The organism is Pantoea sp. Cr_R13 (genome assembly GCF_029222565.1).
Classification (GTDB): Bacteria; Pseudomonadota; Gammaproteobacteria; order Enterobacterales; family Enterobacteriaceae; genus Pantoea; species Pantoea eucalypti.
In genome coordinates this window covers 230687-461372 of record NZ_JARHXL010000013.1, presented here as the reverse complement: position 1 = coordinate 461372, position 230686 = coordinate 230687, and the positions used below count along the sequence as shown (strand labels likewise).

191 protein-coding genes, 2 tRNA genes, 1 pseudogene, 1 riboswitch and 1 other annotated feature (2 of these 196 cut by a window edge) are annotated in these 230686 nt (G+C 53.5%); of the genes and pseudogenes, 87 read left to right on the top strand and 107 right to left on the bottom strand.

What is annotated here, in order from left to right; genetic code table 11:
• The 12 genes from P2R09_RS09775 to P2R09_RS09720 form a co-directional block, all read right to left on the bottom strand.
• A protein-coding gene (locus P2R09_RS09775) for an ABC transporter permease (protein WP_003852377.1) crosses the window boundary here: on the bottom strand, positions 1 to 330 show its 5' portion. 522 nt of this gene lie to the left of the window's left edge; only the first 330 of its 852 coding nucleotides appear in the window; the start codon lies at positions 328 to 330; the stop codon falls past the left edge of the window.
• Positions 327 to 1283, bottom strand: coding sequence for an ABC transporter permease (locus P2R09_RS09770; RefSeq protein ID WP_003852376.1), 957 nt, complete (start codon positions 1281 to 1283; stop codon positions 327 to 329). Before P2R09_RS09770 ends, P2R09_RS09775 begins: the two co-directional genes overlap by 4 nt.
• A gap of 40 nt (positions 1284 to 1323) precedes the next feature.
• Complete coding sequence (locus P2R09_RS09765; RefSeq protein ID WP_275769136.1) at positions 1324 to 2931, bottom strand: ABC transporter substrate-binding protein; 1608 nt, start codon at positions 2929 to 2931, stop codon at positions 1324 to 1326.
• Between the two features lie 82 nt (positions 2932 to 3013).
• The gene (locus tag P2R09_RS09760) at positions 3014 to 4291 is read right to left on the bottom strand and encodes an FAD-binding oxidoreductase (protein ID WP_275769134.1); all 1278 of its coding nucleotides are present in this window, start codon (positions 4289 to 4291) and stop codon (positions 3014 to 3016) included.
• A 10-nt stretch (positions 4292 to 4301) separates the two neighbouring features.
• Positions 4302 to 4970, bottom strand: a complete 669-nt coding sequence (locus P2R09_RS09755; protein WP_003852370.1) for a haloacid dehalogenase type II — start codon at positions 4968 to 4970, stop codon at positions 4302 to 4304.
• 28 nt (positions 4971 to 4998) lie between these two features.
• The gene (locus P2R09_RS09750; protein WP_275769128.1) at positions 4999 to 6468 is read right to left on the bottom strand and encodes an aldehyde dehydrogenase family protein; all 1470 of its coding nucleotides are present in this window, start codon (positions 6466 to 6468) and stop codon (positions 4999 to 5001) included.
• A gap of 445 nt (positions 6469 to 6913) precedes the next feature.
• Complete coding sequence (locus tag P2R09_RS09745; protein WP_275769126.1) at positions 6914 to 8371, bottom strand: NAD-dependent succinate-semialdehyde dehydrogenase; 1458 nt, start codon at positions 8369 to 8371, stop codon at positions 6914 to 6916.
• 158 nt (positions 8372 to 8529) lie between these two features.
• A complete protein-coding gene (cbl, locus tag P2R09_RS09740) occupies positions 8530 to 9489 on the bottom strand; it encodes an HTH-type transcriptional regulator Cbl (protein WP_275769123.1) in 960 nt (319 codons plus the stop codon).
• Positions 9490 to 11046: 1557 nt separating this feature from the next.
• Positions 11047 to 11964 (bottom strand): nitrogen assimilation transcriptional regulator NAC, encoded by a 918-nt coding sequence (gene nac, locus P2R09_RS09735; protein WP_275769120.1) that lies wholly within the window; start codon positions 11962 to 11964, stop codon positions 11047 to 11049.
• Positions 11965 to 12416: 452 nt separating this feature from the next.
• Positions 12417 to 13442 (bottom strand): ABC transporter permease, encoded by a 1026-nt coding sequence (locus tag P2R09_RS09730; RefSeq protein ID WP_275770668.1) that lies wholly within the window; start codon positions 13440 to 13442, stop codon positions 12417 to 12419.
• A 23-nt stretch (positions 13443 to 13465) separates the two neighbouring features.
• Positions 13466 to 14950, bottom strand: coding sequence for a sugar ABC transporter ATP-binding protein (locus P2R09_RS09725; RefSeq protein ID WP_275769117.1), 1485 nt, complete (start codon positions 14948 to 14950; stop codon positions 13466 to 13468).
• 32 nt (positions 14951 to 14982) lie between these two features.
• Positions 14983 to 15906: a sugar ABC transporter substrate-binding protein gene (locus P2R09_RS09720; protein WP_003852592.1), complete on the bottom strand. Its 924-nt coding sequence runs from the start codon at positions 15904 to 15906 to the stop codon at positions 14983 to 14985.
• A 506-nt stretch (positions 15907 to 16412) separates the two neighbouring features.
• Between P2R09_RS09720 and P2R09_RS09715 the strand changes: the two genes are divergently transcribed.
• Positions 16413 to 16488: transfer RNA gene (locus tag P2R09_RS09715), tRNA-Asn, on the top strand.
• Between the two features lie 298 nt (positions 16489 to 16786).
• On the opposite strand, the gene P2R09_RS09710 is transcribed toward P2R09_RS09715, so the two are convergent.
• Entirely contained in the window at positions 16787 to 17281 is a 495-nt protein-coding gene (locus P2R09_RS09710; RefSeq protein ID WP_275769114.1) for a hypothetical protein, read from the bottom strand.
• A 1-nt stretch (position 17282) separates the two neighbouring features.
• The gene (locus tag P2R09_RS09705; protein ID WP_275769112.1) at positions 17283 to 18065 is read right to left on the bottom strand and encodes a winged helix-turn-helix domain-containing protein; all 783 of its coding nucleotides are present in this window, start codon (positions 18063 to 18065) and stop codon (positions 17283 to 17285) included.
• A 585-nt stretch (positions 18066 to 18650) separates the two neighbouring features.
• On the opposite strand from P2R09_RS09705, the gene P2R09_RS09700 reads away from it, so the two are divergent.
• From P2R09_RS09700 to P2R09_RS09680, 5 genes are all read left to right on the top strand, one after another.
• Positions 18651 to 18986, top strand: a complete 336-nt coding sequence (locus tag P2R09_RS09700) for a hypothetical protein (RefSeq protein ID WP_275769110.1) — start codon at positions 18651 to 18653, stop codon at positions 18984 to 18986.
• Positions 18987 to 19205: 219 nt separating this feature from the next.
• Complete coding sequence (locus P2R09_RS09695; protein ID WP_275769108.1) at positions 19206 to 19982, top strand: fimbria/pilus periplasmic chaperone; 777 nt, start codon at positions 19206 to 19208, stop codon at positions 19980 to 19982.
• Between the two features lie 15 nt (positions 19983 to 19997).
• Positions 19998 to 22511, top strand: coding sequence for a fimbria/pilus outer membrane usher protein (locus P2R09_RS09690; protein ID WP_275769106.1), 2514 nt, complete (start codon positions 19998 to 20000; stop codon positions 22509 to 22511).
• Positions 22512 to 22566: 55 nt separating this feature from the next.
• Entirely contained in the window at positions 22567 to 23019 is a 453-nt protein-coding gene (gene afaD, locus P2R09_RS09685; protein WP_275769103.1) for an AfaD family invasin, read from the top strand.
• Positions 23020 to 23187: 168 nt separating this feature from the next.
• Positions 23188 to 23742, top strand: a complete 555-nt coding sequence (locus P2R09_RS09680; RefSeq protein ID WP_275769101.1) for a hypothetical protein — start codon at positions 23188 to 23190, stop codon at positions 23740 to 23742.
• Between the two features lie 539 nt (positions 23743 to 24281).
• Here the strand turns inward: P2R09_RS09680 and P2R09_RS09675 are convergent.
• The 4 genes from P2R09_RS09675 to P2R09_RS09660 all read right to left on the bottom strand — a co-directional run bounded on the left by P2R09_RS09675 (position 24282) and on the right by P2R09_RS09660 (position 28911).
• Positions 24282 to 25268 carry a 2OG-Fe(II) oxygenase family protein gene (locus tag P2R09_RS09675; protein ID WP_275769099.1) on the bottom strand — a complete coding sequence of 329 codons (987 nt, stop codon included), beginning with the start codon at positions 25266 to 25268 and terminating at the stop codon, positions 24282 to 24284.
• A gap of 27 nt (positions 25269 to 25295) precedes the next feature.
• Positions 25296 to 26723 carry an amidohydrolase family protein gene (locus P2R09_RS09670; protein WP_275769097.1) on the bottom strand — a complete coding sequence of 476 codons (1428 nt, stop codon included), beginning with the start codon at positions 26721 to 26723 and terminating at the stop codon, positions 25296 to 25298.
• A gap of 11 nt (positions 26724 to 26734) precedes the next feature.
• Positions 26735 to 27724, bottom strand: a complete 990-nt coding sequence (locus tag P2R09_RS09665; RefSeq protein WP_275769095.1) for an ABC transporter substrate-binding protein — start codon at positions 27722 to 27724, stop codon at positions 26735 to 26737.
• 263 nt (positions 27725 to 27987) lie between these two features.
• On the bottom strand, positions 27988 to 28911 hold the full coding sequence (locus tag P2R09_RS09660; protein WP_275769093.1) for a LysR family transcriptional regulator: 924 nt from the start codon (positions 28909 to 28911) through the stop codon (positions 27988 to 27990).
• Positions 28912 to 29123: 212 nt separating this feature from the next.
• Between P2R09_RS09660 and P2R09_RS09655 the strand changes: the two genes are divergently transcribed.
• The 9 genes and pseudogenes from P2R09_RS09655 (at position 29124) to P2R09_RS09615 (ending at position 38242) form a co-directional block, all read left to right on the top strand.
• Entirely contained in the window at positions 29124 to 30098 is a 975-nt protein-coding gene (locus P2R09_RS09655) for a PDR/VanB family oxidoreductase (protein WP_275769091.1), read from the top strand.
• Positions 30099 to 30118: 20 nt separating this feature from the next.
• The gene (locus P2R09_RS09650; RefSeq protein ID WP_275769089.1) at positions 30119 to 31399 is read left to right on the top strand and encodes an amidohydrolase family protein; all 1281 of its coding nucleotides are present in this window, start codon (positions 30119 to 30121) and stop codon (positions 31397 to 31399) included.
• Positions 31389 to 31850, top strand: coding sequence for a RidA family protein (locus tag P2R09_RS09645; protein WP_008926002.1), 462 nt, complete (start codon positions 31389 to 31391; stop codon positions 31848 to 31850). The genes P2R09_RS09650 and P2R09_RS09645 overlap by 11 nt, the downstream gene beginning before the upstream one ends.
• Positions 31851 to 31879: 29 nt before the next feature.
• Complete coding sequence (locus P2R09_RS09640) at positions 31880 to 32761, top strand: creatininase family protein (RefSeq protein ID WP_275769086.1); 882 nt, start codon at positions 31880 to 31882, stop codon at positions 32759 to 32761.
• 13 nt (positions 32762 to 32774) lie between these two features.
• Positions 32775 to 33758 (top strand): ABC transporter substrate-binding protein, encoded by a 984-nt coding sequence (locus tag P2R09_RS09635; protein ID WP_275769084.1) that lies wholly within the window; start codon positions 32775 to 32777, stop codon positions 33756 to 33758.
• The gene (locus P2R09_RS09630) at positions 33755 to 34582 is read left to right on the top strand and encodes an ABC transporter ATP-binding protein (protein WP_275769082.1); all 828 of its coding nucleotides are present in this window, start codon (positions 33755 to 33757) and stop codon (positions 34580 to 34582) included. The genes P2R09_RS09635 and P2R09_RS09630 overlap by 4 nt, the downstream gene beginning before the upstream one ends.
• 4 nt (positions 34583 to 34586) lie before the next feature.
• Positions 34587 to 35402: an ABC transporter permease gene (locus P2R09_RS09625; RefSeq protein WP_275769080.1), complete on the top strand. Its 816-nt coding sequence runs from the start codon at positions 34587 to 34589 to the stop codon at positions 35400 to 35402.
• A gap of 27 nt (positions 35403 to 35429) precedes the next feature.
• Positions 35430 to 36833: an FAD-binding oxidoreductase gene (locus tag P2R09_RS09620; protein WP_008926005.1), complete on the top strand. Its 1404-nt coding sequence runs from the start codon at positions 35430 to 35432 to the stop codon at positions 36831 to 36833.
• Positions 36834 to 36963: 130 nt separating this feature from the next.
• Positions 36964 to 38242: pseudogene (locus tag P2R09_RS09615) on the top strand (OprD family outer membrane porin).
• 26 nt (positions 38243 to 38268) lie between these two features.
• On the opposite strand, the gene P2R09_RS09610 reads toward P2R09_RS09615, so the two are convergent.
• The 13 genes from P2R09_RS09610 to P2R09_RS09550 all read right to left on the bottom strand — a co-directional run bounded on the left by P2R09_RS09610 (position 38269) and on the right by P2R09_RS09550 (position 50828).
• Positions 38269 to 38754: a hypothetical protein gene (locus P2R09_RS09610; RefSeq protein WP_275769078.1), complete on the bottom strand. Its 486-nt coding sequence runs from the start codon at positions 38752 to 38754 to the stop codon at positions 38269 to 38271.
• Positions 38744 to 39526, bottom strand: a complete 783-nt coding sequence (locus tag P2R09_RS09605) for a winged helix-turn-helix domain-containing protein (RefSeq protein ID WP_008926009.1) — start codon at positions 39524 to 39526, stop codon at positions 38744 to 38746. The genes P2R09_RS09610 and P2R09_RS09605 overlap by 11 nt, the downstream gene beginning before the upstream one ends.
• A gap of 363 nt (positions 39527 to 39889) precedes the next feature.
• Positions 39890 to 40144: a hypothetical protein gene (locus tag P2R09_RS09600; RefSeq protein WP_275769076.1), complete on the bottom strand. Its 255-nt coding sequence runs from the start codon at positions 40142 to 40144 to the stop codon at positions 39890 to 39892.
• Between the two features lie 282 nt (positions 40145 to 40426).
• A complete protein-coding gene (locus tag P2R09_RS09595; protein WP_033743209.1) occupies positions 40427 to 41272 on the bottom strand; it encodes a hypothetical protein in 846 nt (281 codons plus the stop codon).
• Positions 41273 to 41549: 277 nt separating this feature from the next.
• A complete protein-coding gene (locus P2R09_RS09590; RefSeq protein ID WP_223296449.1) occupies positions 41550 to 42380 on the bottom strand; it encodes a hypothetical protein in 831 nt (276 codons plus the stop codon).
• A gap of 191 nt (positions 42381 to 42571) precedes the next feature.
• Positions 42572 to 43270 (bottom strand): hypothetical protein, encoded by a 699-nt coding sequence (locus tag P2R09_RS09585; RefSeq protein ID WP_275769073.1) that lies wholly within the window; start codon positions 43268 to 43270, stop codon positions 42572 to 42574.
• 252 nt (positions 43271 to 43522) lie between these two features.
• Positions 43523 to 44254 (bottom strand): hypothetical protein, encoded by a 732-nt coding sequence (locus P2R09_RS09580; RefSeq protein WP_275769071.1) that lies wholly within the window; start codon positions 44252 to 44254, stop codon positions 43523 to 43525.
• 140 nt (positions 44255 to 44394) lie between these two features.
• Positions 44395 to 44940 (bottom strand): fimbrial protein, encoded by a 546-nt coding sequence (locus tag P2R09_RS09575; RefSeq protein WP_008926016.1) that lies wholly within the window; start codon positions 44938 to 44940, stop codon positions 44395 to 44397.
• Between the two features lie 14 nt (positions 44941 to 44954).
• On the bottom strand, positions 44955 to 45566 hold the full coding sequence (locus P2R09_RS09570) for a fimbrial protein (RefSeq protein WP_033743212.1): 612 nt from the start codon (positions 45564 to 45566) through the stop codon (positions 44955 to 44957).
• 37 nt (positions 45567 to 45603) lie between these two features.
• A complete protein-coding gene (locus tag P2R09_RS09565) occupies positions 45604 to 48264 on the bottom strand; it encodes a fimbrial biogenesis usher protein (RefSeq protein WP_275769067.1) in 2661 nt (886 codons plus the stop codon).
• A gap of 37 nt (positions 48265 to 48301) precedes the next feature.
• Positions 48302 to 48991 (bottom strand): fimbria/pilus periplasmic chaperone, encoded by a 690-nt coding sequence (locus tag P2R09_RS09560; protein WP_275770666.1) that lies wholly within the window; start codon positions 48989 to 48991, stop codon positions 48302 to 48304.
• A gap of 82 nt (positions 48992 to 49073) precedes the next feature.
• Entirely contained in the window at positions 49074 to 49664 is a 591-nt protein-coding gene (locus P2R09_RS09555) for a fimbrial protein (protein ID WP_008926020.1), read from the bottom strand.
• 891 nt (positions 49665 to 50555) lie between these two features.
• On the bottom strand, positions 50556 to 50828 hold the full coding sequence (locus P2R09_RS09550) for a hypothetical protein (protein ID WP_039659875.1): 273 nt from the start codon (positions 50826 to 50828) through the stop codon (positions 50556 to 50558).
• Positions 50829 to 51341: 513 nt separating this feature from the next.
• Here P2R09_RS09550 and P2R09_RS09545 point away from each other — a divergent pair.
• Positions 51342 to 53252, top strand: coding sequence for a methyl-accepting chemotaxis protein (locus P2R09_RS09545; RefSeq protein ID WP_008926022.1), 1911 nt, complete (start codon positions 51342 to 51344; stop codon positions 53250 to 53252).
• A 434-nt stretch (positions 53253 to 53686) separates the two neighbouring features.
• Here P2R09_RS09545 and P2R09_RS09540 read toward each other — a convergent pair whose 3' ends face one another.
• Positions 53687 to 53947, bottom strand: coding sequence for a hypothetical protein (locus tag P2R09_RS09540; RefSeq protein ID WP_008926024.1), 261 nt, complete (start codon positions 53945 to 53947; stop codon positions 53687 to 53689).
• Positions 53948 to 54147: 200 nt separating this feature from the next.
• Between P2R09_RS09540 and P2R09_RS09535 the strand changes: the two genes are divergently transcribed.
• Together P2R09_RS09535 and P2R09_RS09530 are read left to right on the top strand one after the other, a co-directional pair.
• The gene (locus P2R09_RS09535; RefSeq protein WP_255348850.1) at positions 54148 to 54282 is read left to right on the top strand and encodes a hypothetical protein; all 135 of its coding nucleotides are present in this window, start codon (positions 54148 to 54150) and stop codon (positions 54280 to 54282) included.
• Between the two features lie 80 nt (positions 54283 to 54362).
• Entirely contained in the window at positions 54363 to 55061 is a 699-nt protein-coding gene (locus P2R09_RS09530) for an RluA family pseudouridine synthase (protein ID WP_008926025.1), read from the top strand.
• Between the two features lie 16 nt (positions 55062 to 55077).
• Here P2R09_RS09530 and P2R09_RS09525 read toward each other — a convergent pair whose 3' ends face one another.
• Complete coding sequence (locus P2R09_RS09525) at positions 55078 to 55617, bottom strand: DUF2058 domain-containing protein (protein ID WP_008926026.1); 540 nt, start codon at positions 55615 to 55617, stop codon at positions 55078 to 55080.
• Between the two features lie 162 nt (positions 55618 to 55779).
• On the opposite strand from P2R09_RS09525, the gene P2R09_RS09520 reads away from it, so the two are divergent.
• The 3 genes from P2R09_RS09520 (at position 55780) to P2R09_RS09510 (ending at position 58721) form a co-directional block, all read left to right on the top strand.
• Positions 55780 to 56412 (top strand): TetR family transcriptional regulator, encoded by a 633-nt coding sequence (locus tag P2R09_RS09520; protein ID WP_008926027.1) that lies wholly within the window; start codon positions 55780 to 55782, stop codon positions 56410 to 56412.
• Between the two features lie 83 nt (positions 56413 to 56495).
• Positions 56496 to 57878 carry a D-arabinono-1,4-lactone oxidase gene (locus P2R09_RS09515; protein ID WP_275769061.1) on the top strand — a complete coding sequence of 461 codons (1383 nt, stop codon included), beginning with the start codon at positions 56496 to 56498 and terminating at the stop codon, positions 57876 to 57878.
• 12 nt (positions 57879 to 57890) lie between these two features.
• A complete protein-coding gene (locus P2R09_RS09510; protein ID WP_275769059.1) occupies positions 57891 to 58721 on the top strand; it encodes a glycosyltransferase family 8 protein in 831 nt (276 codons plus the stop codon).
• 88 nt (positions 58722 to 58809) lie between these two features.
• Here the strand turns inward: P2R09_RS09510 and P2R09_RS09505 are convergent, their stop codons facing one another.
• Positions 58810 to 59931, bottom strand: a complete 1122-nt coding sequence (locus P2R09_RS09505; protein WP_008926030.1) for a Gfo/Idh/MocA family oxidoreductase — start codon at positions 59929 to 59931, stop codon at positions 58810 to 58812.
• 332 nt (positions 59932 to 60263) lie between these two features.
• Here P2R09_RS09505 and P2R09_RS09500 point away from each other — a divergent pair.
• Positions 60264 to 60339: transfer RNA gene (locus tag P2R09_RS09500), tRNA-Asn, on the top strand.
• A 281-nt stretch (positions 60340 to 60620) separates the two neighbouring features.
• Here the strand turns inward: P2R09_RS09500 and P2R09_RS09495 are convergent.
• Positions 60621 to 60935 carry a CcdB family protein gene (locus P2R09_RS09495; RefSeq protein WP_008926031.1) on the bottom strand — a complete coding sequence of 105 codons (315 nt, stop codon included), beginning with the start codon at positions 60933 to 60935 and terminating at the stop codon, positions 60621 to 60623.
• Between the two features lie 2 nt (positions 60936 to 60937).
• A complete protein-coding gene (locus P2R09_RS09490; protein WP_008926032.1) occupies positions 60938 to 61174 on the bottom strand; it encodes a type II toxin-antitoxin system CcdA family antitoxin in 237 nt (78 codons plus the stop codon).
• Between the two features lie 313 nt (positions 61175 to 61487).
• On the opposite strand from P2R09_RS09490, the gene P2R09_RS09485 reads away from it, so the two are divergent.
• Genes P2R09_RS09485 through P2R09_RS09470 form a run of 4 tightly spaced genes read left to right on the top strand, consistent with a single transcriptional unit; the run spans position 61488 to position 65426 of the window.
• Positions 61488 to 62939, top strand: a complete 1452-nt coding sequence (locus P2R09_RS09485) for a circularly permuted type 2 ATP-grasp protein (RefSeq protein ID WP_275770664.1) — start codon at positions 61488 to 61490, stop codon at positions 62937 to 62939.
• Entirely contained in the window at positions 62933 to 63874 is a 942-nt protein-coding gene (locus P2R09_RS09480) for an alpha-E domain-containing protein (protein ID WP_275769056.1), read from the top strand. The genes P2R09_RS09485 and P2R09_RS09480 overlap by 7 nt, the downstream gene beginning before the upstream one ends.
• A complete protein-coding gene (locus P2R09_RS09475) occupies positions 63874 to 64668 on the top strand; it encodes a transglutaminase family protein (protein ID WP_004571352.1) in 795 nt (264 codons plus the stop codon). Before P2R09_RS09480 ends, P2R09_RS09475 begins: the two co-directional genes overlap by 1 nt.
• 26 nt (positions 64669 to 64694) lie before the next feature.
• Positions 64695 to 65426, top strand: a complete 732-nt coding sequence (locus P2R09_RS09470; RefSeq protein ID WP_008926035.1) for a proteasome-type protease — start codon at positions 64695 to 64697, stop codon at positions 65424 to 65426.
• Positions 65427 to 65575: 149 nt separating this feature from the next.
• Here the strand turns inward: P2R09_RS09470 and katG are convergent, their stop codons facing one another.
• The 4 genes from katG to P2R09_RS09450 form a co-directional block, all read right to left on the bottom strand.
• Positions 65576 to 67795, bottom strand: coding sequence for a catalase/peroxidase HPI (gene katG / locus P2R09_RS09465; RefSeq protein WP_275769053.1), 2220 nt, complete (start codon positions 67793 to 67795; stop codon positions 65576 to 65578).
• Positions 67796 to 67983: 188 nt separating this feature from the next.
• A complete protein-coding gene (locus P2R09_RS09460; protein WP_275769051.1) occupies positions 67984 to 71079 on the bottom strand; it encodes an efflux RND transporter permease subunit in 3096 nt (1031 codons plus the stop codon).
• Complete coding sequence (locus P2R09_RS09455; RefSeq protein ID WP_008926038.1) at positions 71076 to 72173, bottom strand: efflux RND transporter periplasmic adaptor subunit; 1098 nt, start codon at positions 72171 to 72173, stop codon at positions 71076 to 71078. Before P2R09_RS09455 ends, P2R09_RS09460 begins: the two co-directional genes overlap by 4 nt.
• Positions 72174 to 72605: 432 nt before the next feature.
• The gene (locus tag P2R09_RS09450; protein ID WP_004571347.1) at positions 72606 to 73628 is read right to left on the bottom strand and encodes an LLM class flavin-dependent oxidoreductase; all 1023 of its coding nucleotides are present in this window, start codon (positions 73626 to 73628) and stop codon (positions 72606 to 72608) included.
• 294 nt (positions 73629 to 73922) lie between these two features.
• Between P2R09_RS09450 and P2R09_RS09445 the strand changes: the two genes are divergently transcribed.
• From P2R09_RS09445 to P2R09_RS09435, 3 genes are all read left to right on the top strand, one after another.
• Entirely contained in the window at positions 73923 to 74696 is a 774-nt protein-coding gene (locus P2R09_RS09445; RefSeq protein WP_008926039.1) for a PhnD/SsuA/transferrin family substrate-binding protein, read from the top strand.
• Between the two features lie 178 nt (positions 74697 to 74874).
• On the top strand, positions 74875 to 75789 hold the full coding sequence (locus P2R09_RS09440; RefSeq protein ID WP_008926040.1) for a ketopantoate reductase family protein: 915 nt from the start codon (positions 74875 to 74877) through the stop codon (positions 75787 to 75789).
• A gap of 130 nt (positions 75790 to 75919) precedes the next feature.
• On the top strand, positions 75920 to 76981 hold the full coding sequence (locus P2R09_RS09435; protein WP_008926041.1) for a LacI family DNA-binding transcriptional regulator: 1062 nt from the start codon (positions 75920 to 75922) through the stop codon (positions 76979 to 76981).
• Positions 76982 to 77076: 95 nt separating this feature from the next.
• Here the strand turns inward: P2R09_RS09435 and tmaR are convergent, their stop codons facing one another.
• The 3 genes from tmaR to dacD all read right to left on the bottom strand — a co-directional run bounded on the left by tmaR (position 77077) and on the right by dacD (position 80038).
• Positions 77077 to 77403: a PTS system regulator TmaR gene (gene tmaR, locus P2R09_RS09430; protein ID WP_004571340.1), complete on the bottom strand. Its 327-nt coding sequence runs from the start codon at positions 77401 to 77403 to the stop codon at positions 77077 to 77079.
• Positions 77404 to 77563: 160 nt separating this feature from the next.
• Positions 77564 to 78622 (bottom strand): FUSC family protein, encoded by a 1059-nt coding sequence (locus P2R09_RS09425; RefSeq protein WP_008926042.1) that lies wholly within the window; start codon positions 78620 to 78622, stop codon positions 77564 to 77566.
• A gap of 252 nt (positions 78623 to 78874) precedes the next feature.
• Positions 78875 to 80038 carry a serine-type D-Ala-D-Ala carboxypeptidase DacD gene (gene dacD / locus P2R09_RS09420; RefSeq protein WP_008926043.1) on the bottom strand — a complete coding sequence of 388 codons (1164 nt, stop codon included), beginning with the start codon at positions 80036 to 80038 and terminating at the stop codon, positions 78875 to 78877.
• 577 nt (positions 80039 to 80615) lie between these two features.
• Here dacD and sbcB point away from each other — a divergent pair.
• Positions 80616 to 82043 (top strand): exodeoxyribonuclease I, encoded by a 1428-nt coding sequence (gene sbcB / locus P2R09_RS09415; protein ID WP_008926044.1) that lies wholly within the window; start codon positions 80616 to 80618, stop codon positions 82041 to 82043.
• A 60-nt stretch (positions 82044 to 82103) separates the two neighbouring features.
• On the opposite strand, the gene P2R09_RS09410 is transcribed toward sbcB, so the two are convergent.
• From P2R09_RS09410 to ltnD, 5 genes are all read right to left on the bottom strand, one after another.
• A complete protein-coding gene (locus P2R09_RS09410; protein WP_008926045.1) occupies positions 82104 to 83459 on the bottom strand; it encodes a GntP family transporter in 1356 nt (451 codons plus the stop codon).
• A gap of 124 nt (positions 83460 to 83583) precedes the next feature.
• Complete coding sequence (locus P2R09_RS09405; RefSeq protein WP_275770662.1) at positions 83584 to 84369, bottom strand: HPr family phosphocarrier protein; 786 nt, start codon at positions 84367 to 84369, stop codon at positions 83584 to 83586.
• On the bottom strand, positions 84369 to 85013 hold the full coding sequence (locus tag P2R09_RS09400) for an aldolase (protein ID WP_275769036.1): 645 nt from the start codon (positions 85011 to 85013) through the stop codon (positions 84369 to 84371). The genes P2R09_RS09405 and P2R09_RS09400 overlap by 1 nt, the downstream gene beginning before the upstream one ends.
• Positions 85006 to 86268 (bottom strand): 3-oxo-tetronate kinase, encoded by a 1263-nt coding sequence (gene otnK, locus P2R09_RS09395; RefSeq protein ID WP_275769034.1) that lies wholly within the window; start codon positions 86266 to 86268, stop codon positions 85006 to 85008. Before otnK ends, P2R09_RS09400 begins: the two co-directional genes overlap by 8 nt.
• The gene (ltnD, locus tag P2R09_RS09390) at positions 86268 to 87173 is read right to left on the bottom strand and encodes an L-threonate dehydrogenase (RefSeq protein ID WP_275769032.1); all 906 of its coding nucleotides are present in this window, start codon (positions 87171 to 87173) and stop codon (positions 86268 to 86270) included. Before ltnD ends, otnK begins: the two co-directional genes overlap by 1 nt.
• A gap of 266 nt (positions 87174 to 87439) precedes the next feature.
• Here ltnD and ygbI point away from each other — a divergent pair, with 266 nt between their 5' ends.
• Complete coding sequence (gene ygbI, locus P2R09_RS09385; RefSeq protein WP_275769030.1) at positions 87440 to 88201, top strand: DNA-binding transcriptional repressor YgbI; 762 nt, start codon at positions 87440 to 87442, stop codon at positions 88199 to 88201.
• 49 nt (positions 88202 to 88250) lie between these two features.
• On the opposite strand, the gene P2R09_RS09380 is transcribed toward ygbI, so the two are convergent.
• Both P2R09_RS09380 and P2R09_RS09375 read right to left on the bottom strand, forming a co-directional pair.
• Complete coding sequence (locus P2R09_RS09380; RefSeq protein WP_004571330.1) at positions 88251 to 89609, bottom strand: APC family permease; 1359 nt, start codon at positions 89607 to 89609, stop codon at positions 88251 to 88253.
• A gap of 404 nt (positions 89610 to 90013) precedes the next feature.
• Positions 90014 to 91432 carry a glutamine synthetase family protein gene (locus P2R09_RS09375; protein ID WP_275770660.1) on the bottom strand — a complete coding sequence of 473 codons (1419 nt, stop codon included), beginning with the start codon at positions 91430 to 91432 and terminating at the stop codon, positions 90014 to 90016.
• A 201-nt stretch (positions 91433 to 91633) separates the two neighbouring features.
• Here P2R09_RS09375 and puuD point away from each other — a divergent pair, with 201 nt between their 5' ends.
• Genes puuD through P2R09_RS09360 form a run of 3 tightly spaced genes read left to right on the top strand, consistent with a single transcriptional unit; the run spans position 91634 to position 94248 of the window.
• A complete protein-coding gene (gene puuD / locus P2R09_RS09370; RefSeq protein WP_004571328.1) occupies positions 91634 to 92401 on the top strand; it encodes a gamma-glutamyl-gamma-aminobutyrate hydrolase in 768 nt (255 codons plus the stop codon).
• A complete protein-coding gene (gene puuR, locus P2R09_RS09365; protein ID WP_008926054.1) occupies positions 92394 to 92951 on the top strand; it encodes an HTH-type transcriptional regulator PuuR in 558 nt (185 codons plus the stop codon). Before puuD ends, puuR begins: the two co-directional genes overlap by 8 nt.
• 19 nt (positions 92952 to 92970) lie before the next feature.
• Entirely contained in the window at positions 92971 to 94248 is a 1278-nt protein-coding gene (locus P2R09_RS09360; RefSeq protein WP_275769025.1) for an FAD-binding oxidoreductase, read from the top strand.
• Between the two features lie 163 nt (positions 94249 to 94411).
• Here P2R09_RS09360 and P2R09_RS09355 read toward each other — a convergent pair whose 3' ends face one another.
• Positions 94412 to 95239, bottom strand: a complete 828-nt coding sequence (locus tag P2R09_RS09355; RefSeq protein WP_275769023.1) for an SDR family oxidoreductase — start codon at positions 95237 to 95239, stop codon at positions 94412 to 94414.
• 179 nt (positions 95240 to 95418) lie between these two features.
• On the opposite strand from P2R09_RS09355, the gene hisL reads away from it, so the two are divergent.
• The 12 genes from hisL to P2R09_RS09295 all read left to right on the top strand — a co-directional run bounded on the left by hisL (position 95419) and on the right by P2R09_RS09295 (position 105496).
• On the top strand, positions 95419 to 95466 hold the full coding sequence (hisL, locus tag P2R09_RS09350) for a his operon leader peptide (RefSeq protein ID WP_100396937.1): 48 nt from the start codon (positions 95419 to 95421) through the stop codon (positions 95464 to 95466).
• Positions 95442 to 95562 (top strand) — a sequence feature (His leader region). (Overlaps the previous gene by 25 nt.)
• A 45-nt stretch (positions 95563 to 95607) precedes the next feature.
• Entirely contained in the window at positions 95608 to 96507 is a 900-nt protein-coding gene (gene hisG, locus P2R09_RS09345) for an ATP phosphoribosyltransferase (RefSeq protein WP_004571317.1), read from the top strand.
• A gap of 3 nt (positions 96508 to 96510) precedes the next feature.
• Positions 96511 to 97815: a histidinol dehydrogenase gene (gene hisD, locus P2R09_RS09340; RefSeq protein WP_275769015.1), complete on the top strand. Its 1305-nt coding sequence runs from the start codon at positions 96511 to 96513 to the stop codon at positions 97813 to 97815.
• Positions 97812 to 98888: a histidinol-phosphate transaminase gene (hisC, locus tag P2R09_RS09335; RefSeq protein ID WP_008926059.1), complete on the top strand. Its 1077-nt coding sequence runs from the start codon at positions 97812 to 97814 to the stop codon at positions 98886 to 98888. The genes hisD and hisC overlap by 4 nt, the downstream gene beginning before the upstream one ends.
• A complete protein-coding gene (gene hisB / locus P2R09_RS09330) occupies positions 98885 to 99952 on the top strand; it encodes a bifunctional histidinol-phosphatase/imidazoleglycerol-phosphate dehydratase HisB (protein ID WP_275769013.1) in 1068 nt (355 codons plus the stop codon). Before hisC ends, hisB begins: the two co-directional genes overlap by 4 nt.
• Positions 99952 to 100542: an imidazole glycerol phosphate synthase subunit HisH gene (hisH, locus tag P2R09_RS09325; protein WP_004571312.1), complete on the top strand. Its 591-nt coding sequence runs from the start codon at positions 99952 to 99954 to the stop codon at positions 100540 to 100542. The genes hisB and hisH overlap by 1 nt, the downstream gene beginning before the upstream one ends.
• Positions 100542 to 101279, top strand: coding sequence for a 1-(5-phosphoribosyl)-5-[(5-phosphoribosylamino)methylideneamino]imidazole-4-carboxamide isomerase (hisA, locus tag P2R09_RS09320; protein ID WP_275769010.1), 738 nt, complete (start codon positions 100542 to 100544; stop codon positions 101277 to 101279). Before hisH ends, hisA begins: the two co-directional genes overlap by 1 nt.
• On the top strand, positions 101261 to 102037 hold the full coding sequence (gene hisF / locus P2R09_RS09315) for an imidazole glycerol phosphate synthase subunit HisF (RefSeq protein WP_004571310.1): 777 nt from the start codon (positions 101261 to 101263) through the stop codon (positions 102035 to 102037). The genes hisA and hisF overlap by 19 nt, the downstream gene beginning before the upstream one ends.
• The gene (gene hisIE / locus P2R09_RS09310) at positions 102031 to 102642 is read left to right on the top strand and encodes a bifunctional phosphoribosyl-AMP cyclohydrolase/phosphoribosyl-ATP diphosphatase HisIE (protein WP_039659822.1); all 612 of its coding nucleotides are present in this window, start codon (positions 102031 to 102033) and stop codon (positions 102640 to 102642) included. The genes hisF and hisIE overlap by 7 nt, the downstream gene beginning before the upstream one ends.
• 114 nt (positions 102643 to 102756) lie before the next feature.
• Entirely contained in the window at positions 102757 to 103233 is a 477-nt protein-coding gene (locus P2R09_RS09305) for a YbaK/prolyl-tRNA synthetase associated domain-containing protein (protein ID WP_275769006.1), read from the top strand.
• Positions 103234 to 103299: 66 nt separating this feature from the next.
• Complete coding sequence (locus tag P2R09_RS09300) at positions 103300 to 104091, top strand: ABC transporter substrate-binding protein (RefSeq protein WP_275769004.1); 792 nt, start codon at positions 103300 to 103302, stop codon at positions 104089 to 104091.
• A gap of 106 nt (positions 104092 to 104197) precedes the next feature.
• Positions 104198 to 105496: a succinylglutamate desuccinylase/aspartoacylase family protein gene (locus tag P2R09_RS09295; protein ID WP_039659817.1), complete on the top strand. Its 1299-nt coding sequence runs from the start codon at positions 104198 to 104200 to the stop codon at positions 105494 to 105496.
• Between the two features lie 267 nt (positions 105497 to 105763).
• On the opposite strand, the gene P2R09_RS09290 is transcribed toward P2R09_RS09295, so the two are convergent.
• From P2R09_RS09290 to wbaP, 27 genes are all read right to left on the bottom strand, one after another.
• Positions 105764 to 109780, bottom strand: a complete 4017-nt coding sequence (locus tag P2R09_RS09290) for a glycosyltransferase (protein WP_275769001.1) — start codon at positions 109778 to 109780, stop codon at positions 105764 to 105766.
• An 18-nt stretch (positions 109781 to 109798) separates the two neighbouring features.
• Complete coding sequence (locus P2R09_RS09285) at positions 109799 to 111988, bottom strand: methyltransferase domain-containing protein (RefSeq protein WP_275768999.1); 2190 nt, start codon at positions 111986 to 111988, stop codon at positions 109799 to 109801.
• Positions 111985 to 113268: an ABC transporter ATP-binding protein gene (locus P2R09_RS09280; RefSeq protein ID WP_275768997.1), complete on the bottom strand. Its 1284-nt coding sequence runs from the start codon at positions 113266 to 113268 to the stop codon at positions 111985 to 111987. The genes P2R09_RS09285 and P2R09_RS09280 overlap by 4 nt, the downstream gene beginning before the upstream one ends.
• Positions 113268 to 114059 (bottom strand): ABC transporter permease, encoded by a 792-nt coding sequence (locus P2R09_RS09275; protein ID WP_078804710.1) that lies wholly within the window; start codon positions 114057 to 114059, stop codon positions 113268 to 113270. Before P2R09_RS09275 ends, P2R09_RS09280 begins: the two co-directional genes overlap by 1 nt.
• A gap of 466 nt (positions 114060 to 114525) precedes the next feature.
• Entirely contained in the window at positions 114526 to 115935 is a 1410-nt protein-coding gene (gene gndA, locus P2R09_RS09270; RefSeq protein ID WP_039659816.1) for an NADP-dependent phosphogluconate dehydrogenase, read from the bottom strand.
• A 135-nt stretch (positions 115936 to 116070) separates the two neighbouring features.
• Entirely contained in the window at positions 116071 to 117186 is a 1116-nt protein-coding gene (locus P2R09_RS09265) for a glycosyltransferase family 4 protein (RefSeq protein WP_078804567.1), read from the bottom strand.
• Positions 117183 to 118346, bottom strand: a complete 1164-nt coding sequence (locus P2R09_RS09260) for a glycosyltransferase family 1 protein (protein WP_078804568.1) — start codon at positions 118344 to 118346, stop codon at positions 117183 to 117185. The genes P2R09_RS09265 and P2R09_RS09260 overlap by 4 nt, the downstream gene beginning before the upstream one ends.
• Positions 118322 to 119224 carry a GDP-mannose 4,6-dehydratase gene (locus tag P2R09_RS09255; protein WP_275768993.1) on the bottom strand — a complete coding sequence of 301 codons (903 nt, stop codon included), beginning with the start codon at positions 119222 to 119224 and terminating at the stop codon, positions 118322 to 118324. The genes P2R09_RS09260 and P2R09_RS09255 overlap by 25 nt, the downstream gene beginning before the upstream one ends.
• Position 119225: 1 nt before the next feature.
• Complete coding sequence (gene gmd / locus P2R09_RS09250) at positions 119226 to 120266, bottom strand: GDP-mannose 4,6-dehydratase (RefSeq protein WP_078804570.1); 1041 nt, start codon at positions 120264 to 120266, stop codon at positions 119226 to 119228.
• 48 nt (positions 120267 to 120314) lie between these two features.
• Complete coding sequence (gene cpsG, locus P2R09_RS09245; RefSeq protein WP_078804571.1) at positions 120315 to 121697, bottom strand: phosphomannomutase CpsG; 1383 nt, start codon at positions 121695 to 121697, stop codon at positions 120315 to 120317.
• A 14-nt stretch (positions 121698 to 121711) separates the two neighbouring features.
• Complete coding sequence (locus P2R09_RS09240; RefSeq protein WP_078804572.1) at positions 121712 to 123127, bottom strand: mannose-1-phosphate guanylyltransferase/mannose-6-phosphate isomerase; 1416 nt, start codon at positions 123125 to 123127, stop codon at positions 121712 to 121714.
• 567 nt (positions 123128 to 123694) lie between these two features.
• On the bottom strand, positions 123695 to 124708 hold the full coding sequence (gene galE, locus P2R09_RS09235) for a UDP-glucose 4-epimerase GalE (protein WP_275768988.1): 1014 nt from the start codon (positions 124706 to 124708) through the stop codon (positions 123695 to 123697).
• A 42-nt stretch (positions 124709 to 124750) separates the two neighbouring features.
• Positions 124751 to 125653: a UTP--glucose-1-phosphate uridylyltransferase GalF gene (gene galF, locus P2R09_RS09230; RefSeq protein WP_004571293.1), complete on the bottom strand. Its 903-nt coding sequence runs from the start codon at positions 125651 to 125653 to the stop codon at positions 124751 to 124753.
• A 278-nt stretch (positions 125654 to 125931) separates the two neighbouring features.
• The gene (locus P2R09_RS09225) at positions 125932 to 127272 is read right to left on the bottom strand and encodes a lipopolysaccharide biosynthesis protein (RefSeq protein WP_275768986.1); all 1341 of its coding nucleotides are present in this window, start codon (positions 127270 to 127272) and stop codon (positions 125932 to 125934) included.
• Positions 127269 to 128492, bottom strand: coding sequence for a glycosyltransferase (locus P2R09_RS09220; RefSeq protein WP_004571291.1), 1224 nt, complete (start codon positions 128490 to 128492; stop codon positions 127269 to 127271). Before P2R09_RS09220 ends, P2R09_RS09225 begins: the two co-directional genes overlap by 4 nt.
• A 4-nt stretch (positions 128493 to 128496) precedes the next feature.
• A complete protein-coding gene (gene wcaK, locus P2R09_RS09215) occupies positions 128497 to 129759 on the bottom strand; it encodes a colanic acid biosynthesis pyruvyl transferase WcaK (protein ID WP_008926077.1) in 1263 nt (420 codons plus the stop codon).
• Positions 129760 to 129919: 160 nt separating this feature from the next.
• Positions 129920 to 132136, bottom strand: coding sequence for a phage tailspike protein (locus P2R09_RS09210; protein ID WP_008926078.1), 2217 nt, complete (start codon positions 132134 to 132136; stop codon positions 129920 to 129922).
• An 82-nt stretch (positions 132137 to 132218) separates the two neighbouring features.
• A complete protein-coding gene (locus P2R09_RS09205) occupies positions 132219 to 133253 on the bottom strand; it encodes a glycosyltransferase (protein WP_008926079.1) in 1035 nt (344 codons plus the stop codon).
• A gap of 46 nt (positions 133254 to 133299) precedes the next feature.
• The gene (locus P2R09_RS09200) at positions 133300 to 134052 is read right to left on the bottom strand and encodes a glycosyltransferase family 2 protein (protein ID WP_008926080.1); all 753 of its coding nucleotides are present in this window, start codon (positions 134050 to 134052) and stop codon (positions 133300 to 133302) included.
• A gap of 70 nt (positions 134053 to 134122) precedes the next feature.
• Positions 134123 to 135040, bottom strand: a complete 918-nt coding sequence (locus tag P2R09_RS09195; RefSeq protein WP_275768981.1) for a glycosyltransferase family 2 protein — start codon at positions 135038 to 135040, stop codon at positions 134123 to 134125.
• A 74-nt stretch (positions 135041 to 135114) separates the two neighbouring features.
• On the bottom strand, positions 135115 to 136293 hold the full coding sequence (locus P2R09_RS09190; protein WP_008926082.1) for an acyltransferase: 1179 nt from the start codon (positions 136291 to 136293) through the stop codon (positions 135115 to 135117).
• A gap of 33 nt (positions 136294 to 136326) precedes the next feature.
• Positions 136327 to 137031, bottom strand: a complete 705-nt coding sequence (locus P2R09_RS09185; protein WP_008926083.1) for an SGNH/GDSL hydrolase family protein — start codon at positions 137029 to 137031, stop codon at positions 136327 to 136329.
• A 14-nt stretch (positions 137032 to 137045) separates the two neighbouring features.
• The gene (locus P2R09_RS09180; RefSeq protein ID WP_275768978.1) at positions 137046 to 138182 is read right to left on the bottom strand and encodes an EpsG family protein; all 1137 of its coding nucleotides are present in this window, start codon (positions 138180 to 138182) and stop codon (positions 137046 to 137048) included.
• Positions 138183 to 138459: 277 nt separating this feature from the next.
• Positions 138460 to 140637: a tyrosine-protein kinase Wzc gene (gene wzc / locus P2R09_RS09175; protein ID WP_008926085.1), complete on the bottom strand. Its 2178-nt coding sequence runs from the start codon at positions 140635 to 140637 to the stop codon at positions 138460 to 138462.
• A 12-nt stretch (positions 140638 to 140649) separates the two neighbouring features.
• A complete protein-coding gene (locus P2R09_RS09170) occupies positions 140650 to 141084 on the bottom strand; it encodes a protein-tyrosine-phosphatase (RefSeq protein WP_008926086.1) in 435 nt (144 codons plus the stop codon).
• A gap of 9 nt (positions 141085 to 141093) precedes the next feature.
• Positions 141094 to 142233, bottom strand: coding sequence for a polysaccharide export protein (locus tag P2R09_RS09165; RefSeq protein ID WP_008926087.1), 1140 nt, complete (start codon positions 142231 to 142233; stop codon positions 141094 to 141096).
• 294 nt (positions 142234 to 142527) lie between these two features.
• On the bottom strand, positions 142528 to 143961 hold the full coding sequence (gene wbaP, locus P2R09_RS09160) for an undecaprenyl-phosphate galactose phosphotransferase WbaP (RefSeq protein ID WP_008926088.1): 1434 nt from the start codon (positions 143959 to 143961) through the stop codon (positions 142528 to 142530).
• Between the two features lie 794 nt (positions 143962 to 144755).
• Here wbaP and P2R09_RS09155 point away from each other — a divergent pair.
• A complete protein-coding gene (locus tag P2R09_RS09155) occupies positions 144756 to 146327 on the top strand; it encodes a TerC family protein (protein WP_008926089.1) in 1572 nt (523 codons plus the stop codon).
• A gap of 30 nt (positions 146328 to 146357) precedes the next feature.
• On the opposite strand, the gene asmA is transcribed toward P2R09_RS09155, so the two are convergent.
• The 3 genes from asmA to udk form a co-directional block, all read right to left on the bottom strand.
• Entirely contained in the window at positions 146358 to 148181 is a 1824-nt protein-coding gene (gene asmA, locus P2R09_RS09150) for an outer membrane assembly protein AsmA (protein WP_008926090.1), read from the bottom strand.
• 12 nt (positions 148182 to 148193) lie between these two features.
• Positions 148194 to 148775 carry a dCTP deaminase gene (gene dcd, locus P2R09_RS09145; protein ID WP_004571280.1) on the bottom strand — a complete coding sequence of 194 codons (582 nt, stop codon included), beginning with the start codon at positions 148773 to 148775 and terminating at the stop codon, positions 148194 to 148196.
• Positions 148776 to 148858: 83 nt separating this feature from the next.
• Entirely contained in the window at positions 148859 to 149500 is a 642-nt protein-coding gene (gene udk, locus P2R09_RS09140) for a uridine kinase (RefSeq protein ID WP_004571279.1), read from the bottom strand.
• Positions 149501 to 149783: 283 nt separating this feature from the next.
• On the opposite strand from udk, the gene P2R09_RS09135 reads away from it, so the two are divergent.
• From P2R09_RS09135 to yegD, 3 genes are all read left to right on the top strand, one after another.
• Positions 149784 to 150398 (top strand): phosphatase PAP2 family protein, encoded by a 615-nt coding sequence (locus P2R09_RS09135; protein WP_275768961.1) that lies wholly within the window; start codon positions 149784 to 149786, stop codon positions 150396 to 150398.
• 163 nt (positions 150399 to 150561) lie between these two features.
• Positions 150562 to 153903: a diguanylate cyclase gene (locus P2R09_RS09130; protein WP_275768959.1), complete on the top strand. Its 3342-nt coding sequence runs from the start codon at positions 150562 to 150564 to the stop codon at positions 153901 to 153903.
• A gap of 75 nt (positions 153904 to 153978) precedes the next feature.
• The gene (yegD, locus tag P2R09_RS09125; RefSeq protein ID WP_182629539.1) at positions 153979 to 155331 is read left to right on the top strand and encodes a molecular chaperone; all 1353 of its coding nucleotides are present in this window, start codon (positions 153979 to 153981) and stop codon (positions 155329 to 155331) included.
• 382 nt (positions 155332 to 155713) lie between these two features.
• Here yegD and P2R09_RS09120 read toward each other — a convergent pair whose 3' ends face one another.
• Both P2R09_RS09120 and P2R09_RS09115 read right to left on the bottom strand, forming a co-directional pair.
• Positions 155714 to 157054: a carbohydrate porin gene (locus P2R09_RS09120; protein WP_275768954.1), complete on the bottom strand. Its 1341-nt coding sequence runs from the start codon at positions 157052 to 157054 to the stop codon at positions 155714 to 155716.
• A gap of 207 nt (positions 157055 to 157261) precedes the next feature.
• Positions 157262 to 158221, bottom strand: coding sequence for an aldo/keto reductase (locus P2R09_RS09115; protein ID WP_275768952.1), 960 nt, complete (start codon positions 158219 to 158221; stop codon positions 157262 to 157264).
• A 240-nt stretch (positions 158222 to 158461) separates the two neighbouring features.
• Here P2R09_RS09115 and P2R09_RS09110 point away from each other — a divergent pair, with 240 nt between their 5' ends.
• The 13 genes from P2R09_RS09110 (at position 158462) to P2R09_RS09050 (ending at position 178332) form a co-directional block, all read left to right on the top strand.
• A complete protein-coding gene (locus P2R09_RS09110; protein ID WP_275768950.1) occupies positions 158462 to 159700 on the top strand; it encodes an MdtA/MuxA family multidrug efflux RND transporter periplasmic adaptor subunit in 1239 nt (412 codons plus the stop codon).
• Positions 159700 to 162822, top strand: a complete 3123-nt coding sequence (locus P2R09_RS09105; RefSeq protein ID WP_275768948.1) for an MdtB/MuxB family multidrug efflux RND transporter permease subunit — start codon at positions 159700 to 159702, stop codon at positions 162820 to 162822. The genes P2R09_RS09110 and P2R09_RS09105 overlap by 1 nt, the downstream gene beginning before the upstream one ends.
• The gene (mdtC, locus tag P2R09_RS09100; protein ID WP_275768946.1) at positions 162819 to 165890 is read left to right on the top strand and encodes a multidrug efflux RND transporter permease subunit MdtC; all 3072 of its coding nucleotides are present in this window, start codon (positions 162819 to 162821) and stop codon (positions 165888 to 165890) included. Before P2R09_RS09105 ends, mdtC begins: the two co-directional genes overlap by 4 nt.
• Before the next feature lie 54 nt (positions 165891 to 165944).
• Positions 165945 to 167351 carry a multidrug transporter subunit MdtD gene (gene mdtD, locus P2R09_RS09095; protein WP_275768944.1) on the top strand — a complete coding sequence of 469 codons (1407 nt, stop codon included), beginning with the start codon at positions 165945 to 165947 and terminating at the stop codon, positions 167349 to 167351.
• The gene (gene baeS, locus P2R09_RS09090; protein WP_275768942.1) at positions 167348 to 168736 is read left to right on the top strand and encodes a two-component system sensor histidine kinase BaeS; all 1389 of its coding nucleotides are present in this window, start codon (positions 167348 to 167350) and stop codon (positions 168734 to 168736) included. The genes mdtD and baeS overlap by 4 nt, the downstream gene beginning before the upstream one ends.
• A gap of 6 nt (positions 168737 to 168742) precedes the next feature.
• The gene (gene baeR, locus P2R09_RS09085; protein WP_004571268.1) at positions 168743 to 169450 is read left to right on the top strand and encodes a two-component system response regulator BaeR; all 708 of its coding nucleotides are present in this window, start codon (positions 168743 to 168745) and stop codon (positions 169448 to 169450) included.
• Positions 169451 to 169717: 267 nt separating this feature from the next.
• Complete coding sequence (yegQ, locus tag P2R09_RS09080) at positions 169718 to 171100, top strand: tRNA 5-hydroxyuridine modification protein YegQ (RefSeq protein ID WP_275770657.1); 1383 nt, start codon at positions 169718 to 169720, stop codon at positions 171098 to 171100.
• A 222-nt stretch (positions 171101 to 171322) separates the two neighbouring features.
• Positions 171323 to 172222: a lipid kinase YegS gene (gene yegS / locus P2R09_RS09075; RefSeq protein ID WP_004571266.1), complete on the top strand. Its 900-nt coding sequence runs from the start codon at positions 171323 to 171325 to the stop codon at positions 172220 to 172222.
• A 208-nt stretch (positions 172223 to 172430) separates the two neighbouring features.
• Positions 172431 to 173645: a D-mannonate dehydratase ManD gene (gene manD / locus P2R09_RS09070; protein WP_275768938.1), complete on the top strand. Its 1215-nt coding sequence runs from the start codon at positions 172431 to 172433 to the stop codon at positions 173643 to 173645.
• A 10-nt stretch (positions 173646 to 173655) separates the two neighbouring features.
• Complete coding sequence (locus P2R09_RS09065; RefSeq protein ID WP_275768936.1) at positions 173656 to 174666, top strand: Zn-dependent oxidoreductase; 1011 nt, start codon at positions 173656 to 173658, stop codon at positions 174664 to 174666.
• An 80-nt stretch (positions 174667 to 174746) separates the two neighbouring features.
• Complete coding sequence (locus P2R09_RS09060; protein WP_275768934.1) at positions 174747 to 176030, top strand: MFS transporter; 1284 nt, start codon at positions 174747 to 174749, stop codon at positions 176028 to 176030.
• A 67-nt stretch (positions 176031 to 176097) separates the two neighbouring features.
• Positions 176098 to 177558: a mannitol dehydrogenase family protein gene (locus P2R09_RS09055; RefSeq protein ID WP_275768932.1), complete on the top strand. Its 1461-nt coding sequence runs from the start codon at positions 176098 to 176100 to the stop codon at positions 177556 to 177558.
• Between the two features lie 87 nt (positions 177559 to 177645).
• Positions 177646 to 178332: a GntR family transcriptional regulator gene (locus P2R09_RS09050; protein ID WP_275768930.1), complete on the top strand. Its 687-nt coding sequence runs from the start codon at positions 177646 to 177648 to the stop codon at positions 178330 to 178332.
• A 51-nt stretch (positions 178333 to 178383) separates the two neighbouring features.
• On the opposite strand, the gene thiD is transcribed toward P2R09_RS09050, so the two are convergent.
• The gene (gene thiD / locus P2R09_RS09045) at positions 178384 to 179184 is read right to left on the bottom strand and encodes a bifunctional hydroxymethylpyrimidine kinase/phosphomethylpyrimidine kinase (RefSeq protein ID WP_275768928.1); all 801 of its coding nucleotides are present in this window, start codon (positions 179182 to 179184) and stop codon (positions 178384 to 178386) included.
• The gene (gene thiM, locus P2R09_RS09040) at positions 179171 to 179968 is read right to left on the bottom strand and encodes a hydroxyethylthiazole kinase (protein WP_275768926.1); all 798 of its coding nucleotides are present in this window, start codon (positions 179966 to 179968) and stop codon (positions 179171 to 179173) included. Before thiM ends, thiD begins: the two co-directional genes overlap by 14 nt.
• A gap of 34 nt (positions 179969 to 180002) precedes the next feature.
• A riboswitch (TPP riboswitch) is annotated at positions 180003 to 180103 on the bottom strand.
• 307 nt (positions 180104 to 180410) lie between these two features.
• Between thiM and P2R09_RS21595 the strand changes: the two genes are divergently transcribed.
• Both P2R09_RS21595 and P2R09_RS09035 read left to right on the top strand, forming a co-directional pair.
• Positions 180411 to 180608: a hypothetical protein gene (locus P2R09_RS21595; RefSeq protein ID WP_345799223.1), complete on the top strand. Its 198-nt coding sequence runs from the start codon at positions 180411 to 180413 to the stop codon at positions 180606 to 180608.
• A 98-nt stretch (positions 180609 to 180706) separates the two neighbouring features.
• Entirely contained in the window at positions 180707 to 181666 is a 960-nt protein-coding gene (locus tag P2R09_RS09035; RefSeq protein ID WP_078804587.1) for an AEC family transporter, read from the top strand.
• Between the two features lie 63 nt (positions 181667 to 181729).
• Here P2R09_RS09035 and ahpF read toward each other — a convergent pair whose 3' ends face one another.
• Together ahpF and ahpC are read right to left on the bottom strand one after the other, a co-directional pair.
• Positions 181730 to 183295 (bottom strand): alkyl hydroperoxide reductase subunit F, encoded by a 1566-nt coding sequence (gene ahpF, locus P2R09_RS09030; RefSeq protein ID WP_275768924.1) that lies wholly within the window; start codon positions 183293 to 183295, stop codon positions 181730 to 181732.
• A 71-nt stretch (positions 183296 to 183366) separates the two neighbouring features.
• Positions 183367 to 183930, bottom strand: coding sequence for an alkyl hydroperoxide reductase subunit C (ahpC, locus tag P2R09_RS09025; protein WP_004571255.1), 564 nt, complete (start codon positions 183928 to 183930; stop codon positions 183367 to 183369).
• Positions 183931 to 184177: 247 nt separating this feature from the next.
• Between ahpC and P2R09_RS09020 the strand changes: the two genes are divergently transcribed.
• Positions 184178 to 184633 carry a GNAT family N-acetyltransferase gene (locus P2R09_RS09020; RefSeq protein ID WP_275768922.1) on the top strand — a complete coding sequence of 152 codons (456 nt, stop codon included), beginning with the start codon at positions 184178 to 184180 and terminating at the stop codon, positions 184631 to 184633.
• Here P2R09_RS09020 and apbC read toward each other — a convergent pair.
• On the bottom strand, positions 184630 to 185742 hold the full coding sequence (apbC, locus tag P2R09_RS09015) for an iron-sulfur cluster carrier protein ApbC (RefSeq protein WP_004571253.1): 1113 nt from the start codon (positions 185740 to 185742) through the stop codon (positions 184630 to 184632). The two genes, P2R09_RS09020 and apbC, sit on opposite strands and share 4 nt — an antisense overlap.
• A 176-nt stretch (positions 185743 to 185918) precedes the next feature.
• Here apbC and metG point away from each other — a divergent pair, with 176 nt between their 5' ends.
• From metG to sanA, 6 genes are all read left to right on the top strand, one after another.
• Positions 185919 to 187952: a methionine--tRNA ligase gene (gene metG / locus P2R09_RS09010; protein ID WP_275768919.1), complete on the top strand. Its 2034-nt coding sequence runs from the start codon at positions 185919 to 185921 to the stop codon at positions 187950 to 187952.
• A gap of 229 nt (positions 187953 to 188181) precedes the next feature.
• Positions 188182 to 188574: a CidA/LrgA family protein gene (locus tag P2R09_RS09005; RefSeq protein ID WP_275768917.1), complete on the top strand. Its 393-nt coding sequence runs from the start codon at positions 188182 to 188184 to the stop codon at positions 188572 to 188574.
• The gene (locus tag P2R09_RS09000; RefSeq protein ID WP_004571249.1) at positions 188567 to 189259 is read left to right on the top strand and encodes a CidB/LrgB family autolysis modulator; all 693 of its coding nucleotides are present in this window, start codon (positions 188567 to 188569) and stop codon (positions 189257 to 189259) included. The genes P2R09_RS09005 and P2R09_RS09000 overlap by 8 nt, the downstream gene beginning before the upstream one ends.
• A 120-nt stretch (positions 189260 to 189379) precedes the next feature.
• A complete protein-coding gene (cdd, locus tag P2R09_RS08995) occupies positions 189380 to 190270 on the top strand; it encodes a cytidine deaminase (RefSeq protein WP_275768914.1) in 891 nt (296 codons plus the stop codon).
• Positions 190271 to 190539: 269 nt separating this feature from the next.
• Positions 190540 to 192237, top strand: a complete 1698-nt coding sequence (locus tag P2R09_RS08990; protein WP_004571247.1) for an NAD-dependent malic enzyme — start codon at positions 190540 to 190542, stop codon at positions 192235 to 192237.
• Between the two features lie 135 nt (positions 192238 to 192372).
• Complete coding sequence (gene sanA, locus P2R09_RS08985) at positions 192373 to 193092, top strand: outer membrane permeability protein SanA (RefSeq protein WP_275768910.1); 720 nt, start codon at positions 192373 to 192375, stop codon at positions 193090 to 193092.
• A 547-nt stretch (positions 193093 to 193639) separates the two neighbouring features.
• Here sanA and mglC read toward each other — a convergent pair.
• The 7 genes from mglC to P2R09_RS08950 all read right to left on the bottom strand — a co-directional run bounded on the left by mglC (position 193640) and on the right by P2R09_RS08950 (position 201877).
• On the bottom strand, positions 193640 to 194650 hold the full coding sequence (mglC, locus tag P2R09_RS08980) for a galactose/methyl galactoside ABC transporter permease MglC (RefSeq protein WP_003854114.1): 1011 nt from the start codon (positions 194648 to 194650) through the stop codon (positions 193640 to 193642).
• A 19-nt stretch (positions 194651 to 194669) separates the two neighbouring features.
• Positions 194670 to 196190 (bottom strand): galactose/methyl galactoside ABC transporter ATP-binding protein MglA, encoded by a 1521-nt coding sequence (mglA, locus tag P2R09_RS08975; RefSeq protein WP_003854115.1) that lies wholly within the window; start codon positions 196188 to 196190, stop codon positions 194670 to 194672.
• Positions 196191 to 196258: 68 nt separating this feature from the next.
• Positions 196259 to 197254 (bottom strand): galactose/glucose ABC transporter substrate-binding protein MglB, encoded by a 996-nt coding sequence (mglB, locus tag P2R09_RS08970; protein WP_003854116.1) that lies wholly within the window; start codon positions 197252 to 197254, stop codon positions 196259 to 196261.
• Positions 197255 to 197563: 309 nt separating this feature from the next.
• Complete coding sequence (gene galS, locus P2R09_RS08965; RefSeq protein ID WP_003854118.1) at positions 197564 to 198604, bottom strand: HTH-type transcriptional regulator GalS; 1041 nt, start codon at positions 198602 to 198604, stop codon at positions 197564 to 197566.
• A gap of 146 nt (positions 198605 to 198750) precedes the next feature.
• The gene (yeiB, locus tag P2R09_RS08960; RefSeq protein ID WP_275768907.1) at positions 198751 to 199911 is read right to left on the bottom strand and encodes a DUF418 domain-containing protein YeiB; all 1161 of its coding nucleotides are present in this window, start codon (positions 199909 to 199911) and stop codon (positions 198751 to 198753) included.
• A gap of 48 nt (positions 199912 to 199959) precedes the next feature.
• Positions 199960 to 200625 (bottom strand): GTP cyclohydrolase I FolE, encoded by a 666-nt coding sequence (folE, locus tag P2R09_RS08955; protein ID WP_008926107.1) that lies wholly within the window; start codon positions 200623 to 200625, stop codon positions 199960 to 199962.
• Positions 200626 to 200749: 124 nt separating this feature from the next.
• A complete protein-coding gene (locus P2R09_RS08950; protein ID WP_275768904.1) occupies positions 200750 to 201877 on the bottom strand; it encodes a YbfB/YjiJ family MFS transporter in 1128 nt (375 codons plus the stop codon).
• A 117-nt stretch (positions 201878 to 201994) separates the two neighbouring features.
• Here P2R09_RS08950 and P2R09_RS08945 point away from each other — a divergent pair, with 117 nt between their 5' ends.
• The 3 genes from P2R09_RS08945 (at position 201995) to fghA (ending at position 204959) form a co-directional block, all read left to right on the top strand.
• Positions 201995 to 202906, top strand: a complete 912-nt coding sequence (locus P2R09_RS08945) for a LysR family transcriptional regulator (RefSeq protein WP_003854125.1) — start codon at positions 201995 to 201997, stop codon at positions 202904 to 202906.
• A gap of 73 nt (positions 202907 to 202979) precedes the next feature.
• Positions 202980 to 204104: an S-(hydroxymethyl)glutathione dehydrogenase/class III alcohol dehydrogenase gene (locus tag P2R09_RS08940; RefSeq protein ID WP_003854127.1), complete on the top strand. Its 1125-nt coding sequence runs from the start codon at positions 202980 to 202982 to the stop codon at positions 204102 to 204104.
• Positions 204105 to 204116: 12 nt separating this feature from the next.
• Positions 204117 to 204959, top strand: coding sequence for an S-formylglutathione hydrolase (gene fghA, locus P2R09_RS08935; RefSeq protein ID WP_008926109.1), 843 nt, complete (start codon positions 204117 to 204119; stop codon positions 204957 to 204959).
• Positions 204960 to 205101: 142 nt separating this feature from the next.
• Here the strand turns inward: fghA and P2R09_RS08930 are convergent, their stop codons facing one another.
• The 5 genes from P2R09_RS08930 to P2R09_RS08910 all read right to left on the bottom strand — a co-directional run bounded on the left by P2R09_RS08930 (position 205102) and on the right by P2R09_RS08910 (position 210081).
• Positions 205102 to 205890 carry an ABC transporter ATP-binding protein gene (locus P2R09_RS08930; RefSeq protein ID WP_275768900.1) on the bottom strand — a complete coding sequence of 263 codons (789 nt, stop codon included), beginning with the start codon at positions 205888 to 205890 and terminating at the stop codon, positions 205102 to 205104.
• A complete protein-coding gene (locus P2R09_RS08925; RefSeq protein WP_275768898.1) occupies positions 205890 to 206966 on the bottom strand; it encodes an iron ABC transporter permease in 1077 nt (358 codons plus the stop codon). Before P2R09_RS08925 ends, P2R09_RS08930 begins: the two co-directional genes overlap by 1 nt.
• A 280-nt stretch (positions 206967 to 207246) precedes the next feature.
• Positions 207247 to 208713, bottom strand: coding sequence for an amino acid permease (locus tag P2R09_RS08920; protein ID WP_003854132.1), 1467 nt, complete (start codon positions 208711 to 208713; stop codon positions 207247 to 207249).
• Between the two features lie 117 nt (positions 208714 to 208830).
• Positions 208831 to 209697: a DNA-binding transcriptional regulator YeiE gene (yieE, locus tag P2R09_RS08915; protein WP_275768896.1), complete on the bottom strand. Its 867-nt coding sequence runs from the start codon at positions 209695 to 209697 to the stop codon at positions 208831 to 208833.
• A 9-nt stretch (positions 209698 to 209706) separates the two neighbouring features.
• Positions 209707 to 210081, bottom strand: a complete 375-nt coding sequence (locus P2R09_RS08910) for a YkvA family protein (RefSeq protein ID WP_275768894.1) — start codon at positions 210079 to 210081, stop codon at positions 209707 to 209709.
• Between the two features lie 106 nt (positions 210082 to 210187).
• Between P2R09_RS08910 and P2R09_RS08905 the strand changes: the two genes are divergently transcribed.
• Together P2R09_RS08905 and nfo are read left to right on the top strand one after the other, a co-directional pair.
• Positions 210188 to 211243: a YeiH family putative sulfate export transporter gene (locus P2R09_RS08905; protein WP_275768892.1), complete on the top strand. Its 1056-nt coding sequence runs from the start codon at positions 210188 to 210190 to the stop codon at positions 211241 to 211243.
• Positions 211244 to 211294: 51 nt separating this feature from the next.
• Positions 211295 to 212140, top strand: coding sequence for a deoxyribonuclease IV (nfo, locus tag P2R09_RS08900; protein ID WP_275768890.1), 846 nt, complete (start codon positions 211295 to 211297; stop codon positions 212138 to 212140).
• Positions 212141 to 212307: 167 nt separating this feature from the next.
• Here nfo and fruA read toward each other — a convergent pair whose 3' ends face one another.
• The 4 genes from fruA to P2R09_RS08880 form a co-directional block, all read right to left on the bottom strand.
• Positions 212308 to 214020 carry a PTS fructose transporter subunit IIBC gene (fruA, locus tag P2R09_RS08895; protein ID WP_275768888.1) on the bottom strand — a complete coding sequence of 571 codons (1713 nt, stop codon included), beginning with the start codon at positions 214018 to 214020 and terminating at the stop codon, positions 212308 to 212310.
• A 16-nt stretch (positions 214021 to 214036) separates the two neighbouring features.
• Entirely contained in the window at positions 214037 to 214975 is a 939-nt protein-coding gene (gene fruK, locus P2R09_RS08890) for a 1-phosphofructokinase (protein WP_003854138.1), read from the bottom strand.
• Entirely contained in the window at positions 214972 to 216102 is a 1131-nt protein-coding gene (fruB, locus tag P2R09_RS08885) for a fused PTS fructose transporter subunit IIA/HPr protein (RefSeq protein WP_003854139.1), read from the bottom strand. Before fruB ends, fruK begins: the two co-directional genes overlap by 4 nt.
• Positions 216103 to 216374: 272 nt before the next feature.
• On the bottom strand, positions 216375 to 216629 hold the full coding sequence (locus tag P2R09_RS08880; protein WP_275768885.1) for a YkgJ family cysteine cluster protein: 255 nt from the start codon (positions 216627 to 216629) through the stop codon (positions 216375 to 216377).
• 163 nt (positions 216630 to 216792) lie between these two features.
• Here P2R09_RS08880 and yeiP point away from each other — a divergent pair, with 163 nt between their 5' ends.
• From yeiP to yejF, 9 genes are all read left to right on the top strand, one after another.
• Positions 216793 to 217365 carry an elongation factor P-like protein YeiP gene (gene yeiP, locus P2R09_RS08875; protein WP_275768883.1) on the top strand — a complete coding sequence of 191 codons (573 nt, stop codon included), beginning with the start codon at positions 216793 to 216795 and terminating at the stop codon, positions 217363 to 217365.
• Positions 217366 to 217438: 73 nt separating this feature from the next.
• The gene (locus P2R09_RS08870; RefSeq protein ID WP_275768881.1) at positions 217439 to 218407 is read left to right on the top strand and encodes a GTP-binding protein; all 969 of its coding nucleotides are present in this window, start codon (positions 217439 to 217441) and stop codon (positions 218405 to 218407) included.
• A gap of 42 nt (positions 218408 to 218449) precedes the next feature.
• Entirely contained in the window at positions 218450 to 219157 is a 708-nt protein-coding gene (locus P2R09_RS08865) for a phosphatase PAP2 family protein (protein ID WP_275768879.1), read from the top strand.
• Positions 219158 to 219669: 512 nt separating this feature from the next.
• Complete coding sequence (mepS, locus tag P2R09_RS08860) at positions 219670 to 220245, top strand: bifunctional murein DD-endopeptidase/murein LD-carboxypeptidase (RefSeq protein ID WP_071591717.1); 576 nt, start codon at positions 219670 to 219672, stop codon at positions 220243 to 220245.
• Positions 220246 to 220461: 216 nt separating this feature from the next.
• A complete protein-coding gene (locus tag P2R09_RS08855) occupies positions 220462 to 222024 on the top strand; it encodes a cyclic di-GMP phosphodiesterase (protein WP_275768876.1) in 1563 nt (520 codons plus the stop codon).
• 44 nt (positions 222025 to 222068) lie between these two features.
• Entirely contained in the window at positions 222069 to 223877 is a 1809-nt protein-coding gene (locus tag P2R09_RS08850; protein WP_275768874.1) for an extracellular solute-binding protein, read from the top strand.
• Positions 223878 to 223888: 11 nt separating this feature from the next.
• On the top strand, positions 223889 to 224983 hold the full coding sequence (locus P2R09_RS08845; protein ID WP_003854153.1) for a microcin C ABC transporter permease YejB: 1095 nt from the start codon (positions 223889 to 223891) through the stop codon (positions 224981 to 224983).
• The gene (locus P2R09_RS08840; protein ID WP_275768872.1) at positions 224980 to 226002 is read left to right on the top strand and encodes a microcin C ABC transporter permease; all 1023 of its coding nucleotides are present in this window, start codon (positions 224980 to 224982) and stop codon (positions 226000 to 226002) included. The genes P2R09_RS08845 and P2R09_RS08840 overlap by 4 nt, the downstream gene beginning before the upstream one ends.
• On the top strand, positions 226003 to 227607 hold the full coding sequence (gene yejF / locus P2R09_RS08835) for a microcin C ABC transporter ATP-binding protein YejF (RefSeq protein WP_275768870.1): 1605 nt from the start codon (positions 226003 to 226005) through the stop codon (positions 227605 to 227607). It abuts the gene before it with no gap.
• On the opposite strand, the gene P2R09_RS08830 is transcribed toward yejF, so the two are convergent.
• The 3 genes from P2R09_RS08830 to rsuA all read right to left on the bottom strand — a co-directional run bounded on the left by P2R09_RS08830 (position 227594) and on the right by rsuA (position 230165).
• Positions 227594 to 227914 carry a hypothetical protein gene (locus P2R09_RS08830; RefSeq protein ID WP_275768868.1) on the bottom strand — a complete coding sequence of 107 codons (321 nt, stop codon included), beginning with the start codon at positions 227912 to 227914 and terminating at the stop codon, positions 227594 to 227596. The two genes, yejF and P2R09_RS08830, sit on opposite strands and share 14 nt — an antisense overlap.
• Before the next feature lie 285 nt (positions 227915 to 228199).
• Positions 228200 to 229396 carry a Bcr/CflA family multidrug efflux MFS transporter gene (locus P2R09_RS08825; protein WP_275768866.1) on the bottom strand — a complete coding sequence of 399 codons (1197 nt, stop codon included), beginning with the start codon at positions 229394 to 229396 and terminating at the stop codon, positions 228200 to 228202.
• A gap of 49 nt (positions 229397 to 229445) precedes the next feature.
• Complete coding sequence (gene rsuA / locus P2R09_RS08820) at positions 229446 to 230165, bottom strand: 16S rRNA pseudouridine(516) synthase RsuA (protein WP_275768864.1); 720 nt, start codon at positions 230163 to 230165, stop codon at positions 229446 to 229448.
• Between the two features lie 155 nt (positions 230166 to 230320).
• Here rsuA and P2R09_RS08815 point away from each other — a divergent pair, with 155 nt between their 5' ends.
• Positions 230321 to 230686 carry the beginning of a DEAD/DEAH box helicase family protein gene (locus P2R09_RS08815; RefSeq protein ID WP_275768862.1) on the top strand. Its footprint extends 1389 nt past the window's final position, so only the first 366 of its 1755 coding nucleotides appear in the window; the start codon lies at positions 230321 to 230323; the stop codon falls past the right edge of the window.

The following is a 230686-nucleotide window of genomic DNA, read 5'->3' as shown; positions in this document are numbered from 1 at the left end:
CAGCCAGCGCCCCGTTACCGCGGCCAGCAGTGCCAGCAGCGTGCCGATCAGACTGGCCAGCAGCGCCGCACTCAGTGCCAGGCCGATAGAGAATTTCGCGCCGTAGAGAATACGGCTCAGCATGTCGCGTCCCAGATAGTCGGTGCCCAGCAGGTTATCCGCCGTCAGGCCACCCATCAGCGGGCCGCCGCCGATGTCATCAATGCTGTGTGGCGCCAGCGATGTGCCGAATACCGCCATCAGAAGCCAGAACAGCGACATCATCAGACCCAGCCGACCTGACCAGGAAAGAGACTGAAAGAAACGCCAGGGCAACAAGAGAGTATTCATGCGCTTCTCCATTTCGGGTTAAAGGCGATAGTCAGAATGTCGGCCGCCAGCAGCAGCACCAGATAGCAGGCGGCGAACAGCATCACGCAGAGCTGCACCACCGGCAGGTCGCGGTTACTGACCGCATCCACCAGCTGGCTGGCCAGACCGGGATAGCTGAAGATGGTTTCGATGATGATCACTCCGCCAAACAGATAGGAGAGACTGAGTGAAATCGCGTTCGCGATAGGGCCGACCGCATTGGGCAGCGCGTGGCGCAGCACGGCGCGAAGCGGCGACACCCCTTTCAGCAGCGCCATCTCCAGATAGGGGCTGTCGAGCTGATTGATAATGGCGGCTCGCGTCATGCGCGCCATCTGCGCCACCAGCACGCAGCAGAGTGTCAGCACCGGCAGCGCGTATGCTTTGAGGTAGCTCAGCAGGTCGCTGTCCGGGCTGCCGAACGACATCGCCGACACCCAGTGCAGTTTGACGGCGAAAATCAGCACCGCCACGGTGGCCACCAGAAATTCCGGTACCGCAACCGTCGCCATCGTGCCGATAACCAGTGCCCGATCGAGCCGGGAACCGCGATTCATCGCCGCGATGATGCCGATGATCAGCGCCATCGGCACGCAGATCAGCGTGGTGATACCTGCCAGTTCAAAGGTGGCGGGTATACGCTGCGCAACCAGTTGCGAGACCGGCAGATGGCTGGCAAACGAGGTGCCGAAATCGCCCTGCACCATGCCGGTCAGCCAGTGGATATAGCGCATCAGCAAAGGCTGATCGAGACCCAGCTGCTGCCGTAACGCCGCCACCGTTTCCGGCGTGGCGTTCTGGCCGAGGATCATCTGTGCCGCGTCACCCGGCAGCAGGCTGGTGATGAAAAACACCACCGCCGAGACGATAAGCAAAGTCAGGATGCCGGCGCCAATCCGCCGGGCAATCAGGAACATCATGTATCGGTTCATCGGCGTACTCCTTAAAAGAGCCTGTTGGGCCAGGCGGGGATCAGGCGGTCAGCCAGGCAAACTCATGGAAGCGATAACCCATCATCATGCCCGACGGCCAGGCCTCTACCCCTTTAACCTTCCTGTTATAACCATCGGTGGAGCTGATAAAGGTGGGGATAATCGTGCCGCAGTGGTCATAGATCAGGGCCTGCATGTCGCCATACATCTGCTTGCGTTTTGCCTGATCGCGCTCACCGCGTGCGGCGACCACCAGCTGATCAAACTGGGGATTTTTCCAGCCCGATTCGTTGTTCGGGGCCGTAGAGAGGTAGAACTGAGAAAAGAGCATATCGAGCGTTGGACGCGGGTTTATCGAGCCATATCCGATCGGATCTTTCATCCAGTGCGAAGACCAGTAACCGTCGTAGGGCACGCGGCGTACTTTTACATTGAGGCCCGCCCCACGCGCCATCTGTTGAATCAGCTGTCCGCCTTCGTTCGCGCCTTCAATATTCGGCGTAGTGATGATCTCTACCGTGGAGCCTGTCATGCCTGCCTTTTTAATATGAAATTTCGCTTTTTCAACGTCGAGCGGGCGCGGCTTGAGGTCGGCGTTGTAAAGCGGATGCCACGGCGGAACCGGGGTGTCATTACTGACGTCGCCGTATCCCTGCAGTACCGTTTTCACCAGCATTTCGCGCGGCTGCAGGTATTTCATTGCCAGCACGAAATCTTCGTTGTTACCTGGCTTCACGTCGGTGCGGATGATCAGGTTGGTATACATGCCCGATTTACTCTCCAGCACACCAAATTCATTGCTGCCTTTAAGGCGCTTGCAGTCAGCGGCGGTCAGTGTCGACACTATCTGCAGATCGCCCGACATCAGGGCATTGACGCGTGCCGCACCGTCGGTGACACCAATCAATTCCACCTCATCCAGATGGGGCAGTCCGGGCTTGTAGTAGTTGGGATTTTTCGTGCCGATGGTGCGCGTCCCCGGCATAAACGTTTTGCAGACAAAGGGACCGGTGCCGATGCCTTTGCTGAAATCGGTGGTGCCATCCTTCACAATTAAAAACGGTGGCGTTGCCAGCATGTAAGGGACATCGAAGTTGGCACTGTTGAGCTCCAGCTGCACCTCATTGTCATTCACCGCACTGAACGATTTAAACTGATCGGCCAGCTTAAAAGCGATAGAGGCGATGGCAGGATCTTTGTGGCGGCTGAGCGAGAAGATCACATCTTTCGCGGTCAGCGGTTTGCCATCGTGAAAGGTCACCCCTTTACGCAGTTTGATATGCCAGGTGATGCCGTCGCTGGATTCAATCGATTCGGCCAGCGCCGGTTTCGCCATCAGGTTTTTATCCAGTTCGGTCAGGCCGCTGTAGAACATAAACTGACGGGTGTAATCCGCACTGTTGTTACTTTTGGCAGGATCGAGCGTGTCGGTGGCTGACGCATTCGACATCGCTGCCCGCAGTTTTCCGCCCTGAACCGGCTTGTCATCCGCCAGTGCTTCCCTTGAAAAACCGATCAGGCCGCTGCTCATCGCCGCTCCCGCGGAGAGGATTTTCATCAGGCTGCGACGTGACAGTGAGCCTTCAGTGATCATGCGCGTCAGTGCCGGATTTACCGCATCAGCATCGTTATTATCAAATTTACTCATCTCTCTACCCTCAATAGTCAGGCGAACCGGGAATGATGTTCTGGCGGTGCTGGTGACCTGGCGGCCAGCACCCGACGGGACGTTATGAAAGGCGATCCTTTGCTTTGTAATAGAGTCCTGCGAGCGGTAAAAACCATGGCTTGCCGTGATAACCGGGCAGCGCGGGCCATGTGTCGCGCTGCCAGGGATTTTCAGTGCGCTTTTCGGTCAGCAGATCGGCCATCACCCGCCCCATCCACACCGACATCTGCGTGCCGTGACCGCTGTAGCCCAGCGAATAGAACAGGCCATCCTGTTCACCCGCGTGCGGCAGACGGTCGGCGGTCATGTCAACCATGCCACCCCAGCAGTAATCCACCTCTGCCTGTCCCAACTGCGGCAGCATCTGCGTCATGGCGCGGCGCAGAATCTCGCCGCTGCGCGAATCGGATGTCGGGTTGCTGACGGCAAACCGGGCACGGCCGCCAAACACCAGACGACTGTCAGCAGTCGTGCGAAAGTAGTTGCCGATATTCAGCGAGGTGACGTAAGTCCGATTGTTGGGCAGCACCTGGCGCAGCAGCGCCGGGTCCAGCGATTCGGTCACCACAATAAAGCTGCCGACCGGCACAATGCGGCGCTGAAACCAGGGGAAAGGACCGACGTTGGAGCAGCCGGTCGCCATCAGGACTTTATCCGCCACAATGGTGCCCTGCGCCGTGTGTATCCGGTGCTGATAGCCTTTGAGTCGCTCTAACTTCGTTACCGCGTGATGCGGAAAAATCTTCGCCCCGCTTCGTGCAGCGGCTTCAGCCAGCCCGACGCCAAACTTACCCATGTGCATTTGACCGCCCCGTTTCTGCAGCAGGCCGCCGTGGAAATCGTCGCTGGCGATCTCGTCGCGCACCGCCGTTTTGTCGAGCAGTTCGATCTCCGGGTCCACGGTGCGACGCATCAGTTCATACGCCTCCCGCAGTCCGGCCACATGCGACGCTTTGCTGGCGAGCTTAAGCTTGCCGCACAGCCGGAAGTCACAGTCGATGGCTTCATCCTGGATCAGTTGCTGGACATAGCTCACCGCATCGTCGAACGCCCGATAGAAGCGGCTGGCCTGTTCCAGACCCTGACTTGCCACCAGCGAGGCGAAGTTCTGCGCTACACCGGTGTTGCAGTGGCCGCCGTTACGCGCCGAAGCCTGGCTCATCACATCACCACTCTCCAGCAGCACCACACTGATGCCGCTGTGCGCCAGGTTAAGCGCCGCCGAGACGCCGGTGAAGCCGCCACCAATCACTACCACGTCCGCCTGTGCGGGCAGCGGTTCGCGGGCGGCGCCGGTAAAGGCGGGAGCGGTGGCCTGCCAGAACGATTCCAGTTTCATGGGGTGTTCCTCAGAGTCCGACGACGCCAGGCAGGCCGCCGATATCTTTGATTTCGGTGTACTGGTAGTACGGATTCGCCGGTTCATGGCCGCGGTTGACCCAGACCTTGTTTTTGATGCCGAGATCGTAGGCGGTCATCAGGTCATAACGGAAGCTGGAGGAGACATGGAGAATCTCCTCCGGGCCGCAGCCAAGCTTATCCAGCATGTACTCGAAACCTTTCATCTGGGGTTTATATGCGCCCGCTTCTTCAGCGGTGATGGTCAGGTAGATGGGTGCACCCAGACGCGGCTCATGGTGTGGGATCAGGTCTTTCATCGAATTGGTCAGCAGCACCAGCGGAAACTCCTTAGCCACTTTTGCCAGCCCGGCGGGCACATCAGGATGCGGTCCCCAGCTGGCGCAGTCAGTGTAGATAAAGTCGCTGTCGGCTTTGCTCCACGTCACGCCCCACTTTTTGCAGGTGCGCTGAATCGCATTACTGACCACGTCGTAATAGGGTTTCCATGCGCCGAGCACCTCATCCAGCCGGTAGCTGGAAAAGTCGGTGGTAAAGGCATGCATTGCATCCGGGTCGACGCGGTCGCTGAAACAACGCTCCGCCGCGCCAGCCATATCGAAGCGAATCAGCGTGCCGTAACAGTCAAACGTGATGAATTTCGGTTTAAACAGTGCCATGTAACACCCTCGTCATTGTCAGTTGCGCTTAGAAATCGATGAGTACACTTTTCTGGCGCTGGCAGGCCTGAAACGCCTGACGCCCTAAATCTTTACCAATGCCAGAACCCAGGAAGCCACCGGTTGGAATAATGAAGTCGCCGGAGCGCCCATAGCGGTTAATCCAGACGGTGCCCGCCTCTATGGCACGCATCGCCCGCATGGCACGAGGCAGGCTCAGCGTGTGCACGCCGGCACAAAGGCCATAGGTGTCATGGGCGGCCATCGCCAGCCCCTGCTCTTCGTCGTCAAACGTCTGGACTGTCAGCACCGGACCAAAAATCTCCTGCTGCACTGCCGGGTTATCCTGCGCCACGTGGCTCAGCAGCGTGGGCTGCCAGAACCAGCCATTGTCGGTGTCGGCAAAACGCTCTCCGCCCACCAGCACTTCTGCGCCCTGCGCTTTTGCTGCCTCAATGACCGAGCAGACTTTGTTGCCCTGGCGTTCGTCGATCAGCGGCGCATAACGGCTCTCTTCCTGCCACGTGACGCCCGGTTTAAGTTCGCGGCAGAGCTGGGCCAGCCGCTCAACCAGCGGATCGGCGATATTGCGTTGTACGATAAGACGGGTGCCCGCCACGCAAGCCTGCCCGCCGTTGGCGGTAAAGCCGCGCAGAATGCGCTGAGCCAGTACCTCAAGGTCACCCGCGTCATCGAATACCAGTTGCGGACTCTTGCCGCCCAGCTCCAGTGTCACGGGTTTCATACCGTGCTGCGCGGCATCGCTCATGATGCGTTTTCCGGTCACGGTCGAGCCGGTAAAGGAGACTTTGCGCACCAGCGGATGGGTCACCAGCGCGCTGCCGGTCACCGCGCCACTGCCCTGAACAATATTCAGCACGCCCGCCGGTAAGCCCGCTTGGATCGCCAGTTCAGCCATACGCACGGTTGAAAACGGGGTCAGTTCAGAGGGTTTTAGCACCACGGCGTTACCCGCCGCCAGCGCCGGTCCGCATTTCCACGACGCCATCGACAGCGGAAAATTCCACGGGGTAATCGCGGCGATGACACCATAAGGTTCAGCAATCAGCATGCCGAGACTGCTGTCACGGGTTGGAAAGAGGTCACCGCTGTATTTGTCGGCGCATTCGGCATAGAAGCGAATCGCTTCGGCGGTGAACGGAATTTCATGCAGCACAACGTCGCTGATTGGGCGGGTCGAACCCAGTGCTTCCAGCTGAGCCAGCAGCGTGTCCTGCTCAATCAGATCGGCCCAGCGGCGTAACACGCGACCGCGTTCGCGCGGCGGACAGCCGGACCAGCCGCTGGTTTTCAGCACCTGATGCGCAACAGTGACAGCGCGATCAACATCCTGCGGCGTCGCGTCCTGCAGCGTGGCATAGACCCTGCCATCCGAGGGACGTTTTACCTCAAATGATGCGCCCTGGCTCTGGCAGTGCTGGCCGCCAATATAATGGCCAGCCGGAAGAGAAACTTTTTCAGGGTCGAAACTTAACATGGAAAAATCCTTATTTGTTACACCCATCAGTTGCTGATTTATTAGCGTTTTCACTGGCCGATTTCTGTGGCGTTAATAAGCTAATGCAGAAAGTATGCCAGCCGGGCAAAAAATAAAAATGCGTTTAAAACAGCGCAAAAAAATTTTCTGCCGTATTGCCGGGGGATTTTTTGCGGAATTGCCGAACAATTAAACAGATGATTTACTTCACAAAATTTATGCGCCCTGCTGGTGCAACCTGCACGGAAATTGCACCAAAGCGGATATTAGTGACCAGGCTGCTCATTCTTCGATTCCTGACTCACCGTTTACCGACGTGCCTCACATCCCGGATAAATTCTTTAAATTTTTAAAGACTATTATTTGACGCCGAAGAATTCAGGCTGCGCATCAGGCAAAAAAAACGCCAGCCGGATGATCCGGCTGGCGTTCTCTTAATATTTAATTACAAACTGCCAATGTGAAATGTTTTCTGTTCCAGATATTCATCAATTCCGTAGCGGGACCCTTCACGCCCTATACCGGAAAGTTTGACGCCGCCAAATGGCGCAACCTCCAGGGAAATAGCGCCGGTATTAAAGCCGACCATGCCAAACTCCAGCGCTTCCGCCACCCGCCAGGCTCGCCGGATATTCTCGGTAAAGAAATAGGCACCCAGGCCGTAAGGCGTGTCATTCGCCATCGCAATCGCCTCCTCTTCATCATCAAAGATAAACAGCGGCGCGACCGGACCGAACGTCTCTTCATGGGCGATACGCATACTGGACGTGACCTCACCGAGCACCGTGGGCTGCACAAACGTGCCGTTCCCCTGGCTGATGCCGCCGGTCAGCAGCGTTGCCCCGTGACTGAGCGCATCATCAATATGACCGTTCACTTTCTCGACGGCGCGGCTGTTGATTAGCGGGCCTATGGTGCTGTCTGGCGCAAAGCCATCGCCCACTTTCAGGGTGGCAACAGCCTCCAGCAGTCGTGCGGTAAAGCGCGGATAGATACTTCGCTGCACCAGAATACGGTTAGCACAAACGCAGGTTTGACCGGCGTTGCGGAACTTGCTGAGCATGACGCCGGCGACCGCAATTTCAATATCTGCATCATCAAACACGATGAGCGGCGCGTTGCCGCCCAGCTCCAGACTCAGGCGTTTTATGCTGTTGGCGCTCTGTTGCATCAGCAACTGGCCGATTCGGGTAGAGCCGGTAAACGAAATTTTGCGCACCGTGCGACTTTCAGTCAGCGCCGCACCAATCTCCATGGGCAGCCCGGTCAGTACCTGCAACACGCCAGACGGGAATCCGGCGCGCTCTGCCAGCACGGCCAGGGCCAGCGCCGAGAGCGGTGTCAGCTCCGAAGGTTTAACGATAATCGGGCATCCGGCGGCTAACGCTGGAGCAACCTTGCGGGTGATCATCGCAATCGGGAAGTTCCACGGCGTAATAGCCGCAGCCACCCCGACAGGCTGTTTCAGCACCAGGATGCGGCGGTCCTCGCTGGGTGCAGGAATGGTGTCGCCATAGATTCGGCGCGCCTCTTCAGCGAACCATTTCACAAAACTGGCGCCGTAGAGCACCTCGCCCCGGGCTTCTGCCAGCGGCTTACCCTGCTCAGCGGTCATGATGATCGCCAGGTCATCCGCATGTTCAACAATCAGTTGATGCCATTTTTCCAGCAGTGCGGCACGGCTGGCGTTGGTGGTTTTGCCCCAGCTGATGCGCACCGTTTCTGCATAGGCTATCGCCTGCTCCGTCTCCGTGCGGCCCAGCGCCGGAATGGTGGCCAGCGTTTCGCCCGTAGCGGGATCGGTAACCGGCAGCGTGGCGCCCTGATGCGCATCCTGCCAGCGTCCGGCAAACAGCGCCTGCTGGCGCAGCAGATCGCTATCGGTAAGTTTTAATCGCGACATAACATCCCCTTGTGGTCAGCTGATTCCACTTTATCGTGCCGGGTCAGCGCAGGATGTTGTTGTGCGTGGTGAGAAAGGTGAATGAAATAGTTTTTCGCGCTGTTTTGAAATTTTATGCCGTGCATAAACAGTTGCGCATCCGGCTGGATGCGCGCGCTTTAAATCTGGAAGTCGATAACCGGTTCATCGTCGTTGCTGTAGGAGAGCGCCTGACGTTTGATCTCTTCCAGTGACAGGTTGGCGTTGCAGAGTTCCAGGAACTGCCAGACGTAATTACGCTGCAGCTGACCGCGTTTGAGGCCGAGCCATACGGTGCTGGCATCAAACAGATGCGTGGCATCCAGGCGTTCCAGCTCTTCATTCTCTTCGGTTTCACACGCCTGGTCGGCCAGGATCCCGACACCCAGACCGAGTTTTACGTAGGTTTTGACTACGTCTGAGTCCTGGGCGCTGAGCACGATATCCGGTTTCAGGCCCGCCGTCTGGAAAGCACGGTCAACCCGCGAACGTCCGGTAATGCCCTGTCGATACGTGATGAGAGGATAGCGGCTGAGCGTGCTCAGTGAGACCGGCTGGTTCTGTACCAGCTCATGTCCTTTCGGCACCAGCAAGGCGTGATGCCAGCTGAACCAGGGGAATGCCGCCAGACTGCTGTTATTCACCAGCATTTCACTGGCGATACCGATATCCGCTTCACCCGCCAGCAGCATGGTGACGATTTCCTGTGGCGATCCCTGATTCAACTCAAGACGGACGTTGGGATAAAGCTGACGGAACGCTTTAATCACTTTCGGCAGGCTATAACGCGCCTGAGTATGGGTGGTGGCGATAGTCAGGATGCCACTGGTTTCATTGGTAAAAACATCAGCCAGTCGTCTTACCTTTCCTGCTTCATCCAGAATGCGTTCGGCAATTGTCAGCAGTGCTTTTCCCGGTTCGGTCATGCCCAGCAGGCGCTTACCACGACGGATAAAGATCTCCACGCCCAGCTCATCTTCCAGATCGCGAATATGGCGGCTCACACCCGACTGGGAGGTAAAGAGCGTATTAGCGACTTCCGTCAAATTAAACTCACAGCGGGCCGCCTCGCGGATGATTTTAAGCTGCTGGAAATTCACGATATTTACCTCCCTTTACATAATCTGATTCTTTGATGGTAAGAACAATTATTGATAACTGGAAATACTTAAAAATTTGGCTTTATGACTTTAGGGAATAAAGGGTGGGAGTGTTCGCTGCGCGAATGGGCTGAGGTGCACGCAGGTGCTGGGGGGTGTTCGCTGCGCGAACGGGCTGGGGTGCACGCAGGTGCTGGGGGTATTCGCTGCGCGAACGGGCTATGAGAGTGTTTCGTTCGCCTGGCGGGTTGGGCAGTTTCAGTTACGCCTCTGCAGGCGACCAACAAGGGGGCGCCAGTCGCCGCGCCCCCTTGACCCCGGGCTCCGGCCTGCTTCACCGCCGCTTCGCGGTCCCTTCGCTTCTTCCGGATTTCTTACGGACCGGCGGGACGCGCCATCCCTGGCGCGAGCCCGCCTCTTCGCGGCATCCCTGCCGCTCGTCCTGAAATCCCTCATCCGCTCAGCGGCTCTGACGGCCTCCTTCCCCACTTTTATCTCTTCTTTTTGAGTTGGGTACGTCATCGCTGTAAGTCGGAAAAATTATCTGTGGCTCTCTTCCTGGCAGGAAGAGTGGTCCTTCACCCTATCCACTGTTGTCTCTTCTTTTTAATGTGGGTTCATTGTCGCTGGTAGTTTTTCGAAAGCAGCTTTGGCTTTCAAACCACCACACAACGCTATGTCCGATAAAAACCAGGATATTACAGGCGGGGATTTACTAGAGGCATCCGAAGCGCTGAGGAACAACCGGAGGCCAGGATGAGCCGACAGGACGTCGGCGAAAGGACGGAACGCGCCAGGGATGGCGCGTCCGGACGGTCCGCGGGCCGCAGGGCGTGACGAAGGCACCCCGCAACGCGGGGCGCGCAGGCTGCCGGACGCCGGGATTGTTAAGGGGCGGGCGTTCGCCCCTTGACGCGTCCGCCTGCACGGGCAATCTGAAACTCCCCACCGCCTGGCGGGCGTAACCCGCTCAGTGGGCAGGCACCGCGCAACGTAATCTTCTCATTATGAAGGTGCAGCAAAGCGAGACCCGGACCGCTGCCAGGCGTAATCAGCTCAATACCTGGCCCGCTGCTAAGCGAGACCAGTGCAGCCCTTCCCCCGCTTTCAGCGGCCTGAATCCCCCACCGGGCAGGAAACCCACCGGCGGGGGTTTAACAGAGGCATCCGAAGCGCTGAGGAACAACCGGAGGCCAGGAGGAGCCGACAGGACGTCGGCGAAAGGACGGAACGAGCCAGGGATGGCGCGTCCGGACGGTCCGCGGACCGCAGGGCGTGACGAAGGCACCCCGCAAAGCGGGGCGCGCAGGCTGCCGGACGCCGGGATTGTTAAGGGGCGGGCGTACGCCCCTTGACGCGTCCGCCTGCACGGGCAAACTGAAACTCCCCACAGCCTGGCGGGCGTAACCCGCTCAGTGGGCAGGCACCGCGCAACGTAACCTTCTCATTATGAAGGTGCAGCAAAGCGAGACCCGCCCCGCTGCCAGGCGTAATCAGCTCAATACCCGGCCCGCTGCTAAGCGAGATCGATTCCGAACCCGCCCGCTGCAAGCGCCCCTACCCCACTAACATCAACTCCCGCTCCTCAGTCAGCGGCTTGTTCAGCAGCGACAGCAGGATATTCTTCACCGCCTGAGCGGATGGCGACAGCGGCAAACGGGCGGAAATGTTCAGCGACAGCGGCAGACTCAAAGATGGACTGTTAATGCGCGACATCCAGGCATCCGTTGATCCCACCAGCGCACGGGCAGCGGATTCAGGTAATACGGTCACACCCAGCCCACTGGAAATCGCTGCGGTCAGAGTAGAAATTGATTCGATCTCTCCAATGATGCGCGCGCTCAGGCGACGCAGTGAAAATGCCTCATCAACCCGCTTGCGCACGGCGCTGTAGTCGCGTGGTAAAAACAGGCTCATCTGTGCCACATCGGCCAGATCGACGCTGACACCGGGATAATCAGTGGCGCCTACCAGGAAGAGATCCTCTTTCATCAGCGGCATACTGTTAATTCCGGCAGTGGGTGCGCGATCGTACAGCACCGCCATATCCAGTTGACCGCTCATCACCTTCTCGTTCAGCACGCTGCCACTGTTTTCGTGCAGGTAGACCAGTACTTCCGGAAATTGATCGCGTACGGTTTGCAGCAGCGGCATGGTCAGCGAGGATGCCGCAGTGCCGGGTGCCAGTCCAATCGACACCTGACCGCTCAGCACCTGACCGGCGTTGATGACCGCTGTCTGGGCCTGCTCGCACTGGCGCAGAATGGTACGCGCATGGCCATAGAGAATCTTACCGGCTTCCGTTGGCGTAACGCCGCGCTTGGTGCGAATCAGTAATTGCTGATCCAGTTCATTCTCCAGTGTCGCGACCTGCTGACTGAGTGCAGGCTGTGCGATGTGCAGCACTTCTGCTGCCTGCGTCAGACTGCCGATATCGACGATTTTAACAAAGTACTTTAGTCGTCTTAAATTCATCTTGCCTCCGTCACTCACCCCGAATAGCGAAATGGGTCTGATCCAATCGCCCTGATAACAGAGATTTTGCAAGATGCAGGCCAGGTTTAAAGAGCTGCAGCCAGTGTCCAGCCAGATTTTTCCTAACGGCCCGGAAAATAAGCGTTTCTGATTACCTCTTAAGGGTTAATAAGGATCAGGAATGCGTAATCATCGTGGGTAAGGATCCCGGGCGCACTGTGACAGTGCAGACGCCGCGAGTCAGACGTGCATAAAAGTGATGACAGACTGTACAGTTTTAGTGCAGTGGAAACGCGTTGCACCTGATGAACGCTTGCAGGACCTGAAGCGTAGCGGTAAAGCGCAGGGTATAAATGTAAACGCTATCAGCAGGAATTCTTATCGCTGACGAACAGGGAGAAAAAAGTACACATTGCCCTCTCCCGCATGCAGAAGAGGGCAACGCCTGCTGATTAACGTTTTTTGCGGTTACGGTGCATATCGATTGAGACCGCCGCCACGATGATGATCCCTTTGATGATGTCCTGAATATAGGCATCGACGCCAACAAAGGTGAATCCACTTTTAATCAGGCCGAGAATGACTGCGCCAATTAACGTGCCGGTGATACGGCCCACGCCGCCCATCAGGCTGCTGCCGCCGATCACGGCTGCGGCAATCGCGTCCAGCTCGTATGACATCCCCATGCTTGACTGACCGCTGCTGACACGCGCCGCCAGGACCACACCCGCCAGGCCAGAGAGTGCACCGGCAATGGTGTAGACGATGATCAGATACTTATTAACGTTGATACCGGAGACTTTCGCCGAGGTCATGTTGCCGCCGATGGCGTAAACATATTTACCGTAGCGGGTATGTTTCAGGGCGATGTGGAACAGAAGCGCCACCACCAGGAAAATCACCACCGGCATTGCACCCTGACCAATTGAGGTAAAACCGTCGGACAGGAAGCTGATTGGGTTACCCTGGGTGTAATACTGCGCCAGACCGCGTGCCGATACCATCATGCCCAGTGTGGCAATAAACGGTGGAATCCCGGTGCGGGTAATAAGTACACCGTTGACGATGCCCGCCAGTAAACCGACGCCAATACCGGCCGCGATAGGGATCACCGCAGGCATATTCACCAGCGAGGGATACATCGGTGACAGACTGTCAGACGTCTGCGCCAGGCTCGCGGCAACCACCGCCGCCAGGGCAATCACCGAACCGGAGGAGAGATCGATACCGGTGGTAATGATGACCTGGGTCACGCCAACGGCGATAATCCCGATAATCGCCACCTGCAGGACAATCAGGATCAGACGGTTGGTGTTGAGCAGGAAAGACTGGTCACGCACGTACCAGCCAAACATTTCAAAAATTAACGCAATCCCCACCATCACCACAAAAATGCCGGTATCTTTCGGCAATTTATGACGCAGGCTGGCGAAAAAAGAGGGTTGCTGCGGGGCTGCCGGGGTAGCAGTAGCTTTCATATTGCTCATAGTGGTCTCGCGCCTCACTCGGATGCCAACGACAGAATGGTTTCCTGATCGGCTTCTTCTTTATCGAGGATGCCGGTTATACGCCCGCCGTGCATCACCATCACCCGGTCGCTCATGCCAAGGATTTCCGGCAGTTCAGAGGAGACCATGATGATAGCCACGCCACGGTTGGCAAGTTCACTGATTAAGCGGTAAATCTCCGCTTTAGCGCCGACATCAATGCCGCGCGTCGGTTCGTCCAGAATCAGAATCTTCGGTTGCGCCAGCAGCCAGCGGGCAATCAGGACTTTCTGCTGATTACCGCCGCTGAGGTTATTGATGATCTGATCCATGGTCGGTGTTTTGATATTCAGGCGACGGATCTGGTCCATGCAGTCCTGCGCCATCTTCACATGGCTGACAAACCCGCTTTTACCGCTGTACTCCGGCATGTTGACGATGCTCATGTTCTCCATCACCGACAGCACCAGAAACAGCCCGGACTTTTTGCGATCTTCGGTCAGAAATGCCATGCCCTTTTCAATCGCCGTGGAAGGTGAGTCGATCGTCACCGGCACGCCATCAATTAAGATCTCGCCGCTGTCGAAGCTCTCCATGCCGAACAGACTCTCCATCACCTCGCTGCGACCGGCACCCACCAGTCCGGCGACGCCGAGAATTTCGCCCCTGCGGACGTTGAAACTGACATCGGTGAAACGATCTTTGCAGGTGAGATTGCGCACCGTCAGGACATCTTCTCCGATGGCGCTGTTAAATTTCGGGAACAGCTGGGTCAGTTCACGTCCCACCATCTGCGTAATCAGCGACTGACGGGTATATTTCGCCGTCTGATCGCTGGCAATCCAGGCGCCGTCGCGGAAAATACTGACTTCATCAGTGATGTTAAAAATTTCATCCATCTTGTGACTGATGTAGATGATTGCTTTGCCCTGCTCCCGCAGATCACGAATGATGGTAAACAGGTGCGCCACTTCCGTTTCGGTGAGCGCGGAGGTGGGCTCATCCATGATGACGATATCTGAATCCCAGGAGACCGCTTTGGCAATCTCGACCATCTGCTGCGACGCAATGCTCAGCTCGCCCACCATGCTCTCCGCTTTCAGGCGGATATTCAGCCGGTTGAGCAGCTCCTGCGTCTTCTGATTCAGCCGGGCGTGATCGACAAAACCAAACTTCATTGGCTCACGACCCAGCCAGATATTCTCAGCGACGGTCATATAGGGCACCAGATTGAGTTCCTGGTGAATCATCGAAATGCCGGAACGCAACGCGTCCATGGTGTCCTGAAACTGCACCGGCTCCCCTTTAATTTTGATGGTGCCCTTATCGGGACGGTACATCCCGATAAGGCACTTCATTAAAGTGGATTTGCCCGCGCCATTTTCGCCCATCAAGGCATGTACCGTTCCCGGACGCACCCGCAACGAGACGTTGTCGAGGGCTTTAACGCCGGGGAAGAACTTGCTGATGCCTTCGGCTTCAAGCGCAAACGCGTTCATACATCACCTCCGTACAGCTGGGTCGGGAACGATTATTTCAGGTTACGGTTGGTAAACTGTTCCATGTTTTCTTTGGTAATCAGCTGGTAAGGGATGTTGATGATTTTCTGGACTTTCTCACCTTTCACCAGTTTGATTGCCGTCTGCACCGCACCTTCACCCTGGCCCTGCGCATCCTGGAATACTGTGGCGACCATCTTGCCCTGCTTCAGCATCTGCAGTGCATCCGGTGTGCCATCGACACCCGCGATCAGGATTTTGTCCGGGTTTTTACCCAGCGCCTGCAGCGCACCAATCGCCATTTCATCGTTATTCGAGGCGATGGCATTGATCTGATCACCGGCAGTCATCCAGTTACTGACCACATCCACTGCATCGTTACGGGTAAATTTGGCGGTCTGTTTCTGAACGATTTTGATGCCCGGGAATTTAGCTGCGACTTCTTCCACGCCTTTAGTACGGTCGCGGGTCGCTTCGTTTGCCAGGTCACCCATCAGGATGGCGACGTTGCCTTTGCCGTTCATCGCCTTCGCCAGCGCTTCCATCTGTAAGCGTCCGGCCAGCTCTGAATCGGAACCGACATAAGCCATTTTTCCGGTCAGTTCAGCCCCGGGGCGGCGGTTTACGAAGATCAGCGGAATACCTGCTTTGCTCGCCTGATCCATTATCGGTTTCACCGCGTTGGTATCGACCGGGTTAACGATCAGCGCATCAACACCCTGACCGATAAAGTTTTGTACCTGCTGCAGCTGCTGTGAAACGTCGCCTTTTGCATCCTCAACCTGCCCTTTGACGCCATCTTTCTGCATCTCTTTCTGCATTGAGGTACGCAGAATGGTCAGGAAGTTGTCATCAAACAGCGCCATAGAGACGCCCACTGAGATATCTTTTGCCATAACTGCGGCAGGTAACATGCAGGCTAACAGTGAGGCGACAATCGTTTTTTTAATGTTCATAGGGACCCTTCTTATTTGTTAACTTGCTCAGTGGCTGTGGACCACGAATGAAAAATATCTTTTACATTCACCCAGCCTATCTGGCGTCTGTTTCGGAAAATTTGAGGTAAGACTTCAGGTTCTGGCTATTTTTGTGATCGACCACTCCTTTTCACAATCACTTGATCTGCAAACAGTTAGTTTCAAAATGCCGTTTCACTTCTGGTCGATGATGACGACCGTGATGATAAGCAGTTCATTTGTTCCATATGATCTCGTTTTGAAATTTTTATCATAAAAGCACTGAAACGCTTGTTTTAACATCGGCAAATAACAAAACTTTGACATGCATCTAACATCTACTGAGAAATGCCAGCAAAGTGAGATCCTGTTGGCAGTTTGAAAATCCATCAGAAGTGACTAAAAACCGCCAATCCGCTGCTTTTACGAGCATCTGAACGCAAATCAGTAAACAGGGCTTTGACAAGCAGGATCTACGCCGCTAATATTCGCCCCGTTCAAGCGATTCCTCTGTAGTTCAGTCGGTAGAACGGCGGACTGTTAATCCGTATGTCACTGGTTCGAGTCCAGTCAGAGGAGCCAGAATTAGAAAAGCCCGCTCAGGGAAACCTGAGCGGGCTTTTTGCTTTTGTGTTAAAGGTCGGCGAATCACTGACAGGTTCAGATTTGAACCATCAAATAACGATGTGCCGTGGACGCTACTCAGGCGGCCCTGTAGACAGCGCGTCTATCGAGCCCCACTGATATTAGCCAGGAAGCGGTTTAGCATTTGTGCTGCGCCTTTCCGTCATCCTTTCCCTTTGCTGCCTGTCAGAGAAAATGGCGCCAGTGCCTGGTTCTTTCTTTAGTGCAAAGGTTCTTCGAGCTTTCATGCAATCAGTTAAAAAACCACGCAGGTAAAGACAAACGAAAGTGGACTTCCCATCATAAAAGTATGATGTCCGACATTAATCACATCAAGTTGTAAAGTTTCCGGGTCGCCGGTAAATTCAGCTAACAGCTTCTCAAAGGTTGGATTATCTGTATTGTCAGTGGGAGATATAATGGTGCGGCTTATAGAATAATGCGCTGTATTACTGCCTCTTACTTCTCCCCTGGTCAGTATGAGGGTTCTTCCTAAATTTTTTTCCTCATTATTGATTAACACCCGTCCATTCAGTAAAAAATATCCGGTTCCGTCCTTGTATAGTCTGAGATCCTGGGCAACATTAAACTTAAGTGTCTCTCCCTCACCACCCAGATCGTAGTGGGTAAAAGAGTAACATCTCAGTGGCAATATTAATTTATTTTCAGGCCCAGAAATTATAAAACCCAGGAGAATTGCCGTACAGACAGTTGAAATAGCTATCAGAACTCTCACGTTTGGAAACATCATATTAATTCCCGTTAATATGGAAGAAATTATTGCAACTCGTTACATTCCTCTCTTTTCCAAGCTTGCAATACGAAATTAATGTGCGGCCATAATCTTTTGGCGAAAAAGACGTATAGTTATCAAAATATATTTTTTTATTTTTATCACAGACTAAATTATTTTCTGCTAAAAGAGCAGTGATTTTACTTTTTACTGCCTTCATCTTATTTTCATTAAGGTCCTTAACAAAAACCACCTCACACCCTTCTGCAAGAAAATCTGATTTTAGGTAAATGTTAATGTCATCCAATGAAGACGTATTTTTTTTAAAGACTAACACCGCTGTTGCAATAAAAACGGGTGAAAAGATACAAAGGTACAGAACAATGACTTTCCATGAAAGAAAAGACACCGGTTTGTTTGATGATACCTTAGGTAAATGAGCCGGTGGGGATGACTGGTTTACGTCTAAGGAAGGGGATTTAACGACAGAATGATGAGTATTTAACTTAATGCCGATCTTAGGAATGGTAATGACAATTTCATTACATCCAAATGCGGATAATGCACGTCTCATTATACTCAGGTATTGCGTTAAATTTGCATTTGACCCTCTGAGATTATGTTTATCCCAGACTTCAATAATCAAATATTCTCTTGTCAGAATGTCGCCATTAGAATCAAGGATGAGTGCCAGTAATCGCGCCGAAGGCAGATTAATCTGAACGGTCTCTTTCGTCGGTATATGTCGGAGAGTACTGTCATCCGTATTAAACACTATTGAACCATCAATGGTATACAACACCTTCACATCCCCCCGATTAAATAAATTCAATCTCAGATTTATCTTACAACATAATACAGTTAAACCCTTTTAGCACGTAGCATTTTTAAAACAAGCGAATAAAAAGCACGGGAACGCGTTGATAGCCAGTGACTCTGTTTCAGGGAAATCATTGTCCTGATATCGGAACGCCGGTGCTAACGAAAGTATGAGTAAGTTCGCACAGTTGAACCTTCCGCTGTCAGGAGGGAATTACGTTGATTCAGCCAGATTCACGGCAGGAGATGCTCTTTTAAACTCTCCTCCGGATGTCAGGTAGTGGGCAGTTTGCAACAATCTGCGACTGTTTAAGCTAACAAATAAACAAAAAATAGAATATTAAACTAAAAATATGGATAAATTCGAATTACATTCTGTTATTGATTTTTCCTGTATAACATTGCTTCCATCTTGAGGTGGCAAGTCCCGGCCAGTGTCGAGGGTTAAGGTGGGTACGCATCTTGCTTCAGCTCGGTGATTATAGATGTACCTGAATCCGCGCCATCCAGATGAATGTGAAGTGATGCGCTTTAGATCGGAGTCAATGTATTGAATGGAGATGGCACAGTGGCTATCACCCAGCCTGATAAACCGAAGTTTACTTCGATTATCAGCAGTGATTCCGCACAAAACATCACTGTAATAAATAACGGCAATGCGGCGATTTCGCCCGACAATATACACCGTTGTAAACCGGCCAACACCGGGCGCAACGAAGTTTTACGACAGTTTTTATTACCTTGTCGCACGTTTGAGATAAAGCATAAGGCAGGTTTTAAAACCAGCTTTACTCTCATTGAAGGGAGCAATAAAAGCAATGACCTGGTAATTGCTTCAATATGCTTTATGGGAATTATAAATAACCCGGAAACACACCAGCGGATTACTGAATATGACACCTGAATTTCAACATTATTGCACGACTGCCCTATCCACCTGTGGATCATCCGGCTCACTAACTACCTGTGCCGCTTTTTATCTGAAGCTTTACTCTTCTTAAAAATCTGGCCGTGTATTTTTTAAATGAATTTCTTTGTTAATTTTACGTTTGCCTAAAAATTAACAAGGGTATTTTACGATTACGTTTAGTCAGGAATAATTATTCTCTGATAGGGATGTGTTATGTATTTACTTTGTAATAAAAAAACTTATAGGGCTGTACTGGCCGCCGCGATATTAATCAGTAATGGCGCTACTCCGGCTTTTGCGCAGGAACTGAAGACGGTCACCAATACCAAAGTATTCGAGGTCAAACTGGGTGCTTCACGAGTGATATATAACCCGGACTCCAGTGGAGCGTCTTTATCCGTCACCAATGCGCAGACTTACCCCATTCTGGTGCAGGGGAAAGTGTTTGCGGAAGATAAAAAAACACCTGCGCCTTTTATTGTCACCCCGCCAGTTTTCCGTCTGGATGCGCAGCAGCAGAGCCGTCTGCGAATTATTCGTACCGGCGGTCAAATGGCCGGTGACCGTGAAACGCTGCACTGGCTTTGCGTGACCGGTATTCCGCCTAAAGATAGTGATGTCTGGGCTCAGGATGAGAAAGGGACACCGTTAAAGCCCACAGCAGTCACGCTGAACATGGAAGTCAGCGCAAACAGCTGCATTAAGCTGCTGGTGCGCCCGTCCGGCGTGAGAGAAACGATGATGGATGCCGTATCCGCGCTTAAGTGGCAACGCCAGGGCGATAAGCTGACGGTAACTAACCCTTCCGCATTTTATATGAATTTGTCTTCACTCAGCGTGGGGGAGATGAATATCCCGGATAGGGAATATGTCGCTCCGCATTCTTCCCGCAGCTTTATCCTGCCAAAAGGCGCTGCCGGTCAGGTGAAGTGGACGGTTATCACTGATGAAGGTGGAGAGAGCCGCACGTTTCAGTCGCCGTTGCACTAATAAGGCGCCTGGATAATGAAATACTTTCGGTTTTCTGTGGTGACCATCGTGGTATCTGCCGGGCTGTTTTCAATGCCGGTGATGGCCCGGACCTGGGAATTTGATGCTTCACAGTTGAGTGGTGGTGTCAGTGATGCGGATATCGCTCTGTTTAACCAGGGCGGGCAGCTTCCAGGAACCTATCTGGTTGACGTGTTGCTCAATGGTGAGCAGGTGGATTCCCGTGAAGTGGTTTTTGTTCAGCAGGAAGATTCCCGGGGCATGCCTGTTTTGCAGCCCTGCCTGAGCAGGAAGCAGCTTTTACGTTACGGCATAAAGACGGAAGACTATCCGGCATTGTCCGGCAAAGGCCCGGACGCAGACAAAGATTGTGCTGACATCCGCGTTATTCCGCATGCCAGAGCTGATTTTAATTTCGGGGCGCAGCAGCTGGTGCTGAGCGTTCCGCAGATAGCACTGCGCCCTGAAGTAAAGGGCATTTCTCCCCGAGAGCTGTGGGATGAGGGAGTTCCGGCGATTCTGATGAATTACCGGACCGGTACCAGCCATGTGGAATCCCGGGTCGGGAGTAGAAATGTCAATGAATCGCAGTACCTGCAGCTGGAGCCCGGCGCTAACTGGGGACCATGGCGATTACGTAATTCGACGACGTGGCAGAAGAGCCGCGGACAGACCGGCCGCTGGCAGACGCCTTATACCTATCTTGATCGGGGCCTGTATGACATGCAAAGCCGGCTGACGCTGGGAGAGCGTTTCACGCCGTCGGAAATTTTTGACAGCGTACCTTTTCGCGGTGTGATGCTGGGTTCGGATGAAAATATGCTGCCCTCTTCGCAGCGGACTTTTTCACCCGTGGTGCGCGGTATTGCCCGCACTCAGGCCCGGATAGAAGTGAAGCAGAATGGCTACACGGTTTACAACGCCACGGTAGCGCCCGGCCCGTTTGCCCTGAGTGACTTTGCCGCTGGCGGCTCGGGTGGGGATTTGCAGGTTACCGTATGGGAAGCCGACGGCACTACTCAGGAGTTCAGCGTCCCTTATCAGACGCCGGCGATTGCGCTGCAGGACGGCCACAGCGTGTACAACCTGATGGCCGGGCAGTATCGGGCATCAGATAACACGGTTGATTCGCCACTGGTTGCACAGGCCACTGTTATGTATGGCCTGCCGTGGAGCCTGACCTTATACGGCGGTTTGCAGGGCGCGGAGCGCTATCAGGCGACGACTGCGGGGCTGGGTATGTTGCTCGGGTCGTGGGGCGCGGTATCTCTGGATGGGACCCACGGTCGTGGGCAGAAGAAAGAGCGTGAAAGTGAAACGGGAGGATACGGACGGCTGCGCTACAGCAAGCGCGTTGAGGTAACCAACACCTCGCTTGATCTGTCCCATACCCGCTATGACGCATCCGGTTTCAGCACGCTGTCTGAGGTAATGGACAGCTATCGGCAGGGAAACCCAGCCGGCAGTGACGCACAACGCCGGTTTGAGACAACCCTGACGCTCAGTCAGTCATTGGGCGGATTGGGGAGTCTCAGCCTGAGCGGTTCTCGCAACAGTTACGGCAACGGGCAAGGGAGTACAGAGTCGTTCAGTGCCGGCTATGGCGTCAGTATACGCGGCGTTTCCCTGTCGCTGAATGCGACGCAGAACCGTAACCGGAACAGCGGCAGTAAATGGCAGGATAACCGGCTGGTTAACATGATGGTCAGTATTCCACTGGACCGCTGGCCTGGTGGGGCAACCCGGGCGACCTATCAGATGACGTCGCCTTCATCCGGCGGCAATACACAGCAGGTGGGGCTCAGTGGTCAGGCGTATGACCGCCAGTTGCAGTGGAATGTGAACCAGCGTCAACGTTCGGGGGCGGTGAGCGGAGACCGCAACGACAGCGACCTGAACCTTGGCTGGAGCGGGGGCTACGGTCAGCTGAATGGCCGTTACGGCTACAGTCCGTCTTACCGGCAGACAGGACTGGATGCGTCAGGCGGCATCGTGATTACCCGCAGTGGTGTCACCGCAGGGCAGACGCTGAACGATACCGTGGCACTGGTGGAAGCGCCGGGTGCGTCCGGAGTGGCTGTTGGAGGCTGGCCGGGAGTGAAAACCGATTTTCGTGGCTACACCACACAGTCAGGCCTGCAGCCTTACCGGAAGAATATTGTCAGCCTGGACCCTGCTCGTCTTTCGGCTGATGCAGAAATAAAACAGACGGACGTGACGGTAGTGCCGACACAAGGCGCGGTTATCCCGGCCACCTTTATTACTCATATTGGCGGGCGGGCGCTGGTGACACTGATACGTCCGGACGGTAAACCGGTACCTTTTGGGGCACTGGTTACCCCGGAAAACCAGGCGTCATCAGGCAGTGGCATTACCGGTGAAGCCGGACAGGTGTATCTGTCCGGACTGAACGGAAAAGGTGCCCTGATGGCGAGATGGGGAGAGAAGCAACAGTGCCGGGCTGATTACCGTCTGCCGGAAAAACCAGGGCCAGCAGGGCTGTATCTGTCAGAGGCAGTTTGTCGCTGAAAGCAGTTACCGGCTTCCGAAAAAACTGAACAGAAACATCACCCGGAGAAGGGGAATGATGAAAAGAAAAAGATTGTATCTGATAGCGGCAGCACTTTTGACAGTCATGGCCAGCAGCGCTCCGGCTGTCGCAGCGGGCAGTCCGCAACTGGTGTTACAGATGAATCATGGCCTGCAGGCGGGTTCTGTCAGAGACGGCACAAAGCTCGGCAGGGGCACGCTGGTCAGCTACGACATTCATACGGGCTTTCAGCTCCGGAGCGATCAGGCTGCATCCGGCCAGCAGGGAGGGCGTTATGTGCTGACAGGCCAGCAGAATCCGGCGCATCAGTTGCGGGTGCGTCTGGTGCCGCAGCAACTGGCGGTAACGGAAATGGCGGATATGCAGGTGATAACCGTGCATACCGGCGAAGACAGAATGGTTTTTGACATTCTGGCGGATGGCGACCAGAGGGTGGAAGCGGATACCTACTCTTTAAACATCGCTGGCCAGGTGGTCACTCAGTAACGCGCAACAGCCGGGCGCTATACAGATTTCACGAATACCACGTCACTGACATTTTTGGTGACGGGGAGCCATCGGTGGCACATATGCCTAGATGGTCGGGTAGACGCACTGTCTACGACTTTTAGGGACGACTGCAGTCGTTAATCCAACACAAAAAAGGATAGAGATATGAAATTTTTAAACATTAAAGCATCAGCGGTAGCAGCGATAATCATTGCGGGTATTTCATCCCACGCAGCAATCGCAGCGCTGTCCGACGCCAGTACTATGTCGGCCGACATTACTTTTACTGGTCCGCTCACAGTTTCTAACGTTTTGACACCGGTATCGGGTCTGTCCGCCGGGACTAATAATGGTGGAAGAGTGGTGGCAAATGGTACCATCACGTCGACAGGCGGCGCCTCTCGTCATTACATAGCTTTGGGTATGCCCGGGTCATTAATAGGGTCTGCTAACGGCAGTACCCAACAACTAACATCCATTAGCGGCAAAAACGACAGCAATAACTCCATTCTTGTGTCAATACTCAGGTCTACTAGTACTGCTGCCTCTGCTGGCTCTACTCTTTGTTCAGAGTTAGGTTTAACATGTAATACCGATTACATTTCATACAACGTTCCCACCAACGGCGTAACAACTTACAATGTTATATTAAACGGGACGCAGGACGTGAAACCTGATACCTATACCGTCCAGACCACCGCTTACGCGTATGGAGACTGACAGAAATTAAAAAACATCAGTCGAAGACCCTGTAATGTTCAGGGGTTTGACTGACTCTGTCGCATTGATGTGAATCAGAAGCATAGGCGGGGAATCCCGCCTATGCATGCAGCTTCAAATTTTCAATCTCAGTTAAGCTGGTTCAGAAAATAGCTTCATATTTCAACATCCATTCATCAATTCATCCATTCATTCATTCATTCATTCATTCATTCATTCATTCATTCATTCATTCATTCATTCATTAACAGTAATCGACACAAATCCTTCTGGTTACATTGTTCTGCCTGTTCGGCAGTAACAGAGATTTACGCAACAAAGAATGTTGTTATCATGTTCAAATCAAATAATGAGATCGCATTAAATTCCGTCAATGCGAGGGTGGAATTTTTATGCCCGTAATTACATGAAAGCGACGGCTATATTAGCGAGTTACTGACAAAGGCGATCTCAGCCAGAAAAGCCAGAATTAAAAAAGCCCGCTCAGTTTTCCCAGAGCGGGCTTTTTGCTTTTCAGCTCTCTTTATCTTTCTGGCAAATTATCCTTTCGCAAAGTTCGCCTGAATGCGCTGTTGCAGATAATCTTCGGCGGTGATGGCCGGATATTTCGCCTGCGGCCCCAGAATCTCCACATCTTTATTAGCCTGACAGAAAAAGGCCAGGCTGTAGCGCGCACCCTGGTATTCGCCGGGCAGCGGGCTTCTCACACGGTGGAAATTTGACGGCAGCTGATCGTCACTCCAGCGCATCAGCATGTCGCCGATGTTGCAGGTGATCACCTCTTCGCGCGGCTCGATGCTGGTCCACTGCTGACTTTCGCGGTCTTTGCCAGGACATACCTGCAACCCGCCCTGACCGGGACGCTGGAACAGCAGCGTCAGACAGTCAAAATCTGTATGCGCACCCGCGCGCCACATCCCCTGCTCTGACTGCTCAGTGGCATAGTAGTGCAGCATGCGCAGCGTACTCTGGTAAGTTTGCAGGTCCGGATTATGTGCCTGCTCGAAAAAGTGCTCAGGAAAGCCCAGTTTGAGGGCAAAACAGGAAAGCAGTTTCATGCCCAGTTGCCAGCATTGCGATTCAAAATTCAGCATGGTCTCTTTGAAAGCCGGCAGTTCCTGTTCAGTCGGCCATAGCGGTGCCATCAGCGGACGGGTGATCTGGTAAGACTCTTTCTGGTCTGGCGTTCGGGTTGATGGACGCACCTGAGACTTATTCTCCCAGCCGGCGTTTCGCGCCAGCGGATATTGCGCTTTTATCTCTTCGGGCAGTGAGAAGAAATCCTCTGTCATGCTGAACGCCTGACGGATATCGCCGAGTGCAATGCCGTGATTGCTGACCTGGAAGAAGCCAATTTCTACGGCTGCGCGCCAGAGTTCGTCGGCGATCTCACTTTTACGGTTTTCGAAATCTGATAAATCGATGCAACGCACTTCACGGGCAAAAGTCTCTTCACCCATCGCGCCCATGCCTGCTTCTTTTTCCAGTTCCTGTAATGCATATGCTGTTTGATTTGATTGCGTCATTGTTCTTATCCTTCTTAATCAATAGGGTTAGCGCGCAGCGCGCTGTTGTAAAGTACGGACGGCAGACATTGCCTCATGGCGCATGGCCTCCAGATCGAGTCCGGGGATGACATCGTTTTCGACGATCACCCGGCCATTTATCATCAGCGCCTTAAGCGAAGCGCGTCCGCCACAGGCTACCGGACCAATGGCCATGTCGTGCAGGCCGAAGTAGCGCGGGTCATCCAGCCGGTAAATGGCGATATCTGCCAGCCTGCCCACCTGTACGGTGCCGCTTTGTTGCAGGCCAAGGATCTGCGCCCCGCCTGCGCTGCCCCAGCGCACCACGTCTTCAACAGATGCTGCGTCGCCGCCGCCTTCAAACGTGCCGCCGTCATAGCGCGGTGTCGCCAGCATGCCTTTTCGGGCGCGCTGCAAAAGCCAGGCCGCATGCGCTTCACTTTGCATGTCGGCAGCTTCGTTCGATGCCGCACCGTCTACGCCTAATGAAACCGGTACACCGGCCTGTTCCAGCGCCAGCAAATCAGCGATGCCGCTGCCCAGACGCCCGTTGCTTTGCGGGCAGTGCGCGATGCCGGTGCGGGTCTGGCCCAGCATCGTGATTTCCTGCGGCAGCAGTTTCACAAGATGCGCAAACCAGACGTCATCACCCAGCCAGTCGTGTTCCGCGCAAAACTGCACCGGCGTCATGTCGAATCTGGCACGCGCCGCATCAAGATAATCCACGGTTTCCGACAAGTGGCTGTGCAGCCGGATCCCCAGACTGCGGGCCAGTTTCGCCATTTCGCGCAACTCCGCACCGGGTGCAGAATGCAGCAAGGTTGTAGGTGCCATCACCACACGGCGCAGTGACGTTGGTTTCGGATCGTGATAACGGCCCACCAGCCGTTCAATATCCGCCATGTAATCCCCGAAGTTTTCCGGGCGCAGCGCCTGCGGCAAATCTTTCTCGATCGCGCGCCCCTGCGTTGCGCCACCCCGACATAGCACAATGCGCATTCCCAGCGCCTCACCTTCACTGAACAGGATTTCCGAGGTATCGAACGGCATATCTGGCCAGTAAAGGTAGTTATGGTCTGCCACCGTCGCGCAGCCGGAACGCAACAGTTCGGTCAGGCCGATACGCACCGCAAGACGAAAGGTGGATTCATCGAAGGTGGCACGAAAACGATAAGGCGTGGCACTCAGCCATGCGGTCAGGCTTTGGTTCAGCCCCTGCGGTTCCCCTTTTAACAGTGACTGAAACAGGTGATGGTGTGTATTCACCCAGGCGGGATAAACCACGCAATCGCGCGCGTCGATCAGCTGCTCGTCGGGCATTGCCGTCAGGGAACCTATCGCCTCGATCACCCCATGACGCACGCGAATATCCGGCCCGGCGTGACGCGCTGCTTCTCCCGGCAAGCCGGTGAGGATGGCGTGCGCATTTTTAATCAGTAAAACGTCAGATGACATTGCAACACTCCTCAGGGCTTAACCTGCATCTGGTCGACAATTTCAGTGGTATACGCCTGCTTCCAGTCGGTATTCGCATTCAGCAGTCTGGCGTTCACCATGAAATCACGGGTTTTCTGCCAGCGGGCCTCCGTCATGGTGCCCCACCCCTGTGTTGCCGCATCACCGCCGTCAATCAGATGGTGCGCTTTGATTTGCTGAACGCCCCAGGCCAGCAGGTCGTCCGTCATCTTCGGGTTATCCTTTTTGATCAGCGCGTTGCCCGCCGCCGGATTTTGCAGATAGCTTACCCATCCTTCCATCGACGCCTTTACAAACTTAGCCATCGCCTCTTTCCGGCTGCTGATAAGTTCAGGACGGGTGATCAGAATGCCGCCGTAAGGGGGATAGCCGTGCTCCGAGAAGAGGAAGAAATTCGATTTCACACCCACCTTTTGTGCCTGGAAAACTTCAGAACTGACATAGGCTTGCTGCGCGACATTTTCGTCAGCCACAAAGGGCTGGATATTGAAGGTGTAAGGCCGAACCTGTGAATCGCTAAGCTGATAGCGTGCTTTCAGCCATGGCCACCAGGTCGATTGCCCGGAGCTGGAGACTAAAATGGTTTTGTCTTTCAGATCGTCGAGGGAAGTGACTGAAGCATGTGTCAGCAGCCCCTGAGGATCAAACTGGAAAGGGGCGGCGATGGCTTTGGCCTGAAAACCGCGCTGCACGGATTCGAGTAGCTGGAGATCATAACCGATGATCACGTCCGCGCGCTTTGCCAGCAGCAACTGCATGCCGTTGACCTGCGGGCCGCCGGACTGAATGCTGACATCCAGTCCGTAACGCTTGTAAATGCCTGTGGCCTGCGCCTGATAATAGCCGCCCTGCTCCGCCTGCGCGTACCAGGATGTCAGTAGCGCTATTTTCTCATCGGCGTGTGCCGACAGTGAAAATGCGGCAGGGATCAGCGCGCTCAGCACGCAGCAAGACAGGGGAATGCGGGAAACTGACTTCATTGCTCCTCTCCTAATCATCACCGGAGGGGCATTGAGCGAATGCGGCTCAGCTCCCCTGACCGGCTCAAAATGAACCGCGAAATGGTTGCTGAGCAATGTCCCGCGCAGTTGCCCGCACTGACCGCTTCTACTCACAGTGGGTTATACAAGAAAGGTGCCAACTTCACGAATGCGCTTTCTCTGCGCGTTAACAGGGGATTTATCGGCTATGGTTCTGCAACCTTTGATTCATTACAAAGCAGCCAGCACCAGAACAGTGCAAATCAATCCCGATCACCTCGCGGCATCTGGATCTCGCTGAACAACATCTCCAGCTGTTTGAGCATCATCGAGGCGGCCAGCGAAAGCTGTCTTGTCGGGGCGACGCACAATGAAAGGGTGAACGTTTTTAATTGCGGATCGGTCAGCGGAATAAATTGCAGTTCATCGCTTTCCACCTCATCAATGATGTCGAGCCAGCAGAGAATACCGATGCCCATTTTCTCTTTGATCAGCGAGCGAATCATGTGGATGTTATTGGATACCGCGACTTCGTTAATCATGTCGCCGTTGATATTCATCAGTGCCTGGACGGGTTCGGCCAGCATCAGCGGCGCAGCCGGCAGGATAAACGGATATTCCATGCACTGGCTAAAACGCACGTGGCTTCTGTCGCCAAGCGGATGCCCTTTCGGCACCACAATCCCCAGCTCGATTTCTGCAAAAGCGCGCACCTGCAACTCTCGTGAACTTTGCGGATTAAGCATCAGACCAAAGTCGGCATCGCCAGACATCAGCGCCTGCTGAATGTCCACGTTGTTCATGGTGGTCAGCGTGAAGGAGATATTCGGATAATCAGCATGCACCTTCCTGAGCATCGCCGAGAAAAACTGCCGGTTGATGGCGTCAATGGTGGCAATTCGCACGTGCCCCCGCCGCAGACCGCGCAGGTCATCGAGTTGCTCGCAGACGCGGGTGAAATCCTTTTTCCAGTTGTTGGCGGCGTGCAATAGCAGCTCGCCGGCTGCCGTCAGCCGCAATCCGGTCGGGTGCCGTTCAAACAGCGGCATTGCCAGTTCTTTTTCCACCCGCAGGATCTGCCGGTCAATTGACGATGCGGCGACATGTAAGGTTTCCGACGCCTTACGAAACGAGCCCTGGCGGGCAACTTCAGTGAAGTACAGCAGAAACCGTGAGAATGCGAACATGATTGAGTGCTCTCTTTTTTGCAACGGGATGTGCGAATCAAAGCGCTGGACGCAACAGCTTTACAACAATAACGTAGCTTTCATCGCAATGGGAACAATCGTTTCATCGACATTACATCCCGCCGCGGGCTCTTTCAGGCCGGATGGCAGCAGGTTATACAGTGAACAGGTTGCCCAGGTTTATGAATGACTCATCAAAATGAATACGGTAAATGACGATGAATGATGCCGGATTAATTCCTGTCACGATCAAGGCGATCGGCGAAAACGGTAAAGGAAATATTTCACTGCAACTTATTGCACAGGACGGAGGATTATTACCGGCCTGGTTACCCGGTGCGCACATCGACGTTTTCATTCCTGAGATTGGCCCGCGCCAGTATTCTCTCTGCAACGAAAATCACGGCGGGGAATATTATGAAATCTGCGTAAAACTGGCAGACAACGCGACCGGCGGATCGCACTTTATTCATCATCATTTCAGTGCTGGCGACACACTCAATATCTCGATGCCACGTAACCATTTTCCACTGCCAGCCGCCGGGCGCTATCTGTTATTTGCCGGAGGAATTGGCATTACGCCACTGCTGGCGATGGCGGAACAGATTTCTCGGCAAGGCATTGAATTTGAACTGCACTACTACATTTCAGGTCTGGATAAAGCGGCGTATATACCGCGTCTCACAGCACCTTCACTGGCAAAAAATGTCTTTTTACATGACAGCAGCGCAAACGATTCCCTGCGGCACACGACGCCGCTGAGCCTGTGTCAGCCGGATGCCAATACGCAGGTGATGGCCTGTGGCCCGGATGGGTTTATTAAGCGCCTTGAAGAGATTATGCAGACGCACCACTGGCATAAGAATCAATTATCTTTTGAGCGATTCAGCAATAAAAATATAAACAAAAATAACGCCAACTCTGAATTTCACATTGAGCTGAAATCCAGCGGAAAACGTTATTTAGTTGGTTCAGACCAAAGCATTGCAGAAGTCTTATTGAGTGCCAGAGTCGATATTATGCTGTCGTGCGAACAGGGCATTTGCGGCTCATGCATTACGGATGTTATCGACGGTATTCCCGATCACCGCGACTGCGTGCTGACAGAAGAAGAGAAAGCGGAGAACACGCAGATTACGCTGTGCTGTTCGCGCGCTAAGAGTCCTGTTCTGGTCCTGGACCTGTAATGCCAATGCGGAGCCTCAATATGAACTTTCCTTCTTTTGCCTCACCGTTAAACGGCATTGCCAACGTTCGCCTTCCCGCCTGGCTGCTTCCTGTCGGGTGGCCTGAGGAGGCAGGTGAACCGGTAACGGCAGATCTGCGCGTTGAGGCAGGCAAAATAACTTCCGTGACGCCTTTTCAGCGCGACCAGAATGATTTGTGGGACGCACAGGGCATGCTGGCGCTGCCAGGTCTGCTCGAACCTCATGCGCATCTTGATAAAACCTTCACCATTGGTCGCAGCCGTCCCTCAAAACCCGGTCTGCTGGCCGCGATTGAAACCCTGCATGAGGATCGACGGCACTGGACCACGGCAGATCTTCATCAGCGTGCCCGACAGGGAATGGCATGGGCCGCCGCCAACGGCGTAACCCGCCTGCGCACCCATATTGACTGGTTCGATGCCACGCCGCCGCTGGCCTGGACGGCACTGGCCACTATCACACAACCCGGCGTCATGCTGGAACGGGTGGCGCTGGTCCCGCTGACTCTTTTTGCCGACAGCGAGGCCGCTGACCGCATCGCCGCTGCGGTGGCGCAAAGCGGGAACCACTGCCTGCTGGGTGGATTTATCCACTCATCCAACTGGGATCCGGCCGCCATGACCAACCTGATGCGCAGTGCCTCGCGCTGGCAACTGAATCTGGATTTGCATATCGATGAAGAGCTTTCGCCGGTGGCACACGGCCTGAGCTGGCTGGCGCATTACCTGTCAGAAAATAGATTCAGCGGCCATATCTGTTGCAGCCACGGCTGCGCACTGGCTTCCGGCAGTGAACAACAGGCAGTGGAGGTGCTGCGTTTGCTGGCGGAGCAGCGCGTCACGCTGATTGCACTGCCGATGACCAACCTGCTGTTGCAGGATGCCGTCACCGGCCACACGCCACGACAGCGCGGCATAACGCTGCTGAAAGAGGCGCAGGCGGCAGGCGTTCCGGTGCTGCTCGGTTGCGATAACGTGCAGGACGCTTTTTGTCCGGCTGGTAGCTATGACCCGCTGGATACGCTGGCCTGTGCCCTGTTCGCACTGCAGCTGGATATGGTTTTTGACTGGCAGTCGCGACTGATCTGCGATGTCGCCGCGCTGAGCGGTGATGCACCGCCCGGCCTGCCACTCGCACCTGGCAGCGATGCCACGCTGATTCTCTTTCCAGGCAGCGACAGCCTGACCTGGCCTTTAAACAGCGCAGCCCGGCTGGTTTTCCACCATGGCAGGCTCGCCCACCAGCGTACCTGGAATCCGGAGTTATCCCATGAGTCTTGAAGCGGGTGCGGGTAAACCGCTCGCCAACTATGCCGCGTGGCGCCGCGCGGGCGATTTTGTTTTTCTCTCGGGCGTGATTCCGGTTAATCCGCAGAGCGGGACCATCGTGCGCGGCTTTCAGGATATCCCAGCCGAAGCACGCCTGTTGTTGGGCGAAACCGGCGAATTCTCGACTGATATCAAACAGGGGCCGATCCTCGCCCAGAGCTGGTATGTGCTCGAAAGTATCCGCCACATCATTGAAGACGCTGGCGGGCAGATGAGTGATGTGATCAAGCTGGTGCAGTACTTTCGCAATCTTGACCACTTCCCCTATTACAGCCGGGTCAGAAAGCTTTTTTATCCCGGTCAACCGCCGGTTTCTACCGTGGTTCAGGTCAGCGAAATGCTGCCCTGCGCCGACGTGCTGATTGAAGTGGAAGCCACCGCCTGGTTACCCCAGTCCCGCTAACCCTGACAAGTCCGAACACGAGGCAGAGCATGATTAACGGCTATATTCCCGCAGAACGTTTTCTCCCTTTTCTGAGCTGGACAGCTATCGCTGCTCTGCCCGACAAGGCTAACACCGTGATTGTCTTACCGACCGGCGCCATCGAACAGCATGGTCCGCATCTGCCGTGTTCGGTGGACAGCGTGATTTCTTCCGGCGTGGCGGGTCACGCACTGGCGCGGCTTCCGGAAGAGATTCCGGCCTTCGCGATTCCGCCCATTACTTACGGCAAGTCTGACGAGCATCTGAATTTCCCCGGCACGCTGACCCTGACCGGCGACACGCTGTTGCAGACGGTGCTGGAAATTGCCGAATCGCTCTACCGCGCCGGGTTCCGCAAACTGCTGATGATTAATGGGCACGGCGGACAACCGCAGGTGCTGCAAATGGCCTCGCGGGAAATGCGCCTGCGTCACGGCGATATGATCATGATCCCGCACGACGTGTTCAGCGTGCCTAACGTGGAAAATCAGTTCCTGAGCGCGCAGGAGCAGAAAATGGCGATGCATGCCGGTCACAGCGAAACGGCAGTGATGCTGGCTCTGGCACCGGAGTGCGTTCACATGGAGCACGCGGTCGCCAATTATCCGCCAGCGTTTCCCTGTCCGACGCTGTCATCTGGCCGCCCTGTCGCCGCCTGGGCTTCTTATGATTTTGGTCCGAGCGGCGTAATCGGCGATCCGATTGGCGCAACCGCCGAACAGGGGCACGCGATCCTCGATTCGCTGGCGGCAAGCTGGGCGCAGGCGATCACGGAGATCCACCTGATGGAATGGACAGTCCGCAGCGAACCTACCTGGGGTAAACACCACTGGAACGGTTTTGTGCAAACCCGCTTCACTCCTCCTTCGTCTTCTCTGGCCTCTGAATAAAGGAATTCTCAAGATGAAACTACGGCGTTCACCCACTTACACCCTGCTGGCTCTGCTGCTGGGCGGCGTTTCGGCCAGTTCAATGGCGGAAGAGAAATTCACGTTCCTGACCAACTGGTACGCGCAGGCGGAGCATGGCGGATTTTACGAGGCGCAGGCTAAAGGGTTGTACAAAACAGCCGGTCTGGATGTCAGCATTAAAATGGGCGGCCCGCAGGTTAATGTGATGCAACTGATGGCCGCCGGTCAGGCGGACTGTACGCTCGGCGACAATGGCCAGGCACTGGAAACCTGGCAGGCTGGCGTTCATGCGGTGACCGTGGCAACGGTGTTCCAGCATTCGCCGACGGTGTTTATCAGCCACGATAAAGTCGGGGCCGGCGAACAACTGAAAGACAAAACCTTTTTGCTGGCGACCGAGGCTTATACCTCATTCTGGCCGTGGGCGAAAAGTGAACTGGGACTGGGTAACGCCAAAGTCCGGCCCTACACCTTCAGCGTGCAGCCGTTTCTTGCGGACAATAATCTGGTACAGCAGGGTTATGTGACTTCCGAGCCGTTCTCAATCGAGAAAGGTGGCAAACCGTTCTATGTCTACATGCTTAGCGACTGGGGATACCCGCCGTACGGCAACTCCATTATCTGCATGGCCGACACCGTCAAAAAACGCCCGGCAGCCGTGGCGGCGTTCGTGAAAGCCTCCATGCAGGGCTGGAAGGAATACCTGCAGGACCCCGCCGCGGGCAACGCGCTCATTACCCAGGCTAACCCGCGTATGGGCGCCGACCAGATTGCCTTTGGCATTGCGCAGATGAAGAAGTATGCGCTGGTGACGGGTGGCGACGCGCAAACCGGCGGTATCGGCATCATCACTGAACCTCGTCTGAAAAAGACCTGGGAGATGCTGGTCAAAAATAAACTCATCGACGCGGATAAAGTGCCGTTTGAGCAGACCTATACCCTCGAGATGATTAAAGACGCGAAGGTTATGCCATGAATTTAGCCCCGAAACTCACCGTGATGAGCGATGTCCGCTCAGTTATTCCTCCGACCGTTCCGGCTATCGAGGTGTTGTCGGCGGAGAAAATTTACAGCAACGGCACCCGCGCGCTTCTGCCGGTCAATCTGACCATTAATCAGGGCGAATTTGTCACGCTGCTCGGCCCGTCGGGCTGCGGCAAAAGTACGCTGTTAAAAATGGTTGCCGGTCTGGTGGAACCCAGCGACGGCAAGCTGATGCTGTGGCGCCGCGAAAGTCGTGAAAAAGCACAGGTTCCGCTCTCTTTCGTGTTTCAGGAAGCCACGCTGATGCCGTGGAGTAATGTGCAGAACAACGTGCGTTTGCCGCTGGATCTGGCAGGCGTACCCCGCGCTGAAGCCAATACCCGCGTCAGTGAAGCGCTGGAACTGGTGGGGCTTGGCAAATTTGCCAACGTCCTGCCTCGCGAACTGTCAGGCGGCATGCAGATGCGCGTATCAATTGCCCGCGGGCTGGTCACGCGCCCGAAGCTGCTGCTGATGGATGAACCGTTCGGCGCGCTCGACGAAATCACCCGCAACAAACTCGACAGCGACCTGCTGCGCCTGTGGCGGGAACAGGGACTGACGGTCGTGTTCGTCACTCACTCGATCCACGAAGCGGTGTTCCTGTCGCAGCGGGTGATCATGATGGCCGCGCGTCCGGGGCGCGTGGTGGAAGATATCGCCATCAACGAACCTTTTCCCCGCAGCGAAGAATTCCGCGTCAGTCCGGCATTTTCACGCTATGCGAAGCAGTTGCAGGACAGCCTGCTGCAAGCCAGCCAATCGGGTATGGAGTAACGGTATGAAAACGCAAAATGCTTCTCCGTGTATCAACAACCCCACGTTCCGCAAAGTGCTCTATCCGGCGGTAGTCGCCGTGGTGGTCATTTTGCTATGGCAAGGCTGGGTGAGCTATTTCAACATCCCTCAGTTTCTGGTGCCGTCACCCGTGGTGATGCTGCAAAGCCTGTGGACACATTGCGGTTCGCTGATGACGTCGCTGCTGTTCACCCTGAAAATCACCCTGATTTCATTTTTACTGTCGATTGTCATCGGTGCAGTCGTGGCGTTCGTGCTGGTACAGAACCGCTTTATTGAAACCGCGCTGTTTCCCTACATCGTGTTTCTGCAGGTGACGCCGATCGTCGCCATTGCGCCGTTGATCATCATCTGGGTCAAAGACACCACATTGTCGCTGGTGGTGTGTTCAACGCTGATGGCGGTGTTCCCGATTATTTCCAATACCACACAGGGGCTTCGCAGCGTATCGCCGGGGCTGCTGAGCTATTTTCAGCTGAATCACGCCAGCCGCCTGCAAATCCTCATTCGCCTGCGCATTCCCTCCGCTCTGCCCTATTTCTTCGGCGCACTGCGCATTTCCAGCGGTCTGTCACTGATCGGTGCGGTGGTGGCTGAGTTTGTGGCCGGCACCGGCGGCAATAATACCGGCCTGGCCTACCAGATATTGCAGGCGGGCTATCAGCTGGACATCCCGCTGATGTTTGCCGCTCTGCTGCTTATTTCACTCACCGGCATTGCACTCTTTGGCGCGATGTCCTGGATTTCCCGACGCGTGCTGAGTGCCTGGCATGAAAGCGAAGCCGTGCAATCTCATTAACCTCATTCATCTTTAGGCAGGAAGATTATGGACAGTGAACAACGTCAACAGGCGCTCGCCCTGATACAGCAGGCGCTGCCTGAGCTGGACTGGACTTTACAGGCGCCGAAGGTCAAACGCCTTTCCCGTGATTTTCACTGGTTCAGCCCGGTGCTTAAGCGGCAACTGGAAGACAAACAGGCCGATGCGGTGGTCAGGCCTCGCAGCGAAGAAGAGCTGAGATTACTGGTGAAAGCCTGTGTTCAGCATCAGTTGCCGCTGATCCTGCGCGGCGGCGCGACCGGCAACTACGGCCAGCTGGTGCCACTGGAGGGCGGCATTCTGGTCGATATGACCGCATTCAATCAGGTATGTGAACTGGGCAACGGCGTGGTACGGGCGCAGGCAGGGATCCGGCTGGCGGAGATTGAAACCCTGACCCGGCCAACAGGATGGGAACTGCGCTGCATGCCTTCCACCTACCGGCTGGCCAGTCTGGGCGGCCTTTACGGCGGCGGATTTGGCGGTATTGGCTCCATTAACTACGGCCCACTCGGCGCGCCCGGCAATGTGCTCAGCGTAAAAGTCATGACGATGGAAGCCGAACCGCGCATTCTGCAGGTGCCCGCGCCACAGGCATTGCTGCTGCATCATGCCTATGGCAGCAACGGTATTGTGCTTGAGGTGGCGCTGGCGCTGGCACCGGTCCATCAGTGGATTGAGAGGCTGGACGTGTTTGATGATTTCACCGACGCGCTGGATTATGCCAATGCCTTTGCCCGTTCGCCCGGGCTGGTAAAACGCCAGCTCGCGCTGTTCGCCGCGCCAATCCCCTCTTATTTCAGTCACCTGAACGGAGGCTATCAGGCCAGCCAGCATGCGGTAATCAGTGTGATCGCACAGGAAAGCGAAGGATTTTGTGCGCATCTGCTGGAAAAATACCGCGGTCAGAGCGCCCTGCGCCAGCCGGCCGACGAAGCGCGTGAGGCTAACGCGTCGCTGATGGAATATTGCTGGAACCACACCACGCTGCACGCACTTAAAGTTGACAGCTCTCTGACGTATTTACAGACAGCGTTTAATCACACCTGTTATCGTCAGCAGATTATCGATATGGCAGCATTGTTCGGTGATGAGGTTATTTCGCATATTGAATTCCTGCGTGACAATGACGGCAACATTACCGCAAGCGGTTTGCAACTTGTGCGTTATTCAACCGAAGAAAGACTGAATGAAATAATGACAACCTTCCGTGACAATGACGTGAAAATAAATAACCCACATGTTTATCATATTGAGGATGGTAAACAGGGAGAAATTAAACCGGACGTCGTTTCTGTTAAGAAGTGTCTTGATCCTGAAGGATTACTTAACCCCGGCAAGCTCAGAGGCTGGGCGGAACGCGACAACCTCGTATTAGATAAAGACCCTCTGTTATTAATAAGTAAATAATAATAATCCTCCCCACTTCAGGTGACAGAAACAGCGGCGGGGCGGCGATTGCCTGTGTGTGCCCTTAAATAAAAATTACCGGCAGTTTTTCTGCCGGGCAGCTCTATTACTTTTTGACAGGATGGCACTAATGGGAAATAACCTATTCAGCGTTACGCTGAAGTTGAGCGCTATTGTCGTTTCACAGGCACTTTTAATAAACTCTGCGCTGGCGGCCATGCCGGGGGCAAGCGGTTGTTCCGCTGAGGAGGCAGATTCCCTCAGCGACATGTTCTCCTGCGGGTCAGTCAGCGGCAGCCTGCGCACTCTGTATTACTCCACCCATAATGCCTATTTTGTACCGGGCTATTCTCAGGACACGGTCAGCTATGGCGGTAGCGTAAAATATGCCACGGCAGAGTATTACGGCCTCAGCCTGAGGCGTAAGCGGTATTCTCCAGCGCGGTATATCACACAGCGACGACCACCTGATTACCGAACTCGGCCCGAACCAGACCGGCGTGGGCGAAGCCTATGCAAGCTGGCATTATCAGGACTTCCGCATTACGGCCGGCGATCAGCGCATCAATATTCCGTTTATTGGCGATTACGACTGGCGTATTACGCCCATTCTGTTTCGTGGTATCGACGCAAACTATGGCGACGGCGATAATTTCCTGCATGCCACCAGAATCACCCGTTACAAGCCATGGGGAGATGACCAGTTCCTCAACACCACGGCCTATACTGACGCCGATGGCACGACAAACGGCATGTGGGGTGCCGGAGCCGGACGGGCCATCAGGCTGAATAATAAAAAATTGAATAGCCAGTTGTGGTACGAGGATTACGACAATTATACCAGGCTGGTATACGCCGACAGTTTCCTGTCGTGGACAGATACTCCTTCCCAGCCAAAGATCGGTATTCAGTTTATTCGCGGCGTAAGTGATGGCAAAGCGCTGGCTGGCAACGTGAACAGCACCAGTTACGGCGCGCAGTTTGCGATGAACCTCGCAGAGGCATTGAAGTGGTCGTTAAATTACAACCATATCACCGCCAGCCACGATGCATACGGCAACGGTGCGCTGGTGACGCCTTACGCGCACAATACCTCCTCCGGCCCCTATTTTGCCCAGCCCTTCTTCACCAGCACGCAGGATCTGGGCAGCGGCAACGCCTGGTCCACCGATCTGAACTGGAGCGCAACCGAAAGCCTCTCTCTGGGCAGCCATTACTCGTTTATGGATTTAACGCCAGCCAAAGGCGTCGCGAGCAGTAATCAATCCGAATATATTGTGTACGGCACCTGGAAATTTGGCGGCATGCTTAAAGGCCTGAGCATCACCGACTTTGCCGGTGTGCAGACCACCTCAACATCCGACAAAGACTTCTGGCAGAACCGCCTGGCGCTGGAATATGATTTCTAGATAACCCTCGGCTTGCCTGTAGCTTATCAGTAGCGCAGGCATATACTCAGAAAAGACGATGGCCCGCCGATGAGGAACGATTTGTCAGCCAGAGGGAAAATATCAATCTGCATGGTATCGGGTGTAAGGGAATATTCATTAAGCACCCGATGCACTAATTCAGCCGGGACATTATCGTCATGAGAAGGTTTAACTTCTGTTTTATTGAACCGAAAGGTTGAACCTTGTGATATTTCGCCATCACCTAATAAAATCACACGATTGATCTTGTAGGTGTTTGTTGAACTTCTCAGGTGTCCATCAAGCAAAATGTAAGCTGAATCCTTTGAATAGATTCGCACATCATGAATTAAATGGACATTTAAGGATTCACCCTCACGCATATAATGATATTGCGTCGTATAAAGGCATTTAAAGGGGAGAGAAACAGCACTACGATGATACCCGTATACAAATAAAGCCAGACAAAAGAAAGAGAGCGCAATGAAAAATATCATTTTCTTATTTTTCACTGAAAACCTCGTTAAAATAATAAAAATTATTGCACATAATGCTTTTGCCTTTTCTATCTTCTTCGCAGTATGTAATAAGCGTGCGTTTGGTGTGATCCCGTCCTTGCGATGATAAGTCATCAAAGTAGAATCGGTTGCCAGGTTTACACTGCATGCCTTTCGCTTTCATGAAAACAGTCAGGGTTGCTTTGACTCTGGATAACGCTTCGTCATTCAGGTCAGCGAAAGTAATCAGTTTGCATCCATCTTCAAGAGAATGATAAACAGGGGTTGGGCTGGAACCTCCGCCTTTAGATATACCGAAAAAAATAAAGCTGCAGGCCAGGAAAGCAATAATCAAAATCCATGCGTTCATGTCTTTGGGGATTGTTGACATCTTTGACAGGGGTCCAGATGGCCTTCGTTTTGAGATAACTTCAGTAGTATCGCTATTATTCTCTTCATCTATTTTCTGAATATGAACAAATTCGCAAAGTCGAATCCCTACCTTAGGCAACGTCTCGATAAAGTTTTCACACCCAAATGCTGAAATGCTACGCCGCAGAAGGCTGAGATATTGATTAAGACTACTGTTTGAGCCAACAAGTCCAAACTGGTCCCAGACGCCTGTGAGAAGGCTATCACGAGTTACTATTTCGCCTTCCGATTCAAGAATAATGAGCAATAATCTCTGTGCTGGCAACGGAAGCGTAACCGAATCTTCACTTTCAATACGATATAATACGCCATCTGCGGGACTGAACCCGATACAGGCATTGATAATATATTTCATAATTATAATAATTGTCGCCTTGTGGTGGGACGCGCAGTGACAATAACCTCTCTATACCTTCCCGACTTAACCGGGACATGCGTTAAAACTCTCAAAACATCTGACGCACTTGTTAAATGTTTATAACCTGCCATTAACCTGTATGCCACGCGATTAAAAGCGCATGAGATATTTTTTAAAAACGATCTCATAACACTATTCGATTAAATTCAGTACAGTAAAACCTGCTGCTTTCTCGCCTGGAAATCTGAGAACCGAAAACAGCCATTACTGCGGGTGACTTTATTATTCTGTTTGTTTTTAAAAATAGAATATGTTTACAACCCGTAAATTCAACAGAGCGTTCATACAAACAAAGATTTTTCATTGATAGTAATCAAAGGATTTAATATGCACTTCCAGTTTTTTTATAATGCATTTAATTTCATCTAAATAGCTGCTGCCATTATCGTGATTTTCAAGACACTCTTCCAGTTTTACTTTCAGGAACACCGATGCGGCCCGATCGGGAATGGGAGGGCAAACTGACTTCATAAACACAATTAATTCATTGGTTTCACTGAAACTATACTTTTCGAAAACCCTGATTAAAACATTACGTGAAATGGCTCTATCCACATCATCCTCCTTTTTTGTTTTTACTGATAAAAAAAGCAATAGTTACATGTAATTTATTTAACATTAATAACATCATAAATTTCGCGATTGCTCTCTGAAGGCGGCGGAGAAGACAAAAAGTTAAGACCGATACAGTAAGGCATTCGCAAATAAGATATATATATTCATTTACCTCAACAGGCAATATTATTCACCTCTTATGCTGCTCTGCGGCGGAATTACTGAGTGCCAAAAAAGACCCGCTAAGTTTTCTCTCTCCATGGTGCGTTTTCGTGGTCTTTTTTACTGGCAGCTCAGCCTGGCCGTCAGAACAGACTGGTAAACGCCACCCGTTGCACCCGGACTGACATTTACCGACAGCGGAATATCACCCCCTTCCCAAATCTCAGGTGCCACCCACTTATTGCCATCTTTTACATTCAGGCTGCTGGTCGGGCGCACTATCACACTGGATTTTCCTCCGAGCTGTAATGTTCCATCAGACTGGATATGAGATCCTGAAAGTTCAATGCTTCCATTCCTGGTTGTGAAAGGCCACCGCACAGTTCTGGAATCTCCGGCTAATAACGTTCCGAGCGGCAGGTCATTCATACTCGCAGAACATGTTTTACTCGCCGGGATAGTAATTTCTCCGGCACCGCCGCCGCCCTCGTAGTTACCTTTTACGCCAATCACGAACCCCACATAGTACCCCCTGTACTCGTTACCTGAAGGGTTTGTGACTATCCCATTTGTAAGCCAGCAAGTAATTATATTCTTGAAAAACATACCGGTAGGAATTCCAGTGTCCCAGTCTGTCCGCCAGGTTGTTAGCCATCGTGACACCCGCATGCCCGATTGATCGCTACAAATTATTTCGATATTAGGCACTACAATGGGCAGCGCTTCGTCGGCAACAAACCAGTTCGAGTGATCCCACTGTGGTTGACTTTTCCACAGAAGTATCTGTACTTGATAATTGTCATTTAAATCAGTCCTGCCATCACGCCACGCGGTTGCTGCCCCTGAGACATCCACTACAGAAGGACTTACTGCACTCATTTCCTGCGCAGAAGCGGTTAAAGGGAGCCCCATAACAGTGAGCGCGAAAAACACGCTCACTGACTGCAATATGATTTTTTTTAGCATTACTATTACCACCGTTTGTTGTGTTACCGACAACATGATAATTTACTCGTTGAATGAGATTTTTATCCGAGCATGAATATTATGCTCTTGATAATTATGTTTTATCCCCTGAATATTTTTGAAACCGGAAGCATTCTGAAACGTTGTTTTTCATATCCCGATCTCTAACCCATTATTTAAATAATCAACCTCAGGTCCCCACTGCTCGCACCCTGAGTTATGAACAAGGGCGAATCGGGAAAATTTCTCATTCCGTGTTGCGTAATTGTGGTCTTTTTTACTGGCAGCTCAGCCTGGCCGTCAGAACAGACTGGTAAACGCCACCCGTAGCACCCGGACTGACATTTACCGAAAGCGGAATCTCACCTCCTTGCGAAATTTCAGGTGTCACCCAGTGGTTTCCTTCTTTTATATTCTTGTTACTGGTCGGACGCACTAACACACTGGATTTTCCTCCTAGCTCTAATGTCCCTTCTGACCTGATATGTGATCCTGAGAGTTCAATGCTTCCATTCTTTGTTGTGTAAGGCCACTGTATGCTTTTGGAATCTCCGCTTAATAACGTGCCCAAGGGTAAATCATTGATGCCTGCTGAACACTCTTTACGTGCGGGGATATTAATTGGCCCAGCGCCCCCCGCCTCATAGTTTCCATCAACTCCAATCACAAATCCCACGTAATACCCATTATATTCGTTTATTGAGGGGTTTGTGATAGAACCGCGCGTAATCCAGCAAGTCAATGTGCTGTTTGTTGAAGAAATTCCTGTGTCCCAATCCATCCGCCATATTGACATGCGTGTTGACACGGTTACCGTACCATTTCCGCAATTCACTTCTATATCTGGAACCACAACAGGTAACGCTTCGTCGGCAACAAACCAGTTTGAGTGATCCCATTGGGGTTGACTTTTCCACAACAATATTTGTACCTGGAAATGGGGCTTGCTTAACTTATGACTTGGAGCACGATATCCCGATATGTAACCTGTATTTACTACAGAAGGACTCAATGCACTCATTTCCTGCGCAGAGGTGGTGAAAGAGAGTCCCAGAACAGTGAGCGCGAAAAACACGCTCATTGACTGCAATTTGATGTTTTTAAGCATTAGAATAATCACCATTTGTTATTCTACCTAATATGCTCCGCTATAAATTTAAATGAGTTTATAGTCCCGGAATAAAATGTGTCACATGTTTCTGGCTGATTTATTCATCATTATTTTGATAAAATAAAAAAATATTACTTTTCTGCATTTGTAGCGAATCGGTAAGCCAGATCATTTTCTCAATCTCCCCTTTACTGGCAGCTTAATGTCAGCGTCGCATACGAGGAATAGGAACCGGGCATTGCGTCTGTCGTGGTGACGGCTATGGATGGATTAGAATCCGTTATAGACCAGGCAAGATCACCCGCAACCATTCCCTCTCCGGGAGTGAGAGAGACCGAAGGATTTCCTCCCAGCATCAGAACACCTCCTGTAATGTCACTGCTTTCGAAACGTATTGCGCCGGATGGGAGGTCGACGGGAATGACGATGGTCATTGTACCGACTGACCGGAGGTCGCCCAGGTTGATTGCAGGCGGCACTTCTGCTTTGCAGGTCGTTTCGGGAATAGTATATTTCCAGGTACTCTGATAGTGCCATCCTTCATTGCGTCCGTTTGGAGCCGTTCGCATTCCTATGAACATGTTAATCCCATTATCTACACGCATGCTTGTTGTCTGGCATGTCATGATTGTGCCCTTTGGAATAGTCACGCTTAGTTCCGTGTAATCAGTATCACGGAGCGATATCATATATCCCCCACCCGTGCAGACATAAATTCTGGTGTGACTAATATAGGTTTGTTCGGCTCGCAGGTAGTGTCCTTTTTCAAAGTCGCTTAATAGTGCCGCTGGCTCGCTTTTCCATAGGCCGGTTTGCGCATTCAATGTCACGCCCCAACTCGCCTGACAGGCAAGAATAAAAAGGATGAGGCTTGCTCTTTTTTTCATTATTTCCTTCCCTGAAATTTCTTCACGAAAAAACCCGTACTACGTTGACACTACAAGCCGTTTATACAGGACACACTTCTCTTCCTAACGACTAACCTCGGATATGTGATGCTGGCGTTCTGTGGAACAGGAACCCTTAGCTCTATGTGTTGAATATCACAAAACAGCACGAAACAGCCTGACCGACCCAATTGAGTCATTTTTAAATAATGGCACCATAATTTTTAGGAATTTTTTATATCGACACCAATGCTATATGCAATCAAGAGTGATGCTACCGGCGACACTCCCCACCCCTCCCACCGAATCCTGCGGCACAATTACTGTTCCATTTATAGTTGTTCCTGAGGCACTCGTCCAGAAAATTGAATTGTAAGTGGCATCATAATAAGAACTCAGATCCAGAGATAAAATAGTTTCCGCATCACGCTTTAATGGAATAACACCTTTATTATTTCCAACATTAAATTTGAGTCTTCCCGGAGAGCTAACCTCAAGAGGTATGTATACTGGCGTAATGTCACCCGGATTAAGCACACCAAGATCTATAGCTACAGGAACTGTTGCATTACAGGGATAAGTGTAATATGTATAGAATTCGGTTTGATTCCATATGCCATAACGCCCATCACCAACAATCATCCCTACTCGAGTAGATGTATAAATAGCGTCTGAAGACGCATTATTGTCTATCAGACCCTGAAGCGTATCCCCTTTTTTAATGTGTACCCTGGTCTTAACTTCATGACTTGCGTTGGCGGGAACAAAAGATGGCAGCCCTGAAAATACAGCTACGCCATTGTGTATTATTGTAAAAATACCGCCATTATATTCTCTGCTGCTCCCCCATCTGACGTTAATTTCCTCATCTATATCGGTATCAACAGTCCAGACAGTAGAAACAAAATGTTTATTCCCTTTTGAACTTAACTGGGTGGTTGTAACCTGGATAGCTAAGCAATTCGTACTAAGCAGTAAAAGCAATAGTAGTCTTTTCATTTATAGGTAAGTTTAAGTTTTATTGGCGCATTAAGTGTTTCAGACACTATTTCATTCCCTGGCGACCATCGTATCCCACGTGCTCACGTAAGCCTTTTATAACTGTTGCATTACACTCATTATCACTACAAATAAGTGAAATTCATCGTGATTGTCGTCAGAACTGAACCCGCTTCCACCTTATCTGTCAGTGATACATAGCTCGCCTTGTAATTCAGCGTGGTGTTTGTGGTAAATGATTGCTGCTTTGCAGCAACGTCCGTTCCCGCCTTGATGAGCGTTGTTCCGTCCGTATCGTATAAATAAATCCCAACGTTTTTAGCTCCGCCGGTCTGCCCGTCATGGTCATTTTTGAACGCGCCTCCGCTTCCAGCCGCCTTTCCACTTACCGTAACCCTGACTCCGGTCGTCCCGTTACCACAGCCTGTAAACACAACGGGAATGACCGCAGAACCCACAACAGTGCCGGATGCCTGCCTGAAATCACTCACAGATATGGGTGCAAGATCGCCATTTGCTTTATTGCCTACTGTGCAGGTATTCGCCCTGACTGTCCCCGAAATCGTCACTGTGGTGGTATCTGCAGCGACTGCCAGATTATTCCCCGCCGTAACAGCCGCCATTAATACCATCACGGTTAATAAATTCTGTTTTTTCATTTTCATTTTCATGTTCTCCTCCTTTTCTACTGATATGCCAGTGTCAGATTTACCGTGGTGCTGAAACTCCCTGCTGCCAGCGTGTCCTCGTTGGTCACGACATAAGCTGCACCAAAGCTGAGGGTGTTATCTCCTGCTGTCAGAGAAGTATTCGTTACGCCATCCGTGTCATTCACCTTAAATGGCTGTGCGCCATCAGCAGCCTTGTAAAACCGAAGCCCGATACCTTTTGCTGCCGTTGCGCCTGTGTCAGCATTTTTAAACGCATAACGATTAGGATCTGCTGGATCTTCGTTTCCGGCTGTGGTGATTTTCACCCCCCGGGTAATCCCCGTACCGCACTCTTTTAATTCCACATCAACCACCTTAAATCCCAGGGTTGAGTTATTTCCCTCGAAATCCCTGAGTGAAACCGGACTCAGTTCGACGGCCTGTGCTTTATTAATCGTGCAGGTATTGTCAACAATGGATCCCGTCACCTTGATGGCAACGGGGTCTGATGCTGCAACCGCACTGCCCACTACTCCGCCTGACAACATCGCGGTAGTGAGCATGACTGCCGCTGCTGGCCTGAACCCGAATCCATGCTTAAGATGCTTTTTCATTACTTTTTTCCCCTGATGATCAAATTTGTTCATAATTTCTGTTCGCAGAGTTTGTTGTTTAAAGGCCCGTTCATCGACACACGCTGTTGATTCTGATGACTGCCTGATCTTTTGCGTCTGGTAGCGTCCAGGGCGCAGAACATTGCTGACTTTTGCCCTCGCCCCACACTGCACTGACCATTCCTTTTGCTGGCATTCCCGACAGATAAACCAGTCCCTCATCTCCTACAATGCCGGTCTTCTCTCCGGCGGTGACGATGGTCCCAAAGGGCAGCGGTTTACCGTTGTGTGTCAGCGTCATCAGTACCCGACTGCCTGTATGTCCCTTAAACGAAGCTCGTACAATGGCGCCCCGTGTTGGCACAACACGGCTGACGGCATCATCAATATCGGTGTGATCATCAAATGAGGCGGTGTCCAGAGCCACACGGTTTTCGCGGTAGACGGAGGCATAAGGTTTGATTGCATAGCCGCGCCAGTCTGTACGAACACCGGTTTCATTCTCAATCGCCGCCCCGGATACGCCTGGCGCAGCAATCAGAACACCGGTTTCGCCTATCGGCTGACCCAGGGTTACGCCGTCTGCATGCAACAGCACACCTCCCCTGACACCGTAGCTCAGCTGTTTATAGTTACTGCTGTAGCTGTAGCCCGCATTACCACTTCCGTATCCACCTCTGTAGTTCGTACTCAGACTGCCACTGTTGCCACTGCTGCGTGTATATCCCTGGGACAGGTTCCAGCCGAGGTTATTTCCCTCAAGGGCGGAGCCACTCACGCCGGCCTGATGCGAGATATGACCGTTCCCATCTCGTCCTGCACTGTAGGTGGCATACACAGGATGACGACTGCTTTCTCCCTCGCCTGACAGTAGTGCATTGAGTGGAACGGACAGAGAGAAATAGAGTGATTTATCCGCACCTCCACGTCCGGCATCGCGGTTGTAACTCCATGACAGACTATAATTCACCGGCCCGACAGCGCTGTTAAACCCGGCCTGCAGCGAGTCCGTGGCGTCAGCACTGTTCCAGTAGGTCTGCCTGACGCCGGTAAGATAGAGTGAGCCGATATCTCCCACTCGCTGGGAGACACTTGCCTGAATTTTCGCGCGGCGATTGTTATATAAGTTGTAATAATCGGTATAAGGCTGCTTTACCGGCTTTCCTTCTGCATCAACCGTGTCTGTGTCATACCGCCAGCCCTTCATTCCCTTGAGAGCCGTCTCATCAAGCGTATGAAAACCCTGCGTGGAGTAACGATATCCCGTTAACTGAAACGTTGTTCCCAGAGCGTTAAGGGAGCGTGCGTATAAAAACCTCAGGGACTGCCCCTTATGACGTGTGCCATCGGCAAGCGTACTGTCGGCCTGCGTGATGTCCGCGGAAAGTGCACCGAGCAGCCCCAGATTCAGCCCGCCGCCAATCAGCCCGGAGAGATAATTCTCTGAATATTGCATCCCGCCATACAGGGTGACGTTGTGTGGTAATCCCCATACCAGCGTGCCCTGAGCGAATTCCGGGTTGTTATAACTGTCACCACCCGCCTGAAAACGGCCAGCTGTCAGTGAGTACTTAACATTCCCCTCACGCTGAAGTACGGGTACGGATGAATATGGCACGGTGAAGTTATGTGTGCTGCCATCCGCTTCGGTAACCGTTACCTCAAGATCTCCGCTGGAGTAAACCGGATAGAGGTCATTAATCGCAAACGCACCAGGGGAAACAAATGCCTGATAAACGGTGTAGCCATTCTGTTTTATGCTGACTCTCGCATTCGTGGTGGCAACCCCTCTGATAACAGGCGCAAATCCCCGAAGGCTGTCGGGCAACATACTGTCGTCCGTCTCCAGCTGCACTCCCCTGAACCCCAGTGAATCAAATACGTCCCCACTGGTTGTGCTATCACCCATGACCAGTTCGCTGCGCAACGGAACAATCGCCCGTTCTGCATAGGTTTTTACGTGCTGCCATTTACGATAGCGGTAATAACGGCTTTCATATTCATTCCACGTCCGGTAATCCCGCAGGCGCCAGGGCCCTACATTCAGTCCACTGTTCAGGTTGAGATAGTGGCTGCTGCTGTTACCGTAACGACCATGACTGGTATTTCCGCTGTAGCTGTAATTCAGAAGGGCTGCATTTATCCCCTCATCCCACCGCTCCGGCGGGATATAACCCCGTGCGCGGTTTTGCATCGCAGCCTGTGGAATGCTGATATCGAGTCTCATTTTCTGAAAGTCAAATGAGGTGAACGCATCAGGAATGAATTTCCCCGGAGAAACACACGCCTCTTCTGATGTTGATTTCAGGTCAGGAAACGCCGTCAGGTTAACCCCAAGCTCAGAGAGATCCCGGCGGGTGAGGCAGGCCATTAACCCGGTATTGTCACGTATATCTGATGTAGCACGCGCATCCGCCGCTGGCGCTTCTGCCTGCGTACCGGCATCAATAAAACGCAGGTTGCGGCTGGTGACCTGCCTGTTATTAACATAAATATCAACCTGATAATTCCCGGGTAATTGCGCCCCCACCTTCCCAAAGCGTGAAAGGTCTGCGACTGCCTGCCCATCCGCCGCGAAAAGCTCCGTCGGAAAATAAAGGTCAGCGTGCGCATAGCCGGGTAACATCAGCCCCACAGCAACGCAGAACGCCACAGGTGAGAGGATGCAGGCCAGCCGGGGCTGGATAATTAACTTTCCCTGATATTGCTTATATTTATTTAGAGTACGCATACATCAGACACCAAAATATTCAAATAAAAACAGATGGTTATATTATTTTTGCACGCAGTTCCGGGGTCGCCGCACCATAATCATTTATTGTCCGGTAGGTTATCGATCCGGCAGAGGTTGATGGCAGAGGCACAGTGATGCTGCTGCGTGGAGAAACCATGGTGTCAGAGAGGCTGTTGCCGCCTGCTTTCATCTCAACCAGCGTGAGATAGTAAGGTGTCGGATTTTCAATTCGAACCTGTCCACCAGCGCGGTGAAATTTCAATTCAGCAGGTGCTTTATCGACCGCGGGTGTGAGTCCTGCCGGGCGGAGAAATAATTTGATCCGTGTGACGGCTGCCAGCATGAGCATGTTTTTCCCTTCCATTTTCTTTTTATCCACGGAAGGAATGGCTTTGGTATTGAAGTAATAAAGTGTTTCACGGTCGGGCGCAGCTGGCGCGCCAACATACATCAGACGAAGGGTGTTCTCATTACCCGGCCCACTGACATACAGCGGCGGGGTAACAACAAAATCCTGACTTTTTTGGTCATCCGACTGTTCAACCCAGGACTGCACAAGAAAACTGCTGTCATCAGACGTATTGCGCACAGACATACTGACCTGCTTCTGGTCTGCCGGATAAATAATGCGAGTGCCTCCCAGCATTATTCCGCCTGCACTTGCCAGAGAAGGCAGCAGACACGCAGTGGAGATAAAGAGGGTAAATAAGGTGTTTCGTAACATATGACCCGGCATCGTTCGTTCCTCTGATAACAGTAATGCGTATGTCCGCGACAAGGGTGTCGCGGACGCTGTGACGTTACGGTTACTGATAGTTCACCGTGAAGTTGACAGAACTGTTTGCCGCACCCGCAGTGACACCCGTTTCAGCGGTTGCTACATACGTTGCCGTGAATGGAATTTCGTTTTCACCCACCAGGATGTTGCTGGCTTCAGTGCTGGCAGTGCCATCAACATGCACAGCCTTATTCGCCTGCATAATCTGAATACCGACGTTTTTGGCTGGCTGCTGACCCGCACCATTTGCTGTCACCTGCAACGTGGTGGCGTCTACTGTTGGACCCGTGAAGGTGATGGATGCTTTGGTGTAGTTTTTCGTCTCCGCAGGTGCGCCTGCCTGAGGGGATAAATCACAGCCAATCAGCTTGATGCTGAAAGGCACGGCAGAACCGGTTGATCCTTTTTTAGGTAACTGGTTCGTCGCAATCTGTCCCAACGGAACGTTCTGACCATTCGTTGAGTTATCCACAGCACAAGGTGCGGCAACAACAGCGCCGGTGAAGTTAATTTTACCGCCATCAATACTGATTGCCGCAGGCGCGCTTTCTGCCGCATAAGAGGCGAATGATCCGGCCATTAATACCGGTAATAAAGAAGCCAGAATAACTTTTTTCATCTTATCTATCCTATTAGTTGATAATTACACTTCCATCATGAAATAGAAAACGTCACAACTGTGATACTTTCCATTCTCAAATCTTACGAATAAATCTGCATGACCTGACAGCAGATTTATTCGTGAAATGGTAAAGAGCGAAATACCCGCAGAATAAAAATTACTATTCACTAATCAGCATCAACCTGTACATCAATACGCACTCAGACTCAGCCCTTACCTAAGAACTGAATAGCGCGTTTTGCACTGACACTCAGATTGATTTGTGCCGTACCTCAATGACGGTAATTATTATCAGACAGGCGGCGACTCGCAATATTCAGCCATATAAATTGCGTTTATAGCTTTTTATTCCATTAAAATACTGTTATATAAAATTAAATACTGAAAATTATATTTCTGCATGCCTGAGCTGATAAGGAATAAAACTAAAGAAGTGAGGGGGAATGTGGGATAACGTCCAGACCATACTGAATTTTTAGTGAAATCACTAATTTTATTAGTCGTTAACTTAATACGGTCTGATATAAAAATCAGCGTGATTTTTCGGTGACGCCTGGCTAACCTCAATGTGATTTTAATTTTAAAAAAACTAATCGCTGTCACATCAAGCGGAGGGCATGAATAATATCCCTAAGAATGTTTAGTTGAGTGGTTTTGAAAGGGGAAACTGCGTAAATACGAAGTCATTCAGAATGAAGATGATCGTCTGACAGATAATAAATATTCTTGCCGGACGTGGGTGTTCATTCTTTGTTCCAGCGAGATAATCCCATCATATTAAGAGACGCTGGCGGGTTAACGCCGGGCACCGCTTTTTGTGATGATGCGGTGCCCGATAGCGTCAGAGAGTCTACCGACTGTTTTCTGAAGAACTGTGGGAATTCAGGATTATTTTTTTCGCCAGAAAAGAAAGGCAGCCAATGCTGTGAGCACGCCAATCAATGGCATTGTTCCCGCGCCGGCCAGAAAGTTATGCCGATCAATGGCATTCTCTTTTCTGATATCTGCAAAGCGCGCAGCGGCCTGCTTTTCATCAGGAGCACGCACTTCTTCAGCCTCTTTTATAAACCCCTGAGCAAGCAACTCGCTGGCGCGGTTCATATCTGACCTTGCCAGGGCAATGGTCTGTTTTCCCTGCGTGTAGAAACAGTAATCTGGCATCAGTTGTGCTCACTATTGAGAGTGGGATTTTTACTCTATCGGATGCGTGGCGGGAGCGGTAGCGTTATTGTTGTGTAAGATTTTTTAGGTTTAGCGCGCGCGTTAATTTTAATCGTGCGTGTTCCTGAATACGCAGATTTCACCCCGCCTGCAGAATTGACTCATCGCTGATAGAGATGTGCAATTAAAAACATTAGTAAAACCTGTAACTCCTTCATTTGAAAACAGTCAGCTTTTTTAACTCACACTTTCATAGTAATAATTTTGATCAAGATCAATATATGTCAGACATTCAATTAAATTAACTACAAATCAGTGCATTACATTTAAATAAAAAGATTAGATGACTAATGATTTCAGAATAAACCATAATAAATAAATTAATTAGCTGCTCATCAAATCATAAATAAGATTAAAGGTTCACTTCCTCCTGACGATATAAAGATCATCTTTAGCATTATTTAACTTTTTTACGTTTTCCTCTGCTTCTGAATCTCATTAAAGGTGAACCTCATGGGTCTTACTCAACGCATCTCCGATATTAAAATCGGGAAAAAACTGGGCGCCGGTTTTATCGTCGTCATAGCCGCCTCCCTTGCCATTACCTTTATGGCTTTTGATTGTTTTCGCAGTATCAAAGACAACTCAGCCCGGCGCACAATCACAGTAGAAATGGTTAACACCTTAAGCAAAGCACGTCTTAACCGTACGCTTTACCAGTACACCAAAGATCCTAAATTTGCGTCACAGAACGTTCAGGCCCTGAAGGATTTAGAAGCACTTTATAAACGGCTGGATGGATTCAAATGGGATGAGACTGGTCAGCAGAAAGTCACCCTGATGGGACAGCTGCTCAACGACTATAAGAACCAGCGTGAGAAATTTGTGGCATCTGCGGAAACGACCTCCGCCGCTCTCAATGCGATTAAACCCGGTGCCCTGATCGGTTTTGCACATCAGTTTGAATCGCTCGATATGGCTCAGTCACCGGATGCGGCCCTGCCCGTCATGCATCTGGCTGCCGCCCTGTTTGATGCCGCCAATGTTGAAAAAGCATTTCTGGATAAACCCACAGAGGCCAGCAGAGATGCGGTCCTGGAAGAATACACTGCGATTAATACGCTGAGTGAGCAGCTGGATATTTTTGCTCAGCCCACCATCAGTGATGCCACACGAAATTTACTAAACTCGCTTGCGCAGCAGCGCCAGGCTTTAACGCGCTATATTGATGCTTCAGAGAAAGAAAAAGGCGAATCTGCGGACCTTACTGCTGATGCTGAACGGCTCAATGCGGCAGTCTCTGATACCTTTGCTTTCCAGTCTCAGCTTTCTGCAGAGTTCATTAAACAGGCGGAGTGGCGTATTGCGTTTGCCGCGCTGATTTGTGTTTTTCTGAGCCTCCTGATTGCCTGGCGAATTACCCGCAGCATAACGCTGCCTCTGAAAGAGACGCTGAATGCCGCGCAGCGTATCGCCAGCGGTGATTTAACAACCTCGCTGAAAACCACGCGTGGCGATGAGTTAGGTCAGTTGATGCAGGCCGTGGATGCGATGAACATCAGCCTGCAGAACATCATCACCAACGTGCGTGATGGTGTCAGCAGCGTGGCGCGCGCTTCGGCAGAAATTGCCGCAGGCAACACCGACCTGTCATCGCGCACTGAACAGCAGTCTGCCGCTGTGGTTCAGACGGCTGCCAGTATGGAAGAGCTCTCCTCGACGGTGAAACAGAATGCGGAGAACGCCCACCATGCAAGTCAGCTGGCGACCGATGCCTCGGTGAATGCCGGACGCGGTGGTGAAATTATCCGGGATGTTATCGTCACCATGGACAGCATCAGCCAGAGTTCAGGGAAAATTGGCGAAATCATTCACGTCATCAATAGCATCTCTTTCCAGACTAACATCCTGGCACTCAACGCTGCCGTGGAAGCAGCACGCGCAGGTGAACAGGGTCGCGGGTTTGCGGTGGTTGCGGGTGAAGTGAGAAATCTGGCCCAGCGCAGCTCACTGGCCGCTAAAGAGATTGAAACGCTGATTCGCGAGTCACTTGACCGGGTGCAGGATGGCTCTGCGTTTGTTGAACGCGCCGGTACCACGATGAATGACATCGTCCGCTCAGTCAGTCAGGTTAAAGACATTATGGGTGAGATTGCTGCCGCATCTGACGAGCAAAACCGCGGTATTTCTCAGATTGCCACGGCCATGGCCGAAATGGATACCACCACGCAACAGAACGCCGCGCTGGTTGAAGAGTCTTCCGCTGCAGCCAGCTCTCTGGAGTCGCAGGCAGATGAACTGGAAAAAACAGTGGCTGTGTTCCGTCTCTCTGCCGTGCAAACCCGGACTCCGGTCCTGACGCCACGTTTAGTGCCTGCTGTGCCTGTGGCGGCATCCTCAGACGCCAGCTGGGAGAGTTTTTAACCCGTAGCAACGCGTCAATCTGACCTGCACGTTAATTCAGCCAGCCTTGTCACAACGAGGCTGGCTGAAATAGTCATTATCTTCAGACAACCAGACAGTCGATATACAGAAAGGCTACCGCAACGGCTGCCGCAGGCACGACGCGAAGATCTTGAATATGAAGACAGCGATACAATCTGGCTGGATGGCCGGAGCGATGTGGCTCTCGCCTGATTTGTATCAGACTGGCAGTTTGCAGGCAGAAAGGGATCTGGCAGGTTGTAGTAGAAAGGGATGATGTCGCGAACAAAGGTGCAGTTTTCGAGGGCAGGAGAAGTGTCGTCCATGACATTATCTCCGGCCGGTATACGCTCTCGCGCAACCGTTGAGGTTGTCCGCTTCGTCGTTTTCCGGCCGGAGCCGGACTACGTCCACTGGCGTCAGTTCTATCGGGGCTAGTTCAGCTCTTCGTTCAGGCCTGCAAGCGTTCGCAGGTACGGCACCTGCTGCTGGGCAACCGCTGGTGACGTAAAACTACTCAGCCAGCTTCTGGCTTTGTCGATTTTCTCCAGTCGATCAGCGTTGCTCTCAGATTTCGCCATCAAACCCAGCTGAGTAAAGAGTGATGCGATACTGATTTCTTTCTCACCCAGGGCAAGGCTTAGTGCCGCTTCGCCAATAATTACGTGGCCTTTCTCGTCGTTTTGAATTAACACAGAAAATCCTCCATTTGGTACGAATTGATGACAACCTCACCAGAGACTGTAGTCGTTAAGGCGAGACTTGCCCGAATAAATCACTAAAAATCGTGCAAGTTGCTGTTCAAATGTACTAAAAGTTTTTTTCCGGATTGTTCTGTTTGTCTCTGTCACCGTTCCTGCCAGACTGACTGCCCTTATCAGCACTGGATGCAGCCATGAAACTTTCTGTTCTTCTCACGTTGTTAGCCGCGACGGTATGCTCAGTATTTGTTGCTCAGGCGGGGTTCGGAACGCATCAGGCCAGCCAGTCGCTCGCCACACAAAGCGGTGAAACCATCACGGGAGAATAAAGGCCCGGCGAAGTCTGTCGTCGTCGTCAGTGACCGGGCAATAGGTTATGATCTCCAGCCCTTTGTCTGCCGGTTGCACCATGTCTGCCATTATCGATACGTTTATCGCCCCACCCTGCTTTGATGAGATCACATTTCTCTTTCAGGATGCACATCTGCTGGTGATCAATAAACCCGGCGGATTGCTGAGCCTGTCAGGTAAAAATCCTCAAAATCTTGATTCGGTGCATCACCGGCTGGTCGGCCTTTTCCCTGGCTGCACGCTGGTGCATCGGCTCGACTTCGGCACATCCGGCCTGATGGTTGTTGCACGAAACAAGGCGATTAACGCTGCTCTGTGCCAGCAGTTCAGCCAGCGTAGCGTGAACAAAACCTACCAGGCCCTGCTGTGCGGCCATCTGTCCGATGATGAGGGAGTCATTGATGCTGCCATCGCGAAAGATCCGGCGTTGTTTCCCCGAATGACGATATGCACCATCAGGGGCAAACCCGCACGCTCACGCTACCGGGTCACTGAACGCGGTTATTATCAGGGAAGTGAAGGAGACGCGTTGCCGGTCACACGGGTTGAACTGACGCCCGAAACCGGACGCACCCACCAGCTGCGTATTCACTGTCAGCAGCTGGGGCACCCGATTCTGGGCTGTGATCTTTACGGTGGTCTGTTGATGCCGGGCGCCGAAAAGGCAGAGAGACTGATGCTGCACGCCAGTGGGCTGACGTTTATTCATCCTGTGAGCGGCGAGGTAATGCAACTCTCTGCCGCCAGCCCGTTCTGAATGGGTCAGAACACAATTACCACATCAAATCATCAGGCACTTTGAAATCAGCATAAGGATCATCTTCGTCCTGTGCTTCTTCGCTTAATGCGCTGTTTAACACGATGGCGCTGGCATCACGCTGCGCAATTTTATCCGCTACGCTGGCCGGGATGATAGCGTACCGGCTCTCACCACTGGCGTCAGCAGCCAGGCGAGCAATGGCGAGACGACCATTAATCAGCTGCGTCTGCGTCGGCTTGTCCACCATGATCTTTTTAATCAGGTTATTGTCGGTAAAATTGAAGGTGATGTTGCCTTTTGCCACATCAATTTTGTTCATCTCAATCAACTGCTTGACCTGGGCTTTGTACTCTTTCGACAGCACAGCCAGCTTCTGCTGTTCGTTCAGCTGCTTATCCCGCTCAAGCTGCGCCTTTTTGTTGTCTTCCACCGCGGCTCTGGCTTCGCGCGCCTGAACACGGGATTTTTTAGCTGTGCGCTGAACCTTGTCCATTTTTTTGCTGGATACCAATCCCGCTTTCAGCATCTGCTCTTGCAAGGTGAGTTTTGTCATTGTGGTCTCTGAGTCGTCTCTGAAGCTGTGAAATTCTATCCGGGATTATACCTGCAATCGTCCGGCGTGTGCCAGGTTGCCGCATCTGCTGCGCCTGCGGTTGCAGGCAGCCACTCAACACTGTGCTAACATTCCCCGGTCAGAATCACTTTATTGAGCACCATGTCAGAACTAACAAAACGTAAAAATGACCCTGAAGGGCTGAAAAAACGCATCATTGCTGGCGCACTAAAGACGTTTGCAGAATTTGGTATGCAGGGTGCGCGGCTGGAGCAGATTGCTGAGCATGCGCAGACCACGAAACGCATGGTGGTTTATCACTTTGGCAGTAAAGAACAGCTTTATATCGACGTGCTGGAACAGGTTTATCAGCAGATACGTCAGCATGAAACGGGCCTTAATCTGGCGGCGATGGAGCCAGAGCTGGCTATGACACGGCTGGTGGAAGCCAGTTTTGATTACCATGTCGAGCATCCCGATTTTATCCGGCTGGTCTGCAGTGAGAACCTGCTGCGCGGTCGCTATATTTCCCAGTCGGCGCAGATAAAAGCACTGAACCGCAGTGCGCTGGATCTGCTGGATGATATCCTGGCGCGTGGTCAGCAACAGGGCGTGTTTACATCCGGCGTGCAGACCATTGATGTTCATCGCCTGATCAGCAGCATCTGCGTTCACCACGTTTCAAACCGTTATACTTTCAACGCCCTGTTTAGCCCTGATAACAGCGAGGCGGAGAGTATTCGCCGCAATCGTCAGCTGGCTGTCACCGCAACGTTACGTTACATCCGTAAATAATTACCGGCATTCCTGACTGCATTTGGCAATAGTCTACGCTTAGTGATACTTGTCTTTTAAATGCAATAATAAGGAATGCTGTTGTGACCAGAGACGCACGCCTCTATCCGCTTCGTCAGACCCATATTAAACCCGATGATGATGCACTGTGGAACTGGGCGCAGAACGCGCAGATCGGCCGTCGTCAGCAGGTTCAGCGTCCCGCCAGTGAAGCGGAATTACAGACACTTCTTCGGGAGTCACGCGGTCAGATTCGGGTGATTGGCAGCAAGCTGTCGCCAGGCCGCATGCTGCACGTCGCTGATGATGATGTGTTGCTTGATCTCAGCGCACTGAGTGGTCAGCTCGCCAGCGATGAAGAGAGCGTGACCTTTGGTGGCGCGACCCCGCTTGAGCAGGTTTATCGCAGCCTGACCGAAATGAACCGTATGCTGGCATCTTCACCAGGTGTGATAGCGATTCAGACGCTGGCCGGTGCGATGGCGACCGGCACGCACGGCCAGGGTTTACAGCAGAGTTCGATCGCCGATGAGGCGCTGGCAATCCGGATGGTGCTGGCCGATGGCAGCGTACGCGAATTTGTTCGTGGTGAAGCTGACTTCCCGGCCGCGCAGGTTTCTCTTGGGGCGCTGGGCATTGTTACTGCGGTAAAACTTCGTACCCAGCCGTTTCGCATTTTCACCTGCCACAAGAATGCCGTGTCCGCCGATATGCTTGAAGAGGACCTGTTGCGCTGGAACAACGACTATCCGCTGAGCAAAGCGTGGTGGTTTGTTGACGACAACGTGATGCATGTCTGGAACGCCCATGAAGCGAGTGCCGAAGAGCGTGATCGCTATGAAGCACAGGGTCGTCAGGTGGTGGAACATGAGGGTGAGGTTGATGAGAGTCTTAATGACACTATCGACCAGACGCTGGCGCATATGCACCGCGATACTCAGATTGAGGGCAAAGGGGGAAAACAGTTCCGCACCGTTACCCGTTTTCGTGATTTCACTGATGTTACCGGTGACATCTACCAGCTCTTCTGCCGAGGCATTGCAGTTCCCCAGATCAATGTGGAAATCGGCGTACCGCTGGCAAAAACGCCGGCCATTATTTGCCGGATCAAGCAATGGTATGCCGAAAACCGTCCGCATATGCACTACCCGATTATCCTGCGCTGCACTGGCGCATCGTCAGCCTGGCTCAGCCCGGCAACTGACCAGCCCACCTGCTTTTTCGGCTTTGTCGTCTATTACGCCGATGATGGCTCGCTGTCTCAGGAAGGCCTGCACTTCCTGACTGAAGTGGAAAAATTGCTCGCCGAGGAGGGTGGACGCCCGCACTGGGGCAAGTATTACGACGAAGAACGCTACAACTGGCGTGAGATCTATCCGAAGTGGGACGCCTTCCGCGCCCTGCGCAGCCAGCTCGACCCGCAGGGCCGACTGGGTAACGACTACATCACGCCACTTTTTGACTGATTGAGGAAAGCTATGTTTGCCTGGGTAACGCTGTTAACACAACCCGATTATCTGGTGGGCGTGAAAGCGCTGCACCGTTCGCTGAAAGAGAGCCAGAGCCAGTGGCCGCTGGTGGTGATGACTACATCGGCGATTTCAGACGCTGACTGTCAGATTCTGCAAAATGAAGGCTGTGTGATTAAACCGGTCGATCCGCTCTATCCGCGTGACGATCTCGATCAGCATTACGCCTCGGCGCAGTTTGGTGAGGTCTGGACCAAGCTACGCGCCTGGCAGCTCACCGATTATCAGCGCGTGGTGTTCCTGGATGCGGATATGCTGGTCCTTAAAAACATGGATGAGCTGTTTACGCTGGATCTGGGTGACAACCCGCTGGCTGCCTGTCACGCCTGCCGCTGTAATCCCAACCAGATTGCCTCTTATCCGCCAGAATGGCAGCCAGAGCAGTGTCATTACACCTGGCAGGCACGCGGTGAGCAGGCCCCGGAGAGCGTCGACTATTATCTGAACGGCGGTTTTCTGGTGCTGAAGCCTGACAACGCAATGTTCGACGCACTGGAAAAACGTATTGCCGCCATTGATGATCTCAGCGCTTATCCTTTCTCTGAACAGGATCTGCTGAATGAAGTGTTCGCGGAACGCTGGAAACCGCTCCCTTATATCTACAATGCGTTAAAAACGCTGCCCTTCCAGCACCGTGGCCTCTGGCAGGATGATGAGGTGAAGAACCTGCACTATATTCTGGCGAAGCCGTGGAAACGCGATCTCAATCAGCCTGAGAGCCAGCGTGACCGGTTCTATGCGCTGGACAAGCTGTGGTGGGAAAAAAGCGGCTTGATCTGATTACGTCAGGGCGGTGAACCCAGGTTCCCGCCCTGCCCGACGGCATTCATTGCCGCAGCGGCAATTTCCTCTCACCTGTGACGCTGCATTACACCTCGATCCAGCGGCGCTGCTCTGCGGAGTGCGCAATCGCTTCCAGGACTTTCTGCACCTGCAATCCCTCTGCGAAATCGGGCCACATGCGATCACCCGCTGCGATACCGTTGATCAGATCGCGGATCTCCACCGTTTTTTGATCGTTAAATCCGATGCCGTGCCCGGCTGAAACACAGAAGTTCGCGTAATCAGGATGAGCTGGCCCGGTGAGAAGTGTTTTGAAACCCTGCCGTCCGGCGGGATCGTCATGCAGATAAAGCTCAAGCTCCGCCATGCGCTCCTGGGTATACCGCAGTGTGCCTTTGGTGCCGGTGACGACGTAGGTCAGCCCCATTTTTGCGCCACAGGCGATGCGTGAGGTTTCAATCACGCCGTGTGCGCCATTAGAGAAGCGCAGCAGCGCGCTGGCCTGATCTTCGTTTTCAACCGGTAACTGCCGGGCAGAGTCTTTGGGATCGGGACGTGAGGTGATCACTGTCATCATGTCACCGCTGACCTCTGCAATGTCACCGACCAGGTAGTGCGCCATATTGACGATGTGCGCCGCCAGATCGCCGAGCGCACCCAGACCGGCCAGCGCTTTCTGGCAGTGCCAGTCGAGCGGGGTTTCCGGTCTGGCGAGGTAATCTTCGTTGTGGGTGCCGTAGAAATGCACCACGTCACCAATTTCGCCATTGGCAATGATCTCTTTTGCCAGCTGGCTGGTGGGGTTTTTCATATAGTTGAAGCCGACCAGCGTTTTTACCCCTGCGGCTTCAGCCGCCGCGACCATCTCCTGCGCGTCCGCCACGCTCAGCGACAGCGGCTTTTCTGAATAGACATGTTTGCCGTGGCGTATCGCCTCCAGCGCCATCTCTTTATGCAGGAAGTTAGGCGCGCAGATATCCACCACATCAATCGCCGGATCGCTGACCAGCGCGCGCCAGTCGCCGGTTGAACGCGCAAAACCAAAGGTTGCTGCCTGTCGGGCCGCCAGTTCAGGATTCACTTCGGCCAGCATCTCCCGCACAATTTCGCCTTTGAGCGCGAAGACGGTGGGTGCCTGGGCGTAGGCAATGGCGTGGCAACGCCCGATATAGCCGCTGCCGATCATGCCGATTCTGACTTTGTTCATGTCAACTCCGTATATTCTGTTCAGGATTGAAATGAAATCTACGTTTCGTTTCTGTTGCTGACAAAGCGAGAATAGAGACTTTGTGACGGCCGTAAAAAACTATCCGCTTAAATCACGCGCAAAGCAGTCTGACAAGCGCTTTGCACCATCAGAACACCTCATAAACACCTCATTTTTGCGTGCCTCTTTTTCCGCATGAATGCTCCTTGCAGCACGTACTGTCACGGCATAACACGCGATAGTGGCGACTATTTCAGCAGTTGCGCGAATTTATGAAAAAGAGCTTTGACATGCTCCGGCGTGGCCGTTACTATGCGCCCCGTTCAAACGATTCCTCTGTAGTTCAGTCGGTAGAACGGCGGACTGTTAATCCGTATGTCACTGGTTCGAGTCCAGTCAGAGGAGCCAAATTAGAAAAGCCTGCTTAGGAAACTAAGCGGGCTTTTTGTTATTCATCACCTGGCCCTGCAATTAACCCATATGCCGACATAGCTTGCTCCATCTGTTTATCGCTGCGGCGAATGGCGTATTGCCCAACAAATAGAGATTAATTTCAGCAATAAAACCAGCCCCATTTCCCCTGACGTTAGAGCCATCAGCGGTATCCGCTATTCATCACGTGGAATAAAAATGAGCATGCCTGAGATTGTGCCATTGCCTGGACAGGCCACCAGCTTAAGTAAGAAACATTAAACTCCGTCAATCAGGAAATCTATTGCCGCCTTTACCTGAGTGCGGTACTGCGAAGCATCACAAAACACCGCACCTAAGGCATGGACAGGGATACTTGCCAGCTCGTGGGTCATTACAGCGTATTCTTTGCCATCCGTCAGCCTGACGACGGGGACAAGGCGATCCGGTCGGCGGCCTGCCGGATACTTTTCAATAGGGAGCAATGGGATCACTATCCGACGATTTAATTGCCCAATAATATCGCTCGTGACATCCAGCAACAGCGGGTAAACGACGCTTTTCCCGGTATTACCGTATACAGTGAATTGCATAATTAAAACGTCCTGTATTCATCGCTGAAACACCCCTGCTCATCATGAAAACGATTTAATGCTGCGAGAGCCTCTCTGTTTTCTTCCTGCCATTTTTTCGCTTCATGAGAGCGAAGCTCTGCATCCAGGGCAGCTGTCAGGGTAGCACTCAGATTAATGCCCGCTTCACGCGCTCTTACCAGTAAGGCACGTTCTACTGTCATGGTCACGCTCTGCGTGTTGCGTTGTTTCGCGGTCATGGTTTCTCTCCTAAATGAAACACGTGCGCATTACACGGGGAAATACACTTATCATAACACCAAAAACAGGCTCTGTTACCGTTGCAGTTCTGCAAACATCACTGGCAATTGCCTCATCAGCGACCATATTTAAAGTGAGCGCCCTGTTTTTGCCCTCTTTTCACACAACCTGAAAGCGAGCCGCACCCAAACAGGGCAGTTCATCCCCTTTTTCCCTGATTTTCAGCCTGTTTTGCACCCTGGCACACTTTATGCCTGATCGTCAGTGTTATTGAACGATTCAATTGCAGCCTGTCCTGTTTGTGAGGTGATGATGATCAAGATTGACCTTTCCGATTCACCCTTTTTTGATGAAATGTTGATGGCTGAAGGTAAACACCGCAGCCATTATCAGGACTACTGGCAGTGGTTACAGAAAGCCGATCAGCAGGCCGTCCAGCGCAAAAAAGAGGAAGCTGCGCTGTTGTTTCACCGGGTGGGGATTACCTTTAATGTTTATGGTGAAGACGATGGCGCGGAACGGCTGATCCCGTTCGACAGCGTGCCACGTATTATTCCGGCCATCGAATGGCAGATGCTTGAGCGCGGGATTCGTCAGCGGGTTCAGGCACTCAATGCGTTTCTGCATGATATTTATCACGACCAGAAGATCCTTAAAGCAGGGATCGTCCCCGCTGAACAGGTGCTGGCCAACGAGCAGTATCAGCCCTGCATGCAGGGTATCGACCTTCACCGTGATACTTACGCCCACATTGCCGGAACCGACATGGTGCGGGGAGGCGATGGCGAATATTACGTGCTGGAAGATAACCTTCGCACGCCCTCTGGTGTCTCTTACATGCTGGAAAACCGCAAAATGATGATGCGGTTATATCCCGAACTGTTTGCCGGGCAGCGTATCGCGCCGGTTTCCCGCTACCCTTCTCACTTACTGCAAACCCTGCGCGAAAGCACCACCGTCAACGATCCGACCGTTGTGGTACTGACACCTGGCCGCTTTAACAGCGCCTATTTCGAGCACAGCTTCCTCGCACAACAAATGGGTGTTGAATTGGTTGAAAGTGTCGATCTGTTCGTGAAAGACGGCGCGGTGTTCATGCGTACTACTGCAGGTCCCTGCAGAATTGACGTGATCTATCGGCGTATCGACGACGCCTTCCTCGACCCGCTGGCGTTTCGCGCCGATTCCATGCTCGGCGTTCCCGGCCTGCTGTCGGTCTACCGATCCGGTGGTGTGGTGCTGGCGAATGCGATAGGCACCGGCGTGGCAGATGATAAATCGATCTATCCGTACGTCCCGGAGATGATCCGTTACTACCTTGCTGAGGATCCCATTCTCAATAACGTGCCGACGTGGCAATGCCGCAAAGAGAGCGATCTCTCTTTCGTACTGGCAAACCTGGAAAAAATGGTGGTGAAAGAGGTTCATGGTGCAGGCGGTTACGGCATGCTGATTGGACCCAAGGCCAGCAAGGCGGAAATCGAACGCTTCCGCGAATTGTTGCGCACCCGCCCGGAAAATTACATCGCGCAGGAAACGCTGGCGCTTTCCACCTGCCCGACCTTTGTCGATAACGGGCTCGCACCGCGTCACATCGACCTGCGGCCCTTTGCGCTGACCGGCGCCGAAATTCGTCTGGTACCGGGTGGATTAACCCGTGTAGCACTGGAAGAAGGCTCACTGGTGGTGAATTCCTCTCAGGGCGGCGGAACTAAAGATACCTGGGTACTGGAAGAAAATGCGACGGAGGATGACGCATGCTAAGCAGAACAGCCAGCGAACTGTACTGGATGGCACGTTATCTGGAACGCGCCGAGACAATTGCACGCCTGCTGGACGTGACCAATAAGCTGTCGATGATGTCGATCCGTGATGTCCACGCACGCGATGAAAACAATGATTTGCTGGTCCCGCTGACCATGACCGGCACGCGGGAGCTGTTCGACGAGCACTATCCGCAGGCGTCGATGGGGAATCTGCTTAATTTCTTCGCACTGGACAGTTTCAACCACAGCAGCATTTTCAGTTGTCTGCAAATGGCCTGGAACAATGCGCATGCGGTGCGCGGCAGTCTTTCCTCTGAAGTCTGGGAAAGCATCAATGCCACGTGGATAGAGATGAAACTGATTCGCCGCCAGGGCGTCGGTTCTGCCGGTGCAGACGCGTTCTTTGACTGGGTCAAAGAGCGTTCACATCTGTTCCGTGGGGCGATGTTTGGCACCTTGCTGCGCAGTGATGCACAAAACTTCATCCGCCTCGGTACCCTGCTGGAACGCGCAGACAGCACCGCGCGCCTGCTGGATGCTAAAAATCAGCTGTTGAACGCCGATGAGGATCCGGTGCGTGAATACTACCGGATGGACACGCTATTGCGTGCAGTCAGCGCCCGCGAAGCGTTCCACACGCTTTATAAGCAACAAATCAGCCAGAGAGGTATCGCCGAGCTGTTGATACTGCGCCGCGAGCTACCGCGTTCTCTGCTTTCCTGCATCGAACTTATGGCCCAGGAGCTGGATGAGATCGGTGGCAGCGCGGGTAATCAGCCCCGTCGTCGCGTTCATACCCTTTACGCTCAGCTGCGCTTCACTGAAATGGACGAAATTGTTGAGATGGGTCTCAGTCCCTGGCTGATGCAGTTTCTGGATCAGACCAATGCCATCGCTGAGTGCATTCATCAAACCTATCTGGAGGCTCAATAATGAAACTGAATGTCACGCATCAGACGCACTACAGCTATGCGCAACAGGTTAAACACAGCACGCAATATCTTCGCCTTACGCCACAGGATTCCAGTCATCAGAAGATATTGTCGTGGGATCTGACCTTGCCGGAATACGCCACCCGCACGCTGGATGCTTATGGCAATATCCTGCATGTTCTGACACTCGACCAGCCCCATCAGGCCATTACCATTGTCGCCAACGGCGTGGTGGAGATTGAAGATAATACGGAAGACGATAATTGCGGGCATCTCTCACCACTGGTGTTTCTGCGCACCAGCCCGCTGACGCTGGCCGATGGCGCGATCCGCGATTTCGCCAGTCGTTACTACCGGCCGCAGGCACAGCATGAGAGTCTGTGCAATCTGATGGGCGAACTGCTGCTGAAAATGCCCTATAACCCCGGCAGCACCACGGTAAAAGACAGCGCTTCCCAGGCCTTTTCCGCCCAAACCGGCGTATGTCAGGACCACACGCATGTTTTCCTGGCCTGCTGCCGAAGCCTGGGTATCCCGGCGCGTTATGTCAGCGGTTATCTATACTCGGAAGACTCCGCACATGTGGCCATGCATGCCTGGGCGGAAGCCTGGCTGGATGACCGGTGGCAGAGCTTTGATGTCACCAATAACACCTGCCAACCGAATCAGCATTTGAAACTGGCTATCGGCATAGATTATCTTGATGCATGCCCGGTCCGCGGTATCCGGTTAGGTGGAGGAAGCGAAGACATGCGCACTGTTGCCGCCGTTGCCATGCTCGACGTTCCGCAATGATCCTGAATACCTGAGGAAGCCATTTTATGACTTACTGTGTGGCCATGCGCTTGTCCTCTGGCCTGGTGTTTGTTTCAGATTCACGCACCAATGCCGGAGTGGACCATATTTCCACCTTCCGTAAACTGCATGTTTTTCATCAAAGCGATGAACGCGTGCTGGTGATCCAGAGTGCCGGAAATCTGGCAACCACACAGAGCATTATCAGTCTGCTGCATCGTCGCTGCGCAGATGATGAGCGGGAAAACCTGCTGAACGTAACGTCCCTGTATGATGCCGCCAGTTTGCTGGGTGAAACGGTGCGTGAAGTCATTGCCCGGGACAGCGGCGCAAATCAGGGCGGCAATACAGATTTCAGCTGCAACCTGTTGCTCGGCGGACAGATTAACGGGGAAGGTCTGCGGCTGTTCCACATCTATCCGCAGGGGAACTTCATCGAAGCCACACACGACACGCCCTATTTCCAGATTGGTGAGAGTAAGTATGGTAAGCCGATTATCGATCGCGTACTGAACTACGACACCGCCCTGGATCAGGCGATGCAATGTGCGCTGATTTCGATGGACTCCACACTGCGCAGTAATCTTTCCGTGGGCCTGCCGCTGGATGTGATGACCTACCCCAAAGACAGCTTTAGTGCCGCGCAGCAGCACCGGATTACCGAAACGCACCCCTATTTCGACATGATCCGCAAAGGCTGGGGCGAAGGGCTGCTGAGCATTTTTGCGCAGTTGCCGCCGCTGAAACTGGACGAGTAATTATCTGCCACATCAGGTCTGAGGAAAAGGGATCGCCTCAGACCTGCCATCAAAAGCATAGCGCGCAAAAAAAAACTGCACCCTACTCAGTTGGATTACCAACTTTTGGGGTGCAGTCACTTGTCAGCGTTTTACCGCGTTAACACCAGTCAGATATCAAACCGATCCAGATTCATCACTTTGGTCCAGGCGGCCACAAAGTCTTTGACGAATTTTTCACGGGCATCACTGCTGGCATAGACTTCCGCCGAGGCACGTAACACCGCGTTAGAACCGAATACCAGGTCGGCGCGGGTGGCGGTGAAACGGGTTTCTCCATTAACACGATCACGTCCGGTAAAGTGCTCGTTGCTGCTATCAGTCGCTTTCCATTCGGTACGCATATCCAGCAGGTTTACGAAGAAATCTGTGTTCAGCGATCCCACATGGTGCGTGAAGATGCCATGCTGGCTGCCATCAAAGTTAGCACCCAGTGCACGCATCCCGCCCACCAGCACCGTTAACTCCGGCACAGTAAGCGTCAGCTGTTGCGCTTTATCGATCAGCAGACTTTCAGTGGTGGTTTTGCCAAAGCCAGTGCCGTAGTTACGGAAACCATCAGCACGGGGTTTCAGCAGATCGAACGACTCGATGTCGGTCTGATCCTGACGCGCATCAACGCGGCCCGGCGTGAACGGAACCTCAATCGCGACGCCAGCCGCTTTCGCCGCCTGCTCAACGCCCACAACACCCGCCAGCACGATCACATCTGCCAGTGAAGCCTTGTGTGCTTCGCGCTGGATCGCTTCCAGCGTCGGCAACACGCGTGCCGCGATGGCATTGACCTGCCATTCACGTTGCGGCAGCAGCGCCAGTCGGGCACCGTTGGCACCACCACGCTTGTCGCCACCACGGAAGGTGGATGCCGAGGCCCACGCAACTGACACCAGCTCGCTGACGCTGAGACCGGATGCTGCAATCTTCTCTTTCAGCTGGGCGATATCTGCCACGGTTGGATGATAAACCGGTGCAGGCAGCGGATCCTGCCAGATCAGATCTTCCTGTGGCACTTCCGGACCGATGTAACGCGCTTTTGGCCCCATATCACGGTGCGTCAGCTTAAACCAGGCACGGGCAAAGGCTTCATTGAACGCCTGCGGATCGTTGTGGAATCGACGCGAAATTTTTTCAAATTCCGGGTCAAAGCGCAGCGTCAGGTCAGTGACCAGCATGGTCGGTTTGTGTTTCTTCGTGGAATCAAACGCATCCGGGATGATTTCCGGTGCATCAGCCGCTTCAAACTGAATAGCGCCCGCCGGACTGCGCGTCTGGACCCACTCATATTTGAACAGGTTCTCGAAGAAGTAGTTGCTCCACTGGGTAGGCGTCTGAGACCAGATGACTTCCAGGCCAGAGGTAATCGCATCTGCACCGACACCCGTGCCGTGGCTGTTAACCCAGCCCAGGCCCTGCGCTTCAATGGGCGCGGTTTCGGGATCGACACCGACGTGGCTGGCGGGTGCGGCACCGTGGGTTTTACCCAGCGTATGACCACCTGCAATCAGCGCGACGATCTCTTCGTCGTTCATGCCCATGTTGCCGAAGGTGGCACGAATAGCCGGGGCCGCAGAAGCAGGATCACCGCTGTGTTCCGGACCTTCCGGGTTCACGTAGATCAGACCCATTTCAGTGGCGCCCAGTGGTGACTGCGCCAGAGATTCAGGATGACGGTGTTCCAGCCAGGCCGCTTCTTCGCCCCAGTTCACATCCATATCCGGTTCCCAGACATCGTCACGGCCGGCACCAAAGCCAAAGGTGCGGAACCCGGAGTTTTCCAGCGCAACGTTACCCGCCAGAATATAGAGGTCGGCCCAGGAGATTTTCTGACCATATTTCTGTTTGATTGGCCACAGTAAACGGCGCGCTTTATCCAGGCTGACGTTATCAGGCCAGGAGTTTAACGGGGCGAAACGTTGCTGACCACGGCCCGAACCACCGCGTCCGTCCACGGAGCGATAGGTTCCGGCGCTGTGCCAGGCCATGCGAATAAACAGACCGATATAGCTGCCCCAGTCAGCGGGCCACCAGGATTGTGATTCGGTGAGCAACCCTTTGATGTCAGCTTTCAGTGCAGAGTAATCTAATTTGGCAAATTCTTTACGGTAATCGAAGGATTGATCAAGCGGGTTCGAACGGGATGAGTGCTGGTTCAGCAGGTCAACCCGGAGTTGATTCGGCCACCAGTCACGGTTAGTTGTTCCGCCACCCGGCGCCTGATTTGACTGAGGTGGTTTGCCCGCGTGAAAAGGACATTTGCCCTCAGGCGCTTCGCGATCGGCTTCGACAATAGGCTTTGCATCTTTTGCATCTTCATCAACGGAATTGCTCATGGTCACACCTCTTTTTTGTATTTTCATCGCTACTCTATAGAGGATTTTCAGGATCGCACACCTGTCTCATCCTATATGTTTGATAGCTTTTACCTTTTTATGCACCTTCTTCAAAAGCTTAAGACAATGAACCGACGGCCGCCGCTGTGCTTAAAAAAAGCAGCGAAGCGGCAACCGCCACCCTGAGACTATTCCGACAGCGCCGGTTTCACAACTGCCGTTTTACTGTCTGGCAGACGAATACGGAACCAGATCGCATACATCGCGGGCAGGAAAACCAGCGTGATTAAGGTACCGCCCAGCGTGCCGCCAATCAGCGTGTAGGCCAGCGTTCCCCAGAACACCGAGTGGGTGAGTGGAATAAACGCCAGCACCGCTGCCATCGCCGTCAGTAACACGGGACGCGCACGCTGTACGGTCGCTTCTACCACCGCAGCAAAAGGTGCCAGCCCCTGCTGTTCGTTGTGGTGGATCTGCCCTATCAGGATCAGCGTGTTACGCATCAGGATGCCTGACAGGGCAATCAGCCCGACCAGCGCATTGATACCAAACGGCTGACCGAACAGCAGCAGCGTCGGCACAACACCTATCAGCCCGAGAGGTGCGGTGAGAAATACCATCACCATCGCCGACAGAGAACGCACCTGCAAAATGATGATTAAAAGTGTGATCGCAATCATGATCGGGAACAGCGGTGCCATCGCCTGTGTCGCTTTACCGGACTCCTCTATCGCACCGGCCAGTTCAATGCGGTAGCCCGCAGGCAGCGTTGCGATGATCGGTTGCAGGGTTTTATTCAGCGCCGTGGAGACATCCGGCGGCTGCAGGGAATCGGCGATATCACCCCGGACGGTAATAGTGGGCGTACGGTCGCGCCGCCTCAGCAGGGGATCTTCCATTTTCACCTGCACCTCACCAATCTGCGACAAGGGGATACGTTGCCCCGCCGCACCTGCCAGCGTGAAGTCAGCAATCTTAGCCGGATCGAGCCGGATATCTCCGGCAGCACGGCCCACGACCTGGACCGCGCGGATATCTTCCCGCACGGTGGTGACCGGCACGCCCGTCAACAGAAACTGCAACTGTCGGGCGACTTCACTGGAGGTCAGGCCCACGGCCTGCAGTCGGTTTTGATCCAGCGAGAAATGCAGTGTCGGCACGGGTGCGCCCCAGTCGGTGTTCACCGTCCTCATCATCGGGCTGGCACGCAGTACGGCTTCCACCTGATTAGCGATAACATGCAGGCGTACCGGGTCCGGCCCCATCACGCGCCACGCCACCGGATAAGGTGAATAAGGGCCAAATACCAGTTGCGTCACGCGAACCTGCGCTTCAGGCACCAGGCCGCGGGCGATTGCGGTGCGAAGCTGCGTTTTTAACGCCTCGCGTGCATCCTGACTGTCGGTCAGTATGACCAGCTTGGCAAAGGCGGGATCGGGCAGTTCGGGCGCCATCGCCAGGTAAAAACGCGGCGGCCCCTGACCAATGTAGGTGGTGACGATTTTTGCCTCACGCTGCTGTTTAAGCCAGGTCTCAATCTTTTTAGCCGCAGCCGCTGTCTGTTCAATGGCGCTGCCGTAGGGAAGCTGAACTTCAACCAGCACTTCAGGCCGATCTGAGGTCGGGAAAAACTGCTTTTTCACCAGCGTCATCCCGAGCACAGCGATAATAAACAGGGCAATGACCACGCCTGCTACCCAGCCTTTACGAGCAATCACGCTGGTCAGTAGCTGGCGAAAGCGATTGTAGTTACGGGTGTTGTAGATGGCTGCGTGACCGCCTTCCACCGTTTTAATGTCAGGCAGCAGCTTTACCCCGAGGTAAGGCGTAAATACCACGGCCACAATCCAGGAGGCGATCAGGGCGATGCCCACTATCCAGAACATATTGCTGGTGTATTCACCCGCCGTGGACTGTGCAAAACCATTGGGCATAAAGCCCACGGCGGTGACCAGGGTTCCGGCCAGCATCGGTGCCGCCGTATGACTCCAGGCATACGCAGACGCCTTGATGCGGTCGTAGCCCTCCTCCATCTTCACGACCATCATCTCAATGGCAATAATGGCATCATCCACCAGCAAGCCCAGCGCCAGAATCAACGATCCCAGCGTGATGCGGTCAAAGTTTTTGCCGGAGGCTTCCATCACCACAAATACTACCGCCAGGGTGAGCGGAACGGCCGCCGCCACCACTACTCCGACACGCCAGCCCATGCTGACGAAGCAGACCACCATCACCACCAGTAATGCCACGACGAACTTAATCATAAATTCATCGACCGCTGAGCGGATATTCACGGACTGATCGGTGACCTGAGTCAGTGACATCCCTAACGGCATCGCCTGATTAATGCTGACGGTTTCAGCAGCCAGAGCCTTGCCCAACGCCAGACCGTTCCAGCCATCACGCATCACAATACCGAGCAGCAATGCGGGTTCACCCTGATGACGAACCTTAAACGTGGCGGGATCTTCATATCCCCGCGTCACGGTAGCCACGTCTGCCAGCTTGAGGCTTCTCTCCTGCGCCACAATCGGTGTCTCACGAATTTTTTCCAGCTTATCAAAAGCGCCCTCCAGCCGGATAAAAACCTGCGGTCCCTGAGTATCGATCGAGCCCGCAGGCGTCAGGACATTCTGGTCGTTCAGTGCCGCAAAAATTTCCTGTGGGGTAATACCAAGTGTCGCCAGCCGATCGTGTGAAAACGAAACATAGATGCGCTCACTCTGCTCGCCGATGATATTGACCTTTTTCACACCCGGCAGATGCAGCAGTTGCTGACGCAGTGATTCCGCCTCACGCACCAGCAGGCGCTGCGGTTCCCCTTTTGCCTTCAGCGCCAGCAGCGCAAAGGTCACGTCAGAGAACTCGTCGTTGATCATCGGCCCGATGACCCCGGCGGGCAGATTTCTGCTCTCATCGCCCAGCTTCTTACGAGCCTGGTAAAACTCCTCCTGAACCTGGGAGGGCGGCGTTTTGTCCTGCAGGGAGAGCATGGTGAACGCCAGGCCAGGCCGCGTATAGGTTTCGCTGCGGTCATACCACCGCAGCTCCTGCAGCCGCTTCTCCAGCGGTTCGGCCACCTGATCCTGCATCTCCTGCGCCGTCGCACCTGGCCACGCGGAGATAATCGTCATCTGTTTTACGGTGAACGGCGGATCTTCTGCCCGGCCCAGTTCGAAAAATGACAGGATGCCCGCCACGGTAATCAGGATGATCAGAAACAGCGTGATGGCGCGTTCGCGCACGGCCAGTGCTGACAGATTAAAGCGTCCGTGGCTCATGGCTGGCTCCCTGTCATTGCTGCGTCATCAGATCGCACGCGCTCGCCCTGCTGCAACAGATGTGCCCCAAGAGCCACGATCCGATCGCCTGCATTGAGCTGCCCCGTCACAGTCGCCGCCTCGTCACTGATCGCGATCACTGTTACCGGCCGCCAGGTAACAGTGGCAGGCAGACCCGTAATATCCCAGACACCTGGACCTTTACCGGCATCATAGATCGCAGCCAGCGGCACCTTCAGCTGCGGTTGCACGGGTTTATTGGTTAACGAAATTGTGACGGTAGCACCCAGTGGCGCGCTGGCCAGTGCGCCCTCCAGCACATATCTCGCCTCATAGGTGCGCGTCATCGGATCGGCTGCATCCGCCAGTTGCCGAAGCCGGGCTGACACGGGCGCACTACCCGCACCATAGAGCGTTGCCTGCGCCTCGCTGCCCACTGCGGGACGAAGCGTCTCTGGCAACTGTACGCTCGCCTCACGCTGCCCGGCTCTGGCCAGTCTGACAACCGCCTCACCGGCGCTCACCACCTGGCCCGGCTCCGCCAGTGTTGCCATCACCACACCGTCGTCATCCGCCAGTAACAGCGCATATCCACTGGCATTAGTCGCCACGCTGGCCTGCGCCTGCGCGGCTTTCAGATCGGCCAGCGCGGTGGCCGCAGCGGCCCGAATCTGGTCATAGGCCGACACGGAAACCGCGCCGGTTGCCACCAGTGTGCGGTAACGCGCTTCATCGGCACGGGTCTGTCTGACGCGTGCCTGCGCAGCGGCAACACTCTGCTGTGCGGCCTGGGCCTGCAGTCGCAGATCGACCGGGTCAAGTCGCATCAGCGGCTGACCACGCTTCACACGCTGGCCGCTGTCCACCAGCCTTTCGAGGATTTTGCCCGATATCCGAAAACCGAGGTCGCTCTGAACCCGGGCAACCACGATGCCGCTGAATGCGCGACTGTCATCAGCAGCGCTGAGAACTTTCGTGACCCTGACCAGCGGCGGCTGGGTGCGCGGATCCTCTTTGGACGCGTTGTCCCGGCAGCCCACCAGCGCCAGTGGCAGCAGACAAACAACCAGGGTGGCGGGAATGAACCTGAGCATAGATGACCTTCAACAGTAAGCAGGAGAGTGCCGCCATTTTGTAATCATGTGACCAATGTTGTCAATGGTCACTAATTACGGAAAGGCATTATCCGTTGCGCCGACCTTTAAAGAGCAATGAGCAGCAAAGGCTTAAGCAGAAGATTTGCTGAAACGCTGACTAAGTGGATGCGGCTCCCTTCCGGCGCAGGCGTGACTAAAATAGGGAAAAGTCACCACTCCAGAAATCGCAGGTATTAACTAAGAGAGGGTGAGTGAGTGAGAAGTGCCCTGTCAGGTCGGGAGACCTGCCAGCGATAAACGCAGAGGGAAAAAGCTAAAGAATCAGAAAGTGATGACACGCACAGGCTGCAGAGATATTACAACGAACGCGCATCATTTGTGGGCAAGGTAAACCAGATAGCGCCCTGCTTATCCAGGGCGCTGGGTCACTTAACGCCAGCCGAGTTCCGGGGCGACATACTTCAGAATCGCCTCAATCACATGGGCGTTGTAGGCGACACCGAGCTGGTTAGGCACGGTGAGCAGCAGCGTATCCGCTTCGGCAATGGCTTCATCCTGTGCCAGCTGCTTAATGAGCACTTCAGGCTCTGCGGCGTAGCTGCGGCCAAAGATGGCTCGGGTTTTCTCATCCAGAAAACCGACCGAATCCTGGTCGTTACCACTGCGGCCGAAATAGGCGCGGTCCATATCATTCACCAGCGCAAAGATACTGCGGCTGACAGAGACGCGTGGCGCATGCTGATGCCCGGCTGCTTTCCAGGCCTCACGATAGGCGCGAATCTGTTTTGCCTGCTGAATGTGGAACGGCTCGCCCGTTTCATCATCTTTCAGGGTTGAGCTTTGCAGGTTCATGCCCATTTTTGCTGCCCACTCTGCGGTGGCATTGGAACCGGAGCCCCACCAGATACGGTCGCGCAACCCTTCAGAAAGCGGCTCAGGGCGCAGCAGGCCTGGCGGATTCGGGAACATCGGCTGCGGATTCGGCTTCGCAAAGCCTTCGCCGCGCAGCACCTCCAGGAACTCTTCGGTATGACGACGTCCCATATCCGCATCGCTTTCACCCGCTTTGGGTTCAAAGCCAAAGTAGCGCCAGCCATCAATGACCTGCTCCGGTGAACCGCGGCTCAGACCCAGTTGCAGACGACCATTGGAGATCAGGTCTGCTGAACTGGCGTCTTCCACCATGTAGAGTGGGTTTTCATAGCGCATGTCGATGACGCCGGTGCCAATCTCAATCTTTTTGGTGCGCGCGGCCACGGCAGCCAGCAGCGGAAACGGCGAGCTCAGCTGGCGGGCAAAATGGTGCACGCGGAAGTAAGCGCCATCTGCGCCCAGTTCTTCGGCGGCGACCGCCAGGTCGATCGACTGCAATAAGACATCCTGCGCGGTGCGGGTGGCAGACTGCGACGACGGCGTCCAGTGACCAAAAGATAAGAAGCCAATATTTTTCATCTGTAGTTCTCCTGACAGGCGTTAAACACCTGTGAGCATAAGGCGATATTCAATAGGGAAAGGTTACGCCCTCCGCGCCGCCACTGATAGTCAATATCTTTCAGCGCTATATTCAGGATTTTCGACATAGCCTGTAGCGTATCCACGTTACTTTTGACCAGCCTGACTTTCACTTTTTGGGTTTCTGCGGGTTTCTGCTGTCAGGCACTGGTACGCCCAATAGATTGCCGGGGCGCAGGTTGCTGCTGAATCTGAACTACCCTTGAGTGCATTACGCGCCACCGGAAAACACACATGAATACCCTGCTCGCTTTGCCGATGTATGCGATTCATCCGCCTGCTACACAGGCGCTGATGCAGGCGATGGTTACCCTGCTGGCGCAGCAGGGTATGGCCGCGCAACCGGTCTGGCCTGAGGATTTGCTGACACACTGGCAGAATGATCGGTTGCTGCTGAGCCAGACCTGCGGCTATCCGCTGGTCAGTCAGTTGCCTGCAGTGCAACTGGTCGGTGCATTTCACTATCGGGCACCGGGCTGCAACGGTTACGCATATCGTAGCTGGCTGGTGGCGCGGGACAAAGAGGCAACGCTCGCCGATTTTTACGGTCAGCGGGCCGTGGCAAACAGCCTGTACTCGCACTCCGGCTATAACACACTGCGGTTTGTCGCAGCGCTTCAGGGCGTGACGTTTTCGCAGCTGCTGCTGAGCGGCGGGCACCGTCAGTCGCTGGCGGCACTGCGTGATTCACAGGCGGATATCGCGGCGATCGACTGCGTCAGCTGGGCGCTGCTGGCACGTCATGCGCCTGAGGAATTGCGCGGCCTGCATATCATCGGAGAGTCGCCAGCCGCACCCGGATTACCGCTGATCACAGCAGCCTCAACGTCAGCGGCCCAGCTGGAGACGTTACGTACAATACTGCTTCAGCTGGTGAGCGACCCTGCGTTTCGCGCCGTCTGCGACGATAATCTGATCGGCGGATTCAGCCCGGTGCATCGGGACAATTATCAGGTCGTGGTGGCATGGGAGCAGCAGGCCGCCGCACTGGGCGTCACCCGGCTGTAACGTATCATGCTGGCTTAATCGTTTAACCGGAACAGAGGGAGACTCTGCGTTGCCGCCTCCCTGCCGCCGCTTTCCCGACCTGGCATTTTATGCTCCACAATGCGCTCTGACCTTGCTAAGACTGGTAAGCCCGGCTGCGGCGTTCTAAGGTAGAGGTTTTCAGTAAAGGGAGAGTGGGATGCGTATTCTGATGGCAGGTGCCGGGGCGACCGGTGGATATTTTGGCGCACGACTGATTCAGGCAGGTCAGGATGTCACGTTTCTGGTACGTGAACGGCGTTATCAGCAGCTTCAGACCCACGGTCTGGTATTACAGACGCCGCAGGGCACTGAAAAGTTTCAGACGCAGCTGACACAGGCCAGCACGCTGAAAAGCCACTATGACCTGATTATCGTGACGGTGAAGAGCTTTGCCCTTGAGCAGGTCATGGATGACATTGCGCCTGCGGTCGGCCCGGAAACCCTGATCATGCCGATTCTCAACGGAATGCGGCACATCGCAACACTACAACAGCGTTTCGGCGAAGATAAGGTGATTGGCGGCCTGTGTAAAATCAATGCCACGCTGGGTGACAAGGGTGAAGTGATCCAGATGACGCCGCTGCATCAGCTCTTATACGGTGCGCTGGACGGTAAAAACGACGCGCGGCTGCAGCGGGTTGATGCCGCACTGCGCGACTGTCAGGTTGATACCCTGTTCAGTGACAACATCATGGATGAACTGTGGGAAAAGTGGCTGCTACTGAGCACGCTGGGCGCGGTCTGCTGCCTGGCACGCGGCAATACCCAGCAAATTCTCACCTCGCGCGGCGGTGAAGCGCTGTTACAGGGAATTTTCACCGAGATTCTGTCCGTCATCTCTGCCGAAGGCTATCAGCCGCGCCCGGCGGTCACCGCCCGCATTTTTGAGCTGCTGAACAATCCGGCGACGCCCATGACCTCCTCTATGTATCGCGATCTCACCCAGGGCTTTGATATCGAAGCGGATCAGGTGATAGGCGATCTGCTGCTACGGGCGAAACGAAATGGCCTCGCGACGCCGCTGTTGAACGCAGTGGATGTGAATCTGCAGGTCTATCTGCAGCAGCGTTAACCAGGGCCGAGTGCACTGACCGGGTACGGCAATGGCCTCCGGCAGTGTGGCGGTGAAAGTGTGGTCAGCAGCAGCAGCAGCGCAGCAGGAAAATTTGCTACACTCGTCGCTTCATATTTTGGAGAGTTCAATGACTTCCCGCTCCGTGACCCTCGATGATGTCGCTCAACTGGCCGGCGTCTCATATCAAACCGTTTCACGTGTTTTAAATCGTTCTGAACAGGTGTCAGCCCGCACGCGGGAAAGGGTTGAGGTGGCAATGCAGCAGCTCAATTATGTGCCTAATCGCGTGGCGCAGCAGCTCGCGGGCAAGGCGACGCGCACGCTCGGCCTGGCTACCAGCGATCTGGCCCTGATGGCACCGGCGCAGATCGCCTCGGCGATTCAGCAGCGTGCTGCGAGGGCGGGATATCATCTGGTGATCGCGATGGACAGCGGTAACGATGCGGCCGCCACCGTGAATGAACTGCTGGCACAGCGGGTCGATGGGCTGCTGATCAATCTGCCGCTGGAGGCGGATGAGGCGCAGCAGATCCAGTTGCTGTGTGGCAGTAAACCGGTAATCTTTCTGGATGTTGAACCCAGGGCCGCGGTGGCGCAGTGTCAGTACCCGAATGAGTCCGGCGCGCGTGCTGCCGTTGAACATCTCGTGGCGCTGGGTCATCGCCAGATTGGCCTGCTAAATGGACCGCAGCGCTCGGTGTCAGCCCGTCAGCGTGAAAACGCATGGCGTCAGGCGCTGGCCGATCATCAGTTAACGCCGCACTGTTCACTGCGGGGCGACTGGAGCGCACAGTCCGGCTACCAGGCGCTGCTGGCGCAGTTGCCCGACGATCTGCCACAGGCGCTGCTGGTCGCGAACGATCAGATGGCGCTGGGTGCGATGCGGGCGCTGCATCAGTATGGCGTGGCGATTCCTGGTGAGATATCGGTGATTGGTTATGACGATACTGCCGAGAGCGCATGGTATCAGCCGCCGCTGACCACGGTGCGACAGGATTTACACTTTCTTGGCGCACAGAGCGTCGAGCGGATGCTGGCCCGGCTTCAGGGTGAAGAAGCTTCACACATCGCGCTGGAAACCACGCTGGTGATCCGCGAGACCACCGCCCCGCCCGCTGATAAGCAGGTCGATTTAGTGGCGCTGTCACAGCAGCTACAGGGGATTGCGCGAAGACTGGCGGGTAAATAAATCTGCGGTTATGCGGGCAATAAAAAACCCGCTCCACCAGAGTGGAAGCGGGTTCGCATGGGAGCTAAGTCGCATTAGCGCTCAGCTATATGCCCTTATGCTTTCGGGTGTTCGCCCACGCCCATCGCTTTGATCTTTTTAGACAGCTCGCGACGCTCTTTCGACAGGTCAGCGTTTTTGATGATGTACTCATCGACGCGATCTTCATAATCCACACGCATGCTGGCGATGATTTCCTGAATAGCCTCAACGCTCATGCCCGGTTTGATATATTCGCTCAGGTTGTCGAGCAGCAGAACGCGCTTCTGGTTGTCGCGAATTTTCTTCTCGTTGTCGACGATTTCACGCTGCAGTTTGTTTTTGCGGCGGAACATACGCACGAACTCCAGTACGTCCTGAAATGACTGCTTGGCATTTTCCATGATGGCACCTTTCTTTGAGCCTGCTGACGCAGGGAGAGAGTCAAAACGATCAGCTTAGCGGCTAGCCCGCCAGGTAAGCAATTTTCACAGCTAAATTCAGACTGGCTCTTATCTTAGCGCAAAGAAACCCGGTTTCACATTAAGTCATTGTCTGAGGTGATTATTTGCGCAGCGCCATTCGCATCAGATCGGTCATCCGCTCCAGCTGTTTCGCCAGTTCCAGCGTCAGCCAGACGTAGCCGTAGATGGGCGTCTCTTCCAGACCATCGCTGCCCGCGTCGGCGATCAGCCGCCGCAGTTCGCCGCTGATTTCGGTCAGCTCATGGCTGTTGGCAATCACCTCTTCCGTTTCTCCCTCAATCGCCATCACCGACAGCGCCCGCAGCGTGTTCTCGGTCATCTGCTGGGTGCGGCGAAGTGCGGGTGCGTTAAGCATAATCAGATGGCTTTCACGCGATGCCCACCAGGCATTAATCTGCATCTCAATGGTGTTAACCATATTACGGTTAATGGTCTGAATGGCTTCAAGCACCGACTTCGGGATACGCGTCTCTTTACTCGACGGCTCCAGCAGCGCACGCATCTTAATAACGCTGCTCAGCAATTTGCTCAGCGGCTTGTTGAGACGCGGCTTTTCAACCAGGTTGGGCGAGAAACCGGCGTGATAGATCTTCGCCATTTCCGCCAGCGCGTCAGAGAGCTGAATGCGCCAGTGGGTATACGCACGCTGCGCCCAGATTGCGGTAAACAGCAGCGCCATCAGCGATCCCAGAATCACATCACCGCCGCGCCACAGTGCCATGGTGAAATCGCCGGTTGGCGCACCCACCACCACACTCAGCGTAATCCCGATCAACAGCGCCATGTAGGGATGTTTGCCCAGCGTCAGGTAGCCGCTGATCACCATGATGATGCCGCACCAGGCCAGCATCACCGGCATTGAGATCAGTTCCAGCTTCAGGGCAATCAGACCGGAGATGGAGCCCGCCACCGTGCCGCTGATGCGTTGCAGCGCGCGCGGAAAGACATTTCCCCAGGTGGAGATTGGTCCCATCACCACCACCAGCGTAATCAGCGGCCAGGTGCCTTCAGGAATCCCGGTTGCCCGGACAAAGATGAAGCAGAGCAAAAAGGCGATGGCAATGCGCACGCCGTGAACGGAGCGGTAATGGCGATAAAACCAGAACTCCAGTTTTGATATGGGCTTATCAGGACGCAAGGTGGCTTTCCGGTTGCGGGAACATAATGTGGCTATCTTAACTCTGAACGCGGCTCAGGCTTAGCGCGGGCGGGATATTTCAAACAGTTTTGACGTTCGCTTACAATTATCAACATCCGTCTCACATACCTGCCCGGAAGTTAAAAACAACTGGCTACGGCTTTGTAACTTTTATCGACACACAGTCACAGGGCATCAATGTGAAAACGGGCAGCCCGCAGGCTACCCGTTTTAGTGCTGACAATCGGCTAATCAGAACTTCTGCTTCAGATAATCCGTCACGCGGGTAATGACTCCGGCCGGTTCAACCGCACTGAGCGCCACCAGCGGATAGTGGGCAATCTGCTGATCTTTATCGATCACCTGAATTTCACCCACCACTTCATTGGCTTTCAGCGGGGCTTCCAGATCTTTGCGATTAATGACGTACTTCGCCTTCACGTTCTGCACTTCACTGCGCGGCAGCGACAGATACACATCTTCTGCGGTTCCGACATCGACCTGATGAGGATTACCGTACCAGACATTTTCAGTGCCAATCTTCTTACCGGCGTGGAACAGCTGAACAGTATCAAAGGTGTTCTGGCCCCAGACCAGCAATTTACGCGCCTGCTCTTCACGGCCTTTTGAACTTTTACCCCCCATCACAACGGCGATGAGGCGATGCTTGCCCACCACATTCGAGGCAATGATGTTAAAGCCTGCCGTCTCAGTGTGACCGGTTTTCAGTCCATCAACGTGAAGATTATTGTCCCACAGCAGGCCATTACGGTTGTTTTGAGTAATGCCGTTCCAGGTCAGGGTTTTCTCACTGTACATGGCATAAAAGTCCGGCTCACCATCAATAATGGCGCGTGACAGTTTTGCCATATCAAGCGCACTGGAGAACTGACCGGGTGCATCCAGTCCATGCACTGTTTCAAAATGGGTATTCTGCAGACCCAGTTTTTCGACATAGTGGTTCATCATGCCGACAAAGTTTGCTTCGCTGCCCGCCACGTAATCCGCCAGCGCAACGCAGGCGTCGTTACCGGAATCGATGATGACGCCACGGCTTAAGTCCCGGACGCTCAGTTTATCGCCTGGCTTCAGGAACATCAGCGATGAGCCTTTAAACACCGGATTACCCGCTCCCCAGGCATCTTTACCCACCGTGACCATATCGTCGCGGCTGATTTTTTTCTGGTCGATGGCGCGATCCACCACGTAACCGGTCATCAGCTTGGTCAGGCTGGCGGGATTGCGGCGTTCATCGGGATTACCCGCCGTCAGGACCTGCCCGGTTGTGGCATCCATCAGCACCCAGGAAGCGGCATCAATCGCCGGAGGCGTCACAGGAAAGGGGATCGCATCAGCCTGTGCCAGCGAGGCCCAAAATAGAGTAGCGGTAACGGTGAACAGCAGACGCCTTTTCAACACTTCATCCTTAATTACACGGGAGAGAAAATTTCTAAAACGAAACGGAAACAGCCGCACGTTTTACGGCAAAAGCGTTGTGAAGGTTTGAATAAATTGAAAAAAAGTATGAACTGATGACGGGGTTTGACCTGTCAGGTGTCGGATTAACGCCAGTGATCCGCGTCATCCCACAGGTAAAGTGCAGATTTCATAGGGCGACCTGCACCGCGAGCGCCGGGCATGACGCAGTAAGAACAGGCGAAACAGCGTCCGGTCTGGGAGCGTGGCCAACGACACCAACAGGGTCTTATTCGTCTGGTGCTGCGGTTCTTGCTGCGGTGCAGCTAAAAAACAATGTGAAGCGGGCTAAACCCTTAACTTCTGGCATGCCGGATTATGGTTTACCATACAGGTAAAGCCCCATCGGCTGTATTGGGCCACTATAATGGCACGACACGGCTGAACCACAATCAGCACACCAGACACAACGAACATAATTCAGCCTGCTGTGCGCAGACAAATTCAGAGCGAACAGAGAGCCGTTTTCTCGCTTTCTGTTTATAAAGTCAGTGAACGCAATGAACGGATATGAAATTTGAATAACGACCGCGTACAGCCTACTTTCCTCTTCCACGATTATGAAACCTTCGGCACCAGCCCCTCTCGCGACCGGCCCGCCCAGTTTGCCGGCCTGCGCACCGACAGCGAGTTTAATCCGGTTGGCGAACCTGACGTGTTCTACTGCCGTCCGCCTGACGACTACCTGCCACAACCTGAAGCCGTGATGATTACCGGTATTACCCCACAGATTGCGATGAGTCGCGGCATGATCGAAGCAGAGTTTGCCGAGCGTATTCATACGCTGTTCACCACCGAACAAACCTGTGTGGTGGGCTACAACAACGTGCGTTTCGATGATGAAGTGACACGCAATATCTTCTATCGCAACTTTTACGACCCTTATGGCTGGGCCTGGCAAAACGGCAACTCACGCTGGGACCTCCTGGACGTGATGCGTGCCTGCTATGCATTACGCCCTGACGGGATCATCTGGCCGGAGAATGAAGAAGGCTTCCCCAGCTTCCGCCTGGAGCATCTGACCAAAGCCAATGGCGTGGCCCATGAAAATGCCCATGATGCGATGTCTGATGTTTACGCCACGCTGGCGATGGCGAAGCTGGTAAAAGAGAAGCAGCCAAAACTGTTTGAGTTTTTGTTTACTCATCGAAACAAAAACAAGCTGATGAACCTGATCGACATCCCGCAGATGAAGCCGCTGGTCCATGTCTCCGGCATGTTTGGTGCCGCGCGCGGTAACACCAGCTGGATCGTGCCGCTGGCCTGGCATCCCGATAACCGCAATGCGCTGATCGTCGTGGATCTGGCGGGTGACATGTCGCCGCTGTTGCAACTGGATGCCGACACGCTTCGTGAGCGTCTTTATACGCCGAAAAACGACCTTGGCGATCTGCCACCGGTGCCGGTAAAACTGGTGCACATTAACAAGTGTCCGGTGCTGGCCCCTGCCAGTACACTGCGCCCGGAAGATGCGGCCCGTCTGGGCATTGACCGTCAGCACTGTCTGGCAAATCTGGCACTGCTGCGTCAGCAGCCCGACGTGCGGGAAAAACTGGTCACGCTGTTTGCGGAAGCGGAGCCGTTTACGCCGTCAGACGATGTAGACACGCAACTTTATGATGGCTTCTTCAGTGATGCCGACCGCGCCGGGATGAATATCATTCGTCAGACCGCGCCCGCGAATCTGCCCGCGCTCGACCTGAGCTTTGAAAGTGCACGGGTGGCAAAACTGCTGTTCCGCTACCGGGCGCGTAACTTCCCCGGCACGCTGGATGATGCCGAGCAGCAACGCTGGTTGCAGCATCGCCGTGAAGTGCTGAATGCTGAGCGGGTACAGGCGTTTATGCAGGAGCTGGAGGGACTGGCCAATCTGCATGAAGCGGATGCAGAAAAGGTTGGGCAGCTGAAAGCGCTCTATCTTTATGCGCAGGAACTGGTTTCCTGACGTACTGAGACACTCAGACCCGGCATCACCTGCCGGGTCTGAGTGTCTGATATTGTTGAATCAGAGTACGGTCCACGCCAGCCAGGTCAGCGCAAAACCGCTTAATCCCATTATTGTCGTCAGCACGGTCCAGGTGCGTAAACCATCGGCGACGGATAATCCAAGATAACGGGTCACCACCCAGAATCCCGCATCGTTGACATGCGACAGTCCCAGGCCGCCAAAACAGGCTGCGAGGGTGACCAGTACCCGCTGCATATCCGTCACGCCAGTTACCGCCTGCGTCAGCAAACCACTGGTGGTCAGGATGGCAACTGTTGCTGAACCCTGTGATGCACGCAGTGCCAGCGACAGGATAAACGCAGCCGGGACCAGCGGCAGATTCAGCGTTTCAAGCGTGACCGCCAGCGCTTTACCCACGCCCGACTCCACCAGCACTTTACCGAATGCCCCACCCGCACCGGCCACCAGAATCACGCTGGCTGAGGTGGGAATGGCGCGACCAGTCAGATCTTCCAGCTTGTCTTTGCTCCAGCCCCGTCGCACGCCCAGCAGCCACGCCGCCAGACCTAAGGCAATCAGCAGAGCAATCGGCGGCGTGCCAATCACGGTCATCACATTTCGCAGCAGGCTCCCTTCTGTCAGGAGTGTGTGGGACAGCGTTCCCAGCACAATTAACACAATCGGAACCACAATCAGACCGCAGATGGTCAGCGCGCCGGGCGGTGCTGGCTCATTTTTCTTTTCCTGTCCCTCCGGCTTCGCCATCTGCAACTGTTCCAGCACCTCCACCGACAGAGGGTAATGGCGACGGTTCATGACCTTCGCCACGTAGTAGCCGATGATGCCGACCGGCACTGAAATCGCAATACCCAGCATCATCAGCCATCCCATATCGGTGTGCAGGATGCCCGCCGCAGCGGCTGCGCCCGGATGGGTCGGCAGCGCCACGTGCACTGTCAGCATCACACCCGCCATCGGCAGACCAAATTTCAAAGGTGAGACGCGTGCCACCTTAGTGAAGCCATAAATCAGCGGGATAACGATGATAAAGCCCACTTCGAAAAACACCGGAATGCCCAGGATAAAGGCCGCCATGGTCAGGGCCGCGACGGTTCGCTTTAGCCCCAGCGTTTTACTGAAGCGTTGCGCCAGCGATTCAGCACCGCCCGAAGCTTCAATAATCGCCCCAAGCATGGCACCCAAAACGATAATGATGGTGATATGACCGAGCAGCCCACCCATCCCGGTGATAATCGTCTCCATGATTTTTTCAGCCGGAATGCCGGTCGCGATAGCCACCAGTAGACTCACAATTAACAGGGCGACAAACGGATGAACTTTGGCTTTGATGACCAGCAGCAGCAGGATCACGATGCTGGCGGTCGCTATGGCTAACAGCAGTGCGGTGGACATAGTAAACCTCAGAAATTGTTATATTTTTTTGGGTTATCGACGTACAGAAATAGCAGGTGCAGGGCCAGAAAAAGGCAAGCCTCTCCCTACCGGTGCCGAAACACCGGTTTTAAAGCACGTTAAATCAGGTTCTTATCTTCCAGGGTTTAAACCAGCCAAGCCCCTCGGTCGTTTTTCCGCGCGGGATGTACTCGCAGCCGATCCAGCCGGCATAGCCAACCTCATCCAGCAGCGCGAAGAGGTACGGATAATTAATTTCACCCTCATCCGGCTCATGGCGATCCGGTGCCGACGCAATCTGTACGTGACGATAGCGTCCGGCATAGTGGCGAATCAGATGGCTGAGGTTGCCGTCAACACGCTGCGCATGGAACAGGTCGAGCTGAGTAAACACATTGGGCCGGTCGATCTGTTCAGCCATCTCCAGCGTCTGATACTGGCTGGCGTAGAGATAATTGGGTTTGGTTGTCGGGTTGAGCGCTTCTATCAGCAGGGTGATGCCGTGCGGCGCAAAGCACTCAGCTGCATAACGCATGTTGCGGATAAAGGTCTCGACGTAGCGCTGGCGGTCGGCACCAGGCGGCACCGTCGCGGCCATGATATGAACCTGCGGGCAGTTCAGCGCAATCGCATAACGCAGGGCGCGATCGATATCCGCCTTAGCTTCCGCTTCCCGTCCGGGAATGGCAGAGACGCCCCACTCACCCGCCGCAATGTTGCCGGGAGCCGTATTGAACAGCACAAGCTCCAGATGATTATCATCAAGCCACTGTTTTATCTGCGTGGCGGGATAGTCATAAGGAAACAGAAACTCGACCGCCGTGAAACCGGCTTCTGCCGCTGCCGCAAAGCGTTCAGCAAAGGGGTATTCTGTAAACTGCGTCGAAAGGTTAGCAGCAAACTTCGGCATCATCGGCTCCTTAATTCCGCCACTTCGGCATCATTGAGATAACGAATCGGGCGATCGCCCAGGGTAAAGATCAGCCGGGCAGTCTCTTCCAGCTCTTCGGTGTTATCTGCCGCTTCCTGTAGTGACTTGCCCACCACCACAGGGCCGTGATTCGCCAGCAGAAAGGCACGGTAGCGCGGTGCCAGCGTTGCCAGATCCTCTGCCAGTCGTTTATCGCCCGGCTTGTAGTAAGGCACGACCGGCACATCACCCACGCGCATCACGACATAAGGCGTAAACGGGCGAATGCAGTTGTTCGTGTCCAGATCCTGTAAACACGACAGCGCCGTGAGGTAGTGGCTATGCAGATGCACCACTGCCCTGCAGTCAGGATTATTCAGATAGAGCGCGCGGTGAAACGCGATCTCCTTGGAGGGTTTATCACCGGAGAGCCATTCCCCCTCAGGCGTGACTTTTGACAGCCGATCACCCTGTAATTCACCGAGGCAGGAACCGGTGGGTGTTGCCAGCAGATTGCCATCGGCCAGCAACATAGAGAGGTTACCCGCCGAGCCGGTGGCATAGCCACGCTGAAAGAACGACGCGCCCAGGCGGACCATCTCGTCACGCGCCTGCTGCTCCGCGAAAGAGAAAGATTCAGACATAAGTAAACTCCGTTTGCGCGCGGCGGAAAAAGTCTTCATCGCCAAAATTGCCTGATTTCAGGGCCAGTGAGAGCGGCTGATGGATATCGCGAACCCAGGGTACGCCAGGTGAAATGGTCGGGCCGATGTGAAAGGCCGTTACGCCCAGGCTCTGCGCAACCACACCGGAGGTTTCACCGCCCGCCACGATAAAGCGCTGCCAGCCGCGCTTTTTCAGCTCACGGGTGACGGCGGCAAACAGCTGCTCAACGGCTTCACTGCTGCGCTCCGCACCATAGCGCTGCTGAATGACCTGCAACTGTTGCGCGTCCGCAGTGGCAAACAGCAGCGGTGCCAGCGCCTGATGGCGATGTGCTTCTACCCAGTCGCACAGCTGTCGGGCATACCCTTCGGCATCTTTCAGGCAGTGTTCAATCTCAACTTCGCAGGCCGGTGCCAGCTGGCGATACGCGGCAACCTGCCGGTTGGTCATCTGCGAGCAGGAGCCGGAAAGCACCACGGCGCGATCGCCCTGCGGACGACCGGCCTGCTCCGCCTCAGCGTCGGTCTCAGCCGTCGCCCACTGCCGTGCCAGACCGATAGCCAGCCCCGAACCACCGGTGACCAGCCGCATATCGCTTAGCGCCGCGCCCAGCGTCACCAGATGATCCTGATGCAGAGCATCGGTCACGACGTAGTTGATCCCCTGCGCCGCCAGCTGGCCCAGCGCCTGACGCACTGACTCTACGCCCTGTTCGACCTGCGCCGCTGCGATCAGCCCGGCTTTTCCCGACGCCTGCGACGTCATCAGACGCAGCAGGTTGCTGTCGTGCATCGGTGTGACCGGATGATGACGCATCCCGGAATCTGACAGCAGCTGATCACCGACAAACAGATAGCCCTGGTAGACGGTGCGGCCATTGACCGGCAGCGCCGGACAGATGACCGTCTGCGTTTCACCCAGTGCGTTCAGCAGGGCGTCGGTCACCGGACCGATATTGCCCTGCGCGGTGCTGTCGAAAGTAGAACAATATTTGAAGTAGAAGCGCTCGCAGCCCTGTTGCTGCAGCCAGGCCAGCGCCGCCAGCGACTGGGCAACCGCCTGCTCTGCCGGACAGGAGCGGCTTTTCAGGCTGACCACAATCGCCTGCGCCCCGGTGATTTCTTCGCTGGCGGGAATGCCGTTGAATTGAATAGTGCTCAGGCCGTTCTGCACCAGAAAACTGGCGATGTCCGTCGCACCGGTGAAATCGTCCGCTATGACCCCAAGACGCATCAGTTTTTCTCCCCGGCCTGTGGCAGCGTGATACCGCTGAAGATTTTAATTACCGCGCTGTCATCTTCACGGCCATATCCCGCGTTGCTGGCTTCGGTGAACATGTTGAGGGCGGTCGAGGCCAGCGGCAGCGGGAAGTGCAGCGATTTGGCAGTATCGGCGACCAGATTAAGGTCTTTCACAAAGATATCGACGGCTGATTTCGGGCTGTAATCCCCGTCTACTACATGCTTCATACGGTTCTCGAACATCCACGAATTGCCCGCCGCATTGGTGACGACTTCATACATGGTTTCCAGCGGGATACCGGCCCGCGCCGCCAGCGCCATCGCTTCTGCACCCACGGCGATATGAACACCCGCCAGCAGCTGATGGATAATTTTGACGGTAGACCCAAGGCCGATTTCACTGCCCACGCGGTACACTTTGGCCGCGACCGCATCCAGCACCGGCTGCAGGTACGCAAAGGCTGCGTCGCTGCCTGAGGCCATCACGGTCATTTCACCGCTTGCGGCTTTGGCGGCACCGCCGGAAACCGGGGCATCCAGCATCAGCAACTGGTGTTCGGCCAGCCGCTGTTCAATCTGCTGCGCATCGTGCGCGGAGAGCGTGGATGAAACCATGACTGCGGTACCGGGACGCAGTTTTGCAGCCAGGCCCGCTTCACCGAACAGAATGGCGTTTACCTGCTGCGCGTTCACCACCAGCAGCAAGACGGCATCAAGTTGGTCTGCAAAGGCAGAGGCAGATGGCTGCGCATCACGCGCGCCGGCCTGACGTAAACTCTCCAGCGCAGCGGGGTTCAAATCGACACCCCAGGTGTTTAAACCGGCACGCAGACAGGATTTCGCGGCACCCATGCCCATAGAACCTAACCCGATAACACAGATGTTTTCAGCTGGCACGTTACGCCTCCACTGTTAAATTAAGTGATTATTTGTTTGTTACTGTTAATCCTGCCAGCTTACTCCCGGTAAAAATGTGTTATCCCTCACAAAAAAACATCACACTTGTGAACAGGAACAATTTTTAACATGGCATATTTATCCGCAATCTGGCTCTTAAAGGGCGTTAAAGCAAGCTATCATGGGGTGCATGCTGCTATTTTTTGTTCTGGATAAGCGGCAGATACTTTATAGTGTGAAAAAATGATAATTATCAGGGAGCAGATATGATTCCGGTTGAACGTCATCAACAGATTCTGGCGCTGGTCGCCGATCGTGGCGTGGTCAGCATTGCAGAACTCACCGAGCGGCTGGGTGTGTCACACATGACCATACGTCGTGATGTGCAGAAACTGGAAGAACAAGGTGCGGTGTTGTCCGTTTCCGGCGGCGTACGCTCGGCCGATCGGCTGGCGGCTGAACCCTCACATCTGACGAAAAGCGCCCTCTACAACGAAGAAAAGTGCGCTATCGGCCACACCGCGGCCGGGCACATTCCGCGTAACAGCTGCATCTATCTGGATGCCGGCACCACGACATTAGCGCTGGCACGAGAGCTGGTGGCTCGGGATGATGTGCTGGTGGTGACCAATGATTTTATGGTGGCGAATCTGCTGATGGAAGCGAGTCAGTGCCGGGTTATTCACACTGGCGGCACCGTATGCCGGGAGAACCGCTCCTGTGTCGGCGAGTCGGCGGCACGAAGCCTCCGTCATCTGGCTATCGATATTGCCTTTATTTCCGCCTCCTGCTGGGGGCCGCGCGGCTTGTTTACGCCGGATGAAGATAAAGTGATGGTGAAACAGGCGGTGAGTGAGGTGAGCAGTAAGCGGGTGCTGCTGAGTGACAGTTCGAAGTACAACAGGATTGCGACGTTTCTGGCGTTACCGCTGGAGAGGTTTGATGTGGTTATAACCGATAAAAAACTGAGTAATGCAGGACGGGAGTTGTTAAGTATGGGTAACTGGGAGCTGGTGCTGGCCAGTTAAACCGTTGCCGCCTTTCCGTTCTTGCGGAAAGGCGGCAACGTTAGCGCGATTAAACTTCTTCGCTGAACTGCGGCACCGGATTACGGAAGCTGCGGGTCACAAAGGCCAGGTAGATAATCCCGATGGCGGCCCAGATCAGGCCCAGCTCCATAGAACTCTCTTCCAGGTTTACCCACAGCGCACCCACCGTCAGTGCACCCAGCAGCGGCAGCAGCAGATACTGAACGTGATCTTTCAGCGTGCGGTTACGCTTCTCACGGATCCAGAACTGCGCGATCACCGACAGGTTCACGAAAGTAAACGCCACCAGCGCACCAAAGTTAATCAGCGCGGTAGCCGTGACCAGATCAAAGTTAATCGCCATCAGCGCAATCGCACCGACCAGCAGCACGTTGAGCGATGGGGTACGCCATTTTGGATGGATATAACCGAAGAAACGCTCCGGGAACACACCATCACGGCCCATCACATACATCAGACGCGATACGCCAGCGTGCGCTGCCATACCGGATGCCAGCACCGTGACCACCGAGAAGATCAGGATGCCAACCTGCAACGCTTTACCGGCGACAAACAGCATGATTTCAGGCTGTGAGGAGTCCGGGTGCTGGAAGCGGGTGATGTCCGGGAAGTAAAGCTGCAGGAAGTAAGACGCAGCGATAAAGATCACACCACCAATCAGCGCAGTCAGGAAAATGGCGCGAGGAATTGTGCGTTCTGCATCTTTGGTCTCTTCCGACAGCGAACTGATGCCATCAAAGCCCAGGAACGAGAAGCAGAGTATGGTCGCACCGGTAATCATCGGCACCACATGGGCATTCTCAGACCAGAACGGACGGCTGCTTACCAGCGTACCGGAACCGACGCCGCTTGCCACACCGTAGATCACCATCGCAGTGATCCCGACCATGACAACCACCTGCAGCACCACAATCACGCTGTTGAAGTTCGCAACAGTTTTGATGCCCTTGAGGTTAGAGAGCGTCATAAACCCAACCAGCAGCACAACAAAAATCCACGACGGAATGCCCGGCACCAGCGATTCGAAATAGTTTTTAGCCAGCAGGATGTTGATCATCGGCATGAACAGGTAGTCCAGCAGAGATGACCAGCCGACCATAAAGCCGACATGCGGACTGATTGCCTTCTGAGCGTAGGTATAAGCGGAGCCCGCAGAGGGGAAGCGGCGTACCAGCTTACCGTAACTCACAGCAGTAAACAGAATCGCAACCAGCGCAAAAGCATAAGCGGTGGCGACGTGACCGTCAGTCAGCCCGGAAACGATGCCAAAGGTATCGAACAGGGTCATAGGCTGCATGTAGGCTAAGCCCATCATGACAACCGGAAGTAACGTGAGTGTTTTTTTGAGTTGCGCACGCTGCGGTGCGGCGGAGGTATTAAGCGACATGCTTCAGTCCCCCATGTGCAACAACCTGGCTGGGCTGGGTCACAGGGCAACTGCGCATTAAGCGACAGGGAGAAAGGTTAGCGGTTGACGCGGCGCCGTAGTCATCACGAAAACGCGTACCAGCGTTAGCTGGCAGAGTGTAAAACATCCCCATCTTTGTAATCCTCAATCTCACGCTTACGCGTGTTTTCAGTGTTTATCTATCCGGGTGCGTGCCCGGCCTCGGTTAAGTCAGCAAAAACGCTCTATTAAAACCTGATGCAAAAAAAATAACCGGCGCGTGAAGCGTCGGTTATCATCTGATTTTGCAGGCCGCGTATTCTGCCCCAACCCGTGGCAGAAATACAAGCCATCGGGGCATCATATGCAAAAATAACGCACGGAATTGCTGGTAAACCGGCGTTTCAGGCGTTTTTCAGCATCCAGTCAATTTCCGTAGAGGTAATCAGCCGTTCAAACTGCATCAGTTCATAATTTTTGCAGCTGTGCCAGACACTGGCAAAACGTTCGCCCAGTAACTTCTGCAACGGATAACTGTTGTCAAATTCATACAGTGCATCGCTCTGACGAATCGGCAGTGCCAGCCCCTCGGCATGATGACCGTTGCCAGTGACCGGATGCGGCAACGGCAACTGAGTATCCAGCCCGTGCAGTATCCCGGCCAGGATAGCCGATACCACCAGATAAGGGTTAGCATCGGCGCCGGCCACGCGATACTCAATACGGTGGTTATCAATATCGCCACAGGGAACGCGCAGCGCAACCGTCCGGTTGTTATGGCCCCATGAGGCCTGTAACGGCACATAGGCATCCGGAACAAAGCGGCGATAGGCATTCACGTTAGGTGCCAGCAGCGCCATTGACGCGGGCATCAGGTCGATCATGCCGGCCAGCGCGCGTTTCATCAGTGGCGAATCACTGCCGTCATCGCAGGCGAAAGCATTGTGATCGGCCGCATCCAGCATGCTGATATGCACATGCATGCCGCTGCCCGCATATTCCTCATACGGCTTGGCCATAAATGTTGCGGTCATACCGTGATTTTCCGCCACCTGACGAATCAGACGCTTGAGCTGCACCGCATGGTCGCAGGCGCGCAGCACGTCGCGCGTGTGGTGGAGGTTAATTTCAAACTGTCCGGGCGAGGCCTCCGCCAGTGCGCCGTCAGCCGGTATGCCCTGCTGACGCGCCAGATCGTCAATGTCGCGCAGCACATCGGCGAAGTGATCGAGGTTATCTACCGAGTAGACCTGGCTCTGCATATTGCGTTCATCACTACCAGGCGAACACGGCGGCTGGATAAAGCCTTCAGCATCACGCTTTTTGTCCACCAGATAGAACTCCAGCTCTACCGCTACCACCGGAAACAGCCCTCGGTTACGCAGCTGTTGCCACAGCCGGTTAAGGACATTTCGGGGTTCAACGTCAAAGGGAGTGCCATCTTGGTTGCACATGGTTAACAACAGCTGCGCAATGTGTTGAGGGTCAGACGCGGAGGGAACTAACGTACCGGTGACGGGCAGACAGAGGTTATCAGGTTCGCCCAGTGACTGGCCGAGTCCCGCTTCTTCCACCGTGTTGCCGAGGATATCCATGGCAAACACCGAGGCAGGGAAATAACACCCTTTTTCCAGTTTAGACAGCGCAGAGACCGGAATGCGCTTGCCGCGGAACACACCATTTAGATCATTTAACAGGATGTCGACATACTGCGTTTCAGGATGGCGCTCCAGCCAGGTTTTCACCTCAAGCTGGAACGCGCTGGTTCGTTTCTCTTCACTGTGAAGCATGAAGTCTTCCACTTCTACCAGGTTAGTCATGATCTCACCCGCCCCTATTAGGTTTGCGTAATGCTCAAAATAACAGCCACACCACTAACATAGCGCCAACATAAAAAGTGTGCAAATGTAACAATTCTGTTTGAAGAACAAACAGCAGGTTGTTAGATTGAAAAAATATTGCACACTTAGTCACCAGACGTGCCTTTTCGGTAGATATTTCGAACAGCGATGCGAGGGCGGGAGATGGGCATTATTTTTGACAAGCCGTTGATTGGCGTAGTGATGTGTCAGAAAGATTTGGGCGGCCATCTGACCCAGACGGTTCACAACAAATATATCGACGCGATTGTTCTTGCAGGCGGTGTGCCGCTGGCACTTCCCCACAGTCTGATGAATGCCCCTCATCTATTAGAAAACGCTATGGCTGTTCTGGATGGCCTGCTGCTAACCGGCAGCCCAAGTAATATCGAACCCTGGCATTATGGCGAGCCGGGCGAAGAGCCCCATGCCGATCCGGGGCGGGACCATCTTGCCTTTCAGCTGATCACCTGGGCAACCAGCCATAAAATGCCGATATTCGGCATCTGCCGTGGCATGCAGGAGCTGGTGGTGGCGAATGGCGGCGCGCTGTGGAGAGAAGTGAGCGGGCAGCCGCCGTTTCAGCGTCATCATGAAGATGAGACGCTGCCACTGGATCAACAGTATGCACCGGCACATCAGGTCACTATCGAACCGGATGGCGTGCTGGCAACATTACTCGACAGTGATAGCCCACTGAGGGTCAATTCACTGCATCATCAGGGCGTACGCGAACCGGGCCCGCAACTGCGCGTTGAAGCGCGCGCGCCGGATGGCCTGATTGAGGCCGTCAGTCTGCGTCATCATCCCTTCGCCCTGGCGGTACAGTGGCATCCCGAGTGGCAGCCAGAAAGCACGGCGGGATCACAGGCGCTGTTCAGCGGCTTTATTCAGGCCGCCATTCGCTATCACAGGGGAAAAGCAGATGAGTGATGCCACGCTGGCACCGGGACGACGACTGGCGCAGATTCGCCAGACGCTGGGGCTGTCGCAACGTCGGGTTGCCGAACAGGCCGGGCTGACTCACAGCGCCATCAGTACCATTGAGCAGGATAAAGTCAGCCCGGCAGTCAGCACGCTGCAGAAGCTGCTGAAGGTTTATGGGCTATCGCTGTCAGAATTCTTTTCGGAACCCAAACCGGACGCAGAACCCAAAGTGATTGTCCGTCCCGGCGACCTGGTGGAGATTGGCAGCCAGGGTGTTTCGCTGAAGCTGATCGACAACGGTGGTGCGCAGCGCTCGCTGGGCATGCTGCTGGAAACGTATCAACCCGGCGCCAGTACCGGCGAGAAGCTGCGTCATCCGGGCGAGGAAACCGGCACACTGCTGGAAGGCGAAATTACGCTGGTGATTAACGGACAAGCGTTTCATCTCTCCGCCGGAGAGAGCTACGTGATTGATACCGGCTTACCGCACAGCTTTACCAACAGTGCAGACTTCCCGTGCCGCATTGTCAGTGCCCACACGCCAGCAAATTTCTAGGCGCATTCCGGAGGTTGTTATGAATTATGTGGAGAGTTATTACGTTGCGACCGCCAATACGCATGCGCCCTGGCCGACGCTGCAGGAGAGCATTCAGTGTGACGTCTGCATTATTGGCGGTGGTTTCACCGGTCTTTCGGCGGCACTGCATCTGACCGAGGTGGGTTACGACGTGGTCGTGCTGGAAGCAGCACGCGTCGGCTTTGGTGCCAGCGGTCGTAATGGCGGTCAGGTGGTGAACTCCTACAGCCGCGACGTAGATGTGATTGAACAGCGCTACGGCAAAGAGAGCGCCCGCATGCTGGGCGGCATGATGTTTGAAGGCGCTGAGATTATCCGCGACCGCATCAAGCGGTATGCAATTGAGTGTGACTACCGTCCTGGCGGCATCTTTGCGGCCCTGAATACGCGCCAGATGGCGCATCTGCAGAAACAGAAAGCGTTATGGCAGCAGTATGGCAATTACGATCTGGAGCTGCTGGACGAACGCACCATTCGCCGCGAAGTCGCCACCGAACGCTACGTCGGCGGACTGCTGGATCGGCGTGGCGGTCATCTGCATCCGCTGAACCTGGCACTGGGTGAAGCAGAAGCCATCCGGCGACATGGCGGGCGCATCTATGAACAATCTGCGGCAACCAATGTGGTTTACGGCACACCTAATCGGGTGAAAACGGCTCACGGCGAGGTGAGCGCAACGTTTGTGATCTTCGCCGGTAACGCCTATCTGTCACCGCAACTGGAGCCGCGCCTGAGCAGGAAAAGCATGCCGTGTGGATCGCAGATTGTCGCGACCGAGCCGCTGACACCCGACCAGGCGTTATCGCTGATGCCGAACAACTACTGTGTGGAAGATTGTAACTACCTGCTGGATTACTTCCGACTGACCGCAGATAACCGGCTACTTTATGGCGGCGGTGTGGTCTATGGCGCACGTGAACCGGCGGATATCGAAGCGTTAATACGACCCAAACTGGCGCGCACGTTCCCGCAGTTGCAGAATGTGAAGCTGGACTTCAGCTGGAGCGGCAATTTCCTGCTGACGCTGTCGCGCATGCCGCAGTTTGGCCGGCTGGAGAACAATGTCTATTTCATGCAGGGTGACAGCGGCCATGGTGTGACCAGCACGCATCTCTCCGGCAAGCTAATCAGCGAAGTGTTACGCGGCGACGCCGAACGGTTCGATGCTTTTGCCCGCCTGCCTCACCTGCCCTTCCCCGGCGGACGGCGGTTTAAAGTGCCGCTGACGGCGATGGGCGCAGTGTGGTACGCGCTGAGGGACCGGCTGGGAGTATGAGGTTAAGGGCCAGACTTTGCTGTCTGGCCTGCTTATTACCGGCCTGCCTGCGAGCACAATCTGCCCTGTTCTTGAACCCCTTAAGTATGTTGTAACTATATAGCACGGGCACTCATGCCATTCAGCGGGGGCATCCTGCCCCCACAATATCGTCATCAACGTATCACTCCAGCGGCATCTTCACCGGATCATCATAGCGATACTCAAAGCCGAGTTCGCTACAGATACGTGCCCCATCAATCAGCTTGCCGCTGTCTTTTACGGCCTCTGCCGCGAACTGCGGCGGCTGCAGGCCAAGCTGGCGCGTGACAGCAGGATAGAAGGTGTCACGCGTCGGGTGCTTTGGCGCACTCAGGTTATAAATCCGGCCGCCTTTGGGCAACTGCAGCAGCAGCGTAATCGCCTCGACAACATCATCCAGATGCACCAGATTCACGCCCTGCGAGCCATTCGCCACATCCTGCTTACCCGCCAAGAAGCGGCCTGGATGGCGTTTTGGCCCGACCAGACCGGAAAGGCGCAGAATATCCACGCTGGTCCCAGGCAGATCGTGCAGCCAGCTTTCCAGTTTCACAAGCGTCTTTCCGGCTACCGTTTCTGCAGCCAGCGGGCTGTTTTCCCGCTTAACACCGGAACTGCCGCCATAAACTGACGTTGAGCTGGTAAAGATGATGCGCGGCACTTTGTACACCAGCGCGGTATCGACCACATTCTGCACCGCCTGCAGATAGGCCTCGCCACCTTCTGCGGTGCGACTGGCGGGCAGCGTAACGATCAGTGCATCAACGTTGAACAGCGGCTCAATATCGGCGGCATCACAGAGCAGTTCCGGCGTCAGTTCCAGCTGGAACGCCTCAATGCCGCAGCGACGTGCGGCTTCAACACCGTCTGGCGTGGTTTTGCTGCCGGTAACCTGCCAGCCTCGCGCGGTTAACGCCGTGGCCAGCGGCATACCCAACCAGCCCAGTCCCACAATCGCGACCTTCTTCATTTTGACTCCTGACGTGAAACATCAACCCCGACTTCACCGTAGTTTGCCCCCGGATTGCAAACCAGAACAACCTGTTTCAGTGCTTTCCGAATCGCCTGTTTAAAAAAGTGTTGCCAAGCGCAGCCATCTTAGTTAGGTTAAACCCCACAAATGAATACTCATTCATCGACGAGATTATTATGACACGCGTTCAGTTCAACCATCATCACCACCATCATCCTGACTAGTCTTTCAGGCGATTGGTGCTGGAAGACTTTCAAGATCTTCCAGTGGTGTGAACGCAAGAGAACCCCCGGAAGATCGTCTTCCGGGGGTTTTTTTATGGGCTGACGTAACCACACATTCAGGACAGGAAAAGGACAGGAACCATGTTAGATAACACCCGTTTACGCATAGCTATGCAGAAATCTGGCCGTTTAAGTGATGATTCACGCGAACTGCTGGCGCGCTGCGGCGTTAAAATCAACCTTCAGCAACAGCGCCTGATTGCGTTTGCGGAGAACATGCCGATCGACATCCTGCGTGTGCGCGATGACGATATCCCTGGCCTGGTGATGGATGGCGTGGTCGATTTAGGCATCATCGGTGAGAACGTGCTGGAAGAAGAACTGCTCTCACGTCGTGCTCAGGGTGAAGATCCGCGCTATTTCACGCTGCGCCGCCTGGATTTCGGCGGCTGCCGCTTGTCACTGGCGATGGCGACTGACGCCGAGTACACCGGCCCGGAATGCCTCGATAAGTCCCGCATCGCCACCTCTTATCCTCACCTGCTCAAACAATACCTCGACAAAAAAGGTGTCAGCTTCAAAACCTGTTTACTGAACGGTTCCGTGGAAGTGGCGACCCGTGCGGGTCTGGCGGATGCCATCTGCGATCTGGTTTCCACTGGTGCAACCCTGGAAGCCAACGGCCTGCGCGAAGTTGAAGTCATCTATCGTTCCAAAGCCGTATTGATTCAGCGTGACGGCGAGATGCCTGCCGCCAAGCAGGAGCTGATCGATAAGATGATGACCCGTATTCAGGGCGTGATTAAAGCGCGTGAATCGAAGTACATCATGCTGCACGCGCCGAGTGAGCGTCTGGAAGAAGTGATTAGCCTGCTGCCTGGCGCAGAGCGTCCGACCGTTCTGCCACTGGCAGGTGATGTCAGCCGCGTAGCGATGCACATGGTCAGCAGCGAAACCCTGTTCTGGGAAACGATGGAAAAACTGAAAGCATTGGGTGCCAGTTCCATTCTGGTGCTGCCTATTGAGAAGATGATGGAGTAAGCCATGGCCTTTTCTACCCCGATTGAGTGGCAGCAGTGCACCCCCGAACAGCAGCAGGCGCTGCTGTTACGTCCCGCCATCGCCGCCTCTGAAAACGTCACGCTGACGGTGCGCAACGTGCTGGAGCAGGTAAAGCTGAACGGCGATGACGCTCTGCGTGAGTTCAGCACCCGCTTTGATAAAGCGCAGGTGGAAAACCTGCGCGTGACGCCGCAGCAGATAGCAGAAGCCAGCGCCCGTTTAAGTGACGAACTGAAGCAGGCGATGGCCGTCGCGGTGGGGAATATCGAACCCTTCCACAACGCGCAGATTCTGCCGCCGGTGGATGTTGAAACACAGCCTGGCGTGCGCTGCCAGCAGATCACTCGACCAGTGAAATCGGTCGGACTCTATATTCCTGGTGGTTCCGCCCCGCTCTTCTCTACCGTGCTGATGCTGGCGACACCTGCCCGTATCGCCGGTTGTGGCCGAGTAGTGCTCTGTTCGCCGCCGCCGATTGCCGATGAGATTCTTTATGCCGCGCAACTGTGTGGCGTAGAAGAGGTGTTCCAGGTGGGTGGCGCGCAGGCTATCGCCGCGCTGGCCTTCGGTACGGAAACCGTGCCGCGCGTCGACAAGATTTTTGGTCCTGGCAATGCCTGGGTCACAGAAGCGAAACGTCAGGTGAGTCAGCGTCTTGATGGCGCAGCGATTGATATGCCAGCCGGGCCTTCAGAAGTGCTGGTGATTGCTGATGAAGGTGCCACCCCCGCGTTTGTTGCGTCTGATCTGCTCTCACAGGCCGAACATGGCCCTGACTCGCAGGTGATTCTGCTGACGCCGTCACGTAATCTGGCCGAAGCGGTCGCGGAAGCGGTTGAGCAGCAGCTGGCGCAGTTGCCGCGTGCGGCCACGGCGCGTCAGGCGCTGGAGAGCAGCCGCCTGATCGTGGCGCGCGACCTTGAGCAATGCGTTGAGATTTCCAATGTTTACGGCCCGGAGCACCTGATTCTGCAGACCCGCCAGCCGCGCGATCTGGTGGACTCCATCACCAGCGCCGGTTCGGTATTTTTAGGCGACTGGTCACCGGAGTCCGCAGGCGATTACGCCTCAGGCACCAATCACGTGTTACCGACCTACGGTTATACTTCGACCTGTTCCAGCCTGGGCCTGGCTGATTTTCAGAAACGCATGACGGTGCAGGAGCTGACGCCTCAGGGCTTCCTGAATCTGGCCGCGACCATTGAAACCCTGGCCGCCGCCGAGCAGCTGGATGCCCACAAAAATGCCGTCACCCTGCGCGTTGCCGCACTAAAGGAGCAAGCATGAGTCAGGATATTGAGCAGCTGGCGCGCGCCAATGTACGCGCTCTGACGCCTTATATGTCGGCGCGTCGTCTGGGTGGCAATGGCGATGTCTGGCTTAACGCCAACGAGTTTCCGTTGCCGGTGCCGTTTGAACTGTCACAGCAGACGCTGAACCGCTATCCCGAGTGTCAGCCGAAAATCGTGATTGAGCGCTATGCAGCCTACGCAGGTTTAACGCCAGAGCAGGTGCTGGTGAGCCGTGGGGCGGATGAAGCGATTGAACTGATCATGCGCGCTTTTTGTGAGCCGGGGCAGGATGCGATTCTGTTCTGTCCACCGACTTATGGCATGTACAGCGTCAGCGCCGAAACCATCGGCATTGAATACCGTACCGTCCCGGCGCTCAGCGACTGGCAGCTGAATCTTCCTGCTATCGCGGAACAGCTGGACGGCGTGAAAGTCGTTTATCTTTGCAGCCCGAACAACCCGACCGGCAACCTGATTAATCAGGATGATATCCGTCAATTGCTCACGATGACTGCCGGTAAAGCGCTGGTAGTGGCCGATGAGGCCTATATTGAATTTTGTCCTCAGGCGACGCTGACTGGCTGGCTGAAAGATTATCCGCATCTGGTGATCCTGCGTACACTCTCGAAAGCCTTTGCGCTGGCTGGCCTGCGTTGCGGCTTTGCGCTGGCCAATAAGCCCGTTATCGACCTGCTGATGAAAGTGATTGCGCCCTACCCGCTGGCCACACCGGTGGCCGATGTGGCCGGTCAGGCATTGAGTGAACAGGGTATTGCGCTGATGCGTGAACATGTTGCGGAGCTGAATGCAAACCGCAGCTGGCTTCTGGCCGAACTGCCTCAGCTGGCCTGCGTTGAGCAGGTTTTCCCCAGCGAGACTAACTATGTTCTGGCGCGCTTTACCGATTCACCAAAAGTCTTCAAAACCTTATGGGATCAGGGCATTATCCTGCGTGATCAGAACAAAAATCCGGGCCTGTCGGGATGTCTGCGCATCTCCATCGGCACGCGTGAAGAGTGCGCACGAGTGATCGCCGCGCTGCAAGCCTTTTCTGTGGAGCAAGCATGAGCCAGAAGACCCTTTTTATTGACCGCGACGGTACATTGATCTCTGAGCCGCCTGAAGATTATCAGGTGGACCGACTGGATAAGCTGGCGTTTGAGCCAGACGTTATCCCGGCGCTGCTGGCGCTGCAGGCCGCCGGTTATCGCCTGGTGATGATCACCAACCAGGATGGTCTTGGCACCGCCCGTTTTCCGCAGGCCGATTTCGACGGTCCGCACAATCTGATGATGCAGGTTCTGACCTCGCAGGGCATTGTGTTTGACGATGTACTGATCTGTCCGCACATGCCGGACGACCACTGCGACTGCCGCAAGCCCAAAACTAAAATGGTGGAAGCCTGGCTGACAGAGGGCGCGCTGGATACCGCCAACAGTTACGTGATTGGCGATCGCCTGACCGACGTTCAGCTGGCAGAGAACATGGGTATTCAGCCTATCCGCTACGGCGCTGACGGCGAGAACTGGCAGACCATCCAGCAGCGTCTGACGCAGCGAGATCGCCATGCGCTGGTGCAGCGCAACACCAAAGAGACGCAGGTGCGGGTTGAACTGTGGCTGGACCGCGAAGGCGGCAGCAAAATCAATACCGGCGTGGGTTTCTTCGACCATATGCTGGACCAGATTGCGGTGCACGGCGGGTTCCGCATGCACATCGAAGTAAAAGGCGATCTCTACATTGACGATCACCACACGGTGGAAGATACCGGTCTGGCACTCGGCGAAGCGCTGCTGAAAGCGCTGGGCGATAAACGCGGCATTGGCCGGTTTGGCTTTGTGCTGCCGATGGATGAATGTCTGGCGCGCTGTGCGCTGGATATCTCCGGCCGACCGCACATCGAGTTCAAAGCAGAGTTCAACTATCAGCGCGTGGGCGATCTCAGCACCGAGATGGTCGAGCATTTCTTCAGCTCACTCTCCTACGCCATGATGAGCACCCTGCATCTGAAAACCAAAGGCAAGAACGACCATCACCGCGTCGAGAGCCTGTTTAAAGCCTTTGGTCGCACGTTGCGCCAGGCGATCCGCGTTGAGGGCAATACGCTGCCAAGCTCGAAGGGAGTGCTGTGATGAACGTGGTGATCATGGATACCGGTTGCGCCAACCTCTCCTCGGTAAAGTGGGCGATTGAACGTCTGGGTTACACCCCGGACGTCAGCCGCGATCCCGATGTGGTGCTGCGCGCCGACAAACTCTTTCTGCCCGGCGTCGGCACCGCACAGGCAGCAATGAACCAGCTGCAGGAGCGTGACCTGATCGATCTGGTGAAAGCCTGTACCCAGCCGGTGCTGGGAATCTGCCTGGGTATGCAGCTGCTGGGACGCGGCAGCGATGAAAATGGCGGCGTGCCGACCCTGGGCATTATCGATGAGCCAGTGTCTTTGATGGACACTCATGGCCTGCCATTACCGCACATGGGCTGGAACCAGATTACCGCGCAGGCGGGCAATCATCTGTTCCGTGGCATTGACGAAGGATGCTACTTCTACTTCGTCCACAGCTACGCCATGCCTGTTAACGCCAGCACCATCGCTCAGTGTCACTACGGTGAAGCCTTCACTGCCGCGGTGCAGAAAGATAACTTCTTCGGCGTCCAGTTCCATCCGGAACGCTCGGGCAAAGCGGGCGCGCAGCTGCTGAAAAACTTCCTGGAGATGTAATGATTATCCCCGCGTTAGATTTAATTGACGGAAAAGTGGTTCGTCTGCATCAGGGCGATTATGGTCAGCAGCGCGATTACGGCAGCGATCCGCTGCCACGTCTGCAGGATTACGTAAGCCAGGGCGCGACCGTGCTGCATCTGGTGGACTTAACCGGCGCGAAAGATCCGGCGAAACGCCAGATTGCGCTGCTGAAAACTCTGCTCAACGGCGTTGATGTCACGGTGCAGGTCGGTGGCGGCATTCGCAGCCGGGACGATGTTCACGCGCTGCTGGAAGCCGGAGCCAGTCGTGTGGTGGTCGGTTCCACCGCGGTGAAACAGCCTGAAGAGGTAAAGCAGTGGTTTGCGGAGTTTGGCGCAGAGGCGATTGTGCTCGCGTTAGACGTGCGCATTGATGCCAGTAACCGCAAAGAAGTCGCAATCAGTGGCTGGCAGGAAGCGGCAGGCGTGACGCTGGAGGAGGTCATTACCGATTTTCAGCAGGTGGGTCTGAAGCACGTGCTGTGCACCGACATTTCGCGCGACGGCACCCTCAGCGGCTCCAATGTTTCGCTCTATCAGGAAGTCACGGCGCTCTTCCCGACGATTGCTTTCCAGTCTTCGGGTGGCATTGGCGACCTCAATGATATCGCCGCCCTGCGCGGTAGCGGTGTTCAGGGCGTAATTGTCGGACGTGCGCTGCTGGAAGATAAATTCACTGTTTCGGAGGCGATTGCATGCTGGCAAAACGGATAATTCCCTGCCTGGACGTACGTGACGGCCAGGTAGTCAAAGGCGTACAGTTTCGCAATCACGAGATCATCGGCGACATCGTGCCGCTGGCGCAGCGCTACGCCGCTGAAGGTGCCGATGAACTGGTGTTCTATGACATCACCGCCTCATCTGATGGCCGCGTCGTCGACAAAAGCTGGGTGTCGCGCGTGGCTGAGGTGATTGATATTCCGTTCTGCGTAGCAGGCGGGATTAAAACCCCGGAAGACGCGGCGCGCATTCTGGAGTTTGGTGCGGATAAGATTTCGATTAACTCACCAGCGCTGGCCGATCCCTCGCTGATCACCCGCCTCGCTGACCGTTTCGGTGTTCAGTGTATTGTGGTCGGCATTGATACCTGGTTTGATGAAGCCAGCGGTAAGTATCAGGTGAATCAGTACACCGGTGACGAGGCGCGTACCCGCGTGACACAGTGGGAAACACTGGAGTGGGTGCAGGAAGTCCAGAAACTGGGCGCAGGCGAAATCGTGCTGAACATGATGAACCAGGATGGCGTGCGTAACGGCTATGACCTGGTGCAGCTGAAGAAAATGCGTGAAGTCTGCAACGTGCCCCTGATTGCCTCTGGCGGTGCAGGCACGATGCAGCACTTCCTCGACGCGTTTACTGAGGCGAATGTGGATGGTGCTTTAGCGGCCTCAGTATTCCATAAGCAGATTATTAATATTGGTGAGCTGAAAAGCTTCCTGATCGACAACGGAGTGGAGATTCGCGCGTGCTAACCGAACAACAACTGTCCCAGCTCGACTGGGACAAAACTCAGGGCATGATGCCGGTCATCGTTCAGCATAACGTCTCAGGCGAAGTGCTGATGCACGGCTACATGAACCCAGAGGCGCTGGAAAAAACGCTGGCAGAAGGTAATGTCACCTTTTTCTCCCGCACCAAAAACCGGTTGTGGACCAAAGGCGAGACCTCCGGCAATTTTCTGCAGGTCGTAAGCATTACGCCTGACTGCGACAATGACACGCTGCTGGTGCTGGCAAACCCGATTGGCCCGACCTGCCATCTGGGCACCACCAGCTGCTTCTCGCCGGCTGTGCCTGAGTGGACTTTCCTCTATCAGCTGGAAGAACTGCTGGCATCACGCAAAACGGCCGATCCTGAAAGCTCCTACACTGCCCGACTTTACGCCAGCGGCACCAAGCGCATTGCGCAGAAAGTGGGCGAAGAAGGGGTTGAGACCGCGCTGGCGGCGACCGTCAACGATCGGGATGAGCTGACCAATGAAGCGTCTGACCTGGTCTATCACCTGATGGTGTTGTTACAGGATCAGGATCTGGACTTCAGTGCGGTGATTAACAACCTGCGCGCCCGCCATAAGTAATTGTGCAATATACTGCTCAGAATTTCGTTTTTATGCGGATTCTGAGCAGAATCCTTCTCAATCCTCACCCCCATCCCACACAATAATGGCGACTCAAACCTCGGGGAGAGAACCGTGACGACCCATGAAAAATTAATCGCCCTGCTCGACCAGCACCAGGCTCGCTATCGTCTGATGGAACACGAGGCGACCGGTAAATGTGAAGCGGTTGCGGCAATACGCGGCACCGAAATTGGCCAGGGCGCGAAAGCACTGGTCTGTCATGTGAAAGGCAACGGCGTTAAACAGCATGTGCTGGCAGTTTTACCAGCCGATCAGCAGGCGGATCTGGGCAAAGTCGCGGCAGCGGTCGGTGGACGACGCGCCTCACTCGCCAGTCCGGCGGAGACCGATCTGCTGACCGGCTGCGTATTCGGGGCTATCCCGCCGTTCAGCTTTCATCCTGACCTCAGACTGGTCGTTGACCCCACGCTGTTTGAACGTTATCCGGAGATCGCGTTTAACGCCGGTCTGCTGGAGCGCTCAGTGATCCTGAACACCGAAGATTACCGGTCGCTGTGCGCGGCTGACGTGGTGAAGATAACGCAGTAATTGCCATCCCGGCAGCCCGGCGATACTCTGCATAAACATGCATCACGACAGAATAAGAGCAAAATCATGAACATTTTCACTCAACGCCTGCGTCAGACGCTGGCAGTGGCGGTTATGGCTGGTTGTGCGTTTGGCGCGCAGGCGAAAATCGAACAGGTGCGTTTCGCGGTCGACCCGACCTATCCACCGTTTGAATCGAAAACACCACAGGGCAAGCTGGTCGGCTTTGATATCGATCTGGGCAATGCGCTCTGTACTCAGATGCAGGCGAAATGCGTCTGGGTTGAAAGCCAGTTTGACGGCATGATCCCGGCGCTGAAAGCGCGTAAATTCGATGCCATTCTCTCTGACATGGGCATTACCGAAGAGCGCCTTAAACAGATCGATTTCACCGTGCCGCTCTATGACACCCACACCCAGCTAATCGCCCGTAAGGGTTCTGGCATACTGCCAACGGTTGAATCCCTGAAAGGGAAAACAGTCGGCGTGGAACAGGGAACGGTACAGGAGCGCTATGCGCTGGCGAAATGGCAGCCGCATGGTGTGACCGTGGTGCCTTATGGCGATCAGGCCCAGGTTGAAAGCGATCTGGTTTCAGGCCGGCTGGATGCAGTATTCACTGATGCCGCACAGGCGGCCATTGGCTTCCTGAAGCATCCGCAGGGTAAAGACTTTGAGCTGGCTGGCCCGATTATTCAGGATCCGATTATCGGCCCTGGCACGGCAATCGGCCTGCGCAAAGGCGATGCGGAGCTGAAAACGGCACTGGATAATGCCTTTGCCGAAATCAAAAAGAACGGCACGTTTGACAAGATTCAGAAGCGCTATTTCGCTACGGATATCTCTATCCAGCAGTAACCTCGCGGTCGCCCTTTTTCGTCCTCACCGCGATCCGGCACTATACTTTAACTTTTTCAGGACGGCGCGCTGTCGTCCTTTGCCGATTAAAGGACATTAACACGGTATGCATCAACAACATCATCCACTGTTAAGCGCCTCTTTAGGCACCCAGCGTGAAATCATCAGTTTTCATTTTGCTCCGGACCACGAGCGTCAGGTCTATATCCAGGCTGCACTTCATGGTGACGAACTGCCCGGTATGGCGGTGGCATGGTTTCTGAAACAAAGACTGCAGTCGCTGGAGTCCGCCGGACAGCTCAAAGCCGCGTTTACCCTGGTGCCGGTTGCTAATCCCCTGGCGCTGGGACAGCACTGGCACGGCACCCATCTGGGTCGTTTCCATACGCTCTCTGGTCAGGACTTTAATCGCCGTTTTCCGTCACTGGGTACCACGCTGGCGGCCGGACTGGCGGATAGCCTGACGCAGAGTGAATCGCAGAACCGAAGCCTGATTCGCGACGCGATCGATCGTCACTATCGCGATACCGTGCCAAAAACGGAGCTGGATGCGCAGCGTTATACGCTGATGCGAATGGCCAGCCAGGCAGACCTGATGATTGACCTGCACTGTGACTGGGAAGCCGTGCCGCATCTCTACACCACGCCGCATGCCTGGCCGGACATTGAGCCGCTGGCGCGATGGTTAGGCAGTGAAGTGCAGCTGCTGGCGCAGATCTCTGGCGGTGAACCGTTTGATGAAGCCTGCTGCGAACCCTGGCTGACGCTGGCAGAACGCTTTGGCAAAGATTACCCCATGCCACGGGGATTGCTGCCGGTGACGCTGGAGTTACGAGGCGTGCGTGATGTGTCGCCTGAACAGGCGGAGAAAGATGCGGATGCGATTATTTCGGCACTGCAGGAAGGCGGTTATATCGGCTACAGCGAGCCCTCAATTTCCGTGGAAGTGGCTGCACCTGTAATCGGTGGCGATGAACTGGTTCCGGCAAGCGCGGGCGGTGACGATATCGTGGCAATCAATGACGGACCGATTGGTTTAAACGTGCCTGACGTTGCTGAAGCGCCGGGAGAGACAGGTGTGATTAAAGAGCGTCACAGTGAAGGATCGGCGGCAGCCTCCCCTGCCCTGAAAAATCCCCCTACGCCGTTAGCAGGTTGCGAATATATTCATTCGCCGGTGTCAGGTCTGATTCTGCATCGTAAACCGCTTGGCGCACAGATTCGGCCAGGAGAAGTAGTCGCTGAGATTGTCGATCCGATTACTGACCATATCACGCCACTGGTGGCAGAGCATGGCGGTATCCTTTATGCAAGGCACTGGGTGAGGTTTGCGACGGCAGGCATGCTGGTAGTGCGGCTGGCGGGTGAGAAGGAGATTCGGAGCGGGGATTTGCTGGTAGGATAAAAAAAGGGCTTCCCGAGGGAAGCCCTTTTTAGTGATTAATTGGCGAAGTAAAAGCTCAAATATGAAAACAAAATAAACTTACCTTTAAGGTCATACCATGACCTATAGCAAAAATAACGAGTTCATTTTCCATTAAAGATTAAGAAAAGACGAGTAATAATCACCCAAAATCAGGTTGGCTTTTAAAGAAAATGAAGAGCCTGTGCAGAAGATCACAATCAGATAAAGCGCACACCTGTCTTCCACCACCAGGCTCTTATACATTATTTAAGACCTGACTTTTTCCCTACAAATATCAACAAATTTGTTTTCAACAACTTCCCAGCTGAAATTTTGTGCTGTCATATAACCGTTATCAGCTAACCTTTGACATAAAGTTACATCGTTAGCGATGAGTTTTAAAGCATCTTTCAGACCATCTGGTGTGACCAACAGGGAATTATGATCGTCGACTGCCATATCATGAAAAGCAACACACGACTTGTTAGCGACAACAGGTTTATTAGCTAGCCAGGCTTCAAGTAAAACTATACCGAAACTTTCACTGGAACTCATATTGACCAATGCAAGGCAGCCCATGAGTGCGCCCCTGACTACTTCACGAGGCTGGCGTCCCAGATAAGTGACATGTGGTGAATTAATCTCCATGCCATCATCATCCGGACCTATCATTACTATATTAATCGATATACCTTCCTGATTCAGTTTATCTGTTGCTTCAATTACAGAACGATAACCTTTAGCACCAGATTTACGTCCAAGAATCAGGAGATAGCGCCCCTCATTTTGATAAATTTTGCGGAAGGCATACAAGTCATCTGCAGTGAATTTTTCATACGTATCAGCTCCGCCTGGCAGATACGATGAGCAACATCCTTTAGCAGCATAAAAATCACTAGCAGCCTTAGGGACAGCTAACACCTCGGTTGCACTTCGGGCCGCATTGAGCAAATCCGGAAAATGATAATAATCATCATCTAAATGGGCATGGGGAATAAGAAGTGAAGGAACGTTATTCTCTTTAGCCTGTTCTAATGCAAACACTGCAGGTTTGAAAACGATGTTATGTGTTATGACGAGGTCGTAATTAGCGATATTGGAGGATATAAAACCTTCCATTGTATGTGAATGAGGACCTCTGAGCTCTGTCAAATTAATATTCAACGGAAATCGAGTTTCTTCAGCCGCTTGGGATAAAGTGTCAAATACCTCATTCGCTGGAATGTGATTTTTATCAGCAAGTGCAATTTGATTGATATCAATCACTTGGCCATTAATATTCAAATTCTGTAAAATAAAGCCCAAAGGTCTTGGATCGTTGCCATTATTAAAGGCAGAAGAGGTGTATATTTCGACGATACCTGTTTGAACGGTAACATTGATAGAGAAACCCCCTTCAACCTCATTATGCGAATAAACAGCCCCTGATTCTGATTGCAGCGTTAACATTACTTTATCAGGAACATAACCTTTAAGTGAGACTTCACCTTCATGTGAAACATAAATTGAGCAGGATGAATAGCCCCAGCGATAAACGTCATTAGCAATGCCTTCAGGATCGGACCATCCCCAAGCCAGCCCATCACTTAAAGTAACATTAGAATTTTTGAACATCGATTTTTCAAAAGCGGGTTGCACACTCCATGCCCTTTTTAAGGAATTGTGCTGCTGTTCATCAAAACAACTATCTAACGGAAACCTGGCAAACCGGAGATTATTCATCTCTATAGGCGCGCCAAGGCTATGGTCAAACTCGTATCGTTCCGTAAATCGTGCATGATTATTAATTTTGCTAACTTCTGTTGTAACAACATCGATTTCGAATTCATTAGTATCACCTAATGCTTTCAGAAAACGTTTTAGATTTGATTCAGCTCCGCCTAACTCAGGATGAGTGTAACGATATGTAACGAAGAGAACTTTATGCTTTGGTCTTTCAATGTTTTGTAAAGCAGATACAAATTTCCTGGCAATTCCCACCATTGAGAGTTCAGAAATGAAAATTTCTCTTCTCTCTTGACGCATCTCTTCAGAAAAACAAGAATCAGAGATAGATAAATTGTTAATTACTTCTGCGAAATCTTCAGGTTCCGCCAGTGCAATATGCCTATTAATGTTTTCCGGATAACCACGGAGGCCAAAAACAGTACTAACAACGAATAATCCGTTAGCAAAAAAATCTGCTAGCTTTATGTTTGAGCCGCTACCAGAAACAACCGGGTTTATTGCAAAAAGGGAATTTTTAAGAATTGCACATTTTGTTTCTTCGTCAACCATCCCCCAGAGCACAACATTTTTTGCTGGTTTTACAGTGATTGAATCACAAACTGAACCTACAATATTAAACTGGACATCAGGACATTGTGGAACGATATGCTGCAATAAATAATTGACTGCATCCACATTTGGCATATGCGCCGAGCCCAGAAAAACAGCTGATTTTGAATGCAACTTAGACGTGATTTTGCTAGTGACAACATCACTGATTTCTACAGGCGATTGAGACCCATTGCGGACCACAATCACAGGACCGGCAGAGCGCTTTCCAACAAGCAGGCTATATGCATCATCTTCGGATACAGCAATAGTTAATGCGGCTTTTTCAACAGCACTTTTCTCAACAGCAGTAACCATGTTTATCAAGTAATTTTTTTGAGGATGCCATTTATGTAAGTCAGATTTTAATTTTGTTTCATCATTTTGTGATGAATAAATGAACCGATCATGAAACTTAATTGGGAGCGGCGTCATATATGGATGCTCAACAATAATAAACCTTGCCGTTTTTTTGATTATATTATAGACGGACAATAAAAGGTTATTATTAACGCAATGATTACTTGCAACTATATCATCACAAGATATATGAAACTGAGAATTTATATCATTGACTTCTTGCACGTGTTCCGTAGATTTAGGCAAACTAATAACATGCGTATTTTTATTATAAAAATCAGAGTGAATTTTTCCATCATCAGAAAAACATAAAAAAACCACATCTGAAATTTTGTTTACTGCCTCATATAAACCTCTTGTACGAGTTGCCCCACCTCCCACACCTGAAAAAGAATTATAATCATTAAGAACTAAAGCGAAATTAGGTTTTTTTATAGTTAAAGTATCTATTTTCGGCAATAATTTCTTTATTATCGCTTCCCATGTATAATGAGCTGAGGCAAATAATTTACCTTCCACACCAATATCCATGGTATTATTGTAGAATTCTTTTGACAGGTATTTATTTAGTACCTCAGGAAAACCCTCTAACTCACATTCGATGTAATGCTTACCCGACTCTAAATTAAAACCTCTCATACCAAATGGTGTGGACAAAATAGGCAAGCCATATGAAAAATAGTCAAGAGCCTTAATGTTGGATCCGCTACCAGACAACATTGGGTTTAATGCGATGCTTGCATTTTCAAATATCATTACTTTTTCAGCATCGGTGACTCGACCATGACGTATTACATTACTTGCATATTTACCTTCTGGCAGGCAGCCGCCTATAATATCAAAAGTAATTTCCGGGCATTCAGGTGCAATCTTTTCTGCAACATATAGTGCAGCTGAAACATTTGGTAAATGAGCACTCCCTATAAACACGGCAGAATATTTATGCTTCGAAGCGCGTGAAGAAACAACTTTAGCCTGCTCAATCATTCCGTTTGGAGAATAGAACATTGCAGATTCTTTATGTGGTGCTAACTTTTTGAAGGAGTCAAAGTCGCCGCTCCCACAATATAAAATAAGATCTGCATGTTCCAACAGTTTTCTTTCAGCCCTGGCGACTATGTCAACGATAGGCTTAGATTTTTCTGATGCATGTAGTGTGCTATAAAGTATTGTTTCGCAGTTATGTGAATTATATATTCTTGGTTTATTATCAGAACCAATAAAAATATCATAATCCACTGTAAATGGGAAATCATGGACAATTATGTCCGCAGATTCATATTCCTGAAGATAAGCGGCATGCATTAATGTTGGATAATTAGCACTTGCTGCAATCGTTGGTGCGGACAGATCGCCATGACCTTCAGTTAAATATTCTGACAATTCTGACCAGCAATTCATGAAATAGTGGTCTTTGGGAACACGACGCTCGATAAAAGTAGCTGTGTGATAAACAATCTCTTCACTAACATCAGGATGTGTAGACGTTAGTAAAGTGACATGATGATATTTGCTTAAAGCTTTATAAAAGTTATAAAGTTTTGATTCTCCACCATTTGATACAGGAACAAACGCGGGAAAAAAATTAAGAGCAAGTATTTTCTTCATTATTTATACAACCATCCATTAATTGAGCCATGACTCAAGCACTGATTTTTGTTTCTCATTCACACCAGACTTTTTTACCGAGTATGTTTGATTGAGTTCCATATGCTCGATGTGAATTTCAGGCTCATTTACTTTATTGAAGATAGAGACTGAATCCTTATTGATATTGACGATGTTGACACGTTTTTTAAGCTTATATTTTAACCCCGGATGTCTGTTAAGAAACCGCATCGCCCGCTGCTTTAAAAGCGGGCGATTTTCTACAAATCTCTTGGCTGCGGGAACTAACTTACTACTTTTTTTTTTAAGAACTGCTTTGATTCTGGAAGCTAACGCATGGGGTTTGAATAGTAATCTTGCCGATTTAGACATAATTCTGAATGGATATGTTATTTTCCAGGAATTGCAATCATAGACGGCGTCAAGCTCCTTGCGCAAATGTAAAGCCACATGCCGCAACTCATTAATTTCATTATTTAATATTTCCTTTTCACGATCGAATGATTGAGAGTTTGGATTTTGGACCACTGAATTTTTCCCGTCATCTTCTGTAATGACATTTTTCATAGTAGAAAAGTGCGTTTTATTTTCTTCGTTTAGGTCATGAATTTTAGAAGAAAGATTTTCTACTTTTTCTTTAACTTTGATAAAATGTTCTTGATAGGATTTTTCCATTCTTTCTGATTCAAGATCTGAAATACCGCTAAACTTTTCAATTAGTAATTGATTATTTTTCTCAATCTTAAAATTCAACTCAACAAATTTCTTAGAAAAATCGTTTTGTAATTGGGACAATTGCCAGCTTAAGAAGTTTACAGTTGTTGAGAGATGACTTTCGAGCATAGCCGATACAGGTATCTCAATTTGCATATCAGAAGGATTTATAAACGCTTCTTCAACACTCTGGAAACTCCATTTCTGACTAGGCATTGCCCATACTTGTGACAAGCACTTTTGATATTTTTCAGGGAAGTCGTAAGGAGAGATAAATGGTGGTCTTTGGCTACCTTGTTCTCTGATGCGATGCTGTGCTATTTCCTTAATCAATACGAGAAAGGAAAGTAACTGCCCATACAAATCATCACCATCAAGTACCTGGGAACTTATAGATCCATAATCTATAATATAAACCAACCCATCATCCCCTATGAGAATGTTCCAAGGCCTGAGATCATTATGATATAAACCATTCTTTTCAAGAATGCTAACTTGTTCAAGTAAGCCAGAAATTATTTTCTCATCATCATAACTGTCATTGTTGATGATTGCATCCAATAAAAGTTTACCAGGAATTGTAGTTCTTACCATCCATGATTCATGCTCAAAATTGCCATATGAAATTAACTCGGCTTTTCTAAAACCCTCAACTTCTTTTTGCAGAAAAAGTGATTCGTTCAGAATCTCTTTATGGTTGGTACCAGATTCATTATCAAGAAATATTTTTATAGTTTTGTTTTCTGAGAAGAAATAACGCCTGTTATTTCCATGATAAAAATTATCTAACTGATGTGAACGTTGCATGTATGTTTCAATAACACCATACATCTCTTCAATGTGCCAATATTTATTACTTGCAAAAAATAAAGGTCGCTCAATTGATGAAAGATGCGTCCCATACATTGAAAGGTAGTGACTAAAAGAGTAGTACTCAATTAATTTCCGAGGATCTTTTGGTTGTGAATCAGCCCAATATAATGGTTCTGTATTAAGAGCAAATTCAAAAATGCCCGTTTCCACTTTTAATGATAGCTGTTGAAATAGTTCGAAAACGAAATCAGCGCCGTGTTCATACACTAAATGATGGAAAACACTGAGGCCAAGAACAAGATCGTACTCACCTTCCATTATTCGTTCGTTAATTACATCTTCAATACTACCAAGGAAGAATTCTACTTTGAGATTATTGTTTTCGGACGCAAGTTTATTACAAACATCAATATTAGGTTGACTGTAATCAATTGCAGTAACAATGGCACCTTGTTCAGCAAGATTTAAACTGAAAAAACCCTGCGCGCACCCCAGGTCCAGAACCTTTAACGGGCGCCCTTTTTCTTTAGAAATATATTGATAAACGGATGAAATTTTTTCTAATCTATCTAGGCAGCTTCGTGATGCCTGAGCTGTAAATTCTGGATGCTTAAAAATAGGTTGGTAAACTTCTGGTAACTTTTCAACCAGAGTTGAAATTGACTGCTCTTGATTAATCATCCGTAAAACTCCTCAACCTGCATAAATTCTGCCTGCATATCTACCAGTCCCCACATATGGGATTGGTTAGAGACTTTTAGTAGTATTGAATCATATCGTCTATCAATAGGATCGGTTGTTTGCGTAGGGTCACCGGAGGATAGACCTAGTGATAAAAGATAGTTTCCTTCATTTAAAGAGAGATTAAAACTAAATTTGTATACCACTACCTGACCAGTATGAGCACTGGGTAACACTTTTCCTTTTGTTGAAAGATAAGAGTTACTACCATAAATAAATACACCTTCAAGACTCTTTATTAAGATGCCTGGTGTCACATGTTCAAAATCTTTTTCAAATAAAATTTTGAAATAGACATCAATTTTATCATTTGTATTAATAACAGTCGGATATTCAATACCATCAGAGACTGTCAGGAAATCTATAATCTTTGCACCACCCTGTCCCCAGCGATGTTCCTCTTTCAGGTAACCTGGTCGTGTATGATAAAGATTTTCAGCAGTAAGGTTAAGTTGCTGTACTTTTTTTTCTTTTTTGTTTTGAGTTTTCTTTTTACCGAAAAGATCGTCCATATACATATTTACGACTTCTCTTGACGGACCATCAGAATATATGCGACCAGACTTCAGAAATATGGCTCTATCACATTGTTTGGATATATCCATCACTGCATGTGAAACTAATAGCAAAGTCATACCTTGCTTTTTATATTCAGCTATTCGCGAATAACATTTCGCCTGAAAATATACATCACCAACTGACAGAGCTTCGTCAACAATTAAGATGTCTGGTTTCGTTGCTGTTGCCACTGCAAATGCCAGACGAGCTTGCATGCCAGAGGAGTACATTCTCAATGGCTGTTCAATGTACTCGCCAATTTCTGCGAACGCTTCAATACCTGGAAGTAGGCTATCTATCTCTGTGGAAGAATAGCCTAATAACTGACCAGCCATATAAACATTTTGCCTGCCAGTAAAATCAGGGTGGAAACCTATACCGAGTTCCAACAGCGCGGCAACTCGGCCATTTACTTTTATGTCACCACTCGTCGGCTGGGTAGTACCTGTAATTAATTTTAGTAATGTACTCTTACCAGCCCCATTTACGCCAATAATTCCAACTGACTCACCCGCTTCAATAGTAAAATTTATGTCCTGTAAAATAGATTTAACTTTATAGTTTTTATCTTTACTTATTCCCCACCAATCTCTTAACCTACCCCATTTACTCGTATAGCTTTTATATTCTTTTTTTAAACTCTTAACAATTATACTTCCCATTATAATTCATCCACCATTTCGCCAATGTGTTTTCTGAATAAACTCAGACCGATTACACATAAAATAAGACCAAGACATGCCGGATATAACAATGCAATCCAATCGGGGTAAATTCCATTTACAAGAATCTTTTGACAGGCATCCACTATACTCGCCATCGGATTATAACTTATCATTGGTCGTAAACTTTCCGGAAGAATTGAGGAAGGATATATAATAGGCGTTAACCAGAACCAAAACTGAAGGACAATTCCAAAAAACTGCCCAACATCTCTGAAAAAAACATTCATTACACCAACAATAATCCCTAAGCCTATTGCCATGACCATCATAATCATAATGACTGGGATTAGTGAAAAATAAGCCAAACCTGGGAAATCATCGCTTACAATCAAAAATAAGGTAAAAATTGAAAAAATAATTGAAAAGTTAACTAAGGCTCCACCGATTACAGTTACAGGCAAACAAATTTTGGGGAAATTGATTTTTTTTATAAGATTTGCGTTATCAAGAAACATGTTTTGTGAACGCAATATGATATCAGCATACAGACCCCATGTAAGGATACCGGAACATATATATATACTGTAAGCGTACTGCGAATCAACCCCAGGTAGTTTTGCTCGCATAACCTGAGAGAAAATTACCGTATAAACTATTATCATTGATAGCGGGTTTAAAACGCTCCAAGTAACACCCAGCAATGAATTGCGATATTTAGACTGGAACTCTCTTTTAACATTTCCAATGATAAAACCGCGATACTCCCAAATTAGCTTTATAAAGTTCACTGTTACACCTTCATTAAAAATTAAATTAATAACTTCCCTGTGAATTAAGTTTTTTTGAAAACCTTGCATCTAATCAAATAACGCCTCACAATGAATAACTATAATTAAGATAGAGTGATGCAACAAAAAAACCTGCCTTAACTAAGCATTAACTAACACATTAATATTTCATTTAAATGCAAAAATAAACTATGATATTAATTCTGGCATTGAATAAAATCATATAATTCTCAATGAATAAAATTAACGTCGCTTTTTAACTTTGTACAATAAAATTTTTATATCATCTTTTAAAGATTATTAAGTAAACTAATTCACGCTGAAAATTCACATTCCGACTTCCGATTCAAAACATAATTTCCAATTTCATTAATTATAATAAGGGATATACTTAAAAAAAAACCATAAAGATAAACTTCAATCGTAATTTAAAGAGGCTTCTTAAGAAGCCTCTAACTTCTAATTTTTAATCTAACCACTCGGTGTGGAACACACCATCTTTGTCAATGCGCTTATAGGTATGCGCACCAAAGTAGTCACGCTGCGCCTGAATCAGGTTGGCAGGCAGCACTTCTGAACGGTAGCTGTCGTAGTAAGCAATCGCCGCAGAGAAGGTTGGCGTCGGGATGCCGTTCTGAATCGCGTAAGAAACCACATCACGCAGCGCCTGCTGATACTGATCCGCGATATCTTTGAAGTATGGCGCCAGCAACAGGTTAGCGATGCCTGCATCTGCTTCATAAGCATCAGTGATTTTCTGCAGGAACTGAGCACGGATGATGCAACCCGCGCGGAAGATCTTAGCGATTTCACCGTAGTGCAGGTCCCAGTTGTTCTCTTCTGACGCAGCACGCAGCTGTGAGAAGCCCTGCGCATAAGAGACAATTTTACCCAGGTACAATGCACGACGAACTTTCTCGATGAACTCTGCTTTGTCGCCGGTGAAAGCTTTAGCCTGTGGACCGCTCAGTACTTTAGAGGCCGCAACGCGCTGCGTTTTCAGTGACGAGAGGTAACGGGCAAAAACAGACTCGGTGATCAGTGACAGAGGCTCGCCAAGATCCAGTGAGCTCTGGCTGGTCCATTTACCGGTACCTTTGTTTGCTGCTTCATCCAGAATCACATCAACCAGGTATTTACCTTCTTCGTCTTTCTTGGTGAAGATATCTTTGGTGATGTCGATCAGGTAGCTGCTCAGCTCGCCGTTGTTCCACTCGGTGAAGGTTTCAGCCAGCTCTTCGTTGTTCAGGCCCAGAGCGCCTTTCAGCAGAGCATAAGCTTCTGCGATCAGCTGCATGTCGCCGTACTCGATGCCGTTGTGAACCATCTTCACATAGTGACCCGCGCCATCCGGACCGATGTAAGCCACACAGGCTTCGCCATCTTCCGCACGTGCCGCAATCTTATCCAGAATCGGTGCAACCAGCTCGTACGCTTCTTTCTGACCGCCAGGCATGATGGATGGGCCTTTCAGTGCGCCCTCTTCACCGCCGGAAACGCCGGTACCGATGAAGTTGAAGCCCTGATCAGAAAGCTCTTTGTTACGACGGATGGTGTCTTTATAGAAAGTGTTACCGCCATCGATCAGGATGTCACCTTTATCCAGGTGTGGAGTCAGTGAAGCGATAGTCTTATCAGTCGCTTCGCCTGCCTGAACCATCAGCAGGATACGACGAGGTTTTTCCAGCGATTCGACAAACTCTTCAACGGTGTAAAAAGGAGCAAGCTTCTTGCCCTGGTTCTCAGCGATGACTTCATCAGTCTTTTCGCGTGAACGGTTGAAGATAGAAACAGTGTAACCGCGGCTCTCAATGTTAAGAGCCAGGTTGCGGCCCATCACTGCCATACCTACAACGCCGATCTGTTGCTTGGACATTACATACTCCTGTCTGTGGTCTCGCATGGTGTTACCCGTAACACCACTTTGTAAGTGATCAGTATGTTAACTCAGGATAGCGGATTAAAGGTAATGAATGGTGCGGTTGCGCGGATGAAATTATATGAAAAAAATTCACACACTTAACAAGGATTTATATAGTTTTGTATAGCTTTGAATCATTTTATCTGCCGTGAAAAGCGATTCAAAGCGCGCCAGTGCAGCTGCACCATAGGCCATTGCCAGTTCAGGGTTATTCCATATCTCATCCATCGCCTTTCTTAATGCGGCAGGATCAGATGGTGGGACGACTAAGCCAGTGACGCGATCAATATTGATGAAGGTCGTTCCGGTTCCAATCTCACTGGAAATCAGCGGTTTTGAATAGAGGGCACCTTCCAGCAAGGAGATGCCGAAAGCTTCGGAACGTAAATGAGACGGGAAAACCAGACAGGTACACAACTGCAGTAACGCAGACTTTTCACTGTCTTCCAGCGCACCCAGGAAATGGATATTGTTCACTCCTAACTGCTGCGCCTGCGCTTTCAATTCAGCCTCAATAGGACCCGCCCCCACCACGACGATTGGGTAACAGCTATTTTTTGCCGCCTCAATTAGAATATGCAGGCCCTTGTAATAACGAAACGTCCCAATAAACAGGAAGAAGCCATCCGGAAATCTTGTCTGCCATTTTTGCAGAACGGGAGGATCGTTATTTTGATAAAACTGTTTATCAAGACCGTAAGGAATAACTTCAACTTTGTCTTTAAACTGCTGCAGTACCGGGCTGCTTTCAACATAATTTGGCGACGCGGCAACAATGCGATCGACACTTGAAAGAAAGCGATTCATTAATGGCGTATAGAGCTTTAATAGCACCTTCTGCTTAACAATATCAGAATGATAACTCACTACGGATGGCTTTTTTATGCCTGCGGCAAAATGCATAAAGTCCATAAAAGGATATGGGAAGTGATAATGGATGATATCTGCATCCTGTGCCAGTTCCCTGAACTCTTTTATTGCTGAATAAGAAAACGGTGTCGAGGCAAATTCACACTGCGTTTTGACCCGATGCACCTGGTGATTATCCAGGCTGTTTTTCTTGTTTTCGAATTGGGGACTATGAGTAAAAACAATAGAATCAATGCCTGATTTAAAACCACCTTCTGATAGCTGATAAATGACCTGTTCGATGCCGCCAAAAGTATCAGGGTAATAGGTTTTGTAACAGTGCAGAACTTTAATCATATATTTTTCGCGACCTGCTCATAAGCTTCAATGGTTTTATCAGCACACTGTGACCATGAAAATTCGCGGGCGCGCGCTAATCCCGTAACAATCATACGGCGTTTTTCATCAGCGTTTTCAATCATCATCTGGATGTAATTTGTCAAAGCATGAACGTCCTGAGGTTCATGCATTAATGCTGCATCTCCAGCCACTTCCGGAAGTGATGTTGCATTTGAGCAGATTACGGGGGTTCCTGATGCCATCGATTCAAGAACCGGTAAACCGAAACCTTCATAGATTGATGGGAAAACAAAGCTCGTTGCAGCACTGAATAAAAACGGCAGATCTTTACCGGGCACAAAACCTAAATATTTTAGCCACCCTTCTCTCTCGCCCTTGTCAAAGAGTTTAAAAAGTTGCTCATTTTCCCACCCCTTATAACCACTAATGACTAACGGGAAGGCAGATTTTTGCTGAGCGGGCAGACGATCATACGCCTGAAGCAGTGTCAGTATATTCTTTCTTGGTTCAATCGTGCCAGTATACAGAAAGAAACGTCGCCACTTGAGATTATATTTTTCAAGTACATGTTCTGTTTCTGCTTCATCCCGGGGATGAAAATGTTCATTGCAGGCCAGAGGCGCTACGGTAATTTTATTGTCTTCAATACCAAAGAAATCAACCAACTCATTCTTGGTGTAATAAGAGTCTGTGATCAACATCGATGCACGCGAAACAGTATTCCTTAACTCTTTTTGCATCAGGTGAACGCGGCCAGCCGGATGAAACTGCGGCCAATGAAATACCGACAGGTCATGAAAGGTGGCAACACAGTGTTTCACACGAGGAGGCAGATAGTAGTTAGGACTATGAAATATATGATTCTTAAAACCCCTTAGCGCCATCGTTTTCATTACCGGAAAAGTCAGGCGATATATTTCACTTACGGTTTTGCTTCTTTGTAACTTACGCTTAAGAGATTGAACCGATTGAGCAGACTCGCTTGCGACTGCCAGTGAGTCGCGAGTCTTAGTGCCATGAAGAAATGTCAGCGCGACGTTTTCTCTTTCCTGAAGCTGTTTAGCAAGCTCAAACGCATAACGGCCAATACCGGTTAAAGGATATTTAATGCAGTCCGTAGAGTAAACGACGTTTATTGCTTTGCTTCCAGCATCCATTTCAGGGTATCTCTAAGAGGAATTTTAGACGACATCTCACCGACTAAGCTACTGAGTAAAGTGATATCGCCACAAAGTTCTTTAATTTCATTAGGACGCACAAAATCAGGATTAATTTTAATCGAAATTTCATGGCCTGTCAGGGACTGACAGAGATCAACAACTTCCCTCAATGAGTGCATTTTACCTGAAGCGACATTCACAATCTGGCCGAATGAGCGGGAATGAAGTAACGCAGAATAGCTTTTAACGACGTCACGCACGTCGGAAAAATCACGCCATACATCTATGTTACCCAATTCAATGACATCCTTTCTCTCACGAAAATGTTTAACGATTTTCGGAATCAGGAAATTTGCTGCCTGACCAACACCGGTATAATTAAATGGTCGGGTAATAATAACCGGCAATTTTTCATAAAATAGACTGGTCATGTACTCCATCGCTAACTTGCTTACGGCATAGTCATTAGCAGGTCTCGCTGAAACCGACTCTGCTAATTTACCCGGTGTGTTATTACCATATACATTAGCACTGCTGGCGATTAAAACTGCATCTGGCATTTTTGCGGTTTCGCAAAGCGCCTGTAACAGGTTACGCGTACCGCAAAGATTCACATTATAAAACGCGTTTAGGTCTGCATGCCCAACAAAAGCGATGGCTGCAAGATGAACAACGACGTCAGGCTGAATACTTGCTACAGCAATTTTTACCTGTGCTGCATTAGTAAGATCAACCTGAAAATAGCGTGAGGAATTCTGGGCGGGAGTTGAACCGAAACCATAAACTTCATATCCGGCAGCGGATAATTCCGCTGCCATATACTGGCCGGTAAAGCCCTTGATCCCAGTGATCAGTGCTTTTTTGCCATTAGCCATATCAGAAGGAGAATCCTTGTTTATTACGACGCAGATCTTCTTCTACCATCATTGCACACAATTCTTCGAGCGTAGTTTTTGGCTCCCAGCCCAGAATGTCTTTCGCACGCTGTGGATTACCAATCAGCAGTTCAACTTCTGCAGGACGGTAGAACTTAGGATTGACCTTGACTACCACTTTATTAGTAGCTACATCAATTGCCACTTCCTGATCATCTTTGCCTTCAAAGCGTAACTCAACGCCAGCCGCTTTGAACGCCATAGAAACGAAGTCACGGACTGTTTCAGTGCGGTTGGTTGCCAGGACAAATGTATCTGGCTCATCAGCCTGCAGCATACGCCACATCCCTTCAACATATTCCTTAGCAAAGCCCCAGTCACGTTTGGCGTCCATGTTACCTAACTCAAGCACATCCAGCTTACCGAGCTTAATTTTTGCTACTGAATCGGTGATCTTACGAGTCACAAACTCCTGTCCACGGAGTGGTGATTCGTGGTTAAACAGAATGCCACTTGAAGCGAAGATGTTATAGCTTTCACGGTAGTTAATGGTCATCCAGTGGGCATACAACTTTGCAACGCCATACGGGCTACGCGGATAGAAAGGGGTATCTTCTTTCTGCGGAATAGCCTGCACTTTACCAAACATCTCTGAAGTAGACGCCTGATAGAAACGAATTTTAGGGTTAACGATACGGATAGCTTCTAACAGGTTTACCGGACCAATACCTGTAATTTCAGCGGTGGTCAGCGGCTGGTCAAAAGACACACCTACAAAGCTCTGAGCCGCAAGGTTGTAGACTTCGGTCGCTTTGCTTTCCTGAAGTAAACGAATGCTTGATGAAAGGTCAGTCAGATCATACTCGACCAGATGCAAAGCCGGATTAGACTGAATGCCAAGCTCCTCGATACGCCAGAAGTTAACCGAACTGGTACGACGATAAGTCCCGTAAACGGTGTAACCTTTGTTAAGAAGCAACTCAGCTAGATAAGCGCCATCCTGCCCGGTGATTCCAGTAATTACTGCAATTTTATTGGTCATTCTTAAACCCATGATTAAGTAAATTAAAATTAAAATCTAAGCGTTAAACTAAACAGATGTCGCTTTAATAAGCGAATCAATTTCTTCCAGTAATTTGCTAAGAGCACCGGTATCACCTTTAGTTTCGACGTTAAGTCGCAACAAAGGTTCAGTATTCGAGGTTCTGACGTTGAATCTCCAGCTCTGACAATCCAGGCTCACTCCATCTGTATTGTCCTGAGCCACTGAAGCTGATGCATACTTATCGTGAAGCGCAGTAATAACCGCTTTCGAATCAGAAACTTTGAAATTAATCTCACCACTGCAAGGAAACGCTTTCATTCTTTCCGAAACCAGCCCGGAAAGTGTTTCCCCTTTCACTGCCAGCAGTTCAGCCACCAACAGCCATGGAATCATACCGCTGTCGCAGTAAGCAAAGTCACGGAAGTAGTGGTGCGCACTCATCTCACCACCGTAAACCGCGTCTTCTTCACGCATGCGCTCTTTAATGAAGGCATGACCAGTCTTGGACATTACCGGGATACCACCCGCTTTGGTTACCACATCAATAGTGTTCCAGGTCAGGCGCGGATCGTGAATGATTTTCGCACCCGCTTCTTTTTTCAGGAACGCTTCAGCTAACAAACCAACAATGTAATAGCCTTCAATGAATTCAGCATTCTCATCGAACAGGAAACAGCGGTCAAAATCACCGTCGAACGCGATACCCATATCCGCATGATTCGCACGCACCGCATCAGAGGTGTCTTTACGACACTCTGGCAACAGCGGGTTCGGAATGCCATTCGGGAAGTTGCCGTCAGCTTCATGATGCACTTTAATAAACGACACTGGCGCATTGGCCTGCTTAAAGCGTTTTTCAATCTCATCAATAATATGACCCGCAGCACCGTTACCTGAGTTGATCACCAGCTTCATCGGCTTAGTGAAATTATTCAGATCGATATAGCCCATCAGATGATCAACGTAGGCATCCAGCACAGAAATCTGTTTGTAACTGCCACGTTTGCCCTCTTCTACAGGGGCAAAGTCATTCGCTTCAGCCAGTCGCTGTACGTCACGCAGACCGGTGTCGCCGCTGACCGGGCGAGCACCTTCCCGCACCAGTTTCATGCCGTTGTAGTTCATCGGGTTATGGCTGGCAGTGACTTCAATGCCGCCATCAATGCCTAAATGAAAGGTAGCGAAGTAGATCTCTTCTGTTCCACTCATACCAATGTCGAGCACATCGGTGCCTGCATCCCGCAATCCATTGGCCAGTGCCAGCTTTAACGACTCGCTGGTCAGTCGTACATCACCGCCCACTGCGATCGTTTTCGGGCGGATAAATTCGCCATAGGCACGGCCAATACGGTAGGCAATGTCTTCATTCAGTTCAGTGCCTAACTCACCGCGGATATCATAAGCTTTAAAACAGGTCAGTGCTGCCATGATCTTGTCAGTCCTTACTTACTTGCAAACTGTTGTTTAATCAAAATGAGGTCGTCGTCACCAAGGTAAGAGCCGGACTGAATCTCCAGCAGTTCCAGTGGAATCTTGCCTGGATTTTCCAACGTATGCGGGTGACCGATCGGAATAAAAGTTGACTGGTTTTCTGTCAGCAAAAGGGTTTTATCCTGAATAGTGACTTTCGCTGTGCCTGAGAGGATCACCCAGTGTTCAGTACGGTGATAGTGCATCTGTAACTCGAAGGCTTCGCCAGGCTTCACGGTAATGCGGTTAACGTTGAAACGACCGGTGTTAACGACCAGATCACAACGTCCCCACGGCCAGTAGGTTTCACGATGGCGGCGATATTCACTACGGCATTCGCTTTTCAGGAACTCGACCACACGCTTAACATCCTGAACCTGATCTTTACGCGCGACCAGCACTGCATCCTTGGTGTTCACAATCACCAGATTTTCCACACCAATAGCAGCAACCAGTTGATCTTCACTATTGATATAGCAGTTTTTGGTGTTGTGCAGGAAGGTATCGCCCTTCAGCGAGTTGCCGTGAGCATCTTTATCATTCACTTCCCACAGTGCAGACCAGGAGCCCACATCACTCCAGCCAGCCGCCAGCGGTACAACAACCGCAGCATCGGTCTGTTCCATGACTGCGTAGTCTACTGACTCATCAGGACAGGCGATAAAATCATCTTTATCGATACTGATGAAGTCATTGCCTTCCTTGACGTTAGCCATGGCGCGGCGGCAGGCTTCCAGAATATCCGGACGGAATTTCTCCAGTTCCTGAAGATAGCGTTTAGCCCGGAACATGAACATGCCGCTGTTCCAGTAGTACTCTCCGGATTCCAGATACTGCTCAGCAGTGCTCTGGTTAGGTTTTTCGACAAAGCGCTGAACCTGATAAGGACCATTCTCTGCCCCGGGCAGCGCTTCGCCACGCTGAATGTAGCCATAGCCGGTTTCCGGACCCGTTGGCACGATGCCAAAAGTCACAAGTTTGCCCTGTTTGGCATAGGCGGTTGCGACTTTGATAGCATGATGAAACGCAGCGCGATCTTCAATTACGTGATCGGCGGCCAGCACCAGCAGAACCGGATCATCGCCCTGCTCTACCGCGTTCAGCGCTGCCAGAGCAATCGCTGGTGCGGTGTTACGGCCTACCGGTTCAAGAATGATGTTATGAGATAGCTTATTAATTTGTCGCAACTGTTCTGCAACCAGGAAACGATGCTCCTCGTTGCAGATTACCATCGGTGCGCGTGCTTCAACGCCAGTCAACCGATTAACCGTCTCCTGCAGCATAGAGTGCTCACCATGCAGACAGATAAACTGTTTGGGGTAAAGTTCGCGGGACAGGGGCCATAAGCGGCTGCCGGTTCCTCCGGCCATAATTACTGGAAGCAACATTCCACATCCTCTAACAAATTTAAACATGCTATGCATATAAGCGGGTCAATTTTTATCCATTAAGAATAAACAGCCACGCTACCGCCCCTGGCTTGCAGCAACCAATGCGCTGTGTGACGGGAATCCTCCCCTCACAGGTTAGCTTGTCGATGCGCTGATTACATTTTATTCAATCGCATACGGGTTCCGGGATAACTGCAAATAGTACATTTTGTGCGGCAAAAATAATATGCCTAATCTTTCATTGCCACCGACAAAACTTAAGAACGACTAAACATTCATCGCATACTGCGTTAGTCAATTCAACTTCAGATAAAACAGCATAGTAGCCTGTGAAGTTCTACGCTTTGCGCCTCTTCACAGACTCGGATTACCTGTTATTGTGATAAGTCTCTACTGCTATTGTGTTCAATCATTACTGTAGCCAGACCAGGATAATTCTGTATTAAGTGATTAAACAGTCAGAATGGGGCTCTGAAGAGAGAATGAAGAGCAGGAATATACAATTCCTCTTAACGCAGACAAAAAAAAACCCGGCCGAAGCCGGGTGTTTGCAGATTTTTTCAACTACTTAAACCCATCCGGGTTCTTACTCTGCCAGTTCCACGTATCGCGCATCATCTCATCAATGCCGCGTGTCACGCGCCAGTCGAGCTCACTGTTTGCCAGTGAGGCATCGGCCCAAAACGCCGGCAGGTCGCCGTCACGGCGTGGCTTAATTTCAAACGGAATCGCTTTACCAGACGCCTTCTCAAACGCCTTGATCATCTCCAGTACAGAGAAGCCTTTGCCGCCGCCCAGGTTAAAGGCCGTGTAGCCCTCAACTTTATTGAGGTGGTCCAGTGCTTTCAGGTGCCCTTCCGCCAGGTCTACCACGTGGATATAGTCACGCAGGCAGGTACCGTCTGGCGTATCGTAATCACCGCCAAACACGCCCAGCTTCTCCAGACGCCCAATCGCAACCTGCGCAATGTATGGCAGCAGGTTGTTCGGGATACCCGTCGGGTCTTCACCAATTTCGCCAGACTCATGCGCGCCAACCGGGTTGAAGTAACGCAGGGCAATGGCCTTGAACTTCGGCTCTGCTTTAGCGAAGTCGCGCATCACGAACTCGGTCATCAGTTTAGAGGTGCCGTAAGGACTGGTGGTACCGCCAATCGGGGTGGTCTCAACGTATGGAACCGGTGCATCTGCGCCGTAAACGGTCGCTGATGAGCTGAAGATGAAGTTCCAGACGCCGGCGTTGCGCATCTCTTCCAGCAGTACCACGGTGCCTGCTACGTTGTTCTCGTAGTATTCCAGCGGCATGCGGGTTGATTCACCCACTGCTTTCAGGGCTGCGAAGTGGATGACGGCTGAAATGCTATTTGACGCGAATAAATCACGCAGGCAGGCACGGTCACGGATATCGCCTTCAACGAAGGTCGCTTTTTTACCCGCCAGTTTCTCAACGCGATTAATCGCTTCGCGTGAGGCATTGCAGAGGTTATCCAGAACTACAACATCATCACCGCGCTGCAACAGCGCCAGTACGGTATGGGAGCCGATATACCCTGCTCCGCCCGTTACTAAAATTGCCATGTGAGCTCCTTTCAATCTGCCGCGCAGAACGCGGCGAATTTATTACTTTTGTTTTGCGAGGATGGTCTGGATAGCTTCGCGGAACTCACGACCCTGCGTGTTACTGCGCAGTCCGTAAGAGACAAACGCCTGCATGTATCCAAGTTTACGACCGCAGTCGAAACTGTGACCGGTCAGCAGCGAAACATCAACGGTTTTGTTTTTGCTCAGGCTGGCAATCGCATCGGTCAGCTGAATACGGCCCCACGCGCCTGGCTCAGTGCGCTCCAGTTCCGCCCAGATATCAGCAGAAAGAACATAGCGACCTACCGCAGCCAGGTCAGAGCTCAGGCCTGCAGTATCTTCTGGCTTCTCAACGAAATCGGTGATGGTGCTGATGTCACCTGGGTGTTCAATCGGCTCTGCAGTGGTGATCACCGAGTACTCAGTCAGATCGGACGCTGGCATATGCTGCGCCAGGACCTGGCTGTGGCCGGTCTCTTCGAAACGGGCAACCATTGCAGCCAGGTTATAACGCATGTGGTCCGCGGTAGAATCATCCAGCAGGACGTCTGGCAGCACCACCACGAACGGGTTATCACCGATCATTGGACGGGCACAGAGAATGGAGTGACCCAGGCCCAGTGGCTGTGCCTGACGCACGTTCATGATCGTTACGCCTGGCGGGCAGATAGACTGCACTTCGCTCAGTAGCTGACGCTTAACGCGTGCTTCGAGCAGTGCTTCCAGCTCGTAAGTGGTGTCGAAGTGGTTTTCTACTGCATTTTTAGATGCATGCGTGACCAGCACAATCTCTTTAATACCCGCGGCAACACACTCGTCAATGATGTACTGGATCATCGGTTTGTCGACGACAGGCAGCATCTCTTTCGGAATGGCTTTAGTCGCAGGGAGCATATGCATACCGAGGCCCGCAACGGGGATTACTGCTTTAAGCTTGGTCATATTTATTCCGTTTAATAAAATGAAGATGTGGGTCGATTATGCAGGATCGGCCGGAAGTCCAAGTATAATCTTTATCTGAAAAGCGGACAGTAACTCTCTGTCATATCTTGGAAATTCGGCATTTTGCCCATTGCCAGATACGGCATAAACTGAATAAAGACAATCAGTAATCGAATATGACGACTGTGATCTGCAGCACTATCCGTTGGATGCCTGAGACCAGCCATAAATGAAAACGGGCGACCCTAAGGTCGCCCGTTGATATATCTGTGCAGTAATCAGAGCCAGCCTTCAAACCACTCTGGCATCACAAACAGATTAAAGTGATTTACCAGCAACATCACACCGACAAATACCACCAACACCGCCACCCACTGACGGGCATAAGGAATAAACCGAATGCCAATCACCGGCTTTATAAAGAACGGATGCGCCAGTGCAGAGATCAGGATCTGCGAGATAGAGAGCGTCAGAGCCACGTAGAGCACGTTAGGCCAGATAAAGGTGGTCGCCAGTACGGCCAGCACCACAATACTCGCCACAATGTTCCAGTAAAACTCTACGTTGGTCCGCCCGTTAGCCTGTGAAATCGCCCCGGTCAGGCCGCCCATCGGTCGCAGCATGCCAAACAGCAGCATTAGCGGAATCAGATGATAAACCTGCTCATGCGACGCACCATAAAGCACACGGACGATGACCGGCGAGAAGATACCAATCACCAGGTACATCGCGCTGCTGAACAACATGATCCCCAGCGTGCCCTTCAGGAACAGCTTTTTCAGCTGCTCGGGATCGTGCTGCTTCTCAGCAAAACGTGGCAGTGCCAGACGGTTGATCACCGGCGTGACCAGCTTCAGCGGTTGCAGTACCAACTCTTTCGCCAGCGAGTAGACACCCAGCATCTCGGCGCCCATCACTTTACCCACCACCAGCGCATCCGCCTGAGTACGCAGCTGATTAATAGTCTGCGAGCCGAGCTGATAGCTGCCGTAGCGAATGGCGCCGATAAAGGTCGCTTTGTCGAACTCCCACGTCGGACGCCATGACTTTTCGCCCAGCGCAATCATGCAAAGAATGCGGGTAAAGGCGTTGATAAACAGACCCAGAATCGCGGCTGCCACCGTGAGCGAGGTGAACTCCAGCATCGCCACGACACAGAGGAAGGCAAACAGCTTGGTGCCCATCTCAATCTTCGCCAGCGAGACCATCCGCTTGGTTTTGATGTAGTGCGCCTGATATTGGGACAGATGCCCCAGCACCAGGAAGTTCAGGCTGGTCAGCATGATCAGCCCGGTCAGCTCTGGCAGATGATAGAACCAGGAAACCGGGAAGGCGATCAGTAACATGATCAGACCGGTGCACAAGCTGAGTGAGACGTTCACCCAGTAGATAGTGCTCTGCTCACGACGAGTAATATTCTGGCGATGCACCAGATAACTGCTCATCCCCATATCCTGCAGCACACCCGCCACCGCCAGGATGGCGTTGATGATGGCTAACAGGCCCAGCTCGTGGGTTTCCAGTTTGCGGGCGAGAAAGCTCAGCTGTGCAACCTGCAACACTGCGGAAAAGCAGGTGCTGCCGAACAGCCAAATCGCCTGTGACTTAAATCCACTCACACCAGTCGCTCCAGAATCTGTGCCAGTTCGCCATAGGCGATATGCTGATTAAATTCAGTCTCAACTTTGTGACGTGCAGCTGCGACGACTGGCGCCACATCCACTTCGCCCTGAGAGAGCTTCAGCAGCGTTTCCGCCAGCGCCTCAGGATCGTCCTCTTCCACCAGCCAGCCAGACACGTTGTTCTCTATCAGTTCCGGAATACCACTGTGGAAGGTTGAGACGACCGGCAGGCCCACCGCCATCGCCTCCATCAGTGCAACCGGAATACCTTCCATATCACCATCTGCGGCGGTTTTAGACGGCAGCAGGAAGATATCGGCTTCGCTCAGCGCACGACGAATCTCCTCCTGCGGTTTGAAGCCCGGCATGCTGACGCAATCTTCCATCCCCTCGCGGGCGATGAAATCACGCATCATCTCATCCTGATCGCCATTGCCGATGATGGTGTACTGAAACTGACCGCCACGCTGCTTCAGGATGGCGCTCGCTTTGACCGCCACATCCAGCCCTTTCTTCTCGGTCAGACGCGCCACCGAAACGATACGCAACGGCGTCTGGAACGCCTGGCGCGGCTGGAAGTTAAACTTCTCCGGTTCAATGCCCATACGCGTCACGTGAATTTTTTCCGGCGGACAGCCCATCTCGATCAGCTTGTTTTCCCACAGATGGCTGATAGGCAGCATCAGCTCACTCTGGCGGAACAGATTGACGTAATCGAGTTTGTGCTCTTCCAGAATGTGACGACGGGAAATATCGGCGCCATGAAACACGGTCGCCTGTTTACCCTTGAGCACGCCCAGTTCACGCAGCTTGTTCGCCAGCGCACCGGCATAGCCGAAATGCACCAGGAACACATCTGCAGTAAAGGTCTGCTTTGCATTCGCCACAATCGACGGCAGCAGCAGCTTGCTGGACTGCGCGCCATAACGGCGCACATTCAGCGAACGCAGCAGCGACGGTTTGGTCACTTTTGGCAGCACCAGTTTGATACGCTGGTTCAGCTTATCGACAATTGAGATTTTCTCTTCCGGCAGCAGATAGTGCGTCTTCGCCGCCAGACCATACTCATCAAACGCGGCATGCCGGTTCACTAAATCGCCGGGAAAGACTGAAATGATCTCCACCTCGTAACCGGCATCAATAAAATGGGTTACCTGATTTAGTACGAATGTCTCAGAGGCAACCGGGAAACGCATGGTGAAAAAAGTCAGTTTCATCACATTACCCTAATACTTTGAGAATCTCTTCAGTGATCCGGTTGCCAATTTCCCTTTCATTCGCAACGGCCGTGTTGACCTTCAGCTTGATGTTGTCGTAATCGGCAAGGACCGTTTTTACCTTATCGATCAGCGAGCCATCCATCAGGCTTTTTACGTCGGTTGCCATCTGCGGCAGACCAAGCTGGTTCATCACACCCATCGACTTGTGCTCGTAGTTGATTGCCACAGCCGGGGTGCCAAAGTTCATGGAGATAATTGCCGAGTGCAGGCGGGTACCAATGGTCAGATGACAATGACTCAGCAGGATGCCCAGCTCCAGGTCATTAAACTCATCCATGATGACATGGTAATGTTCAGGCTGCGTCACATGGTCACGCAGTGTCAGTGCGACCATGCGATCATCTTTGGCATAGCTGTCGATGCCGGTACAGGTTGAGAACGCCACAACCTGATAGCCTTCCGCAATCATGGCGTTGATGACCCGGCCAAATGCTGCTTCATACTCTTTCTGTGTGACCCCCAGACGCTTATCAAACGGCGCCAGTTCACGTACGGTGATCGCGATGGTTTTACGACCATCGATAATGCCCTGCCAGTAGAGCAGGTTATGGCTTGGGTTTTCGACTTCACGCGCACGTACCAGGAAAGCAGTATCCACACCAGACGCCACTTTAGAGCTGGTCACGCCATCGCGCTTCATCAGATCAAGGCTGACCGATTCGCGCAGCACCAGGCTGTCGACCCGATCAAAGACAAAATTCGCCAGCGCATTAACGCGCGGGTTCTGGAAAGGCCCCACCGAGTGGCCAATCAGGTAGATCGGCTTTTTGGCCATCAGTGCACAGAGCGCATGGTCGAACTGAGTTACGCCATAGAGGTCAACGAAGAACGATCCGCCCACCTGAATAATCGCATCATATTTTTCCAGACTTTCCGTAAACGCTTTCAGGTGCGGTGGTACTGAGAAGGACTTAAAGATCCCGCCCTTGCCCAGATGCGCCATCATGATATCGGGCATCAGGCGGTTCGCGACTTTACGCTTAAACGAACCGACCAGACCTTTACCAGACTTGCTGTTGTGCAGATACAGCGCATCCTGCTGTATATCCTGCTGGAGCAGATAACCGGAGCTGGTTGGATAACGGCTTATAACGTCAATCTCTAAATCACTCCGTGCAGACCGCATTGAATCAATCAGTCCACGAAGAATCGCGCCATCCCCGCGGTTCCCACACGTGTGGTTACCCACCAATAAAATTTTCATAAAAACTCCGAATGAATTTTTTTTAATTCTGAAAGCCGCCCAGATCCGCAATGGGCAAAATGAACTCTGATTAAAAGTAATGCTTTACGGGATAACGCACCCAAAGGTAGTGCTCCTGTTAAAACCGGCGCCTCCATTCTGGCGGCCGTTATAGACGCTGTTACGACTTAATCGCGAAGTAAGGCAGTGCAACCTGTTTCCCGTTGATCACCACGGAAACAAATCCTTCTGGCTTACTGGTATCAACCTGATCGGCAGAGATTGGACGTGAAGCCATCAGCAGATCGCCCTGCTCGTTGGCACCGATACCCGCTTTGCCGTTGTGCAGGCTGAAGCGCTGAGGCGCGCTTTTCGTCGCGTCACCTGACGGTGGATTGCCCTTCTCCATCTTCGCGTTAACACGTGCACAGCGTCCGGTCACAAAGCGATCTTTGCCGGTGGTTTTCACCAGCACGGCAGCCGACGGCGTCCAGCCCGCCAGTTTGACGTAGAGATGCACATCGGTGTCATGCTCAGCCACATAGCGCACATCCACAATCGGGCTGCTGCCTTCGGCTGACCAGCTCGCTTCCGAGCGGTCTTTCTTACGCTGCACGTGAATCACCGCACGACCGCCGGTCGTTTTGTCGCCGATCAGGTTCATCAGCGGCTTATCACCACTGCCGTTACTGAATTGTGACTGACCGAAAATCTCGATCTCCCATGAATCCCCTACTGTTGGTGAGTAGAGGCTGCCGAGATCAAACCAGGTTTCCTGATTCGTGTTGTTCTCTAAGCGCCAGCGTGAGGTGATGTAGTTGTACTTCAGGCTGCCATCCAGTGCGACGCCATAGGACTCGACGCGGGTCGACCCCATCTCCCAGATGCTGAGCAGCCGATCGCCCTGCATGGAGTTATCAATCCAGCTACCCGACTGGAGACTGGTCTGGCGCATATTCAAGCGGCTGTTATGGGCGATAAGCGGATTCTTACAATCTTCAATGCTCAGCGCATCGACAATCCACTGGCCATTGGATATATCGCCCGGGTTATCGCAGTGCTCAATCCAGCCATTATGAATAATTGACTGGGCGCAGCGTGCCAGATTGAGAACTTTTCCGCCGCGGCAATGCTGTGCATTGAAGTTTGACAGCTCAATTGCGGTGCTATGATCCCAGTTGCCCTGCTTCTGACCTGACCAGCCCGATTTAATCACATCGCCACTGCAGCGTGAGGCGTACCACTGGTCGATTTTACAATCGAGGGTATCCTGCAGGCTGATGGCGGTGCCGCCAACGTCGTTAAAGCGCAGGCAGGCACCCCGGAAAAATTGTCCGCCAGGACAGGTATTATTAAAAAAGCCCTGCTGGTTCGGATTTTTATCGCTGTTACCGTCAAAAATCAGGTTAGAAAGCTCGACCCGACGGGCATTCACCTCAAAGACGAACGCTGACTTACCGTCAGAAACGATCGTGGTCGCCGGGAAATAGCCGAAATTGACCATTGCCCCAGAGACGCGGAAGAGATTGAGATTCTTATCACCAGGGTTACAGGATGAGACCATAAAGGTCCCAGCCGGGAACTGGATGCAGATCTGCTGGTTAGCCTGTTGCGACCAGTGAAACATCGCCATAATGGCAGGCGCCGTATCAGTTTTGCCATCAGCAATCGCACCGAAATCAAACAGCGTCAGGCGATTAAAATCGTCTACCACGCGACGCCAGGAAAAGCCTTCACCGGAGAAGTTTACGCCGCCATCATTCTGCACGGGCTGGAAGCTGCCGACAAATTCGCCGCCACCGACTTCACGGCCTTCATGCCAGCTTTTCAGCTTAACCTTGGCCCCTTCAAACAGGGGACGGGTCTTGCGAAGCTCGGCCACAGACGCAATCTCACCAATCAGCTGATAACCCGCTGGCTGCGCCAGACGCTGACTGAAATCTGCCGCGCCCGGACGACTGACATCCGCAATGTTGAACAGCGTCTGACCGTTACTGTCTTCCACTGTCATCGAATGCGACGGATCAGCAATCAGTGCGGCATTGTCCTGAATAAACTGGGTAAAATTGCCTTTGTTCAACGCGATAGGCTGCGCAATCTCGGATACTTTGCCATTAGCGTCACGGAGAAAGACCGGGATCTGGTTGCCAGGCTTACTGGCATCCACACCCGCTTTACCAATCCAGAGTTTTCCTTCAAAGCTCTGCCAGAATTGCGGTGGCATCGCGTAGATATTTTCTGGCGTGAGGATCGGCACGTCACCTTTTGGAATAGCGGTGGCATCAACCGGCTTCAGGGCAATACCGTTACTTTTTGCAGCGTAGCTGGAAAAGGTGCTCACGGAGAGAGCCCCCACCAGAGCGGAGGCGGCGGTCTGTAAAACGTCTCTTCTTTTCATGCATCAATTCCCGTAGTCAATAAGGCCATTGGCCATAGCGGTGTCCCTGAGGCACGTCGCAAGTGAGCTTTTCCAGCTTCGTTTAAACTAATGACAGCCAGCTTTGCTTAATTTGTTTACCGTCGAATTTCAGCGCGGTTTGTTTGGTTTTATCGCTCATGGCAAAGAGCAGCGCGTCATCGGTGGCGAGCTGCTCCATTCGCGCCAGAAACGTGGCTTTATCATTCATCGGAACCAGGAAACCGTCTTCACCGTGATTGATGATCTCCTGCGGTCCGGTCGGGCAGTCATACGCTACAACGGGCAGTGACCAGGATTTAGCTTCCAGCAGCACCAGTGGCAATCCTTCATAACGCGAGGTCATCAGCGCCATATCGCTGTCACGGTAGTAGTCATTGATATTGCTAACCTTACCGACAAACTTCACGCTGTCAGTGATGCCCAGTACGGCGGCCTGATCGTGCAGCTGCTGACGCAGTTCACCATCACCGGCAATCACCAGCGTCCAGTCCGGATGGCTGCGTGCGAAGTCGCGCCAGATATCCAGCATCAGATCAAACCCCTTCTGGTTATCCAGACGGCCCACCGCCAGCGCCTGACGATGACGGGTCTGACGCTGAAAACCTTTGTAGACGACGGGGTTAGGAATTTGCTTGCTGGGAATGTGCCAGCGGCTGAACACCTGATGATCTTTGTCGGTCAGAACAATCACGCGGTCGTAGTAGCGCAGCAGCAGAAACTTGAGGAACTTGATCGGTTTGCTGAAAGAGTTAATGGCAATGTGCTCGCAGGCGTAGGCTTTGCCACGCTTCTTCTTCATTGCCAGCAGATTCCAGAAGGCAAACATGACGCTCAGACGCCCCATGCTGATCAGGAAGACGGTATCGAAACCCTCTTCGTGGATCCGGGCTACCGCGCTTTTAATGGGGTTGCTCTGTCCTTCGAAGCTGACAATCTGTCTGACATGTTCAAACGGATAAAAGGTCTTACCACTGCCTTCCAGCGAGTAGATGGTGACGTCATGTGTTTCGCCAAGACACTCTGACATGAAGTTACAGATGTTCTCAGTGCCCGCATACGAATAAGCATCTTTGATCACCAGGACAATTTTTTTCATGAAACGCTATCCACCTCAAATAATAAAGACAATCCTGCCGACAGGCTCAACGATGCTTAAGGGTAAACAGCACACCATTCACCATATACCAGGCGTAATAGTAATAGATTTTTAACGGATTGTTTTTATAGATAATTCTTAATAATTCAAGGTGCCACTGGGCCGCTTTGTTCTTGTTGCGCGAAAGGGAATCGCCTAATTCGTAATAGTTGACAAGAATCGTCTGAATTACGCGAGCCTGCTTATAGCGGGTGAATAATTCATACAAGAACAGGAAATCTTCATGGCCTTTGCGCTGGAAGAAAAGTCCCTGTGGCGGACGGCGGAAACAGACAGAGGAGAAGCAGACGCGATACTGCTTTTTCACAAAGTTTTCCTGCTGCAGATAAGGCTTTCCGTAGGTAATGTCGTGCTCAGCCTTGCGGGTTTTATAGTGATATTCGGTAATCACAAAATCATCACCGGCGGCGATAGCAGCTACCTGCTGGGTCAGCTTATCCGCATGCCACTCATCATCGCTGTCAAGAAAGGCAATAATCTCTTCAGTGGCCGCGCGCAATCCGACGTTGCGGGTCTCAGCTGCGCCCATGTTGACCGCGTTATCCAGAATGGTAATGCGCGGATCCTGACAATGCTCCCGCACAAATGCCAGCGAGTCATCAGTGGATTTATCGTTGACCAGATAGAGGTGCCAGTCGGTATAGTGCTGATTGATAACCGACTGCACAGCGCGTAACACGGTCTGACGGGCATTGTACATAGGCATAACAATGCCAACGGTTCCAACAGAAGTATTCATCTTCAACCCTGAATGTAAACGAAAAGAGAGGTGCTCCTGGTATCAGGAGCAGAGCGAGGCGCAGTGCGCGTCAGGAGATCGCTTTCTCACCGCCAAAACGTGCTTTGACCTTGTCTTTAACCCGGTTCATAAAATAAGCACGGTTGTCTTTATTGGTGAGGAAGAAGTAGCGAGCAAAGCTCAGGCTCGCCATCAGCGACTTACCGTCCATTTTGTAGCGCAGCGGCAGCTTAAAAGCTTTGTAGGTGTGGATATCACGCGGGGTAAGATGCGGCTTCATGCTATCAAGCCAGAACATCGAGTAGTTCACCGATTCGCCTTTATGTTTCGAGCCAAATTTAGTGACCAGATGGTAGTTCGCCAGCGGTGCGGCGATCATCATAAAGTCATAGCCCATGCGGTCGGCACGAATGCAGAAATCATAATCCTGATGACGGATGTAGCGGGTATCGAACTGAATTTTCGCCGCATCTTCCCGTTTCAGCACAATCGTGCTGGTCTGGATAAAGCCATAACAGCCAAACAGATACTCAGCGACGGTTTCATTTTTGCCTGGTGGCTGCATTGGCATCACTTTCAGGAATGTGCCGTCCTGATAGATATTTACCTGGCTGAAAATAACGACATTCTTTTTGCCCTGGGCGTCCAGTTGAGCAATTTTTTCACTCACCTGCTGCAGTTTGTCCGCAGCCCACTCATCATCGGCGTCAAGAAAACTGACATAATCACCGGTCGCCAGCTCAATGCCTTTGTTACGCGCACCGGCCCCGTTGAGTTTGACCTCAGAAAGCACCAGATTGATGTCGAGATCCTGATAGCGTTCGCTGCGAACCACCTCTGCCAGCGCGGCGGCATCTGCAGACTTATCATCCACGATGATGACTTCGAAATTGCGATACGTCTGCGCTTTAACGCAATCCAGCGTGGTTACAATCGATTCTGACGCGTTGTAAGCGGGGATTACGATAGAGAAGCGAATGTCCTTCATTGCCAGCACCTCATTAAAAACATTTCCATTTCAAAGATATAACGTTTGGACGTGGCAGGGTAACCGGTGATGTCCTAAATTGCTGACGAGGCGTTGGCCGCCTCTTTTTTCTTCTGACTGCTGGTAATAAATGGTTTCTCAACATAGAGATAAGTCAGTCTGGCAACATAGAATGAGGCCACAAAAAACAGCGTGGAAAGCAGGGTATAGAAGAAAAAGTTATGTTGAATCAGTGATTCCGGAATCTTCTTGATGAAGTAGAGCACGATGCCGTGGATCAGATAAAGGCTGTAGCTGACCTCACCGACTGACATCAATGTTTTACTTTCCAGCAGGCCAAACAGCGAATTGCCGCTGCTGATAACGAAAAACACCACGGCCAGCAGACAGAGAAAAATCAGGTAGTAGAACGTACTGCTGGTAAAGAACAGCGCGATAACGGCCAGCGTAATGGCCACCACAGCCGCCAGACCAGAAGTACGTAAAGCCATAAAACGGTCGCGGTAGTGCCATGCCAGATACCCGGTAGCAAAACCCAGCACCGGACGAGGATCGGTATAAGCGGTCCCCCAGAGACGCAGTGCAATGGCGACGGCTAAAATCCCCCCGATCGATCCCATGATGAACAGCATTTTAAAGCGGCCGTTGGTGGCACGATTCAGCAGATAAATCAGCGGAATCGACAGATAGAGCAGCCATTCCAGACGCAGTGTCCACTCGACACCCGCATTGATATTGGCCGTCGGAATTGACCCGATATGGTAGTTGCCGACAAACAGGAACCAGCGCAGACCGTCAACCAGCATGGCGCCACTCGCCACGACATCACCACTGAACCAGCCAATCACTACGATCAGCAATGCAGAGAACCAGAACATCGGCACAATGCGTCGCACGCGGGACTTCAGCAGTTTGCGTGTGAGTTCAGCGGTGGTCAGCTTGTCATTGTCGAGCCAGCGATAGAACAGAAAAGCAGAGATCATGAAAAACAGGGCGACACCAAATTTACCGGAGTTGGCAAAGAAGTTTCCCTGAGACACCCATGCAAAATAGTCTTTATCGAAAATCCACTCATGGTCGAGAGAGTAGACGTAGTGTGCAAAGTGCGAAAAGGCGACAATGCTGGCCAGCAGTGCACGCAATCCAGAGATACTTTTAATACCATTGCCGTTATAAACACCGCGATGGAATGAAAACAACCGTAATACCATCAGTGCTATTACTAATGACAGCACCATCATTAATACGTACATATCGCCCTGCTCCTCGGGTTTTATAAAACCTGCTTAGTGAGTCGATTTAAAAACAGCGTCAAAATCCCGATTTAACAACGCGAATGTCTGCTGCGCTTTAAACTGGTAAAGATCTTTTGTCGGATGAATACAGTCAGGAGACATCTGGCTGCTCCACTCTTTTTTCTGCTTAATCAGCTCATACTGCTTCACGACAGGTACATGCTGCTGCTGCGCTACCGCATTGATCTGATAAACATAAGGCCAGACATTCCATTGCTCAGCACGGCCACACAGTGGATTTGGCTGCTGCAATACCACCTGCTTGCCGTGCGCTTTCGCTGTTTTCACCAGTTCCGTCAGAATGTGGTTAAACTCCTCAGGACTTTCCGCGCCATGGGAGCGGTTCTTACCCGAAAAGACGCGTGCATCATTGATGGCATAATTAATCAAAATGATGCTGGCATCCGATTGCGCCATACGCTGATCCCAGCTTTCCTTTGAATTAACCAGTTCTGAGACCTGGGCGCCCGGCGAACCATGATTTTCGATACGTATGCCCGGACCATACTTTTCCTGCAGCATCTGCTGCAGGTAGTTCATTTCATTTTCTTTTATGATGACATTGCGCCCGCCGGAGGATGTCACACCGGCAGTTGTCGAGTCACCATAGGCTGCGATCACAACCGGGGCTGGGGCGTCTGTCGCCTGGGCCAGTAATGGTGCAGTAACCAACAACAGGGGAAATAATCGAATCATTTTCAGCTCTCGTCTTAGTGAATTAACTTAAATTCACGCGCCACTTCATAGCCCATCACCGCCTGTTTAAGCGAAATGGTGTTGTAGTAGAGGTAATAAACCTGGAAAAAGATAAACATCGCAAACATCGCTGGCTTCCAGACTCTTTTAGACTGGTAGATCAACAACGTCAGAACAATGGGTTCTACCTGTAACAGATAGTTTGAGAGACGAGCACCTGAGGGATAGTTATAGAAGAAAATCCTGATCGCTCCCCCAATAGCAAAGGTCAGGACCAACAGATAGTTCAGCCGCCAGGCAGGGTAATTGTCACGCTTCATCTGATTTGTCAGCATGAAGTAGACAAAGATGAACACCAGCATCACGTTTTTCAGGTTCGAAATCGAGAAAACGCTGCCTGTTTCGCCAGCAGCATTGTCATTGTTGTAGCCCGCTGCCCTTTCCCCTAATCCACCTAAGTGTCCGGCAATAGCGGTAACAAAGCCCATACCACCAACTTTTGACGCAGGAATACTCAGTACAATAATGGCAATCGGGAACCAGCGTCGTTCACGTATGAACAGGAAAGGTATCAGCGTGACAACCATGACCGCGGTGTTGTGACTGATAAATGAAAGAATAAAGAAGCCAAATGCCAGCCAGTAACGCTTCAGATAAAGCGTCCAGACAACCCCCAGGAAAAATGCGGAGCTCAGACCAAAGCGGATCTGGTTTACATCTTTGTTGATGAAGATATGTGCTGAATAGAGTGCCAGAGCCAGAATTGGATAGGGTGACATCTTTTTAAAGAAGATAGCATTTGTCCCTACCGCCAGGATCGAGAATACAAACAGAAAGGCGCTGGCATTATGTGAAAACAGGCTGGTAATCCAGGCAATAGCAAAGATAAGCGGCTCATAACGGAAAAAAGCCACGGTATTTAAAAAGCCGTTGACCTCAATACGCCGGATAAAATCTTCAAAGAAGCTGCGATATTGATAATCGTCCATGCCGGTGCCAAGTCCGCGGATACCGCCGAACACAATCAGCATCACAGTCGCGATGCAGAGCAAATACGTCAAAATATGGGAGGTGCGTTCGTCTTTTTTCAGGGCTAGTTCAAATAGCGAAAGCAGCAGTAAAAACCCTGATACATACCAATATGGAGCCATGGTGTGATTCCTTAATTCCACAAGTTCTCATGCCAGCAATAATCACGCGTCGCCTTCCCGTTGGGCTTTTCAGTAAACCTGACAGGACGGTCACACATTGCGTGCAGGCAATGCCATGCTGGTGATGAATTCTGTTGATTGACGCTCGCCATGCGATTTATAGAGGTATCGCTTTTGTGGGTTTGGACAGAATAACCTGTGTAAATTGATGCGTGTCGTCATTCAAAAGGACGATAAAAAGGGGCGGTCAGACCGCCCCCTGGTTATTACTCAATGATCAGCTTTTGGTGGGCTTGCTGTAGTCATAGGCGTAGTAGTCATAGCCATGTCCATAAGCATTGGCAGCTTTACGCACCACGGCGTTGAGGATCACACCTTTAATCTCAATACCGTTCTGGGCAAAGCGTTTGAAGCTGACATCCACTTCTTTAGTGGTATTGGCTTCGAAACGCGCCACCATCAGTGAAGTACCGGCCATTTTACCGATAATTGACGCATCGGTGACGGCCAGGATTGGCGGCGTATCGATTAACACCAGGTCGTAGTTCTTGCTCGCCCAATCCAGCAGCTCACCCATACGACGATGCATCAGCAGCTCAGATGGGTTCGGTGGAACCTGACCACGTGGCAGGAAGTCGAAACCGTAGACGCCCTGCTGAATCAGCGCCGGGCTGAATTCCGTTTTACCGGAGAGCACGTTTGACAGGCCTGATTTGTTATCCGCGCCCAGCAACTCGTGGGTGTAACCACGACGCATGTCGCCATCGATAAACAGAACACGCTGACCCGCTTTCGCGACCAGTGTCGCCAGGTTGGCACAGATAAAGGTTTTACCAATACCCGGGCTGGCGCCGGTGATCATCAGGATGTTGTTTTTCGCTTCCATCATGGCGAAGTGCAGGCTGGTACGCAGGCTACGAATCGCTTCGATGGAGAGATCAGTCGGGTTACCCAGTGCCAGCAGTGTTTCGTGCGGATCGGTTTTCACCTTGCTGCCACGACGCGCCAGCGCTTCGGTATCCTTCTTACGCTGCCAGTCAGACAGTGGAACGCTGGCATAGACATTCATGCCCAGCTCTTCCAGCTGTTCCGGGTTCTCGATGCCGTGATGCAGCAGGGCTTTCAGCAGAACCAGACCCACTGATACGAACAGACCTAAAATCAGGCTTGCGGCGATAATCAGCAGCTTCTTCGGTGCAACCGGTGAATTCGCTGTCTGCGCGGTGTCGATGATGCGGACATCACCCACGGTGCTGGCTTTGCTGATGCTCAGCTCCTGCTGACGGTTCAGCAACTGCATGTAGATCTCCTGACCTGACTGAACGTCACGGGTCAGACGCAGAATTTCCTGCTGAGTCTGTGGCATGCCAGAAATTTTCTTGTTCAGCTGAGCCTGTTCACCTTCAAGCGTTTTGCGTTTTTCAAGCAGCGCGCGGTATGTCGGGTGATCTTTGGTAAACAGCTGAGACACTTCAGCTTCACGGAAGGTCAGTTCGTTCAACTGGCTCTGCACGCTAACAGAAGAGTCCAGGGCTGATTTCGCTTCCAGTGACAGGTCAACCGATTCGTTCTGACGACGGAACGTATTCAGTTTGTTTTCCGCGTCATCCAGCTTGGCGCGAACGGCAGGCAACTGAGTGCGTAAGAACTCCAGGCTTTTCTCGGCCTGCTCTGACTTGCGCTCAACGTTCTGTAACAGATAGTTGTTCACAATCTGATTCAGGACTTTGCTGATCTGCTCAGGATCTTCACCCAGATACTCCAGACCCAGAACGCCGGTATCTTTACCTTTGTCTGCCACAGTCAGGTTTGAGAGAACAGAATTAATCGCCTGCAGGTCATTCAGCTTGGTCACGGTGAAGCTGGTGCCTTCATCGGCATGAATCTCGCTCACCAGCATGCTGATGTCGCCGTGCGACTCCAGCTGGCCGACTTTACCTTTAAACAGCTCATCGCCATCTTTAGAGACGGTGTAGCTATCCGGACCGGTGACTTCCAGCTCGACCTTACGTTTTTCGACAGTGCGTGGGATTTCCAGACGCGAAATCGCGATATCAGCAGGTTTGTTGCCCATCAGGCGCGACAGGCCCTTGCCGATAACCGGGAAGTAGTTCTGCTCAACCACAGTATCCAGACCCAGATCGTCAACGGTTTTACCGATGACCATACGGGATTCCAGAATCTCGATCTCCGTATCGGAGGCTGGCGTTGGTGGCAGAATGCTGTCAATTTCGTTCAGCACGGTACTGGCATTCTTCTGCTCAACCTGAACTAACGCATCTGCGCTATAAATCGGTGTTGCAAACAGTGTGTAGAGTGTTCCCGCCAGCATGAAAAATGCGGTAACGGCAACAATGATCCAGCGATGATCAATTAGCTGTCCCACAAGATGCGCCAGATCCCATCCATTCGAATCCTCTCCCGGCGCAGTTCTGACCTTATTTTTTATATTCATGGATAATCCCAACTATCGGCTTAATACGTTGACCCATTTCTGGGTAGCGTTTTCCAGTAACCCGTAAATCTCTTCAAAGGCCTCACGGCTTTTTCTGTACGGATCCGCAATTTCTTTCTGATTGAGCCAGTGCCCAAGCAACATGGTTTTGCCACGTGCAGCCGGGTCGATGCGATTGACCTGTTCAATATGTCGCTTTTCCATGACCAGAATCAGGTCAGCCTGACGGCACATTTCGGCCGTCAGTTGCTGTGCCTGATGTCCTTCCAGTGACAGACCCTGTGCTGCCGCGACCTCGGATGCCATCCGGTCGGCCGCGTGGCCCACCAGCGCCCCCAGGCCAGCGGAGCGAACATCCAAATCGGGCAACGCACGTTTAAACAGGCGCTCTCCGGTAGGAGAGCGGCAGATGTTGCCAATGCAAACGACTAACACGGACGTAATCATGGTCAGACCTTAGTTCGACCAGTTGCGGATACGCTGTGCGGCCTGAGTCGCATCGTTGATACCAGCAATGGTTGGTATCAGTTGCGAAATCACACGGTTCCAGCGCGTCAGCGGTGTAGAGGTGACATAGACGATGTCATAAGGCTGGAGCTGGAAATCGGTTCCCATCACCATGGATGCCGCATCTTTGGTGTTCAACTGATAGATGTTGGCAATCTTGCTGCGATCGGTGCCGTGCAGTGGACGGATAACGAAGACACCGGTAGCGTCAGAGGTGGTTTGATCCATCCCCGCCGCATTGCCCAGCGCTTCCGCCAGCGTCATGCCACTGCGGTCCATTTTCAGGGTTGTCTGCTGCTTCACTTCACCCATTACGAAGATTTTCAGATCATCGTTACGCGGAACGTAGAGAATATCGCCCGGGTAGAGGAGGTGGTTCTGGCTCAGATCGCCGTTCTGCATCAGTGCCTGCAGAGAAACGCGCTGTTCACGACCGTTGTGCGTCAGCACGACGTTACGCCAGTCTGCATCCGCGGCCAGGCCGCCAGCGGCGTTGATCGCATCCAGAACCGTCAACGGTACGTTGGTGATGGGTTGCTGACCTGACGTCGTTACTGAACCGGTAACATAGGTTTTCTGCGATTTGAACGAGGCGATGCTGACATCAACCTGTGGGCTTTCAATGTACTGAGCCAGACGACGTGAAACTTCGTCACGGACTTCGCCGACGGTACGGCCCGCTACACGAACGCGACCGATGTAGGGATAGAAGATAGTGCCATCAGAATGCACCCAGTTACCGGTGTCGCTGGCGCTGCGGTACTGGCCTGCTGGCGTGGTCAATTCCGGGTGATCCCAGACCGTCACGGTCAGAACATCACCCACACCGATACGATATTCATAGTTCTGAATTTCGTTCTGCAGTGCTGGGTTCGTCTGAGCCACCAGAGGCTTAGGACGCATCTTTTCAACCAGTGAAGGCGTTAACGGGAAGACGTTGACGTATTTATCGATGTCAAAGTTGCTATCCTGCTGCTCGATAACATCTTTTCCTGATGTAGAAAGACGAGAACCGGGTTCGATCGTACACCCGACAAGGAATGTGGCGGATACCAGCAAGGGTATCAATTTCATTTTGATTGTAATCATTTAGATCTTCGCTATCAGTTATTTATTGATAGAGGCGAAACCGCCGCTGTGTAAGCGTCCAACAAAAAGTAAATCCTGGCTGACTAAAGCCTTAAGCACTGAACCTGTCGTTCATTATCCTTGCTCCACTTGTTATACGTAGTGGCCATCTACCAGGGTGTACCTGAAACGCCTTGCATCATAGCGGACTATAGATGCACTGCGATATCCCTGGTGATGGCCGCTATTAACGACACGCCTGACAACGGCACAACACCTCTGAGCGCGCGTTAGCACGCTCATTTCGACTCACGGTTAATAGGCACCGTCGCGTTTTAACACCACACCCACTGTTTTGAACAGAATCGCAATGTCATTCCACAGTGACCAGTTTTTTACGTACCACGAATCGAAATAGACGCGGGTTTCATAGTCAACGTCATTACGACCGCTGACCTGCCACAATCCCGTCATGCCCGGCTTAGCCATCAGGTAATAATCAACATCACCAGCATAACGACAGAGTTCATCTTCAATGACCGGACGAGGTCCAACCAGACTCATATCACCGCGCACCACGTTCCAGAGCTGAGGCAGCTCATCGAGGCTTGTTTTACGGATGAAGTGGCCCACTTTGGTAATACGTGGATCATTTTTGAGTTTGAAATCTTTATCCCATTCCGCACGTGCAACGGGATCGGTGCGCAACACCTCTTCCAGCACTTCTTTGGAATTGATGACCATTGAACGGAATTTCAGGCATTTAAATTTACGGCCATTCATGCCCACACGTTCGTGACCATAAATCGGCGGTCCACCATCACGGCCCACCAGGAAGCCCAGCACCAGCAGCGCTGGCATCAGCATCAGGATAATTGAGAGAGCACCTACGATATCAAATGCCCGCTTAAGGAAACGCGAGGTGCGTTTAGCCAGGTTATTCTGAACACGCAGAATCATCACCTCATGGCTAAAGATATACGCCATGTCTGTACCGTAAAGCGGAACACCACGCAGGGTCGGGATCACTGATACTGAACGGCAGTTATGCATCGCCAGCGATTTAAGCCAGATATCACGATACTGACTCTGCTCATACTCGACTGCCACGATAAACTGGGTTTCGCTGTTAGTCAGGCTCCAGAGCTCCTGCTCATCACGCAGCACCGGCACGCCATTCATGATCTCCTGCGGACAGGTTCCATCAACGTCGTAGAAAGCGATAACGTCGAAACCCATGACCTCTTCGCTTTGCAGTGCCTGCCAGGCTTCGTGCGCATTTTTGCTGCTGCCGATAATAATGGTTTGTTTCTTCCACAAGCCTTTTTTATTCAGCAGACGTTTAGAGAGCGCACGACAGGTTGGAATTAAAATCAGCGCCAGAACCCAGGTCAGTAACCAGACGAAACGCGACATCTGCCACTGCGACAGTGCGGTGATCGACAGATCGATGACAGAAAATATAAGAATGGTACGAAAAACTTCTTTTAATTCGAACCAGAAAGGTTTCCGGTAGGTATAGTGCCGAAGCCTTACCCAGAACCAGCCAATACAAATTACCGACAGACAAATGTGTGTGGCAATTTTTAAATTCATTTCTTTTTCAGAAATATCTGCCAGCGGCGAACCTGAGTGAAGATTAATTAGCATCATCGCCACAAATAATGCTGCGTTGAAACAAATTAAGTCTGAACATGCCAGCATTAATTTGGTAATAAGACTTTTAAACGTAAATTCTGTATCGCGCATATTTAACTCTTTATTTTATTTCCTTAAACCCGCAACGGCTATCGCCTGTTAAATCATTAAGCGACGAAACCTCTCCAGACTGAGCCGTTTCTAAGGGGAGCTCCTGCGGCGTTTACGCCAATGATCTTAACCATAAACCAGTAATATTGTGATGAATACCAACAGATTACTCTGACTTAACCACCGCCAGCGCTGCTCACTTTATCAACAAAAACACGATTCGGGCACGCTACCGCCCTTGGCTGTCGCTGCCAATATCGCTGTCGTCATTCATATTGATCCCCGTAATGCAGTAACGTTACCGCATTGCATCGTGCAGACGTTCACCGGCGAATGACTCATTCGTCACATTGCGATTAATGTCGAATAGGCTCGCGAATTACGACTCTGGGGCAGAGTTTGCAAACTTGTTGCTATACTAGTTATTACTGGCTTGTTTACAAGCAGGTCCCGCTATCCCTGGACTATTTTAGGAAAAAGACTACCAGCGATTAGTATTGAGGCCTGACAGGCAGTGCAATGCTTTCTTCAAAATTAGGATTAATGCCATACTCGTGATGAGATAAATCGCATAAGCCCGACAGGTGAATATCTCATCCAGGGTTAAACATGAGCCAGAATACTCTCTGCTGCACTCTGTGAATTTAATCAAAACGTCACACTCATATGTTCATATTTTGCACGATATATCGCCTTGATTGGGTCATCGCCCCCCTGCCCTGCCATTTGTACGTGGCTTCGCACTCCACTATCATCAGAGAAAACTCAATTTAAAATATTCAGGTGAACATGACATGCTGGAGGTAATTGCAGATCCCTCGCTATGGGCGGGATTAGTAACGCTAATCGTTCTGGAACTGGTTTTAGGCATCGACAATCTTATCTTTATTGCCATTCTGGTTGAGAAGCTGCCTGGACCGCTTCGCGACCGCGCACGCGTGATAGGACTGCTGCTGGCGTTATTGTGCCGATTATTGTTGCTGGCATCGCTTTCCTGGCTGGTTACCCTGAAAGAACCCTGGATAACGCTGGGCGGACACCCCTTTAGTGCGCGTGATCTGTTGCTGCTGTCGGGCGGGATTTTCCTGCTATTTAAAGCCACTACAGAGTTGAATACGCGTCTGGAAGGACACGATGAGGCGTCCGGTCAACAAAAAGGCGGCGCTAAATTCTGGCCAGTGGTGGCGCAAATTGTGGTGCTGGATGCTATCTTCTCACTGGATGCGGTCATTACCGCTGTGGGCATGGTGAATGATCTGCCCGTCATGATGGTTGCCGTCACCATCGCTATTCTGCTGATGCTGCTCGCCAGCAAGCCGTTAACCCGCTTTGTGAACAAGCACCCGACAATTGTGATCCTCTGTTTAAGCTTTCTGCTGATGATCGGTTTCAGCCTGGTGGCGGAAGGCTTTGGCTTTGTCATTCCTAAAGGGTATCTCTACGCGGCCATCGGCTTCTCAGTTGTCATTGAAGCGTTAAACCAGCTGGCTCACTTTAATCGCCGCCGTGTGCTGTCGGCTGGCCGCCCTCTGCGCCAGCGCACGGCGGAAGCGGTATTAAGGCTGTTGCGCGGCGCGGCAGAACCGGCGGAGCTGGATGCAAAAACCTCATCACTGATTGCTGACAGCGATGCCAGCATGCTTTTCAATCGGCAGGAACGGGCAATGATTGCCCGCGTGCTGGGCATGGGCCAGCGTCACGTTAATAGCATCATGACCTCTCGCCACGACGTCGACCATATTGATCTCAGTGATGATCCGGCTGAGATCATGTCGCGTCTCGACCGCAATCAGCACACGCGCATTCTGATAACGGACCACTCCAGTGAACCACTGGGTGTGGTGCATGTTATCGATCTGCTGCACCAGTCGCTGCACAATAACTCTCTCGATTTACGCGCCCTTATCCGACAACCGTTGGTGTTTCCTGAGCGACTGACCCTGCTGCAGGCGCTGGAACAGTTTCGTCAGGCTCATACACATTTTGCCTTTGTGGTGGATGAGTTCGGTTCAATGGAAGGCGTGGTGACGCTGAGCGATGTGATGGAGACCATCGCCGGCAATCTGCCGAATGAGGCGGGTGAAATTGACGCCCGTTACGATATACAGATTCAGGGTGAAGGTCACTGGATTGCCAACGGCCATATGCCACTGGACGATCTGGCGCTCTATGTGAAATTGCCGCTGGATGAACAGCGTGACTACCATACGCTGGCAGGCTTACTGATGGATAAGCTGCAACACATTCCTCAGGAAGGCGAAGTGTTGCAACTGGGTGACTATCTGCTGCGAACGCTGCAGGTTGAAAATCATCGGATTCAGAAGGTTGAAATCCTGCGGCAGCCTGACGCAGATTACGAGGTATAGCCACTGCTCGGGGCGCAGGGAATGCGCCCGCTAGGGGCGCATGATTTTCTTCAGATTCTCTTTGTTCTCGCCCTCTTTCTGACGATCAATCCACTGATTCAGACGTGACCTGGCCTCACTCTGCAGACGGTTACGAAGAACGTCATCCACTGGCAGGGAATATTGCAGGCTGTTCCAGCCGCCATACATACGCAGTGGGATAGGCTGACTGGAAAGTGCCTTCACCAGCGCATCATCGCCACGCCAGCCGCTGATTTTCAGGCCCAGCGTCACATCCAGCTGTTGCTGCACCATGTCGACTTTGCCCGCGCCCTGTAATCCCAGATTCTGACCGTTACCATTGAGATCACTGAAGCTGAGTACACCTTTATTCAGCGCCACCTGACCGCTTATCGACTCAATACCCTCATCTGCGGCATCCTCGCTGCTGACCTTATCGCTGACCCGAGCCACAGCACGCTGCACCATTTGCTGGAGATTAAGCTGTGCCAGCTTCAGGTTGCTGGCGCTGATCGTCGCCCTGCCCTGCCAGCTTCGCTTCGCCCCCTCGACTGTCAGCGTATCGCCGGACAGTTCCCCGTCAAGGCTCAGGTTACCCTGCAGACTTTCCGGTAGTGCAAATGCTTTCAGCAATGGCTGGATTTGAATAAACCGGAGTTGCGGTTTCAGGCTGACCCGTGTCTCTGGCTGACGAATATCGATGCTGCCGGGAATCGAGAAGCTGCCATTACCCAGCTTGCCGCTAAGAGTATTCAGCGTCATGAGTCCCTGCTGATTACTGGCATTCACCGAAAGATCAGTCAGCGAGAGGCCGCGCCATACCGCATTGTTCGCCTGAAGTTTGAGCGCCAGATCCATGTCGTTGAGAGGAGAGTCCGCATTGGTACGTTCGCGCGGCGCGGCAATCACTGGCGAACGGGCCACGGTGGCGTGCTGCGCGCCAGGCGCTTCAGAGACGGGCGCACTGGTGAGTAAATTATCGAGATTCAGGTTGCTGGCTTTCAGATCCAGCGCCAGCTGCTGTGGCGGCAACACATGACCACTGCCCTGCCCGGTCAGGGTACTGTCATTCGCGGTGAGCTGCAGACCACTAAAGGAGAACTGCTGCCGGTCACCATTCCATTCGCCCTGCAGGCTTAACGACCCTTTAATCCCCTGAGACGGAATGTCGGCGCCCGATAAGCTGTAATCGAGCTGCTGCAGCTGGCCGGTAAGACGGTGCGGATATTGCGCAGCATCCAGCTGGCCTTTGAGATTCAGCGTGGCGTTGCGCTGGTTGCGCATCAGCGTCGTGCTCAGAGACAGTGTCGCCAGCTTGTTCGCGTCCTGATCCATAGTAATGTTGAGGTCGCGGAAATTATATTCGTCGCCGCCTGGCTGTTGCCAGATCAGCAGACTGTCGGCTACCCGCAGTTTAGCGATATCAAATGACCAGCCGGTGGATGGCGAGGCAGGCTCCGCATCACGGGGACCCTGAGGGGCATTTCTGGCAGGCTGCGCGCTACTGTCGGGCGTTACCCGCACTATCGCATTTTTCAGCAGCACCTGGCTGACGCTGAGCTGATGGGATAATAGAGGCCAGAGATCAACATCGAGACGCATGTTCTCCGCTGAGACCAGCGGCTGAGTCGCCCCCGGCGCGGTGAGGCTCATCCGCCCAGCCAGGATGCTGAGCTGAGGCCAGACGTGCCAGCGCAAATCGTTACTGACCTCAAGGCGATAACCACTGCGTTGTTCAACCTGTTGCACCATATAGGCACGGAAGTCGTTGGGATTGACCAGCAGCACCAGCGCGCTCAATCCCGTTACGACCACCACCAACAGGATGGCCAGCGTGGTTATCACTCTTTTCATTACATCCTCAGATCAGTCTTTATCAATACGGCTGGCATCAGCACCCTGCTGACCCCGATATTTTGCATCTTCACGCCGGTTATAAGGTCGCGCAGCCGGGCCTGAAAGCGGTTCAAAACTCAGCGCGCCGATTAACATACCCGGACGCAGAGCCAGCGGCAATTTACCTGAATTGTAGAATTCCAGCACGATACGACCCTGCCAGCCTGGATCAATGCGGTGCGCTGTAACATGCACCATCAGCCCGAGGCGCGCCAGCGATGAACGGCCATCCAGCCAGCCGACCAGGTCGTCAGGCAGCGTCACGGACTCCAGCGTTACCGCCAGCGCCAGCTCACCAGGATGGAGGAAAAAGGCTTCACCATCAGGCAGCACAATCTCATCGCTCATGACCCGATCCAGTGCCGCGCTCACTTCCTGTTTCGGGCCACTCAGGTCGATAAAGGCCGCGGTATGGCCGCTGAAGGTGCGGAACTGATTACCCAGGCGCACATCGACGGTTGCCCCATTAATGCGCTCGACAGGCGGGCGTGGCTCAATGGCCAGTTTGCCATTGTCCAGCCAGGCTTCAATATCGCGATCGCATAATCTCATTGCGGAAACTCCATGGCATAAGTGTAGCGAACCAGTGACAGCGTGCCTGCCACCGGTCTGCACCCCGTCCGGATGGACGTGGGTTATTCAAAAAACTGGTTGATTTTCGCCTTCAGGATATCAATGGCGATACGGTTTTTTCCGCCGCGCGGCACAATGATATCGGCGTACTGTTTTGATGGCTCGATAAACTGCAGAAACATCGGACGCACGGTCTTCTGATACTGACTCATTACCGAATCCATTGAGCGGCCGCGCTCATTGACGTCACGTTTCATACGGCGCATCAGACAGATATCAAGCGGCGTATCCACGAAGATAGAAAAGTTAAGTTCCTGGCGCAGACGGGCATCGGTTAACAGCAGAATGCCTTCAAGAATAATGACCTTTTTCGCTTTCAGGTGCTGCGTTTGCTGAGTGCGGGTGTGCTCAACGTAGCTGTAGACCGGCAGCTCAATGTCCTGCCCGGCTTTTACCGCCTGCAGATGCTGCAACAGCAAATCATGATCCATCGCACTCGGATGGTCATAATTGGTTTTAACCCTCTCTTCCATGGTGAGGTGACTTTGATCTTTGTAATAAGCATCTTCCGGGATAACCCCGATATGCTCGTCACCTACCTGATCACGGATTTCACGATAGAGCGTGCTGGCAATTAAACTTTTACCGGATGCGGAAGCGCCGGCAATGCCTACAATCACGCACTGATGAGACTTGTCAGTCATACTTTTTTAAGACCTGATAACTGGAGCCTGCCACTGGTCACACATTACGCGGGCAGCGGACGGGCCGAAATGGAGAGGGTGTGTTCGCGCTAAGTATAGGGATTTCGGCCTTTTGATGCCAGAAAAATGGCACCGGCGTCTTTTCAGACTTTCTCCTTTGGACGCCACTCATTTCACCGATAAACTAGCAGCACACCATATTATAAAAAAATGGCCTGTGCGGCACGCGGTTGTCTGAACGCGTGTCGCTGACATGACGACCGAATGATGCATCAGGAGTGGTATGCACTGGAAGACTTTGACCTATTTTGGCGACAGCATGCTGTTGATTCCGACAGCGGTGATTATTGCGCTGATTTTGCCGTGGAAAAGTGATAACCGCCTTACGGTCTTTTACTGGATTGTGGCCTTTGGCCTGGCTGGCCTGACAGTCAGCATCTCAAAGATTCTGTTTCTCGGGTTTGGCATCGGCAGTGCCCGCTTCAATTTTACCGGCTTCAGCGGTCACAGCGCGATGTCCGCTACCCTGTGGCCAGTGATGCTGTGGCTGATTTCCGGACGCTGGTCAGCAAAATGGCGCATTGCGGCGATTGGCGTGGGTTACCTGATTCCTCTGATGGTTGGGTTCTCGCGTCTGGTCATCCACGCTCACTCGAAAAGTGAAGTTGCCACCGGCTTGCTGCTGGGCTTCACGTTGAGCACTGCGTTTCTGATCTCTCAGCGACGCACCGCGCTCAAAGGCTTTAGCTGGCCACAGATCGGTGCTGCACTGTTAGTGCCGTTTGTATTAATGGGTCATGGCCGTGTCGCGACGACGCAACAGTTTCTGGAACGTTTCTCTGCCAGCCTCGCGGGGCTGGAGAAGCCCTATACCCGCGCCGATCTTTTCCGCCAGTAATCAATACGCTGGTAATCAATTTCTCTGTGCCCGTCAATTCACCGATTAACGGGCAATATTGATTTCACCCCTTTTTTCTTTGCCGAATGTGCTAGCATGCAGTCAGAGAATGACTGGTGCCTGATTCGCCGTAGCGGAGCGTTGCACCCTGACGGAAGTCCGCATGACGATAGAGATCCTGTCCCCGCAAAATAGCACGCCAAACTGCTGGCTTTCGGCGCTTTTCCTTGGCTGTATAGTGTTTGTCCTGACACTGTTCTGTCTTGAACTGATCGTGGTCAGCGGGAAAATCTCCCCGCTCTGGTTCCCGACGACATTAATGACTGTGGTGGTTTTCCGCTGTCCGTCACGTCAGCTACCCCTGCTGCTGACTGCCTGTGTGCTGGGCACCGCCGCGGCCAACGCCATCATCATCGGACCTGCCTTTTCAAACATTAAATTCGCCCTGTTAAACCTTATCCAGGCCGGTGTGGGTGGCATGCTGCTGCGCGCGCTGCTGGATCGGCGCGCGCCACTGAACTCTTTGCATGACTGGGCACGGATGGTGTTATCGGTGGGTATCGTGACACCGGTTCTGGGTGGCCTGCTGGCGCTCTGGACGCTGCAGGTCAGCGGCCACGCTTCGTTTCCCTTCTTCTATACATGGGTGATCTCAGAAATCATCGGCATGCTGGTGTTAGGCCCGATGCTGCTGCTGCTGCCCTGGCCGCTGCGACGGGGCCAGTTCAGCGAGCTGGGCAGGCAGTTGCCAGAAACGTTGATGACGCTGCTCCTGACCCTGAGTGCCAGTTATCTGTCGCTGCGTTTTCTGCCCTGGCCCTTTACCTTTATTGTCGTAATCCTGTTCTGGTGCGCGGTGCGCCTGCCCAAGTTGCAGGCGTTTGTGCTGTTCTTCATCAACGCCAGTTTTATCTCGATGCTGCTGGCTTTGGATGCGGTCAGCGTAGTTAACAACAACAGCGCGCTGGGCCCGGTCTCCAGCTGGTTACCTTTCCTTCTGGTGTTAATCCCCAGCCACATTATGTCGCTGGTGATGGATGCGTTCCGGCGTGAAAAGCTCCACATCACCGACAGCGAAACCCGCTTCCGTCACGCCATGGAATACTCTGCAATCGGTATGGCGCTGGTGGCGCCTCAGGGTAAATGGCTGCAGGTTAACCGCTCGCTGTGCGATATCCTTGGCTATCCGGCCGAAGAGCTCAAACGCCTGACATTCCAGCAGATTACGCATCCCGATGATCTGAGCCTTGATCTGCAACATGCCAGCCGATTGCTGGAAGGTGAGATTGATACGTACACGTTTGAGAAGCGCTATTTTCGTAAAGATGGTGAGATTGTCTGGGCACGCCTCACGGTATCGCTGGTGCGCGATGGCAGCCAGGAACCGCTCTATTTTATCGCGCAAATTATTGATATTTCTGAGCTGAAGCAGAGTGAGCAGGTGAATCGCCGGCTGATGGAGCGCATCACACTGGCCAACGAAGCCGGGGGCATTGGCGTGTGGGAGTGGAACCTCCTGACCGGTGAAATGTTATGGGACAAGCGCATGTATGCCCTGTTTGGTCTCGCCCCTCATGAGTCGCCCAGTTATGACCTCTGGATCCATCTGCTGCATACCGCAGATCGGGAGTATGCTGCGCTGACGGTGCAACAGGCGATTGAGCTACGCAGTGCTTTTCACATGGAGTATCGCGTGGTTAATGCCGAGGGCCAGCGCTGGGTGCGCACCCAGGCGAACCGTTTACTGAGTAAAGAGGGCCGCATTGAGCGCATGCTGGGGATCTGCCAGGACATCACCCCGCTTCGTAATCTGAACGAAGCGCTGTTTCAGGAGAAAGAGCGCATGGCGATAACCCTGGACTCAATCGGTGAAGCGGTTATCAGCACGGACAAAGAGATGTGTGTCGCCTTTATGAATCCGGTGGCGGAGAAAATGAGCGGCTTGTTACAGGAGCAGGCTGCCGGGCAGCCGCTCAGTGAGCTGCTGCACATTACTCAGGGACGTAACGGCCCAAAAGTGGAGAGTCTGCTGTTGTGCCAGCTGCCACCGGAAAAAATCACCCCCAGTCTGGCTGAAGACCTGGTGCTCCACACCCCGGATGGCGGCCACATCGATATTCATTACAGCATCACGCCACTGCGTTCAGAAGCGGGCGTGGAACAGGGCGCCGTCATGGTTATTCAGGATGTGAGTGAATCACGTAAACTGATGAAGCGCCTGAGTTACAGCGCCCTCCACGACACCCTGACCCGCCTGCCTAACCGCGCCAGCTTTGAGCTTCAGCTTAAACGTCTGCTGTTTGATGCCGCTGAACATCAGCATCAGCATGTGCTGGTGTTTATCGACCTGGATAAGTTTAAAGCGGTCAATGACACCGCCGGGCATGCCGCAGGCGATGCATTGCTGCGCGAGCTCTCCGATCTGATGCAGCACCATCTGCGCAGCAGCGACTTCCTGGCCCGACTGGGCGGCGATGAGTTTGCGCTTCTGATGCCTGATTGCGATGTGGGTCAGGCACATGACGTGGTGCAGCGCATCGTCGCTGCGGTCAACGATTACCGCTTCCAGTGGCTGGGTCGCCTCTATCATGTAGGCGCCAGTGCGGGAGTGACCCAAATTTCAGCAGAAAACTGTCAGAGCAGCGACGTCCTTTCTCAGGCGGATATTGCCTGTTACAACGCCAAACGCAGTGGGCGTGGACGACTGATGATTTATGAGCAGGATAGCTTACCGCTGCCGGGTAACCATCAGGGAATGGATGCCGCGATGATTGATGCGCTGCAGATTGAACTGCCCGCCTGGTCTGTTGCGCCACCCAAGACCCCGCAAGCCGCCTTTATCTGGCTGCTTGACGTACAGCTGTTAACCGCAGATGGATTACTGCTGGATGAAACGTTGCTGCGCAATAACCTGCACAATGAGACGCTGCGACGCCGTCTCGATAACAATATTCTTGAGGTATTTTTCCGACACGACGTGGAAAAGCTAAATCAGAAAGGCATGCCGGTTATTTTGCCGCTTGATGCCGAGATACTCAGTGATGCCGCTTTTGTGGAGCAACTCTGTCAGCGCTTTGTCACGGCCGGTCTCTCAGAAAGCCGCTGTGGTTTCGCTTTCCCTGCGGCCGGCGTGTTAAGCAAAGGCGATCAGCTCTATTCCGCATTGCTGCAACTGCGGCAGTGTGGCTGCCGTATCGTATTGCAGCATTTTGGCCGAAATCTGGACGCGTTTACTCTGCTGAGCAACGAGGTAGTTGATTACCTGGTACTGGCACCTGAACTGGTTGCTAACGTTCACAATAATCTGATGGATGAGATGCTGCTGACCATTATTCAGGGCCAGGCAACGCAGCGTAACATCGTGGTGCTGGCCGGTCCGGTTTCAGTCCCTGCTCTGCTCAGCACGCTGGCTACCCTTGATGTGGATGGCGTCTGGGGCAGTGCCGTGGCCGAGCGGCAGCCGTTACGCGCACTGGCCGAAGATCGGATCTTCGCTATCCGTTAATTCCCGTGCGACCTGCTTGCTACCCTGATGAAGCTGCGCTAAAGTCGCCCCCTTTTTTCCGGCATGGGGGCGAAAATGTTCATAGGATTCGATTACGGTACCGCTAACTGCTCAATTGCAGTCAGCGAAAATGGCACGCCACGTCTGTTAACGCTGGAAAATGATCAGCGCCTGCTGCCGTCGATGATCTGTGCGCCAACCCGCGAGTCGATCAGCGAATGGCTCTATCGCCACCATCAGGTGGCAACACCTGATAGCGAAACCACCGCGTTGTTGCAGCGCGCCCTGCGTTATAACCGCGAAGAAGATATTGAGGTCCAGCCCAACAGTGTGCAGTTTGGCCTTACCGCGCTGCAGCACTATATGGTCGATCCCGAAGATGTCTGGTTCGTTAAATCCCCCAAATCCTTTCTCGGTGCCACTGGCCTGAAGCCGCAGCAGATTGCTCTGTTTGAAGATCTGGTCTGCGCCATGATGCTGCACATCCGCCAAAAGGGCGAAAGCCAGCTTGATCACGCTATCGATCAGGCTGTGATCGGGCGTCCGGTCAACTTCCAGGGCTTAGGCAGTGAAGAGTCTAACCAGCAGGCTGAAGGCATTCTGCTTCGCGCGGCACACCGTGCCGGTTTCCGCGACGTGGAGTTTCAGTTTGAACCGGTGGCAGCCGGACTTGATTTCGAAGCCACACTCAAACAGGAAACAACCGTGCTGGTTGTGGATATCGGCGGCGGAACCACCGACTGCTCAATGTTGCTGATGGGACCAAAGTGGCGTGATAAGGCGGACCGCCGCGAAAGCCTGTTGGGCCATAGCGGTTGCCGCGTTGGCGGTAACGACCTGGATATCATGCTGACGTTTAAGACCCTGATGCCGCTCCTTGGCCTGGGTGGTAATACCCAGAAAGGTACCGCCTTGCCAGCCCTGCCGTGGTGGAACGCCATCGCGATAAATGATGTGCCGGCACAGAGCGACTTCTACAGCCCGGCCTGCGGAAAGTGGCTGCGGGATTTAGTGCGGGATGCTGAACAGGGCGATGTGGTGGCTCGACTGCTGAAAGTCTGGCAGCAGAAGCTGAGTTATCGCCTGGTGCGGGCAGCGGAAGAGAGCAAGATTGCGCTGTCAGCCAGCCCGGCGCATACCGCCTCGCTCGACTTTATTGCCGCCGCTTTAGAGACAGAAATTGGTGTGGAGCAGCTGCAGGACGCCATCAGTCAGCCGCTGGAGAAAATTCTGGAGCAGGTGCAGCTGGCATTAGCCACCAGCCAGATTAAACCCGATGTCATCTACCTGACGGGCGGCAGTGCGCGTTCACCGTTACTGCGCGCGGCACTGCAGCAGACGCTGCCGGATACGCCGATTGCGGGCGGCGATGATTTCGCCTCCGTCACAGCAGGGCTGGCCCGCTGGGCGGAAGTGATGTTCCGTTAATCCTGCTCTGCCCTGTTCTGTAATCAAAAAAAACGGCACCTTAGTAAGGGTGCCGTTTTTGTTTGTAAAGTCTGCGAAGGCTCAGTGCCTGCAATTTATACGGTTCTGAAATGCATACTACAGACGGCTCACAAACGTAAAGCGATGGGAGCATACGCCTGTAGCAAAGCATCGCGGGCCACGGACAAAAAAGCCGGGAGCTTTTTTGAACAACGCAAAGCGTTGGCCCGGTTACGGGCGTACCTCAGGGATGAGGTGCGTAATCGCCCGCGCTGAGCCTGCCAGGGATGGCGTCTTTTGCGTCTTTGCGTAAGGCGAATGCTCCCTGAGCCTGAGCGCGATCTCCCCGTAATGGTTTTAAGGATGCCGTTTTAGCCCGCTATCAGAAGGCAATATTGGCGCTGATACCGCCGATAAACGCATCCTTCACTTCGCTTACCGCGCCTGGCGCCACCACATACTGCAGGTTTGGTCGCAGTGACATCCAGTTCGTCACTTTGGCGTTGTAATAAACCTCATAGTTGTACTCTGAACCTTCCTGAATCGGCAGATAGGTCGGGCTGTCAAAGCGGCTCTCGCCATTCGCCTGATTCTGCTGACGCAGAGCGCGGGTGTAGTCGCTGTTCACATGAATACGCGACGCACCTACGCCAATCTCATCCTGAGGACGGGCATCAAACGGTCCTGTCCAGGTAAACGCGATAGACTGGTAGTTATCCGTCTTCGAGGTCTTGTGATCGTTCATCACCGCCTGAACCCGCACGCCCAGACCACGATTCACATCGCTATCCTGCGCGGTCAGCTGTTGCTGTAACAGCAGATAGCCGCCATAGGCATGCGCCTGATCCTGATAGCCGCCATTGCGCCAGCTGCCATAAACATCGCCATCCACCGACGAATAGTAATAACCGATGCGGTAATTACCCGGTAATTTCTCCGGCCCGAACGTCGGTTTCCAGCCCAGTTCCACCGGCACCAGATTGCCCTCGGAATTGCTGGTATCCAGACGGAAGCCATCTCCGCGATCGTAGTTAGCACGGTTCTGATTGTAGAAACCAACCTGGAAGAAGACCTCCGGGGTGATATTGAACTTAATCCGACCGCCCCACTGCGATACCGGCCAGTTGAACCAGCGATCGCCGCGCCAATTACCTGCCTGTCCGCTGCCCAGTGCCAGGTTCTGGAACAGGTTGCCATCGAAATTATCGAAGTCTTCACCCACCGTCACGCGTCCGGCTTTCAGATCGACCACATCGTTAAACAATCCTTTGCGTAACCAGAACTGTGTCAGACGCCAGGTCTGGCCGCGACCATACACCTCCTGCACGGAGGAGAGCATCCCGGTGCGTTGATCCGCGACCTGCTCAGAAACATTCTGTCCGTTACGATTCGTCACGGTCATCTGAAATTCGGCATCCTGCCAGTCCAGCAGCTTTTGCAGGTCGAAATTGGTGCCGAACGTCCACTGGTCGCTGTAGCGCATGGTGGTGTTGGTATTTGCGCCACCCCCTAAATTTGCGGCGCTCTCCATGGTGTAGTTGACGTCAAACTTGATGCCGTCATCCTGCAATTGCGTTCGGTAGCCGCCCCAGTCACCAAACATCCATTCGGAGTCCGGACTCAGTGCATCAGCAGCCATGGCTTGTGAAGAAAAAATGGCCAGGATCAGGGTGCCCGTTGCCATACTGGCAGCGGAAAAGGTGGGTGCTTTTCTGTTTTTCATCTTGTTTATTCTTATGTGAGTTACGGGAAGTGACGCGCAGAGGATAGTGCTGGGTAAACGCTGTTTTTTATAAATACGTGCGCATAGTTTCCCGTAACATCCGTTTATTAATGCAAGTGTGATCGGGATCTCTGATTGATTATTCTTTGGGCGGGTCAGACTTCCTGCACAGGCATATCGTAAAAAGGGGCGCTGGCGCCCCTGAAGTTAACGGCTCGCCTGGTTCAGTTGCTCAATCTGCGTGGGGGTGAGCGTCAGTTGCATCGCACCAGCCAGATCGTCGAGTTGGTTAATCGACGTCGCACTGACAATCGGGGCGGTAATGCCGGGACGGGCAATCAGCCATGCCAGTGCCACCTGAGCTGGCGTCGCCTGATGGGCTTCACTGATGGCATCCAGCGCATCCAGGATCCGCAGACCGCGCGGGTTAAGGTATTTCTCCACCACGCCCTGCCCGCGTGCGCTTTTACCGGCATCTGCTGCATCACGATATTTGCCACTGAGAAAACCGCTGGCAAGCGAGTAGTAGTTGATCACGCCTAAACCCTGCGCCATGACAACGGGCTCCAGTTCCGACTCATAAGGCTGGCGGTCAAACAGGTTATATTGCGGTTGCAGCGTTTCATAACGCGCCAGCCCCTGCGATTCACTCACCTTCAACGCCTCCTGCAGACGCGCTGCGCTGTAATTAGAGGCACCAATGGCGCGCACTTTACCTTCACGGATCAGGCTGTCAAAGGTGCTCAGCGTTTCCGTCAGCGGCGTATCCTGATCGTCGCGGTGTGCCTGATAGAGGTCGATGTAGTCAGTCTGTAAGCGGCGAAGTGAATCTTCGACTGCCTGACGGATATATTGCGGTTTCAGCCCGGTCTTCTCAGGCGACATTTCCATGCCAACTTTGGTTGCCAGCACGATCTGCTCACGTTTGCCGCTTTTTTTCAGCCACTCTCCAATAATGGTTTCGGATTCACCGCCTTTATTGCCTGGCGCCCAGCGGGAGTAGACATCGGCGGTATCGATGAACCACAACCCTCGTTCAACCAGCCCATCCAGCAGAGAAAACGAGGTGGATTGATCCACCGTCCAGCCAAACACATTGCCGCCAAACGTCAGTAACGGCACCGTAATCCCACTGTCACCCAACTGCCGGGTTTGATTCTGACTCATTATCTGCTCCTTAATTTGCCTGACAAACTGCCTGTTTCTCAGCATAGCAAAGTGTTTTAACGCCTTTATGACGATTGTGCTGCGATTAATGTAAGAACAGGCATAATTACCCGGCCCTGACAGATATCCTTATTTCCTTCAAATTTTGCCTGTCAGAGGCGACTACACTCTGTCGTTTGCAGGCTACCCATTTGATGCCTGCGCCTGGGACTACGTCACTGCTGGAGAGCATCAACAATCATGAGCACCCGACACCCTGTTATGAAGAAAACCCTGATCGCACTGGCCCTGATTGCTGTGGCCGCTGGCGGCTACTATGCCTGGCAGCGCACTGCCCAGCCACAGAGCAGCAGCCAGACGGACTCGCCCGGACCTCGAGGTGGTAAGGGCGGCGGTGACGGCGCTCGTCGGCCACTCGCCCCGGTTCAGGCAGCGACGGCTACCAGCCAGAGCGTGCCGCAATACCTTAGCGGATTGGGTACCGTCACGGCGGCTAACACGGCCACGGTGCGCAGCCGGGTCAATGGCGATCTGCTGGCGATCCACTTTACCGAAGGCCAGCAGGTCAACGCGGGCGATCTGCTGGCAGAAGTCGACCCACGTCCTTACCAGGTGGCGTTAACCCAGGCTCAGGGCCAGCTGGCGAAAGATCAGGCGACGCTGGCCAATGCCCGTCGGGACCTGGCGCGCTTCGAGAAGCTGGCAAAAACGTCGCTGGTATCGCAGCAGGAGCTGGATACCCAGCGCTCACTGGTGAATGAAACGCTGGGCACCCTGAAAGCGGATGAGGGAGGCGTCGCCAGTGCACAGCTCAATCTGACCTACAGCAAAATCACTGCACCGATTGCCGGCCGTATCGGTCTGAAACAGGTGGATGTCGGCAACTACGTCACCAGTGGCGACACCAACGGTATCGTCGTGATCACCCAGACGCACCCGATTGATGTGGTCTTTACCCTGGCGGAGAACAGCATCAGTTCCATTCTCAAGGCACAGAAAAGCGGCCAGCCGCTGCTGGTGGAGGCCTGGGATCGCAGTAATGAGAATTTAATCGCCAGCGGCAAACTGCTGAGCCTTGATAACCAGATTGATGTGACGACCGGCACCATAAAAATCAAAGCGCGGTTTGATAATCAGGACGACGCCCTCTTCCCTAATCAGTTCGTCAATGTTCGGCTCAAGGTCAACACCTTGCAGAATGCCGTTGTGATTCCGCCTGCCGCATTACAGATGGGCAACGAAGGCCACTTTGTCTGGGTGGTCAACAGTGACAACAAGGTCAGCAAGAAAAGCGTGATTGCCGGCCTGCAGGATAGCCAGAAAGTGGTGGTCAGCGCCGGTCTGGAAGCCGGTGAACGGGTCGTGACCGATGGTCTGGATCGTCTGACCGAAGGCGCGAAAGTCGAGGTGGTCGCGCCGCAGAGCAACGCACCGCGCGCCACCCGTGCCGCCCTGCCGTCAAAAGGAGAGCGTGAGTAATGCAGGTCATGCCTCCCGATCACAGTGGCGGGCCGTCACGCCAGTTTATTCTGCGTCCGGTCGCCACCACGCTTTTGATGATTGCGATCTTGCTGGCCGGGGTGCTGGGCTACCGGTTCCTGCCGGTCTCGGCACTCCCGGAAGTCGATTATCCGACCATTCAGGTGGTTACGCTCTATCCAGGTGCCAGCCCGGATGTGGTCACCTCCTCCATTACCGCCCCACTTGAGCGTCAGTTTGGTCAGATGTCGGGGCTGAAACAGATGGCATCGCAAAGCTCCGGCGGTGCCTCGGTGGTAACACTGCAGTTTCAGCTGACGCTGCCGCTGGATGTGGCCGAGCAGGAGGTGCAGGCGGCCATTAACTCTGCCACTAATCTGCTGCCCAATGACCTGCCCAATCCACCGGTCTACAGCAAAGTAAACCCTGCCGATCCGCCCATCATGACGCTGGCCGTCACGACGCGCAGCATGCCGCTGACGCAGGTCCAGGACATGGTGGAAACGCGGGTCGCGCAGAAAATTTCGCAGGTCAGCGGTGTCGGCCTGGTGACGTTGTCAGGCGGTCAGCGCCCGGCAGTGCGGGTAAAAATGAATGCGCAGGCGCTGGCGGCGCTGGGGCTGACCAGTGAAACGGTGCGAACCGCCATCAGCAATGCCAACGTTAACTCCGCCAAAGGCAGCCTGGATGGTCCGACGCGTTCTATTACTCTGTCAGCCAATGACCAGATGAAATCCGCGGAAGATTATCGACAGCTGATTATCAGTTACAAAAACGGCGCACCGGTGCGTCTTGGGGACGTGGCGACCATTGAACAGGGAGCAGAAAACAGCTGGCTCGGCGCCTGGGCCAATCGCGATGCGGCGATTGTGCTTAATGTTCAGCGTCAGCCCGGCGCTAATATTATCGCCACTGCGGATAATATCCGTGCCATGTTGCCCGCCCTGACGGAAACGCTGCCCAAATCGGTAGAGGTGAAACTGCTCACTGACCGCACCACCAATATTCGTGCGTCGGTGAACGATACGCAGTTTGAGCTGATACTGGCGATGGCGCTGGTGGTGATGATTATCTATCTGTTCCTGCGTAACGTGCCCGCCACGCTGATTCCGGCGGTGGCGGTGCCGCTGTCGCTGATCGGCACCTTTGCGGCGATGTACTTCCTCGGTTTTTCCATTAATAACCTGACGCTGATGGCGCTGACCATTGCCACTGGTTTTGTGGTCGATGATGCCATCGTGGTGATCGAGAACATCTCGCGCTATATCGAAAAAGGGGAAAAGCCGCTTACCGCCGCGCTGAAAGGTGCCGGTGAGATCGGCTTTACCATTATCTCCCTGACCTTCTCGCTGATTGCGGTACTGATTCCGCTGCTGTTTATGGGCGACGTAATTGGCCGTCTGTTCCGCGAATTTGCCGTGACGCTGGCCGTAGCGATTCTGATTTCAGCGGTGGTATCACTCACCCTGACGCCGATGATGTGCGCCCGGATGCTGAGCGCAGAGTCGCTGCGTAAACAGAACCGCTTTTCACGGGCCAGCGAGGCGATGTTTGATCGTATCGTGGCCGCCTATGGTCGTGGCCTGAAACGGGTGCTGAATCACCCCTGGCTGACATTGTCGGTCGCGCTTGGCACCCTTGTGCTGACGCTGCTGCTGTGGATGATGATCCCGAAAGGCTTTTTCCCGCAGCAGGACAACAGCATTATTCAGGGTACGCTGCAGGCACCGCAGTCGGTCTCCTACGCCAGCATGGCAGAGCGCACCCGCGACGTCGCGTCCATCATCATGAAAGATCCGGCGGTTGAGAGCATGACCTCGTTCGTCGGCGTCGATGGCACCAATGCCTCGCTGAACAGCGCGCGACTGCAGATTAACCTTAAACCTCTGGATCAACGCGACGACCGCATTCCGGCTATTCAGCAACGCCTGCAACAACAGGTCAGTCAGCTGCCGGGCGTGCAGCTCTGGCTGCAGGCGGTACAGGATCTCACCATCGATACCCAGGCGAGCCGCACGCCTTACCAGTTCACGCTGCAGTCCGGCTCCCTGTCGTCGCTCAGCACCTGGGTGCCGGCTCTGCTGACCCGGCTCAGTACCCTGCCACAGCTGCGTGACGTCAGCAGTGACTGGCAGGATCAGGGGCTGGAAGCTTATGTCAACGTTGACCGCGACAGCGCCAGCCGCCTCGGTATCAGCATGGCCGATGTCGATAACGCGCTGTACAACGCGTTTGGGCAGCGACTCATCTCCACCATCTATACCCAGGCAAATCAGTATCGTGTGGTGCTGGAGCAGGATAATAACGCCACACCGGGGCTGGAGAGCCTGGAGGCGATTCGCCTTAACAGCAGTGATGGCGGCAGCGTTCCGCTGAGCGCCATCGCCCGTATTGAACAGCGCCACACGCCGCTCAGCATTAACCATCTGGACCAGTTCCCGTCGGCGACCTTCTCCTTCAACGTGGCTGACGGCTATTCGCTCGAAGATGCGGTGAAGGCGGTGTCGCAGGCCGAAGCGCAGCTGGGCATGCCCGCGGAGCTGATGACCCAGTTCCAGGGCAGTACGCTGGCGTTTGAGGCGGCGCTGAGCAGCACCGTCTGGCTGATTGTGGCAGCCATCGTGGCGATGTACATCGTGCTGGGCGTGCTCTATGAAAGCTTTATTCACCCGATTACGATTCTCTCAACACTGCCCACTGCCGGTGTCGGCGCACTGCTGGCGCTGATGCTCAGCGGCAATGAGCTGGATATCGTGGCAATTATTGGCATCATCCTGCTGATCGGCATCGTGAAAAAGAACGCCATCATGATGATCGACTTTGCGCTGGCAGCCGAACGTGAACAGGGCATGAAGCCGGTAGATGCCATCTATCAGGCCTGTCTGTTGCGCTTCCGTCCGATTCTGATGACCACACTGGCAGCCCTTCTCGGTGCGCTGCCGCTGATGCTCAGCACCGGCGTCGGTGCCGAACTACGTCATCCGCTGGGAATCGCCATGGTCGGTGGCCTGATTCTGAGTCAGGTACTGACGCTGTTCACCACACCGGTGATCTACCTGCTGTTTGACCGCCTGGCGCATGCTACCCGCCGACGCTTTGGTCGTACGGAGGCCGCAGAGTGAAGTTTTTTGCCCTCTTCATCCATCGGCCCGTCGCCACGACCCTGCTGACACTGGCCATCGCCCTGGCCGGGATGCTGGGCTTCCGTCTGCTGCCGGTGGCACCGCTGCCGCAGGTCGATTTTCCGGTCATCGTCATCTCGGCCTCGCTGCCGGGCGCCTCACCGGAAATCATGGCATCGTCGGTGGCGACACCGCTGGAACGCTCTCTGGGACGCATCGCGGGGGTCAGTGAAATGACCTCTACCAGTTCGCTGGGCAGCACCCGCATCATTCTGGTGTTTGATTTTGATCGCGACATTAACGGCGCGGCGCGCGACGTGCAGGCCGCCATTAACGCCGCGCAAAGCCTGCTGCCCACCGGCATGCCGTCGCGTCCCACCTACCGGAAAGTTAACCCTTCTGATGCGCCGATCATGATCATGACGCTGACCTCAGATACCTACAATCCGGGTCAGCTTTATGACTACGCCTCTACCCAGCTGGCGCAGAAGCTGTCACAGATTGAAGGCGTGGGCGATGTCACCGTGGGCGGCAGTTCGCTGCCTGCGGTGCGCGTGGCGCTGAATCCCCAGGCACTGTTTAACCAGGGCGTATCGCTGGATGCGGTGCGCACCGCTATCTCCAATGCCAATCAGCGACGACCGCAGGGCGCACTGGATGACGGTCAGCAGCGCTGGCAACTGCGAACCAATGACGCGCTGCAGACTGCCCGGGAATATCAGCCGCTGGTGGTGCATTACAACAACGGCGCGGCGGTCAGGCTGTCGGATGTGGCGACGGTAGAGGACTCGGTTCAGGACGTGCGCAACGCCGGGATGTCACGGGGTAAACCTGCGGTTTTGCTGCTGATCCGCAAAACGCCTGAAGCGAACGTCATTGATACGGTCGATCGGATTCGCGCTGAAATGCCGCTGCTGCATGAGGTGATCCCCGCCGCCATCGATCTTGAGATTGCGCAGGATCGCTCGCCCACTATTCGCGCCTCGCTGCATGAAGTGGAGCAGTCGCTGATTATCGCCGTGGCGCTGGTGATTCTGGTGGTGTTTGTTTTCCTGCGCTCGGGCCGCGCCACGCTGATTCCGGCCGTTGCCGTGCCGGTTTCGCTAATCGGCACGTTTGCCGCGATGTACCTGTGCGGCTTCAGCCTGAATAATCTGTCACTGATGGCGCTGACCATTGCTACCGGTTTTGTGGTGGACGATGCGATTGTGGTGCTGGAGAACATTGCCCGTCACGTGGAAGCCGGCATGAAACCGCTGGCTGCCGCGCTAAAAGGGGTGCGGGAAGTCGGCTTTACCGTGCTGTCGATGAGCCTGTCGCTGATTGCAGTGTTCCTGCCGCTCCTGATGATTGGCGGGCTGATTGGCCGCTTCTTCTCTGAGTTTTCCATTACGCTGTCGGTGTCGATTCTTATCTCGCTGTTTATCTCGGTCACGCTGACGCCGGTGATGTGCGCTTATCTGCTGAAGCCACACGCGCCGCGCAGCCAGCCACGTAAGCGCGGGGTGGGCCGGGTACTGATGGCGATTCAGCAGGGCTACGGTCGGTCGCTGAACGTGGTGCTGAACCATGCACGCTGGGTGCTGCTGCTGTTTTTCGCCACCATCGCCCTGACAGGCTGGCTGTTCGTTCATATCCCGAAAACCTTTATGCCGGAACAGGATACCGGGCGACTCTCCGGCTTTATCTCTGCCGACCAGAGCATTTCCTTTCAGGCGATGCGCAGCAAGCTGCAGGATTTTATGGAGATTGTCGGGGCCGATCCGGCGGTGGAAAGCGTGGTGGGCTTTACCGGTGGGATGCGGACCAACAGCGGTTCGATGTTTATCTCGCTGAAGCCGCTGTCGGAGCGCAAAGAGAGTGCCCTTGAGATAATCGCCCGGCTGCGCACTAAGCTGGCGAAAGAGCCGGGGGCCAATCTCTATCTGAATGCGGTGCAGGATCTGCGCGCGGGGGGTCGGGAATCGAATGCTGCTTATCAATATTCATTGCTGTCGGACGATCTCGGCGCACTGCGGACGTGGGAGCCGAAAATCCGGGAGGCGTTCTCCGCGCTGCCGCAGCTGGCGGACGTGAACTCCGATCAGCAGGATAAAGGCAGCGAAATGGCGCTGACCTACGATCGTGAAAGCATGGCCCGGCTTGGCATTGATGTCTCTCAGGCCAATGCACTGCTGAATAACGCTTTTGGTCAGCGTCAGATTTCCACTATCTATCAGCCGCTTAATCAGTACAAAGTGGTGATGGAGGTCGATCCACGCTACACCCAGGATATCAGTGCCCTGTCGCAGATGTTTGTGATAAACGCCGACGGTAAAGCGATTCCGCTGTCATGGTTTGCCCACTGGCAGCCCGCGAATGCCCCACTTTCGGTGAACCACGAGGGGCTCTCGGCCGCCTCTACGATCTCTTTTAACCTGCCAGAGGGTGTGTCGCTGTCACAGGCATCGGAAGCGATTGAACGGACCATGACCGCGATTGGCGTGCCCTCCAGTGTGCGCGGCAGTTTTGCCGGTACGGCGCAGGTGTTTGAGCAGTCGCAAAGCAGCCAGCTCTGGCTGATGCTGGCAGCCATTGCGGCGGTCTATATCGTGCTGGGCATCCTCTACGAAAGCTATGTGCATCCGCTGACGATTCTCTCTACCCTGCCCTCGGCGGGTGTCGGGGCGTTGCTGGCGCTGGAACTGTTCGATACGCCCTTTAGCCTGATTGCGCTGATCGGTATTCTGCTGCTGATTGGCATCGTGAAAAAGAACGCCATCATGATGGTCGATTTTGCGCTGGAGGCCGAGCGTAACGGCCAGCTGAGTGCGCGAGAGGCGATTTTCCAGGCGTGCCTGCTGCGCTTCCGGCCAATTATGATGACCACGCTGGCGGCATTGTTTGGCGCGCTGCCACTGGTGCTGAGCAGCGGCGACGGTGCCGAACTACGTCAACCGCTGGGAATTACCATTGCAGGCGGGCTGGTGATGAGCCAGCTGCTGACACTCTACACCACGCCGGTGGTCTATCTGATGATGGATAAATTGCGGCGCAAAAAGCGTCCGCTGACCGCCGCCGCGCAATAGCCGTAATGGGTGTGTCGGCAGGCACGGCGCGTGACGCTTTTATCGGGGGGATCGATGACTACGCAAAGCACTCATGTCCGCTGGCAACTGTGGATCGTTGCCATCGGCTTCTTTATGCAGACGCTGGATACCACCATCGTCAATACCGCGATCCCATCGATGGCGCACGATCTGGGAGTCAGTCCGCTGCACATGCACTCGGTGATCGTCTATTACGTGCTGACGGTGGCGGTGATGCTGCCGGTCAGTGGCTGGCTGGCGGATCGTTTTGGCGTGCGCAACATTTTCTTCTGCGCGATTCTGCTGTTCAGTATCGGCTCGCTGCTGTGCGCCATATCGGGCACGCTGGATCAGCTGGTGCTGTCGCGCGTGGTTCAGGGGATTGGCGGAGCCATGATGGTTCCCGTGGGTCGCCTGACGGTGATGAAAATCGTGCCGCGCGAGCAATATATGTCCGCCATGACCTTTGTCACCCTGCCCGGCCAGATTGGCCCGCTGCTGGGTCCGGCACTGGGCGGTGTGCTGGTAGAGTACGCCAGCTGGCACTGGATCTTTCTCATCAATATTCCGGTCGGCATCGCCGGCGCTATCGCCACTCTGATGCTGATGCCCAACCACATTATGCAAACGCGGCGCTTTGATTTCGCCGGGTTTATTCTGCTGGCCGCTGGCATGGCAACCCTGACACTGGCGCTGGATGGCCAGCGTAGCAGTGGTGGCTCACCGCTGTTACTGGGTGCCATGATTCTCGTTGGCCTGTTCTCTCTGCTCTTCTACCTGATGCATGCACGCGGCAATGATAATGCGCTGTTCAGCCTGAGGCTGTTTGATAATCGCGTTTATGCCATTGGTCTGCTGGGCAGTTTTACCGGCCGCATCGGCAGCGGCATGCTGCCCTTTATGACCCCTATTTTTCTGCAGATTGGCATGGGCTACAGCCCGTTTCACGCCGGTCTGATGATGATTTCAATGGTGCTGGGGAATATGGGGATGAAGCGCATAGTGGTGCGCATCGTCAATCTTTACGGCTACCGCAACGTGCTGGTGATGTCGACGGTGGCGCTGGCGCTGGTGGTCCTGCTGTTCCCACTGGTGGCGCTCATGGGTTGGGTCTGGCTACTGCCGCTGGTGCTGTTTCTGCAGGGCATGGTCAATGCCATTCGCTTCTCTTCAATGAATACCCTGACGCTGAAGGAGCTGCCCGATGAGCTGGCATCCAGCGGCAACAGCCTGCTGTCGATGATTATGCAGCTGTCGATGAGTATTGGCGTCACCGTCGCCGGGCTGCTGCTGGGCGCATTTGCTCATGAAAACATGGCGAACAGCACCGCGAATCACTCAATGTTTATTTATACCTACCTTTGCATGTCGCTGATTATTCTTCTGCCCGCGCTGGTGTTCTGGCGCGTCCCGCCACAGACGAATGCCAACGTTGATTTGCGACGCCGGAGAGAAAAATGAGAGTTAACCTGCGACTGGGCATCGGTGCCAAACTGTTTATGGCGATTTTCGCTACCTGCATGCTGGTCCTGATCACCATGCACTGGGGCGTTCGGATGAGTTTCGAGCACGGCTTTGTCGACTACATTAAACGCGGCAACGAGCAGCGGTTAAACCTGCTCAGCGATGCCCTCGCCGATCAGTATGAGCAGCACGGCAACTGGGATTTTTTGCGCCATAACGATCGGCTGGTCTTTACCATGCTGCGCTCGCTGGAGCAGAATCCCGACAGCAACAGCCAGCTACCGCCGCACGGCTGGCGTACCCAGTTCTGGATTCTTGACCAGCAGTATAAAGTGCTGGCCGGACCAAAATCGCCGGTGCCACCCGAAGGCACACGACGCAACATCACCACCAGCAACAATAAAGTGGTCGGCTGGGTGATCGGCTCGCCGCCGGAGCGGCTGACGCGCAGCACCGACATTAACTTTGATCAACAGCAGCGGCGTACCAGCTGGATTATCGTGGGGCTTTCAACGCTGCTGGCGGCGCTGGCGACCTGGCTGATGGCGCGCGGTCTGCTGGCGCCGGTCAAGCGACTGGTCGACGGCACTCATCATCTGGCGGCCGGTAATTTTGCTACCCGCGTGGAGGTCAGCAGCCGGGATGAGCTGGGCCAGCTGGCCGGTGACTTTAACCTTCTCGCCAGCTCGCTGGAGAAAAACGAAAGCATGCGGCGCGCTTTTATGGCCGACATCTCCCATGAGCTGCGCACACCGCTGGCGATCCTGCGCGGTGAACTGGAAGCGATGCAGGATGGGGTGCGCAAACTGACGCCCGAAGCGATCGCCTCGCTGCAGAGCGAGGTGGTGGTGCTGACCAAGCTGGTGGACGATCTGCACCAGCTGTCGTTATCGGATGAGGGTGCCCTTGCCTACCGCAAACAGGCCACCGATCTGGTTCAGTTGCTGGAGGTGACGGCGGGCAGCTTTGCCGAGCGCTATCGCGCGCACGGCCTGACGCTGAAACTGAATCTGCCCGAAAACGCCCCATTCTTTGGCGATCCCGGCAGGCTGATGCAGTTATTCACCAACCTTCTTGAGAACAGCCTGCGCTACACCGACAGCGGTGGCCGCGTTGAAGTGACACTGAAGTATGAAGCGCCCCACTGGTGCATCGATTTTGATGACAGCGCACCTGGCGTGGATAAAGAACATCAGGTGCAGATTTTTGAGCGTTTCTTCCGCACCGAAGGCTCGCGCAACCGCGCCAGCGGCGGCTCGGGTCTGGGGCTGGCCATCTGTAAAAATATCGCTGATGCACATGGTGGCGATATTCATGCGTCGCACTCTGATTTAGGTGGACTGAAAATCGCGCTACACTTGCGCTATGTTCCCCTTGTGTAAATGCTTATGAGCCAGGAAAACCACGACCCGCTGATTCTGGTGGTCGAAGATGAGCCGAAACTGGCGCAGCTGATGATCGATTATCTGCACGCCTCAAACTACCGTACCCATCACATCGCCGACGGCAACGCGGTGCTGGAGTATGTGCGTCAGACGCCACCCGATCTGATGCTGCTGGATTTAATGCTGCCTGGCACCGATGGCTTAACGCTTTGCCGTGAAATCCGCCGTCATTCCGAGCTGCCGATTATTATGGTCACCGCGCGTACCGAGGAGATTGATCGGCTGCTGGGATTAGAGCTGGGCGCGGATGACTACATCTGCAAACCCTTCAGTCCGCGTGAAGTGGTGGCACGGGTCAAAACGATTCTGCGCCGGGTCAGGCGTTCAGCGGAAGAGCCGCAAAGCGCCTCGTTGCTGCGGGTCGACGAAAGCCGCTTCTTCGCCAGCTGGCGCGAAAAGCCACTGGATCTTACTCCGGCGGAATTCCGTCTGCTGAAAACGTTGTCGCTGGAACCGGGCAAGGTCTTTTCACGTGAACAGCTGCTCAACCATCTTTATGATGACTACCGCGTGGTCACGGATCGCACCATCGACAGCCATATCAAGAATCTGCGGCGGAAGCTAGAGAACCTCGACAGTGAGCAACCTTTTATCCGCGCCGTCTACGGGATGGGCTATCGCTGGGAAGCCGATGCCTGTCATTTGATCTAGTTTGATCCCGATCAATTTACTTCCCTTTTCTCACTGCCTACAATTCCGCACCCTTTGCAGGGCTTAGAGCCTATCCCAGCAGGTGTAATTGTTGCAGGCAGTCTGGACACGGACAGCGCGGAACAACCGGAGCGTACACGTAGTACGTGAGGATTGTGAGCACTGCCCAGGTTCAGACTGGCAAATAAAATAGCCTGATGGGATAGGCTCTTAATGGTCCTGCACCTGTCGCCTTAAGCGACATACTGACCTGACATCAGTGAGAAGATCATGAAACCCGAACTGCTTTCCCCTGCTGGCACGCTAAAAAACATGCGTTACGCCTTTGCTTATGGGGCCGATGCCGTCTATGCCGGCCAGCCGCGCTATAGCCTGCGGGTGCGCAACAACGAATTTACCCACGAAAATCTTGCGCTGGGCATCAATGAAGCGCACGCGCTGGGCAAAAAATTCTATGTGGTGGTGAACATTGCGCCGCATAACGCCAAGCTGAAAACCTTTATTCGCGACCTGACGCCGGTGGTGGAGATGCAGCCTGACGCGCTGATCATGTCCGATCCCGGTCTTATCATGCTGGTGCGCGAGGCTTTTCCGACGATGCCGATTCACCTGTCGGTGCAGGCCAATGCGGTCAACTGGGCCACGGTAAAATTCTGGCAGCAGATGGGGCTGAGCCGGGTAATCCTGTCACGCGAGTTATCGCTGGAGGAGATTGGCGAGATCCGCCAGCAGGTGCCGGAGATGGAGCTGGAAGTCTTCGTTCATGGCGCGCTCTGTATGGCCTATTCCGGTCGCTGCCTGCTGTCAGGCTATATGAACAAGCGCGACCCGAATCAGGGCACCTGCACCAATGCCTGCCGCTGGGAATATAAAGTGCAGGAAGGCCAGCAGGATGAGGTGGGGAATATCGTCGGTATTCACACGCCGGTCGCAGTGCAGGATGTCACGCCGGTGCTGGGCATCGGTCAGCCTACCGACAAGGTGTTTCTGCTGGAAGAGAAGATGAAACCTGGCGAAGTGATGAGCGCGTTCGAAGATGAGCATGGCACCTATATCATGAACTCGCGGGATCTGCGCGCGGTCGCGCATGTTGAGCAGCTTAGCGAGATGGGCGTTCATTCGCTGAAAATCGAGGGACGTACTAAGTCCTATTACTACTGCGCCCGCACCGCTCAGGTGTATCGCCGGGCGATTGATGATGCCGCTGCCGGGAAGCCGTTTGATCCGTCACTGCTGTTGACGCTGGAAGGTCTGGCCCATCGCGGCTATACCGAAGGCTTCCTTCGCCGCCACACTCATGACAGTTATCAGAATTATCAGCAGGGTTTTTCCGTGTCCGATCGCCAGCAATTTGTCGGCGAATTTACCGGCGAGCGTCGGAATGAGTGGGCTGAAGTGGCGGTGAAGAACAAGTTTATGCTGCACGACAGCGTGGAGATCATGACGCCCGAAGGAAACCTGAATTGTCAGCTTGATGCGCTGCAGAACGCGCGCGGCGAACCCACCGAGGTTGCGCCGGGCGATGGCCATCGCGTCTGGTTGCGGGTGCCGCAGGAAGTCGATCTGCGTTTTGCACTGCTGCTGCGCAACTTCGATCACGGTGAAGATACCCGGGATCCACATAATCGTTTACCAACGGAAACATTTTGAGGAAATCAGAACAGGATCACAGACCCCTGTTCAGCGCTGCTTTATAGTCCTGCCTGCTGCTAATGAGTAACAACAAACGGCAGATTTACCTGGAACCACCTCATTTACCCGCCCGGCTCCCCCGTGCGGGTTTTCTTTTTTCTCTCTTTCGCCAATTATTTACTGCTGGCAGCTATGTTATAAATTCCCCTTCTTACTCTGTAGATCTCCAAGGAACGCAAAATGGATAATAAACCGCTAACGCTACTCATTCTGAATGGGAAAGGCGCGGGCAATGATGATCTGCGCGAAGCCATTACTGCCCTTCGTGAAGAAGGCTTCGATATTGCGGTGCGTGTCACTTTTGAAAAAGGTGATGGCGACAGGTACGTCAAAGAGGCGATTGCGCTGCAGGCGGAGACGGTGGTCGCAGGTGGTGGCGATGGCACCATCAACGAAATCGCGACAGCGCTGGCGGCATCGAATGCCGATCATCGCCCGGTGCTGGGCATCCTGCCGCTGGGAACGGCCAACGATTTTGCCACCAGCGTGGGCATTCCGGAAGAGATGGAACCGGCATTGCGTCTGGCGATCCAGGGCAAAGCCAGCACCATCGACCTGGCCAGAGTGAACCAGGATCACTACTTCATTAACATGGCGACGGGTGGATTTGGCACCCGCATCACCACGGAAACCCCGGAAAAGCTAAAGTCGGCACTGGGCGGTGTTTCCTATTTTATTCACGGCCTGATGCGCATGGATACGCTGAAACCTGATACCTGCGAGATCAGCGGTCCCGATTTCAACTGGCAGGGTGATGCGCTGGTCATTGGCATTGGTAATGGACGTCAGGCGGGCGGTGGTCAGCGACTCTGCCCTTCGGCCCTGATTAACGATGGCCGGCTGGACGTCAGCATTGTCACCGCACAGGAGCTGCTGCCGACCCTGTTGCACTCACTGACGGGCGACGATGACAATCCGGGCATCGTCACCGCTCAGCTGGAGTCACTGACCATCCGTTCTCCACATGAAATGACCTTTAACCTTGATGGCGAGCCGCTTTCAGGAAGGGAATTCGTGATTGAGGTGATGGCGGGCGCATTGAGCTGTCGTCTGCCTCCACAGTGTGAACTCCTTTCCTGAGCCTGATTCAGGGGGCGAAAGCCCCCCTTTTAATGCCGGTCTGAATCTCTGTCTGTAAAAAACGCCTCTTTCATTCCCCTTTTTGCCGCGCCTGGGTACCCCTGAAAACACTCTGTGACTGGGTTCACAACTCTGCCAGACCAACTTGTATGGTAGTATTAAAGTGCGTACTTTTTCATCATTGAACGCTGACTGAAAGGCAACCAGGATGAAAATTGTTAAGGCGGAAGTATTTGTAACCTGCGCAGGCAGAAACTTTGTCACCCTAAAAATCACCACGGATCAGGGACTGACCGGCATTGGCGACGCCACGCTGAATGGCCGTGAATTACCGGTCTCCTCCTACCTGAAAGATCACATCTGTCCGCAGCTGATTGGCCGCAACGCCCATCAGATCGAAGATATCTGGCAATACTTCTACAAAGGCGCTTACTGGCGTCGCGGTCCGGTGACTATGTCAGCTATCTCTGCGGTCGATATGGCACTGTGGGATATCAAAGGTAAAGCCGCCAATATGCCGCTTTACCAGTTGCTGGGTGGTGCCTCACGCACTGGCGTTATGGTCTATTGCCACACCACCGGCCATTCCATTGATGAAGTGATGGATGACTACGCGAAACACAAAGAGCTGGGCTTCAAAGCGATTCGCGCCCAGTGCGGCGTGCCGGGCATGAAAACCACTTACGGGATGGCGAAAGGCAAAGGCCTGGCTTACGAGCCGGCAACCAAAGGTCACTGGCCGGAAGAGCAGTTCTGGTCAACGGAAAAATACCTCGATTTCACCCCGAAATTGTTCGCAGCCATCCGTGACAAATTTGGTTTCGATGAGCATCTGCTGCATGACATGCACCATCGCCTGACACCGATTGAAGCCGCGCGTTTTGGCAAGAGCGTGGAAGATTATCGCCTGTTCTGGATGGAAGATCCGACACCCGCCGAAAACCAGGAATGCTTCCGTCTGATCCGCCAGCACACCGTCACGCCTATTGCGGTGGGCGAAGTGTTCAACAGCATCTGGGATTGTAAGCAGCTGATTGAAGAGCAGCTGATCGACTACATCCGCACCACCATCACACATGCGGGCGGGATTACCGGTATGCGACGTATCGCTGATTTTGCCTCACTCTATCAGGTGCGCACCGGCTCTCACGGTCCTTCAGACCTCTCCCCGATTTGCATGGCGGCAGCACTGCACTTTGACCTCTGGGTGCCGAACTTCGGCGTGCAGGAGTACATGGGCTTCTCTGAACAGATGATGGAGCTATTTGACGCAAACTGGACCTTTGATCAGGGCTATATGCATCCCGGCGACAAACCGGGCCTTGGCATAGAGTTCAACGAGAAACTGGCTGCGAAATATCCCTATGAACCTGCCTATCTGCCGGTCGCCCGTCTTGAAGATGGCACCCTGTGGAACTGGTAAGGAGAAGCTCATGAAAAGTGTTGTTATTGAACAGCCAGGCGAACTGGTGATAGCTGAACGTCCACTGCCACAACCGGCGGCAGGCGAAGTCCGGGTCAAAGTGGCCTATGCCAGTATCTGCGGTTCGGATGTGCATATCTGGCACGGCCATAACCCGTTCGCGAAATATCCGCGCGTGATTGGCCATGAATTTTTTGGTGTGATCGATGCGGTAGGTGCGGGAGTCGATGCGGCCCGACTGGGTCAGCGCGTAGCGGTCGATCCGGTGGTGAGCTGCGGCAGCTGCTATCCCTGCTCGGTAGGCCGTCCCAATGTCTGTACCACACTGCAGGTGATTGGCGTGCATCGCGACGGCGGCTTCAGCGACTATGCGCTGGCCCCGGCAAAAAATGCCTGGGAGTTGCCGGACGCCATCCCCGACAAGCTTGCCAGCCTGGTTGAGCCCTTTACCATCGCAGCCAACATTACGGCGTTTCTTAAGCCGCAGCCAGACGATGTCGCCCTGATTTATGGCGCCGGACCAATGGGGCTTACCGCGATTCAGGTGCTGAAAAACGTCTATAAAGTGAAAAAAGTGATGGTGGTGGATCGTCTGCCGGAACGCCTGGCGCTGGCTGAAGAGAGTGGTGCCGATCAGCGGTTCGATAACAGCGAAATCCCGCTGGCAGCACAGCTTGAGGGCGTACAGCCCACGCTGATTATCGACGCCGCCTGCCATCCCGCTATTCTGGCAGAAGCCGCCGCGCTCGCCTCACCGGCCGCGCGTATCGGTCTGCTGGGCTTCTCCGGCGAACCGTGCAGCATTACTCAGCAGAGCCTGACCAGCAAAGAGCTGTCGCTGTTTACCTCGCGTCTCAACAGCAACCGCTTTCCACAGGTGATCGCGTGGATGGAAAAAGGCTTGATCCAGCCAGAAAAACTCGTGACGCACTACTTCCCGCTGCAGGAGATTGAACGCGCGATGACCCTGTTCGAAAAAGATCCGCGCACCTGCTGCAAAGTGATCCTGCAAATGGGTTAACTCCCGCTGAACACCAGGTCTCCTTCGCCGGTGCGTACCCGCCGGCCTGATTAAAAAAGAAAACAGATCACGGAGTTTGTATGTTCAAGAATCTGCGCTGGACCCTCGTTTTGCTGCTCTTCCTGGTTTACATGATCAACTACCTCGATCGTGTTGCCCTCTCACTGACGGTGCCGCTGGTGGAGAAAGATCTGGCGATCAATGCTGAGCAGTTCGGCATGATTTTCGGCAGCTTCTTTTTCGGCTATGCCCTGTTTAACTTTGTCGGCGGCCTCGCCACTGACCGCTTTGGCCCGAAAATCGTGCTGGCCGTGGCGGTGGGTGCCTGGTCCATTTTCTGCGGCATGACAGCACTGGCGACCGGCTTCTGGTCGCTGCTGATTCTGCGTGTGCTATTCGGCATGGCGGAAGGCCCAATCTGCTCCTCAGCCAACAAAGCCATTAACGGCTGGTTCCCGAAAAAACAGGCCGCAACAGCGATGGGCTTACTGAGTGCCGGCTCACCTTTGGGTGGCGCCGTCGCCGGCCCGATCATTGGCTATCTTGCTCTGGCCTATGGCTGGCGTCCGGCGTTTGTGATCGTCTGCTGTATCGGTCTGGTCTGGATGGCGTTCTGGCTCTCCTTTGCCGCTGATAACCCGGCAAAAAGCAAAATTGTCACCGAAAAAGAGCGTCTGCTGATTGATCGCCTGAAAGCCACCAATCCGAATGATGAGGTTGACCTGGCTGAAACGCCGCATCCGTTTGGCTACTACCTGCGCCAGCCGATTATCCTGGTCACGGCGTTTGCCTTCTTCTGCTACAACTACATCCTGTTCTTCTTCCTGAGCTGGTTCCCGGCCTATCTGGTGCAGGCGCACGGCCTGGATATCAAATCCATGAGCATCACCACCATGATCCCGTGGATAGTGGGATTCGTTGGTCTGGCGCTGGGTGGCTGGATCTCCGATAAAATCTTCAATATCACCGGCAAACTGTTGTTGTCCCGTAAAATTGTGCTGGTGGTCTCACTGCTGGCAGCCGCAATTTGTGTGGCACTGGCGGGTACGATAAAAGAAGTGGTTCCTGCCGTTATGATGATGTCGGTGTCGATTTTCTTTCTCTATATTACCGGCGCGATCTACTGGGCGATTATTCAGGATGTGGTACACAAGAGTCGTATCGGCAGCATCAGCGGCTTTATCCATCTGGTGGGTAGCCTCTCCGGCATCATCGGGCCGATCGTCACCGGCTTTATTGTCCAGCACACCGGTAAATTCGATAGCGCCTTTGTACTGGCGGGTTGTGTCGCCGCGCTGGGGGCTTTCCTGGTGCTGTTCGTGATTCGCAGTCCGAAATCCCAGGATAAACCGGTTTCGGTCTGAGTGTTGTTCCGCTAACAGAACGATGATTTCGGGGCGCCATGCGCCCCGTTTGCCATAAGGACGGAGTATGTTACAGATTGATCGCCTGCCCGCTGAGGTCCAGCGCCCCACTTACGACCGCAGCAATTTAAAGACTCGCATGGTACATATTGGTTTTGGTGCGTTTCACCGCGCGCATCAGGCACTCTGCAGCGATAAGCTGGCTGAACAAGGCAGTGACTGGGGCTACTGCGAAGTTAACCTCAACAGCGGCGATCTGATTCAGGCTCTGCGTGAGCAAAATCTGCTCTATACCCTGACAGAGATGGCCGATGACTCACTGCAAACCCGGGTCATTGGCGTGATTACTCAGGCGCTGCACGGCAAAAGTGATGGGATTGAGGCGGTGATCAACGCAATGAGTCAGCCAGAGGTGGCCATTGTCTCTATGACCGTCACCGAGAAAGGCTATTGCCATCAGCCCGCCAGTGGAAATTTAAATCCCGATCATCCTGACATCGTGCACGATCTGCAGAATCCAGACTCGCCTCGCTCGCTGCCGGGTCTGATTCTGGCCGCGATTCGCCGCCGGCGGAAGCAGGATCTGCCTGCGTTCAGCGTAATGTCCTGCGACAACATGCCGGAAAATGGTCACGTCATCCGTAATGTGATTGTGCAGCTGGCACAGTATCAGGATCCGGCGCTGGCAGACTACATTCAGCAGCACATCACCTTCCCCTCCACCATGGTGGATCGCATCGTGCCGGCCATGACCGATGCGGCATTTGCCGCGCTGAACGTGCGCCTGGGTTGCAGCGATCCGGTTGCGGTTGAAGCGGAGCCCTTCTTCCAGTGGGTGATCGAAGATAACTTCGTTAATGGTCGTCCGGCGTGGGAAAAAGCAGGCGCAGAGCTGGTCAGCGATGTCCTGCCCTATGAAGAGATGAAACTGCGGATGTTGAATGGCAGCCACTCTTTCCTGGCCTATCTTGGCTTCCTGGCCGGTTATGAGTACATCAGCGACTGCATGGCCGATCCTCATTTCCGCGCCGCCGCCCGTTCACTGATGGTGGATGAGCAAGCCCCAACGCTGCGCACTCAGGGCGTGGAGCTCAATGCATACGCCGATTCGCTGATTGCCCGTTATGAAAACCGTGCGATTAAACATCGCACCGGACAGATTGCCACTGACGGCACCCAGAAGCTGCCACAACGTATGCTTGATAGCCTGCGCTGGCACCTGCAGCGCGGCAGCGACTGCGACCTACTGTTGCTGGGCGTGGCGGGCTGGATGCGCTATGTCGGCGGCATTGATGAGAAGGGTCAGCCGATTGAGATTCGTGATCCGATGAAAGCGCAACTGGCAGAATGCGTCGCCAGCAGCGAAGAGGGTGAAGCGCGTGTACGGGCGTTACTCTCCATGCGCGAAGTGTTTGGCGACGATCTGGCGCAGAATGCCGATGTAGTCGGCCGACTGACCGCCTGGTATAACAAACTGGCCACTCAGGGCGCGCGCGCGACGGTGCACCAGTGTCTCAACCGCAGCTAAAAGGGCTGGCGCAGACGCAGCGCGCTGATTAGACTGGCACTTTCCCATCGCGCTGGCTTTTGCCAGCCGTAATATGGATATTGCTGCATGTCGATCGCCTATACCATTACGACCAGCGAACCGGTAAATCAGCAGATTTACCGGTATCTGCGCAAAGATATTGTCACCTGCGCAATTCAGCCAGGCTCGCTGCTTTCTGAAAAGGAAGTGTCCGCGCGCTTCAACGTTTCACGCCAGCCGGTGCGCGAAGCGTTCATCAAGCTGGCTGAAGCCGGACTGGTACAGGTATTGCCGCAGCGCGGCACCTTTGTGCGCAAAATCTCCGCTAAGCGGGTAGCGGATGGTCGCTTTATCCGTGAGGCGGTGGAAGTGTCGGTGGTTCGTCGCGCGGCGCTGGAGATAGACGATTCGGCGCTGATGGCGCTGGAACATAACCTCCAGCTGCAGCGTATGGCCGCTGAGCGCCATGACAGCCAGGCTTTTCTTACGCTGGACGATGAGTTTCATCGCCTGATCGCTGAAAGTATCGACTGCAAGCTGGCCTGGGAGACGGTGGAGAACATCAAAGCGGCAATGGACCGCGTGCGCTTTCTGACGCTGAGTGAAGTCTCGCCGCCAGAAAAGCTAATTGAGCAGCATGAAGAGATTTTTGCCGCGCTCAAGGGCCATGACGACAATGCTGCCGAAGCGGCGATGCGTCGCCACCTGCAGGAGATGATCTTCTCAATCACTCCCATTGCCGAGCGTAACAGCGCCTGGTTTGAAGCACCCTAATCGCTCATCAGCCGCACCGCCTGAATGTCAGGCCGGTGCGGGTCTTCGCCGTCACCACCATTGATGAAAATGGTGAACCGGCCCGATGCCCTTCCCGACCTCCAGCGTATCTGCCATTAACAACGCCTGTTGTAACCAGTTTTTGGCTTCCCCAATCGTCTCTGCCCAGTCAGCATGACGCGGACGCAACGCGGCCAGGGCGGCCGACAGCGTGCAGCCGGTGCCATGGGTGTGACGGGTATTGACACGAGACGTGCTGAATCGCTGCTCAGTGGAATGCGTGATGAGCCAGTCCGGGCTCTCCGCCGCTGTAAGATGGCCGCCTTTCATCAGCACAGCCTGACAGCCCAGCGCCAGCAATGCCCGTCCCTGCTCGCGCATCTCCGCTTCATCGCTGGCGACAGCACAATCGAGCAACGCCGCCGCTTCCGGCAGATTCGGCGTGATCAACGAGACCTGCGGCAATAACAGCTCACGTACGCTGGCCACGGCGTCTGGCGAGAGCAGCGCATCGCCACTTTTTGCGACCATCACTGTATCCAGTACCACAAACGGGATATCTGCCTTTCTCAGCCGGGCAGCAACCTGCTCCACAATGGCCGTTTCTGACAGCATGCCAATTTTTGCGCTGTCGATGCGCACATCACTCAGCACCGAATCGAGCTGGGCGGCAACAAACTCAGGTGCAATCCGGTAAACAGACTGCACGCCTTGCGTGTTTTGTGCCACCAGCGCGGTTATGACACTGGTGCCATAGGCGCCCAAAGCCGAGAAGGTTTTCAGATCGGCCTGAATGCCTGCCCCGCCGCTGGGATCGGTACCGGCAATCGTCAGGGCATTAATGCGCTTCATTGCGCACCTCCAGCGTCCAGAGTGCATCAATAAACGCGTTGGCAAAACTGCCCGGCCCGACAGACTGCGGTGCTGCCTTTTCCCCCGCCAGGGCCATGACCTGACAGGCGGCCGCGACATTCATTAAACGATCACCCGGCAGACTACTGAAGCCCGCTACCACGGCGGAAAGTGCACAGCCGGTGCCCACCACCCGTGTCATTAACGGGCTGCCACCGCTTATGGCGAGGATCCGCTGACCATCCGTGGCGTAGTCCACTTCACCGGTGACGATCACCAGCGTATTCCAGGTCTCAGCAAGTTTCTGTGCTGCATCAATTGCCGTATCCGCCTGATGCAGTGTATCAACGCCCCGCCCGCCGCTGGCCTGCTGTGCCAGCGCCAGAATCTCTGATGCATTGCCGCGGATCACCGCCGGTTGCTGACTCAATAACTGCTGACAGAAGTCACTGCGTAGTGTCAGCGCGCCGACCGCAACCGGATCGAGTGTCCAGGGTGTGCCCGCCAGATTAGCGGCAGTGATGGCAGCCTGCATCGCCTGCTGCCGTTCGCGGGTTAACGTGCCCACATTAATCAGCAGCGCATCGGCCAATTCACTGAACTGTGCCGCCTCCTCCGGATCGATCACCATCGCCGGTGAGGCATTAAGTGCCAGCAGTACATTGGCGGTGAAGTTCTGAACCACGTCATTGGTCATGCAGTGCACCAGCGGTGACTGACGGCGGAAAGTGTGCAGGATGGGCGCGAAGTGCGCGGCAGAAAGGTGTTGAGATTGATGTGTCATCGTAGCTCCCAACCGGCGAACAAGAAGGCGAATGCGGTCAGGCATCAGACTTCCCTACGCTGGCATTATCCAGTTCAGGTCAGCGGGTTTTTCTCAGCCCTTTCCGTGTGGAAAGCGGCACCCCGAGTCGTGTTACGGCTTGCAGCATAGGAGAGCTATACGGTGAAAGCAAGCGACACCTGTCGGGGAAATAATCCGTGCTGAAACAATTCATATGATCCCGATCAACGCCTTAGGTCACAAAAAAAGGCTTAATGCTGCGGGTTAACGAAATACCTCTTTATAGTTAGCTTTATTTATCCCCCTGACAGGAAATATTTCCTGCAGTGTCTCTGACTGCATAATAATAATTAACCTGCTTGCAGCATCATCGTAAAAAATATTTTATTTCATGAGGTTAGTTGCCTCCTGAAGCGGAACTTCATACTATTCAGGATGTATGATGCGATTTTTAGCGCTTATTCCACACCGTCATCGATGGCAGGATATTATTATTGAACGTCAGGGCGCCGTCGCACCCAGTGGCAGATATTATTTTTCAACCTATATTTCCGCACGCTGCTCAGCCTGTAACGAAATAATCCATCGCGTCTATTATCGTGATATCACCGATGAACAGGCGCGTCGCTGGTTAGATTAGTCGCCCTCACGGCGGAGGGTTCAGACACCGTTGCAGTTAACAGTTAGTTAGCAATTTGTTAGTCTGGTAACTAATCATCGCCTGATCAGACGCCCTCTATGCCACTGCTGTTTGAAAGCTTAAGCCATCAAATTTATCTTTCTGCCCCGCTGTTTATCCTGATCTTACTGGGATACTGCCTGACACGCCTCGGAAAATGGCCTGCCAGCATAAGCGAAGGGATGAACCGCTTTGTGTTTAACGTTGCGCTGCCCTGCATGCTGTTTCGGGTAATGAGTACCTTCTCACAAAGTCCGCCGGTGGATGCGCGCCTGTTACTGGCCTTCTTCGGCAGTTGCCTGCTGGTGTTTATCGTGGGGCGACTGCTGGCAACAAGGCTGTTCGATCTGGATGGCGTGGCGGCTTCAGTCTTTGCCCTGGGCGGTATCTTCTCTAATAACGTGATGCTGGGGATCCCGGTGGCCACCGTGTTACTCGGGCCAGAAGCGCTGCCACCGGTGGCACTGGTATTGGTGTTTAACAGCCTGATCCTGTGGACTTTACTGACCGTTTCAGTCGAGTGGGCGAAACAGGGCAGCTTCTCGCTGAATGGCCTTTGGCGCACATTGATCGGTGTGCTGAAGAATCCGCTCATCATCGGCATTCTCAGCGGTACAGCCTGGAGTTTTCTGCAACGCCCGTTGCCGCAGCTGGCCGCTGAACCATTAAAGATGCTGGCCTCGCTGGCCGCGCCGCTGTCGCTGGTCACGCTGGGCATGAGCCTGGCGCACTATCGGGTGCGGGACGGCTTAAAAGAGAGCTATACCATTTGCCTGCTGAAGCTGGTGCTGCAACCGATGACGGTATGGGCTATCGCGTGGCTGACCGGTCTGCCTCCGCTGGAGAGTAAAGTGGTAGTCCTGCTGGGATCAATGGCGGTGGGAGTAAACGTTTATCTGATGTCGCAGAAGTTTAATGTCATTACCGGCCCGGCGGCGGCCAGTATGCTCTTTTCTACGGTGTTTGCCGCGGTGACGACGCCGATATGGATGATGCTGATGACGCTGGCGGGCTATTAACAGACTAAAAAAAGCCCCTCAGCACGAATGCTGAAGGGCTATTGTCTGACTGACTAAACGTTATTAAGCCGATTTAGTGCGAATCAGATAGTCAAAAGCGCTCAGTGAAGCTTTTGCCCCTTCGCCGCTGGCAATAATAATCTGCTTGTACGGCACGGTGGTGCAGTCGCCCGCCGCGAACACGCCTTTCAGGCTGGTTTCGCATTTACCATCGATGATGATCTCACCCATTTTATTGCGCTCAACCGCGCCTTCCAGCCACGGGGTATTTGGCAGCAGACCGATCTGAACGAAGATACCAGAGAGCGGCAGCTCATGGGTGGTCTGCGTCGTACGGTCAAGATAGTGCAGGCCGGTTACTTTAGTGCCGTCGCCTTTCACTTCGGTGGTCTGCGCGTTCAGGATGACATCAACGTTCTTCAGGCTACGCAGTTTATCCTGCAGCACCTGGTCGGCACGCATCTCACCGGCAAACTCCAGCAGCGTAACATGTTCAACGATACCCGCCAGGTCAATGGCCGCTTCAACGCCGGAGTTTCCGCCGCCGATCACTGCCGTGCGCTTGCCTTTAAACAGCGGGCCATCGCAGTGTGGGCAATAGGTGACGCCTTTGGTGCGATACTCTTCTTCACCCGGCACACCCATGTTGCGCCAGCGTGCGCCGGTCGCCAGAATGATACTGCGAGACTTCAATACTGCGCCGGAGGCAGTTTCGATGGCATGCAGTCCGCCCTCTTTCGCCGCCGGGATCAGTTTGATGGCGCTCTGGCTTTCAATGACATCCACATTGTAATCATCAACGTGTGCGCGCAGTGAACCTGCCAGTTTCGCGCCTTCGGTTTTCGGTACGGAGATGTAGTTTTCGATATCCACCGTATCCAGTACCTGGCCGCCAAAACGTTCGCCCATCAGGCCAGTACGGATACCCTTACGCGCTGAGTAGATGGCTGCCGCTGCGCCCGCCGGGCCACTGCCGATAATCAGGACTTCATAGGCGTCACGCTTGTTCAGCTCTTCCGCTGCACGTTTATCCGCGTTGGTATCTACTTTGCTGACGATTTCCGCCAGGCTCATGCGGCCCTGACCAAACTCTTTACCATTCAGGTAAACCGCTGGCACGCCCATCACGTTGCGTTCCTGAATCTCGTTCTGGAACAGGCCACCGTCGATAGCAGTGTGGCTGATGCGCGGGTTAATCACCGCCATCAGGTTCAGCGCCTGGACGACGTCCGGGCAGTTATGGCATGAGAGTGAATAATAGGTTTCGAAATGGAAGTCACTGTCCAGCGCGGCGATCTGGTCCAGCAGGCTCTGTGCTTCTTTAGACGGATGCCCACCGGTCTGTAACAGTGCCAGCACCAGTGAGGTAAATTCGTGACCCAGAGGTGAACCGGCAAAACGCGGGCCGCTGTTCGAACCTGGGTTGGTGATCAGAAATGAAGGCTTACGCACCTGACGATCGTTCTCTTCGCGGAAGCTGACTTTGTCAGACAAGCCGGCAATATCAACCAACAGTTCACGGATCTCGGTTGATTTTGCACCCTCATCCAGGGTGGCAATCAACTCAACAGGTTTGGTTAATTTCTCAAGGTACGCCTTGAGCTGGGTTTTCAAATTTGTGTCGAGCATAGTGATATCCTGGTCAAAAAATCGGGTGCCGCAGCACCCGATTGGAGAATGATCGAAAGAGCGAAGCGGGATTAGATTTTGCCAACCAGGTCCAGAGACGGAGCCAGTGTTGCATCACCTTCTTTCCATTTAGCCGGGCACACTTCACCTGGGTGAGAAGCCACGTACTGAGCCGCTTTCACTTTACGCAGCAGGTCAGAGGCGTCACGGCCAATGCCTTCAGCAGTGATTTCGATTGCCTGGATTACGCCTTGCGGGTCAACGATGAACGTACCACGGTCAGCCAGACCTTCGTCTTCACGCATGATTTCGAAGTTACGGGTCAGCGCGCCAGTCGGGTCACCGATCATTGTGTATTTGATCTTCGCGATGGTGTCTGAAGAACCGTGCCAGGCTTTGTGGGTAAAGTGGGTGTCGGTAGAAACGGAGTAGATGTCTACGCCCAGTTTCTGGAACTCTTCATAATGGTCAGCCACGTCGCCCAGTTCGGTCGGGCAGACGAAGGTGAAGTCAGCTGGATAGAAGAAGAACACACTCCATTTACCTTCAACGTCTTTCTCGGTTACGTCGATGAATTCGCCGTTTTTGAATGCTGCGTTTTTGAACGGCTTAATTTTGGTATTGATAATAGACATCTGGTGGCCTCCGTTAAAATATGTGATGCAGGTTACATAATTTTCGGGCCAACATCTAATATGCGGACGTTATCAATCTGATAAACGAAAGCTATCAAACGCTGAGAGCCTGATGCTCTCTGGCCCGGCAGGCAGTGTACAGCGATTTACGTGACATTTAACCCGCTTTATCTTTTACGCGATCTTTTAGGCACGTCTCCCCTAATCACTGCTAGTTTTGTAAGACCAGATGATAAGGAGCTGAGCCGTGGAGATTCGTCCGTTTACTGAAGCCGACCGTCCTTTCCTGCGTACGCTGTTTCTGGCAGCGCGACGACATAACTGGCGCTGGCTGGAGGGCAGCGAGTGGCAACTGGAAGATTTTGATCGCGTTATTCTGGGGGAGACCGTCCTGGTTGCGGAGGCTGATGGCCATCGGGTCGGCTTTGCGGGCCTGCTGGAGAATGACAACTTCCTGCACAGTCTCTATGTAGATCCAGACTGGCAGGGGCGCGGCGTGGGCAGCGCGTTGCTGGAGGCGGTAGAGGCGCGTTTTACCTCAACCGGCGCGCTTAAGTGCCTGCAGAAGAACAAAGCGGCGCAGGCATTTTATCTGAAGCATGGCTGGAAGATGATTTCACAGGGCGAAGGCGAGCACGGCGGTTATGTGCTGATGCACTACCCGCTGGCCTCACAATACGCTAGCGGGTCGGGTCGGGCTTAAAGCGCGCGGAAGGCGATATCGCCAGGGATGACTTCGCCTTGCCAGTAAAGCTGAGCCGCGACGCGTCCGGCCAACTGGCGATACAGCGTGGTAAACTCACTATCGGGCCGGCGAATCACTGTCGGTTCACCTTCATCAAGATCTTCGCGCAGGTCAATGTGCAGTGGCAACTGGGCCAGCAGTTGCGTCTGGTAATCTTCCACCAGTTTCTGCGCGCCGCCGGTGCCGAAAATCGGCTCGTGGAAGCCACACTGGCTGCAGACATGCAGGCTCATATTCTCTACCACGCCCAGCACCGGCACATTGACCTTTTCAAACATGACCAGTCCTTTACGGGCATCAATCAGGGCGATATCCTGCGGCGTCGTGACCACCAGCGCACCGGTTACCGGCACGTTCTGCGCCAGCGTCAGCTGAATGTCGCCAGTGCCGGGCGGCATATCCAGCACCAGATAATCCAGCTCAGGCCACAGGGTCTCATTCAGTAACTGCATGAGCGCTTTACTGGCCATGGGTCCGCGCCACACCATCGCATTGTCATCCGTGACCAGATAACCAATGGAGTTGGTGGCCAGCCCATGTGCCATGATCGGCGCCATATGGGTCCCATCCGGCGAAGTTGGCCGCTGGTCCTGAGTCCCAAGCATGTTCGGCACAGACGGGCCGTAGATATCAGCGTCAAGAATGCCGACGCGCGCGCCTTCAGCTGCCAGCGCCAGTGCCATATTTACGGCGGTGCTGGATTTACCCACGCCGCCTTTGCCGGAGCTGACCGCAATAATGTTTTTAACGCCGTTAACGCCCGGCTGGTTTTTCACCCGCTTCAGGGTGGCGATATCGTGGCTGAGCCGCCAGTCGATGGCACGTGCGCCGGTCTGACGCAGCAGGTCGGCGCTGACCTGCTCTTTCAGGGCGTCGAACCCGCTGGCCCACGCAAACGGCATCAGCAGTTCAACATGCAGCGTACCGTCAAGCTGCGCCACGTGATGCAGCGCTTTCAGCGAGGTGAGATTCTGTTTAAGGGTCGGATGCTCAAAGCTTCTCAATACGCCCGCTACGATGGCGCGCAGGCCCTCTGGCGTATGCGGTTCCCGGGATTGTACTGTCATCCCCTGCTCCTTATTTCTGCTGTGCTTACGCTGTGTTTCAGCGATGTATTGTCAATGATATCAGATGCTCGTGGATCTGCGGCGACTGGCGGGGTGAATCCCTTATGTTTACGCAGGAGAAGCCATCAGTTACCATCTAAGCCCGTTTTTTCAATCAACAGAAAGCTACGCAAACTATGACTCAAGTCGCTAAAAAAATTCTGGTAACGTGCGCACTGCCTTACGCGAACGGATCAATCCATCTCGGCCACATGCTCGAGCATATCCAGGCAGATATTTGGGTGCGTTACCAACGAATGCGTGGCAATCAGGTTTATTTCATTTGCGCCGATGATGCGCACGGCACGCCTATCATGCTGAAAGCTCAGCAGCTGGGCATTGCGCCGGAGCAGATGATTGCAGAAATGAAAAGCGAGCATGAAGCCGACTTTGCCGGTTTCAACGTCAGCTATGACAATTATCACTCCACTCACGGCGATGAAAACCGCGAGCTGTCTGCGCTGATTTACGGCCGCCTGAAAGAGAACGGTTTTATTAAAAACCGCACCATTTCACAGCTTTACGATCCGGAAAAAGGGATGTTCCTGCCGGACCGTTTTGTGAAAGGCACCTGCCCGAAATGTAAGTCACCTGATCAATACGGCGACAACTGTGAAGTCTGCAGCGCGACCTACAGCCCGACCGAGCTGATCGATCCGAAGTCTGTGGTCTCCGGTGCGACGCCAGTTCTGCGCGACTCTGAGCACTTCTTCTTTGATCTGCCGTCCTTCAGCGCCATGCTGCAGGCGTGGACCCGCTCCGGTGCGCTGCAGGATCAGGTGGCGAACAAAATGCAGGAGTGGTTTGAGTCAGGCCTGCAGCAGTGGGATATCTCCCGCGATGCGCCTTACTTCGGCTTTGAAATTCCGGATGCACCAGGCAAATACTTCTACGTCTGGCTGGATGCGCCTATCGGCTACATGGGCTCGTTCAAGAACTTGTGCGACAAGCGCGGCGACATCGACTTCGACGAATTCTGGCGTAAAGACTCCACCACCGAGCTGTATCATTTCATCGGTAAAGATATCGTCTATTTCCATAGCCTGTTCTGGCCAGCGATGCTGGAAGGCAGTAACTTCCGCAAGCCGAACAATCTGTTTGTACACGGCTATGTCACCGTTAACGGTGCCAAGATGTCGAAGTCACGCGGTACCTTTATCAAAGCCAGCACCTGGCTGCAACATCTGGATGCCGACAGCCTGCGTTACTACTACGCGGCGAAACTCTCTTCACGTATCGACGACATCGACCTGAATCTGGAAGATTTCGTCCAGCGCGTAAATGCCGACATCGTCAACAAAGTGGTTAACCTGGCGTCACGTAACGCAGGCTTCATTACTAAACGCTTTGACGGCAAACTGGCGGCAGAACTGGCCGATCCGGCGCTCTATCAGACCTTCGTTGATGCGTCAGAGAAGATTGGTGATGCCTGGGCTGCGCGCGAATACAGCCGTGCTATCCGTGAAATTATGGCGCTGGCCGACCTGGCGAACCGTTATGTCGATGAGCAGGCTCCGTGGGTGGTCGCGAAGCAGGAAGGCCGTGATGCCGATCTGCAGGCGATCTGCTCAATGGGCATTAACCTGTTCCGCATTCTGATGACCTGGCTGAAGCCGGTGCTGCCGTCACTGAGCGCCCGTGCAGAGGGCTTCCTGAACTGTGAATTGAGCTGGGATGCCATTGCGCAGCCACTGCTGGATCATCAGGTTGCGCCATTCAAAGCACTCTACAGCCGCATTGAAATGGCGAAGGTTGAGGGACTGATTGAAGCCTCAAAAGAGGATGCTGCCGCAGCAAGTGCACCAGCCGCAACCGGTCCGCTGGCAGATGCACCCATTGGTGACACCATCACCATCGACGATTTCGCCAAAGTGGATATGCGCGTTGCACTGATCGAGCAGGCGGAACGGGTGGAAGGTTCGGACAAGCTGCTGCGTCTGCAACTCGACCTGGGCGGTGAAAAGCGTCAGATTTTCTCAGGCATCCGCGCCGCTTATCCTGATCCCTCTGTGCTGGTCGGTAAAATGACTATCATCGTGGCCAACCTGGCGCCGCGTAAAATGCGCTTCGGCATCTCCGAAGGCATGGTGCTGTCAGCGGGTCCGGGCGGGAAAGATCTGTTCGTGTTGTCCGTTGATAGCGGTGCTGTACCGGGCATGCCGGTTAAGTAAAGGTCTGCACTCTGCGGTTTAAACTACAAAGCACACTGCCGTTCTGAAACCCTTCGTGCCTTAGCTCTGGCGCGAAGGGTTTTCTCTTCTCTGTTCCCACGACTACCCAACCTCTCCTTTTCTTTCCCGGCACGCTTCACCCGGCACTGCCCTGTACCCATAAGTGTGATCGCTAGCACGCTAAGCGGTTAATGCGTATGATGAAGCTCAGTGAAAACAGGAGCCTGCCATGCTCACCGTGCTGTCTGTCTGCGGACATTATCTTCGCGCTTTTATCATCATTTATCTCTGCTTATACGCCGGTATCGGTATCGCCTCGCTGCTGCCTATCAAAATGCCCGGCAGCATTCTGGGGATGTTAATTCTGTTTGCCCTGCTTGCGTCACAGATTCTGCCAGTCAACTGGGTGAAGCCGGGATGCCATCTGCTGATTCGCTATATGGCGCTGCTGTTTGTGCCGATTAGCGTCGGGGTAATGAGCTACACCGATATTCTTACCGCGCAGTTCGGCCCTATCGTTGTCTCCTGCGTCGTCAGCACCCTGCTGGTCCTCTCCATTGTTGGCGTAAGTGCCCACAAGCTTCACAGCCGCCGTCCGGCCGGGGAGTCTGCTGATGAGTGAAATATGGTGGTCGCTGCCATTAACCCTGGCCGCCTTTTTTCTGGCGCGCAAGCTGGCGATAAAACTGAAGATTTCGCTGCTTAATCCGCTGCTGGTGGCGATGGCGATCATTATCCCGATACTGCTGCTGTTACAGCTGCCCTACTCGCGCTATTTCGCAGGCAGTGAGATTCTCAATCAGCTGCTGCAACCGGCCGTGGTTGCGCTGGCATTGCCGCTGTATGAGCAGATGCACCAGATTCGTGCCCGCTGGAAGTCAATTATCGGCGTCTGCTTTATTGGCAGTGTGACCGCCATGAGTTCAGGTACTGCCATTGCTCTGTGGATGGGTGCCACGCCCGAAATTGCTGCGACTATCATGCCTAAATCCGTGACCACACCCATCGCGATGGCTGTCTCCGGCTCGCTGCATGGTATCCCTGCTATCAGCGCTATTTGTGTACTGATTGCCGGGGTGCTGGGTGCGGTGTTCGGGCACACGGTACTGAATCTGCTGGGCGTGAAGTCTAAAGCCGCGCGCGGACTGGCAATTGGTAATGCGTCACATGCCCTGGGCACAGCACGCGCGGCCGAGCTCGACTATCAGGAGGGCGCCTTCAGTTCACTGGCGCTGGTGATCTGCGGCATCATCACCTCACTGCTGGCGCCCTTTATTTTTCCGCTCCTGCTGCACTGGTTTGGCTGAAACTTTGCGATAGATCTCGCAAAGTTGAAACATGCAACACAGGTTACATTGTCAGAGCGATGTGGATCACATATAAACCGGTGACTGGCACATCGCCCTGCTGAATTTAATGAGGCTCACATGCAATCCCGTTTCCTCTCCGCTTTTGAGGCATTGCCGTCAACGCTGCAAACTGCACTTGCTCCCCTGCTGAACGATGCTGACTTCAACGCCGTGCTCAGCGCCGACCAGGTCGCCTCGCTGCAACAACAGACCCAGATGGATGCCGATGCACTGGCGCTGGCGCTGCTGCCTCTGGCGGCGTCCTGTGCCGTTGCTACCGTGTCGCATTTTAACGTCGGGGCGATTGCCCGTGGCGTCAGCGGCAACTGGTACTTCGGGGCCAACATGGAATTTGTCGGCACGGCGATGCAGCAGACGGTTCACGCCGAGCAGAGCGCCATTACCCATGCATGGCTGCGTGGTGAGCGCCAGCTTGAGACGATAACCGTTAACTACACGCCGTGCGGGCACTGCCGTCAGTTTATGAACGAGCTGAACAGCGGCACCAGCATTCGTATCAGCCTGCCAAAGCGCGCGATCAGCACCCTGGCCGACTATCTGCCCGATGCCTTTGGCCCACGCGATCTCGACATCACAACCTTCCTGATGGACGAAGTTGATCATGGTTACGTGGCCGTGGGCGATGAACTGGTACAGGCCGCAGTGGCCGCCGCCAATGCCAGCCATGCGCCTTACAGTCAGTCACACGCTGGTGTTGCCCTGCTGACCCAGGATGGCGCGATTGTCGCGGGTCGCTATGCGGAAAATGCCGCGTTCAACCCAAGCTTCCCGCCACTTCAGGCGGCGCTGGTCTTGCTGAACATGCAGGGCGGCGATGTTCATCAGATAAAAAAAGCGGTTTTAGCCGAAGTAGAAAATGCCACGTTAAGCCAGTTCGCCGCCACACAGGCAACACTTGAGACATTTGGCTGCAGTGAGCTGCTGCAGGTGACGCTGTACAAAGCATAACCCGCTGTCAGAGAGGCCACAGTTTTGTGAGCTTTTATGAACAAACGCTGTACTTCTGCGGGAAATTTCATAGGATCTGGCGCCAGAATTCACGTGATCACAAATTACTCTGAATAATTCAGGTTGCAGGATGGCACCGCGGTCGTGAATCTTTCTGGAGCGGTTCCCCTGCCGCTGCCGGGCCTGCAGTCTGAGCTATAACGGGTAAGAAAACTGGCGCTACCTTTCCGGCGTGACGCCAGACAACACTGTAACCGGAGCATCACTGCATGGAACTCGACTACGAAAGTAAACGCCCGCTGTATATCCCTTATGCTGGCCCGATTTTGCTGGAATTTCCCCTGTTAAACAAAGGCAGCGCCTTCAGTATCGAAGAACGTAACGAATTCAACCTCAATGGTCTGCTGCCAGAAGCCGTAGAATCGATTGAAGAGCAGGCGCAGCGTGCCTGGCGTCAGTTCCAGGACTTCAAGAACAATAACGATAAGCATGTCTACCTGCGCAACATCCAGGACACCAACGAAACGCTGTTTTACCGCCTGCTGGATAACCATCTCGAAGAGATGATGCCGATTATCTACACCCCGACCGTTGGCGCAGCGTGTGAACACTTCTCTGAAATCTACCGCCGTGCGCGTGGCGTGTTCATCTCCTACCCAAACCGCGACCGCATCGAAGATATGCTGCAAAACGCCACCAAGCAGAATGTGAAGGTGATTGTGGTGACTGATGGCGAACGTATTCTGGGCCTCGGCGATCAGGGCATCGGTGGCATGGGTATCCCGATTGGTAAGCTTTCGCTCTATACCGCCTGTGGCGGCATCAGCCCGGCGTACACGCTGCCGGTTGTGCTGGATGTAGGCACCAACAATCAGCAGTTGCTGAACGATCCGCTCTACATGGGCTGGCGTCACCCGCGCATCACTGGCGAAGAGTATGATACGTTCGTGAATGAGTTTATTCAGGCTGTTAAGCGCCGCTGGCCGAAAGTGCTGCTGCAGTTTGAAGATTTCGCCCAGAAGAATGCTATGCCGCTGCTGAACCGCTATCGCGATGAAGTCTGCTGCTTTAACGACGATATTCAGGGCACCGCCGCCGTGACCGTTGGCACGCTGATTGCGGCCAGCCGCGCAGCCGGTAGCCGCCTGTGCGAGCAGAAGGTGGTGTTCCTGGGTGCCGGTTCTGCGGGTTGCGGAATCGCTGAACAGATCATTGCGCAGATGAAATCAGAAGGTCTGAGTGATGATGAAGCGCGTGGCCGGGTAATGATGGTGGATCGCTTTGGTCTGTTGACTGATAAGCTCCCTAACCTGCTCGACTTCCAGAGCAAGCTGGTGCAGAAAAGCGAAAACCTGCAGACCTGGGATATCACCAATGATTCCATTTCGCTGCTGGATGTCGTACGCAATGCGAAGCCCGATATTCTGATTGGTGTCTCCGGCCAGCCGGGTCTGTTCACTGAAGAGATCATCCGCGAGATGCACAAGCACTGTAAGCGCCCAATCGTGATGCCGTTGTCGAACCCGACATCACGCGTGGAAGCCACACCTGCGGATATCATTGCCTGGACTGATGGTGCCGCGCTGGTCGCCACGGGCAGCCCATTCTCACCGGTGAGCTGGAATGGTAAAACCTATCCGATTGCGCAGTGCAACAACTCCTATATCTTCCCGGGTATTGGGCTGGGTGTGATTGCGTCAGGGGCCAGCCGCGTTACCGATACCATGCTGATGACCGCAAGCCGTGCGCTCGCCGACTGTTCACCACTGGTGAATGAAGGCGAAGGCCCTGTGCTGCCTGAGATTAAAGATATTCAGGGTGTGTCGAAAATCATTGCGATGGAAGTGGGTAAAGCGGCTCAGCTGGCGGGTGTCGCCGTAGTGACCTCAGAGGATGTGTTGTCACAGGCTATCGCCAACAACTTCTGGCTGCCGCAGTATCGTCATTATCGTCGTACCTCGATTTAACCTTCAGACTGCCGGATCGCAGGCGATCCGGCAGTGTTCAAAAATAGCACAGCCAGCCGGCAGTAACTTGCTTCACTGCGACAGCTCAAGTAGCCTTGTCCCATCTCAACATTCTGACATCGAGTCTCCAGGCGCATGCTGAAACGCGTTTTCATTGGTCTGCTTTTCATCATCTTACTGATGATGGCAACGGCGCTCGGCCTTGATCGTTGGATCAGCTGGAAAACTGCGCCTTTTATCTACGAAAATGTCGCCTCTTTACCACATCGTCAGGTTGGCGTGGTGCTGGGTACGGCTAAATATTATCGTACCGGCGTCATTAATCAGTATTACCTCTATCGCATTCAGGGTGCGCTGAATGCCTACAACAGCGGCAAGGTCAATTACCTGCTGCTGAGTGGTGATAACGCGCTGCAAAGTTATAACGAGCCGATGACCATGCGACGTGATCTCATCAAAGCTGGTGTTGATCCGGCTGATATCGTGCTCGATTATGCCGGGTTCCGCACGCTGGATTCGATCGTTCGCACTCGCAAAGTGTTTGATACCAACGATTTCATTATTATCACGCAGCGGTTTCACTGTGAGCGTGCGCTGTTTATCGCCTTGCAGCTGGGTATTCAGGCGCAGTGCTATGCGGTGCCCTCACCGAAAAACATGCTCAGCGTGCGCTTCCGTGAAGTCGGTGCCCGACTGGGCGCACTGGCGGACCTCTTTCTGCTCAAGCGTGAACCTCGCTTCTTAGGTCCGCTGGTACCTATTCCCGCCGTACGCGATGTCCCTGAAGATGCGCAGAGTTACCCTGCAGTGACGCCGGAGCAGCTGCTGGAGCTGGAACAGAAGCTGCGGAAATAGCTGGCGCTCAGCGGCTTTTTTTAGCTTCGCTGAAATCGTTGTTAGCACTTTGCTGCGGTCTGGTAGTGTCGTGCATGGCTCAGGGAGCATACGCCTTTCGCAAAGACGCAAAAGACGCCATCCCCGGCATGCTCAGCGCGGGTGATTACGCAGCTCATCCCTGAGGTGCGCCCGTAACCGGGCCAACGCGTTGCGTTGTTCAGAAACGCTCCCGGCGTTTTGTTCATGGCCCGCGATGCTCCGCTGCAGGCGTATGCTTCCATCGCTTTGGCTCGCTTAGCCGTCTGTTTGAATTCCCTGAGGCTTAGGCGAATCTCACAGCAATAAACAAGCTGAACGCGTAGGGAACAGGGTCAGAAGAGGAAAGCGTCCCGCGTCAGGGACGACGCGGGCCGAGCGTGTCACGGATGACGGCCTTTGCGACTTTCCGATCTGACCCTGTTCCCTTCGCAGACTCAATCTCACAGCAACGACCCCATAGCAGCTCCCCCTTGACTCCCCATAAAAAAAGCGACCCGAAGGTCGCTTTCTTAGCGTTGAATCAGACTTACTTCTTACGAGAATATTTCAGTGAATCCAGCGCAACGGCGAAGATAATGATGCCGCCTTTAATGATGTACTGCCAGTAAGGGTTGACGCCGATATAGGTCAGACCGTAGTTGATAACGGTGAAGATCAGTACACCGGTCACAACGCCCGCTACGCTACCCACACCACCGGCGAAGGAGACGCCGCCAACCACACAGGCCGCAATCGCATCCAGCTCATACATAAAGCCGAGGTTGTTGGTAGCAGAACCGATACGACCCGCTTCCAGCATCCCGCCGAAGGCGTAGAACACTCCTGACAGGGCATAGATCATGATCAGGTTCATCGGGACGTTCACGCCTGACACTTTCGCCGCTTCCGGGTTACCGCCGATAGCAAAAATGTTTTTGCCGAAGCGGGTTTTGTTCCACAGCACCCAGACGAAAATAATGGCAATCACAGCGTAGAACGTGATGAACGAAAGTTTGAAATCACCAAAGCGCAAGAAGCCCTGGGTAAATTTCGAGAAGCCTGCGTCAAAACCGGCAATCGGTGATGCACCAACAAAGTCATAATAGAGTGAGTTGATACCGTAAACGATAATCATGGTGCCCAGCGTGGTGATAAATGGCGTTACCTTCAGGTAAGCAATAATCACACCGTTGACCAGACCAATCACACCGCCGATGATGCACACGGTCAGAATAACCAGTGGAATCGGCACGGTATCCAGCGTCGGGAAGACTTTGTTCGCGTTATCCATCGCCTGCAGCAACGTCGCGGCGACTACCGCAGCCAGACCAACCTGACGTCCGGCTGACAGGTCAGTACCCTGGGTCACAATCAGACCCGCCACACCCAGTGCAATAATAATACGCACTGAAGATTGGGTCAGAATATTACTCAGGTTCATTAAACTTAAGAACGATGGATCCTGGAAAATAATAATAGCCAGCAATACCAGCAGAACGACGTAAATGCCGCCCTCTTTTAACCAGGTTAGCGCATTCTTTTTTGTGGTCGCTTTCATGTTAACAGCCCTTGCTTCATTAAAGGTGTAATGACGCTAAACGCAATATTTCGTTCTGCGTGGTCGTTTTGGTATCAACTATGCCTGCTACCAGTCCATTACTCATTACCAGAATACGATCGGTAATGCCTAACAGCTCCGGCATTTCAGAAGAGATAATAATGATGCCCTTTTCTTTTTTCGCCAGCTCAGCAATCAACTGGTAAATTTCGAATTTTGCACCAACATCAATACCGCGAGTTGGTTCATCAAGCATCAGGATTTCAGGCTGGGTCAATAACCAGCGGCCAATAATCACTTTTTGCTGGTTACCGCCCGAAAGCGAACCAATTTGAGTATGGTGGCCTGGTGTCTTAACGCGCATAGAATCGATCACCCACTGGGTATCACTCTTCATGCGTTTATTATCCAGCAGCCCCATACTGTTTTTATATTTTTTAATATTGGAAATAAGCGAGTTAAAACCAATATCCAGATAAGCATAAATACCGGTTGAACGACGCTCTTCCGTCACCAGCGCGAAACCGTGGTTAATGGCTTCGTTGGCGCTGTGATTATTAATCGGTTTACCATGCAGTTTAATGGTGCCGCCCGATTTTTCGCGAATGCCAAACAGCGTTTCGACGATATCGGTACGTTTGGCGCCCACCAGCCCGGCAATGCCGAGTATCTCCCCTTTACGCAGATCAAATGAGATGTCACGAATGGATGGCTGACGCAGCGACGTCAGATTGCGCACCTCAAGAATCGTCTCGCCTGGCACGTTGGTACGGTCAGGGAAACGCTGGTTCAGTGAACGGCCGACCATCATAGCGATGATCTTATCCATATCCAGCCCTTCCAGCGGCTGAGAGGTAATCCACTGACCATCACGCAGAATCGTGATCTCATCGCACAGCTGGAAAATCTCTTCCATCTTGTGCGAAATATAAACAATGCCGCAGCCGCGATCTTTCAGTTTGCGAATAATCGTGAACAGGTGATTAACCTCTTTCTCAGTCAGCGAGGAGGTCGGTTCATCCATAATCACAATTTTCGCGTCGTAAGAGAACGCCTTGGCAATTTCAATCATCTGCATCTGAGATACAGAAAGATTGGCAACTTTGTCGCGCGGATCGATATCGATATCCAGCTCGTCAAAAATCGCTTTTGTATCCTGATACATTTTATCCTGATCGACAAAAAAGCCTTTGCGCGGATAGCGCCCAAGCCACATGTTGTCCATCACGGTACGCTGCAGTACCAGGTTTAATTCCTGATGCACCATCGAAACGCCATTTTCCAGCGCCTCTTTGGAGCTTTTATAATCGATCTCGTTACCCTGAAACAGGATACTGCCGGTATCTTTTTTATAGATACCAAACAGGCATTTTAATAATGTGGATTTCCCGGCACCGTTCTCGCCCATTAATGCATGAACAGAGTGAGGCCGCACTTTCAAATTAACATTATCTAACGCTTTAACGCCGGGAAATGATTTTGAAACATTCGTCATTTCCAGCAAATATTCTCGCTGCGCGGTCGTGTTATCACTGGCCATATTTTACCTGGCTAAAAAACGGTGGTGACATAAAAAAGGCGCGACCGCGGTCGCGCCCGTAATCGATCTTATTTCACGAACTGAGACAGATTTTCTTTATCAACCGGCACGTAAGGAACGCGGACGATCTTATCAACCATCTTGAAGTTAGTGCCGTCAGTTGCCGCTTTGCCGTTCGCCAGGTTATTGGCAATATCCAGCGTCGCTTTCGCCTGGTTTTCCGCATCGTTCAGCACGGTACCGGCCAGCGCACCGGATTTAACCAGCGCCAGCGCTTCTGGCAGGGCATCGACGCCGAACACAGGGATTGACGTCATGTTGTGCGCTTTCAGCGCTTCAACCGCACCCATTGCCATCGCATCGTTGTTGGCAATCACCACTTCGATTTTTTTGGCGTTCGGGCCTGACAGCCACGCATCCATCTTATCTTTAGCCTGCGCGGTATCCCACATGGCCGTATCCATTGCTAACTGCTGGGTTTTCAGACCATCTTTGTTCAGGGTGTCGATCACATATTTGGTACGGGCTTCTGCATCAGGATGACCCGGCTCGCCTTTCAGCAGCACGAACTGGATGGTACCATCTTTGTTCAAATCCCAGGCTGGCGTCGCTTTCCAGTGTTTCTCGATCAGCTGACCCTGAATGATGCCGGACTCTTTAGAGTCGGTACCGACGTAGTAGGCTTTGTCATAACCAGCCAGCACTTTGGCGTTCGGTTCTTTGTTGAAGAAGACAACCGGCACATCGTTAGCACGCGCTTTGTCTACGATCACCGCAGCGGCAGCCGGGTCAACCAGGTTAATCGCCAGCGCTTTCACGCCTTTTGCCATCAGCACGTCAACCTGATCGTTCTGTTTGGACTGGTCGTTCTGTGAGTCATTCATCAGCAACTGTACGCCACCGATCGCTTTCGCTTCTTTCTCGATGTCTTTACGCACCATTGACATGAAGTTGTCATCGTATTTGTAAATGGTCACGCCGATACGGGTGTCAGCTGCGTGAGCGGTTGCACCAAACATCATGCTGGCAACCAGTGCTGTAAGCGTGAAAACCTTCTTATTCATGGTATCTCCGGTTTTATTATGCAGGGTCTTTTTAGCGCTACCGCGCAACATGCGGGAGAGCAATCGGTAAAACAGATCGGCGCGTCGGCTAACGTAATGGGGATGTTGAGCCGTTGAACACCGTCTAAAACCTGACATCCTTGTGCCTGAATGCTTCCATGAAGAGGGGGTGAACCCTATAACCGGCTACTGAGACCACAACTGATGCCGTTACACTGGCGTTACATAATGTTTCAGTCCGGTAAGACGCTGCCATCATAGTGAGAGCAATGTTAATTAACTGTGAATGTAATCACAGATTGAAAACGGTTACATGCCTGAATCGCCTGAATTAGTGACGGACTCCACATTTTGCCGCTGCGCCACCGAATGACGCCGCACCAGCGTCGGCATAAAGATATGTGTTGCGGTGTCATCAAGCAGGCCTGCTGCGCCCTGCAGTGCCAGTTCTGTGGCAATTTTTGCCATAGATACAATGGGATAGCGAACAGTCGTTAACTGCGGATCGGTGTAACGGGAAATGGGAATATCATCGAAGCCAATGACAGAAAAATGCTGTGGAACCTGAATGCCGTTGTCTTTCAGCGCAGTGAGCGCGCCAGCAGCCATGCCGTCGTTATAGGCAAACACCGCCGTAAGGTTGAGATTGCGCCCCAGCAACTCCACCATCGCTGCTTCACCGCCCTGCATGTCGGGCTCTGCACTGGCTATCCAGCTCTCCTGGGGCCGAATGCCCTGCTCTGCCATTGCCTGCATCCACCCTTCACGACGCTGGGCGACATCTTCGATCGGATGACTGGAGCAGAGATAGCCGATGCGGCTATGTCCCTGTTGTAACAGGGTTCTTGAAGCCATCAATGCGCCAGTGACGTTATCCAGACTGACGCTGCGGTGTTCAAAACCGGGAACGATACGGTTAATGACCACCATGCCGGGCACGTGCTGCATAAAGTCCGCCAGTTCCGCGTCCGGCAGTGTTTTTGCGTGCACCACCAGCGCGCTGCAGCGCTGACGGATCAGCACTTCAATGGCATGACGCTCTTTCTCTTCCTGATGCCAGGAGTTGCTGATTAACACATGTTTGTGCACGCGCTGCGCTACGGTATCAACTGCTTTAACCAGCGCCCCGAAGAAGGGATCGGAGACATCCATCACCACCACCCCAATCGTGTCGCTGACCTGCGTCGCCAGCGCCTGGGCGTTGGCGTTTGGGCGATAGCCCAGCGCTTCAACCGCCTGTAACACGGTGTCACGGGTGTCTGAGGTCACGGCGTTGCTCTGATTAAGGACGCGCGACACGGTCGCCACTGACACGCCAGCCTGACGGGCAACATCACGAATAGTTATCATGCAGCAGTTCCAGAAAGGAAAATTAGGCATCACGCCGGGTTGAACACCGACGCTATTTTGTCAGGGGCAGGAGGCGTACAGCGTGAATTGCGTCACATCAATGAAAACGGTTACATACAATTCTGTAACCTTTGTGATGGCGGTCATTATCTTGCGTTGTCAGTGATACGTGATCTGCCGGCTGAGAGCAGTGTAAGCCGCCGCCAAAGCCATTCCAGCGGACCCTGTGCAAAGAAATGTAACCAGATGAGTGAAAACAGGATATTGAAGAGCCATACCGCAGGCACTATCAGCAGCAGTTCCAGCCGGGTAAAGTGCATATAGAAGCCAAAGCGATAGAACAACGTAGTGCAGATCACGGTCTGAAGCAGGTAGTTGGTCAGCGCCATCCGGCCCACGCACTGGATAGCATAGCTGATGCGCCAGCGCGCGATCTGCGGCCAGTAAGCCAGGCAGAGTGCGGTGTAGCCCAGACTGATTAGCGGGCTGGCGAGGTCACGCGGCGCCTGCAGGTAAAATGCGGTCCAGCGAAACTCCCAATGTAACAGCCATTGCGCTGCCACACCGGCCACCGCAATGGAGAATCCTATGATTAACAGCAGCGCCGCCGCCTGACGATAATGCCGTGCAGGGAATTCGCCAATCAGCCAGCCGCTGCGCAGCAGTGCGCCACCGATCATCATCAGACCTGCCAGCTGCCAGCCATACTGCGCTGCAAGCGCCATCAGCCCTGACGAAAGATGGTCCAGCCGGTTCTGTATCGCGTCCCAGCCTCCAGCGAGTTTCCAGAACTGTTCATATTGCAGTTCCGCTGCGCCCGGCAGCCAGGAATTAGTCGGTTCAGGAGAGGAGATCGACCCAAACACCAGCAGCACCCCACAGCCGACCAGGTAGAGCAGAATGCCGGTATTCATCAGGCTGCGGGTGGAGGGAACATCACGCAGCACCCGCCACACCACCAGCCCGATAATGCCGTAGTCCAGCAGGATGTCCCCTTCCCAGAGAAAAACCCCGTGTACAAAACCGATCAGGACCAGAAGGGAAAGCCGGGCTGTGAGCCAGCGACTGCCGCGCGGCAGCTGCATTTGCAGACCCGCGCCAAACAGCAGCGCAAACAGCGTGAGGAATTTGAGCTGAGCAAAAACGTCAGAGAGCGCCCACGTCCAGGCATCGGAAAGAGTGACGCTACCCTGCCAGGCTGGATTAAGGTAGGCGGCTGAAGGCAGACCGAAGCCGACAATATTGAGCAGCAGAATGCCGAGAATGGCACATCCACGAATGAAATCCAGCGCTTGATAGCGTTGCATGCGGCACCTGCACATTGAGGCGGGCAACGTTACGCGCCCGCCATAAACTCAACTATGGCGCACCGCGCGCAAAAATTCCTGACGGGTGTTCTGACTGGACTTGAACAGGCCACCCAGCGACGTCGTGGTAGTGGCGCTGGTGGCATCTTTTACGCCACGCGCTTTGACACAGTAGTGCACCGCATCAATAGAAACAGCCACATTGTTAGTGCCCAGCAGCGTCTGCAATGCAACCAGAACCTGCTGCGTCAGCCGCTCCTGCACCTGCGGACGCTGAGCAAAGAACTGCACGATGCGGTTAATTTTCGACAGGCCAATCACCTTTTCTTTGGGAATATAGGCGACGGTAGCCTTGCCATCAATGATCACAAAGTGGTGTTCACAGGTGCTGGTCAGGGTGATATCACGCACGGTCACCATCTCATCGACCTTCATTTTGTTCTCAATGACGGTGATTTTCGGGAAGTTTGCGTAGTCGAGGCCGGAAAAGATTTCATCCACATACATTTTGGCGATGCGATGTGGCGTTTCCATCAGGCTGTCATCTTCAAGATCCAGATTCAGCAGCTGCATAATCTCGGTCATGTGCCCGGCAATCAGGCTCTTACGCGTTTCGTCATCAATGTCGCGCGTCGGTGCACGTAACGGCGTTTCCAGTCCACGCGCCAGCAGCGCTTCGTGAACCAGGGCAGCTTCCTGACTTAAGGTGCTCATCTACTCTTCTCCGGCTGGTGTTGCGCCCGCAAGCTTTTGCCTGCGGGCCCTGTAATCAGGCGCGTATTGTGAAACTTTCTTTGCGGGGAATCCAGCAATCAATCAGATTGGTGATGAAAGCTTTTCACTCAATTCTTCGCCAGACCAGCAGGCCTGCCCAGACCAGACTCACCCCTGCCACCCAGAGCGCAGGCTCAAGCCGATGTAGCAAGGCCGTTGAGAGAAAAGAGAGCAGCGGGCCGACAAGTTGTCCAATCGCATAGCCGGTCGTCAGCAGGCCAGCCATGAAACGCAGATGGTTGGGCGCCAGTTCGCGGGCGCAGAGCATTGACAACTGCACCACACTCAGGAAGCCGCCTCCGACCAGCAACGCACCGGCCAGCAGGCCACTAAAGCCGGGCAGAAGCGCCGCAGCAAATACACCCAGCGCCTGTGCCCAGAGCACCAGCGCCAGGCGGACATGGCTGTGCCCCCAGCGCCGCGTCAGGATACCCAGCAGGATGCCGATCATTGCAGCCCCGCCAAATATCGGCCAGACAAACTGCGCAAAGATGCCGTCCGGAAAACGTGTGGCGGCCATCTGCGACAGAAAAGTCGCGGGCAGGATGTAGCCAAACCCTGCCAGACTGTAACTCAGCACCAGACGTTTAAGATTGCGGTTCAGCACCAGCGGCTCGGGTGCCTGATCCGGACGATGCAGTTCGCCGCGACGTGGTAAGTTACGGGTGATTAGCGCAATCAGCAGCAGCGCCAGCGCACCGTAAGCAGCCCAGGCCAGACCGGCGGAGACCTGGAATGTGTGCAGCGCTACCCCCAGCAAACCACTGACAAAAATGCCGCAACCCGGCCCGGCAAACACGGCCGCCGACAACCCTGCCCGCCCATGCCGATGCAGCTGCTCGTTGCTCCAGGCCGCCACCAGCACCATCGCCCAGCCGCTGGCCCAGCCAATCAGAAAACGAATAGCGCCATGAAGCCACGGGCCGGTTGCCAGTGCCGAGAGCAGCGTCAGGATTACCGCGCCCCATACACCCGCCTGCAGCCGCAGTTCGACCCTTCGATGCGCCCGCATCGCATCAAAGGAGCCACACAGATAGCCTAAATAGTTGAGGGCTGCGACCAGGCTGGCACTGGTAAGCGTCAGCTGGTGAGCCTGAATCATCAGTGGCACCTGCGGCGTAAAGGCAAATCGCCCTATGCCCATCGCCACAAATAAAGTTAAAAATGCACTGAGCGCGACGCGTAACGCCATTGCTGAACTCCTGTTGTTCTGCCCTGAGATCTCTTCTGACTTGCTAATAGCATGCAGGATGACTAAACTCACGGAAAGTGAATAATATTAACCAACTTGCTTACAGGAAGAGAAGATATGGATTTAGTTCAGCTGCGTATGTTCTGTTCCGTCGCCGAAACGGGTTCACTGGCGCGCGCAGCAGAACATCTGCATCGCGTCCCCTCTAATCTCACCACGCGGCTGCGTCAGCTGGAAGAAGAATTGGGTGTGGATCTCTTCATTCGTGAGAAGCAGCGCATTCGCCTGTCGCCGATGGGCCATAATTTCCTGAATTATGCGCAACGCATTCTGGCGTTAAGTGAAGAAGCGATGAGCATGACCCGAACCGGCGAACCGGCGGGAAACTTTGCACTGGGCTCCATGGAGAGCACCGCAGCGACCCGTCTGCCTGGCCTGCTCGCCGCCTATCATCAGCGCTTTCCTAAAGTGGCGTTGTCGCTGATTACCGGCACCTCAGGCGAAATTATCGATCGGGTCCGTGAAGGCACCCTGGCCGCTGCGCTGGTGGATGGCCCGGTTTCTCATGATGACCTGAATGGCTGCATCGCCTTTCGCGAGGAGATGGTGCTCATCACCGGGCTGGATCATGGGCCAATCACCACGGCGCGCGACGTGCAGGACGATACCCTGTTTGCGTTCCGCAACAGCTGCTCTTACCGGGTGAAGCTGGAGAGCTGGTATCGCGACAGCCAGACCGCACCCAACAGTGTGATGGAGATTCAGTCCTATCACGCCATGCTGGCCTGCGTAGCGGGCGGCGCAGGGGTCGCGATGATTCCAGCCTCGGTGCTGAAGCAGATGGCAGATCGGTCGCGGGTGCAGGCGCATACCCTGCCCGCAGCTTATCGCGACACCGCCACCTGGCTGATGTGGCGGCGTGACGCCTTTACCCCGAATGTCGAAGCGCTGAAATACCTGATTATTGAACAGTTTGACGATCGTCCGCTCAACGATGAGCTGATCCACCCATTGCAGGCGACGGAATAAGCGTTCCACGCTATGTTTAACTCACGAAAAAAGGCGCTATCACGCGTCACAATCTGACTGGAAGAGGGATTGCATGAACATGATCAAAACCCGTGCCGCTGTTGCCTGGGCTGCTGGCGAACCACTGAAAATCGAAGAAGTGGATTTAATGCCACCGCAGAAAGGTGAAGTGCTGGTGCGTATTGTCGCGACCGGTGTCTGTCATACCGACGCCTACACCCTCTCCGGCACTGACCCGGAAGGTGTTTTCCCGGCGATTCTTGGCCATGAAGGCGGCGGCATCGTGGAAGCGGTGGGCGAAGGTGTAACCAGTGTGGAAGTGGGAGACCATGTCATCCCGCTTTACACCCCGGAGTGCGGAAAATGTAAGTACTGTCTGTCGGGCAAAACTAACCTCTGTCAGGCGATTCGCGCCACCCAGGGTAAAGGCCTGATGCCGGACGGCACCACCCGCTTCTTCAAAGATGGCAAACCGATTTTCCATTACATGGGCACCTCGACCTTCTCTGAATACACCGTCATCCCGGAGATCTCACTGGCAAAAATCAGTAAAGAAGCACCGCTGGAAGAGGTTTGTCTGCTGGGCTGTGGCGTCACGACCGGCATGGGCGCGGTAATGAACACCGCCAAAGTGAAAGAAGGCGACACCGTGGCGATCTTCGGTCTCGGCGGCATCGGACTTTCTGCGGTGATTGGCGCGAAAATGGCGAAAGCAGGCCGTATCATTGCCATCGACCTCAACACCAGCAAATTCGATCTGGCACGTAAACTGGGTGCCACCGATCTGATTAACCCGAAAGATTACGATAAGCCGATTCAGGATGTGATTGTCGAGCTGACCGACGGCGGCGTGGACTTCTCGTTTGAGTGTATCGGTAACGTCAACGTAATGCGTTCCGCACTGGAGTGCTGCCACAAAGGCTGGGGCGAGTCTGTGATTATCGGTGTTGCCGGTGCCGGTGAAGAGATCTCTACCCGTCCGTTCCAGCTGGTAACCGGTCGCGTCTGGCGCGGTTCCGCGTTCGGCGGCGTGAAAGGCCGTTCACAGCTGCCAGGCATTGTACAGGATTACCTCGACGGTAAATTTGCGCTGAATGATTTCATCACCCACACCATGCCGCTGGAAGAGATCAACGACGCCTTTGATTTGATGCACGAAGGAAAATCGATTCGCTCGGTCGTGCACTTTAACAAGTAATCAGGAGGCGTTATGGCATCCACTCTGGAGCTACTGGAAGAACACCGTATTTTTGGCGGCTGGCAGCAGCGCTGGCGTCATCAGTCAGCCGTGCTGAACTGCCCGATGACCTTTAGCATCTATCTGCCCACCCCGCACGGTGATGCACCGCCGCCGGTGGTCTGGTTTTTAGCCGGCCTGACCTGTAACGACGAGAATTTCACCACCAAAGCGGGCGCGCAGCGCGTTGCAGCGGAACTGGGTCTGGTGCTGATTATGCCGGACACCAGCCCGCGCGGTGACGGCGTAGCGAACGATGAGGGATACGATCTGGGTCAGGGTGCGGGATTTTATCTCAATGCTACCCAGCAACCCTGGGCGAGTCATTTCCGCATGTTCGACTATCTGAGCAGCGAGTTACCTGCCCTGATTGCGGATAACTTCAAGGTCAGTGAACGCCAGTCAATCATGGGTCATTCTATGGGCGGACACGGCGCCCTGATGCTGGCGCTGCGTCTGGGTAACCGCTTTGCCTCGGCTTCAGCCTTTGCACCGATTGTGAATCCAATGCAGGTGCCGTGGGGCCAGAAAGCGTTTCAGGCCTATCTGGGCGACGATCGTGCGGCGTGGCGGGAATATGACAGCTGCCAGCTGATGGCGGAAGTCTCCCATCGGTTGCCAATGCTGATCGATCAGGGTGACAGCGATCAGTTCCTGGCCGATCAGCTGCAACCAGAGCGGTTAGAGGAGATCGCCCGCGAGGTGGGTTTCCCGCTGACGCTGCGTATTCAGCCGGGTTATGACCATAGCTACTTCTTTATTGCCAGTTTTGTGGAAGATCATCTTCGCTTCCATGCCCAGCATCTGCTGGCGTAAATAATCAGGGCCGCTATTGCGGCCCTCTTTTTTGCATGCTGTAGAGGCGGGAACATTGTTGCAACGTCAGCGCCCTGCCAGCCCTGCACTCTCCTTTCCGAAAGAGGCGGATACTTCAGCCGCCGCAACCTTAACCTGACGATCAGACTAAGGCCGGACCGGTCAGCCCATCGATCATCACCTGCGGAATGCCGCGTGAGCAGTGTTCGATACGGCCGTTGACGCCATACACTTTTGCCAGCGTAGCCGGCGTAATCACTTTATCCGGCTGCCCTTCGGCGACCAGCGCGCCCTGCTTAAGCATCAGGGCATGTTGCGCATGACGCAGCGCGATGTTGATGTCATGCACCACCACCACCGTCACGATGTTGCGCTGGGCCGTTTCGCGGCGCACCAGATCCATGACGTGGAACTGGTAATTGAGATCCAGCGCGCTCAGCGGTTCATCCAGCAGCAGCAGTTTAGGGCGACGGATTAAAGATTGCGCCAGCCCAACCAGCTGCTTCTGTCCGCCCGAAAGCTGATCAAGGTAGCGCATCGCCAGATGGGCAATGCCCAGTTGTTCCAGCAAATGCATGATTTCCGCTTCACTGCTGGCACTGTGCAGGCCACCGGAGGCACGCTGTGCCACGATAATCGATTCCAGCACATGCAGATGCACGCCCGCAGGCAGCGACTGTGGCAGATAGACTACGTTTTTCGCACGACGGGCAAACGGCTGAGTCATGAGATCTTCACCGTTAAGCCACATCTCACCCTGACCTTTATTCAGACCAGCCAGTGCACGCAACAGCGTCGATTTACCGCAACCATTCGGTCCCAGCAGAACGGTAATCTCACCGCGTGGCAACGGGGCCACGTTGAGGTTTTCAATGACTTTATGTTTGGGATAACCGGCACTGAAGCCGCGTAAGATCAGCCCCTTTTCCATTATACCGCCCCCCGATGACGCAGAATAATACTCAGGAAGAACGGCACACCAATCAGTGACGTCACAATACCCACAGGAATAATGACACCCGGCAGCAGGTTTTTCGACGCGACTGACGCCAGGGAGAGCACCAGCGCACCAACCAGCGCACTGGCAGGCAGATAGAAACGGTGATCTTCACCAAACATCATGCGGGCAATGTGGGGTGCGACCAGACCGATGAAGCCGATGGGCCCCACAAACGCCACCGCCAGCGCAGAAAGGATACTGATGCGCAGCAAGGTGGTCAGGCGCAGCCGACGCACGTCGATACCAAAGCTCACGGCGCGGTCTTCACCCAGACGCAGCGCCGTCAGCTTCCAGCTGCTCATCATTGAGAACGGTACCAGGATGGCCAGCGCCACGGTCAGCACACCAAGCTTTTCCCAGGAGGCCCGGGCCAGGCTGCCCATGGTCCAGAACACCAGACCCTGCAGCGTATCTTCGCTGGCAATGAACTGCATCATTGAAACCAGTGCGTTAAAGGTAAAGACCAGTGCGATACCGAACAGCACGACGCCCGCAGAGGAGACCTGCGTCCAGCGGGTCACGGCATCCAGCATCAGCGCGGCAAACAGTGCAAAGACAAAGGCGTTGGCTGAGATTAACCACTGATCAGGAATGCCAGGAATACCGACGCCGAGAATGATCGCCAGCGCGGCACCAAACGCCGCCGCCGACGAGACACCGAGCGTAAACGGGCTTGCCAGCGGGTTATTCAGGATAGTCTGCATTTCTGCGCCGGCCAGGCCCAGCGACAGCCCGACCACCAGCGCCATCAGTGCATAAGGCAGACGAATATCCCAGACGATAACACGAGTACCGGCATCGACACTGTCGGGGCTGAGCAGCGTATTCCACAGCGTGTCCAGTGAGAGCCCGGCCGGACCGAGCGTAAAGTCGAGGATTAACGAGGCAACAATCGCCACCAGTAATACGCCAATCCAGATCAGGCGGCGGCGCAGCACCTGATGATAGTTTTGCATGGTGTGGTGAAGCGTCTCTTCCCCCGCCAGCAGCGAAGTTTCGGTAGTCATTTTTGAACCCTGTGTGGCTATCACGTCAGAAAACGCAGTCACAATAGTGCAGGTGATAATAATTATCAATTCGTTCGCATAAGCGAGGCGAGAAAAAACCGTAAAAAATGGTGTTGTTATGGGAACGATAATGGCAGTTATAGCGCATTGACGTTAAAGATGGGGAAGATGCTCAGGGCGCATACGTCTTTCGCAAAGACGTATGCGCCTATCGCTTTAAGGCCGGGAGCTGCCTCATCGTGCAGTGTCAGGCACCTGTCTGGAGCGCCAGCGCACAGCTCTAATCTTTGTGAACCGGGAACTCCATCTCGCTGTACTTCACGAAACGGCTGCCGCGCGTCAGCCTGTAGCCGAACCAGATAATCAGGAACAGCGGAAGGCCAATGTAGGTAGCCGCTACGCTGTACCAGTCAATGCTGTCGTTGAGGAATGCCTGATAGTTCTGACCCAGCGTAATGATCAGGCAAAGCACAAAGGCGAAGATCGGCCCCAGCGGGAAGAAGCCGGAACGGTAAGGCAGATCGTTCAGGTCATGTCCCTGGGCGACATAGCCGCGACGGAAGCGATAGTGACTGATGGCAATACCCAGCCAGGCGATAAAACCGGTCATGCCTGAGGTATTCAGCAGCCACAGATAGACTTCCTGATTGCCAAACTTAGAGGTCAGGAAGCACAGCCCGGCCACGACGGTCGTCGCCCATAAGGCATTGCGCGGAACGCCGCCTTTAGAGAGTTTCGCGAAAATACGCGGCGCTTTGCCTTCACTCGCCAGGTTGTAAAGCATACGCGTTGAGGCGTACATACCGGAGTTACCGGCTGACAGCACCGCCGTCAGGATCACCGCATTCATCACCGCTGCCGCAGAGAGCAGACCGGCGTTCTGGAACACCAGGGTGAACGGGCTGACGCTGATATCGTCAATGTCGTTATGCAGCAACTGCGGATCGGTGTACGGCAGGATCAGACTGATAATCAGGATGGCGAACACATAGAACAGTAGGATACGCCAGAAAATCTGCCGCACCGCGCGCGGGATATTTTTCGCCGGATCTTCAGATTCGCCCGCCGCGATACCGATCAGCTCGGTGCCCTGGAAGGAGAATCCCACAATCATCGCCACGCCAATCATTGCCGCAAAGCCACCCGCAAACGGCGCATCGCCAACCTGCCAGTTATGCCAACCCGCATGCTCTGCACCGCGCATAATGCCGGTAATCATCAGCACGCCAACAATGATAAAGATAATCACGGTGGCCACTTTAATGAGCGAGAACCAGTATTCCGCTTCGCCAAAGCCTTTCACCGAGATGTAGTTAAGCAGGAATATCAGACCCAGGAACAGCGCGCTCCAGATCCAGCCTGGCGTGTCAGGGAACCAGTAGGTCATCACCAGCTGGGACGCCACCAGGTCAACCGCGATGGTCACCGCCCAGTTGTACCAGTAGTTCCAGCCGAGGGCGAAGCCAAAGCCCTCTTCAACATATTTCGCGCCGTAGGTGGCGAAAGAACCCGATACGGGCATAAAGGCGGCCAGCTCACCGAGACTGGTCATCAGGAAGTAGACCATCAGGCCGATGAGCATATAGGAGAGAAGTGCTCCACCGGGGCCAGCCTGTGCGATGGTTGCGCCAGAGGCGACAAACAGGCCAGTACCGATTGAACCGCCGATGGCGATCATCGTCAGATGACGGGCTTTTAACGCACGTCGTAATGCAGGTTGTTGTGTTGTATTTGGGTCATTATGCATGTGTTAACGCTACGCTGGGTAAAAATGAGGCGCGATTGTAGCAGCCAGACCGCCTCTGTATAGCTGATGCCATGCTGTTATAAGTTATGTTCATGATCGCGCCCGAATTATTAGCGGTCACTCACGGCAATAGGACAAAAAGCGCGTCAGAGCTTTTGAAATATGCTTCTGCCGGTGATGAATGCGGTAGAGCGTTCGGGTCAGACGCGGCAAAGGAATCGTCAGTTCTGTCAGCGTGCCCGCCTCCAGCAGATCGGCAATCACCCGGCGCGAAAGACAGCTGATACCCATGCCATGCCGCACTGCATGCTTGATCGCTTCGGAGTTGCCCAGCTCCATGCCCAGCTGAAAACTTGGCAGGTGTGACAACAGCAGATAGTCGACGATTTCACGGGTGCCCGAGCCGCGCTCGCGCAGGATCCAGGGCGCTTCGGCCAGAGTTTTCAGCGTCACCGGCTGTTTCAGGATCGCGGCATCAGGCGCGGCAAACACCACCAGTTCATCTTCCAGCCAGGGTTCACTGACCAGCTCGGTCATGTGACACGGCCCTTCAATCAACCCGACGTCTACGCGAAAATCGGAAACCGCCTGAATCACATCCTGACTGTTTCCGACGCTCAGCTCCAGCGGCAACCCCGGAAAATCACGGCGATAAGCGGCCATCATGCCCGGCAGCAGATAGTTACCGATGGTGCTGCTGGCGAAGATGCGGATTGCGCCATTATCCTCTTTGAACAATTGCTCAATTTCACCTGCCTGCTCCAGCAGTCCTACCGCACGCGGATAGAGCAGCCGCCCGTGCTCATTTAACACCAGTCTTTTGCCGACCCGATCAAACAGCTGCACCCCGAGCTGACTCTCCAGATCGGCCAGCGCCGCGCTGACTGCGGACTGCGACAGCGCCAGCAACTGCGAAGCCTGCGTCGTTGAACCGCTTTTGAGCACTTCGGTGAACACTTCGATTTGCCGCAGCGTAATGTGCATTGTTGCCTCTTAACTCAATGAATGCCTGACAAGATAAATCATTAATGCCAGCCAGAGCAGCCCGGCGATGCCCAGCCAGCCTGCCATTTTTTTACCGCGCGCACGCTGAGACTCCGCTTTCGCGATGCTGCTGATACGCACGTCTTTCGGCAGCAACCGCATCAGCACCATGACGCCCGTCGGGATAATCACCGCGTCATCCAGCAGACCAACAAACGGGATCACATCCGGGATGAGATCGATCGGGCTGACGCCATACGCGACCAGCCCCAGCATTGCCACTTTGTTCCACCAGGGTGTGCGCGGATCGCGAAAGGCAAACCACAGCACCCGAGCATCTCTTTTGATCAGCGTCGCCCAGCGGCGCAGACGCGAAACTATCATGATTGCGGCCTTATCGTTTATTCTGGTCAATTATAAATATATTATCAATTTCACTTTTAAGCCAGTCGCCGTCATGATCATGACTCAACCATGAGGAGTGACCACCATGACCGAACTGAGCATCGCTAAACCCCATCATCCTGTTACGCTCTGGTTCCCCGGTCTGCTGCTGACTGCCGCGATTGCCGCGGCTGCCAGCTGGCTCGCACAGCAACCGGTAGTTACAGCAGCGGGGCTGGGTTCACTGACCCTGGCAATTATGCTGGGCATCCTGGTCGGCAATAGCGTCTATACGCCTCTGGCGTCGCGCTGCGACAGCGGCGTGATACTGGCTAAGCAGAAGCTGCTGCGGCTGGGCATCATCCTGTTTGGATTTCGCATCACCTTACAACAGATTGCTGACGTTGGTTTTAGCGGCATCCTGATTGATGCGCTGACGCTGAGCTGCACCTTCTTTATTACCTGCCTGCTGGGCATCCGGCTGCTGAAGCTGGATCGCGATACCGTCTGGCTGATTGGCGCGGGCAGCAGCATCTGTGGGGCAGCGGCCGTACTGGCGACCGAGCCAGTGGTAAAAGCCGCGTCCTCGAAAGTGGCGGTGGCTATTGCAACCGTGGTGCTGTTCGGTACGCTGGCAATCTTTATCTATCCAATGTTGTGGCCGTTGGCGCACCATCTTTTTCCGGACCTGAGTGCATCGCAGTTTGGGGTATTTACCGGTTCGACCATCCATGAAGTGGCACAGGTCGTGGCTGCCGGACACAGCATCAGTCCCGATGCCGAGAACAGCGCGGTGATTGCCAAAATGCTGCGGGTGATGATGCTGGCCCCGTTCCTGCTCTGCCTGAGTGCAGTGCTACGCGGCAAACTCAAAGCGAGCAACGCGCGTCAGCCGGTGACGTTTCCCTGGTTCGCCCTGCTGTTTATCGCAGTCGCGCTGTTTAACTCGCTGCAGCTGCTGCCTGCCACGGTAGTGGCCACGCTGAACGAGCTGGCGGGTCTGCTGCTGGCGATGGCGATGGCGGCTCTTGGATTAACCACCCGTTTTAGCGCATTACGTGAGGCGGGCGTTAAACCGCTGCTGCTGGGCGCACTGGTATTTGGCTGGTTAATCGCGGGTGGCGGCACCATCAATCTGCTGGTGCAACATTTCATGGGCTAACAGCATCGGGTATCATGCCGTTTCAACCGTGCATAGCCCCAGGAGAAAGGCATGAAATATATCGGCGCACACGTGAGTGCGGCAGGTGGTGTGGATCAGGCAGTGATTCGCGCCCATGAAATAGAAGCCACCGCCTTTGCCCTCTTTACTAAAAATCAGCGTCAGTGGAAGGCCGCCCCGCTCTCCACTGAGGTGATTGATGCTTTTCGCGCCGCCTGCGAGACGTACAAATTCAGTCCGCAGCAAATCCTGCCGCACGACAGTTTTCTGATTAACCTCGGTCATCCGGTTGAAGAGGCGCTGGAGAAATCCCGCTCGGCCTTTATTGATGAATTAAAACGTTGTGACCAGCTCGGCCTGACGCTGCTTAACTTCCATCCCGGCAGCCATCTGCATCAGATTGAAGAAGAGGCCTGCCTGAAGCGGATTGCGGAGTCGATCAACATCGCCCTCGACCAGAGCCAGAATGTGACCGCCGTCATTGAGAATACCGCCGGTCAGGGCAGTAACCTCGGATTCCGCTTCGAGCACCTCGCCACCATTATTGAACATGTCGAAGATAAGTCGCGCGTCGGCGTCTGCATTGATACCTGTCATGCGTTTGCTGGCGGATATGACCTGCGTACCGAAGCGGACTGCGAGGCAACCTTTGCTGAGTTTGAGCGCATTGTCGGCTTTGATTATCTGCGCGGTATGCACCTTAACGATGCTAAAAGCGCCTTCGACAGTCGCGTTGACCGCCATCACAGCCTGGGTGAAGGGAATATCGGCAAAACGGCGTTTAGCTGGCTGATGAAAGATCCGCGGTTTGATGGTATTCCGTTAATTCTTGAGACCATTAATCCCGACATCTGGAAAGATGAGATTGCCTGGCTGAAAGCCGAACAGCAGGGATAGAAAAAGGGAGCCAGCTGGCTCCCTGAGATTTTTGACAACGTCTGGCCTGGTTGCTGTAAGACTGAGCCTGCACAGGGAACACGGTCAGATCGGAAAGACGTAAAAGCAAACAGGGAGCCACCGGCTCCCTGTTATTATCACTTCAGCAGATTATGCATTTCTGCACATCAGGCTTTCGCCAGCTGCTCTTCCGGACGTTTCAGTATCGCATAGCCCAGACCCGCAACCGCAGTACCGATGACAATCGACATCAGATAACCGACAACCGGGGTAATGGCGCCAGGGATCAGCAGTACAAAGAGTCCACCGTGCGGTGCCATCAGTTTCGCGCCAATCGCCATGGAGATCGCGCCAGTGATTGCGCCGCCCACGATACAGCAAGGCAGAACGCGCATTGGGTCACGGGCTGCGAATGGAATCGCACCTTCAGAGATAAAGCAGAGACCCAGAACCAGTGCCGCTTTACCACCTTCCTGCTGACCTTTGTTGAATTTACGACGGGCAACCAGCGTCGCCAGACCCATCGCCAGCGGTGGCACCATACCGGCTGCCATGATGGCGGCCATCGGTGCATACGTCTGCGAACTCAGTAAGCCGACGCCAAACGCGTAAGCCACTTTGTTCACCGGACCGCCCATATCGGTACACATCATGCCGCCCAGGATTGCGCCCAGCAGGACCGCATTCGCCGTACCCATGTTAGCCAGCCAGTGTGTCAGGCCACTCATGATGCCCGCAACCGGTTTGCCCACCACGTAGATCATCAGCAGGCCGGTGATCAGACTCGCGAACAGCGGGATAATCAATATCGGTTTCAGCGCTTCCATACTCTGCGGCAGTTTGACTTTGCCACTGATCAACTTCGCTGCGTAGCCGGCAATAAAGCCCGCGATAATACCGCCTAAGAAGCCTGCATTGATGCTGGTGGCGATCATACCGCCAATCAGACCTGGCGTCAGACCCGGACGGTCAGCGATGGAGAAGGCGATAAAGCCCGCCAGTACTGGTACCATCAGGGCAAAGGCGCTACCCCCACCGATTTGCATCAGCGCAGCGGCCAGAGTGCCCTGTTCTTTAAACGCTGTGATACCAAAAGCAAACGACAGGGCGATGCTCAGACCACCCGCGACCACCATCGGCAGCATGTAAGAAACACCAGTCAGCAGGTGACGATAAGCCCCTGCCCCGCCTTTCTTCTCTTCTTCACTGCTATTGCTCTGTCCGCCAGCCACCGCTTTATACGGCTTCGCTTCTGCAACCGCTTTATCCAGTTCCTGCGCGGTTTTCTTCAGCGCCAGACCGGTTGAGGTGCGGTACATCGGCTTCCCGGCAAATTTCGCCAGATCCACTTCGATATCAGCTGCGACGATCACCAGATCGGCGGCAGCAACTTCTTCCGGGGTGATGGCGTTACCCGCACCCACTGAACCGCGAGTTTCAACTTTCACCCACCAGCCGCGACGAGTTGCTTCAGCCTGAATAGCTTCGGCAGCCATAAAGGTGTGTGCCACGCCGGTCGGACAGGCGGTAACGGCCACAACGCGTTTCTGCGCGCCAGCCTGAGCCGGTGCTGCAGCTGATGCACCTGCAGGTGTTGCCACCGCCGCAGGAGCCTGCCAGGTTTTGGCTTCAGCTTTGGCGCGGTTAAGGAAGGTTTCCGGCTCGCGGACCGCCAGCTGGATATCACCCAGCCAGACCGCTTTGCCATTCAGCGCCGCATCATCCGGCACGTTTTTACCCAGCACAATCGCCAGTTCAGCGTCGGCAGGGTTCTCAGTCAGGGTCAGGCCCGCAGCAGCTGCGGCGGCAGCCAGACGTTGTTGCGCCATATATGCGGAAGCCAGTCCCAGTGTAGGATCTTTAATCAGCAGCGTTTTCATTGTCGCTCTCCTGCTGTCAGTTAACGGGTTGTAAGTCGACACGCGCCATCATTGCGGCCAACTGCGTACGATCGGAAACGCCAACGTTGCTCTGGCTGACGGCCATCGCCGCCACGGCAGTCGCAAGACGCAGCGTGTGTTCGCTGGATTCACGCATCAGCAGGCCATAAATCAGGCCGCCCACCATCGAATCACCGGCACCCACGGTGCTGACGACTTCACACACCGGCGGTTTAGCAATCCATTCGCCTGACGCGTTGACCCACAGTGCGCCTTCCGCGCCCAATGAAATCACCACATGGGCGATGCCCTGCTCGCGCAGTTCGTGCGCAGCGCCAATCACATCCTGCAGACCAGGCAGTTTGCGACCGGCCCAGATCTCCAGCTCACGGCGGTTAGGTTTCACCAGCCATGGTGCGGCTTTCAGCCCTGCCACCAGCGCCTCGCGGCTGCTGTCAAAAATGATGCAGGGGCAGTGAGTACGCAGTTCGGTCATCCAGCGGGTAAAGGCATCGTGATCAACGCCTTCTGGCAGGCTGCCGCTGACGCAGACCATGTCGAACTGGCCAAGCCAGGTCAGAGAATCAGCCGTAAAACGATCCCAGTCCTGACCCGTTACCTGGAAACCGGAGAAATTCAGATCGGTAACGTCGCCGGTCTGTTCAGTGAGTTTCACGTTAATACGGGTACGGCCCGGCACCACCTGGAAACGGTTGGCAATGCCCAGCTCGCTGAACAGCTGCTGGAAGCCGTCCTGATTCTCTTTACCCAGGAAGCCACCCACGGTGACATCGATACCCAGGTCTTTCAGGACTTTAGCAACGTTGATGCCCTTGCCCGCCGCGTGCAGCCCAGTGGTTTTCACCAGGTTGACTTCGCCGCGTTCAATTTCAGGGGTATATCCCACCAGGTCATACGCCGGATTCAGCGTGATGGTGGCGACGCGTCTGCTCATGCTGCCCCCTCGCCCAGACCGCTGTTGATCGCCTCTTCAATGGCGGTCAGCGCCTGCTGTGCATCGTCACCGCTGGCGGTAAAGCGCAGGCGATGGCCTTTCTTCACGCCCAGCGCAACCACTTTCATCAGGCTACGGCCGTTAGCAGGTTTACCGCTGCCGTCGAGATTGGTCACAGTGATGTCGCTGTTGAACTGCTTGATTACGCTAACCAGCGCGGTGCCTGGACGGGCATGGAGACCATGCTCGTTGCGAATAGTGAATTCTGCGGTCAGCACCTCAGCCTGCTCATCAACTTCGCTGGTCAGCAGTGCGTAAACGCCTGCCGCATCCGCTTTAAGCAGGCGATCTGCTTTGTTCTGCTGCAGTAATGCGCTGAGGTAACCCAGCACTTCCAGTGGACGTTCATCGGTCGCTGAAACGCTGATTAACAGCGCCGCGGATTCGCCCTGATGGTCGAATGCATGTTCAGCGCGGCTGATGGCAACACCGCTGCGCAGGTTGCCGAGGCTGCTGTCGCTGAGCCAGATGCCCTGACCCAGATTCAGCGGAGCCGTCGAGACCACGTCTGCGACGTAGCTCGCATCCACCACACCCGCGGACTGCAGCCGGCCAGCATTCATTGCCTGCAGAGTCATCAGATCGCTGGCAGCGACGTTGAGCGTAATTAATGAGGTGTCGAAGCTGAACTCGGCGGCCTGTTTTTCGCCCATCAGCAACGCACGGAGATCTTCAGCAGAGGCGGTTTTGAGCTGTTCAGCAATGGTGTCATCGCTCAGAACATGGGTCAGCTGACGCAGCAGCGCCAGATGCTCATCCGACTTAGCGGCAATCCCGATGGCGACATAAGCAGTCTGATCGTCACCCCAGGCAATGCCCTGCGGGAACTGAAACACCTGAACACCGGTTTTCAGGACCATGTCGCGGGTATCGGTGGTGCCATGGGGGATTGCGATGCCGTTGCCGAGGAACGTTGAGGTCTGCTGTTCGCGGGCCAGCATGCCATTGACGTAGCCTTCCGTCACATTACCCGCAGCGGTTAACGCGGCAGCAACCTGACGAATGGCCTCTTCTTTATTCTGGGCGCTGGCTCCGGTATGGATGGCCTGCAATTCGAGCTGGAACATAATTCTCCTCGCTTGCTGAGATTGAATCGTTTCAGCCAGTGGGGATTTTTTTACGCCATGCTGTTGAAAACAGGTGGCGCAGTCACCGCTGAAACGTTTCAGGGATTGTGGTACAGCAACTTTCCGGAGGCAAGAGAATGCGCAAACGGCGTAACAGATTTTTGACGTTACGCACATTTCAGGGGGATTAAGGGGAATAAAAAGTGAACAGGCTGACGCGGTTGCTGTAATGCAGAGATCTGTGGACCGAAAATGTCAGCAGCGTCAGCGCTTCAGGGGGCAGTATCGGCTTCGAGCTGAAGTAAGTATGTCATCGCCTCCTGGCGTGAGTTGCCACACATGCTGTATGCAGGCTGCAGGCCTGCGCAGACGGCAGGACGCAATGGCGACCCAAACAGTTTGCAACGCAGTGAGTCATCAAGCTGAACGCAGGGCGTGTTCGCAGGCTTGCCGTCAGGCATGCCAGGAATAGGTGAAGAGATCGAGGGCGCTGTACAACAGGCACCGCACTGGCTACGGCATTGCATGCTGTGCTCCGGCAGAGAAAGTCGCGGCGACAATAGCAGTCCGGGGCAGAAATTGCCATGGAAGCCGCGGCCTGACACAAAATTTCGCCTCCACCATATTGCCAGTTTTCACCGGCACGCGTAACGTTGCGCGCACTTCACTCTCAAGATAGCGAGAACAGCAATGCCAAAAGCCAATGAAATCAAAAAAGGAATGGCCGTCACGCACAACGGTAAACTGCTGCTGGTTAAAGACATTGATGTCCAGAGCCCCAGTGCACGCGGTGCTGCCACCCTGTATAAAATGCGCTTTACCGATGTCCGCACCGGTTTAAAAGTTGAAGAGCGGTTCAAAGGCGACGAGATTATTGATGCGATTTCGCTCAGCCGTCGCAGCGTCACCTTCTCTTATATAGATGGTGACGAATATATTTTCATGGATGATGAAGATTACACCCCTTATTCCTTTAAGCAGGAGCAGATCGAAGAAGAGCTGCTGTTTATCCCTGAAGGCGGCATCCCTGGCATTCACGTGCTGACGATGGAAGGTCAGGTACTGGCGCTGGAACTGCCACAAACTGTGGATATGGTGATCGTGGATACTTCACCAGGCATTAAAGGGGCTTCCGCCAGCGCCCGTACCAAACCAGCCGGAATGAGCACAGGCCTCTCTATTCAGGTTCCGGAATATTTGAGCAACGGTGACCGCATCCGCATCCATATCGCTGAACGCCGTTACATGGGCCGCGCTGACTAACCGCCAGCCTGCTGCTGATCGCGATAGTGTTATAGTATTACACTATTGCGTTATTTTCTGGCGGGGGCGTCCCATGACACGCGTTAATCTGATTACCGGTTTTTTGGGCAGCGGCAAAACCACGCTGCTCTGCCATCTGCTGGCAGCCCGGCCCGCCGGAGAAAAGTGGGCGGTGCTGGTCAATGAATTTGGCGAGATTGGGATCGACGGTGCCCTGCTGGCCGATCGCGGTGCCACGCTGAAGGAGATTCCCGGCGGCTGCCTGTGCTGCGTTAACGGTCTGCCGATGCAGGTTGGGCTGAATATGCTGCTTAAGAGCAAGCCCGACCGACTGCTGATTGAGCCAACGGGTCTGGGCCATCCGCGTCAGGTGTTGCAGATGTTAAGTGCGCCGGTGTATCAGGCGTGGCTGCAACTGAACGCCACTCTGACGCTGCTGGATGCACGTCAACTGGCCGAGCCGCGTATTGTTGCCAATGAAAACTTCCGCGATCAACTCGCTGCCGCCGACATTATTATTGCTAACAAGCGTGACTGCTGGAACGAAGAGGACCGTCAGCGCCTGGCTGACTGGCAGCAGCAGATGCAGCCTGCTCGTCCTCTGATACAGACCGAATTCGGTCAAATCCCCCTTTCCCTGCTTGATGCCCCTTATCTGCCGCGCGACCTCCCTGCACCGCATCACCATCATTCGTCTCCCCCAACCAGCGGTCTGGCGGCATTACGACTGGATGGCGAGGCGCGATGGCGTCGGGCGCTGAACCACGGCCAGGGCTATAGCGCCTGCGGCTGGCTGTTTGATGCTGACACGCGGTTTAGCAGCGATGCGCTGCTGGAGTGGGTCCGGCTGGCAGCGGTCGACCGCATAAAAGGGGTAATGCGTACGCCAGAAGGCACAATGCGTATTAACTGCCAGGCAAAAGAATTGCAAAGTGAGACATTCACCTCACTGCCGCCCGATAGCCGTATTGAGATCATACATTCTCAGCAGGTTGACTGGAATCAGCTACAATCGGCATTGTTGAAGTGCCGTTTACGCTAAGACAGGTATTGTCGGCGGTTATTTTTTTAATGAGTTTTAATTATGCGCGTAACCCGCCTTATTACTATCCTGCTGCTCAATGCACTGGGCATAGTGCTGTTTCTTTCCTGGTATTTGCCGCCTGAACACGGTTTCTGGTTTGGCATCGATAAATCTGTTTTCTTTGGCTTCAATAATCAGATGGGCACTCATCCGCTCTTCGCGCTGATCGTCGCTATCACCAATTTTCGTGGTTTTGATGCGGTATCCCTGCTGGCGATGGGTCTGCTTTATCTGTCGATCTGGCGGCAGGAAACGCCAGAGGCCAGGCGTCGGATGCTGGCCATTGGTATCACCATGCTGTTAACCGCCGTAGTGCTTAATCAGCTGGGCCATTTGTTGCCCGTGAAACACTCGAGTCCGACGCGATTCTTTGATCACGTTTATCGCGTCAGTGAATTAACCGGTATTCCCGCTAAAGATGCCTCAAAAGACAGTTTCCCTGGGGACCACGGTATGATGCTGATCATCTTCGCCTGCTTTATCTGGCGTTATTTTGGTTTCAGCCGTTTTATCGTTGCCACCGCTATTGTGGTGATATTTTCACTGCCGCGCGTCATGGCGGGCGCGCACTGGTTTACCGATATTGCCGTCGGTTCACTGTCGGTCGTTTTAGTCGGACTGAGCTGGTGGCTATTAACACCAGCGAGTGACGTATTGGTTAACTGGTTTTATCGCAAATTACCGGGTAAATATAAGCCCGTGATGTAAATGTTAAGCGCGGTCGGTTTACCCGCCAGATTCATAACCGCCCGCGCTTATAAAAAACAGCTCCTCACTATTAGGCTGCTAATTAAATTCACGAAAAGAAAAGGTTATGACCCGGCTTACGCGTTAACGGGTCTTCACACCAGGCTGTCAATTAAGAAAACACTGAAACAGCAGGCTATGCCCCGAATTGACCTCCCTTTCATCCCCTGTTCTCACCATTATTTCCCCACAATTGTCTCTAAAATAGTCAGTGTGTTACGGTTTGATTCTCATCAAAAAAACCTATATGAAATTGATTAAAAGCACTCGCCACGGCGTCTGTAATCAGTTAACCTCAGTCGCAGTGAGACTACAGCGGCAGAAAATTCAGATTTTTTACCGTTAAAGTGTGTCCATTAACACATTTTAGTAATTAAGGATTTGTCTTAGCCTGTTTCGCTTATTAATCTCCCTGTTTTGTCATCTGGCTGGCGACAATTTTGTCGTAAGGAAATCGAAGGAAAACCCGAATAATGGTCAAGTCTCAACCAATACTGAGATATATAATGCGGATCGTGCCCGCATTGGCGCTAGCCACACTCCTCTCAGCTTGTAGCAGTACCCATAGCAGTCAAAACGCGAATAACGAGAATCATGAAGTTAACAACCACAATGGTTTTTTACTTCAGGCGTCTCAGGATGAGTTTGAAGAAATGGTGCGTAACGTCGATGTTAAGTCGCGCATCATGGAACAATACGCCGTCTGGAAAGGTGTGCGCTATCGCCTCGGTGGCGATACCAAACGCGGGATCGATTGTTCCGCCTTTGTACAACGCACCTTCCGCGATCAGTTTGGCTTAGAATTACCTCGTTCTACCTCTGAGCAACAAGACACAGGCAAAGAGATCACCCGCAGTAAATTACGCCCTGGCGATCTGGTGATGTTCCGTGCCGGTTCAACGGGCCGCCACGTGGGCATTTACCTGGGTAACGATAACTTTGTTCATGCATCTACCAGCAGTGGCGTGATGATCTCCAGTCTCAATGATGACTACTGGAAGAAACGTTACCGTGAAGGGCGTCGTGTATTAAGTCGTAACCCGACCTGATTATTACCTTCGATTTTCTCTCGCCAGAGAACAAGAAACGCTGCCTGTGCAGCGTTTTTTTTCGTGCCTGAAGATGGCAGGCAGATTTTTATCAGATAAAAGCATTGTATTTCAGATAAATAACGAGACATTTCAGACTCTCTCGTTATATTCTCGGTCGCTTAAACCGAAGCAGTCGTGCGCAATAACATAATAATAATTTATCAGGAGCACCTCATGCCATTGTCGGGGGCACTACGGCGCCGTGACACTACTCCTCGCCGTATCGCATGCAGTAGCGCGATGGCTGGCGGCTTATTCTTTCTTTTGTTCGCCGTACTCTCTTTTCACCAGACCTGGCAGAAGCGCGAACGGCAGCATCAGCAACTGCTGGAGAACAGTCGCACGGCATTACAGCAAACGCTCTCCACGTTGATCAACAGCACCCTCAGTCCCCTGCTTCCGTTTACCCACACTGCCTGCCATAACATAGATCGTGAACTGACCTCACGCGCCGCCTTTGCCGGAAACCTTCGCGCCATTCTGCTGGTTGATAACGGTACAGCCTTTTGCTCGTCAGCGACCGGCAGTTTTAGTCTGCCACTTAATGTGATTGCGCCGCACAGTGATATTTCGCGCGATACCGACCTGCAACTGATGCCAGGCACGCCGTTGCAGCCGAATAAACCGGTGCTGGCCTTGTGGATCAAAAATCCAGGCAGCCTGCAGTCAGGCGTTTTCGCGACGCTCAATATCACTCTCGCGCCTTATCAGCTGCTGGCGTCCCGGCGACCGGAAATTACCGGCATGGCACTCGTGGCACAGCGCAGCGCTTTAACCAGTTGGCAGCCCGGCCTCATTGAGAATAAAAACCTGCCGACGCCCCTGCATCAGCAGGCGCTGACAGGGTATCCGCTCCAGTTTGTCGTGTACGGCTCCACTCTGGCACTCAGCGACTATCAAACTATCCTGCTTAGTGGCCTGTTGCTGTCGCTGCTGTTTGCAGGGGGATGGTGGCTACTGTTGTCGGTGTATCAGCGTCCTGGCAGAGAGCTGATTCGGGCCATGAAACGCGGCGAGTTTCACGTTGAGTATCAGCCGCTGGTGACGTCTCATGATGGCCAGCCTTATGGTATGGAAGCATTATTACGCTGGACTCACCCGACGAAAGGCCCGGTTCCGCCCGATGTCTTTATTCATTTTGCAGAATCACAGAATCTGATTATTCCGCTGACGCGGCATCTGTTTCAGCTGGTTTCCCGTGATGCTCATCTGCTGTGTCATACCATTCCCCGTCATGCCAGCCTGAGTCTCAACATTTCGCCCCTGCATCTGGCTGACAGTGGTTTCCGTCAGGATGTGCTGCACTGGCTCGATACCATGCCTGCGGGACACTTTAACTATGTGTTTGAGATTACTGAGCGAGCCATGGTGCGGGATGAAAACGTCGGAGAACTGTTTGACTGGCTGCATCAGCAGCAGATTCATATTGCTATTGATGATTTTGGTACCGGGCATAGCGCGTTAATCTATCTGGAACGTTATGACTTTGATTACCTCAAAATCGATCGCGGTTTTGTTCAGAGCATCGGTACAGACACCCTGACCTCACCGGTACTGGATTCCGTGTTGCAACTGGCGAAGAAACTCAACTTAAAGAGTGTGGCCGAAGGCGTTGAGACCGGTGAGCAGGCCACCTGGTTAATTAATCGTGGTGTAACGCATTTGCAGGGTTATATCTTTAGCCGTCCGTTACGGCCAGAAACGCTGATAGACTATTTCCGTCGTCATAAGGCCTGACATGACCTGGCCTGAAACGCCCCGGACATCTGACTGGAGGAATCATGCTGTTTCGCTTTGGACTTATACTGCTGTGTGGCCTGCTCAGCGCCCCGCTGCTGGCTGCCTCTGTCCAGCAAAGCTACGCATTCACCCAGGCTGGTGAAGCAAAATATCCGCCCGGTTTCAGCCATTACGACTATGCCAACCCCAGCGCGCCCAAAGGGGGCAGCATCACCCTGGCGGTGATCGGTACCTATGACAACTTCAATCGCTATGCCTCACGCGGCAATCCAGGCATTAATACCGGCACGCTTTATGACGGGCTTTACACCAGTTCAGACGATGAACCCGGCAGCTATTATCCGCTGATTGCCGAGTCGGCGCGCTACGCCAGCGATTTTTCGTGGATCGAGATCCAGATGAATCCCCGCGCTCGCTTCCAGGATGGCACACCGATCACCGCCCGCGACGTGGCGTTCACCTTTGAAAAATTCATGAGTGAGGGCGTGCCCCAGTTCCGCGTCGCCTACCGTGGCGTTAGCGTAAAAGCGCTGAACGACCTCACAGTGCGTATAGAAGCACAGAAGCCGGATAAAGATCTGCTGCTTGGACTACTGACGCTGCCGGTGATCGCCGAGTCGTTCTGGCACGATAAGAAGTTTAACGAGCCGTTGAGCGCCCCGCCGTTATCCAGCGGACCCTATCGCATTACCCGCTGGAAGCTGGGCCAGTTTATCGAGTTCAGCCGGGTAAAAGATTACTGGGCCGCCGATCTGCCGGTAAACCGCGGACGTTTTAATTTTGATCGCATGCGCTATGACTACTATCTGGATGACAATGTGGCGTTTGAGGCCTTTAAGGCTGGTGCTTTCGACTGGCGTGAAGAGACTTCGGCGAAGAAATGGGCCACCCAGTATCGCGGCCGCCATTTCGACGATGGCAGCATCGTCAAAGAGATCACGCCCAACGACGCTGCTATTGATACCCGCTGGCTGGCATTTAACAATGAAAAACCGCTGTTTCAGGATCGACGCGTGCGTCAGGCTATCTCACTGATGTTCGATTTCGAGTGGATGAACAAAGCGCTTTACTACGGAGCCTGGCATCGCGCCAGCAGCTATTTCCAGAACACGGAGTATGCTGCCAGTGGTGTTCCGGATGCACAGCAACGGGCGCTGCTTGAACCCTGGCGCGCACAACTGCCGCCTGAGCTTTTCAGCCAGCCTTATCAGCCACACAAAACGGATGGCAGCGGCTATGACCGCGCCAGTCTGTTAACCGCATTTGACCTGTTAAAACAGGCGGGCTGGCAGATTAAAAATCGCCGCCTGGTCAATGATAAAACCGGTCAGTCGTTCACCGCAGAGTTGCTGTTACGCAGCGGTTCTGACATCGACTGGGCACTCCCGCTGCAGCACAATCTTTCGCGGCTTGGCATTACGCTGAATCTGCGGCAGATCGACAGCTCGCAGTATCTGCGGCGCAAACGGGAAGGTGACTACGACATGATTGCCACCGTCTATTCAGCGATGCCGATCCCGACGTCCAGCCTGCAGATCCTCTGGCACTCCGACTACATCAACTCGTCGTGGAACAGTGCGCGGGTTAAAGATCCGATAGTGGATCACTTTGTGAAACAGATTGTGGCGCATCAGTACGATCCTGCTGAACTTCGCCCGCTGGCACAGGCGCTGGATCAGGTGCTGCTGTGGAATGCCTATATGATCCCAATGTGGTACAACGCTGAACAGCGGCTGGCATACTGGGATAAGTTTTCTCACCCTGCACGCAAGCCCGCCTACAGTACAGGGCTGGAAAACTGGTGGTACGACACAAACAAAGCCGGACGCCTGCCGGCCAGTAAACGCTAAGGAGATCACCGTTGGCCGCTTACTTTCTGCGCAGACTGCTGCTGATTATCCCGACCTTGTGGGCGATCATCACGCTTAATTTTTTTATCGTGCAAATCGCGCCCGGCGGCCCGGTCGATCAGGCGCTGGCAAATATTGAGTTTGGTCAGACAACCGGCCTGCCCGGCAGCGGGGCGGAGAGCGCCAGTTCACGCGCCAGCTTCAGTCATATTAATCCTGGCGATAATCAGTATCGTGGCGCACGCGGGCTGGATCCTGAAGTGATTGCTGAGATTAAAAAGCGTTACGGCTTCGATAAACCTCTCTGGCAGCGCTACGGCGAGATGCTTTGGAATTACCTGCGTCTGGATTTTGGCGACAGCCTGTTTCGCAGCGCCTCGGTGATCGGGCTGATCAAAGAGAGCCTGCCAGTCTCGATCAGCCTGGGACTCTGGAGCACCCTGATTATTTATCTGGTGTCGATTCCACTGGGGATCCGTAAAGCGGTGCGCAATGGCAGCGCCTTTGATGTCTGGAGCAGCGCCTTTATTATCATTGGCTACTCTATTCCGGCCTTTCTGTTCGGCATCATGCTGATTGTGCTGTTTGCCGGTGGCAGCTATCTCGACTGGTTTCCGCTGCGTGGGCTCACCTCTGCGCAGCACGATACACTGCCCTGGTATGGCAAAGTGCTGGACTACTTCTGGCATATCGCTCTGCCGGTGCTGGCGACGGTGATCGGCGGCTTCGCCACGCTGACCATGCTGACCAAAAACGCCTTTCTGGACGAGATCCGCAAACTCTATGTGGTGACCGCGCGCGCCAAAGGGGTGCCAGAGCGACGTATTCTCTATCATCATGTGTTTCGCAATGCGATGCTGCTGGTGATCGCCAGCTTCCCGGCCACGTTTATCAGCATGTTCTTTACCAGTTCGGTACTCATCGAAGTGATGTTCTCGCTCAACGGGCTTGGGCTGCTCGGCTATGACGCGACATTGCAACGCGACTACCCGGTGATGTTTGGCACGCTCTATATTTTCACGCTGATCGGTTTGCTGATGAATATCCTCAGCGATCTGACTTATACGCTGGTCGATCCCCGTATCGACTTCGGGAGCCGCTCATGACGCTCTCCCCGCTGAATCAACAACGCTGGCAGCGCTTTCGTCAAAACCGACGCGGCTACTGGTCGCTCTGGATCTTTCTGATCATTTTTATGCTGTCGCTGGGTGCTGAACTGATCGCGAATGACAAACCGCTGCTGGTGCATTATCAGCAGCGCTGGACGGTGCCGCTGCTGTTTGACTACAGCGAAACCGACTATGGCGGTGTACTGGCGACAGCGGCGGATTATCAGGATCCCTGGCTGCGACAGCGCATCAGTCAGAATGGCTGGGCGCTGTGGGCACCGATTCGTTTCAGCGACGGCACCATTAATTTTGCTACTCAGGTGCCCTTCCCTTCTCCGCCTTCTGCGCAGAACTGGCTCGGCACGGACGCCAACGGCGGCGACGTACTGGCTCGGCTGCTCTATGGCACACGTATCTCTCTGCTGTTCGGTCTGCTGCTGACGCTTCTCTCCAGTGTCATCGGGATTGTGGTCGGTGCGGTGCAGGGCTATTTCGGCGGCAGAATTGACCTGATTGGGCAGCGGATGATTGAAGTCTGGTCTGGCATGCCCGCGCTGTTTCTGCTGATTCTTCTCTCCAGCGTGATTCAGCCTGGCTTCTGGTGGCTGTTGCTGGTCACCGTGGCGTTTGGCTGGATGAGCCTGGTAAGTGTTGTCAGGGCAGAGTTTCTCCGCACCCGAAATTTTGATTACATTCGTGCCGCGCAGGCGCTGGGCGTCAGCGATGGCCGGATTATGTTGCGCCATATGCTGCCTAACGCGATGGTGGCCACACTGACCTTTCTGCCGTTTATTTTGTGCGGATCGATTACCACGCTGACCTCACTCGACTTTCTGGGTTTCGGCCTGCCGCTGGGTTCGCCCTCGCTGGGCGAGTTACTGCTGCAGGGCAAAAACAACCTGCAGGCTCCCTGGTTAGGTCTGGCGGGCTTTTTCACTCTGGCGATCCTGCTTTCGCTGCTGATTTTTATCGGCGAAGCGGTGCGCGACGCCTTTGATCCGGGCAAAGGAGCCTGAATGACGACGCCATTGCTTGCTATCAATCATCTCTCAGTCGCCTTTCGTCAGGGCGAGCAGCTTCGACAGGTCGTGAATGACGTGTCGCTGCGCATTGACGCAGGTGAAACGCTGGCGCTGGTGGGTGAGTCTGGTTCCGGCAAGAGCGTCACCGCGCTGTCGGTAATGCGACTGCTGCATGAGGCCTCGGTGATTTATCCCAGCGGCGAGATTCTGTTTAACGGTGAAGATCTGCTGCGCGCCCGCGAGCAGCGTCTGCGGGGTATTCGCGGCAACCAGATCGCGATGATTTTTCAGGAGCCCATGGTGTCACTGAATCCGTTGCACACCGTGGAGAAGCAGCTGTATGAAGTGCTGTCACTGCATCGCGGGATGCGTCGTCCGGCCGCACGCGGTGAGATTCTCAGCGTGCTTGATCGGGTCGGTATCCGGCAGCCCGCCACCCGGCTCAATGATTTTCCCCACCAGCTTTCCGGCGGTGAACGCCAGCGGGTGATGATTGCCATGGCGCTGCTGACCGAGCCGCAGCTGCTGATTGCCGATGAGCCGACCACGGCACTGGATGTGACGGTTCAGGCCCAGATCCTGACGCTGCTGCGCGAACTGCAGCGTGAGCTGAACATGGGCATGCTGTTTATCACGCATAACCTGAATATCGTGCGTCAGCTGGCGGATAACGTCAGCGTGATGCGCAATGGTCACATCGTGGAGCATAACCGCTGCCAGACCCTGATGAACCAGCCGCTGCATCCTTACAGCCAGCAGTTGCTGGCTGCGGAGCCGGAGGGAAAAGCCGTTCCGCTGCCCGCAGCGTCACCCGTTCTTCTTCGTGTAGAGCAGCTTCAGGTGAGTTTTACACAGCGGCGCGGGCTGTTCCGTCGCCAGAACAGTGAAAAGCGGGTGCTTTCCGGATTGAGTTTTAGCCTGCGGCGTGGCGAAAGTCTGGGCCTGGTGGGTGAGTCCGGCTCGGGTAAAAGCACCACCGGGCTGGCACTGCTGCGGCTGATTGCCTCACGCGGCGAGATCTGGTTTGACGGTCAGCCGCTGCATCAACTGTCGCGTCAGCAACTGTTGCCGCTGCGTCAGCGTATCCAGGTGGTGTTTCAGGACCCTAACTCCTCACTCAATCCGCGCATGACGGTGCAGCAGATTATTGCTGAGGGTCTGGCGGTACATCAGCCTGAACTCGACAGTGTGCAGCAGACGCAGCGGGTTATCGCCGTCATGGAGGAAGTGGGGCTTGAAGCGGAAAGTCGCCATCGTTATCCGGCCGAATTTTCTGGCGGTCAGCGACAGCGTATTGCCATTGCGCGGGCACTGATTCTGGAGCCGGAGTTGCTGGTGCTGGATGAACCGACTTCATCGCTTGATCGCACGGTGCAGAAGCAAATTCTGACGCTGTTACGCCGTTTGCAGCAGCAGCGGCAGCTCAGTTATCTGTTTATCAGTCACGACCTGGATGTGGTTCGCGCGCTGTGTCACCAGCTTATCGTGCTGTGTCAGGGGGAAGTCGTGGAACAGGGAGAGTGTGAAAAGCTGTTTGCTTCACCCGTGGCAGATTATACCCGCGAGCTACTGCAGTCGGCGCAGCTTAACCTGCAATAAAGGTTTCTGCTATCGCCACACCCTGATTTTTCAAACAGCAGTTAGTGGCACTTTCGTCACGACGCTGAATGAACAGGCAGGGCTGCCCTTCGCACTCAGCAACTTTGCAATCAACCTGAATATCCGCCAGAACCTCTTTTAACTGCTGCAGAATCTCCCACGCCGGAATGCCGTCATGGCTAATCAATCGCAGCGCCACGAAATCCTGCTCATCCAGCGTCGCATCATCGGAATCAATGGCGCTGTGGTGATCGCTGGCCCAGCGAAAATGCTGTGGCAGACGATGCACAATTGAAAGTTGCAGCATAGTTTACTTTCCCCGGATGAGTTAATGTCGCAACACCGACCTGCCCGCAGCCAGCGGGTCATTCACCGCAGAGTCCGGACAGGGAGGCCCATCCGTGCGGATTGCAGAAGCGCATTTTTGCGACTTACATCGCACTTCAGCCTATATGTACCGCGTTCACACGCCGTTAACAATCATTTTAGACGCATTGTGATTACTTTTTTAGCTAAAAATTTTCACAATAACGAAACAAATGTGGCGGGATGTGCATCATTACCGGTAAGCGGGGAAAACCACTGCGCCCGATTAACGGGTCGCAGTGCGGGGACGTGAGGCGTAGAAAAAGAGCAGCAGAGAGATTGTCGCACACAGGGCAATTGTGCCGACCATCGGCCAGGCGCTGTTGAAACTCGCCAGCGACAGCAGCGCACCCACAAAAGCACCCACGCCAAAACGCAGCGTGCCCGCCAGAGAGGAGGCTGTTCCGGCCATATGCGGAAACTCATCCAGGATCACCGCCATCGCATTCGATGAGACCATCGACACGCAGCCGATAAACATCGCGATTCCCATCACCAGCGGCAAAAAGCCGAGGCTGAAGGCGCTGACAATCAGCAACCAGATGCCCATGCAGAACTGTATCAACAGCCCCAGCCGGAACATCGCCACCGGGCCAAAGCGGCGCACGGCACGGCTGTTAATCAGCGTCAGGACAAACAGAAACACCACGTTGAGGCCAAAGTAGTAGCCAAAGTTTTGCGGTGAGACGTGATTCAGCTCGATGTAAACAAAGGGGCCGGCATTGAGAAAAGTAAAGAGCCCGGCAAAGGAGAAGCCGCTCGACAGCATGTAACTGAACGCCCGTTTGTGGCGAAACAGCGTCACGAAATTGCCAAGCGTGGTGCGTAAATGAAAACGCTGTCGCTGCTCCGGCTTCAGGGTTTCGCGGATTTGTGTGGTTACCAGCACGGTAGTCACTAATGCCGCACCCGCGAGCGCCCAGAAAATTGCGTGCCAGCTCCAGAGCACCAACAGCCAGCCACCGATGATCGGCGCCAGCAGCGGCGCGATGGTGGTAATCAGCATCACAAAGGACATCATGCGCGAGAAGTCCTCTTTCGAGTAACTGTCACGCATCAGCGCGTTGATCACCACACTGGCTGCTGCTGCTGAAAGTCCGTGCAGGAAGCGCATAAGAATCAGCTGGTCGATGGTTTGTGACAGTGCACAGGCCGCAGCGGCGCAGGCAAAAATCAGGGTGCCGAGTGCAATCACCGGCTTACGCCCATAGCTGTCTGCCAGCGGCCCATAGATAAGCTGGCCAATCGCGAAGCCAAGGATGTAGAGGTTAAGCGACATCTGCACGCTACCGGCTGACACCCCGAACTCACGCGCAATCTGCGGCATGGCAGGCAGATACATGTCAATCGACAACGGCATCAGCATGGCTAACAGACCGAGGATGACGACCAGTCCTGTTGGCGAGTTCTTTTCCTTACGCACACCTTCTCCTGCACGAATGAGTCTGGGTCAGGCCGCCTGGCCCGCCCGGTTATTTTGTCTGCAGCTCTTTCGGCAGACCAATACTGGCGATCTCGTCTTCTGTCAGCGCACGGTATTCGCCCGGTTCCAGATCTTCGTCCAGCACGATGTCACCGATGCGTTCACGATGCAGCTCAATGACCCGATTGCTGACGGCTGCAAACATCCGTTTCACCTGGTGGTAACGACCTTCGCTCAGTGTCAGCCGCACATCTGTGGGGGTAATCACCTCCAGCTGTGCCGGTTTCGTCAGGCTCTTCTCATTGTGCAGCTGCACGCCCGCTGTAAACTGCGCGGCCGTATCGTCACTGACTGGCGATTCCAGGGTGACACGATAGGTTTTCTCGCAGTGATGACGTGGAGAGGTAATGCGGTGTGACCACTGGCCATCATCTGTCAGCAGAACCAGTCCGGTGGTGTCAATATCCAGACGCCCTGCCGCGTGCAGTTTGAATGACATCGGCTCTTCGATGAAATAGATGATGGTGGGATGATCGGGATCGTCGGTTGAGCAGACGTAACCCTGCGGTTTGTTCAGCATAAAGTAGCGAGGACCGGTCTGCATCTGCAGTACGTTGCCGTCATAGACGACTTCGTGGTCGGGCAGCAGTTTGAACGCGGTATCGCGTACAACTTCCCCGTTAACGGTGACACGCTGGCCACGGATCTCGCGATGAGCGATGGCGCGGCTGATTTCCAGTTGCTGAGAGATGAATTTGTCGAGTCGCATGAATTCGTTTTGCCTGTTACTGCGGAGGGAATCTGAAACGGCCTGGTTAACCGTTGAAAATGTGCGGGAAGTATAACGTGATCCGCGCCAGCCTGACAGCGCGTTTACCGCACTTTCATGGCATAATTGCCGCCAGTTATATAAAAGTGAGCAACATGTCTTTTACCTTACGCCCCTATCAACAGGATGCGGTGAATGCCACCGTGGCGCATTTTCGTCGCCATCAGGAACCTGCCGTCATTGTGCTGCCAACCGGTGCCGGAAAGAGTCTGGTGATTGCCGAGCTGGCCCGTCTGGCCCGTGGCCGGGTGCTGGTGCTGGCGCACGTCAAAGAGCTGGTGGCGCAGAACCACAGTAAATATCAGGCTTACGGGCTGGAGGCGGATATCTTTGCTGCCGGACTTCAGCGCAAAGAGAGTCAGCGCAAAGTGGTGTTTGGCAGCGTGCAATCAGTGGCGCGTAACCTCGACCAGTTCGACAGCGCCTTCTCGCTGGTGATTGTCGATGAGTGTCACCGCATT

Coding starts and splice junctions, on each gene's coding strand:
- P2R09_RS09695 (WP_275769108.1), top strand. CDS start 19,206: ATGTATTTACTTTGTAATAAAAAAACTTATAGGGCTGTACTGGCCGCC.
- P2R09_RS08920 (WP_003854132.1), bottom strand. CDS start 208,713: ATGCATAATGACCCAAATACAACACAACAACCTGCATTACGACGTGCG.
- P2R09_RS09640 (WP_275769086.1), top strand. CDS start 31,880: ATGATTAACGGCTATATTCCCGCAGAACGTTTTCTCCCTTTTCTGAGC.
- P2R09_RS09625 (WP_275769080.1), top strand. CDS start 34,587: ATGAAAACGCAAAATGCTTCTCCGTGTATCAACAACCCCACGTTCCGC.
- P2R09_RS09170 (WP_008926086.1), bottom strand. CDS start 141,084: ATGATTACGTCCGTGTTAGTCGTTTGCATTGGCAACATCTGCCGCTCT.
- P2R09_RS09000 (WP_004571249.1), top strand. CDS start 188,567: ATGAGTGAAATATGGTGGTCGCTGCCATTAACCCTGGCCGCCTTTTTT.
- P2R09_RS09280 (WP_275768997.1), bottom strand. CDS start 113,268: ATGGGAAGTATAATTGTTAAGAGTTTAAAAAAAGAATATAAAAGCTAT.
- P2R09_RS09300 (WP_275769004.1), top strand. CDS start 103,300: ATGAACATTTTCACTCAACGCCTGCGTCAGACGCTGGCAGTGGCGGTT.
- P2R09_RS09480 (WP_275769056.1), top strand. CDS start 62,933: ATGCTAAGCAGAACAGCCAGCGAACTGTACTGGATGGCACGTTATCTG.
- P2R09_RS09135 (WP_275768961.1), top strand. CDS start 149,784: ATGCACTGGAAGACTTTGACCTATTTTGGCGACAGCATGCTGTTGATT.
- apbC (WP_004571253.1), bottom strand. CDS start 185,742: ATGACAGTACAATCCCGGGAACCGCATACGCCAGAGGGCCTGCGCGCC.
- P2R09_RS09535 (WP_255348850.1), top strand. CDS start 54,148: ATGAAACTTTCTGTTCTTCTCACGTTGTTAGCCGCGACGGTATGCTCA.
- manD (WP_275768938.1), top strand. CDS start 172,431: ATGAAAATTGTTAAGGCGGAAGTATTTGTAACCTGCGCAGGCAGAAAC.
- fghA (WP_008926109.1), top strand. CDS start 204,117: ATGGCATCCACTCTGGAGCTACTGGAAGAACACCGTATTTTTGGCGGC.
- sanA (WP_275768910.1), top strand. CDS start 192,373: ATGCTGAAACGCGTTTTCATTGGTCTGCTTTTCATCATCTTACTGATG.
- P2R09_RS08940 (WP_003854127.1), top strand. CDS start 202,980: ATGAACATGATCAAAACCCGTGCCGCTGTTGCCTGGGCTGCTGGCGAA.
- P2R09_RS09630 (WP_275769082.1), top strand. CDS start 33,755: ATGAATTTAGCCCCGAAACTCACCGTGATGAGCGATGTCCGCTCAGTT.
- P2R09_RS09495 (WP_008926031.1), bottom strand. CDS start 60,935: ATGCAATTCACTGTATACGGTAATACCGGGAAAAGCGTCGTTTACCCG.
- P2R09_RS08880 (WP_275768885.1), bottom strand. CDS start 216,629: ATGCAATGCCGTAGCCAGTGCGGTGCCTGTTGTACAGCGCCCTCGATC.
- tmaR (WP_004571340.1), bottom strand. CDS start 77,403: ATGGAAAATGCCAAGCAGTCATTTCAGGACGTACTGGAGTTCGTGCGT.
- hisF (WP_004571310.1), top strand. CDS start 101,261: ATGCTGGCAAAACGGATAATTCCCTGCCTGGACGTACGTGACGGCCAG.
- P2R09_RS09360 (WP_275769025.1), top strand. CDS start 92,971: ATGAATTATGTGGAGAGTTATTACGTTGCGACCGCCAATACGCATGCG.
- P2R09_RS09755 (WP_003852370.1), bottom strand. CDS start 4,970: ATGGCACTGTTTAAACCGAAATTCATCACGTTTGACTGTTACGGCACG.
- yieE (WP_275768896.1), bottom strand. CDS start 209,697: ATGCACATTACGCTGCGGCAAATCGAAGTGTTCACCGAAGTGCTCAAA.
- baeR (WP_004571268.1), top strand. CDS start 168,743: ATGAGCCAGGAAAACCACGACCCGCTGATTCTGGTGGTCGAAGATGAG.
- P2R09_RS09290 (WP_275769001.1), bottom strand. CDS start 109,780: ATGAAGAAAATACTTGCTCTTAATTTTTTTCCCGCGTTTGTTCCTGTA.
- P2R09_RS08905 (WP_275768892.1), top strand. CDS start 210,188: ATGACCGAACTGAGCATCGCTAAACCCCATCATCCTGTTACGCTCTGG.
- P2R09_RS09260 (WP_078804568.1), bottom strand. CDS start 118,346: ATGGATGCTGGAAGCAAAGCAATAAACGTCGTTTACTCTACGGACTGC.
- P2R09_RS09120 (WP_275768954.1), bottom strand. CDS start 157,054: ATGAAAAACAGAAAAGCACCCACCTTTTCCGCTGCCAGTATGGCAACG.
- P2R09_RS09195 (WP_275768981.1), bottom strand. CDS start 135,040: ATGAAGGACATTCGCTTCTCTATCGTAATCCCCGCTTACAACGCGTCA.
- P2R09_RS08925 (WP_275768898.1), bottom strand. CDS start 206,966: ATGACTACCGAAACTTCGCTGCTGGCGGGGGAAGAGACGCTTCACCAC.
- wbaP (WP_008926088.1), bottom strand. CDS start 143,961: ATGCGCGATACAGAATTTACGTTTAAAAGTCTTATTACCAAATTAATG.
- yeiB (WP_275768907.1), bottom strand. CDS start 199,911: ATGCAACGCTATCAAGCGCTGGATTTCATTCGTGGATGTGCCATTCTC.
- P2R09_RS09650 (WP_275769089.1), top strand. CDS start 30,119: ATGAACTTTCCTTCTTTTGCCTCACCGTTAAACGGCATTGCCAACGTT.
- P2R09_RS09745 (WP_275769126.1), bottom strand. CDS start 8,371: ATGTCGCGATTAAAACTTACCGATAGCGATCTGCTGCGCCAGCAGGCG.
- P2R09_RS09710 (WP_275769114.1), bottom strand. CDS start 17,281: ATGATGTTTCCAAACGTGAGAGTTCTGATAGCTATTTCAACTGTCTGT.
- P2R09_RS09760 (WP_275769134.1), bottom strand. CDS start 4,291: ATGAAACTGGAATCGTTCTGGCAGGCCACCGCTCCCGCCTTTACCGGC.
- P2R09_RS09585 (WP_275769073.1), bottom strand. CDS start 43,270: ATGAAAAAAAGAGCAAGCCTCATCCTTTTTATTCTTGCCTGTCAGGCG.
- wcaK (WP_008926077.1), bottom strand. CDS start 129,759: ATGAAAATTTTATTGGTGGGTAACCACACGTGTGGGAACCGCGGGGAT.
- P2R09_RS09185 (WP_008926083.1), bottom strand. CDS start 137,031: ATGATTCGATTATTTCCCCTGTTGTTGGTTACTGCACCATTACTGGCC.
- P2R09_RS09355 (WP_275769023.1), bottom strand. CDS start 95,239: ATGAAGAAGGTCGCGATTGTGGGACTGGGCTGGTTGGGTATGCCGCTG.
- P2R09_RS08870 (WP_275768881.1), top strand. CDS start 217,439: ATGACACGCGTTAATCTGATTACCGGTTTTTTGGGCAGCGGCAAAACC.
- P2R09_RS09655 (WP_275769091.1), top strand. CDS start 29,124: ATGACGATGAATGATGCCGGATTAATTCCTGTCACGATCAAGGCGATC.
- P2R09_RS09470 (WP_008926035.1), top strand. CDS start 64,695: ATGACTTACTGTGTGGCCATGCGCTTGTCCTCTGGCCTGGTGTTTGTT.
- P2R09_RS09055 (WP_275768932.1), top strand. CDS start 176,098: ATGTTACAGATTGATCGCCTGCCCGCTGAGGTCCAGCGCCCCACTTAC.
- nfo (WP_275768890.1), top strand. CDS start 211,295: ATGAAATATATCGGCGCACACGTGAGTGCGGCAGGTGGTGTGGATCAG.
- yejF (WP_275768870.1), top strand. CDS start 226,003: ATGACGACGCCATTGCTTGCTATCAATCATCTCTCAGTCGCCTTTCGT.
- P2R09_RS09130 (WP_275768959.1), top strand. CDS start 150,562: ATGACGATAGAGATCCTGTCCCCGCAAAATAGCACGCCAAACTGCTGG.
- baeS (WP_275768942.1), top strand. CDS start 167,348: ATGAGAGTTAACCTGCGACTGGGCATCGGTGCCAAACTGTTTATGGCG.
- P2R09_RS09460 (WP_275769051.1), bottom strand. CDS start 71,079: ATGAGCCACGGACGCTTTAATCTGTCAGCACTGGCCGTGCGCGAACGC.
- P2R09_RS09050 (WP_275768930.1), top strand. CDS start 177,646: ATGTCGATCGCCTATACCATTACGACCAGCGAACCGGTAAATCAGCAG.
- dcd (WP_004571280.1), bottom strand. CDS start 148,775: ATGAGATTATGCGATCGCGATATTGAAGCCTGGCTGGACAATGGCAAA.
- katG (WP_275769053.1), bottom strand. CDS start 67,795: ATGAGCAATTCCGTTGATGAAGATGCAAAAGATGCAAAGCCTATTGTC.
- galF (WP_004571293.1), bottom strand. CDS start 125,653: ATGACCAAGCTTAAAGCAGTAATCCCCGTTGCGGGCCTCGGTATGCAT.
- P2R09_RS09220 (WP_004571291.1), bottom strand. CDS start 128,492: ATGAAACTGACTTTTTTCACCATGCGTTTCCCGGTTGCCTCTGAGACA.
- cdd (WP_275768914.1), top strand. CDS start 189,380: ATGCAATCCCGTTTCCTCTCCGCTTTTGAGGCATTGCCGTCAACGCTG.
- puuD (WP_004571328.1), top strand. CDS start 91,634: ATGGGCATTATTTTTGACAAGCCGTTGATTGGCGTAGTGATGTGTCAG.
- fruB (WP_003854139.1), bottom strand. CDS start 216,102: ATGTTCCAGCTCGAATTGCAGGCCATCCATACCGGAGCCAGCGCCCAG.
- P2R09_RS09450 (WP_004571347.1), bottom strand. CDS start 73,628: ATGAAAAATATTGGCTTCTTATCTTTTGGTCACTGGACGCCGTCGTCG.
- P2R09_RS09065 (WP_275768936.1), top strand. CDS start 173,656: ATGAAAAGTGTTGTTATTGAACAGCCAGGCGAACTGGTGATAGCTGAA.
- P2R09_RS09440 (WP_008926040.1), top strand. CDS start 74,875: ATGCGTATTCTGATGGCAGGTGCCGGGGCGACCGGTGGATATTTTGGC.
- P2R09_RS21595 (WP_345799223.1), top strand. CDS start 180,411: ATGCGATTTTTAGCGCTTATTCCACACCGTCATCGATGGCAGGATATT.
- fruA (WP_275768888.1), bottom strand. CDS start 214,020: ATGAAAACGCTGCTGATTAAAGATCCTACACTGGGACTGGCTTCCGCA.
- P2R09_RS09210 (WP_008926078.1), bottom strand. CDS start 132,136: ATGAAAAGAAGAGACGTTTTACAGACCGCCGCCTCCGCTCTGGTGGGG.
- P2R09_RS09035 (WP_078804587.1), top strand. CDS start 180,707: ATGCCACTGCTGTTTGAAAGCTTAAGCCATCAAATTTATCTTTCTGCC.
- P2R09_RS09240 (WP_078804572.1), bottom strand. CDS start 123,127: ATGTTGCTTCCAGTAATTATGGCCGGAGGAACCGGCAGCCGCTTATGG.
- nac (WP_275769120.1), bottom strand. CDS start 11,964: ATGAATTTAAGACGACTAAAGTACTTTGTTAAAATCGTCGATATCGGC.
- P2R09_RS09620 (WP_008926005.1), top strand. CDS start 35,430: ATGGACAGTGAACAACGTCAACAGGCGCTCGCCCTGATACAGCAGGCG.
- ahpF (WP_275768924.1), bottom strand. CDS start 183,295: ATGCTCGACACAAATTTGAAAACCCAGCTCAAGGCGTACCTTGAGAAA.
- P2R09_RS09475 (WP_004571352.1), top strand. CDS start 63,874: ATGAAACTGAATGTCACGCATCAGACGCACTACAGCTATGCGCAACAG.
- udk (WP_004571279.1), bottom strand. CDS start 149,500: ATGACTGACAAGTCTCATCAGTGCGTGATTGTAGGCATTGCCGGCGCT.
- P2R09_RS09660 (WP_275769093.1), bottom strand. CDS start 28,911: ATGTTCGCATTCTCACGGTTTCTGCTGTACTTCACTGAAGTTGCCCGC.
- P2R09_RS09670 (WP_275769097.1), bottom strand. CDS start 26,723: ATGTCATCTGACGTTTTACTGATTAAAAATGCGCACGCCATCCTCACC.
- P2R09_RS09605 (WP_008926009.1), bottom strand. CDS start 39,526: ATGAAATATATTATCAATGCCTGTATCGGGTTCAGTCCCGCAGATGGC.
- P2R09_RS09205 (WP_008926079.1), bottom strand. CDS start 133,253: ATGAAAAAAATTGTCCTGGTGATCAAAGATGCTTATTCGTATGCGGGC.
- P2R09_RS09675 (WP_275769099.1), bottom strand. CDS start 25,268: ATGACGCAATCAAATCAAACAGCATATGCATTACAGGAACTGGAAAAA.
- P2R09_RS09105 (WP_275768948.1), top strand. CDS start 159,700: ATGCAGGTCATGCCTCCCGATCACAGTGGCGGGCCGTCACGCCAGTTT.
- otnK (WP_275769034.1), bottom strand. CDS start 86,268: ATGCGTCTTGGGGTCATAGCGGACGATTTCACCGGTGCGACGGACATC.
- P2R09_RS08990 (WP_004571247.1), top strand. CDS start 190,540: ATGGAACTCGACTACGAAAGTAAACGCCCGCTGTATATCCCTTATGCT.
- P2R09_RS08840 (WP_275768872.1), top strand. CDS start 224,980: ATGACGCTCTCCCCGCTGAATCAACAACGCTGGCAGCGCTTTCGTCAA.
- P2R09_RS09115 (WP_275768952.1), bottom strand. CDS start 158,221: ATGAGTCAGAATCAAACCCGGCAGTTGGGTGACAGTGGGATTACGGTG.
- thiD (WP_275768928.1), bottom strand. CDS start 179,184: ATGAAGCGCATTAATGCCCTGACGATTGCCGGTACCGATCCCAGCGGC.
- mepS (WP_071591717.1), top strand. CDS start 219,670: ATGGTCAAGTCTCAACCAATACTGAGATATATAATGCGGATCGTGCCC.
- gmd (WP_078804570.1), bottom strand. CDS start 120,266: ATGACCAATAAAATTGCAGTAATTACTGGAATCACCGGGCAGGATGGC.
- P2R09_RS09255 (WP_275768993.1), bottom strand. CDS start 119,224: ATGGCTAATGGCAAAAAAGCACTGATCACTGGGATCAAGGGCTTTACC.
- metG (WP_275768919.1), top strand. CDS start 185,919: ATGACTCAAGTCGCTAAAAAAATTCTGGTAACGTGCGCACTGCCTTAC.
- P2R09_RS09485 (WP_275770664.1), top strand. CDS start 61,488: ATGATCAAGATTGACCTTTCCGATTCACCCTTTTTTGATGAAATGTTG.
- P2R09_RS09400 (WP_275769036.1), bottom strand. CDS start 85,013: ATGTCTGAATCTTTCTCTTTCGCGGAGCAGCAGGCGCGTGACGAGATG.
- P2R09_RS09680 (WP_275769101.1), top strand. CDS start 23,188: ATGAAATTTTTAAACATTAAAGCATCAGCGGTAGCAGCGATAATCATT.
- yeiP (WP_275768883.1), top strand. CDS start 216,793: ATGCCAAAAGCCAATGAAATCAAAAAAGGAATGGCCGTCACGCACAAC.
- galS (WP_003854118.1), bottom strand. CDS start 198,604: ATGATAACTATTCGTGATGTTGCCCGTCAGGCTGGCGTGTCAGTGGCG.
- P2R09_RS09180 (WP_275768978.1), bottom strand. CDS start 138,182: ATGGCTCCATATTGGTATGTATCAGGGTTTTTACTGCTGCTTTCGCTA.
- P2R09_RS09770 (WP_003852376.1), bottom strand. CDS start 1,283: ATGAACCGATACATGATGTTCCTGATTGCCCGGCGGATTGGCGCCGGC.
- P2R09_RS09730 (WP_275770668.1), bottom strand. CDS start 13,442: ATGAAAGCTACTGCTACCCCGGCAGCCCCGCAGCAACCCTCTTTTTTC.
- P2R09_RS09575 (WP_008926016.1), bottom strand. CDS start 44,940: ATGAAAATGAAAATGAAAAAACAGAATTTATTAACCGTGATGGTATTA.
- P2R09_RS08865 (WP_275768879.1), top strand. CDS start 218,450: ATGCGCGTAACCCGCCTTATTACTATCCTGCTGCTCAATGCACTGGGC.
- fruK (WP_003854138.1), bottom strand. CDS start 214,975: ATGAGCAGACGCGTCGCCACCATCACGCTGAATCCGGCGTATGACCTG.
- P2R09_RS09560 (WP_275770666.1), bottom strand. CDS start 48,991: ATGTTACGAAACACCTTATTTACCCTCTTTATCTCCACTGCGTGTCTG.
- mglA (WP_003854115.1), bottom strand. CDS start 196,190: ATGGCCAGTGATAACACGACCGCGCAGCGAGAATATTTGCTGGAAATG.
- P2R09_RS09550 (WP_039659875.1), bottom strand. CDS start 50,828: ATGCCAGATTACTGTTTCTACACGCAGGGAAAACAGACCATTGCCCTG.
- P2R09_RS09405 (WP_275770662.1), bottom strand. CDS start 84,369: ATGCCGAAGTTTGCTGCTAACCTTTCGACGCAGTTTACAGAATACCCC.
- P2R09_RS09525 (WP_008926026.1), bottom strand. CDS start 55,617: ATGACAAAACTCACCTTGCAAGAGCAGATGCTGAAAGCGGGATTGGTA.
- folE (WP_008926107.1), bottom strand. CDS start 200,625: ATGAGCACCTTAAGTCAGGAAGCTGCCCTGGTTCACGAAGCGCTGCTG.
- wzc (WP_008926085.1), bottom strand. CDS start 140,637: ATGAATATAAAAAATAAGGTCAGAACTGCGCCGGGAGAGGATTCGAAT.
- P2R09_RS09570 (WP_033743212.1), bottom strand. CDS start 45,566: ATGAACAAATTTGATCATCAGGGGAAAAAAGTAATGAAAAAGCATCTT.
- P2R09_RS08930 (WP_275768900.1), bottom strand. CDS start 205,890: ATGGAAAAGGGGCTGATCTTACGCGGCTTCAGTGCCGGTTATCCCAAA.
- P2R09_RS09285 (WP_275768999.1), bottom strand. CDS start 111,988: ATGATTAATCAAGAGCAGTCAATTTCAACTCTGGTTGAAAAGTTACCA.
- P2R09_RS09155 (WP_008926089.1), top strand. CDS start 144,756: ATGCTGGAGGTAATTGCAGATCCCTCGCTATGGGCGGGATTAGTAACG.
- P2R09_RS09690 (WP_275769106.1), top strand. CDS start 19,998: ATGAAATACTTTCGGTTTTCTGTGGTGACCATCGTGGTATCTGCCGGG.
- P2R09_RS08910 (WP_275768894.1), bottom strand. CDS start 210,081: ATGATAGTTTCGCGTCTGCGCCGCTGGGCGACGCTGATCAAAAGAGAT.
- mglB (WP_003854116.1), bottom strand. CDS start 197,254: ATGAATAAGAAGGTTTTCACGCTTACAGCACTGGTTGCCAGCATGATG.
- puuR (WP_008926054.1), top strand. CDS start 92,394: ATGAGTGATGCCACGCTGGCACCGGGACGACGACTGGCGCAGATTCGC.
- P2R09_RS09590 (WP_223296449.1), bottom strand. CDS start 42,380: ATGCTTAAAAACATCAAATTGCAGTCAATGAGCGTGTTTTTCGCGCTC.
- mglC (WP_003854114.1), bottom strand. CDS start 194,650: ATGAAAGCGACCACAAAAAAGAATGCGCTAACCTGGTTAAAAGAGGGC.
- P2R09_RS09380 (WP_004571330.1), bottom strand. CDS start 89,609: ATGTCGCTTAATACCTCCGCCGCACCGCAGCGTGCGCAACTCAAAAAA.
- P2R09_RS08830 (WP_275768868.1), bottom strand. CDS start 227,914: ATGCTGCAACTTTCAATTGTGCATCGTCTGCCACAGCATTTTCGCTGG.
- mdtD (WP_275768944.1), top strand. CDS start 165,945: ATGACTACGCAAAGCACTCATGTCCGCTGGCAACTGTGGATCGTTGCC.
- hisC (WP_008926059.1), top strand. CDS start 97,812: ATGAGTCAGGATATTGAGCAGCTGGCGCGCGCCAATGTACGCGCTCTG.
- P2R09_RS09410 (WP_008926045.1), bottom strand. CDS start 83,459: ATGTCCACCGCACTGCTGTTAGCCATAGCGACCGCCAGCATCGTGATC.
- P2R09_RS08950 (WP_275768904.1), bottom strand. CDS start 201,877: ATGGCGTTACGCGTCGCGCTCAGTGCATTTTTAACTTTATTTGTGGCG.
- P2R09_RS08945 (WP_003854125.1), top strand. CDS start 201,995: ATGGATTTAGTTCAGCTGCGTATGTTCTGTTCCGTCGCCGAAACGGGT.
- asmA (WP_008926090.1), bottom strand. CDS start 148,181: ATGAAAAGAGTGATAACCACGCTGGCCATCCTGTTGGTGGTGGTCGTA.
- P2R09_RS09520 (WP_008926027.1), top strand. CDS start 55,780: ATGTCAGAACTAACAAAACGTAAAAATGACCCTGAAGGGCTGAAAAAA.
- rsuA (WP_275768864.1), bottom strand. CDS start 230,165: ATGCGACTCGACAAATTCATCTCTCAGCAACTGGAAATCAGCCGCGCC.
- gndA (WP_039659816.1), bottom strand. CDS start 115,935: ATGTCCAAGCAACAGATCGGCGTTGTAGGTATGGCAGTGATGGGCCGC.
- P2R09_RS09635 (WP_275769084.1), top strand. CDS start 32,775: ATGAAACTACGGCGTTCACCCACTTACACCCTGCTGGCTCTGCTGCTG.
- P2R09_RS09165 (WP_008926087.1), bottom strand. CDS start 142,233: ATGATTACAATCAAAATGAAATTGATACCCTTGCTGGTATCCGCCACA.
- P2R09_RS09545 (WP_008926022.1), top strand. CDS start 51,342: ATGGGTCTTACTCAACGCATCTCCGATATTAAAATCGGGAAAAAACTG.
- hisG (WP_004571317.1), top strand. CDS start 95,608: ATGTTAGATAACACCCGTTTACGCATAGCTATGCAGAAATCTGGCCGT.
- thiM (WP_275768926.1), bottom strand. CDS start 179,968: ATGACACATCAATCTCAACACCTTTCTGCCGCGCACTTCGCGCCCATC.
- P2R09_RS09005 (WP_275768917.1), top strand. CDS start 188,182: ATGCTCACCGTGCTGTCTGTCTGCGGACATTATCTTCGCGCTTTTATC.
- P2R09_RS09510 (WP_275769059.1), top strand. CDS start 57,891: ATGTTTGCCTGGGTAACGCTGTTAACACAACCCGATTATCTGGTGGGC.
- P2R09_RS09435 (WP_008926041.1), top strand. CDS start 75,920: ATGACTTCCCGCTCCGTGACCCTCGATGATGTCGCTCAACTGGCCGGC.
- hisH (WP_004571312.1), top strand. CDS start 99,952: ATGAACGTGGTGATCATGGATACCGGTTGCGCCAACCTCTCCTCGGTA.
- afaD (WP_275769103.1), top strand. CDS start 22,567: ATGATGAAAAGAAAAAGATTGTATCTGATAGCGGCAGCACTTTTGACA.
- P2R09_RS09665 (WP_275769095.1), bottom strand. CDS start 27,724: ATGAAGTCAGTTTCCCGCATTCCCCTGTCTTGCTGCGTGCTGAGCGCG.
- P2R09_RS09265 (WP_078804567.1), bottom strand. CDS start 117,186: ATGATTAAAGTTCTGCACTGTTACAAAACCTATTACCCTGATACTTTT.
- hisD (WP_275769015.1), top strand. CDS start 96,511: ATGGCCTTTTCTACCCCGATTGAGTGGCAGCAGTGCACCCCCGAACAG.
- P2R09_RS09530 (WP_008926025.1), top strand. CDS start 54,363: ATGTCTGCCATTATCGATACGTTTATCGCCCCACCCTGCTTTGATGAG.
- cpsG (WP_078804571.1), bottom strand. CDS start 121,697: ATGGCAGCACTGACCTGTTTTAAAGCTTATGATATCCGCGGTGAGTTA.
- hisB (WP_275769013.1), top strand. CDS start 98,885: ATGAGCCAGAAGACCCTTTTTATTGACCGCGACGGTACATTGATCTCT.
- ahpC (WP_004571255.1), bottom strand. CDS start 183,930: ATGTCTATTATCAATACCAAAATTAAGCCGTTCAAAAACGCAGCATTC.
- P2R09_RS09200 (WP_008926080.1), bottom strand. CDS start 134,052: ATGAATACTTCTGTTGGAACCGTTGGCATTGTTATGCCTATGTACAAT.
- P2R09_RS09750 (WP_275769128.1), bottom strand. CDS start 6,468: ATGTTAAGTTTCGACCCTGAAAAAGTTTCTCTTCCGGCTGGCCATTAT.
- ygbI (WP_275769030.1), top strand. CDS start 87,440: ATGATTCCGGTTGAACGTCATCAACAGATTCTGGCGCTGGTCGCCGAT.
- P2R09_RS09505 (WP_008926030.1), bottom strand. CDS start 59,931: ATGAACAAAGTCAGAATCGGCATGATCGGCAGCGGCTATATCGGGCGT.
- P2R09_RS08850 (WP_275768874.1), top strand. CDS start 222,069: ATGCTGTTTCGCTTTGGACTTATACTGCTGTGTGGCCTGCTCAGCGCC.
- P2R09_RS09645 (WP_008926002.1), top strand. CDS start 31,389: ATGAGTCTTGAAGCGGGTGCGGGTAAACCGCTCGCCAACTATGCCGCG.
- P2R09_RS09555 (WP_008926020.1), bottom strand. CDS start 49,664: ATGAAAAAAGTTATTCTGGCTTCTTTATTACCGGTATTAATGGCCGGA.
- P2R09_RS08855 (WP_275768876.1), top strand. CDS start 220,462: ATGCCATTGTCGGGGGCACTACGGCGCCGTGACACTACTCCTCGCCGT.
- P2R09_RS09295 (WP_039659817.1), top strand. CDS start 104,198: ATGCATCAACAACATCATCCACTGTTAAGCGCCTCTTTAGGCACCCAG.
- hisA (WP_275769010.1), top strand. CDS start 100,542: ATGATTATCCCCGCGTTAGATTTAATTGACGGAAAAGTGGTTCGTCTG.
- P2R09_RS09110 (WP_275768950.1), top strand. CDS start 158,462: ATGAGCACCCGACACCCTGTTATGAAGAAAACCCTGATCGCACTGGCC.
- yegD (WP_182629539.1), top strand. CDS start 153,979: ATGTTCATAGGATTCGATTACGGTACCGCTAACTGCTCAATTGCAGTC.
- P2R09_RS09455 (WP_008926038.1), bottom strand. CDS start 72,173: ATGCTCAGGTTCATTCCCGCCACCCTGGTTGTTTGTCTGCTGCCACTG.
- P2R09_RS09445 (WP_008926039.1), top strand. CDS start 73,923: ATGAATACCCTGCTCGCTTTGCCGATGTATGCGATTCATCCGCCTGCT.
- galE (WP_275768988.1), bottom strand. CDS start 124,708: ATGGCAATTTTAGTAACGGGCGGAGCAGGGTATATCGGCTCCCATACC.
- P2R09_RS09190 (WP_008926082.1), bottom strand. CDS start 136,293: ATGTACGTATTAATGATGGTGCTGTCATTAGTAATAGCACTGATGGTA.
- P2R09_RS09595 (WP_033743209.1), bottom strand. CDS start 41,272: ATGCTAAAAAAAATCATATTGCAGTCAGTGAGCGTGTTTTTCGCGCTC.
- P2R09_RS09725 (WP_275769117.1), bottom strand. CDS start 14,950: ATGAACGCGTTTGCGCTTGAAGCCGAAGGCATCAGCAAGTTCTTCCCC.
- P2R09_RS09720 (WP_003852592.1), bottom strand. CDS start 15,906: ATGAACATTAAAAAAACGATTGTCGCCTCACTGTTAGCCTGCATGTTA.
- yegS (WP_004571266.1), top strand. CDS start 171,323: ATGGATAATAAACCGCTAACGCTACTCATTCTGAATGGGAAAGGCGCG.
- P2R09_RS09490 (WP_008926032.1), bottom strand. CDS start 61,174: ATGACCGCGAAACAACGCAACACGCAGAGCGTGACCATGACAGTAGAA.
- P2R09_RS09060 (WP_275768934.1), top strand. CDS start 174,747: ATGTTCAAGAATCTGCGCTGGACCCTCGTTTTGCTGCTCTTCCTGGTT.
- P2R09_RS09565 (WP_275769067.1), bottom strand. CDS start 48,264: ATGCGTACTCTAAATAAATATAAGCAATATCAGGGAAAGTTAATTATC.
- P2R09_RS09765 (WP_275769136.1), bottom strand. CDS start 2,931: ATGAGTAAATTTGATAATAACGATGCTGATGCGGTAAATCCGGCACTG.